This is a genomic window from Parvibaculum sp. MBR-TMA-1.3b-4.2, assembly GCF_053628815.1.
Window position 1 is genome coordinate 1,630,650 of the sequence record NZ_JBRJHC010000001.1, and the last position, 220,290, is coordinate 1,850,939.

At 64.2% G+C, this 220,290-nt stretch carries 220 protein-coding genes, 3 tRNA genes, 1 other RNA gene and 1 pseudogene (2 of these 225 running past the window's edge); 75 read left to right on the top strand and 150 right to left on the bottom strand.

The genetic code is table 11. The annotated features are described in order from the left end of the window. Together ACSSVQ_RS07815 and ACSSVQ_RS07820 are read left to right on the top strand one after the other, a co-directional pair. A protein-coding gene (locus tag ACSSVQ_RS07815; protein ID WP_293324870.1) for a ferritin-like domain-containing protein crosses the window boundary here: on the top strand, positions 1-793 show its 3' portion. The gene continues 314 nt to the left of window position 1, outside the view; 793 of the gene's 1,107 nt are visible here — the last part of the coding sequence; the start codon falls outside the window, past its left edge; it ends in the stop codon at positions 791-793. Between the two features lie 77 nt (positions 794-870). Then, on the top strand, positions 871-1,665 hold the full coding sequence (locus ACSSVQ_RS07820) for a PAS domain-containing protein (RefSeq protein WP_454182047.1): 795 nt from the start codon (positions 871-873) through the stop codon (positions 1,663-1,665). A 21-nt stretch (positions 1,666-1,686) separates the two neighbouring features. On the opposite strand, the gene ACSSVQ_RS07825 is transcribed toward ACSSVQ_RS07820, so the two are convergent. The 8 genes from ACSSVQ_RS07825 to ACSSVQ_RS07860 form a co-directional block, all read right to left on the bottom strand. Next, complete coding sequence (locus tag ACSSVQ_RS07825) at positions 1,687-2,706, bottom strand: NADP-dependent oxidoreductase (protein ID WP_454182049.1); 1,020 nt, start codon at positions 2,704-2,706, stop codon at positions 1,687-1,689. A gap of 109 nt (positions 2,707-2,815) precedes the next feature. Beyond that, on the bottom strand, positions 2,816-4,714 hold the full coding sequence (locus tag ACSSVQ_RS07830; protein WP_454182050.1) for an alkyl/aryl-sulfatase: 1,899 nt from the start codon (positions 4,712-4,714) through the stop codon (positions 2,816-2,818). A gap of 101 nt (positions 4,715-4,815) precedes the next feature. Continuing rightward, a complete protein-coding gene (locus tag ACSSVQ_RS07835) occupies positions 4,816-6,876 on the bottom strand; it encodes a PHA/PHB synthase family protein (protein ID WP_454182052.1) in 2,061 nt (686 codons plus the stop codon). A 229-nt stretch (positions 6,877-7,105) separates the two neighbouring features. Then, positions 7,106-8,083 carry an NAD(P)H-dependent flavin oxidoreductase gene (locus ACSSVQ_RS07840; RefSeq protein ID WP_454182054.1) on the bottom strand — a complete coding sequence of 326 codons (978 nt, stop codon included), beginning with the start codon at positions 8,081-8,083 and terminating at the stop codon, positions 7,106-7,108. Between the two features lie 149 nt (positions 8,084-8,232). Further along, positions 8,233-9,636, bottom strand: a complete 1,404-nt coding sequence (locus ACSSVQ_RS07845; RefSeq protein ID WP_454182055.1) for an aldehyde dehydrogenase family protein — start codon at positions 9,634-9,636, stop codon at positions 8,233-8,235. Positions 9,637-9,750: 114 nt separating this feature from the next. After that, a complete protein-coding gene (locus ACSSVQ_RS07850) occupies positions 9,751-10,176 on the bottom strand; it encodes a MerR family transcriptional regulator (protein WP_293324891.1) in 426 nt (141 codons plus the stop codon). Between the two features lie 84 nt (positions 10,177-10,260). Continuing rightward, entirely contained in the window at positions 10,261-11,502 is a 1,242-nt protein-coding gene (locus ACSSVQ_RS07855) for an acetyl-CoA C-acetyltransferase (protein WP_454182057.1), read from the bottom strand. A gap of 51 nt (positions 11,503-11,553) precedes the next feature. Further along, on the bottom strand, positions 11,554-12,660 hold the full coding sequence (locus tag ACSSVQ_RS07860) for an NAD(P)-dependent alcohol dehydrogenase (RefSeq protein WP_454182059.1): 1,107 nt from the start codon (positions 12,658-12,660) through the stop codon (positions 11,554-11,556). A gap of 110 nt (positions 12,661-12,770) precedes the next feature. Here ACSSVQ_RS07860 and ACSSVQ_RS07865 point away from each other — a divergent pair, with 110 nt between their 5' ends. Further along, positions 12,771-13,424 (top strand): TetR family transcriptional regulator, encoded by a 654-nt coding sequence (locus tag ACSSVQ_RS07865; RefSeq protein ID WP_454182061.1) that lies wholly within the window; start codon positions 12,771-12,773, stop codon positions 13,422-13,424. Positions 13,425-13,453: 29 nt separating this feature from the next. Here the strand turns inward: ACSSVQ_RS07865 and ACSSVQ_RS07870 are convergent, their stop codons facing one another. The 7 genes from ACSSVQ_RS07870 to ACSSVQ_RS07900 form a co-directional block, all read right to left on the bottom strand. After that, a complete protein-coding gene (locus ACSSVQ_RS07870; RefSeq protein ID WP_454182063.1) occupies positions 13,454-14,575 on the bottom strand; it encodes an acyl-CoA dehydrogenase family protein in 1,122 nt (373 codons plus the stop codon). 17 nt (positions 14,576-14,592) lie between these two features. Then, the gene (locus ACSSVQ_RS07875) at positions 14,593-15,801 is read right to left on the bottom strand and encodes an acyl-CoA dehydrogenase family protein (protein WP_454182065.1); all 1,209 of its coding nucleotides are present in this window, start codon (positions 15,799-15,801) and stop codon (positions 14,593-14,595) included. An 11-nt stretch (positions 15,802-15,812) separates the two neighbouring features. Then, on the bottom strand, positions 15,813-16,418 hold the full coding sequence (locus ACSSVQ_RS07880; protein WP_454182067.1) for a glutathione S-transferase family protein: 606 nt from the start codon (positions 16,416-16,418) through the stop codon (positions 15,813-15,815). A 143-nt stretch (positions 16,419-16,561) separates the two neighbouring features. Then, on the bottom strand, positions 16,562-17,365 hold the full coding sequence (locus ACSSVQ_RS07885; protein WP_454182069.1) for an energy transducer TonB: 804 nt from the start codon (positions 17,363-17,365) through the stop codon (positions 16,562-16,564). Positions 17,366-17,373: 8 nt separating this feature from the next. Next, complete coding sequence (locus ACSSVQ_RS07890; protein WP_454182071.1) at positions 17,374-17,760, bottom strand: ExbD/TolR family protein; 387 nt, start codon at positions 17,758-17,760, stop codon at positions 17,374-17,376. Continuing rightward, the gene (locus ACSSVQ_RS07895; RefSeq protein ID WP_454182073.1) at positions 17,757-18,173 is read right to left on the bottom strand and encodes an ExbD/TolR family protein; all 417 of its coding nucleotides are present in this window, start codon (positions 18,171-18,173) and stop codon (positions 17,757-17,759) included. The genes ACSSVQ_RS07890 and ACSSVQ_RS07895 overlap by 4 nt, the downstream gene beginning before the upstream one ends. After that, positions 18,133-18,903 (bottom strand): MotA/TolQ/ExbB proton channel family protein, encoded by a 771-nt coding sequence (locus tag ACSSVQ_RS07900; RefSeq protein ID WP_454182075.1) that lies wholly within the window; start codon positions 18,901-18,903, stop codon positions 18,133-18,135. Before ACSSVQ_RS07900 ends, ACSSVQ_RS07895 begins: the two co-directional genes overlap by 41 nt. 255 nt (positions 18,904-19,158) lie before the next feature. Here ACSSVQ_RS07900 and ACSSVQ_RS07905 point away from each other — a divergent pair, with 255 nt between their 5' ends. Next, entirely contained in the window at positions 19,159-19,752 is a 594-nt protein-coding gene (locus tag ACSSVQ_RS07905) for a TetR/AcrR family transcriptional regulator (protein ID WP_454182077.1), read from the top strand. A gap of 6 nt (positions 19,753-19,758) precedes the next feature. Here ACSSVQ_RS07905 and ACSSVQ_RS07910 read toward each other — a convergent pair whose 3' ends face one another. Beyond that, on the bottom strand, positions 19,759-20,838 hold the full coding sequence (locus tag ACSSVQ_RS07910; RefSeq protein WP_454182079.1) for a DUF2855 family protein: 1,080 nt from the start codon (positions 20,836-20,838) through the stop codon (positions 19,759-19,761). A gap of 233 nt (positions 20,839-21,071) precedes the next feature. On the opposite strand from ACSSVQ_RS07910, the gene ACSSVQ_RS07915 reads away from it, so the two are divergent. Both ACSSVQ_RS07915 and ACSSVQ_RS07920 read left to right on the top strand, forming a co-directional pair. Then, on the top strand, positions 21,072-22,100 hold the full coding sequence (locus tag ACSSVQ_RS07915; RefSeq protein ID WP_454182081.1) for a glutathione S-transferase N-terminal domain-containing protein: 1,029 nt from the start codon (positions 21,072-21,074) through the stop codon (positions 22,098-22,100). 228 nt (positions 22,101-22,328) lie between these two features. After that, positions 22,329-25,679, top strand: coding sequence for a glycosyltransferase (locus ACSSVQ_RS07920; RefSeq protein WP_454182083.1), 3,351 nt, complete (start codon positions 22,329-22,331; stop codon positions 25,677-25,679). 47 nt (positions 25,680-25,726) lie between these two features. Here ACSSVQ_RS07920 and ACSSVQ_RS07925 read toward each other — a convergent pair. After that, positions 25,727-25,803 (bottom strand) — tRNA-Arg (locus ACSSVQ_RS07925). Positions 25,804-25,932: 129 nt separating this feature from the next. Next, entirely contained in the window at positions 25,933-26,979 is a 1,047-nt protein-coding gene (locus ACSSVQ_RS07930) for a P1 family peptidase (protein ID WP_454182085.1), read from the bottom strand. A 97-nt stretch (positions 26,980-27,076) separates the two neighbouring features. Here ACSSVQ_RS07930 and ggt point away from each other — a divergent pair, with 97 nt between their 5' ends. Beyond that, entirely contained in the window at positions 27,077-28,828 is a 1,752-nt protein-coding gene (gene ggt, locus ACSSVQ_RS07935) for a gamma-glutamyltransferase (protein ID WP_454182087.1), read from the top strand. Here the strand turns inward: ggt and glk are convergent. The 7 genes from glk to ACSSVQ_RS07970 all read right to left on the bottom strand — a co-directional run bounded on the left by glk (position 28,825) and on the right by ACSSVQ_RS07970 (position 37,639). Continuing rightward, the gene (glk, locus tag ACSSVQ_RS07940) at positions 28,825-29,820 is read right to left on the bottom strand and encodes a glucokinase (protein ID WP_454182089.1); all 996 of its coding nucleotides are present in this window, start codon (positions 29,818-29,820) and stop codon (positions 28,825-28,827) included. The two genes, ggt and glk, sit on opposite strands and share 4 nt — an antisense overlap. Beyond that, a complete protein-coding gene (gene otsA / locus ACSSVQ_RS07945; protein ID WP_454182091.1) occupies positions 29,817-31,214 on the bottom strand; it encodes an alpha,alpha-trehalose-phosphate synthase (UDP-forming) in 1,398 nt (465 codons plus the stop codon). The genes glk and otsA overlap by 4 nt, the downstream gene beginning before the upstream one ends. Then, entirely contained in the window at positions 31,211-33,007 is a 1,797-nt protein-coding gene (locus ACSSVQ_RS07950; RefSeq protein WP_454182093.1) for a glycoside hydrolase family 15 protein, read from the bottom strand. The genes otsA and ACSSVQ_RS07950 overlap by 4 nt, the downstream gene beginning before the upstream one ends. A 36-nt stretch (positions 33,008-33,043) precedes the next feature. Then, the gene (otsB, locus tag ACSSVQ_RS07955; protein ID WP_454182095.1) at positions 33,044-33,784 is read right to left on the bottom strand and encodes a trehalose-phosphatase; all 741 of its coding nucleotides are present in this window, start codon (positions 33,782-33,784) and stop codon (positions 33,044-33,046) included. Then, positions 33,781-35,304: a sensor histidine kinase gene (locus ACSSVQ_RS07960; RefSeq protein ID WP_454182096.1), complete on the bottom strand. Its 1,524-nt coding sequence runs from the start codon at positions 35,302-35,304 to the stop codon at positions 33,781-33,783. Before ACSSVQ_RS07960 ends, otsB begins: the two co-directional genes overlap by 4 nt. A gap of 74 nt (positions 35,305-35,378) precedes the next feature. Further along, positions 35,379-36,812 carry a dihydrolipoyl dehydrogenase family protein gene (locus ACSSVQ_RS07965; protein ID WP_454182098.1) on the bottom strand — a complete coding sequence of 478 codons (1,434 nt, stop codon included), beginning with the start codon at positions 36,810-36,812 and terminating at the stop codon, positions 35,379-35,381. Positions 36,813-36,820: 8 nt separating this feature from the next. Then, positions 36,821-37,639: a TVP38/TMEM64 family protein gene (locus ACSSVQ_RS07970; RefSeq protein ID WP_454182100.1), complete on the bottom strand. Its 819-nt coding sequence runs from the start codon at positions 37,637-37,639 to the stop codon at positions 36,821-36,823. Between the two features lie 420 nt (positions 37,640-38,059). Between ACSSVQ_RS07970 and rpmH the strand changes: the two genes are divergently transcribed. The 6 genes from rpmH to ACSSVQ_RS08000 all read left to right on the top strand — a co-directional run bounded on the left by rpmH (position 38,060) and on the right by ACSSVQ_RS08000 (position 43,267). Beyond that, the gene (rpmH, locus tag ACSSVQ_RS07975) at positions 38,060-38,194 is read left to right on the top strand and encodes a 50S ribosomal protein L34 (RefSeq protein ID WP_454182101.1); all 135 of its coding nucleotides are present in this window, start codon (positions 38,060-38,062) and stop codon (positions 38,192-38,194) included. A gap of 61 nt (positions 38,195-38,255) precedes the next feature. Beyond that, entirely contained in the window at positions 38,256-38,660 is a 405-nt protein-coding gene (gene rnpA / locus ACSSVQ_RS07980) for a ribonuclease P protein component (RefSeq protein ID WP_293324961.1), read from the top strand. A 12-nt stretch (positions 38,661-38,672) separates the two neighbouring features. After that, on the top strand, positions 38,673-40,472 hold the full coding sequence (gene yidC, locus ACSSVQ_RS07985) for a membrane protein insertase YidC (RefSeq protein WP_454182104.1): 1,800 nt from the start codon (positions 38,673-38,675) through the stop codon (positions 40,470-40,472). 4 nt (positions 40,473-40,476) lie between these two features. Beyond that, positions 40,477-41,178: a ribosome biogenesis GTP-binding protein YihA/YsxC gene (gene yihA, locus ACSSVQ_RS07990; protein WP_454182106.1), complete on the top strand. Its 702-nt coding sequence runs from the start codon at positions 40,477-40,479 to the stop codon at positions 41,176-41,178. 27 nt (positions 41,179-41,205) lie between these two features. Next, on the top strand, positions 41,206-42,114 hold the full coding sequence (argB, locus tag ACSSVQ_RS07995; RefSeq protein ID WP_454182108.1) for an acetylglutamate kinase: 909 nt from the start codon (positions 41,206-41,208) through the stop codon (positions 42,112-42,114). Between the two features lie 157 nt (positions 42,115-42,271). After that, complete coding sequence (locus tag ACSSVQ_RS08000; protein WP_454182110.1) at positions 42,272-43,267, top strand: DUF1036 domain-containing protein; 996 nt, start codon at positions 42,272-42,274, stop codon at positions 43,265-43,267. A gap of 21 nt (positions 43,268-43,288) precedes the next feature. Here the strand turns inward: ACSSVQ_RS08000 and ACSSVQ_RS08005 are convergent, their stop codons facing one another. Beyond that, positions 43,289-44,545, bottom strand: coding sequence for a DUF2336 domain-containing protein (locus ACSSVQ_RS08005; protein WP_454182112.1), 1,257 nt, complete (start codon positions 44,543-44,545; stop codon positions 43,289-43,291). Positions 44,546-44,660: 115 nt separating this feature from the next. Here ACSSVQ_RS08005 and ACSSVQ_RS08010 point away from each other — a divergent pair, with 115 nt between their 5' ends. Beyond that, entirely contained in the window at positions 44,661-45,401 is a 741-nt protein-coding gene (locus ACSSVQ_RS08010; protein ID WP_454182114.1) for a pyrimidine 5'-nucleotidase, read from the top strand. Here ACSSVQ_RS08010 and mutL read toward each other — a convergent pair whose 3' ends face one another. From mutL to ACSSVQ_RS08060, 10 genes are all read right to left on the bottom strand, one after another. Next, the gene (mutL, locus tag ACSSVQ_RS08015) at positions 45,402-47,252 is read right to left on the bottom strand and encodes a DNA mismatch repair endonuclease MutL (protein WP_454182116.1); all 1,851 of its coding nucleotides are present in this window, start codon (positions 47,250-47,252) and stop codon (positions 45,402-45,404) included. A 7-nt stretch (positions 47,253-47,259) separates the two neighbouring features. Continuing rightward, positions 47,260-48,594 (bottom strand): glucose-6-phosphate isomerase, encoded by a 1,335-nt coding sequence (locus ACSSVQ_RS08020; protein WP_454182118.1) that lies wholly within the window; start codon positions 48,592-48,594, stop codon positions 47,260-47,262. A gap of 110 nt (positions 48,595-48,704) precedes the next feature. Continuing rightward, positions 48,705-50,090: a M16 family metallopeptidase gene (locus ACSSVQ_RS08025; protein WP_454182120.1), complete on the bottom strand. Its 1,386-nt coding sequence runs from the start codon at positions 50,088-50,090 to the stop codon at positions 48,705-48,707. Further along, the gene (locus ACSSVQ_RS08030) at positions 50,087-51,466 is read right to left on the bottom strand and encodes a M16 family metallopeptidase (protein ID WP_454182122.1); all 1,380 of its coding nucleotides are present in this window, start codon (positions 51,464-51,466) and stop codon (positions 50,087-50,089) included. The genes ACSSVQ_RS08025 and ACSSVQ_RS08030 overlap by 4 nt, the downstream gene beginning before the upstream one ends. A 155-nt stretch (positions 51,467-51,621) precedes the next feature. Further along, on the bottom strand, positions 51,622-52,221 hold the full coding sequence (locus ACSSVQ_RS08035) for a DUF3035 domain-containing protein (protein ID WP_454182124.1): 600 nt from the start codon (positions 52,219-52,221) through the stop codon (positions 51,622-51,624). 136 nt (positions 52,222-52,357) lie between these two features. Beyond that, positions 52,358-52,912 carry a signal peptidase II gene (gene lspA, locus ACSSVQ_RS08040; protein WP_454182126.1) on the bottom strand — a complete coding sequence of 185 codons (555 nt, stop codon included), beginning with the start codon at positions 52,910-52,912 and terminating at the stop codon, positions 52,358-52,360. Between the two features lie 22 nt (positions 52,913-52,934). Next, positions 52,935-55,844 (bottom strand): isoleucine--tRNA ligase, encoded by a 2,910-nt coding sequence (gene ileS, locus ACSSVQ_RS08045; RefSeq protein WP_454182128.1) that lies wholly within the window; start codon positions 55,842-55,844, stop codon positions 52,935-52,937. Positions 55,845-56,166: 322 nt separating this feature from the next. Continuing rightward, positions 56,167-56,595, bottom strand: a complete 429-nt coding sequence (locus tag ACSSVQ_RS08050) for a PaaI family thioesterase (RefSeq protein ID WP_454182130.1) — start codon at positions 56,593-56,595, stop codon at positions 56,167-56,169. Positions 56,596-56,609: 14 nt separating this feature from the next. Beyond that, entirely contained in the window at positions 56,610-57,482 is an 873-nt protein-coding gene (locus ACSSVQ_RS08055; protein ID WP_454182131.1) for an isocitrate lyase/PEP mutase family protein, read from the bottom strand. Continuing rightward, a complete protein-coding gene (locus ACSSVQ_RS08060; protein ID WP_454182133.1) occupies positions 57,479-57,949 on the bottom strand; it encodes a MarR family winged helix-turn-helix transcriptional regulator in 471 nt (156 codons plus the stop codon). The genes ACSSVQ_RS08055 and ACSSVQ_RS08060 overlap by 4 nt, the downstream gene beginning before the upstream one ends. Positions 57,950-58,023: 74 nt before the next feature. Here ACSSVQ_RS08060 and ACSSVQ_RS08065 point away from each other — a divergent pair, with 74 nt between their 5' ends. The 3 genes from ACSSVQ_RS08065 to ACSSVQ_RS08075 are packed head-to-tail and all read left to right on the top strand — an operon-like array spanning position 58,024 to position 59,790. Beyond that, complete coding sequence (locus tag ACSSVQ_RS08065) at positions 58,024-58,686, top strand: carboxymuconolactone decarboxylase family protein (protein ID WP_454182134.1); 663 nt, start codon at positions 58,024-58,026, stop codon at positions 58,684-58,686. A gap of 3 nt (positions 58,687-58,689) precedes the next feature. Next, complete coding sequence (locus ACSSVQ_RS08070) at positions 58,690-59,232, top strand: VOC family protein (RefSeq protein WP_454182136.1); 543 nt, start codon at positions 58,690-58,692, stop codon at positions 59,230-59,232. A 42-nt stretch (positions 59,233-59,274) separates the two neighbouring features. Beyond that, positions 59,275-59,790, top strand: a complete 516-nt coding sequence (locus tag ACSSVQ_RS08075; RefSeq protein WP_454182138.1) for a hypothetical protein — start codon at positions 59,275-59,277, stop codon at positions 59,788-59,790. A 3-nt stretch (positions 59,791-59,793) separates the two neighbouring features. Here the strand turns inward: ACSSVQ_RS08075 and ACSSVQ_RS08080 are convergent, their stop codons facing one another. Together ACSSVQ_RS08080 and ACSSVQ_RS08085 are read right to left on the bottom strand one after the other, a co-directional pair. Further along, on the bottom strand, positions 59,794-61,443 hold the full coding sequence (locus ACSSVQ_RS08080; RefSeq protein WP_454182140.1) for a hypothetical protein: 1,650 nt from the start codon (positions 61,441-61,443) through the stop codon (positions 59,794-59,796). A 212-nt stretch (positions 61,444-61,655) separates the two neighbouring features. Beyond that, positions 61,656-62,285, bottom strand: coding sequence for a cupin domain-containing protein (locus ACSSVQ_RS08085; RefSeq protein ID WP_454182141.1), 630 nt, complete (start codon positions 62,283-62,285; stop codon positions 61,656-61,658). A gap of 142 nt (positions 62,286-62,427) precedes the next feature. Between ACSSVQ_RS08085 and ACSSVQ_RS08090 the strand changes: the two genes are divergently transcribed. Then, entirely contained in the window at positions 62,428-63,756 is a 1,329-nt protein-coding gene (locus ACSSVQ_RS08090) for an aminotransferase class III-fold pyridoxal phosphate-dependent enzyme (protein ID WP_454182143.1), read from the top strand. Between the two features lie 218 nt (positions 63,757-63,974). On the opposite strand, the gene ACSSVQ_RS08095 is transcribed toward ACSSVQ_RS08090, so the two are convergent. From ACSSVQ_RS08095 to ACSSVQ_RS08110, 4 genes are all read right to left on the bottom strand, one after another. Further along, the gene (locus tag ACSSVQ_RS08095; protein ID WP_454182145.1) at positions 63,975-65,279 is read right to left on the bottom strand and encodes an alkyl sulfatase dimerization domain-containing protein; all 1,305 of its coding nucleotides are present in this window, start codon (positions 65,277-65,279) and stop codon (positions 63,975-63,977) included. Between the two features lie 118 nt (positions 65,280-65,397). Beyond that, positions 65,398-66,252 carry an SDR family oxidoreductase gene (locus tag ACSSVQ_RS08100; protein WP_454182146.1) on the bottom strand — a complete coding sequence of 285 codons (855 nt, stop codon included), beginning with the start codon at positions 66,250-66,252 and terminating at the stop codon, positions 65,398-65,400. Positions 66,253-66,330: 78 nt separating this feature from the next. Continuing rightward, a complete protein-coding gene (locus ACSSVQ_RS08105) occupies positions 66,331-66,786 on the bottom strand; it encodes an N-acetyltransferase family protein (protein WP_454182148.1) in 456 nt (151 codons plus the stop codon). A 9-nt stretch (positions 66,787-66,795) separates the two neighbouring features. Beyond that, a complete protein-coding gene (locus tag ACSSVQ_RS08110) occupies positions 66,796-67,560 on the bottom strand; it encodes an SDR family NAD(P)-dependent oxidoreductase (RefSeq protein WP_454182150.1) in 765 nt (254 codons plus the stop codon). A gap of 389 nt (positions 67,561-67,949) precedes the next feature. Between ACSSVQ_RS08110 and ACSSVQ_RS08115 the strand changes: the two genes are divergently transcribed. Continuing rightward, a complete protein-coding gene (locus ACSSVQ_RS08115) occupies positions 67,950-68,615 on the top strand; it encodes an OmpA family protein (protein WP_454184666.1) in 666 nt (221 codons plus the stop codon). 49 nt (positions 68,616-68,664) lie between these two features. Here ACSSVQ_RS08115 and ACSSVQ_RS08120 read toward each other — a convergent pair whose 3' ends face one another. Both ACSSVQ_RS08120 and ACSSVQ_RS08125 read right to left on the bottom strand, forming a co-directional pair. Then, on the bottom strand, positions 68,665-69,177 hold the full coding sequence (locus ACSSVQ_RS08120) for a DinB family protein (protein ID WP_454182152.1): 513 nt from the start codon (positions 69,175-69,177) through the stop codon (positions 68,665-68,667). Continuing rightward, positions 69,174-69,653, bottom strand: a complete 480-nt coding sequence (locus ACSSVQ_RS08125) for a glutathione peroxidase (RefSeq protein WP_454182154.1) — start codon at positions 69,651-69,653, stop codon at positions 69,174-69,176. Before ACSSVQ_RS08125 ends, ACSSVQ_RS08120 begins: the two co-directional genes overlap by 4 nt. A gap of 208 nt (positions 69,654-69,861) precedes the next feature. On the opposite strand from ACSSVQ_RS08125, the gene ACSSVQ_RS08130 reads away from it, so the two are divergent. The 4 genes from ACSSVQ_RS08130 (at position 69,862) to ACSSVQ_RS08145 (ending at position 73,929) form a co-directional block, all read left to right on the top strand. Beyond that, entirely contained in the window at positions 69,862-71,148 is a 1,287-nt protein-coding gene (locus ACSSVQ_RS08130; RefSeq protein ID WP_454182156.1) for an EAL domain-containing protein, read from the top strand. An 87-nt stretch (positions 71,149-71,235) separates the two neighbouring features. After that, on the top strand, positions 71,236-72,087 hold the full coding sequence (gene dapD / locus ACSSVQ_RS08135) for a 2,3,4,5-tetrahydropyridine-2,6-dicarboxylate N-succinyltransferase (RefSeq protein WP_454182158.1): 852 nt from the start codon (positions 71,236-71,238) through the stop codon (positions 72,085-72,087). Positions 72,088-72,133: 46 nt separating this feature from the next. Then, on the top strand, positions 72,134-73,309 hold the full coding sequence (gene dapE / locus ACSSVQ_RS08140) for a succinyl-diaminopimelate desuccinylase (RefSeq protein ID WP_454182160.1): 1,176 nt from the start codon (positions 72,134-72,136) through the stop codon (positions 73,307-73,309). A gap of 11 nt (positions 73,310-73,320) precedes the next feature. Continuing rightward, positions 73,321-73,929, top strand: coding sequence for a hypothetical protein (locus ACSSVQ_RS08145; RefSeq protein WP_454182162.1), 609 nt, complete (start codon positions 73,321-73,323; stop codon positions 73,927-73,929). Between the two features lie 42 nt (positions 73,930-73,971). On the opposite strand, the gene truA is transcribed toward ACSSVQ_RS08145, so the two are convergent. From truA to ACSSVQ_RS08165, 4 genes are all read right to left on the bottom strand, one after another. Then, positions 73,972-74,715 (bottom strand): tRNA pseudouridine(38-40) synthase TruA, encoded by a 744-nt coding sequence (gene truA, locus ACSSVQ_RS08150; RefSeq protein ID WP_454182164.1) that lies wholly within the window; start codon positions 74,713-74,715, stop codon positions 73,972-73,974. Beyond that, entirely contained in the window at positions 74,715-75,647 is a 933-nt protein-coding gene (fmt, locus tag ACSSVQ_RS08155) for a methionyl-tRNA formyltransferase (RefSeq protein ID WP_454184667.1), read from the bottom strand. The genes truA and fmt overlap by 1 nt, the downstream gene beginning before the upstream one ends. A 5-nt stretch (positions 75,648-75,652) precedes the next feature. Continuing rightward, on the bottom strand, positions 75,653-76,171 hold the full coding sequence (gene def, locus ACSSVQ_RS08160) for a peptide deformylase (protein ID WP_454182166.1): 519 nt from the start codon (positions 76,169-76,171) through the stop codon (positions 75,653-75,655). Between the two features lie 94 nt (positions 76,172-76,265). Beyond that, a complete protein-coding gene (locus ACSSVQ_RS08165) occupies positions 76,266-76,712 on the bottom strand; it encodes a hypothetical protein (RefSeq protein WP_454182168.1) in 447 nt (148 codons plus the stop codon). 146 nt (positions 76,713-76,858) lie between these two features. Between ACSSVQ_RS08165 and ACSSVQ_RS08170 the strand changes: the two genes are divergently transcribed. The 3 genes from ACSSVQ_RS08170 to ACSSVQ_RS08180 all read left to right on the top strand — a co-directional run bounded on the left by ACSSVQ_RS08170 (position 76,859) and on the right by ACSSVQ_RS08180 (position 80,231). Continuing rightward, positions 76,859-77,977: a DNA recombination protein RmuC gene (locus tag ACSSVQ_RS08170; RefSeq protein ID WP_454182170.1), complete on the top strand. Its 1,119-nt coding sequence runs from the start codon at positions 76,859-76,861 to the stop codon at positions 77,975-77,977. A gap of 135 nt (positions 77,978-78,112) precedes the next feature. Then, complete coding sequence (locus ACSSVQ_RS08175; protein ID WP_454182172.1) at positions 78,113-78,772, top strand: cytochrome b/b6 domain-containing protein; 660 nt, start codon at positions 78,113-78,115, stop codon at positions 78,770-78,772. Positions 78,773-78,884: 112 nt separating this feature from the next. Beyond that, entirely contained in the window at positions 78,885-80,231 is a 1,347-nt protein-coding gene (locus ACSSVQ_RS08180; protein ID WP_454182173.1) for an alanine/glycine:cation symporter family protein, read from the top strand. A gap of 2 nt (positions 80,232-80,233) precedes the next feature. Here ACSSVQ_RS08180 and recR read toward each other — a convergent pair whose 3' ends face one another. From recR to ffs, 4 genes are all read right to left on the bottom strand, one after another. Further along, positions 80,234-80,833, bottom strand: coding sequence for a recombination mediator RecR (recR, locus tag ACSSVQ_RS08185; protein WP_454182175.1), 600 nt, complete (start codon positions 80,831-80,833; stop codon positions 80,234-80,236). Between the two features lie 13 nt (positions 80,834-80,846). Continuing rightward, positions 80,847-81,146: a YbaB/EbfC family nucleoid-associated protein gene (locus tag ACSSVQ_RS08190; protein WP_454184668.1), complete on the bottom strand. Its 300-nt coding sequence runs from the start codon at positions 81,144-81,146 to the stop codon at positions 80,847-80,849. 21 nt (positions 81,147-81,167) lie between these two features. Next, on the bottom strand, positions 81,168-83,078 hold the full coding sequence (locus tag ACSSVQ_RS08195) for a DNA polymerase III subunit gamma/tau (RefSeq protein WP_454182177.1): 1,911 nt from the start codon (positions 83,076-83,078) through the stop codon (positions 81,168-81,170). A gap of 63 nt (positions 83,079-83,141) precedes the next feature. After that, positions 83,142-83,238, bottom strand: an RNA gene (ffs, locus tag ACSSVQ_RS08200) — signal recognition particle sRNA small type. A gap of 156 nt (positions 83,239-83,394) precedes the next feature. Here ffs and nudC point away from each other — a divergent pair. Continuing rightward, complete coding sequence (nudC, locus tag ACSSVQ_RS08205; protein WP_454182179.1) at positions 83,395-84,342, top strand: NAD(+) diphosphatase; 948 nt, start codon at positions 83,395-83,397, stop codon at positions 84,340-84,342. A 31-nt stretch (positions 84,343-84,373) separates the two neighbouring features. Here the strand turns inward: nudC and ACSSVQ_RS08210 are convergent, their stop codons facing one another. Both ACSSVQ_RS08210 and ACSSVQ_RS08215 read right to left on the bottom strand, forming a co-directional pair. After that, positions 84,374-85,249 (bottom strand): prephenate dehydratase, encoded by an 876-nt coding sequence (locus tag ACSSVQ_RS08210; protein WP_454182181.1) that lies wholly within the window; start codon positions 85,247-85,249, stop codon positions 84,374-84,376. Positions 85,250-85,290: 41 nt separating this feature from the next. Continuing rightward, entirely contained in the window at positions 85,291-86,088 is a 798-nt protein-coding gene (locus ACSSVQ_RS08215) for a 3-deoxy-manno-octulosonate cytidylyltransferase (RefSeq protein ID WP_454182183.1), read from the bottom strand. A 322-nt stretch (positions 86,089-86,410) separates the two neighbouring features. Here ACSSVQ_RS08215 and ACSSVQ_RS08220 point away from each other — a divergent pair, with 322 nt between their 5' ends. The 6 genes from ACSSVQ_RS08220 to ACSSVQ_RS08245 all read left to right on the top strand — a co-directional run bounded on the left by ACSSVQ_RS08220 (position 86,411) and on the right by ACSSVQ_RS08245 (position 94,805). Beyond that, the gene (locus ACSSVQ_RS08220; RefSeq protein ID WP_454182185.1) at positions 86,411-87,052 is read left to right on the top strand and encodes a c-type cytochrome; all 642 of its coding nucleotides are present in this window, start codon (positions 86,411-86,413) and stop codon (positions 87,050-87,052) included. Between the two features lie 150 nt (positions 87,053-87,202). Next, positions 87,203-89,083, top strand: a complete 1,881-nt coding sequence (locus tag ACSSVQ_RS08225; RefSeq protein WP_454184669.1) for an extracellular solute-binding protein — start codon at positions 87,203-87,205, stop codon at positions 89,081-89,083. After that, a complete protein-coding gene (locus ACSSVQ_RS08230; RefSeq protein WP_454182187.1) occupies positions 89,080-90,993 on the top strand; it encodes an extracellular solute-binding protein in 1,914 nt (637 codons plus the stop codon). Before ACSSVQ_RS08225 ends, ACSSVQ_RS08230 begins: the two co-directional genes overlap by 4 nt. Positions 90,994-91,002: 9 nt before the next feature. Continuing rightward, entirely contained in the window at positions 91,003-92,109 is a 1,107-nt protein-coding gene (locus ACSSVQ_RS08235) for a microcin C ABC transporter permease YejB (RefSeq protein WP_454182189.1), read from the top strand. Between the two features lie 3 nt (positions 92,110-92,112). Next, positions 92,113-93,180, top strand: a complete 1,068-nt coding sequence (locus ACSSVQ_RS08240) for an ABC transporter permease (protein WP_454182191.1) — start codon at positions 92,113-92,115, stop codon at positions 93,178-93,180. Then, complete coding sequence (locus tag ACSSVQ_RS08245; RefSeq protein ID WP_454182193.1) at positions 93,177-94,805, top strand: ABC transporter ATP-binding protein; 1,629 nt, start codon at positions 93,177-93,179, stop codon at positions 94,803-94,805. Before ACSSVQ_RS08240 ends, ACSSVQ_RS08245 begins: the two co-directional genes overlap by 4 nt. A 3-nt stretch (positions 94,806-94,808) precedes the next feature. Here the strand turns inward: ACSSVQ_RS08245 and ACSSVQ_RS08250 are convergent, their stop codons facing one another. From ACSSVQ_RS08250 to ACSSVQ_RS08260, 3 genes are all read right to left on the bottom strand, one after another. Continuing rightward, on the bottom strand, positions 94,809-95,684 hold the full coding sequence (locus ACSSVQ_RS08250) for a C40 family peptidase (protein WP_454182195.1): 876 nt from the start codon (positions 95,682-95,684) through the stop codon (positions 94,809-94,811). Then, positions 95,681-96,043, bottom strand: a complete 363-nt coding sequence (locus tag ACSSVQ_RS08255) for a MarR family transcriptional regulator (RefSeq protein ID WP_454182197.1) — start codon at positions 96,041-96,043, stop codon at positions 95,681-95,683. Before ACSSVQ_RS08255 ends, ACSSVQ_RS08250 begins: the two co-directional genes overlap by 4 nt. Before the next feature lie 82 nt (positions 96,044-96,125). Further along, a complete protein-coding gene (locus tag ACSSVQ_RS08260; protein WP_454182199.1) occupies positions 96,126-97,499 on the bottom strand; it encodes a leucyl aminopeptidase family protein in 1,374 nt (457 codons plus the stop codon). A 127-nt stretch (positions 97,500-97,626) separates the two neighbouring features. On the opposite strand from ACSSVQ_RS08260, the gene ACSSVQ_RS08265 reads away from it, so the two are divergent. Beyond that, positions 97,627-98,310: a glutathione S-transferase family protein gene (locus tag ACSSVQ_RS08265; RefSeq protein WP_454184670.1), complete on the top strand. Its 684-nt coding sequence runs from the start codon at positions 97,627-97,629 to the stop codon at positions 98,308-98,310. A gap of 22 nt (positions 98,311-98,332) precedes the next feature. Here ACSSVQ_RS08265 and ACSSVQ_RS08270 read toward each other — a convergent pair whose 3' ends face one another. Beyond that, on the bottom strand, positions 98,333-99,463 hold the full coding sequence (locus tag ACSSVQ_RS08270; protein ID WP_454182201.1) for a TAXI family TRAP transporter solute-binding subunit: 1,131 nt from the start codon (positions 99,461-99,463) through the stop codon (positions 98,333-98,335). A 186-nt stretch (positions 99,464-99,649) separates the two neighbouring features. Here ACSSVQ_RS08270 and ACSSVQ_RS08275 point away from each other — a divergent pair, with 186 nt between their 5' ends. Continuing rightward, positions 99,650-100,606, top strand: coding sequence for a tetratricopeptide repeat protein (locus ACSSVQ_RS08275; protein WP_454182203.1), 957 nt, complete (start codon positions 99,650-99,652; stop codon positions 100,604-100,606). 103 nt (positions 100,607-100,709) lie between these two features. Here ACSSVQ_RS08275 and ACSSVQ_RS08280 read toward each other — a convergent pair whose 3' ends face one another. The 10 genes from ACSSVQ_RS08280 to ACSSVQ_RS08325 form a co-directional block, all read right to left on the bottom strand. Next, a complete protein-coding gene (locus ACSSVQ_RS08280) occupies positions 100,710-101,681 on the bottom strand; it encodes a type II secretion system F family protein (RefSeq protein ID WP_454182205.1) in 972 nt (323 codons plus the stop codon). An 8-nt stretch (positions 101,682-101,689) separates the two neighbouring features. Continuing rightward, on the bottom strand, positions 101,690-102,676 hold the full coding sequence (locus ACSSVQ_RS08285) for a type II secretion system F family protein (protein ID WP_454182206.1): 987 nt from the start codon (positions 102,674-102,676) through the stop codon (positions 101,690-101,692). Positions 102,677-102,693: 17 nt separating this feature from the next. After that, a complete protein-coding gene (locus ACSSVQ_RS08290; protein ID WP_454182208.1) occupies positions 102,694-104,145 on the bottom strand; it encodes a CpaF family protein in 1,452 nt (483 codons plus the stop codon). 17 nt (positions 104,146-104,162) lie between these two features. Next, a complete protein-coding gene (locus ACSSVQ_RS08295; protein ID WP_454182210.1) occupies positions 104,163-105,521 on the bottom strand; it encodes an AAA family ATPase in 1,359 nt (452 codons plus the stop codon). Further along, positions 105,521-106,249 (bottom strand): CpaD family pilus assembly protein, encoded by a 729-nt coding sequence (locus ACSSVQ_RS08300; protein WP_454182212.1) that lies wholly within the window; start codon positions 106,247-106,249, stop codon positions 105,521-105,523. Before ACSSVQ_RS08300 ends, ACSSVQ_RS08295 begins: the two co-directional genes overlap by 1 nt. A gap of 19 nt (positions 106,250-106,268) precedes the next feature. Further along, on the bottom strand, positions 106,269-107,726 hold the full coding sequence (locus tag ACSSVQ_RS08305; protein WP_454182214.1) for a type II and III secretion system protein family protein: 1,458 nt from the start codon (positions 107,724-107,726) through the stop codon (positions 106,269-106,271). Between the two features lie 20 nt (positions 107,727-107,746). Further along, positions 107,747-108,532, bottom strand: coding sequence for a Flp pilus assembly protein CpaB (gene cpaB / locus ACSSVQ_RS08310; protein WP_454182216.1), 786 nt, complete (start codon positions 108,530-108,532; stop codon positions 107,747-107,749). Between the two features lie 37 nt (positions 108,533-108,569). Beyond that, a complete protein-coding gene (locus ACSSVQ_RS08315) occupies positions 108,570-109,091 on the bottom strand; it encodes an A24 family peptidase (RefSeq protein ID WP_454182219.1) in 522 nt (173 codons plus the stop codon). Positions 109,092-109,323: 232 nt separating this feature from the next. After that, complete coding sequence (locus tag ACSSVQ_RS08320; RefSeq protein WP_454182221.1) at positions 109,324-109,488, bottom strand: Flp family type IVb pilin; 165 nt, start codon at positions 109,486-109,488, stop codon at positions 109,324-109,326. A 285-nt stretch (positions 109,489-109,773) separates the two neighbouring features. Further along, a complete protein-coding gene (locus ACSSVQ_RS08325; RefSeq protein ID WP_454182223.1) occupies positions 109,774-110,529 on the bottom strand; it encodes a Crp/Fnr family transcriptional regulator in 756 nt (251 codons plus the stop codon). A 214-nt stretch (positions 110,530-110,743) separates the two neighbouring features. Here ACSSVQ_RS08325 and ACSSVQ_RS08330 point away from each other — a divergent pair, with 214 nt between their 5' ends. Further along, a complete protein-coding gene (locus ACSSVQ_RS08330) occupies positions 110,744-111,262 on the top strand; it encodes a pilus assembly protein N-terminal domain-containing protein (protein ID WP_454182225.1) in 519 nt (172 codons plus the stop codon). A 132-nt stretch (positions 111,263-111,394) separates the two neighbouring features. Here ACSSVQ_RS08330 and ACSSVQ_RS08335 read toward each other — a convergent pair whose 3' ends face one another. Then, a complete protein-coding gene (locus ACSSVQ_RS08335) occupies positions 111,395-112,702 on the bottom strand; it encodes a pilus assembly protein TadG-related protein (protein WP_454182227.1) in 1,308 nt (435 codons plus the stop codon). A gap of 305 nt (positions 112,703-113,007) precedes the next feature. Here ACSSVQ_RS08335 and ACSSVQ_RS08340 point away from each other — a divergent pair, with 305 nt between their 5' ends. After that, positions 113,008-113,574 (top strand): TadE/TadG family type IV pilus assembly protein, encoded by a 567-nt coding sequence (locus tag ACSSVQ_RS08340; protein WP_454182228.1) that lies wholly within the window; start codon positions 113,008-113,010, stop codon positions 113,572-113,574. Between the two features lie 3 nt (positions 113,575-113,577). Next, a complete protein-coding gene (locus ACSSVQ_RS08345; RefSeq protein WP_454182230.1) occupies positions 113,578-114,135 on the top strand; it encodes a TadE/TadG family type IV pilus assembly protein in 558 nt (185 codons plus the stop codon). A 419-nt stretch (positions 114,136-114,554) separates the two neighbouring features. On the opposite strand, the gene ACSSVQ_RS08350 is transcribed toward ACSSVQ_RS08345, so the two are convergent. The 8 genes from ACSSVQ_RS08350 to ACSSVQ_RS08385 all read right to left on the bottom strand — a co-directional run bounded on the left by ACSSVQ_RS08350 (position 114,555) and on the right by ACSSVQ_RS08385 (position 123,069). Further along, on the bottom strand, positions 114,555-115,256 hold the full coding sequence (locus tag ACSSVQ_RS08350; protein WP_454182232.1) for a VIT1/CCC1 transporter family protein: 702 nt from the start codon (positions 115,254-115,256) through the stop codon (positions 114,555-114,557). Continuing rightward, positions 115,253-117,160 (bottom strand): heavy metal translocating P-type ATPase, encoded by a 1,908-nt coding sequence (locus ACSSVQ_RS08355; RefSeq protein ID WP_454182234.1) that lies wholly within the window; start codon positions 117,158-117,160, stop codon positions 115,253-115,255. Before ACSSVQ_RS08355 ends, ACSSVQ_RS08350 begins: the two co-directional genes overlap by 4 nt. Positions 117,161-117,165: 5 nt before the next feature. Continuing rightward, positions 117,166-118,146: an FAD:protein FMN transferase gene (locus ACSSVQ_RS08360; protein WP_454182236.1), complete on the bottom strand. Its 981-nt coding sequence runs from the start codon at positions 118,144-118,146 to the stop codon at positions 117,166-117,168. Beyond that, positions 118,127-120,334 carry a PepSY domain-containing protein gene (locus ACSSVQ_RS08365; protein WP_454182238.1) on the bottom strand — a complete coding sequence of 736 codons (2,208 nt, stop codon included), beginning with the start codon at positions 120,332-120,334 and terminating at the stop codon, positions 118,127-118,129. The genes ACSSVQ_RS08360 and ACSSVQ_RS08365 overlap by 20 nt, the downstream gene beginning before the upstream one ends. An 11-nt stretch (positions 120,335-120,345) precedes the next feature. Next, the gene (locus tag ACSSVQ_RS08370) at positions 120,346-120,816 is read right to left on the bottom strand and encodes a DUF2271 domain-containing protein (protein WP_454182240.1); all 471 of its coding nucleotides are present in this window, start codon (positions 120,814-120,816) and stop codon (positions 120,346-120,348) included. A gap of 38 nt (positions 120,817-120,854) precedes the next feature. Then, the gene (locus ACSSVQ_RS08375; protein ID WP_454182242.1) at positions 120,855-121,229 is read right to left on the bottom strand and encodes a hypothetical protein; all 375 of its coding nucleotides are present in this window, start codon (positions 121,227-121,229) and stop codon (positions 120,855-120,857) included. Between the two features lie 180 nt (positions 121,230-121,409). Beyond that, complete coding sequence (locus ACSSVQ_RS08380; protein ID WP_454182244.1) at positions 121,410-122,759, bottom strand: ferredoxin reductase family protein; 1,350 nt, start codon at positions 122,757-122,759, stop codon at positions 121,410-121,412. Then, the gene (locus ACSSVQ_RS08385; protein ID WP_454182246.1) at positions 122,752-123,069 is read right to left on the bottom strand and encodes a PepSY domain-containing protein; all 318 of its coding nucleotides are present in this window, start codon (positions 123,067-123,069) and stop codon (positions 122,752-122,754) included. Before ACSSVQ_RS08385 ends, ACSSVQ_RS08380 begins: the two co-directional genes overlap by 8 nt. A gap of 145 nt (positions 123,070-123,214) precedes the next feature. Between ACSSVQ_RS08385 and ACSSVQ_RS08390 the strand changes: the two genes are divergently transcribed. Next, positions 123,215-123,874: a response regulator transcription factor gene (locus ACSSVQ_RS08390; protein WP_009503873.1), complete on the top strand. Its 660-nt coding sequence runs from the start codon at positions 123,215-123,217 to the stop codon at positions 123,872-123,874. Further along, a complete protein-coding gene (locus ACSSVQ_RS08395) occupies positions 123,871-125,211 on the top strand; it encodes an ATP-binding protein (protein ID WP_454182248.1) in 1,341 nt (446 codons plus the stop codon). The genes ACSSVQ_RS08390 and ACSSVQ_RS08395 overlap by 4 nt, the downstream gene beginning before the upstream one ends. A gap of 40 nt (positions 125,212-125,251) precedes the next feature. On the opposite strand, the gene ACSSVQ_RS08400 is transcribed toward ACSSVQ_RS08395, so the two are convergent. Then, the gene (locus ACSSVQ_RS08400) at positions 125,252-125,725 is read right to left on the bottom strand and encodes an Lrp/AsnC family transcriptional regulator (protein WP_454182250.1); all 474 of its coding nucleotides are present in this window, start codon (positions 125,723-125,725) and stop codon (positions 125,252-125,254) included. A 172-nt stretch (positions 125,726-125,897) separates the two neighbouring features. On the opposite strand from ACSSVQ_RS08400, the gene ACSSVQ_RS08405 reads away from it, so the two are divergent. The 6 genes and pseudogenes from ACSSVQ_RS08405 (at position 125,898) to ACSSVQ_RS08430 (ending at position 130,581) form a co-directional block, all read left to right on the top strand. Then, complete coding sequence (locus ACSSVQ_RS08405; RefSeq protein WP_454182252.1) at positions 125,898-126,365, top strand: RrF2 family transcriptional regulator; 468 nt, start codon at positions 125,898-125,900, stop codon at positions 126,363-126,365. 321 nt (positions 126,366-126,686) lie between these two features. Continuing rightward, positions 126,687-127,739, top strand: a complete 1,053-nt coding sequence (locus ACSSVQ_RS08410) for a sulfate ABC transporter substrate-binding protein (protein WP_454184671.1) — start codon at positions 126,687-126,689, stop codon at positions 127,737-127,739. Positions 127,740-127,742: 3 nt separating this feature from the next. Further along, positions 127,743-128,582: a sulfate ABC transporter permease subunit CysT gene (gene cysT, locus ACSSVQ_RS08415; RefSeq protein WP_454182254.1), complete on the top strand. Its 840-nt coding sequence runs from the start codon at positions 127,743-127,745 to the stop codon at positions 128,580-128,582. Positions 128,583-128,640: 58 nt separating this feature from the next. Next, positions 128,641-129,438, top strand: a complete 798-nt coding sequence (gene cysW / locus ACSSVQ_RS08420; protein ID WP_454184672.1) for a sulfate ABC transporter permease subunit CysW — start codon at positions 128,641-128,643, stop codon at positions 129,436-129,438. 16 nt (positions 129,439-129,454) lie between these two features. Beyond that, a pseudogene (locus ACSSVQ_RS08425) lies at positions 129,455-130,162 on the top strand (sulfate/molybdate ABC transporter ATP-binding protein); the annotation flags it as partial. Between the two features lie 263 nt (positions 130,163-130,425). Then, a complete protein-coding gene (locus ACSSVQ_RS08430; RefSeq protein ID WP_454182256.1) occupies positions 130,426-130,581 on the top strand; it encodes a hypothetical protein in 156 nt (51 codons plus the stop codon). 12 nt (positions 130,582-130,593) lie between these two features. On the opposite strand, the gene ACSSVQ_RS08435 is transcribed toward ACSSVQ_RS08430, so the two are convergent. Next, positions 130,594-132,369, bottom strand: a complete 1,776-nt coding sequence (locus ACSSVQ_RS08435) for an SLC13 family permease (RefSeq protein WP_454182258.1) — start codon at positions 132,367-132,369, stop codon at positions 130,594-130,596. A gap of 137 nt (positions 132,370-132,506) precedes the next feature. Between ACSSVQ_RS08435 and murJ the strand changes: the two genes are divergently transcribed. Beyond that, positions 132,507-134,018, top strand: a complete 1,512-nt coding sequence (gene murJ, locus ACSSVQ_RS08440; protein WP_454182260.1) for a murein biosynthesis integral membrane protein MurJ — start codon at positions 132,507-132,509, stop codon at positions 134,016-134,018. Positions 134,019-134,187: 169 nt separating this feature from the next. On the opposite strand, the gene ACSSVQ_RS08445 is transcribed toward murJ, so the two are convergent. From ACSSVQ_RS08445 to ACSSVQ_RS08515, 15 genes are all read right to left on the bottom strand, one after another. Continuing rightward, positions 134,188-134,445, bottom strand: coding sequence for a hypothetical protein (locus tag ACSSVQ_RS08445; protein WP_454182261.1), 258 nt, complete (start codon positions 134,443-134,445; stop codon positions 134,188-134,190). Next, positions 134,442-135,116, bottom strand: coding sequence for a YcbK family protein (locus ACSSVQ_RS08450; protein WP_454182263.1), 675 nt, complete (start codon positions 135,114-135,116; stop codon positions 134,442-134,444). Before ACSSVQ_RS08450 ends, ACSSVQ_RS08445 begins: the two co-directional genes overlap by 4 nt. Positions 135,117-135,277: 161 nt before the next feature. After that, the gene (locus ACSSVQ_RS08455) at positions 135,278-135,532 is read right to left on the bottom strand and encodes a DUF6127 family protein (protein ID WP_454182264.1); all 255 of its coding nucleotides are present in this window, start codon (positions 135,530-135,532) and stop codon (positions 135,278-135,280) included. Positions 135,533-135,584: 52 nt separating this feature from the next. After that, positions 135,585-136,661, bottom strand: a complete 1,077-nt coding sequence (locus ACSSVQ_RS08460; RefSeq protein ID WP_454182266.1) for a DUF2793 domain-containing protein — start codon at positions 136,659-136,661, stop codon at positions 135,585-135,587. A gap of 75 nt (positions 136,662-136,736) precedes the next feature. After that, positions 136,737-137,117, bottom strand: coding sequence for a hypothetical protein (locus ACSSVQ_RS08465; RefSeq protein WP_454182267.1), 381 nt, complete (start codon positions 137,115-137,117; stop codon positions 136,737-136,739). A 53-nt stretch (positions 137,118-137,170) separates the two neighbouring features. Beyond that, entirely contained in the window at positions 137,171-141,811 is a 4,641-nt protein-coding gene (locus ACSSVQ_RS08470) for a baseplate multidomain protein megatron (protein ID WP_454182268.1), read from the bottom strand. Positions 141,812-141,814: 3 nt separating this feature from the next. Then, complete coding sequence (locus ACSSVQ_RS08475; protein WP_454182270.1) at positions 141,815-142,252, bottom strand: NlpC/P60 family protein; 438 nt, start codon at positions 142,250-142,252, stop codon at positions 141,815-141,817. Next, complete coding sequence (locus tag ACSSVQ_RS08480) at positions 142,249-143,133, bottom strand: DUF2163 domain-containing protein (RefSeq protein ID WP_454182272.1); 885 nt, start codon at positions 143,131-143,133, stop codon at positions 142,249-142,251. The genes ACSSVQ_RS08475 and ACSSVQ_RS08480 overlap by 4 nt, the downstream gene beginning before the upstream one ends. Positions 143,134-143,259: 126 nt before the next feature. Continuing rightward, positions 143,260-143,490: a hypothetical protein gene (locus ACSSVQ_RS08485; RefSeq protein WP_454182274.1), complete on the bottom strand. Its 231-nt coding sequence runs from the start codon at positions 143,488-143,490 to the stop codon at positions 143,260-143,262. A gap of 86 nt (positions 143,491-143,576) precedes the next feature. After that, positions 143,577-143,807 carry a hypothetical protein gene (locus tag ACSSVQ_RS08490; RefSeq protein WP_454182275.1) on the bottom strand — a complete coding sequence of 77 codons (231 nt, stop codon included), beginning with the start codon at positions 143,805-143,807 and terminating at the stop codon, positions 143,577-143,579. Positions 143,808-143,811: 4 nt separating this feature from the next. Next, entirely contained in the window at positions 143,812-144,468 is a 657-nt protein-coding gene (locus ACSSVQ_RS08495) for a lysozyme (RefSeq protein WP_454182277.1), read from the bottom strand. Between the two features lie 4 nt (positions 144,469-144,472). Beyond that, on the bottom strand, positions 144,473-144,604 hold the full coding sequence (locus ACSSVQ_RS08500; RefSeq protein ID WP_454182279.1) for a hypothetical protein: 132 nt from the start codon (positions 144,602-144,604) through the stop codon (positions 144,473-144,475). Further along, positions 144,597-144,947 (bottom strand): hypothetical protein, encoded by a 351-nt coding sequence (locus ACSSVQ_RS08505; protein WP_028031152.1) that lies wholly within the window; start codon positions 144,945-144,947, stop codon positions 144,597-144,599. The genes ACSSVQ_RS08500 and ACSSVQ_RS08505 overlap by 8 nt, the downstream gene beginning before the upstream one ends. Continuing rightward, positions 144,944-145,570 carry a phage distal tail protein, Rcc01695 family gene (locus tag ACSSVQ_RS08510; protein WP_454182281.1) on the bottom strand — a complete coding sequence of 209 codons (627 nt, stop codon included), beginning with the start codon at positions 145,568-145,570 and terminating at the stop codon, positions 144,944-144,946. Before ACSSVQ_RS08510 ends, ACSSVQ_RS08505 begins: the two co-directional genes overlap by 4 nt. Positions 145,571-145,631: 61 nt before the next feature. After that, positions 145,632-148,046 carry a phage tail tape measure C-terminal domain-containing protein gene (locus ACSSVQ_RS08515; protein WP_454182283.1) on the bottom strand — a complete coding sequence of 805 codons (2,415 nt, stop codon included), beginning with the start codon at positions 148,044-148,046 and terminating at the stop codon, positions 145,632-145,634. Positions 148,047-148,110: 64 nt separating this feature from the next. Here ACSSVQ_RS08515 and ACSSVQ_RS08520 point away from each other — a divergent pair, with 64 nt between their 5' ends. Both ACSSVQ_RS08520 and ACSSVQ_RS08525 read left to right on the top strand, forming a co-directional pair. Beyond that, the gene (locus ACSSVQ_RS08520; protein ID WP_007427722.1) at positions 148,111-148,329 is read left to right on the top strand and encodes an AbrB/MazE/SpoVT family DNA-binding domain-containing protein; all 219 of its coding nucleotides are present in this window, start codon (positions 148,111-148,113) and stop codon (positions 148,327-148,329) included. Further along, positions 148,329-148,709: a PIN domain-containing protein gene (locus ACSSVQ_RS08525; protein ID WP_454182285.1), complete on the top strand. Its 381-nt coding sequence runs from the start codon at positions 148,329-148,331 to the stop codon at positions 148,707-148,709. Before ACSSVQ_RS08520 ends, ACSSVQ_RS08525 begins: the two co-directional genes overlap by 1 nt. Here ACSSVQ_RS08525 and ACSSVQ_RS08530 read toward each other — a convergent pair. From ACSSVQ_RS08530 to ACSSVQ_RS08545, 4 genes are read right to left on the bottom strand one after another with little or no spacing between them, the layout of a single operon-like run. After that, on the bottom strand, positions 148,699-148,932 hold the full coding sequence (locus tag ACSSVQ_RS08530) for a DUF7697 family protein (protein WP_454184673.1): 234 nt from the start codon (positions 148,930-148,932) through the stop codon (positions 148,699-148,701). The genes ACSSVQ_RS08525 and ACSSVQ_RS08530 overlap by 11 nt on opposite strands. Further along, the gene (locus ACSSVQ_RS08535; protein WP_454182287.1) at positions 148,929-149,384 is read right to left on the bottom strand and encodes a hypothetical protein; all 456 of its coding nucleotides are present in this window, start codon (positions 149,382-149,384) and stop codon (positions 148,929-148,931) included. Before ACSSVQ_RS08535 ends, ACSSVQ_RS08530 begins: the two co-directional genes overlap by 4 nt. Then, entirely contained in the window at positions 149,381-150,322 is a 942-nt protein-coding gene (locus ACSSVQ_RS08540) for a phage tail tube protein (RefSeq protein ID WP_454182289.1), read from the bottom strand. Before ACSSVQ_RS08540 ends, ACSSVQ_RS08535 begins: the two co-directional genes overlap by 4 nt. A 24-nt stretch (positions 150,323-150,346) precedes the next feature. After that, positions 150,347-150,766: a hypothetical protein gene (locus tag ACSSVQ_RS08545; RefSeq protein ID WP_454182291.1), complete on the bottom strand. Its 420-nt coding sequence runs from the start codon at positions 150,764-150,766 to the stop codon at positions 150,347-150,349. 87 nt (positions 150,767-150,853) lie between these two features. On the opposite strand from ACSSVQ_RS08545, the gene ACSSVQ_RS08550 reads away from it, so the two are divergent. Continuing rightward, complete coding sequence (locus ACSSVQ_RS08550; RefSeq protein ID WP_454182292.1) at positions 150,854-151,231, top strand: hypothetical protein; 378 nt, start codon at positions 150,854-150,856, stop codon at positions 151,229-151,231. Positions 151,232-151,679: 448 nt separating this feature from the next. On the opposite strand, the gene ACSSVQ_RS08555 is transcribed toward ACSSVQ_RS08550, so the two are convergent. The 10 genes from ACSSVQ_RS08555 to ACSSVQ_RS08600 form a co-directional block, all read right to left on the bottom strand. Continuing rightward, entirely contained in the window at positions 151,680-152,528 is an 849-nt protein-coding gene (locus ACSSVQ_RS08555; protein WP_454182293.1) for an alpha/beta hydrolase, read from the bottom strand. A 174-nt stretch (positions 152,529-152,702) separates the two neighbouring features. After that, positions 152,703-153,332 carry a DUF6441 family protein gene (locus ACSSVQ_RS08560; RefSeq protein WP_454182295.1) on the bottom strand — a complete coding sequence of 210 codons (630 nt, stop codon included), beginning with the start codon at positions 153,330-153,332 and terminating at the stop codon, positions 152,703-152,705. A 5-nt stretch (positions 153,333-153,337) separates the two neighbouring features. After that, on the bottom strand, positions 153,338-153,649 hold the full coding sequence (locus ACSSVQ_RS08565; protein ID WP_261521918.1) for a head-tail joining protein: 312 nt from the start codon (positions 153,647-153,649) through the stop codon (positions 153,338-153,340). After that, positions 153,649-154,662 carry a major capsid protein gene (locus ACSSVQ_RS08570; protein WP_418024696.1) on the bottom strand — a complete coding sequence of 338 codons (1,014 nt, stop codon included), beginning with the start codon at positions 154,660-154,662 and terminating at the stop codon, positions 153,649-153,651. The genes ACSSVQ_RS08565 and ACSSVQ_RS08570 overlap by 1 nt, the downstream gene beginning before the upstream one ends. A gap of 25 nt (positions 154,663-154,687) precedes the next feature. Beyond that, entirely contained in the window at positions 154,688-155,053 is a 366-nt protein-coding gene (locus ACSSVQ_RS08575) for a head decoration protein (RefSeq protein ID WP_454182297.1), read from the bottom strand. Between the two features lie 4 nt (positions 155,054-155,057). Next, entirely contained in the window at positions 155,058-156,083 is a 1,026-nt protein-coding gene (locus tag ACSSVQ_RS08580) for a head maturation protease, ClpP-related (RefSeq protein ID WP_454182299.1), read from the bottom strand. A 4-nt stretch (positions 156,084-156,087) separates the two neighbouring features. Then, a complete protein-coding gene (locus tag ACSSVQ_RS08585) occupies positions 156,088-157,608 on the bottom strand; it encodes a phage portal protein (protein ID WP_454182301.1) in 1,521 nt (506 codons plus the stop codon). Positions 157,609-157,611: 3 nt separating this feature from the next. Next, positions 157,612-157,827, bottom strand: a complete 216-nt coding sequence (locus tag ACSSVQ_RS08590; protein ID WP_093359498.1) for a phage head-tail joining protein — start codon at positions 157,825-157,827, stop codon at positions 157,612-157,614. Positions 157,828-157,830: 3 nt separating this feature from the next. After that, entirely contained in the window at positions 157,831-159,780 is a 1,950-nt protein-coding gene (locus ACSSVQ_RS08595) for a phage terminase large subunit family protein (protein ID WP_454182302.1), read from the bottom strand. Beyond that, complete coding sequence (locus ACSSVQ_RS08600) at positions 159,773-160,348, bottom strand: hypothetical protein (protein WP_454182304.1); 576 nt, start codon at positions 160,346-160,348, stop codon at positions 159,773-159,775. Before ACSSVQ_RS08600 ends, ACSSVQ_RS08595 begins: the two co-directional genes overlap by 8 nt. Positions 160,349-160,467: 119 nt before the next feature. Here ACSSVQ_RS08600 and ACSSVQ_RS08605 point away from each other — a divergent pair, with 119 nt between their 5' ends. The 3 genes from ACSSVQ_RS08605 to ACSSVQ_RS08615 all read left to right on the top strand — a co-directional run bounded on the left by ACSSVQ_RS08605 (position 160,468) and on the right by ACSSVQ_RS08615 (position 161,661). After that, positions 160,468-160,776, top strand: a complete 309-nt coding sequence (locus ACSSVQ_RS08605; RefSeq protein ID WP_454182306.1) for a hypothetical protein — start codon at positions 160,468-160,470, stop codon at positions 160,774-160,776. Positions 160,777-160,870: 94 nt separating this feature from the next. Next, the gene (locus ACSSVQ_RS08610; RefSeq protein WP_454182308.1) at positions 160,871-161,461 is read left to right on the top strand and encodes a DUF3489 domain-containing protein; all 591 of its coding nucleotides are present in this window, start codon (positions 160,871-160,873) and stop codon (positions 161,459-161,461) included. After that, entirely contained in the window at positions 161,461-161,661 is a 201-nt protein-coding gene (locus ACSSVQ_RS08615; RefSeq protein ID WP_111405741.1) for a hypothetical protein, read from the top strand. Before ACSSVQ_RS08610 ends, ACSSVQ_RS08615 begins: the two co-directional genes overlap by 1 nt. Positions 161,662-161,670: 9 nt before the next feature. On the opposite strand, the gene ACSSVQ_RS08620 is transcribed toward ACSSVQ_RS08615, so the two are convergent. The 19 genes from ACSSVQ_RS08620 to ACSSVQ_RS08710 form a co-directional block, all read right to left on the bottom strand. Then, positions 161,671-161,880, bottom strand: a complete 210-nt coding sequence (locus ACSSVQ_RS08620) for a DUF7220 family protein (RefSeq protein ID WP_446288293.1) — start codon at positions 161,878-161,880, stop codon at positions 161,671-161,673. Next, positions 161,877-162,866, bottom strand: a complete 990-nt coding sequence (locus ACSSVQ_RS08625) for a DNA cytosine methyltransferase (RefSeq protein ID WP_454182311.1) — start codon at positions 162,864-162,866, stop codon at positions 161,877-161,879. Before ACSSVQ_RS08625 ends, ACSSVQ_RS08620 begins: the two co-directional genes overlap by 4 nt. Then, positions 162,866-164,185: a site-specific DNA-methyltransferase gene (locus tag ACSSVQ_RS08630; protein ID WP_454182313.1), complete on the bottom strand. Its 1,320-nt coding sequence runs from the start codon at positions 164,183-164,185 to the stop codon at positions 162,866-162,868. Before ACSSVQ_RS08630 ends, ACSSVQ_RS08625 begins: the two co-directional genes overlap by 1 nt. 451 nt (positions 164,186-164,636) lie before the next feature. Further along, positions 164,637-165,062: a DUF6362 family protein gene (locus ACSSVQ_RS08635; RefSeq protein ID WP_454182315.1), complete on the bottom strand. Its 426-nt coding sequence runs from the start codon at positions 165,060-165,062 to the stop codon at positions 164,637-164,639. Further along, positions 165,055-165,249, bottom strand: a complete 195-nt coding sequence (locus ACSSVQ_RS08640; RefSeq protein ID WP_454182317.1) for a hypothetical protein — start codon at positions 165,247-165,249, stop codon at positions 165,055-165,057. The genes ACSSVQ_RS08635 and ACSSVQ_RS08640 overlap by 8 nt, the downstream gene beginning before the upstream one ends. Continuing rightward, complete coding sequence (locus tag ACSSVQ_RS08645; RefSeq protein WP_454182319.1) at positions 165,246-165,767, bottom strand: crossover junction endodeoxyribonuclease RuvC; 522 nt, start codon at positions 165,765-165,767, stop codon at positions 165,246-165,248. The genes ACSSVQ_RS08640 and ACSSVQ_RS08645 overlap by 4 nt, the downstream gene beginning before the upstream one ends. Before the next feature lie 418 nt (positions 165,768-166,185). Beyond that, positions 166,186-168,771 carry a VapE domain-containing protein gene (locus ACSSVQ_RS08650; RefSeq protein ID WP_454182321.1) on the bottom strand — a complete coding sequence of 862 codons (2,586 nt, stop codon included), beginning with the start codon at positions 168,769-168,771 and terminating at the stop codon, positions 166,186-166,188. An 8-nt stretch (positions 168,772-168,779) separates the two neighbouring features. Next, positions 168,780-170,099, bottom strand: coding sequence for an ATP-dependent DNA helicase (locus ACSSVQ_RS08655; protein ID WP_454182323.1), 1,320 nt, complete (start codon positions 170,097-170,099; stop codon positions 168,780-168,782). Then, positions 170,096-170,845 carry a hypothetical protein gene (locus tag ACSSVQ_RS08660; RefSeq protein ID WP_454182325.1) on the bottom strand — a complete coding sequence of 250 codons (750 nt, stop codon included), beginning with the start codon at positions 170,843-170,845 and terminating at the stop codon, positions 170,096-170,098. The genes ACSSVQ_RS08655 and ACSSVQ_RS08660 overlap by 4 nt, the downstream gene beginning before the upstream one ends. Further along, entirely contained in the window at positions 170,842-171,693 is an 852-nt protein-coding gene (locus ACSSVQ_RS08665; RefSeq protein ID WP_454182327.1) for a hypothetical protein, read from the bottom strand. The genes ACSSVQ_RS08660 and ACSSVQ_RS08665 overlap by 4 nt, the downstream gene beginning before the upstream one ends. Then, positions 171,690-171,905: a hypothetical protein gene (locus tag ACSSVQ_RS08670; RefSeq protein WP_454182329.1), complete on the bottom strand. Its 216-nt coding sequence runs from the start codon at positions 171,903-171,905 to the stop codon at positions 171,690-171,692. The genes ACSSVQ_RS08665 and ACSSVQ_RS08670 overlap by 4 nt, the downstream gene beginning before the upstream one ends. A gap of 10 nt (positions 171,906-171,915) precedes the next feature. After that, positions 171,916-172,143, bottom strand: a complete 228-nt coding sequence (locus ACSSVQ_RS08675; protein ID WP_454182331.1) for a DUF6511 domain-containing protein — start codon at positions 172,141-172,143, stop codon at positions 171,916-171,918. A 140-nt stretch (positions 172,144-172,283) separates the two neighbouring features. After that, complete coding sequence (locus ACSSVQ_RS08680) at positions 172,284-172,514, bottom strand: hypothetical protein (RefSeq protein WP_093359960.1); 231 nt, start codon at positions 172,512-172,514, stop codon at positions 172,284-172,286. Between the two features lie 79 nt (positions 172,515-172,593). Then, complete coding sequence (locus ACSSVQ_RS08685; RefSeq protein WP_454182333.1) at positions 172,594-173,349, bottom strand: hypothetical protein; 756 nt, start codon at positions 173,347-173,349, stop codon at positions 172,594-172,596. A 22-nt stretch (positions 173,350-173,371) separates the two neighbouring features. Beyond that, a complete protein-coding gene (locus ACSSVQ_RS08690) occupies positions 173,372-174,229 on the bottom strand; it encodes an ATP-binding protein (protein WP_454182335.1) in 858 nt (285 codons plus the stop codon). Between the two features lie 104 nt (positions 174,230-174,333). Beyond that, positions 174,334-174,816 (bottom strand): hypothetical protein, encoded by a 483-nt coding sequence (locus ACSSVQ_RS08695; RefSeq protein ID WP_454182337.1) that lies wholly within the window; start codon positions 174,814-174,816, stop codon positions 174,334-174,336. A 35-nt stretch (positions 174,817-174,851) separates the two neighbouring features. Continuing rightward, positions 174,852-175,199, bottom strand: a complete 348-nt coding sequence (locus ACSSVQ_RS08700) for a hypothetical protein (protein WP_314188883.1) — start codon at positions 175,197-175,199, stop codon at positions 174,852-174,854. Then, a complete protein-coding gene (locus tag ACSSVQ_RS08705) occupies positions 175,199-175,495 on the bottom strand; it encodes a helix-turn-helix transcriptional regulator (RefSeq protein ID WP_314188880.1) in 297 nt (98 codons plus the stop codon). Before ACSSVQ_RS08705 ends, ACSSVQ_RS08700 begins: the two co-directional genes overlap by 1 nt. Before the next feature lie 198 nt (positions 175,496-175,693). Then, positions 175,694-176,377: a hypothetical protein gene (locus ACSSVQ_RS08710; protein ID WP_454182340.1), complete on the bottom strand. Its 684-nt coding sequence runs from the start codon at positions 176,375-176,377 to the stop codon at positions 175,694-175,696. Between the two features lie 116 nt (positions 176,378-176,493). On the opposite strand from ACSSVQ_RS08710, the gene ACSSVQ_RS08715 reads away from it, so the two are divergent. From ACSSVQ_RS08715 to ACSSVQ_RS08760, 10 genes are all read left to right on the top strand, one after another. Beyond that, positions 176,494-177,171 (top strand): LexA family transcriptional regulator, encoded by a 678-nt coding sequence (locus ACSSVQ_RS08715; RefSeq protein WP_454182342.1) that lies wholly within the window; start codon positions 176,494-176,496, stop codon positions 177,169-177,171. A gap of 1 nt (position 177,172) precedes the next feature. Then, positions 177,173-177,904 carry a hypothetical protein gene (locus ACSSVQ_RS08720; RefSeq protein ID WP_454182344.1) on the top strand — a complete coding sequence of 244 codons (732 nt, stop codon included), beginning with the start codon at positions 177,173-177,175 and terminating at the stop codon, positions 177,902-177,904. A 322-nt stretch (positions 177,905-178,226) separates the two neighbouring features. Beyond that, complete coding sequence (locus ACSSVQ_RS08725) at positions 178,227-178,682, top strand: DUF2924 domain-containing protein (RefSeq protein WP_454182346.1); 456 nt, start codon at positions 178,227-178,229, stop codon at positions 178,680-178,682. Further along, positions 178,679-180,004 (top strand): recombinase family protein, encoded by a 1,326-nt coding sequence (locus tag ACSSVQ_RS08730; RefSeq protein WP_454182348.1) that lies wholly within the window; start codon positions 178,679-178,681, stop codon positions 180,002-180,004. The genes ACSSVQ_RS08725 and ACSSVQ_RS08730 overlap by 4 nt, the downstream gene beginning before the upstream one ends. After that, the gene (locus ACSSVQ_RS08735; RefSeq protein WP_454182350.1) at positions 180,001-180,441 is read left to right on the top strand and encodes a hypothetical protein; all 441 of its coding nucleotides are present in this window, start codon (positions 180,001-180,003) and stop codon (positions 180,439-180,441) included. The genes ACSSVQ_RS08730 and ACSSVQ_RS08735 overlap by 4 nt, the downstream gene beginning before the upstream one ends. Before the next feature lie 57 nt (positions 180,442-180,498). After that, positions 180,499-183,201 (top strand): N-6 DNA methylase, encoded by a 2,703-nt coding sequence (locus ACSSVQ_RS08740; protein ID WP_454182352.1) that lies wholly within the window; start codon positions 180,499-180,501, stop codon positions 183,199-183,201. Beyond that, positions 183,194-184,423, top strand: coding sequence for a hypothetical protein (locus ACSSVQ_RS08745; protein ID WP_454182354.1), 1,230 nt, complete (start codon positions 183,194-183,196; stop codon positions 184,421-184,423). The genes ACSSVQ_RS08740 and ACSSVQ_RS08745 overlap by 8 nt, the downstream gene beginning before the upstream one ends. After that, the gene (locus ACSSVQ_RS08750; protein WP_454182356.1) at positions 184,420-187,803 is read left to right on the top strand and encodes a type I restriction endonuclease subunit R; all 3,384 of its coding nucleotides are present in this window, start codon (positions 184,420-184,422) and stop codon (positions 187,801-187,803) included. Before ACSSVQ_RS08745 ends, ACSSVQ_RS08750 begins: the two co-directional genes overlap by 4 nt. Further along, positions 187,800-188,513 (top strand): M48 family metallopeptidase, encoded by a 714-nt coding sequence (locus tag ACSSVQ_RS08755; RefSeq protein WP_454182358.1) that lies wholly within the window; start codon positions 187,800-187,802, stop codon positions 188,511-188,513. The genes ACSSVQ_RS08750 and ACSSVQ_RS08755 overlap by 4 nt, the downstream gene beginning before the upstream one ends. A 77-nt stretch (positions 188,514-188,590) precedes the next feature. Next, entirely contained in the window at positions 188,591-189,529 is a 939-nt protein-coding gene (locus ACSSVQ_RS08760; protein ID WP_454182360.1) for a GIY-YIG nuclease family protein, read from the top strand. A gap of 282 nt (positions 189,530-189,811) precedes the next feature. Here the strand turns inward: ACSSVQ_RS08760 and ACSSVQ_RS08765 are convergent. Further along, a tRNA-Ser gene (locus ACSSVQ_RS08765) sits at positions 189,812-189,901 on the bottom strand. A 183-nt stretch (positions 189,902-190,084) separates the two neighbouring features. Here ACSSVQ_RS08765 and ACSSVQ_RS08770 point away from each other — a divergent pair. Further along, complete coding sequence (locus ACSSVQ_RS08770) at positions 190,085-190,381, top strand: hypothetical protein (protein ID WP_454182362.1); 297 nt, start codon at positions 190,085-190,087, stop codon at positions 190,379-190,381. A gap of 94 nt (positions 190,382-190,475) precedes the next feature. On the opposite strand, the gene lepA is transcribed toward ACSSVQ_RS08770, so the two are convergent. Further along, positions 190,476-192,278 (bottom strand): translation elongation factor 4, encoded by a 1,803-nt coding sequence (gene lepA / locus ACSSVQ_RS08775; protein WP_293326196.1) that lies wholly within the window; start codon positions 192,276-192,278, stop codon positions 190,476-190,478. Positions 192,279-192,440: 162 nt separating this feature from the next. Between lepA and ACSSVQ_RS08780 the strand changes: the two genes are divergently transcribed. Next, on the top strand, positions 192,441-193,220 hold the full coding sequence (locus tag ACSSVQ_RS08780) for a 5'-nucleotidase, lipoprotein e(P4) family (protein WP_454182364.1): 780 nt from the start codon (positions 192,441-192,443) through the stop codon (positions 193,218-193,220). A 1-nt stretch (position 193,221) separates the two neighbouring features. Here the strand turns inward: ACSSVQ_RS08780 and ACSSVQ_RS08785 are convergent, their stop codons facing one another. The 6 genes from ACSSVQ_RS08785 to rpmI all read right to left on the bottom strand — a co-directional run bounded on the left by ACSSVQ_RS08785 (position 193,222) and on the right by rpmI (position 199,446). Then, positions 193,222-194,046, bottom strand: coding sequence for an enoyl-CoA hydratase-related protein (locus tag ACSSVQ_RS08785; protein ID WP_454182366.1), 825 nt, complete (start codon positions 194,044-194,046; stop codon positions 193,222-193,224). 193 nt (positions 194,047-194,239) lie between these two features. Beyond that, on the bottom strand, positions 194,240-195,037 hold the full coding sequence (locus ACSSVQ_RS08790) for an alpha/beta fold hydrolase (RefSeq protein WP_454182368.1): 798 nt from the start codon (positions 195,035-195,037) through the stop codon (positions 194,240-194,242). 67 nt (positions 195,038-195,104) lie between these two features. Beyond that, positions 195,105-197,537: a phenylalanine--tRNA ligase subunit beta gene (gene pheT, locus ACSSVQ_RS08795; protein WP_454182370.1), complete on the bottom strand. Its 2,433-nt coding sequence runs from the start codon at positions 197,535-197,537 to the stop codon at positions 195,105-195,107. Continuing rightward, positions 197,534-198,625 (bottom strand): phenylalanine--tRNA ligase subunit alpha, encoded by a 1,092-nt coding sequence (gene pheS, locus ACSSVQ_RS08800; RefSeq protein ID WP_454182372.1) that lies wholly within the window; start codon positions 198,623-198,625, stop codon positions 197,534-197,536. Before pheS ends, pheT begins: the two co-directional genes overlap by 4 nt. Positions 198,626-198,821: 196 nt before the next feature. Next, a complete protein-coding gene (gene rplT, locus ACSSVQ_RS08805) occupies positions 198,822-199,178 on the bottom strand; it encodes a 50S ribosomal protein L20 (protein WP_293326215.1) in 357 nt (118 codons plus the stop codon). 61 nt (positions 199,179-199,239) lie between these two features. Next, positions 199,240-199,446 carry a 50S ribosomal protein L35 gene (rpmI, locus tag ACSSVQ_RS08810; protein WP_167091178.1) on the bottom strand — a complete coding sequence of 69 codons (207 nt, stop codon included), beginning with the start codon at positions 199,444-199,446 and terminating at the stop codon, positions 199,240-199,242. Positions 199,447-199,657: 211 nt separating this feature from the next. Between rpmI and ACSSVQ_RS08815 the strand changes: the two genes are divergently transcribed. Both ACSSVQ_RS08815 and ACSSVQ_RS08820 read left to right on the top strand, forming a co-directional pair. Continuing rightward, complete coding sequence (locus ACSSVQ_RS08815; RefSeq protein ID WP_454182374.1) at positions 199,658-200,185, top strand: VOC family protein; 528 nt, start codon at positions 199,658-199,660, stop codon at positions 200,183-200,185. Positions 200,186-200,275: 90 nt separating this feature from the next. After that, complete coding sequence (locus ACSSVQ_RS08820; RefSeq protein ID WP_454182377.1) at positions 200,276-201,247, top strand: magnesium transporter; 972 nt, start codon at positions 200,276-200,278, stop codon at positions 201,245-201,247. A gap of 9 nt (positions 201,248-201,256) precedes the next feature. Here ACSSVQ_RS08820 and ACSSVQ_RS08825 read toward each other — a convergent pair whose 3' ends face one another. From ACSSVQ_RS08825 to ACSSVQ_RS08850, 6 genes are all read right to left on the bottom strand, one after another. Then, positions 201,257-202,111, bottom strand: coding sequence for a phytanoyl-CoA dioxygenase family protein (locus tag ACSSVQ_RS08825; RefSeq protein WP_454182379.1), 855 nt, complete (start codon positions 202,109-202,111; stop codon positions 201,257-201,259). A 75-nt stretch (positions 202,112-202,186) separates the two neighbouring features. Further along, on the bottom strand, positions 202,187-203,323 hold the full coding sequence (locus ACSSVQ_RS08830) for an iron-containing alcohol dehydrogenase (RefSeq protein WP_454182381.1): 1,137 nt from the start codon (positions 203,321-203,323) through the stop codon (positions 202,187-202,189). A 103-nt stretch (positions 203,324-203,426) separates the two neighbouring features. Beyond that, complete coding sequence (locus ACSSVQ_RS08835; protein WP_454182383.1) at positions 203,427-204,773, bottom strand: sensor histidine kinase; 1,347 nt, start codon at positions 204,771-204,773, stop codon at positions 203,427-203,429. A 115-nt stretch (positions 204,774-204,888) separates the two neighbouring features. Next, positions 204,889-205,233 (bottom strand): I78 family peptidase inhibitor, encoded by a 345-nt coding sequence (locus tag ACSSVQ_RS08840; protein WP_454182385.1) that lies wholly within the window; start codon positions 205,231-205,233, stop codon positions 204,889-204,891. A 5-nt stretch (positions 205,234-205,238) separates the two neighbouring features. Beyond that, positions 205,239-206,486: an LLM class flavin-dependent oxidoreductase gene (locus ACSSVQ_RS08845; protein WP_454182387.1), complete on the bottom strand. Its 1,248-nt coding sequence runs from the start codon at positions 206,484-206,486 to the stop codon at positions 205,239-205,241. A 621-nt stretch (positions 206,487-207,107) separates the two neighbouring features. Continuing rightward, complete coding sequence (locus ACSSVQ_RS08850; protein WP_454182389.1) at positions 207,108-207,401, bottom strand: hypothetical protein; 294 nt, start codon at positions 207,399-207,401, stop codon at positions 207,108-207,110. A gap of 213 nt (positions 207,402-207,614) precedes the next feature. On the opposite strand from ACSSVQ_RS08850, the gene ACSSVQ_RS08855 reads away from it, so the two are divergent. Beyond that, a complete protein-coding gene (locus ACSSVQ_RS08855; RefSeq protein ID WP_454182391.1) occupies positions 207,615-208,571 on the top strand; it encodes a glycerophosphodiester phosphodiesterase family protein in 957 nt (318 codons plus the stop codon). Between the two features lie 57 nt (positions 208,572-208,628). On the opposite strand, the gene infC is transcribed toward ACSSVQ_RS08855, so the two are convergent. From infC to ACSSVQ_RS08870, 3 genes are all read right to left on the bottom strand, one after another. Next, positions 208,629-209,168, bottom strand: coding sequence for a translation initiation factor IF-3 (gene infC, locus ACSSVQ_RS08860; protein ID WP_339614018.1), 540 nt, complete (start codon positions 209,166-209,168; stop codon positions 208,629-208,631). A gap of 174 nt (positions 209,169-209,342) precedes the next feature. Next, positions 209,343-209,699, bottom strand: coding sequence for a hypothetical protein (locus tag ACSSVQ_RS08865; protein WP_454182393.1), 357 nt, complete (start codon positions 209,697-209,699; stop codon positions 209,343-209,345). Then, complete coding sequence (locus ACSSVQ_RS08870; protein ID WP_454182395.1) at positions 209,696-210,895, bottom strand: glycosyltransferase; 1,200 nt, start codon at positions 210,893-210,895, stop codon at positions 209,696-209,698. The genes ACSSVQ_RS08865 and ACSSVQ_RS08870 overlap by 4 nt, the downstream gene beginning before the upstream one ends. Positions 210,896-210,963: 68 nt before the next feature. Between ACSSVQ_RS08870 and ACSSVQ_RS08875 the strand changes: the two genes are divergently transcribed. Beyond that, the gene (locus ACSSVQ_RS08875; RefSeq protein ID WP_454182397.1) at positions 210,964-211,770 is read left to right on the top strand and encodes an alpha/beta hydrolase; all 807 of its coding nucleotides are present in this window, start codon (positions 210,964-210,966) and stop codon (positions 211,768-211,770) included. Between the two features lie 28 nt (positions 211,771-211,798). Beyond that, entirely contained in the window at positions 211,799-212,167 is a 369-nt protein-coding gene (locus tag ACSSVQ_RS08880; protein ID WP_454182399.1) for a hypothetical protein, read from the top strand. Positions 212,168-212,230: 63 nt separating this feature from the next. Here ACSSVQ_RS08880 and ACSSVQ_RS08885 read toward each other — a convergent pair whose 3' ends face one another. After that, the gene (locus ACSSVQ_RS08885; RefSeq protein WP_454182401.1) at positions 212,231-212,632 is read right to left on the bottom strand and encodes a translational machinery protein; all 402 of its coding nucleotides are present in this window, start codon (positions 212,630-212,632) and stop codon (positions 212,231-212,233) included. Between the two features lie 92 nt (positions 212,633-212,724). Continuing rightward, complete coding sequence (locus ACSSVQ_RS08890; protein ID WP_454182403.1) at positions 212,725-213,603, bottom strand: SDR family oxidoreductase; 879 nt, start codon at positions 213,601-213,603, stop codon at positions 212,725-212,727. A 54-nt stretch (positions 213,604-213,657) separates the two neighbouring features. On the opposite strand from ACSSVQ_RS08890, the gene ACSSVQ_RS08895 reads away from it, so the two are divergent. Beyond that, positions 213,658-214,434, top strand: coding sequence for a hypothetical protein (locus ACSSVQ_RS08895; protein ID WP_454182405.1), 777 nt, complete (start codon positions 213,658-213,660; stop codon positions 214,432-214,434). A gap of 2 nt (positions 214,435-214,436) precedes the next feature. Here the strand turns inward: ACSSVQ_RS08895 and queG are convergent, their stop codons facing one another. The 4 genes from queG to ACSSVQ_RS08915 all read right to left on the bottom strand — a co-directional run bounded on the left by queG (position 214,437) and on the right by ACSSVQ_RS08915 (position 217,816). Beyond that, positions 214,437-215,576, bottom strand: coding sequence for a tRNA epoxyqueuosine(34) reductase QueG (gene queG / locus ACSSVQ_RS08900; RefSeq protein WP_454182407.1), 1,140 nt, complete (start codon positions 215,574-215,576; stop codon positions 214,437-214,439). Further along, positions 215,557-216,237, bottom strand: coding sequence for a glutathione S-transferase family protein (locus ACSSVQ_RS08905; RefSeq protein WP_454182409.1), 681 nt, complete (start codon positions 216,235-216,237; stop codon positions 215,557-215,559). Before ACSSVQ_RS08905 ends, queG begins: the two co-directional genes overlap by 20 nt. Before the next feature lie 119 nt (positions 216,238-216,356). After that, on the bottom strand, positions 216,357-216,767 hold the full coding sequence (cueR, locus tag ACSSVQ_RS08910) for a Cu(I)-responsive transcriptional regulator (RefSeq protein ID WP_454182411.1): 411 nt from the start codon (positions 216,765-216,767) through the stop codon (positions 216,357-216,359). 50 nt (positions 216,768-216,817) lie between these two features. Next, positions 216,818-217,816: a complex I NDUFA9 subunit family protein gene (locus tag ACSSVQ_RS08915; RefSeq protein WP_454182413.1), complete on the bottom strand. Its 999-nt coding sequence runs from the start codon at positions 217,814-217,816 to the stop codon at positions 216,818-216,820. A 185-nt stretch (positions 217,817-218,001) separates the two neighbouring features. Here ACSSVQ_RS08915 and ACSSVQ_RS08920 point away from each other — a divergent pair. From ACSSVQ_RS08920 to lptA, 4 genes are all read left to right on the top strand, one after another. Continuing rightward, a tRNA-Leu gene (locus tag ACSSVQ_RS08920) sits at positions 218,002-218,088 on the top strand. Positions 218,089-218,137: 49 nt separating this feature from the next. After that, positions 218,138-218,755, top strand: coding sequence for a ribonuclease D (locus ACSSVQ_RS08925; protein ID WP_454182415.1), 618 nt, complete (start codon positions 218,138-218,140; stop codon positions 218,753-218,755). Positions 218,756-219,053: 298 nt separating this feature from the next. Next, positions 219,054-219,839 (top strand): LPS export ABC transporter periplasmic protein LptC, encoded by a 786-nt coding sequence (gene lptC, locus ACSSVQ_RS08930; RefSeq protein ID WP_454182417.1) that lies wholly within the window; start codon positions 219,054-219,056, stop codon positions 219,837-219,839. After that, positions 219,836-220,290, top strand: partial view of a lipopolysaccharide transport periplasmic protein LptA gene (lptA, locus tag ACSSVQ_RS08935; protein WP_454182419.1) — the 5' portion only. The gene runs 169 nt beyond the window's last position; only the first 455 of its 624 coding nucleotides appear in the window; its start codon is at positions 219,836-219,838; its stop codon lies off the right edge, out of view. Before lptC ends, lptA begins: the two co-directional genes overlap by 4 nt.

The following is a 220,290-nucleotide window of genomic DNA, read 5'->3' on the forward strand; positions in this document are numbered from 1 at the left end:
GCAGCTTCTCTCGCAGTTCCTGCATGGCGAGCAGGGCGCGCTGATGACGGCGGCCTGCGTGACGCATTCCGTGCCGGATGAAGGCGCGAAGCTCTATGCCGCGACGCAGACCATGGACGAGGCCCGCCATGTCGAGGTCTATTCGAAATATTGCGACAAGATCGCCATGGTCTATCCCATGTCGCCCTGGCTGAAGCAGCTCATCGACGCGACGCTTCAATCCGATCGCTACGAGAAGGTCATGATCGGCATGAACATGATCGTGGAAGGCCTCGCGCTTGGCGCCTTCAACAACATGTACCGGTCCACCACCTGCCCGCTGCTGAAGAAACTCACCTTCAATGTGATGCGCGACGAATCCCGTCACGTTTCCTTCGGGCATGTGTTCCTCGGCCCGGTCTTCAAGAACCTGCCGGAAGACGAGCTGGAGGATCTTGCCGAATTCGCCTTCGGCGCGGTCAACATTCTGGTGCAGGCGCAGACGGCGGGCACGATCGCCAACAAGGTCGATCCCGGCTTCATGGAAGTGCTGGAGAACAGCAATATCGACGCCGACGATTTCTTCAAGGGTCTGAAGGAAGCTCAGGAAGCCGGTATCACACAGGCGCTTCCGCCCGGACAGGTCCATGCGCTTGAAGACCTGATGATGCCTGCGCTGGCGCGCGTCGGCCTGCTGACGCCGACCATCCGCAAGAAATACGAGGAAGCGGGTATTCCCATCGCCGAGGATCAGCGCGTTCTTCAGGCGATGGAAGGTGGCCACCCGACGGGCGAGGTCGAGGCGGCCGAATAGGGGAGCCCGGCGGCGGGGCGCGCATCCACGCCCCGCCGCCGACGCTATTTGCCGGAAACGGTTTTCGGAGGAACGAAATGAACGGGCAATCTTCGCATCGCGATGCGCAAACGGAAGACTTCTTCCGCACCCTTGTCGAAAATGTGCCCGAAGCGATCATCGTTTCGACGCCCGAGGGCGAGATCACTTACGTCAATCCGGCGCTTGAAAAGCTGCTGCGCTATGACGCAAGCGAGGTCGTCGGCAAGAGCATCACCACCCTCGTGCCGCAGCAGGCCGGCCAGCGCGCGGAACCGATGAAATGGCTTATCCGCTGGGCCGGCGAAAGCGAACATGAGCAGTCACGCTTCCTGAACCTCACCGGACGGCGCAAGGACGGGCATGAAATGCCGGTGGATGTGCGCGTGGTGAAAGCGGGGATCGGCGGCGCGGAGCGCTTTTTCATTACCGTGCGCGACAACAGCGTGGCGCGCCAGGAGATGATCGACTTCAAGGAACAGCATCTTCTCTTTTCGCGCATCCTGCAGGTTGCCGAGGACGGCATCGTCATCATCGACGCCGATCGCAACATCACCTTCTTCAACCTCAAGGCGGAGAAAATGTTCGGCTATCGCGCCGACGAAGTGCTGGGCCAGCCGCTCGACATGCTGCTGCCCCAGCGGCTCCGTCCGGGTCATGCCGCAGACATCGCCGCCTTCGGACGCGGCAAGGTCGCCTCGCGCTGGATGAGCGAGCGCGGGCCGGTGACGGGCATGCGCAAGGATGGCGAGGAATTTCCGGTCGATGCGACCATTACCAAGGTGGAAGCGCATGGCCGCATGACCTATTGCGCCCATCTGCGCGCCAATACCGGCAAAACCCGGCGCCTTTGAGAAGACGCCGGGTCCCGTTTCCTACGCCTTGTCGGCGACTTTCACGACCAGCTTTCCGACATTCGTGCCGTCGAACAGCATGTTGACAGCGGTCGGCGCTTTTTCCAAACCGTCCACGATGGTTTCGCGGTGCTTGAGTTTGCCTTCCGCCACCCATTGCGCGAGCTGCATGGTGCCTTCGGCAAACTTATCCATGAAGTCGATGACGATGAAGCCGCGCACAGTGATGCGACGCATCAGGATGGGCGAATAATCCGCGCGCATGGCGGGATCGCCCGTGTTGTAGCCGGAGATCATTCCGCAAAGCGGCATGCGGCTGAAGAGGTTCATGCGGGTCATCACGGCTTCCATGATCTCGCCGCCGACATTCTCGAAATTCACGTCGACGCCATCGGGCGTCGCAGCGACGAGCTGGTCGCGCCAGTCGGCCGCCTTGTAGTCGACCGCCGCGTCGAAACCGAGTTCTTCGACGATGTGGGCGCATTTTTCCTTGCCGCCCGCGATACCGACTGCGCGGCAGCCCTTGATCTTCGCGATCTGTCCGACAACGGACCCGACCGCACCGGCGGCGGCGGACACGAGCACCGTGTTGCCGGGCTGCGGCTGCCCCAGTTCCAGCAGGCCGAAATAGGCGGTGAGACCGGTCATGCCGCAGGCACCCAGCATGACGGGCAGGTCCACCGGCAGGCCGTCGGGCAGCACGCTCATGGCGCGTTCGCCTTCATCGGCAACGCAATAGTCCTGCCAGCCGGTAATGCCGCTGACGATGGCGCCTTCCGGATAGCGTCCGGATTTCGACTTCACGACCTGACCGATGCCGCCGCCGCGCATGACCTCGCCAATGCCGACGGGCGGCATGTACTGGTCCATGTCGCTCATCCAGATGCGATTGGTGGGATCGAGGCTCAGATAGAGCGTGCGCACCAGCGCCTCGCCGTCGGAAATCTCCGGCAGGGCCTCCTCGACGAAATCGAAATGGCCGGTTTCGATGCGGCCCGTGGGGCGCGATTTCAGGCGAAACTGACGGTTCTTGTCGGACATGGTCTCCTCCCCTGCCTTGCGGCGCGGTCTGTCATTGGCAATTGGTTTCGTGCCGGAATTTATGACAGGTCCGCGCCGCCGGCAGAAGGGCAGAAATTTCACGTCTTCGTCAGGGCATCACGATCTCGAACCAGAAATCGAAGACGTCGAGTAGTTCCATCAACTCGATGAAGGCGGATTTGTCGCCTTCGACCGCGATATGTCCTTCCTCGATCTGCTGGCGCGCCGTCGCCTGACCGACCAGGACCTGCGCCAGAGCCGCCTGCGTCAGGGTGAGGCTCGCCGCCGCGCTTTCGCCCTTTCTGCCGGGCAGATGGTGCAGCACGGCATTTTCCAGCGACAACCGGAAGCGCTCATCCGTATCGGTGAAATGCAGGTTCAGAACGATTTCGCGCGTGCCGGCGCGCAAGCCGTTGAGCCTCACCGACATGGAATCGAGAAGCTGATCCGGCGGCAGGGCCAGAATGGTGCCCGCGCCGCCCGGGCGTGGCGCATCGGACGGTGCGCGTGGGTTACGCAATTCCTGCGCACCCGTCAGGTAGAAAGCGCGCCACGGTCCCGACTCCGCCTGATAGCCGAGCTGTTCCAGCGCATCGGCCTGCAGATGGCGGGCTTCCTCGTTGGCGGGGTCGGCGAAGACGAGATGGTTCACCAGTTCCGCCACCCAGCGATAGTCGCCTGCCTCATAGGCCTTGCGCCCGGCTGCGAGTACCGCGTCCGCGCCGCCCATCGCTTCGACATAGCGCTTGCCCGCTTCCACCGGCGGATGCTTGTGAAGGTTCGCCGGGTTGCCGTCGAACCAGCCGAGATAACGCTGATAGACGGCTTTCGCATTGTGGTTGAGCGTGCCGTAGTAACCGCGCGTGTACCACTCGGCGGCCAGCGTCGGCGGCAACTGGATTTCCTCGGCAATCTCGATAGGCGTCAGCCCGTGATTGGCAAGGCGCAGCGTCTGGTCATGCACATATTTGTACATGTCGCGCTGCTTCTTCAGGAAATCGACCGAGCGGTCCTTGCCCCAGCGCGGCCAGTGATGGGAGGCGAAGAGAACCTCCGCCTCGCCCGCGAAGAGGTCCATGGCTTCGTTGATGTAATAGCTCCACGCCTTGGCGTCGCGCACCTGAGCGCCGCGCGGCGTGTAGATGTTGTGCATGTGGCAGGAACAGTTCTCCGCCATGCAGAGCGCCTTGAACTGCGGGAAATAGAAATTCATCTCCGAAGGCGCTTCGGTATCGGGCGTCACCTGGAAGACGATTTCCACACCGTCGATGACGAGCTTCTCGCCCGTCTCGCAAATGCTTTTCGTCGGCGGCACGATGGAAACGGAGCCCATGGAAACGGTCTTGCCCAGACCGGAATCGACATGGCCCTTCGCATTGCGCGGCAGCATCGAGCCATACATGTAGGTCGCACGGCGGCCCATCGCATTGCCCGCCAGTACGTTCTCGCTTACCGCGGCTTCTAGGAAGCCTTCCGGCGCAACGATCATGAGGCCGTTCCTGATGTCCTCGTCCGAGATCACACCGCGCACGCCGCCATAATGGTCGACATGGCTATGCGTGTAGATGACGGCGGTAACGGGCTTGTCGCCGCGTTGCTCACGCATCAGTTTCAACGCAGCGGCGGCGGGTTCGGCCGAGATCAGCGGATCGATGACGATGTAGCCCGTATCGCCCTCGATGAAGGTGATGTTCGAGATGTCGAAATTGCGGACCTGATAAATGCCCGGCACGACTTCGAAGAGACCGTGAATGGAGTTGAGCTGCGCCTGACGCCAGAGGCTCGGGTTCACCGTGTCGGGGCAATCGCAACCTTCGGCCTCGAAAGCGAACTGGCCCATATCCCAGACGGGGTTCCCCGCCTCGTTCAGCACTTTCGCATCAGGGATCGTCGCGATGAAGCCGCGCTTTGCGTCCTCGAAATCCTGCTCGGAGGCGGGCGGCAGTCCCTCCTTCAGCTCTTCATGTGCATTGCAGGTAGCTTTCGTGGCGTCTTTGGACCCGGTCATGGAGCGGCCTCCCTTATTTGTGTTGCGGCAGAGTAGCCGCGACGGGAAGGCCGGGAAAGCGCGGGAACGTCCGATTCCGCTAGGAGAAACCGATCCGCCCCTCAGGACTGCAGGACATAGTGACCGGGCGCGGGCGTGATGGGCGCATAGTCGGTATCGGCAAGCCCCAGGGAGGGCGGCTCGGTCTGGCCGCTGGACAGGGCGTCGAGCCAGTCGACCCAGCTCGGCCACCATGAGCCTTCATTGACGGGGGTGCGCTCCAGCCAGCTTTCCGGCGAGACATAGCGCTGCGACGCTTCGCGCGTCGACATCCGGAAATGGCGATGCGGGTGGCCGGGTTCCGACACGATGCCCGCATTATGCCCGCCCGAGGTGAGGACGAAGGTGATCGGCACATCCGCGACGAGATTGATCTTGTAGACCGATTTCCACGGCGCGACATGATCCGTCTCCGTAGAGACGACGAAAAGCGGCGCCTGAATATCCGACAGCGACACGTGATGGCCGAAGGCTTCATAACGGCCTTCGAAGAGGTCGTTGTTCAGGAACATGTGGCGCAGATATTCGGAATGCATGTGATAGGGCATGCGCGTCGCATCGGCGTTCCATGCCATCAGCGCATTCATCGGCGCGCGCTCGCCCATCAGGTTTTCATGCACCAGCCGCGACCAGATGAGGTCCTGCGAGCGCAGCATGTGGAAAGCGCCGGCCATCTGCTTGGTGTCGAGATAGCCCTGATCCCACATCATGTCGTCGAGGAAGGTAAGCTGGCTTTCATCGATGAAAAGTTTGAGTTCGCCCGCTTCGCTGAAATCGGTCTGGGCGGCGAACAGCGTGACCGAATTGAGCGGGCCGTCGCCATTGCGGCCCATATAGGCAGCCGCGATGGAAAGCAGCGTTCCGCCCAGGCAATAGCCGACCGCGTCGATTTTCCTGTCCGGCATAATCGCCTCGACGGCCTTCACCGCCTTCATGATGCCGAAGTCGAGATAATCGTCCATGGAGAGATCGCGATCCTCGGCGGTCGGGTTCTTCCAGGAGATCATGAAGACGGTGTGTCCGCGATCGACCAGATATTTGACCAGCGAGTTCTGCGGTTCGAGATCGAGGATGTAATATTTCATGATCCAGGCCGGCACGATCAGCACCGGCTCCGCGCCGACTTTTTCCGTCGTCGGCTTGTACTGGATCAGTTCGATCAGCCGGTTGCGATAGACGACTTCGCCCTCGGTGACCGCGACCGTCTCGCCGGGGCGGTAGTTCTCCGCGCCCACCGGCGGATGGCCCGCGCTGGTGCGCTCCCAGTCCTCGACGGCGTTGAGGAAACCACGCGAAAGATTGTCGCCACCCTCTTCCAGCGTTTTTTTCAGCAATTCCGGATTGGTGAAGAGATTGTTGGAGGGCGAACACATGTCGAGTACCTGACGCGACATGAAGTTCATCATGTCGAGCGAATGCTTCGAGGCCCCGCGCACATCGGTGGTGGCGTTGTGCCACCATTGCTGCATGAGCAGGAAGCTCTGATAGAGGCTATCGAAAGGCGGCTCGTGCCAGGCGGGATCGTCGAAGCGATGGTCATGCGGCAGGGGCTGGATGCAGGGCGGCTGCGTCTCGCCCTTGCGCAGCGATTTCATCTGGCGCAGGGCAAGGCGGGCCAGTTTGCGCTGCGCCTTTTCCAACAGATGCGCCTGCTTGCCCGGCGACATGGCCAGATGCGCGCTCCAGTCCATCCAGGCAAGGCCGATGGAGGCGGGCGAGACGCCGCCCATGGCCTGACCCAGCATGACATGGATGAGCCGGTCGACGCTTGTCAGCTTGGCGGCGGGCTCCACATCGGTCGGCGGGCAGCCTTCTTCCGCCGGCTTCACCTGTTCGGGGTGCCGGTTGTTGAGGAAAGGGTTCAGCCCGCGCTGGTGCTCCAGCAGGCCGTTCATGCCGTCGGCCCAGGCGTCCTGCCATTTTCCGGCCAGGTCGAGAAAGGGATTGGCGTCCCTCCCCTGCCCGTTCTCCGGCTTTTCCGTGCTCTCCGACGGCGCTGCCTTGCGGGTGGCAGAAGCCTTGTTCGCCTCAAGTTGCGGCGATTTTCTGCCGGTTTTCGAGTGAGACTTGGACGAGCGGGGCTTGGACGTGCGGGACTTGGGCGCGCGGGTCTGGTCGGCCATGACGCAACTCCTTCGGGCATACCTTCATGCGGGCGCGGCGGACAGCATTGCCCGGCGCGGGGCAGAGCGCATTCTTGAATTATCAGCACTCTAGATGCGCATTGTCATCATCAGATGAAAGCCCTATTCACCCGCGCCGCGTGAAATCGCCGCATCCGTGCCGAATGAAAACGGCCCGGGCGGTAAACCGTCCGGGCCGTCATCTCGAAGATGTTACGGAAAGCCTCTATCAGGCGGCGGCGAACGCATCCAGGCGCTTGCGGATGATATCGTTCGCTTCGCTCATCATGCCCTCGATGAGGTCCTTGCAGGTCGGGATGTCGTGGATGAGGCCCGCGACCATGCCGCAGCTCCAGGCGCCCGCATCCATTTCGCCCTTCTGCATGACGCGCGGATAGACGCCGCCGACCAGATCCTTGATGTCGTCGATGGTGGTCGCCGCGCCCTTTTCGCGCTCGATCTCGACGATCTTTTCGACGGCTTCATTGGCGAGCACACGCTCGGTATTGCGAAGCGGGCGCATGATGAGGCGGGTGTCGAGTTCGCTTGCCGCGATGAGCGCCTGTTTCACATTCTCATGCACCGGCGCTTCCTTCGTCGCGATGAAGCGCGTGCCCATATTGATGCCGTCCGCGCCCAGCGCCAGCGCGGCGACGAGCTGCGAGGCCGTGCCCATGCCGCCGGAAGCGACGAAGGGGATCTTCAGTTCTTCCGCCGCGCGGGGCAGCAGGATCATGTTCGGGATGTCATCCTCGCCCGGATGGCCGCCGCATTCGAAGCCGTCCACGCTCACCGCGTCGCAGCCAATCTTTTCAGCCTTCAGCGAATGGCGCACGGAGGTGCATTTATGGATGACCTTGATGCCGCCTTCCTTCAGCGCCGGCATGTACTGCTCGGGGCTGCGGCCCGCCGTCTCAACGACCTTCACGCCTCCCTGAATGATGGCGTCGATATATTCCGGATAGGGCGGATTGGTGAAGCCCGGCAGGAAGGTGAGATTCACGCCGAAGGGCTTGTCGGTCATCTCGTTGCACTTGGCGATTTCCTTGGCGAGGTCTTCCGGCGTGGGCTGGGTGAGGCCCGTGATGATGCCGAGCCCGCCCGCATTCGAGACCGCCGCCGCCATTTCGGCGAGGCCGACGAAATGCATGCCGCCCTGGACGATCGGATGCTGGATACCGAAGAGTTCGGTGATACGGGTCTTCATGTTGTCTTCTCCCGGGTGTTATTTTTCGGAAATCATCTAATACGAAATGGCCGTGCGATGCGCGGCCGATACATGTTCAGACATGAAAGAGGCGGTCCCGGATATGAACCGGAACCGCCGTTTTCGTTTGCGTTGCCGAGGCGGTCCGCTCAGCGGGCCATGTTGATGACCTTGAGCTGGGTGAATTCCAGCAGGCCTTCCTCGCCAAGCTCGGTACCGAGGCCGGAGAAACGCGCGCCGCCAAAAGGAATATTCGGCGCGAGATCGGCATGCTTGTTGATCCAGACCGAGCCGCTCTCCATTTTCAGCGCGAGATCATAGGCATCGTCGTTGTTGGACGACCAGATCGAGCCGCCAAGCCCGTAGTCGGACGCATTGGCGCGGGACACCGCATCGTCCGCATCCGAGTAACGGATGACCGGCAGGACCGGGCCGAACTGCTCCTCGTCCACAAGGCGCGAGCCATCCTCGATGTCGCGAACGATGGTCGGGCGGATGAAGTAGCCCTTGCCTTCCACCTTCTCGCCACCGGCAATGATCTTGCCGCTTTTGCGGGCGTCCTCGATCAGGTCCCAGACCTTGTCGTACTGCATCTTGTTCTGGAGCGGCCCAAGCTGCGTGCCCTGCTTCAGGCCGTCGCCGACAATGGCATTGTCGGCCAGCGCGGCCAGCTCGTCGCACATCTCGTCATAGATGGACTCGTGCACATAGAGCCGCTTCATGGCGATGCAGACCTGGCCGGAGTTCTGGAACGCGCTCTGGAAGAGCTTCGGCGCGGCTTCCTTCGGGTCGACATTGCCGAGCACGATACCGGCGTCGTTGCCGCCGAGTTCCAGCGTGATGCGCTTCAGGAGGCCGGCGGCCCCTTCCATCACCTTCGAACCGGTCGCGGTGGAGCCGGTGAAGGAAATCTTGCGCACGTCGGGGTGGGCGGTGAGCGGCGCGCCGAGATCGTTCTCGTCGGCGATGACGTTCACCACGCCCGCGGGCACGATGTCCTTGATGAGTTCGCCGAGCTTCAGCGAGGTCAGCGGGGTCGTCGGCGCGGGCTTCAGCACCACCGTATTGCCCGAGATCAGGGCCGGCGGCAGTTTGAACGCCATCAGGATCATCGGGAAGTTCCACGGCACGATGGCGCCGATAACACCGAGCGGGCGGCGATGCGCCTCGACATATTTTCCTTCGCTGTCCTCGATCACCTTCACCGGCAGGTCGAGCGAGGTGAAGTAACGGAAGAAAGCGGCGGTGCCGTAAACTTCCATCGTCGCGTCGCCGAGGGGCTTGCCCTGTTCCTGCGTCAGGATACGGGCGAGATCGTCGGCATTGGCCTCGATCGCATCGGCGATGGCATTGACCACCTTCTTGCGTTCGTCGATCGGGGTCGCGGACCAGCCGGGGAACGCCGCCTTGGCGGCCGCCACGGCTTCGTTCAACTGTCCCTCGGAGCCGCGGGGGCAATCGGCAACGCTTTCCTCGGTCGCGGGATTAAGGACGGGCGAGGATTTCGCTCCATCGACCAGCTTGCCGCCGATCAGCAGCTTGAATTCGCTCATTTCAGTGTCTCCCATATGCCTTATGCGCTCCTCTGCCGGGAGCTGTTGTCTCGGAAAACAATACAGCCTTCCATGCGGCCCTGCGACAGGCGTTACTCCTGTCACAGGCGTTATCTACGACATGGCCGGGGCGTGGACTTCGTTGTTCGCCGCGCGGCGGGCGGGCGCTTCGTGGGTCGCTTCCAGCTTCTGCTCGAGATTGCTGCAGATGTCGTGCAGGCGCTCGATCTGCTGGTCCACCATCTCGCGCTGCTCCTGCACGACCTTCATGCGGCGGCGGAAGAGCGATATGGCAAGTTTGTACTGCTCCTCGCAATCGCCATCGGCCTGGTAGAGATCGAAGATATCGCCGATTTCGCGCAAGGTGAGGCCGACGCTCCGGCCGCTCAAAATAAGCTGCAGGCGGGCACGGTCCTTGTGGGAATAGATGCGCGTCTGACCGTCGCGGGCCGGGATCAGCAGGCCCTTTTCTTCATAAAAACGCAGGGCGCGGGGAGTGATTTCGAATTCGTTGGCGAGTTCCGTGATCGAGTAGGTCATATCGGGTCAAGCCTTTCGATTACTTATTCGAAGTTGGCACCGGACCGGCGGGCGGGCGAATTCCCGCCCGCCGGTTTCGGTGTGTTACACGCGTTCGATGATGATGGCCGGGGCCATGCCGCCAGCGGCACACATGGTCACCAGACCGCGCTTCAGGTCGCGGCGCTCAAGCTCGTCGAGCAGCGTGCCGATGAGGATGGAGCCGGTCGCACCGATCGGATGGCCGAGGGCGCAGGCGCCGCCATTCACATTCACCTTTTCGCGGTCGAGCTTCAGATCGCGGATGAACTTCTCGGCGACGACGGCAAAGGCCTCGTTGATCTCCCAGAGGTCGATATCGTCCGTGGTCAGACCGGCCTTCTGAAGCACCTTCTTCGCGGCAGGCACCGGGGCGTTCAGCATCAGCGTCGGGCAGTCGCCCATATTGGCGGTCGCGACGATGCGGGCGCGCGGCTTCAGGCCGTTCTTTTCCGCATAGTTCTTCGAGGCAACCAGGATCGCCGCCGCACCGTCCACGACACCCGACGAGTTGCCGGCGTGGTGGATGTGGTTGAATTCCTTGATCTGCGGATAGACCTGCTGGATCAGCGAGCCATAGGTCGTGCCCTGCTCGTCTACCGGAATGCCGGTCCAGGCCGCGAAAGAAGGCTTCAGGCCCGCGAGACCTTCCATGGTCGTCTGCGGACGCGGGAATTCCTCATGGTCGAGCGCGACCGAGCCGTCGTCGTTGTAGACGGTGACCAGCGACTTGTTGAAACGGCCTTCCTCGATGGCTTTGGCGGCACGCTGCTGCGAGGTCAGGGCAAGCTCGTCCACCGCCTGGCGGTCGATGCCTTCCATCGTCGCGATCGCGTCGGCGCAGACGCCCTGCTGGGACTGCGGATGAATCTTACGCAGGTGCAGGTTGCCGGCGTCCATCATGGGCGGGGTCTTGGGATCGGCGGTCGCGGCGGTATAGCTCATCATCTCGGTGCCGCCGGCAACGACGAGATCTTCCATGCCGGACATGACCTGCGCCGCAGCGAGGTTCACCGTGGTGATGCCCGAGCCACAGAAACGGTCGAGCGTGACGCCCGACGCCGTGATGTCGTAACCCGCATCGAGCGCGGCCATGCGGCCCATGTCGCCGCCCTGCGCGCCGCGCTGGGACGAGGTGCCCCAGATCACGTCTTCGACATCGGAGGTGTTGAGGTTGTTGCGCTCGGCAATGGCCGCCAGCACGGTGCGGGCCAGATGCTGCGGATGAAGGTGCGCAAGCGAACCCTTGCCCACTTTGCCGATGCCGCGCGGCGTGCGGCACGCATCGATGATATATGCGTCAGACATTCACGTTTCTCCCTGTTTCGGTTCTTTCGTTCCGTTTATCGGATTTCGGTTTCACGGCCGGTCCATGGTGAGCACGACTTTCACGCATTTGCCTGCGTGCTGGTCGGCCACGGCCCGGTTTATTTCTTCCAGCGGATAGGTCTTCACCAGGCGGTCCACCGGCAGTCGGCCCTGATTGTAGAGCGATATGAGCTCGGGAATGAAGTCGTCCGGATCGCTGTCGCCCTCAATGATGCCCTTCACCGTATGGCCGAAGGTCACGGCGCTCATCAGATCGCCGGGAAGCGGCGTGCCGGGCGGTGCGATGCCGACAATGCCGAAAGTACCCTTGGGCGCCAGCGCCATCATCGTCGCATTCAGAAGGTCGGGGATGCCGGTGGTGTCGAAAGCATAATCGACGCCCATCGGCGCAATCGCACGAACGGCTTCGGCAAGGTCGGTCGCCTCGGCCGGGTCGAGCGCATGGGTCGCGCCGAGGTCCAGTGCGAGATTGCGGCGCTCCTCATGCGGCTCCAGCACGATGATGGGATCGCAGCCCTGCACGGCGGCGCCCATGACAGCGGAAAGACCGACGGCACCGCCGCCAAGAATGAGAATGGAGGAGCCCTTTTCGCAGGCAAGCGAGCGCACGACGCCGCCGGCACCCGTCTGGACCCCGCAGCCCAGCGGCGCGGCGAGCTCGAAGGGCATGTCGTCGGTGAGCTTCACCAGATTGGTTTCATAGGCGAGGCAATGCGTGGCGAATGAGGACTGACCGAAGAAATTGCTGCCGATGTCCTCGTCGCCCTTGTGGAGCGCCTTGGTGCCGTCGGGCCGCATACCCGCATAATTGAGAAGCGGCATGGAGTGGCAATAGGCCGGATCGTGGCTGGCGCAACGCGGGCATTGTCCGCAGGAGCGGAAGGTGATCGCCACGCGGTCGCCCGGCTTCACCTTGGTCACCGCGTCGCCGACCTTTTCCACCACGCCCGCGCCCTCGTGACCCAGCACATGCGGATGGGGGATGGTGCCCGTCGCCTTGAAGACGAGATCGGTGTGGCAGAGGCCGACCGCCTCGACGCGGACCAGAACCTCGTCGGCCCTCGGTTCGTCGAGGATTATTTCCTCGATGGAGAAATCGTCTTCAGCCGAGCGTGCTACCGCGGCGGTAACCTTCATCCTCGTCCTCCCTGACACCCTCATCCGTCTTGCGCGGATGCTTTTAAAGGCGTATTTAATTTCTTAAATGCGTATTTAAATCCAAAAAAACGGAAACGCAAGGAGGGATCGTGGAGCCGCAGGCGAAAGCGAAAATCAAGGCGGCTCCGGCCCGGCCCGCGGCGCGCGACCAGCTTCTGGACGCGGCCAGCGCCCTGATGACCGAGCGCGAGACCATCGACGTCCCGCTCGCCGAAATCGCAGCGCGGGCGGAAGTGAATGTGGCGCTGGTGAGCTATTATTTCGGCGGCAAGGAAGGCCTGCTGCTGGCGCTTGCCAAGCGAAATGCAACCGGGGCGCTCGCGGAACTCGACAGGCTGATCGCCCTCGACATCGATCCGGTTGAGAAATTCCGGCGGCATCTTGCCGGCGTCATCTGGACCTTCTTCCGCTATCCCTATCTGAACCGGCTGCTGCATTCGCTGATGCGCGATGCCTCGACGGATGCGTCCAAGGAAATTGCGGAATTCTTCGCCGCACCGCTCGGACGCGCCGCAACCGGGCTCATCCGGGAGGCGCAGGCCGCCGGGCTGATGCGCGTGGAAGATCCGATGCTCTTCTATTTCGCGGCCCTTGGGGCCTGCGAGCAGATTTTCGTGAACCAGGCGAACCTGAAATATGTCTATGGCGTGGACGAGATCACCGATGATCTTCGCCGCCACTACACCAATGTCGTGCTGGACACGTTCATGAATGGCTGCCTGACGAAAAAAAACGACGCCTGAGACCTGCGTGGCCCAGAGCGCCGTTTTCCTCAGAACAGAAGGTCTGCGAGCTTCGCCCTTTGATAGGGCCCGTCGCCGTGCAGATATTCGCACCACATACCGCGGCGGCGATAAAGCTGCGCATCGCATTCATAGGTGAAGCCGAAACCGCCATGGAACTGAATGGCGCGGTCGGCGGCGAATGAAAGCGCGTCGGAGGATTCCGACTTCGCCATGCGCACCGCGATCTCGCCCTCGCCCTGCTGCCCGAAGGTGCAGGCCGCATTGTAGAGATGCGAACGCGCCGTCTCATAGGCAACCAGTGCATCGACGGTCGGATGCTTCAGCGACTGGTAGGAGCCGATCAGCTTGCCGAACTGCTTGCGGGTTTTCAGATACTCCACCGTGTAATCCACGCAGCTTGCTGCCGCGCCGCAGGCTTCCGCCGAGAGAAGCAGCGACGACGCGAGATCGATATGGGCGAGCGTTTCGCGCGTGCGTGACGTATCGAGAAGCGCATCGGCGGGAACCTCCACACCATCAAGCTCCAGACGGAAGGAGCGGCGCGTCTCATCCGCCACCACTTCGCGGCGCAGCGCGCCTTCCGGCAGCCCCGCCTTCTCGATAATGACGAGAGCGGGCTCACCGTCCTTCATCACCGAGGCGATAATCCATTCCGCACTGGCCGCATCGACCACGAAAATCTTCGTGCCGGAGAGCTTCAGCTTGCCGCCCTCTTCCGCCGCCTTTGCCTCGATATGGGTGAGGTCCCAGTCGGCATGGGGTTCGGTCAGTGCAAGGGTTGCGGCTTTGCCCGCGCAAATCTCCGGCAGGATCTTCGATTTCTGCGCCTCTGTGCCGCCCACCAGCAGCGCCTGCGCGGCAAGCGTCGTCGGCACGAAGGGACCGCCCATCAGACGGCGGCTCATCTGCTCCACCACCGGCACGACTTCGGCCATGGAGAGCCCGACGCCGCCGAACTCTTCGGGCACGGCAATGCCGAGCCAGCCCAGCGCAATCATTTCCTGCCAGACGGCGGGGTCGTAACCCAGCTCGTCCTCGATCAGCTTACGAACGGTCGAAACGGGCGACTTGTCGCGGCAGAAATTCTGCGCAACTTCCAGAAGTTCGGCCTGTTCTTCGCTAAAAGTGAGCGTGACGTTTCTTTCCATTGTCGTTTTCCCGCTCCTCAGCTCTTCGGCAGGCCGAGCACATGCTCGCCAATGATGTTGTGCTGGATCTGGCTGGTGCCGCCCCCGATGGTTCCGGAGAAGGCATTGAGATAAGAGCGCTGCCAGATCCCTTCGTCATAGGCTTCCGGCTCGCCGACATAATAGGCGCCGCGCGGGCCCTGCATGGCCATCGCAAGCTGGTTGATCTCGCGATAGAACTCCGTCGCGATCAGCTTGGACATCAGCGGCAGGGACATCGGCTTATCCTGCACCAGCGGCGCAATGCGCGACCGCTTACCGTTGAGCTGAAGCCCGCGATAGGTCGCCAGCAGCTTGACCAGCTTGTCGCGGATGATCGGGTCCTCACAGGCCGGGTGGCCATTGCGCAGGGCGCGCTTGGCCAGTTCCACCACTTCGCCGACATCCGGGTAGACGGTCACATAGCCGCCCGCCTGGCCGCCGCGTGCACCGCGCTCATATTCCAGCGTACGCATGGCAACCGCCCAGCCCTTGCCCTCGCCGCCAATGAGCGAGGTTGCCGGGATGCGGGCATCGGTGAAGAAGGTCTGGGTAAAGCCGTATTCGCCGGTGAGCTTCTTGATCGGCACGGTTTCGACGCCCGGCACCGTCATGGGGGCGAGGAAGAAGCTCAGACCGTCATATTTGCGCGGCGCATCTGGATCGGTGCGGGCGAGCAGGATCATGTATTTCGCGTAATTGCCCTGCGTCGTCCAGATCTTCGAGCCGTTGACGACATAATCGTCGCCATCGCGCACGGCGCGGGTCTGCGCATTGCCGAGGTCGGAGCCGTGGTCGGGTTCGGAAAAGCCCTGACACCAGATGTCTTCCGCGCTCAGGATGCCCTTGATATAGGCCTTGCGCTGTTCTTCGGACCCCATGTCGAGGATGAGGGGACCTGCCCAGTTGATGCCGATGGCATTGAGCATGATGGGGCCGCCCGCGCGATGCATTTCCTGCGTCGCGACATCCTGAAAGGCCTGCGCCAGTCCGCCGCCGCCATATTCCTTCGGCCAGGCTGCTCCGAGATAGCCCGCCTCGTAGCATTTACGCTGCCAGTCGCGCAGAAAGTCGAACTGTTCCTGCGTGCCCACTTCCATGAAGGTCAGCGGCAGCATGAAGTCCGGATCGGCGGGGACATTCTCGGCAAACCAGGCGCGCGCACCGGCGCGAAATTCGTCCAGTTCCTTCTGACTCACATCGGACATGTTCTCGTTCCCTACAAATCAATCGAACGCTGGAAAGCGGGCCGCGCGCAGAGACGCTCGTAATAGGCTGCCGTGTTGGGCTTGAAACCGCCCTTGAAGCCCAGCGTGTCGGCCAGATAGAGCGAAAAGCCGACGCATATATCCGCGACGGTAAAGCGATCCGCACACAAATAGTCGTGCCCGTCCAGCGCCGCTTCGACGGTGCGCAGGCGCGCAAAGAACCACTGCGTGTAGTCTTCCGCCGCCTGTTTCAGGCGCCGCTCTTCCGGCTCGAGCTGGGTGTAGCGAAGCACGATGGTCTGGGGGAAGGTCAGCGTGGCGTCACTGCGATGGATCCAGTTGAGCCAGGCGCCATATTCCTTGTCGCCCGGCTTCAGCGCCAGATCGGTCGGTCCGTAGACCTCCACCAGATACTGCGCGATGCCCGCCGATTCCGTCATCTCCGTCTCGCCATCCACGAAATAGGGCACGGTGCCGACGGGATTGATGCCGGTATAGCCTTCGCGCAGAAAGCGCGGCGGGAAGGGCATGGTCTCGAGTTCGTAGTCGAGTCCCATTTCCTCCAGCGTCCAGAGCGGGCGCAGCGAGCGCGCGCCCTTGCAATGATAGAGTTTCATTCCTCGCCTGCCTTTTTGGCCGGTTCATCCGGCTTTGTTGTAGGCGTTTTCCTAGCACCGCTGCCGGGGGATTTCACCGGCAAATTGAAACGGCGCCGTGTCAACGGCGATTGACGCAAGGGAAACAGGGCGCGACGTGCGCTCTAATGAAGCTCGAAATCAACCGGAATACGCAAGGTCAGTGGCTTGGACGCCATGTTTTCCGGAAAGGCCGGAAAGGGGGACGCACGCTCCACCATCCGATCGATCTCCTTGTCGAGCAGGCTGCTGCCGGTGGATTTTTCGAGCCGTGCCGAGAGCACAGCGCCTTCCGGCGAGACGACGAGGCGGAGCAGCCCCGACCCCTGGATACCGCGCATCCTTGCCCGCAACGGATAGCGCTTCTCCCGCGCCAGCCGCCCGATAATGAGCGCACGGTAATCGGCCCGCGCCCCGGGCGTTCCGCCGCCCGCGGTGGCGCCCGCCCCGGCCTTGCCCTGCGCCGCAAGACCCGGCTTTCCTCCGGCAGTGTCCTGGGATGTCTCCACCACTCCATCGGGGCGGCCCTGCGTGAGGGCCTTTTCCCGCGACGGCGCAGGCTTCGTTGCCATCCGCTTTTTCGGCGCGGGCCTTGTCTCCTGCCTGGACACGGGTTTCGGCGCAGGCTCGGGCTTCGGCACGGATTTGGCGACGGGCTTCGGCTTCGGTTTCGGCTCCGGTTTGGGTTTTGGCTCGGGTTCCGGCGGGGCTGTTTTTTCAACCGGCTCGGGGGTGGGTTCGGATGTGTTGCCTTTCGGCGCGCCGCCCGTGCCTACCTGCCCGGCCAGATCGATCATCAGACCGCCGCTGCCCGTCGCAATCGCACCCGTCGTTTGCGGCTGCCCGTAAAAAAACGAGTAGAAGGCCACCAGATGCAGCAGGATGGCGGCGGCGACAAAGGCCGCAATTTCGTTGCGCGTCAGCGTCATGCCCGGCCCTAATTCTTCACCGTCACGAGAAAGGCGCGCTTCACGCCCGCCTCCCTCAGCCCGGCAAGAAGACGTCCGACGAGACGCGCCTCCACCTTGCCATCGGCGGCAACACGCACTTCTGCAGGCGGCGTCGTGCCCAGCGCGTCGGCAAGCGTCGCCTCCGTCACATCCGCACCATTAAAAGAGAGCTTGCCATCCGCGCTCACGAAAAGCTCCGCCTCGCGCTTTTCCGAAGCAAGATCGCTGGAGGATTGCGGCGGCTCCAGCGGGAAGGGCGTGGGCGCGGCAAGTTCGCCCACCACCATGAAAAAGATGAGGAGCAGGAAGACGATATTGATGAGCGGTACGACGGATTCCGTCTCCGCCAGCCGTCTGCGGCGGGTGAGCTTCATCGCTTCCCCTCTTCCGCCACCAGCGAAGCGGCGATGCCTGCCCCGCTTGCCATGTCGAGTACGCGAACCGCGTTTTCAAGCGTCACACCCGCGGCCGGATCCACAACGAGACGCGCATCCTTTGGCAGCGCCTTCAGGCGGGCGACCAGCATATCGGCGCTCAGCGCATCCCCGTCCAGCAGCATGCCGCCATCGCCAAGCAGGCTCACGCGATGCAGGTCGCCCGTCATCTGCTGCGGGGTGCCGCTATCGCTTGCAATGGAAATGTCGATGTCCTGCCAGGCCGACAAGCGCGAGGCCAGCATGAAGAAGATCAGGAGAATGAAGATGACGTCGATCAGCGGCGTCAGGCTGATCCGCGCGTGGCTAACGTTATTCGGCCGCGCGAGGCGTCGCGAGGCTGCGAGACTCATGCTCGTCTCCTTCCAGCAGATGCATGGCGGACCCGTTGTCGAAGAGACGCGAGAGAACTGTTTCCATATGGAAGGTCATGCGCTCGATGCGGCGGTCGAACCAGTTGACGAAAGCGGTCGCCGGAATGGCGAGCGACAGGCCCGCCGCCGTGGTCAGCAGCGCTTCCCAGATGCCGTTCGAGAGGATGTGCGGGTCGGCGCGGCCTTGGGCGGCGCCCAGCGCCTGGAACGCACCGATCATGCCGAGCACCGTGCCGAGCAGACCGAGCAGCGGGGCCAGCGCCGCGATCACTTCCAGCAGGCGCATATGGGAACGGTAAGGCTCGATCGTCTCTTCCGCTTCGCGCCAGGCGCGTTCCTGCGGCACACCGGAAATGGCGAAAGCCGCCACGCGCGCCACCGGGTTTTTCATGCCGGAAAGGCGCTTGGCCGCGTCCTTGCGGTTGGCGGCGTCGCCGAGAATCTGTTTGGTCTTGCGGGCGCCGCCCTCGCTCACATGGCGGAACTGCCAGAGCTTGGCGAGGATGAAGGCTGTGGCGATGACCGACATGACGATGATGATCATCAACACCGGTCCGCCCGCACCGATCAAGGCGCTCATTTCGGCGCCCGGGCCGGTTGCCTGTTCGGTCGTGGCGGAAAGCGCCGCCGATGGCATGTCACCCGTGACGGCCGTCCCGGCCTGCGGCGCGGCGCTTCCCGTCGCCGTGGCATCGCTCTGGGGTTCCATCAAGCTTCCTTTCGCTCAACTCTGGCACAATATTGATTGCGGGCCGGCCTCGGACCGACCGGCACCGGCTCATGATGCCGCCACAATAGCCATTAATTCAAACAGGCCAATCCGCGCATGCAGGCGCACCCGGCTCCGCTCCTATACAGTTATTGATAGTCATTTGCAATATGGGGCCTCTGCATGCCTTGCCGCCCCATGTCACGCCGTCACCCAGTGGCTTTGCGCCGCGATAACGTTAGTCTGATATCCGATATGAGCAGCCAATCATCCGCCAAAGAAAACCCGGACGGTCGACGCCGCAGGGCCGACACCTCGCGCCAGCGCATCGTCGACGCGATGATGGAGCTGATGAAAGCCGGTGAAATCGCGCCCAGCGCGGAGACCATCGCGCTGAAGGCCGGCGTGGGGCGGCGCACGGTCTTCCGGCTCTTTTCCGACATGGAAACCGTTTATGCCGAAATCCAGCACGCGATGCTTGCGCGGGTTGAGCCGCTTTTCTGCGCACCGCTGGAGGGGCGGAGATGGCGCGACAGGCTGGATGCGCTGATCGAGCGACGCGCAACGGTGTTCGAGGAGATCCTTCCCTTCAAGACCGCCGCCGATGCACAACGCCACCGCTCACCCTTCCTGCAGAAGGACCATGCGCTGCTTGCCGCCATGACGCGGCAGACGCTCGCCGAGGTGTTGCCGAAGAAAATGGCGCCCGGCACCCGCGCTTTCGAAGCGCTGGATGCCGCGCTCAGCATGGAGATGTGGCAAAGGCTGCGTCACGACCAGGCGCTCGCCCCCAAGGCGGCGCTGGCTGTGATGAGGCATATGGCCGACGCAATCGCGCCGCGCCGTTAGCGACATTCAGCCGAAGGACAGCATGAGACCGCGGTCCGGCGCCGTCTCGCCGCGCACCATCGACAGATAGGCGGCCTTCACCGCTTCCGCGCCGGTGCCGTGCTCGATCTTCAGATGAGCTTCCATCTCCTTGGCCATGCGTGCGCACTCCTCCTGCGCACGGCGCATCGCCGCGCCCGGGCCCCATTCATTGTCGCGCTTCTGGATCTGGGCGGGGGCGAAGAAGAATTCGGGCTTCGCGCCGGGCAGGTCGCCGGTATCGCGCGGCGCCTCCCAATGGGTCGCGCCGACGCCGCAACTCGCCTTGATGTTGTCCCCGAAATGATGATGCAGCTCGGAGAGAACCTTTCCATCGCCCGACATGTCCACATAGATGCTCGGCACGGAGGCATCGAGCCCGGCGATGTCGCCGTAGGGGCAGACCTCGTCATAGGTGCCGAGGCTTTCCACGAAGTCCTTGTTGCGCGGCGAGGTGAGGCCGACCACGCGAATGCTGTCTTTCGCATGTGTCGCCAGCATGTTGGCGAGGCCGGCACCCGTCTTTGACGAGGCGGACCCGATGATGACCTGTTTCGCGCCGAACCAGTCATTGTCCATCAGATAATCGTAGATGAGATAGGAGGTGGTGAAGAGCGGGAAGAACACGCAGCGCGCATCCGCCAGCGCCTTCAGCGCCGCCGGATCGTCATTCGTGATGGTGTAGCGATTGTAGACAAGCGGCATGTCCTTGCGATGCGGCGCCTCGTCCGAGAAGCCCCCTCTGTCAACCGGCCCCGGGCGCATCACCACGCTTGAGGCCATGGGCAGGAAGCCCCAGATCTCGGTGCCTTCCGGCACGTCGTCGCAGCGCGAGGCCACAACCTCGCCGAAACCCCAGACGGGGACGATGCCCCACTCGCCCTCGGCGGGGAAAAACTTCCAGTAACCGATCATGTCGCCGGTGAGCGCATAGGTGATGTTGTTGGCCGTCAGCGCAAATTTGCGCACGGCCACTTCGATCTCGCCCTCTTCCAGCGCCCGCTCTTCGCGTGCGATCACGCGGCATTCGCCGATGGCGTCGCGCTTCACGTCCAGTTCCACGATCATGGTGTCCTCCCTCTCGCCCTGCTCAGCTAGGTAGAAAGCTGTGCCAGAGCGGCGAATAACGCAAGCCGTATCGACGTCCGGCTCAACGGCAAAAACCCGGACAATCTATTGGCACTTGCAATGCCTTTTTTCAAAGCCCTGCGTTCCAAATGCTTGACGCTCCGTTACCCATGGTGACACGCTTGGTGCCAGAAAAAGAACGAGAGCAAGACATAATGGGGATGGAGACAGAGATGACGGCAACACCCTTGCTGCTGAGCGGCGCGCCCGGCTCGCCCTATACGCGAAAGATGCTCGCGGTGCTGCGCTACCGGCTGATCCCCTACCGCTTCCTGATCGGCGAGACGCCCGCCGCGCTCGGCCTGCCGAAGCCGAAAGTTCAGTTGCTCCCGACCTTCTACCTGCCGAACGACAAGGGCGAGATGGAAGCGGTGGTCGATTCCACCCCGCTCATCCGCCGTTTCGAGGCGGCGTTTCCCGAGCGCAAGATCGTGCCGTCCGATCCGGTGATCGAGTTTCTCGACTATCTGCTGGAAGACTTCGCGGATGAATGGCTCACCAAGGCGATGTTCCATTACCGCTGGTATTACAAGCCGGATATCGACCGCGCAGCGGCGATCCTGCCGCGCTGGCGGAACGTGACGCAACCGGAAGAAGAAGCGCTGAAGATGGGCAAGGTTTTCGCCGACCGGCAGATCAAGCGGCTTTATGTCGTCGGCTCCAACGACGTGACCGCACCGGTGATCGAGGCCAGCTATCTGCGCCTTCTCGACGCGCTGAAGGCGCATCTCGAAACCGCGCCCTACATCATGGGCAAGCGGCCCGGCGCGTCCGATTTCGGATTCTACGGCCAGCTGACCCAGCTCACCCATTTCGACCCGACGCCGATGGAAGAAACGCTCCGCCGCGCGCCGCGCGTTTTCGCCTGGGTCGATATCGTGGAAGACTCATCCGGCGTCGAGCCTAAAGAGGAAGACTGGATCAGCCGCGACGCGATCCCCGAGACGCTCAAGGGCCTCCTCAATGAAGTCGGCCGCGTCTATGCCCCCGTTATGCTGGCCAACGCCAAGGCGCTGATGAATGGCGACGAGGAAGTCCGCGCCGAAGTCGACGGCCGCGCATGGGTCCAGCAGCCCTTCCCCTATCAGGGCAAATGCCTGGCGTGGCTGCGCGAGAAGCTCGCCGCGCTGAGCGACACCGACCGCAAGGCGGTGGATGCTATTCTGGCTGGGACGGGGTGCGAGGCGTTGTTTGCCGGGTGATATGGCGTCCGTGATCGCTTGGCGCGTTTCAGGTGCCCAAGGAACGCTGCCTTAGATATTGAACGCAGGACGATTGGTCCGCTCCGGACGGAGCAAAACATGTCGCGCGAGATGTGGACTGTGAAATTCGGTCAAAAACAATCGTTCTCTTGCTCTTAAAACAATCAAATCCCTATCCCTCCCCGGCTTGAATCCCTAGTTTTGTGCCTCTGAACAACGGGGCGGAAAATGAGTAAGACCTGTATTCTCGTCCTCGGTACGCCTCACTCGGGTACGAGTGTGTTTTCGCGTCTGCTGAATTTGTCGGGCGCCGCGGCCCCCCGAGGCTCTATCGCTGACAAAACAGACTGTGAACGAGGATTCCGGGACGCCGGGGCAATCGTCGAACTCAATGACATGCTCCTGGCGGCTTGCGACAGCAGCTGGGACGACTGGCGCCCGTTGGACGCGGAAAAAATCCTTGCCGACTATGGGTCCGACCTCGTGACTCTGATCGCGGCGACTATTCGCGCCGCGTATGACGACGCTGAGACAATCGTTCTCACGGACCCTCGAATTTCGCGTTTCGTCCCGCTTTATGTCCGGGCACTCAATCACCTGGGATACAGGATAGAGTTTCTCCATGCGCTGCGAGACCCGCGCGCAGTGGCAGCTTCGCTTGCCGCACGAAACGACATGTCCGCCAAGCAGGCCTGCCTGCTCTGGATGCGCCATCAGATGGATGCCGAGTCGGCAACCCGCTACCGCCACCGCTCATTCTACTCATATGACGATCTGATGCTTGACTGGCGACCTCTTGTCGCGCGGATGCGTCACGAGTTCACCCTGCCGCAAATCAATGAGACCGCCGCCGACCCTGAGGAAATCGAGAAGTTTCTGTCTCCGAACCTTCAGCATCATGCCGGGCACGCACCGCTTCAGGGGGTGGATGAGGAAACCGCTGTCCGGATTGACGAGATCTCCGTCCTGCTCACACGGCTTTGTTCCGACCCCGCCGACCAGGCAGCGATGCAAAGCCTGGACAGCGCGCGGTCTGCCTTTGAACGCTTGGCATGCGCGGAAAAAGAAGCGTTGCGCATTTCGCCGGCGGACGACAAGCGAGATGAGGGAACCCCGGATCATTCAACCAGGGCTCTCCACAGAGAGAAAACGCATCTTGAAGCTCAACTGAGACTTGGAAAGTGCCTGCAAACTTTCAGGGAGAGCGAAACCGCAGCCCTGAGAGAAGAAACTAGTCGTCTTAGGACCGAAAAAGCGCGCCTGCAATCCCAACTGAATTCCAGAGAGACACGCGAACACGCAGCGCTCGAAATCGCGAGAGAGCTTGAGCTCAATTTGTGCAAGGCCCGCAAGCGTCCCTCTTCGTCGTATCGCCAGCTGCTCAAGTTTCGCATCCTCCGGGCACTGTCGAAGGACGCCTTACCCCTTCCGAGCAGGATGAAGACCCGCTTTCGCAAATCCGCGGCCAAAGTCAATCCGAAACGCTCGCTCCTGGCTCAGCGCTTTCCGGAGCTCGCCGTACCGTCCGGACACGCTAGAGGCGTTGAAGACAAGACCATACTTGGCGTCACGATCTCACTGAAAGAGGAGGTCCGCGCCAGCGCCGACCAGGACCTCGAGGCATTTCTGGCCTCGGATGCACGTATCCGTTTTTCCAATGCCGATCATCCGCGTGTATCGGTCATTCTGGTTCTCTGGAATCAGGCCGGCCTTACACTGCGTTGCCTGCGCTCTCTCGAGGCGGAAACCGATTTTCCCGTCGAGGTAATTATCGTGGACAATTGTTCGACCGACCGCACCGCCGAGCTTCTTGAGCGGGTGGACAATGTGCGCTTGCTGTCCCAGGACGAAAATCTGGGTTTTCTCAAAGCGGTCAATCTTGGCCTCAAGGCCGTGCGGGGCGGCCATGTGCTTCTGCTCAACAATGACGCCATTGTCAGGCCCGGTTCGCTGGCCGCCGCGGTCAAGACTATCGAAGAAGATACGACTGCCGGCGCGGTTGGCGGCCCGATCGTGCTTCCCGACGGCACGCTGCAGGAGGCCGGCAGCATTATCTGGGCCGATGGCAGTTGCCTTGGATACGGTCGCGGGGACGATCCGGCGAAGGGCGCATACAACTTCCGCCGCGAAGTCGATTACTGCTCAGGTGCATTCCTTTTGGTCCGTGAGGGCGTGTTTCAGCAACTGGGCGGATTCGATCCGGATTTTGCCCCCGCCTATTATGAGGAATCGGACCTCTGCATGCGTATCCGCCGCGCCGGCATGAAGGTTATTTTCGAGCCTCGCGCGATCGTCGATCATTTCGAATTCGCGTCGTCCGAGTCTCTCGAACAAGCGATCGACATCCAGAAAATCAATCGGCAGAAGTTTCTGAATAAACATAAAGAACAACTGCGCGCCCATCACTCTTCCCTGAATGCCAACCCACTTCTGGCCAGAATGCGAGATGACCGCGAGCGGATCCTGTACATCGAAGACCGTATTCCGATTGTCTCGCTCGGTTCAGGCTTTCCCCGGTCCAACAGTATTCTGCGCCTTATGGTTGAAGCGGGATATTTCGTTACCTTCTTCCCCACCACAACTCTACGCGACGCCTGGGCAGAAGCCTGGTCAGTTGTGCCGGAAGGTGTCGAAGTCGCAATGGGCGCGGGCTTGCCGGGTCTCGAGCAATTCCTGGATGAACGAAAAGGTTACTATCAACAGATATTCATCAGCCGTCCTCATAACATGAAGGAATTGTCCAGCATCAAACGGCGGCGGCCCGATTTGTTTGAAGGTATAAAAATCACCTACGACGCCGAGGCCCTCTTCTCGTCGCGCAACGCCGTGAGGGCCGAGGTGCTGGGTGACAAAGCACTGGCTGCCGAGGCCATACGCGAAAGAACTCAGGAGCTGGCCCTCGTCGAAACGGTCGACCAGGTTATCGCTGTGACCGAAGCGGAAGCCGATGTCTTTCGGCGCGCCTCCGGCAAGCCGACCCATGTCCTGGGGTACGCTGTCGATTCCAACCCGACGCCCGCGGCGTTTTCCGCGCGCAAAGACATTCTCTTCGTCGGCCGGCTGGAAGAAGAAGGCGCACCCAATGTCGATAGTCTCGTATGGTACGTCGAAAAGGTTCTGCCGCTTCTGGACGCGAGACGGAAATGCCGTATCCCGCTCAAGGCGGCGGGCCTCAACGGCGCTCCAAGCATCCGCGCGCTTGACCCTCTCAAAGTGAAACTTCTGGGCGTTGTGGACGACCTCGACCCGCTATTCGATCGAGCCCGGGTTTTTATCGCTCCAACGCGATTCGCCGCCGGAATACCTCTCAAGGTCCAACAAGCGGCAGCGAGCGGCGTGCCCGTCGTTGCGACCTCCCTACTGGCATCGCAGCTCGGCTGGAGCAACGAACGCGAGCTTCTGGTGGCCGACACACCTGAAGCCTTTTCAGACGCCGTTTACCGGCTCTATACCGATCCAGCTCTTTGGACACAGATCAGAAACAATGCCCTGCAGCGCATTGTGAAGGAATGCTCGATCAAACGCTTTCAGATGGACCTGCTGGAAACGCTATCGTCATCCTCCCGCGCCCCGATGTGAGAGAAACACTGCCCATGAGGTTTTGTTCGCGAGGTGAAGGGGAAAGATGGCGCGCCGGGGAAGATTCGAACTCCCGACCCCCAGATTCGTAGTCTGGTGCTCTATCCAGCTGAGCTACCGGCGCAACCTGGCCTGACGGGCGAAAACGGCTGAAAAGCACGGGCACCGTCGGGCGAGGCGCGTACTCATAAAGCGTCATGCGCCCGAACGCAAGTGCCCATCGCCGGGTATGGCCGCGGGGCCCTCCTGCCGTTTACCCGGCCCCGTGGCGGTCGGCCCATGAAGGGATCGACCCCAGCGTTTCCGCCTCGAAAACCCCTCTGGCGATGGCGCGAGCCATGCAATCGGCCGCGATGGCGCCCAGCCGGGTGATGTCGAGCGTCCGGGCTTGCCGATCGAGCGGCTTCTTGCCCGTCGAGAGCGCGAAAACGGCATCGCCATCCACCGGCGCATGAACCGGGCGAAGCGCGCGGGCGAAGCCGTCATGCGCCATCACGGCGATGCGGTGCATGGCGGTCGCATCGAGTACCGCATCGGTCGCGACGATGCCGATGGTGGTGTTTTCGCGCGGGCCCGCCAGTTTGGTGCCCTCCAGCGGATCATATGAGGCCGGCGCGCCTTCCCCGTTCCAGCGCCTGCCGCCGAATTCTCCATTGAGCTCAAAGGGCGCCGCCCAGAAGCAGTCGGTACCGGGGATGACGGGCGAGCCTACCGCGTTCACAGCGACAAGCGCGCCGACGGTGATGCCGTCCGGCGTCACCGCGGAGGCCGAGCCGAGCCCGCCCTTGTAGTGCCCTGCCTGAGCGCCGAACCCCGCGCCCGCATTGCCCAGTGCGAAACCCTTGCCCGCGGCCTGGCAGGCGTCATATCCCAGCGCGCGGTAGGGCGGCTCTTCCGAACCGCCATTTGCCCAGTATTTCTCGCCGCCATTGGCAAGGTCGAAGAGGATCGCGCCGGGCACGATGGGCGCGGTGATGGAAAGCCCCGGAAAAGCAAAACCACGGCCCTGCCCGCCCAGCCAGTGCGTCACGCCGGAAGGCGCGTCGAGCCCGTAGACCGACCCGCCGGACAGCACCAGCGCATCGACACGGCCTTCCAGCAAGTGCCTCGGGTCCAGCGCATCGCTTTCACGCGTGCCGGGCCCGCCGCCGCGCACATCCATGGCGGCGGTGCCGGGTTCGTCCGGCAGCAGCACCGTGACGCCGGTGCGCGCGCGCTCATCTTGCGCATTGCCGATGGAGAGCCCAGCTACATCCGTAATCAGGTTGCGGGGGCCCGGCGTAATCCGCGCTTCGGCCATGTAAAACTCCTGTTGGCAGACGCCGCGAGCGTGAGCGGCTAAACTGGCGATAACATAGCAATAGACGACACATAGATTCAGGGGGAGGCGCGCGCCCATGCAAAACTCAAGAACGATCCCGGTGATTTTCGCCGCACTTCTCCTCATTATCGGCGGCACCTCCTGGTGGCTCGGCAGCCAGCGCCCCGAAATCGCCAGCGGCCCTTCCTCCGGCCCCTACATGATCGCCGCCGCGAACCCCGATGCGACGGCGGCGGCGCAGGAGATCATCAAAAAGGGCGGCAATGCCATCGACGCGGCCATCGCGGTTCAGGCCGTGCTGACGCTGGTGGAGCCGGAAAGCTCCGGCCTCGGCGGCGGCGCCTTCATGGTCTATTTCGACAAGGCGTCGGATGAAGTGCGGGCCTATGACGGACGGGAGACGGCGCCTGCCGGGGCGACCTCGAAGCTCTTCCTCGACGACGACGGACAGCCGCTCGGTTTTCGCGATGCCGTGGTGAGCGGACGGTCGGTCGGCGTGCCGGGCGTCGTCAAAATGCTGTGGCTTGCGCATCAACAGCACGGCGTCCTGCCCTGGAGCGATCTTTTCGAGCCCGCCATTCGCCTCGCCGAAAACGGTTTCAAGGTTCAGCCCAAACTTCAGGAATGGCTGGAATGGGATCCGGTGCTGCAGCATATGCCGGTGGCGGGCGACTATTTCTACAAGACCGGCCCGGACGGCGCGAAGCTGCCTTACAAGGCGGGCGAGATCATCAAGAACCCGGCTTACGCGCAGACGCTGCGCGAGATAGCGGAAAAGGGACCCGACGGCTTCTACGCAGGCGATGTGGCGCAGGCCATCGTCGATGCCGTGCATAACGCACCGGCGCGACCCGGCACGCTGTCGCTGGACGACCTTGCAAATTATGAAGCGAAGGAGCGCGACGCGCTTTGCCGCCCCTATCGCATCTATCGCATCTGCACCATGCCGCCGCCCACATCCGGCGGCCTTACGACGCTGCAGACGCTCGGCATTCTCGAGAATTTCGACCTGGAAGGCATGGGCGCGATGAGCGTCACGTCGATGCATTTCATCGCCGAGGCCGAAGCGCTCGCCTATGCCGACCGCGACCAGTATATCGGCGACCCGGATTTCGTGGATGTGCCGGTGGAGGCGATGCTCGATCCGAAATATCTCGCCGCGCGCGCGGCGCTTATCGATGCGAGCCTTTCCATGGGCAAAGTCGCGCCGGGCAATCCGGGCGAAGAGCACGCGGATAACCGGGGCGCCAATGCCGATATCTCCCAGCCTTCCACCAGCCATTTCAGCATTATCGACCCGGACGGCAACGTCGTGTCGATGACGACCTCGGTGGAAGGGCCGTTCGGCTCGCATCTGATGGCGGGCGGCATGATCCTCAACAATCAGCTGACGGATTTTTCCTTCCTGCCGGAACGCGACGGCAAGCCGGTGGCGAATGCGGTGGCGCCGGGCAAGCGGCCGCGTTCATCCATGGACCCGGTGATCGTCTTCAACAAGGACGGCACTTTCCATGCCGCCATCGGCTCGCCCGGCGGCTCCAAGATCATCAATTATGTGAACCAGTCGCTCATCGCCATGCTGGACTGGGACATGGATGTGCCGGCGGCTATCGGCCTGCCGCATTTCATGGACCGGAACGGACCGCTCGAAATCGAGAAGGACACGGCGCTCGAACAGAAGATTCCCGAATTCGAGCAGCTCGGCCATGAGGTGAAGGTCGAACGGATGATGAGCGGTCTTCACGGCATTCTTGTGCTGCCGGACGGCTCGCTCGATGGCGGGGCGGACCCGCGCCGCGACGGCAATGTGGTGAGCGGAACGCGTTAGCGGGACGCTTCGCGCGCGGCGGCGGCGAGGCCGAAAAAGGCAGGTTCCTCCGCCAGAATGACGTGAACCGGGAACCCTGCCAGATGCTCCGCGAAACGGCCCTTGGCCTCGAAGCGGCGGCGAAAATGCGCCTCGTCGAACAGCCCGCTGCCGGAACTCACCCAGCCGGGCACGATGCCGCCGCCGATATAGATGCCGCCGCTCGCCCAGAGCGTCAGCGCGAGATTGCCCGCCACCGAGCCGAGCCAACCGCAGAAGAAGGACACCGCCTCGACGGCGATCGGACATGAACCGTCGCCAGCATGCGCGGCCACCTCCTCCGGTGTCAGCCCGACTTCGACGGGGCGGCGGCGCAGTTCGCCCAACACCTCGTATAGGGAAACGAGCCCCGGACCCGACAGGACACGCTCGACGGAGACGCGGCCGAAGCGGGCCATGAAGCGGCGCAATATCTCGATCTCGAATTCATCCGTTACCGGAAGGTCGACATGACCGCCCTCCCCCGGCACGGGAATGTAGCGGGCGCCGTCATGCACCAGCGAGGCGACACCGAGGCCGGTGCCTGCGCCGAGCAGCGCAATCGGCCGCCCCGCCTCCGCGACACCATCGCCTACCGCATGCAGCGCATCGGCGGGCAATTCGGGAATAGCGAGCGCCAGGGCGGTGAAATCGTTCATCAGGCGCGGATGAGCGCAGCCGGTGACCTGTGCAATCGCGCCGCTCGAGATGTCCCAGGGACAATTCGTCATGCGGATGCGATCCGTTCCCCCTTCCGACAGAAGCGGCCCTGCCGCGCAAATGGCAGCGGCGTCCAGCGGTGGGCGTTGAATGTCGGACAGGAAACGCGACAAGGCGTCTTCCAGAGAGCGATAGTCGGCGGTGGCGAAATTCGCCTTGTGTCGGAAGACGAGCGGCTGACCGTCCGCGCCCTCCTCGGCCAGCGCGAAGCGGGCATTGGTGCCGCCTATATCCCCCAGGAGATAGCGCTTCATGCGGGCCGTTCCGCCTTGCGGTGCATCGGCGCCTCGTGCTCCAGCGTGGCGAGGAAGCTGTCGCGCCAATAGGCGACGTCGTCGCGCTTGAGACCGTCGAACAGGGCCTGGAACCTTTCCTGGCGTTCTTCGAGGCTCATATAGCGCGCATTCTGAATGGCGTCGGCCACTTCCTTGATGTCGTAGGGATTGACGGCAATCGCTTCCGGCATCTGATAGATAGCGCCAGCGAAACGCGACAGGATGAGAACGCCGGGGTCTTCCGGGTTCTGCGCGGCGATATATTCCTTGGCGACGAGATTCATGCCGTCGCGCAGCGGCGTGATCAGGCCGATCTTGCTGGCCCGGTACAGGCCCGCCAGCGAGCGGCGCGCAAAGGCACGATTGATGTAGCGCAGCGGCGTCCAGTCGAATTCGCCATACTGCCCGTTGATATGCCCGGAAAGCCCCTCCAGCTCCTGACGCATCTCGCGATAGGCCTGCACATCGCCGCGCGATGTAGGCGCGATCTGCAGATAGACAAGTTCGCCGCGGGCATCGGGATAGTCGTCCAGCAGCCGCTCGAAGGCTTGGAACCTCTCGGGCAGTCCTTTCGTGTAGTCGAGGCGGTCCACGCCGATCATCTGCGCACGGCCGCGCAGGCTCCGCACCGCTTTTTCATGCTGGCGGCGCGCATCCTCCGATTCAGCCGCCATCTTCGCAAACCCGTCCGTGTCGATGCCGATGGGAAAGGCGCGCGCAATGATGGTGCGGCCGAAACAGGTCACATGGTCACCCTCGACATGACCGCCCGCCTCGCGCACTACGAAGTCGCAGAAGCGTTCCAGGTCGCGCGAGGTCTGGAAGCCCAGCACGTCATAGGCGAAGAGACCGCGCACCAGCGCGTCATGGTTCGGCAGCGTGGCGAGCACTTCGGGCGAAGGGAACGGGATGTGCAGGAAGAAGCCGATGGCCTGTTCGGCGCCCATCTGACGCAGCTCGTTGCCGAAGGCAAGGAAGTGGTAGTCGTGCACCCAGATCGTGTCGTCCTTGCGCAGCAAGGGAAACAAGCCGCTGGCGAATTTCGCGTTCACCCGCCGATAGCCTTCATAGTAGCGGCGGTCGAAGGCGGTGAGGTCTATCCGGTAATGGAAGAGCGGCCAGAGACAGCGATTGGCGAACCCGTTGTAATAATCGTCATACTCATCTTCGGTGAGGTCGGCGGTGGCGAGCTGCAAGGCCCCGGCCTGCTCGACCTTGACGCCCGCGCTCTGATTGTTGGTGTCACCGCTCCATCCATACCAGAGGCCGCCGCGGGCACGCAGCGCATCCACCAGCGCGACGGCAAGACCGCCCGCCCGTGCCGCATCGCGCACCGGCCCGACGCGATTGGAGACGATGACAAGCCGGCTCATACCTCTTCCTCCCATTTCCGGCTCAGCCGCATCGCGGCATTGATGATGCCGACCAGCGAATAGGTCTGGGGATAGTTGCCCCAGAGTTCGCCGGTTGCCGGATCGGTATCTTCCGACAGCAGACCTAGCGAATTGCGGCAGGACAAAATGCTTTCGAAAATTTCGCGGGCCTCATCCGTCCGGCCCACACGGGCCAGCGCATCGATGTACCAGAAGGTGCAGATGTTGAAGGCGTTCTGCGGCATGCCGAAATCATCCGCGCTGGCATAGCGGAACATATGACTGCCACGCCGGAGCGACTTCTCGATGGCTTCCAGCGTACCGACAAAGCGTTTGTCGTCGGGGCTGATGAAGTTCACCTCGGCCATCAGCAGGAGACCGGCATCGAGCGCCTCGCCCTCGAAGCTTTCCACGAAGGCGCCTTTTTCCTCGCTCCAGGCGCGGGTGCAGATCGTCTGATGGATTTCATCGGCAAGACCGCGCCAATGGGTTTCCCGATCTTCGAGCCCCATATGCCCGGCGATCCGCGCGAGCCGGTCGCAGGCCGCCCAGCACATCAGGCTCGACGAGGTATGGGTGCGCGCCCGCGTGCGCAGCTCCCACATGCCCGCATCGGGCACATTGTGCATCGCATAGGCCCGCTCGCCGACTTTCTCATAGGCCTCGAACTCTTCGAGGTTGCCCGGTCGCAGCAGGCGGTCGTCGAAAAAGCTCTGCGCCGCGGCCAGCACGACATTGCCGTAAACGTCATGCTGGAGATGCTCATAGGCCTGGTTGCCACGGCGTACCGGCCCCATGCCGCGATAACCGGGCAGCGTATCCACGATATGTTCGGTCAGGTCGGTTTCGAGACCGATCCCGAAGACGGGCTGCAGGTGACCGTCCTGCGCGCCGCCGACCACATTGCCGAGATAACGGAGATAGTTTTCCATCGTCTCGACTTCGGCGAGAGAGTTCAGCGCGCGAATGACGAAGAAGGCGTCGCGCAGCCAGCAGAACCGGTAATCCCAGTTGCGCCCGCTTTCCGCAGCCTCGGGAATGCTCGTCGTCATGGCCGCGACGATGGCGCCGGTTTCTTCATAACAGCAAAGCTTCAGCGTGATCGCAGCCCGGATGACGGCCTGCTGCCATTCCAGCGGCAGGGCCAGGCGGCGCACCCATTGACGCCAGTAGAATTCCGTATCCTCTTCGAATTTTCGCGCGGTTTCCTCGATGCCGTCGGAAAGCGTCTCATCCGGTCCGAGAATGAAACTTACCGGCGTCTTGAGCTGGAAGGAGGTTTCGTCGAGCACATAGGTAATCGGCGCATTGGTGGTGAGACGCAGAACAAGACCGGAATGCATGAAACGCGCATGGTTGGAGCCCCGCGTCACCGTGGGCGCGACCTTGCCGTAGTTGAAGCCGGGACGCAGCCGCACCTTGACACGCGGCGTACCGCTGACGGGCCGCACGCGGCGGACCAGCGACATGGGCTGGAACATGCGCCCGCGCGTGGCAAAACGCGGTGCGAAATCGGTAATCTCGATCGCATTACCATGATCGTCGGAGATGGTGGTGACGAGGATCGCAGTGTTGGTGCGATATTCCCGGGTAACGTGTTTCTGGCCGACCAGAGAGATTTCCCAAAAGCCACGGTCCCGCTCGCCATCGCCCTCCCGCTTGCCGTTCAGGAGATCGTGAAAAACGGGATCGCCGTCGAAGCGGGGCAGACAGCACCAGACGATCCGGCCCTCCTCGTCGATCAATGCACCAAAGCTGCCATTTCCGATGACACCGAGATCGAGCGACGACAAGAGACCCTCCTGGAAACACAAATACAGAGTAACGCCCTAGGGCGACAATACCGATGCTACATGCTTCAACCAGTTAATGAAGCCCTGGACATCATCCATCCTGTAGCGGGCGAGCGTATCGCCATCGGCGATCTTGATCGATATACCGCCCAGCGCGTTGACGATACGGAATCCGTCCTCATCCGTCGTGTCGTCACCTGCGAAAACGGGTATGCGGCCGATAAAGGGAGGCTCCTTCATCATGGTTTCTATCGCATACCCCTTGTTCACACGCGCGGGCTTGGCCTCCAGCACCATTTTGCCCTTCAGCACATGGATACCATCGAGGTCGGCCGTCGCCTCCTCCATCAGGCGCGCGCATTCGGCCGCCTTGTCGGGCGCCTGGCGGAAATGCAGCGCCAGCGCGCCCGGCTTTTCCTCCAGCAGAAGACGGTTATCGGCGGCGACAAAACCGGTCAGGCGCGCCTTGAGCCGTGCAATGAGAAGCGCTTCGGCGGGCGGATGAATAGTGGCACCGGGCCGCTCGCGCAGTTCCAGCCCGTGGACCCCGGCGGCGGGCAAGCGGACCCGCAGATGACGGTCCAACTCTGCAAGCTTGCGACCGGAGACGACAGCGAGCGCCCCGTCCAGTTCGGAGAAGATCGTCTCAAGAAGCCCCGGCAGGGCGGGGTCGATGCGCACGGCATCGGGATGCGGCGCAAGTTCGGTCAGCGTCCCGTCGAAGTCGAGAAAGAGCGCCCAGTTGCGGCGCGGTTCGGGCAGGTCGATCTCGCTCACGTCCGCACCGCCCCACCGGCTTCAAGGCTGCATATGGCTTCCACCTCATCGCAGTCCACATCCGATCCACCACCATCGGGAATGCAAATGCGGAACACAGTGCCTGACGCATCCGACTTCACAAGATCGATATGCCCGCCATGTGCGCGAACCAGTTCGTCGGCAATGGCAAGACCAAGACCGCTGCCGCCCGCGCGCGCACTGCCCGAAAAGGGTTCGAAAAGATGCGCTTTTGCTTTTTCCGGCAGGCCGGGTCCGTTATCGGACAGATAGATGTGGACATGATCTTCGCAACGCTGGGCGGTGAGGCAGATTTCGCCGCCGGCGCGCCCGCGCTCGCCCAGCGCCTGCGTCGCATTGCGCACGAGGTTGAGCAGCACACGGAAAAGCTGATCGGGATCGGCGTCGACCTCCAGATCGTCGGGGACATGATCGATCCAGCCGATACCGAGTTTTTCGGGGATCGAAGCCTCGGCTATTTCATTTGCGAAAGAGGCGAGACGGAAACGCCGCCGCTGCGGCAGCTCCTCCTTGGCGCGGCCGAATTTGAGCGTATCGGTGCAGAGCTGGATCGCGCGGTCGATGGAAGAAAAAAGACGCGGTGCTAGTTTCTGCACCGTCGGATCGTCGACCGCGCCGAGACGGTCGGAGATGAGCTGAACGCTCGCCAGAATATTGCGCAAATCGTGATTGATCTTGCTCACCGCGCCGCCCAGCGCGGCCAGCCGCGCCTTCTGGTTGAGGGTTGCGCGAATCTCCGACTGCATGGCGGCGAGTTCGCGCTCGGCAACGCCGATTTCATCCAGACGGCCTGACGGCAGGATGACACGGCGTGCATCCTCCGGGTTTTGACGAAACGAAACCATATGATGGGTGATCCGGCGCATGGGGCGGACCATTAGAACATGCAGCGCAAGATAGACAAGCCCGGCGGTGATGACGGAAATCACGAGAGACAGCCAGAAGATGTTCGCGCCGTAGTGCAGCATGGCGCTGCGCAGCGGCGTCTCGTCCAGAACGATTTCTATCGACTCGCCGGCCGAATGGTTGGGCTTGCTCATCACGCGAATGGTGCGCCCGTCCTTCGCCAGCAGCGTTTCAAAGGCATCCACCACCAGCGAAAAGGGCGTCGCCTTTTGCAGATCGTAATAGGTATCGACCTTGGGGGGCATGCTCTCGCTCAGCAGCAGCTTGCGCGTATCCGTCCGGTGGAGCACCACAAGGTATATCTGGGCATTGCGCAGAAGTTCCTCGCGCAGTTCCGGCGACACCATGTTGTCGGGGGTCGCCTCCAGCGAAAGCGAGGCGATCTGCGCGGCGGCGGCGCGCTGGTCGAGCCATGTCTTACGAAAATTGGCGATGGACGGCACGAAGATCATCACTTCGGCCAGCATGACGAAAAGCACCGTCATCACCAGAAGCCGGAAGGACAGGCTGGTGGCAAAGGGCCGCAGCAGCGGCGCGGCACGCCGCAGGGCGCCGGGCTTGCCGCCTTCGTCCTTTTCAGCCCCCGCCTTCATGCCGTCCCCTCAATCGTGATCCGCGCCGTACCGCGCGCGCAGCCATCGTATACGCAAACGGCGCCCGGGAGGAATCAGCCGAACCAGGACAGGAAACGGACCAGCGCCTTCGTTCTGGGCCCGAACAAGGTGGAGGTGTAGTAGGAGCCGGCCACGCGCTTGGTGACTTCCGAATAGGTCGGATAGGGAACCACATAGCCCGCCATCGCAGAGAGCTTCAGCCCCTGCTGCATCGCCATCACCCATGGCAGGATGAGTTCTCCCGCATGCGGGCCCACAATGGTCGCCCCCAGGACGCGGGCATGGCCGTCGATGACGATCTTGATCGCCCCCTCGGTCTGCCGGTCGGCCTGGGCCCGATCGTTCTCCGCCATATGCCAGCGAAGCGCACTGATCTTCGAATGGCGCTCGCGCGCCTCCGCCTCGGTCTCGCCGACATGGGCGAGTTCGGGATCGGTATAGGTGACATGAGGGATCGCCGAATGATCGACACGGGCGGGCACCCGAAAGAGCGCGTTCCGGATGACGAGCCCGGCGTGATAGCCCGCCACATGGGTGAATTGCGGTCCGCCGGCCACGTCACCGATCGCAAAAATCTTCTTGTTGGTGGTTCTCAGCCTGTCGTCGACGGTGATGCCGCGCGGGGTGTAGTCCACACCCGCTTCCTCAAGGCCCATATTCTCCACATTCGGCGTGCGGCCGGTCGCAACCAATAGATGCGAGCCGGAGACGGAGGCCTCCTTGCCGTCGCAGGAATAGGTGACGTTGACCGCGCCCGCCTCGCCGGAGATGTGCGACACTCTGGCCTCTTCGACCAGCGTCACGCCCTCGCGGCGCAGATTGTCGGCGACGATCGCGGCAAGTTCCGGGTCTTCGCGGCCCAGCACGCGCGCGCCTTCGATCACCGTCACCTCGGCGCCCAGCCTGCGATGCGCCTGCGCCATCTCCATGCCGATGGGACCGCCGCCGATGACGATGAGATGCTTCGGGCATTCGGTCAGGTCGAAAATGGTTTCGTTGGTATAGGCGGGCGTGTCCGCCAGGCCCGGAATGGGCGGCACGGCGGCGCGCGAGCCCGTGGCGATCACGAAACGCCGGGCCTGTATTTCCTTATCCCCCGCCACGAGCAGCCGTTCGCCGGTGAAACGGGCATGGTCCTGAATGACGGTGACGCCCAGCCCCTCGAAACGCGCAACGGAATCCATCGGCGCGATGGAAGCGATCACACCATGCACATGATCGTGAACGCGGCCGAAGTCGATGTCGGGCTGCGTCGCGGCAACGCCGAACGCCGCGCCCGAGCGCATCGCCTGGGCGTGACCGGCGGCGGCCAGCAGCGCCTTGGACGGCACACAGCCTGTGTGAAGGCAATCGCCACCCATGGCGCCGTTCCTCACCGCCTTTTCCACCAGCACGGTGCGCGCGCCCATCTGGGCGGCACCGGCGGCAACGGAAAGCCCCGCGGAACCTGCACCAATGACGCAAATATCGGCTTTTATTCTTTCCATACCGGTTCCTACTCCGAGACGCCGCGGTTCCGCCAGCGGCGGAGAAGCGGCGGAATCAGTGCCACAACGCCCAGCGCGACGAAGGCGATGATGATTTCCCTGGTCAGCAAGGCCCCGGGATCGAGTTCGAAGCGGCATGCCGCCCCCGCCCCTTGCGTGGCGACGCATTGCCGATAGGCCTCCTGCTGGACCTCGATGATGGAATCGAGCCCCGCCCCCACCCAGGCAAAGGCGAAGGTGCCGGGGATTATGCCGAAAAACGTGGCGATCACGTAAGTGCGCAGCGGAACCCCTAGGACGGCGGGCACCAGATTGACCACGGCAAAGGGAAAGGCGGGCACCAGCCGCAGGAAGAGCAGATAGGACATGGCATCGTCCTGAAAGCCCTTTCGGAGCTTCGCAAGCCATGGTCCCGCCCGGGCCGCGAGCGGCTCGCCCAGAGAGCTTCTGGCGATCAGATAGATGATGGTGGCCCCGATCGTCGCCCCGACGACGGTGGCGGTTCCGCCCATGACGGGGCCGAACAGAAAGCCGCCCGTAATGGTGAGGAGCGCACCCGTGGGCAGCGACAGCGCCGTCACGACAATATAGATGGCGGTGTAGGCCATCACCGCCAGCAGGAAATTGTCGCGCACGAAGCCTGTCAGGGCGGCCCGGTTCTCCGCCACCCGCCGCAGCGAGAAATAATCGTCGAGGCCCGACCAGAAGGCGAGCGCAACTAGCACGGCCAGGATGGCCAGCGGCAGAAGCCGCCGCCAGAGCGCACGGGCCTTTGCAGGCTCTGGCGTTGCCGGCTCTGAGGGGACCGGATCGGCTGGAGATATCATGGACGTCTCGCTTCTGAAGGCCTCGGAACGGAATGTGAGGGCCGGGCGGCGCAAAGGAACATTTGAGGAACACGAAGGGCATGGGCCGGTCCTCGCGCTCCCGCAGCCTGAAGGTAACGGGAAATGGTCGGTTGCGAAGACCTCTTCACCCGAATGTGAGAGGAGTTCATAGTGCTTGAACGCGGGCGGCGGACTGCTCCGGCGTTGACTTCCGCCCCCTCTTTCGCTTATACACCGCGCCAACCAGCCGTTTGGCGGCAACGCCTGCGGCTCTTGTTGTTCATGGCCCATCTCAAGACCCGATGACGGCCCTACCGTCTGACGGGGACGACAGCGCCGGCCCCGGTTTCGGGACTGGCCGCGGCGGCCCCGGGGAGCCCCTTTTCGGGGGATTTCCATCAGATATGCCGGAGAAGAAACGTGAAACGCACTTATCAACCGAGCAAGCTCGTCCGCAAGCGCCGTCACGGTTTCCGTGCGCGCAAGGCCACGATCGGCGGCCGCAAGGTGCTGACCGCCCGTCGCGCAAAGGGACGCAAGCGGCTTTCCGCTTGAACCGACAGCGGTGACGAGCGTCGTTGCGCCATTTCAGGGGATTTCGTCTCCGAAGGCGCCTATGGACGCCAAGATGGACCGTCTCAGACGCCGCCGCGAGTTTCTGACTGCCGCGAGAGGCCGTAAATGGGCCGCGCCGGGCCTTGTCCTGCAGGCGCATAAGCGCGGCGATACCGACCCGCTTCGGGTCGGCTACACAGTGACCAAGAAGGTGGGCACAGCCGTGACGCGCAACCGGGCAAAGCGACGATTGCGCGCGGCAGCTGCCGAAATCCTTCCTTCCCTTGGAAAACCCGGTTACGACTACGTCCTGATCGGCCGGACGGGAACGCTGACGCGCGCCTGGCCCGACCTTCTGGAGGATTTGCGCGCGGCACTTGCCCGCGTCCATTCGGCGCGCCGCTCCGTATCGCCGCAAGGCGGCAAGGCGGACAAGCAGCGCCCAGCCAAAAACGTGGAAAAGTAGGAAGCCTGCCGTATGGGTGACAACCGCAATTTCATCATCGCGATCGCGCTTTCTGTGCTCGTTTTCGTCGGATGGCAGTACTTCTTCATCAATCCGAAGATGGAAGCCGAGAAGGCCCAGAAGGCCGCCCAGCAGGCTGCGCAGACCCAGCAGACCGATGGCGCCGCGCAGAGCGATGGACATGCCCGCCCGCCCGCGATCGACGGCGTCGCGCCGCGTACGCCTTCCACTTCCGCCCTCAGCGCGGAAGCGGTTGCCGCGCAGGGGCCGCGCATCAAGGTCAGCTCCGACAAGCTCGACGGCTCGATTTCGCTGAGCGGCGTGCGCTTCGACGATCTGAAACTGCGCAACTATCACACCGGCATCAAAGACGACACGCCCGAAGTCCGGCTGTTCTCGCCGGTGGGAACCCAGCATCCCTATTTCTCCGAATTCGGCTGGATCGCGCCGCCCAATTCCGGCATCGCCACACCCAATGCCAAAACGGTCTGGACCGTGGAAGGCAACAACACGCTGACGCCCACCACGCCGGTCGATCTCGTCTGGAACAATGGCAAGGGCCTCGTCTTCCATCGCAAGATTTCGCTCGACGACGAATATCTCTTCACGATCAAAGACACCGTGGAGAACAAGACCGGGTCGTCGGTCACGCTCTACCCCTACGGCCTTATCTCTCGCAACGGAGAGCCCGCCGGTCGCAAGATATACCTCCTTCATGAAGGCCTGATCGGCGCTCTCGACAGCGAGGGTCTTCTGGAAATCAGCTATGACGACGTGAAGGACGAACCGGCCCAGACCTACAAGGCGACTGACGGCTGGCTCGGCATCACCGACAAATACTGGGCCTCGGCGTTGATCCCCCAGAAAGACCGCAGCTTCGATGCGCGTTTCAGCGAAGCGCCGGGCAAGGCCAAGGAAATCTACCAGGCCGATTTCCGCTATGACGCCGTCACCGTCCCCGCCTCTGCCACGCAGACCATCACCAACCAGCTCTTTGCGGGCGCCAAGGTGGTGAATGTGGTCGACGGTTACCGCGACCAGGGCATTTACAAGTTCGACCTGATGATCGACTGGGGCTGGTTCTGGTTCCTGACCAAGCCGATGTTCCAGGCGCTGCACTTCTTTGCCAACATCGTGGGCAATTTCGGTATTGCGATCCTGATCGTGACCGTGCTCGTGAAACTCGCCTTCTTCCCGCTCGCCAACCGCTCCTATGTGGTGATGAGCAAGATGAAGATGCTGCAGCCCAAGATGAAGGAGCTGCAGGAGCGCTACGCCGACGACAAGATGAAGCAGCAGCAGGAGATCATGGAGCTCTACAAGAAGGAGCAGGTGAACCCGCTGGCCGGTTGTCTGCCCATTCTGATCCAGATCCCCGTCTTCTTCTCGCTCTACAAGGTGCTCTACGTCACCATCGAAATGCGGCATGCGCCGTTCTTCGGCTGGATTCACGACCTGTCGGCACCCGACCCGACGACAATCTTCAACCTGTTCGGCCTGATCCCCTGGACGCCGCCTTCCATGCTGATGATCGGCGCCTGGCCGCTGATCATGGGCGTGACCATGTTCATGCAGCAACGCATGAACCCGGCGCCCGCGGACCCGATCCAGCAGCAGATCTTCACCTGGATGCCCGTCATCTTCACCGTGATGCTCGCGGGCTTCCCGGCCGGTCTGGTCATCTACTGGGCATGGAACAACTCCCTGTCCGTGCTGCAGCAGGGCGTCATCATGAAGCGGCAGGGCGTGAAGATCGAAATCTTCAGCAATCTCGGCTTCGACCGCCTGTTCGGCGGCTCCAGCAAGAGCTGATCGCATGACAGCTGAAGGCGGCGAGACGGAGGACGGAACGGGCGCCGATGCGCTCGAGACCGGACGCTGGCTCTTTGCCCAGCCTTGCGAGTTCATGCTCGGCGTCACGACGCTGCGCGCCCTGCCCGACACCGGCCTGCCGGAAGTCGCCTTTGCCGGGCGTTCCAATGTCGGCAAGTCGAGCCTTGTCAACGCGCTGACCGGCCGCAAAACGCTGGCCCGTACGTCCAACACGCCCGGCCGCACGAAGGAACTGAACTTCTTCGCGCTCGGACCCGCCGCGGGCGCCGCCCTCATCCTGGTCGACCTGCCCGGCTACGGCTATGCGCGCGAGACCAAGGCGCGCGTCGCGCAATGGACCACCCTCATCATCGACTATCTGCGCGGCCGGCCCGAGCTTCGCCGCGTCTTCGTGCTGGTCGACAGCCGGCACGGGCTCAAGGACAGCGACCGCGACGTGATGAGCATGCTCGACGAGGTCGCGGTGTCCTATCAGATCGTGCTGACCAAGATCGACAAGCTGAAGAAGAACGAGCTTGAAGGCCGGATCGAAGAAATCAGAGCGGAACTCAAGAAACATCCGGCTTCGCACCCGGTCATTCACGCAACGTCGAGCGAAAAAGGAACCGGGATCGCCGAACTCAGGGCCGAACTGGCCTCGCTGGCAGATGAGGCCGTGCTGGGATATAAACCGCAATCCGGCTAAGCCAGACGCCTCAAGGGGAAGAGACGCATGACCGACAAGAAGCAGGATGGGGGATCGCCCGACCGCGCGCAGATCCTTTCCGAGGCCCTGCCCTTCATGCAGCGCTACGACAAGCGCACCGTGGTCGTGAAATATGGCGGCCACGCGATGGGCGACGAGAAACTTGGCGCCGAATTTGCGCGCGATATCGTGCTGCTGAAACAGGCGGGCGTGAACCCGATCGTCGTGCATGGCGGCGGCCCGCAAATCGGCCGCATGCTCGACCGTCTCAACATCAAGAGCGAGTTTTCCGGCGGCCTCAGGATCACCGACAAGGCGACGGTGGAAATCGTCGAAATGGTGCTGGCCGGCTCCATCAACAAGCAGATCGTCGCCCAGCTCAACCAGGCGGGCGGGCGCGCCGTCGGCTTGTGCGGCAAGGACGGCAACCTTATTCAGGCCCGGAAAGTGGAGCACAAGATCCACGACCCGGAATCGAATATCGAGAAAATTCTCGACCTCGGTTTCGTCGGCGAACCTGAATCCGTCAATCCGGAAATCCTCGACGTCATCCAGAAGTCCGACATCATTCCGGTGGTCGCTCCCATCGGCGTGTCGCGCGACGGCGAGACCTACAACATCAATGCGGACACCGCGGCGGGCGCCATCGCCGCGGCGATGAACGCAACGCGCCTCCTGCTGCTGACGGATGTACGCGGCGTGCTCGACAAGGAAGGCCGTCTCGTCGAGACGCTGACCGTCGACGAAGCCAAGGGCATGATGAAAGACGGGACGATTTCGGGCGGCATGATCCCCAAGGTCGAAACCTGCATCGAAAGCGTGGAAGGCGGCGTGGAAGCCGTCGTCATCCTGGACGGTCGCGTGCGCCATGCGGTGTTGCTCGAACTCCTGACCGAACATGGCGTCGGCACGCTGATCGAGGCCGCGAACCGCTAGCCGCCCTCGATCCCGTTAACCCAGATCGCAGCGGCGCCTTTTCGAGCGGAGCCGGGCGGTGATAAGGTCCGGGACCAAAAGGGGCGCGACCAGTCAAATGCCGGCATTTCTTCTTCCTTCCTTTCGCCTTGGAACTTCTTTCCGCTGGGCAGCCTTGGTGGGCGTGGCGACTTGTCTTTTCGTCCTTCTGCCGGGGACGGCGCGGGCCGATTACCGGCTCTGCAACCAGACGAGCTATGTGCTGAAGGCCGCGATCGGGTATGGCGAGGGCAACGAGATCGCCAGCCAGGGCTGGTTCAGGATTTGGCCCGGCAATTGCGCCGCCGCCATTCGGGGCGATATCGACCGCGACGTCTATTACGTCTATGCAAAATCGATCGCCGCGCATAAAGGTCCGGTGAAGTTTTTCAGCGGCAGTTCTCGCTTCTGCGTCACGGAAGGCGATTTCAGGATCGAGGGCAGAAGCGCCTGCGCCAGGCGCGGCTACGACTTCGCCGATTTCATTCGTATCAAGACGATCAAGGGCAAGGACTGGACGACCAGTTTCACCGAACCGGCGAACTACACCGTCCGCAAGGCGCGTGTCGCCGGTGCGCAACGCCTGCTCAGAGACAATGGCATCGCTCTATCGGGCATTGACGGCAATGAAGGCAACCGCACGACCAAGGCCGTCCGTACCTTCGAGAAGCAAGCCGGGCTTTCGGGCAGCGGCGCCATCACGGACAGCCTGCTGGACAAGCTCATTTCAAGCGCCGAGGCACGCCAGGCCAAGGCGGGGCTCGACCTGTGCAACGAGACGAAATATCTCGTCTGGTCGGCTGTCGCTTATGAAAGCACCGGCAAGAAGGAGAAGAGCGTTCCCATGTCGAGCGGATGGATCCGCATTGCGCCGAACGAATGCCGCAAGGCGATCAAGGGCCCGCTTGGCGACGGCCCCTATTATGTCTATGGCGAAGCGGTGGATGAACGCGGCGTCGCGGTGCGCAAGGATGGCGCCCGCGTGACATGGGCAGGCAAAAAGACGTTCTGCACCAAGCCGACGCGCTTCGACATCAAGGGACGTTCCGATTGCGCGGCGCGGGGCTTCGACAGCCGCGAATTCATCGAGCTCGATCCGGACGGCAAACCATTGCTGAAATTCGAGTTCGACTAGGAACGGCACCCTGTCGGGCGTTCACGCCTCGATATCGAAATAGTCGAGATGCCAGCGCATCTCTTCCTCGTCGAGCGGAAAGTCCGTGCCCGCGCGTGGCAGAAGGAGATGCGCCTTCTCCACCAGTGCGATGTGACGCTCCACCTCCAGCGCGGTGCGCATGGAGAGGCCAGCACGCCAGCATAGCGCCGTGACGGCCCGGCCGCTTTTCGATTTCAGCACCGCATCGACGCGCTCCAACGGTGCGCCCGAAAGACAGGACAGCGCCAACGCCACCCCGTCACGCTGCTGAAGCGTCGCCGCCTCCATCACCTCGTCATCGCCGAGTCGTCCCTCTTCATGCGCTCTCTTTATCGCGGCGAGCGGTCCGGCAGGCGCTTCTTCTTTCGCCGGGCCTTCCAGCCTGCCCTGCAAGCGGCTCTTCAACAGGTCGCGCGTCTCGTCATCGAGGCCATGGCGATTGGCCAGCGTTTCGAGAAGGGAGCGGGAGACGAAACTCGAAATGCGCTTCATCGCCCGAAGGGAAAGACCCGGGCGCATGGCAAGCGGCTTGTGCCAGCTCTGGATGTCGGCCGCCTGGGCAATGACCTGCTGCAATGTATCTTCCCGGATCTGCGCGTTGTCGTTCGCCAGCAACTGGCCGATGGCGGCAATGTCGAGCGTGGCGATAACGGCTTCCGAGACGGCGGGGCTTACGTGAGCCCGCTTCGCCATGGCTTCGATCGCGCCTTCGACGCGTGCGGTGGCGATGAGTTCGACAAGATCTTCATCCGACAGAAGCGGAGAATATTGGAGGATGGGGGCCGCCACCGCGATTTCCGTATCGCGGGCGAGCTGAAGCGCCAGGCGCTTGGGGATGAGAGGACAGGATTTGACCTCCTCGGCCAGCATGGCGCGCACGCGGGGCACTTCATCAGCGGCGAGCCTTTCGATCAAACGCAGCACGCGTTCACGCAGGTTCAGCCGTTCCGCATCGTCCATATCGGGCAGCAGGCGGCCGAATTTGCGCGCCAGCTCCACGCGCACATCGTCATCGGTATCGGTTTGCAGCAGCTCGTCGGCATGGATGGGGGTCGACGGATTGGCGGCCACGCATTGGCGTACTTCACTGTCATCGTCACAGGCGAGATAATAAAGCGTCTCGGGCGGCGCATCTTCGCGCGCGGCAAGTTCTCGCTTCACCTCTCGATTGCGGCTTTCGAGAGCCTCGCGCGCGTCCTGATAGCCCATCTTGCTCGGCAGGCGCCGCCGCCGAAAAAGGTTCGCTAAAAGACCCACCTCATTACTCCGATACTGCCAACCGGGACCTCACCCGGCAAGCTTGCGGCCCCCGGCTTAACGTCCGATTAATCCGGCGCTTGTCAGCGGCGCCGGAGCGGGCCACATATGGGGCATGGAAAACAGGACACCCGAAGAAGAAAGCGCAACGCCTCTCCCGCAAGGTTCGTTTAACCATGTGGAGCATTGGGTTTTCGATCTCGACAACACGCTTTATCCGCCCGCCTGCGACCTCTTCTCGCAAGTCGACCGGCGGATGTGCGACTTCATCATGAAGTATCTCAAGCTGGATGAGGAGGAGGCCCGTCGCGTACAGAAGCACTATTATGTCGAGCACGGGACGACGCTTTCAGGGCTAATGAGCGTCCACGGCATGAAACCGGGCGACTTTCTCGACTATGTGCATGACATCGACGTCTCCGGCGTACCGGCGAACCTGCTGCTTGGCGAGGCGATAGCGCGGCTGCCGGGCCGGAAGGTGATCTTCACCAATGGCTCGCTCGCCCATGCGGAGAATGTCGCGAAGCAACTCGGCATCGACCATCATTTCGATGCGATGTTCGATATCGCCACCACGCGCTACGAACCGAAGCCGCGCCGGGCCGCCTATGAGCGCTTCATCGAGGCAAGCAATGTGGAGCCCGCGCGCGCGGCCATGTTCGAGGACATTGCGCGCAATCTCGTCGTGCCGCATGAACTCGGCATGACCACGGTCTGGGTGAAGCCGCCGCATCCCGACGAAAATGCGCCCCGACACCAGAAGCTTTCCGCGGAAGGCGCCGGCGACGGCCATGTGCATCACGTGACCGAGGATCTGACCGCATTTCTGGAAGGGCTGCTGGCAGAAAAAGCCTGATCAGCGCCGTCCGAACAGCTTCTCGATATCGGCGAGCTTCAGCTCCACATAGGTGGGACGGCCGTGATTGCACTGGCCGGAATGGGGCGTCGCCTCCATCTCGCGCAGAAGCGCGTTCATTTCCTCCGCCGTCAGCCTGCGGCCTGCGCGCACCGAGCCGTGACAGGCAATGGTGCCGCACACGTCTTCGAGCTTTTCCTTCAGCGTCAGTGCCTCTTCCATCTCGGTGAGGTCATCGGCGAGATCGCGCACGAGCCCCGCCACATCTAGCTTGCCGAAAAGCGCAGGCACTTCGCGCACCACGACCGCGCCGCCGCCGAAACCTTCCAGCACGAAGCCGAGTTCAGCGAGTTCTTCGCCCCGCGCGGTCAGGCGTTCGGCCTCGGCCTCTTCCAGCTCCACCACTTCGGGAATGAGCAGCATCTGACGCGGAATACCTCGTTCGGCCATCGCCTTTTTCATGCGCTCATAGACGAGCCGCTCATGGGCGGCATGCTGGTCCACAATGACGATGCCGTCCGCCGTCTGTGCGATGACATAGGTTTCGTGCAGCTGCCCGCGCGCCACGCCCAGCGCATATTCCTGCGCCCCACCCTCAGGCAGGTTTTCATCCGGTCCTTGCAGCACAGGCCCTTCCGGCGTTTCGGAAATGCGCGCCGAGGGACCGGAAAGATTGGAAAAGCTTCCCTGCCAGTCGGATGCGGGAGAAGGTGCCGGTTCGGCAAAGCTTGAAGGACGCATCTGATCGGCGGCATGGGCATAAGCGGTATGAGCCGGCGCCGCGCCGGGGCGCAATGCGGAGAGCGCATCGCCGGCCACCGTCGTCGAGGCGCGATGCCCCGCCTCGTTCAGCGCATATTTGAGCGCGCCCACAATGAGCCCGCGCACGAGCCCCGCATCGCGAAAGCGCACTTCGGTTTTTGCCGGGTGTACATTCACATCGAGTTGCGAGGGATCGATGTCGACGAAGAGGGCGACGACAGGGTGCCGGTCGCGCGCCAGAAAGTCGGCATAGGCGCCGCGCACCGCGCCGACCACCAGCTTGTCGCGCACGGGGCGGCCATTGACGAAAAGATACTGGAGCTGCGCATTGCCGCGATTATAGGTCGGAAGCCCCGCAAAGCCCGTCAAGCGGACATCCTCGCGCGTTGCATCGATGGGCAGCGCGTTGGACGAGAAGTCGCGTCCCATGATGGCCGACAACCGTGAAAGCCGGCCGCCCTCACCCGGCAGTTCCGGCTCCACGCGCAGCATGTTGCGGCTTTCACTCGTCAGCGTGAAGCCGACTTCGGGATGCGCCATGGCAAGCCGCTTCACCGTATCGGAGACGGCCATGGTTTCGGCGCGCTCGCTCTTCATGAATTTCAGGCGGGCGGGCGTCGCGTAGAAAAGATCGCGTACTTCGATCCGTGTGCCGGGCGGTCCGGCGGCGGGCTCCACCGCCGATTTGCGCCCGCCTTCCACGGCAATGCGATGCGCATTTTCCGCGCCCTGCGCCCGGCTGACGATGGAAAGCCTTGCCACCGCCCCAATGGAGGGCAGCGCCTCGCCCCGGAAACCCAGCGTTGCGATACGCATCAGATCTTCGCGGCCCGCTTCATCGATGGCGAGCTTGGAGGTCGCATGGCGTTCGACGGCCAGTTCCAACTCCTGCGCATCCATGCCGCAGCCGTCATCGGTGATACGAATGAGGTCGCGCCCGCCGCCCTGGATGACGATATCCACATGGCGCGCGCCCGCGTCGATCGCATTCTCGACAAGCTCTTTCACGGCGCTTGCCGGGCGCTCGACCACTTCACCCGCGGCAATGCGGTTTATCGTTCCTTCGCTGAGACGGCGAATGCGCGTCATGCGCGGATTATCCCTTTCCGTCCGCCAGATAGTTCCGGGCGAGAATCTTGCCTTCTTCCACGGCGGGCTGATCGAAGGTGTCGATACCCATCATGTGTCCGGCGATCATGGTTTCCAGCATGAAGTGCATGAGAAGCGCGCCAAGCGCCCTTTCATCGAGCACGGGCACATGAAACCCGCGCACAGGCAGGCCGTTATTCACCAGCGTGTCGAAAGTTGCGCGCTGCTCGGCATCCACGAGGTCGCCGACCGTGTGACCGGACAATGCCTCAAAGGCCGTGCCCTTCGCAATCTCCGGCGCAATCGCAGGGCCCGCGCCCCTGGTATCCGTCGTGAAGACATTGAAAAGCTTGTCCTTCGGACCGCCCAGCCAAAGCTGCAACTGGCTGTGCTGGTCCACAGGCCCCAACGCGCGAATCGGCGTCGTTCCCTTGCCCTGCTTGCCGAGGCTCTCCGCCCAGAGCTGCACATGCCAGGCGAGAAAGCGTTCCATCCGGTCGGCATAGGCAAGGAAGACGCTCATATTGGCGCGTTTTTCTTCCGCGAAGGCGAGCGACAGGGCCGCACCCTGCGCAGGCGCAACGTCGCCGGCGGCTGCGCCGTCGAGGATCGGCTTCAGCACGGAGGAAGCCCCCTCGCGGATCGCTTCGACGTCGAGCCCGAAAAGATATGCAGGCGTGAGGCCGACATTGGTGAGGACCGCAAAGCGGCCGCCGACGCCGGGGTCGTGCTCCAGCGCCGGAAACCCGTTCGCCTCCGCCAGCGCCCTCAGCGCATTGGGCCTGCCATCCTTCGCGGGTTCGGTCAGCACCGCGAAGTGATGTTTCATATATTTGCCGCCACCTGCCTTTTCGATGGCGCTCATGGCCGCCAGCATCTGCATGGCAGGCTCGACCGTGCCGCCGGATTTGGAGACGACGAGGAAGCGTGTCGTCCGCAGATCGCAATTCGCGAGCAATGCGTCCATCGTGCCGGCATCCAGATTATCCACGAGATGGATGCGCGGGCTTCCCTCCGGAACCGTGTGGGCGGGCGTTCCCCAGCCGGTCAGCTGCGCCAGCGCCTGCGCACCAAGGGACGAGCCGCCAATGCCGAACAGGAAAAGGTCGCTCGTATCCTTCATCAGCCCGTCGGCCACGTCTTTCAGCGCGGGAATGTCGTCACGACGTTCCGGCACGCGCAGGAGCGGCAGGGAACCGGTATCATAGGCTTCGCGCAGCCAGACGAGCGCTTCCTCCGCCCCTGCGAGCCGGGCATCGAAGGCGGCTGCGGAAATGCCGCCGGCACCGATTTTCGCGTCGAAACAGGTATCGATGGATTGCTGATAATGCGGGCTGGTCATGCGCTGCTCACAACTGGCTGGACAGGTCCGGCGGGTGCCGACCTGCGAAGCCTAGCAAGAAGCCCGACGCGCAACCAGCCGCGACCTCTCCGCCACGGTGATGTGCCGGATCAGTTGAGACCGCCGATATCGCCGTGCCGGGGCGCTTCCCCTTCGGGCTTCATATCGCCCTCGGCAGGCACATCCTCGGAAAGATCGGGCTGGCCGACCACGGCGACAAGCCATTTGCCGGATCCGAGAATGCGTTTGGCCGCGCGTTGCACGTCGTCCCGCGTCACCGCCTCGACCATGCCATTGCGTTTATCGACATAATCGATCCCCAGTCCTTCAAGCTGTATGCCCAAAAGCTGGTCGGCGATCGAGCTGTTGGAATCGAATCGCAGCGGATAGGAGCCGGTGAGATAGGTTTTGGCGTCCTTGAGTTCGTCGGGCGTTACGCCGGATTTCGCCATGCGCTCCAATTGCTCGCGCACGATCTTCAGCGATACGCCGACCGTCTTGTTCTTGGTGCCGAGCTGCCCGAAGAAGAAGCCTGCGTGATCCAGCGGATAGAGCGTGGAATAGACGGAATAGACGAGGCCGCGCTTCACGCGCACCTCTTCCATCAGGCGAGAGGAAAAGCTGCCGCCGCCCAGAACGTAGTTCATCACATAGGCCGGGATAAAATCGGGGTCGTTACGCTTGATCCCCGGCATGCCGAACATCACCACCGATTGCGGGTAAGGTTTTTCGACGACGACAGGCTTCTTTTTCGTCGCAATCGTCACATCCGGCAATTGCGGCAGGTCAGCATGTTCCGGCAGGTTGCCGAACGCCTCGTCGAGCATCGGACCCAGCTCCTCCGGCGTGATCGGGCCGACCACGGCGATCTTCAGATTGTCGCGCGCAAGGACATGCTTCACGAAGCCTTTGAGATCGGCTTGCGTGATCGCCTTGACGGTCTCCGGCGTGCCGTCGGTCGGTCGGGCATAGGGGTGCTTGCCAAATGCCGTTTCGAACCAGGCGCGCCCGGCCAGCCAGTTCGGGTTTTCCTTCTTCTGCGACAGGTTCGTCAGAATCTGCGCCCGAATGCGTTCCACCGCCTGCTCGTCGAAGCGCGGTTTGCCGATAGCCAGGGCGAAAAGACGAAAGGCCTCGTCGCGCCGGCCGGCCAGCGTCTTGAGCGTGGCGGAGAAATGATCGCGTCCCGCATCGAAGCCGAGCTTCACGGCATTGTCGTCCAGCGCCTTCTGATAGGTCTGCGAGCCCATATCGCCCGCGCCCTCGTCCAGCAGGCCCGACACCATATTGGCAAGGCCCTGCTTGTCTTTCGGGTCGTAGGCTGCGCCGCCGCGCCAGGCTGCCTTCATGACGATCATCGGCACCTGATGCTCTTCGACCAGCCAGGCCTCGATACCGCCGGGGCTGACCACACGCTCGATGTCCAGCGCCTCGGCCGGAACGGCGACGATCAGGAAGAGGAAAGAGGCCGCGACAAAGGAAAGGATACGGTTCACGATTTTTCCTCCGGCAGCAATTCGCCCGTCACGTAGTGGGTTCCATCGAAGAGTTTGCGTGCCGCCGCCATCACATCGTTGGCCGTGACCTGTTTCACATAGGACGGCCAGTCATGGATGATGTCGGGCTTCACCCCGACCATAAGCGCACTGCCATAGGCATTGGCCATATGCATCTGGTCGTCGCGGGCATATACGGATTCAGCCTCAATGAGCGTTTTCGCCCTTTCGAGCTCTTCCGCGGTAACGCCGTCCTTCAGCAGACCGGCGATGACGGCATCGACGGATTTCTCGATTTCGGGAAACCCCGCCTTGCCGCGCGGGATGGCATAGAAGCCGAACTCGCCGCTATCGCGCCGTCCGCCGGAATACCAGCTCTGCGCGGAAGCGGCGATCCCCTGATCGACCACCAGCGTCTTGTAGAGGCGGCTCGTCGTGCCGGCGCCGAGGATTTGCCCCAGCACCTCGAAGGCCGCGCCCTCTTCGGGCGAAAGGGCGGCATATTGAGGGGCGAGATAGGTGCGCATCCAGACAGGCTCGCTGACGCGCTTGTCGCGGACGACTTCCCGCACCGATTTGGCGAGCGGCTTCACCGGCGGCGGCGTGCGTTCGATCCGGTCGGCACGATTTTTTATGACGCCGAAATATTTTTTCGCCAGCGGCTTCAGTTCATCGGCGTCGATGTCGCCTGCCACGACGAGGGTGGCGTTTGCCGGCGTGTAGTACCGGTCGTAGAAGGCCCTGGCATCGGCGCCGGTCAGCCCTTCGACATCCTGCTTCACACCGATCACCCGACGCGCGTAAGGATGGGTGCCGTAAAGCGCGTGGTCCATCTTCTTGCTGAGCTTCGACATCGGGTTGTTCTCGATGCGCATGCGGTACTCTTCCAGCACCACATTGAGTTCCGTTTTCGCAATCTTGTCGGTCAGCGAGAGATTGGCCATGCGGTCGGCCTCGAGCTTCAGCACGAGAGGCAGCCGGTCGCGGGCGATCACTTCGTAATAGGCGGTGTAGTCGTAGCTGGTGAAGGCGTTCTCGGTCCCGCCATTGCGGTCGATGACCTTGGAAAATTCGCCCGGCGCCAGATCCTTCGTGCCCTTGAACATCAGATGTTCGAGGAAATGGGCGAGCCCCGTCTTGCCCTTTGCTTCGTCGGCCGATCCGACATCGTACCAGACCATGCTGGTGACGACCGGCGCGCGGTGGTCGGGGATCACGAGGACGCGCATCCCGTTGGACAAGCCGAAGCTCTGCGGCGCGGTATCGGCGGGCTTTTCCGCCAGCGCGGGCGCGACTGCCAGCGAAACCGCCATGGCGCAACCGAGCGCCAGTCGGCGGAACAGAATTTTCGTCGGAGAGAAAATCGCAAACGTCAAAACAGTCTCCTCACGCAGCCCGCGGGGCCGCGAAGGGACCCATCGCGTCATGCTATCGACTGCCCCGGGCGATGCGCAGTTAAAACCCGTTCATCAAACGGTCGCCCCGCCCTGACGGCGAAGGTGGCGGGTGACATCAACTGTCGAGAGGGCAGTCAGAAAATATCTTCCAGAATGCCCTTTTCCTCGGGCTCCACAGTCGGCGTCTTGCCTTCCGTGACGGGCTTGCCTTCCGCCGTGTTCGCACGGATGCGCTTGGCCTCTTCAGGTGCGTTCACCATGGGCTCAGCGGGCGGCGTGCTGCCGTCTTTCCAGAAGAGAACATCGTCCACGAAGCTGTCATCGCGTTCCACGAGCGAGCGGCTTTCGGAATTCACGACCTGGCGGATACGGGGATCGGCCTTGTCGGCGCCCGCATTGGCCAGCAGCGCCTGTTCACCCGGCGACAGCGTTTCGGCGGCAGGGGCGCTTTGTCCATTGCCGCCGATCAGGGCTTCCTGCGCGGTGGCGGAGGGCGACAGGCTTGCCTCCTGCGGGCGCGGCGCACCCGGCTCGGGCGGGCGGAGCGAATAATCCGGCGGGATCACAAGCGGCGCCTTGGTGACGACGGCAAACTCGTCCGGCGCGTTCTTGCCCATACCCAGCGCGTCTGTAAGGCCACCCCCGCCACAGCCGGCCAGACCCAGCGAAAGCGCTCCGATGGCAATGATGGCCGCCGTGCGGCGAGCCGGTTTCCTGTTTGCGGACATGCTCATGAACCCGTTCAACTCCCTGTCCCCAAAGGCTTTTCAGCACTCGGGACGATCCGTTCCGCGGCACCCTGCCCGGTGACCGCGATATTTGAGGCGCATCCTAGCAGATCGTTCCGGTTAGGCCAGAGGCGAAGCCTTCTCAGCCTCGCTCACCGCCATCGCGATCCGTCGCCGCCTTCTCTCCCCGGCCTTCCAGCATGGAATCGAGGAAAATCAGGATCACGCCCAGCACGATCCAGATATCGGCGACATTGAAGATGTACCAGTAATAGCCCCAGGCGTGAAAACTGAAGAAGTCGGCGACCGCTCCATAGACGAATCGGTCATAGACATTGCCCAGCGCGCCGCCGATGACGAGGCCGATGGCAAGCGCCATGCGCCAATGCGTTACCCGGGCAAGCCAGAGGCTCAAGCCGCTGACGACCAGCAGCGCAAAGAGAATGAGCAGCACGACCCCGCCCGTTCCTTCCGCCTGAAAGAGGCCATAGCTCACGCCCTTGTTCCAGGCCATGACGAGGTCGAAAAACCCCGTGACCTGAACGCGGACCTTTTCGGGCATGTCGTACTGGAAAAGCATCCACCATTTGTGGAGGCGGTCTGTTGCGAAGGCGAGAATGGCGACGAGGATTCCGGCGAGCGAAAGCGGCCCCCACCAGGTCTCACGCTTGAAGAGATCGGAGGCCGTCCATTTCATCGCCGTTTCCTTCGCTTACCGCTTACGCCGCGGATTTCGCATCCCATTCCCGAACCGCCTCAGCGTCGCGGGGCGTCAGGTCAGGATAATCCGGATCGGAGCCGACCTCGGGGAGAATTTTCCAGGAGCGCGCACATTTGCGGCCCTCGGCCAGTTTCGGCACCACGGCAACGCCGGATACGTCTTCCAGGCGGAAGGCATCCGCCGGGCCCTCGCCCTCGACAAGGGAGGCCTGGCTGGTGATGGCAATTTCGGCAAGGTCGATCCCCTGCATCGCTTCGATGAGTTCAGGACGGGAGACATAAACCTCGGGCGCGGCTTCGAGGCTTGCCCCTATGCGCTTTTCGCGGCGCTCCACTTCCAGCGCACCGGTGACGACGCGGCGAAGCTCGCGCACCTTCTTCCACTTCTCCGACAGCATCTCGTTGCGCCAGTCCGCGGGCACGTCGGGGAAGGTGCGCAGATGCACCGAATTGTCCTCGCCCGGGAAGCGCGACAGCCACACTTCCTCGACCGTGAAGCAGAGTATCGGCGCAAGCCAGGCCGTCAGGCAGTTGAAGAGTTCGTCCAGCACTGTGCGGCAAGCACGACGGCGAAGGCTCGAAGGCGCATCGCAATAGAGCGTGTCCTTGCGGATGTCGAAATAGAAGGCGGAGAGGTCCACATTCATGAAGTTCGACAGCGTATGCGTCACGCGCTTGAAGTCGTAATCCATGTAAGCCTGACGCACGAGCCCGTCGAGTTCTGCGAGGCGATGCAGGATCGACCGCTCAAGTTCCGGCATGTCGGCGACGGCCACGCGTTCGCTCTCTTCGAAGCCTGCGAGATTGCCGAGCATGTAGCGGAAGGTGTTGCGCAGCTTGCGGTAGGCTTCGACATTCGACTTGATGATCGCGTCGCCGATATTGTGGTCGTCCCAATAATCCGTGCCCGCCACCCAGAGGCGCAGGATGTCGGCGCCGTTCTGCTTGATGACTTTCTCCGGCTCGATGGCATTGCCGAGCGACTTGGACATCTTGGTGCCCTTGTCGGTCAGCGTCATGCCATGGGTCAGCACCTGCTTGTAAGGCGCGCGGCCGCGCGTGGCGCAGCTTTCCAGAAGCGAGGACTGGAACCAGCCGCGATGCTGGTCGGAGCCTTCCAGATAAAGGTCGGCGGGCGTCGGCATGCCGCGTTCTTCCAGAACGAAGGCGTGGGTGGAGCCTGAATCGAACCAGACATCGAGAATGTCGGTTACCTTTTCCCAGTCGTCGGCATTGTAGTCATTGCCGAGGAAGTCGCCTGCCGGTTTCTCGAACCAGGCATCCGCGCCTTCCTTCGCCACGGCGTCCACGATGCGGGCATTCACCGCTTCGTCGCGCAGCAGCGAGCCATCGTTTTTGTTCACGAAAAGCGTCAGCGGCACGCCCCATGCACGCTGGCGGGACAACACCCAGTCGGGACGGCCCTCGACCATGGAATGGATACGGTTGCGCCCGCGCGCGGGCACCCAGCGCACCTTGTCGATTTCTTCCAGCGCCACATCGCGCAACTGCTTGCCGCCCGCAGGCTCGATCTTCGTGTCCATGGCGACGAACCATTGCGCCGTGTTGCGGAAGATGAGCGGCGCCTTGGAACGCCAGCTATGCGGATAGGAATGGGTGAGCTTGCCATGGGCGAGCAGCGCGCCCGCCTTTTCAAGCTCCGCCATCACGGTCTTGTTGGCATTGCCGTCCTTGCCCTGCCGGTTCAGCACGAAGCATCCGGCGAAGAGCGGCACGTCATCGTAATAGGTGCCTTCCTCATTCACCGTTTCCGGGATGCCCTTGTAGCCGAAATTCTGTACCCAGAGCATGTAGTCGTCCTGGCCATGCCCCGGCGCGGTGTGGACGAAGCCGGTACCGGCCTCTTCCGTCACATGGTCGCCCGCGAGAAGCGGCACGTCGAACTCATAGCCCTGCCCGCGGAAAGGATGCGCGCAGATCATGCCCTTCAGCATGGTCGCATCGACATGATGCACACGTTCCCACGACTCGACGCCCGCAGCCTTGAACACGTCCGGTGCCAGCGCATCGGCCAGCACGATCTTTTCGCCGGTTTTCGCCAGCGATCCCTCATTCACCGCGTCGATGCGGTAAAGGCCGTAGTCGATCTTGTCGGAATAGGCGATGGCGCGGTTACCGGGGATGGTCCAGGGCGTCGTCGTCCAGATGACGATCGCCGCGCCGTCCAGTTCGGCAGGTGGCGAAACGATGGGGAAGCGTACCCAGATCGTCGGCGAGACGTGATCGGCATATTCGACTTCGGCTTCGGCCAGCGCGGTCTTTTCGACGACCGACCACATGACGGGCTTGGAGCCGCGATAGAGCGAGCCATTCATCAGGAATTTCTGGAACTCGCGCACGATCACCGCTTCGGCGTCATAGGCCATGGTGAGGTAGGGATTATCCCAGTCGCCCTGCACGCCGAGGCGCTTGAACTCCTCGCGCTGCACATCCACCCATTTCTGGGCGAACTCGCGGCATTCGCGGCGGAATTCGAGCGGCGGCACCTCGTCCTTGTTCTTGCCCTTCTTGCGGTACTTCTCCTCGATTTTCCATTCGATGGGAAGGCCGTGGCAGTCCCAGCCGGGCACGTAGGCGGCGTCCTTGCCCATCATCTGCTGCGAGCGGACGACGATGTCCTTCAGCGTCTTGTTGAGGGCATGGCCGATATGGATGTTGCCATTGGCGTAGGGCGGGCCGTCGTGAAGGGTGAAGGTCTCGCGGCCCTTGGATTCTTCCCGCAGGCGCTTGTAGAGGTCCATCTTCTCCCAGCGGGCGAGCCATTCCGGCTCGCGCTTGGGCAGACCCGCCTTCATGGGGAAGTCGGTTTTGGGCAGGAAGAGCGTCTCGCGATAGTCGCGGCCGGCTTCTTCGGTGTTGGCGGAATCGGATTTCGTTTCAGATGACATGAGGGGTCTCGGAAAGTTCGGGGTTCGCGCGAATGCTCAGGATGGGTCCCGGTCCGTGCCCCGGCCCCTCGTCATAGGGGCGCTCAGCGGCACGCCGGGCGGCTAATTCGCGGCGCTATGCAGGGCTTGCACCCCTCATCCGCCCCTATGGAAACGAGCTTTGTCATGCGCCGGTTTCTAGCAGCCGAACCCCTAACAGTCCAGTAACGGGCGCAACACCCCACATTGTCATGCCCGGACTTAATCCGGGCATCCAGAGCGGCATACCGCATATCTATGCGCTGGATTGCCGGGTCGAGCCCGGCAATGACACAGGGGCGGGTCAGGCCGGAATGATCTTCTCCACCGCCCTCGCCTTCAGGCAGAGCTTGCCCTCGTCATTGGTGAAGACAGCCTCTACATAGGCCTGGTTCTTCGACTTGTTGACCACATGTCCCTCGCAATGGAGCGTACCGGCGGTCACGGGGCGGAAGAAATGCATCTGGAGGTCGGCGGTGGTGAAATTTTTGTCGTCCTCCAGCATGCTCATCAGGGCGAAGGAGCAGGTCTGGTCGGCAAGCGTCGCCAGATAGCCGCCGAAAACGGCCACCGGGTTCATGTAGTCCGGGTTTACCGGCCAGTCGAAGCGGATACGGCCCGGCTCCAGCACCGTCAGCTCGCCCGAATAGAGATTGAGGGCCGTCACATGGGGCGGAGCTTTTTCCGTTTCCCCCGCCGCGATCCGCTTCATGATATTGGCCCAGCTCGGCATACCGTCTCCTCGTCTTATTCTTCGGTGGCGAGTTTCGCCGCCTCGGCCAGCATTTCGGGCAGGCCGATCAGCTCGTTATAGCGCTGGAAGGTGACCCGCTCGGTCCCTTGCGGCAGCCCCTCCCCTTTGAGAAGCGTTGCATAGACCGATTGCAGCCTTGCCGTCACGGCCAGAAGCGCCGCCACGGGATAGATCGCCAGCTTGAAGCCCAGCGCCTCCAGCTCACGGGCGGGAAGATAGGGCGTCTTGCCGTCCTCCACCATGTTGGCGACCAGCGGCACCCCCTTGAAGGTCTCGCAAACCTTCGTCATTTCCGCTTCCGTCTGCGGGGCCTCGATGAAAAGAAGATCTGCGCCCGCTTCGAGGAAGGCCTCGCCGCGCCTCAAGGCCTCGTCGAGGTCATGCGTCGCGCGGGCATCGGTCCGCGCCATGACCTTGAAGGCCTTGCTCGACCGTGCGTCCACGCAGGCGCGGATCTTGGCGGCGGCATCCTCCCGCCCGATCACTTCCTTGCCTTCCATATGGCCGCAGCGCTTGGGGAAGGCCTGATCCTCGATCTGGATGCAGGCCGCGCCCGCCCGTTCGTAGGCGCGTGTGAGACGCGCCGCATTGAGCGGGCCGCCATGGCCGTTATCGCCATCGGCAAAGAGCGGCACGGGCGCGCTGGCCTCTGCCAGCGCGGCGACGCGGGCGACCATCTCGCTTGCGCTCATCAGACCGATATCGGGCAGGCCCAACGTCGAGCCCGCCACGCCGAAGCCCGTCATATAGACGGCATCCGCGCCCGCCTGCATGGCCAGCCTCGCCGACAGCGCATCATAGGCGCCGGGCGCCACGATCAGGCCGGGGGCCACCAGCAATTCGTCCAGCGTCTTCGTCTCGCTCATATCGCTTCTTTCTTTTTTCTCTCGCCGCTCGCGTCCAGCAGCGGCGCCTCTCCCCAATCGGCGTCGAGAATTTCGGCAAGCCTGTCCGCCGCCCCTTCGCCCAGCCTCCGGTCCAGCAGCGCTTCCAGTTCCTCTATCACGTGAAGCGCCTCCTGCCGCATGGCAGCACCCTCCGGGGCGAATTCCACGATCTTGCAGCGTTTGTCCTGCGGGTCGGGCAGCAGGCGGACCAGCTTCTTTTCTTCCAGCTCGCGCAGCGCCGTGTTCATGGATTGGCGCGTCACGCCGATCAGCCGCGCCAGTTCCGAGGGACGGCGGATGCCAGCCTGCACATACATCATGGTCATGGATTCAAGACGGCGCACACCGCCCCAGCCGCGCTTGTCCAGATTGCGCTGGAGTGCGCCATCGAACCACATGAAGCGGTTGAGGAGCTGGGCCATCAAGAGGCCGGTCTGGCGGGTCATCCCAAGATTTCTCCCTTGTGCGTATTGTCAGTTTATCTTACGTTTTTCCATCAACGCAATGGGAGGGGAGCCTGATGCCGCGTTTGAGAGAGGTCGGAAAGGCGGATGCCGATCCGTTCACCCAGCAACTTTACAAGATGCTTTTCGGCGACCGCGACCCGGTGAAGGAGCCGGGCACGGCAACAGGCACGCCCGGCAACTGGTGGACCGTCTTTGCGCTGGTGCCGGATGCCTTCAAGCACACGACAGAAGGCTTTCAGTTCTACCGGAGCCCGAACCGCAAGCTCGACCCGAAGCTGCGCGAGCTGGGGCAGATCCGGGCCGGTTTCGCCCGCGGCTCGCAATTCGTCTTCTCGCAGCACTGCAAGGCCTGCCGCGATGTGGGTTTCACCGAGGAGCAGATCGAGGCCATTCCGCACTGGCCCATCGCCAATTGCTGGGAGCCCGTCGAGCGCGCACTGCTGGCCTATACAGACTGCTTGGTGTTGCAGGGCGGGCGCGTACCCGAAGCGATCTTCGACGAGATGAAGAAATATCTCTCCCACGAAGAGATCCTCGAATTCACCTATGTGACCTGCACCTACGAAATGCATGCCACGATGAGCAAGGCGCTCCGGCTCGAATATGACGACGTCGATGAGAGAATCGTCGAGGTCGACGCGCCGGAGGGAAACTCGGCCGACGTGATGAGCATGGTCGACACGGACACAGCAGACACGCAAAAGGGAGGAGACTGAACGATGGGTTATCATCATCTGGCGCTTGCCGCGCGCGACATGAAAGCCATCCACGACTTCTATGAAGGCGTGATGGGATTCCAGCTCGTGAAGGTTGAAGTCGGCCCTTCGCCTCAGGGCGGCTGGGCCAAGCATTTCTTTTACCGCATGGAAGACGATTCCAAATTCATCGCCTTCTGGGAAATGCACGACATGCCGGGCACGGAGAATTTCGAGACCAATCTCTCCAAGGCCGCGGGCGTGCCCGACCATATCAACCACATCTCCTTCGATGTGAAGGACATGGACGAGTTGCAGGCGCGCAAGCAGCGCTGGCTCGATGCCGGTCATGACGTGCTGGAGATCGACCATAACTGGTGCTATTCGATCTACACCAAGGACCCGAACGACAATTTCGTCGAGTTCTGCCTGACGACGGGCAACTTCACCGATGAAGACCGGAAGAATGCGCTCGCCGCGCTGACGGCGGAGAAGCCGGAATTCTCCAAGCCCCCGACGAATATCCTGACGCACAGTGCGAGCGCCAAGGAACCGGCCAACGCCTGACCGCCGCTACCGGGACCCATTGCCGAGAGGAGAGAAAGCAGGATGAAAGACCTGCTTATGCCCTGGTATGGCGAAATCAAGTTCCTTCACCTGATCTTCGTCGCCATCTGGGCGTTTTCGACCGCCGTCGCCTATCAGAACTATGTGCTGCCAGCCTTCCGCAAGGCGTTCGACAATCCCGACGACGCAGACGCCATCGCACATCGCAACAAGATGATCGAGGCTTTCGACCAGGGCGTGATGCTGGAGCATGTAGCCTTTCCGATGGTGCTCCTGACCGGGCTCACGCTCCTCTGGATCGGCGACTGGTCGCCGGAAAGCTCGGGCTGGCTCGCGGCGAAACTCACCCTCGTCCTTCTCGTCTTCATTCCGATGGAGATCGTGGACTATCGCATCTCGCATTTTTCCCGGCCAAAGCGCGAGATGCGGCTCGCAGGCGATATGGACTCCTACGAGGCCGCCATCGCCTTTCACTGGCGCTTCCTGCGGGTCAGCACGGTTCTGGTGGTCACCACCATTCCGGCCGCGATCTTTCTGGCCGTGGTGAAACCGTTCTGATGCTTAGAGCGGCCAGTTGAAGCTCCAGCCGATCCGGACCTCTTCCGCCTCGTCATCGGTATCGGACAGGCGCGCGCGCAGGCTGGTGCTGAAAGGCAGGGCCCTCGCCTTCAGCCTTACCCCGGTCTCCACCGCATGGATGAAATGACGCGTGGCGGCAACCCCTCCCGCAGCGGCGCCATAGACGATCCGGTCCAGCCGCCATTGCGACGAGATCGAGGAATAGGGTTCGATGGCGGCGAAATATTCCGTCGGCGCCACTTTCACCGTCAGACGGCCCCTGCCGGTGGCCCGCTTGCGGATACGGGTTTCACTAACACCGTCCCGGGATGCGGCAACACCGATCCGCGACGCATCCAGACTGCCCGATGGGGTGAAGACGAAACGCCCCTCCTCATCCAGCTTCCACCGCGCCCGGACGCCCGCCCCGCTCAGCCAGCCTTCGCCCGCATAGCGTTCCGCACCCTCCGGGTTTTCCACCCGGTCTTCTCGCCAGCCATACCCGCCATATACCCGAATGCGCGTATGCCGTTCCGGCACCCATGCGAGGTAGGGCGTGACAAGCCATGCCCGTCCGTTCAGCGCGGCGTGCGAGGCGGTCGCCGTGCGATGGGTTTCTTCCCATGTCAGGATCGCGCCGGTTTCCCAGTCATCGGCGAGCGGATAGGCGACGCCGCCGCTCGTTGCAAGGCGTCGCGTCGCCTGCCCGACTTTCCAGCTGCCTGCGGTATGCGCCCAGAAGTTCACATCCTTGCCATTGCCCAGAGCGAGGCTGCGCGGCGCGAGGTGCCGCCAGGCAAGGCCGGAGACGAATTGCGCGACCGGCAGCAGATCGACCGGCGAGGGCGCCGCCGGCCTTTCCGGCCGCAGCAGGGGCATCGGCGACGAACTCGACGCGGCCCGTCGTGCTTCGCGGATCACCTTGCCGGTCGTATCCATTTCCGTCTGCCGGGCGTCGCGGCGCCAACGGTCGCGCATGGCAAGTTCCTCGCCCGACGCCCAGCCGAACCGCGCGCTGAGCGGGGCCTTGTCGCTCGCGGCGAGAGGCAGCATCGCCCCGCCGACCGCCTCGCGGTAGCGGACGGCGCGATCCTCCCCAAGCCGACCGTCGGCCTCGTATATGCCGATCACCGCCTGCTGCCAGCCGCGCACGATCCGGCGGATGAAGCCGAGATAGGCGCGCTCGCTGCCGAAATTCGCCGTCTGCGCGGCGGGCGGCTCGCGATCGGCAGCCGCCGCCATCGCCGCATATCCCGCCTGCCAGCCCTTCGTCGCCGCCTCGGCATAGGCGTCCTCGAAGACGGAGGCCGGACGGCCCGTCATGCGCGCGGCGGCTTGCGGGTCGCAGCCGGTGCACTGCGTCGTCTCGCGCAGCCTTGCCGCGCTCATGCCCGGCACTTCGTGAATATCGGGCAGCGCGGAGAGATCGAGTTGAGGCCCGCTTGCCGCCGCAAAGCTCAGCCCGGCGGAAGAGGCACCAGTCTTGTCTGCCACCGCACGTTCGAGCGCGTCGAGATGCAGGGAGATGAGATTGTTCTGGTCGGCAAAGATGTAGCTGTCGGGCGCGTTATCGGGCGCAGCGAGTGCGCCGCCCGCGCAAACGGACGCCAACAGACCCGATAATGCGAAGACCGAGACAGCTCTGCGCGTCATGAATCCCGTCAGCCCGGCAATGTGTCGTGATCGGGCCCTGCCCGTCATCGGGACGGGGGCACCTTCGCCATGAGAGCATCGGTGCCGTCTCCCTCAAAACCCTTTCGGGAGCGACAGGATAAAAACGGGGTGATTTTTGATCCCGGGCAAGCGAATCGGCCCGGCCTTACCATAAGCAGGGCGCAATGACGTCTATCCCGGTACGGATCGTCTTAAAAGCTCGGGGGCGTGCAGGCCGAGACGACGACGCAGTCGATAGTGCCCGGATTGCGGAAGCGATGCGGCAGACGACTGTCGAAATAGAAGGCATCGCCCGCCACCAGCTTGCGCACTTCGCCGCCGACGGTCAGTTCCATCACGCCGGAAATCACGATGCCGCATTCCTCACCCGCATGGGAGAGCATCTCCTCGCCCGTATCGGCGCCGGGTACATAGCGCTCATGCATCATCTGGATGGAGCGGCCCCGCGTGTCGCGGCCGACGAGGCGAAAGCTCACATCGCCTTTGGAGATTTCGCGCAGTTCCTTCGCCTCATAGAAGACCTTGCGGCGCGGTTTCAGGTCGAGGGTCAGGAAATCAGCGATCGAGATCGGAAAGCCGCCCAGCACCTTCTTCAGCGACCCGATGGAGGGGCTGATGCGGTTCTGCTCGATGAGCGAGATGGTGCCATTGGTGACGCCGGCGCGCTTGGCGAGTTCGCGCTGCGAGAGCCCGTGCATCTTGCGCAGCTCTTTCAGCCGCGAACCGATATCGGGCACGTCGTCGCCCGCCTCCGCGGTTTCCCCGCTTGAGGGCGCCGGTTTATCGCTTGCGCCATGGGCGCGTCTGAAATCACCTGCCATGCGTTTAAGATACTAGACGCGACGGGCAAGTCACGCATGAAAATACCGCTGAACCGCCTTGCTTTCGGGTGGCGGGAATATTTCAATCGGTTAGTTTCCCATGACAGATTTTGTACCGCGATTGCCTCAAGGAGACCGCATTATGAGCGCAGATGCCCCCGCGCCGAACGATCTTGAAAGCTTCTGGCTTCCCTTCACGCCCAACCGGCAGTTCAAGCGCGAGCCGCGCCTGATCTCCCGCGCGAAGGACATGCATTATTACAAGACCGACGGCGAGCAGGTGCTCGATGCGACGGCGGGGCTTTGGTGCTGTAATGCCGGCCATTGCCGCGAGCCCATCGTCTCCGCGATCCAGGCCCAGGCGGCGGAACTCGATTTCGCGCCGTCCTTCCAGTTCGGCCACCCGAAGGCTTTCGAGCTTGCCAGCCGCATCGCGCAGCTTGCGCCGAACGACCTAGATCATGTGTTCTTCGCCAATTCCGGTTCCGAGGCCGCCGACACGGCGCTCAAGATCGCCATCGCCTATCATCGGATGAACGGCGAGGGCAGCCGTACCCGCCTTATCGGCCGCGAGCGCGGCTATCACGGTGTCGGCTTCGGCGGCATTTCGGTCGGCGGCATGGTCGCCAACCGCAAATTCTACGGGCCGCTTCTGTCCGGTACCGATCACCTCCGCCACACCTATAACCGCGACGAGCAGGCCTTCACCATCGGCCAGCCGGAATGGGGTGCGCATCTGGCCGACGACCTCCAGCGCCTGGTGGAGCTGCATGACGCCTCCACCATCGCCGCGGTGATCGTGGAGCCGATGGCGGGTTCGACCGGCGTGCTGCCGCCGCCCAAGGGCTATCTGGAACGGGTGCGCGAGATCTGCGACCAGCACGGCATTCTGATGATTTTCGACGAGGTGATTACGGGCTTCGGACGCCTCGGCCACGCCACGGCGGCCGAACGCTTCGGCGTCACGCCGGACATCCTCACCTTTGCCAAGGGCGTCACCTCCGGCACCGTGCCGATGGGCGGCTGTATCGTGCGCAACCACATCTACGAAGCCTTCCAGACCGGCCCCGACCACGCCATCGACCTTTTCCACGGCTACACCTATTCGGGCCATCCCATGGCGTCGGCGGCGGGTCTTGCCACGCTCGACCTCTATCGGGACGAAGGCCTTTTCGAACGCGCCCGCGCGCTGGAGCCGAAATTCGCGGAAGCGGCCATGGCGCTGAAGGATCACCCGCTGGTGCTCGACATCCGCACCATCGGCCTTGCCGTCGGCTTCGACCTTGCGCCGGTGGACGGGCTACCGGGCAAGCGCGGCTTCGACGTCATGCGCGATGCGTTCCATAACGAAAACATCATGCTGCGCGTCTCGGGCGACACGCTGGCCATGTCGCCGCCGCTGATCGCGGAGGAATCCCATGTCGCGGAGATTTTCGAAAAGTTCCGGAACGTGCTCGACCGGGCGGGCTAAACCGACGGAAAAGGCCGGAAAACAGGGCCAAAAGGGGTGCGACACTTTGGCAGACCCTTTGCCTCTTCCGGCCCCTTGCGAGGGCGCGATGTGCAACCCACCTATGGATTGTTCCCTCTGATAGTAACGGGACCGGCCCTCCCCTCCCCCTCAGGCCGGTCCCGATATCAAACCCCTCGCAGCTCCCCCCTGCGAGGGGTTTTTATTTGGTCTGTCGGCTATTCGTTGATGCCGGCCTTCTGCTTCGACTGGCGCTCGGCGAAACCGAAAATGCCCTTGGACATGAGCGAGACCTCTTCCTTGCGGCGCTTGCCGTAAACCTCCGCACGGGCGGCATGGGCCTCCCGGTTGTCGGGGTCGGCCAGCGCGGCCATTTCCGCCAGATGGCAGGCAAGCCGCATCTCGCCCTTTTCGGCCAGCTCCCGGGCCCGCGCGATAAGCGCTGCATTGCCGCCGGCCAGCGCTGCAACTTCGGCAGCCACCGCCGCGTCCGGCGCGGGCTTCAGGCGCGAGGGATTGCCGTCATACCAGCCGCCGTAAAGCCGCCAGATATTGTGAATGATGAATTCCGGCTCGTCATAGACGGGCTTGAGGTAAGGCTTGTCGAAATAGCTGGCGGGCAGCTTCACCGAATGGATGATCTCGTCGAGCCGGGCACCCGCATTCATCATCTCCAGCGACTGCTTCACCAGCAGCTCCAGCGCACTCGCGATCGTGTCGAGCACACCGGCGATGCGCGCCTTGCCCGCAATGGGAAGGCCGTGGGCAGGCAGCAGCAATTCCGGCTCGTAAGCCATCATGGCGCGCAGCGCGTTGGCCCATTCCAGCGGATAGCGCTGCACCTTTTGCGGATTGCCCGCATTGGGAAAGACCCAGGTCACGAAGTCGCCGGTGCAGACCGCCTTGTGCTCGGGCACCCAGGCCCAGAGATGATCGTCCGTTTCGCCAATGGCGTGATGCAGCTCGAAACTCGTATCGCCTGCCTTGAACGACATGCGGTCGCGGAAGGTGAGGTCGGGGTTCACCCAAGGGTCGGGACCGAAGCGGTGATGCGACGGGCCGGTGCCCTGCCCCATGCGCAGCTCTTCGGCGGGGGCAAACTGGCGCGCATTGATCGTGAAATTGTAGTCGTTGGTCAGCTCGTAGCGGCGGAAGCGCGGGACCACATTTTCATGCCCGATCACCTGCGGCTTCTTCGCCCTGTTCTCCTGCGCTTCGCAGAGAAAGCAGCCCGTGCCACCCACATGGTCGGCATGGCCATGGGTGTAACAGATGTTGGAGACCGGTTCGTCGGTCCAGCGGCGCAGCGATTTCTTCACGCCATCGGCAAAGGCTTCGAGGCTCGTATCGAAAAGCACGAGGCCGTCGCCGGTGCGGAACGTCACCACATGGGAAAACGCCTCGATGAGTGCGATGCCGTCGCCGACCTCGGACAGCTCGGTGGTGGGACGGTTGATAAGCCCCGCGCCCTCATAGATATCGTTGTCGATAAAGCGCGCCGAAGTTTCCAGAAGGTCGGCCATCGGTCTCCATCCCTGCAATTGTGTGTCTGATGCGGGGGGAGGTTCCGTCAGGGCCGTTCAGATGTCACGCGCCGCCTTTTTGTATTTCGTCAGACGAAACGCACTCTGAAAAACCCTTTTATTTCATCTGCTTGAGGCCGAGCATTTTTGCAATCATCTTGTCCAGCATGCGTGGCGGCAGGTAGCGCGTCATCATTTGCTGGATGAAGGGGTCGGGCGAGACCTCATAGCGCGTCTTGGGACTTTGAGCCGACAGCGCGTTCAGGATCACCTCGCCCAGATATTCCGGTTTGAGGCCCTGCCGCCCCTGCGCCACGAAATTGGTCTGGAAGTTCTGGAGGATGTCGAGATAGGGGCTGTTCGAATAGGGCGTGACGTCGATCTCTTCCGCCTTGTCCCAGATATTGGTCCTGACCGCGCCCGGCGCGACGACGATGACATCGATGCCGAAAAGCATGAGTTCGCGCCGCAGCGCTTCCGACATGCCTTCCACCGCGAATTTCGAGGCCGAATAGGGACCGAGGAACGGAAAGGCCCGCCTGCCGCCCACCGAGCTGATATTGACGATGCGGCCCGGCTCGCCCTTGAGGTCCGGATCGGTGCCGAGCAGCGGCGCAAAGGCCTGCGTGGTCAGCAGCGGCCCCATCACATTCACTTCGAGCTGCGTGCGCACATCGTCGGGATTGATTTCCACAAGCGGGCCGGACACTGCGATGCCCGCATTGTTGACGAGGCCGAAAAGCTTTTCACCGCCGAGCTTCTCGCGCACTTCCGCGGCGGCCTGCCTCAGCGCCGCCTCGTCCGTCACATCGAGGATGAGCGGCGTGACCCGGTCGCCGAATTCCTTTTTCAGGGCGTCGGCATCTTCCTGTTTACGGACGGTGCCGAAAACATGGATGCCGTTTTCGGCGAGCACCCTGGTGGCGCCCCGGCCGATCCCGGTCGATACGCCCGTCACGACTACGCTTTTCATGTCCGTCCTCCTCCAATGCGATTTGAGAAGGAGAATGACCGAAAAACGCCGCCCGGTCACTAGCGGGCCGATCCGGACCTAGAGGTCCAGCTCGTAGCGCAGCCAGTCGGTGCGTTCGGCGAGCTTGTCGTAGAGCGCCTGGGCGCGGACGTTGTCTTGCGCGGTTTGCCAGTAAATGCGCAGCCAGCCTTCCCCGCGGCCGCGCTCGGCAAGCCACTCGATCAGCGCGCGTCCGACGCCATGTCCCCTGACATCGGGCTTCACGAAAAGATCTTCGAGATAGCAGACGGGCCTCGGGCTCCATGTGCCGGGATGGATGATGGCATGGGCAAAACCGACCGGGCCGATCTCCTCGTCCAGCGCCATCAGCCCCATATGACCCGGCGCGGGCTCGAGAAAGCGCTCCCATGTATCGTCGGAGACGGCGGGCTCCAGCGATGTTTCGTAGAAGGTCAGATAGCCCGCCCACATCTCGTCCCATGCCGCGCGGTCGCCTGCGGTGAAGGGGCGGATATAGAGCGGGCGACCTGTCATCTTTTTTCCTCAGGCGATAGTGGCGCCGCCATCCACGACGACCGACTGGCCCGTCATGAAGGCACCGGCGGGGCTTGCCAGGAAAACCGCCGCGCCGGCGATCTCGTCCGGCAGGCCGATCCGCTTCAGCGGCGCACCGGCCGTGGAGCGTTTCAGAATGTCCGGGTCTTCCCACAGCGCGCGGGCGAAATCGGTCTTGATGAGGCCCGGCGCGATGCAGTTGGCGCGGATATTGTGTTCGCCGAATTCCACCGCGAGATTGCGCGCAAGCTGGAAGTCCGCCGCCTTGGACAGGCAATAAGCGCCGAGAATGGGGGAGCCTTTCAGGCCGCCGATGGAGGAGACGATGATGACCGCCCCGTCCTTGCGCTCCACCATCTGGGGCAGGACCATGTGGCAGAGCCAGTGATTGCTGCGCACATTCACGTCCATGATCTTGTCGAAGGCTTCATCCGGAATGTCCTTCGACGGGCCAAAATAAGGATTCACCGCGGCGTTGCAGACCAGAATGTCGATTTTTCCGAAGGTCTCGTTCGCCGTGTCCACCAGACGCTGAAGGTCGGCTTTTTCGGAAATGTTGCAAGGCACGGCGATGGCCGCACCGTCATGCTTGGCGTTGATGTCAGCGGCGACCTTTTCGCAGGCATCCGCCTTTCGGCTCGACACCACCACCTTGGCGCCCTGCTCGGCCATGCGATGGACGATGGCCTCGCCGATACCCCGGGTCGAACCGGTGACGACGGCAACCTTGCCCGTCAGATCGAATAGAGACATGAATTCGCTCCCTCTTTAGCTGGCGGCCCTTGCATCCGGCCGCTCCTTGTCCGGGCATAAACGGCCCGGTGACCTACCCTGCCGGTGGCTACCCCGATTGTCGACATTCTGCCATGAGCAAACGTCAATATGGGTTGTCGCTTAAACCGACATGGTTTTGTACACTAGCGCCGGGCAATTCCACAGGGTCGCGATGGCGATGCGCAGGAATTGGCCGACGGACGGCGCCGCCGCTTACGGCTCGCCGGGGGACGCGAATGAACAGAGGTGCGTGACAAGGGATTCGGGGTTGCGCCTTTCGGGGTAGCCTGTTGTCACAGCACAGGAAATATTTCGGGAGCCGGACCATGCGAGCGTGTCCGGCCTCCCCAAACCGGAGCTTGATGATGATACTGAAGAAATTCGCAATCGTGATGGTGTGCTCGTCACTGGGGCTGGCGGCCTGCACCACGCAAGACCCCTATACCGGCGAACAGCAGACCAGCAGCGCCACGAAGGGCGCGCTTCTGGGCGGCCTCGCAGGCGCCATCGGCGGCGCGCTTATCGGCCGCGGCGGTGCCAACCGGAACGCCATCCTGCTGGGCGCAGGCGTCGGCGCGCTGGCGGGCGGCGCCATCGGCAACTACATGGACCGTCAGGAAGCCGAGCTCACGCGCAAGCTGCGCAATTCGGGCGTCAGCGTGACGCGCGTCGGCAACGACATCATCCTGAACATGCCGGGCAATGTGACCTTCGCCACCAATTCCTCCGATATCAGCTCCAACTTCTATGAAGTGCTGAACTCGGTCGCGATCGTGCTGAAGGAATACAACAAGACGCTGATCGACGTGGCGGGCTTCACCGACTCCACAGGCTCCGCCCAGTACAACCAGGCGCTTTCCGAGCGCCGCGCCAACAGCGTCGCGCAATATCTGGTCAGTCAGGGGCTCGACAGCCGCCGCTTCTATGTGACGGGCATGGGCGAATCCAATCCCATCGCCTCCAACGCCACGGCGGAAGGCCGCGCGCAGAACCGCCGCGTGGAAATCCGCCTCTCGCCGCTGACCAACAATTGATCGGCGCAACATGAAATGCGAAAGGCCCGGCAGCGATGCCGGGCCTTTTTCATGTCCGGGGAAACAGGCTATCGGGATTGAACGGAATATCCGTTATGCCGTAATCGACGCCCATATGCCGCAACTCGCTCGTCACCTGCGAGCGGTGGTGGGTCTGGTGATTGAAGAGCTGCGACCAGAAGACGGATCGGGGCTTGTTGAGGCTCACGCCGATACGCTTGACGGTAAAACCGACCATCTCGTCGAACCAGTCCTCTTCAGCCTTGTCGGCTATGTCGATGATCCGGTCATCTTCCTTCGTCCGCAAGTCGCGCCAGGTCACCAGATTTTTCGCGATGCGCTGTTTCGGATCGAAGACCGGCGTCTCTTCGTTGCGGATGATCGCCATCAGGCGGCGGTCGACCAAAAGGATGTGATCGAGCGTCGCCAGCATGCTGCCGAAGAACATGCCGCGGTCCCTCTGCAATTCCTTTTCCTCGATGCCGGACAAGGTGCCTGAAAGGCTTTCATTCTGCCATCTGTTGTAGCGCGCCAGCTCGCGCGCGACGGTGGCGTAGCTCATGCGCCGACGAGCTTTTCGATTTCATCCACGATCGCTGCGTCGAGCGGGCTCATCTTGCTGGGAAAGACATTCACGAGCTCGCCTTCCGGCCCGATCAGATATTTGTGGAAGTTCCATTTCGGCGCGGCGTCCTCGCCCGCGATCTCTATCACCCATTGGTAGAAGGGGTGCGCTTCGCCGCCGATCACCACCTGCTTTTCGGTCATCGGAAAGTCGACGGAATAGTTCACCTCGCAGAACTCCACGATCTCCGTTTCCGTGCCCGGCTCCTGCGCGCCGAAATCGTTGGAGGGGACGCCAAGCACCACAAGGCCCTTGCCCTTGTAGCGCTCCCACAAGCCCTGCAGCTCGCGATATTGCGGCGTGAGCCCGCACTGGCTTGCCGTGTTCACGACAAGAACGGGCTGCCCCTCGAAGCTCGAAAGCGGCAGGGCCTCGCCGCGAATGGTACGGAATTCGAACTGATATGCGGTCATGACGGCCTCCTTCGCGTTTGCTGGGAAAAGCCTAGCATGGGCCGGGTGCCGCCTCCTATGCCCGGCTAGATCCGCCGCTTTTGGTTAACGGATTGGCAAGTCCTCGCTCCTTAAGGTGAAGGGAGAGTGAATTCCTGCGGCCATTCGATTGGGCAATCGAGTTGGGAACCGGCCGCATTGGGCAACTGGGTTAAAGGGGTGGGCACTCATGCCGTCTATCAAGACCACCATCCTCAACGGTGTCGCCACCGGTCTTTATATCGTGCCGTCCATCGGGGTCGGCTACGGGCTGATGACCATTGGCGGGTTCGATCCGAAACTCGCGACGCTGGGCGGCATCATTGCCTGCCTTCTCGGCGCGGAAGCGCATAGCGCCATCGCGCGCGGTATCGAGCGCAAGAAAGTACGCAGGGAACTGGACGGGCTGTCCGAGCACGCCGCCCAGCTTGCGCAGGATCTCGACAGGGCCGGCGACCGCATCGTGGAGCTGGAAGAACGCTTCGAGCGCGAGACGCAGGAGCGGATGGAACGCATCTTCTCGGAAATCCGCGTCGTCGAATCCCTGGTGAAAAGGCTCGCCGAAACACGCGGTCTCGCCATGCCGGGCGACGCCGCCCTGCCCGCTGAAAATGAAGCGCCGCGCCAGGCCCCGGAAGGCGACATGCCGCCGCCGGTACCGGTCATGCCCGTCGAAGAAATGAGCGATACCGAACTTCTCGATACGATCCGGCATTCGCTGGAGACGAACCGCGTCGATCTCTATCTGCAACCCATTGTGACCTTGCCGCAGCGCAAGGCGGTGTTCTACGAGGCGCTGTCCCGCCTGCGCACCGATGAAGGCGCGCTCATCATGCCGCGCGATTACATGAGGGTGGCGGAGCCCGCCGGCATGATGCCGACGGTCGATAACATCCTGCTGTTCCGCTGCGTGCAGGTGGTCCGCAAGCTGATGCAGCGCAATTCGAAGGCCGGCATCTTCTGCAACATCTCCGCCTTCTCGCTGCTCGATTCCGATTTCTTCCCGCAGTTCATCGATTATATGCGGCACAACGGCGATCTGGCGCATCACATCATCTTCGAATTCAGCCAGAGCACGGTCAACGGGCTCGGGCCGCTGGAACAGGAAAGCCTCGACGCATTGGCCGAGCTCGGCTTCCGCTTCTCGATGGACCAGGTGACCAGCCTGAAATTCGATCCGGCCCAGCTCTACGACCGGAATTTCCGCTTCGTGAAGGTCTCCGGCCAGACGCTGCTCGACAATAATGCGAGCGGGGATATCCATGCCGGCGACCTGAAGGAGCTTTTGCAGCGCAACGGCATCCAGCTCATCGCCGACAAGATCGAGGCGGAGCGCGAAGTGGTGAATGTCCTCGACCTGAACGCCGAATACGGCCAGGGCTATCTCTTCGGCGAGCCGCGCCCCGTGCGGCATGACGATACGAGCCCCGTCGAGGCCGTTCCCACCATTTCGCTGGCGGATACCGTCGCGGCCTGACCGCACCTCTCTCCCTCGGTTGACAGGAAAGGGCCCGCCGCTATCTTGCGCCAGCCCTTTCCTTAAAGCCTTTTGGGAGCACGCCACATGAGCGCCAGCCTTGCCGATCTGAAGCCCGTCATCGAACGCGCCTTTGAAGAACGCGATCAGGTGAATTCGGCCACCAAAGGTGAAGTGCGCGAGGCGGTGGACGAAGCGCTTCGTGCGCTGGACAAGGGCGAGGCCCGTGTCGCGGAGAAGTTCCAGGGCGAATGGGTCGTCCATCAATGGCTGAAAATGGCGGTTCTGCTGTCTTTCCGCCTCAACGACATGTCCACCATTCCCGGCGGCCCCGGCAAGGACACCAATTGGTGGGACAAGGTTCCCTCCAAGTTCGACGGCTGGGGCGAGACCGAATTTCGCTCGGCTGGCTTTCGCGCCGTGCCGAACTGCGTGGTACGCCGCTCCGCCTATATCGCCCCCAATGTGGTGCTGATGCCCTCTTTCGTGAATCTCGGCGCCTATGTCGATGAAGGCACGATGGTCGACACCTGGGCGACCGTGGGGTCCTGCGCCCAGATCGGCAAGAATGTGCATCTGTCCGGCGGTGCGGGCATTGGCGGCGTGCTGGAGCCGCTGCAGGCCAATCCGGTCGTGATCGAGGATAATTGCTTCATCGGTGCCCGCTCCGAGGTCGCCGAGGGCGTGATCGTGGGCGAGGGCGCGGTCCTCTCCATGGGCGTCTATCTGGGCGCTTCGACCAAGATCATCGACCGCGCCACGGGCGAGGTTCATATCGGCAAGGTGCCGCCCTACGCGGTCGTCGTACCGGGATCGCTGCCGGGCAAACCGAACCCTGACGGTTCGCCGAGCCCGAGCCTCTATTGCGCCGTCATCGTGAAGACGGTGGATGCCCAGACCCGCTCCAAGACCTCCATCAACGAGCTCCTGCGTACCTGAGGGGCCCATTTGACCGGACCTCACGCAGCGGGTAGAGCATTTGGCTATGACAAAGCCAGCCGCCCCCTACGATCCGGTCGAAATCGCCGCCGAGCTGATCCGCTGTCCCAGCGTCACGCCTGAGGACAAGGGCGCGCTAGGCGTGCTGGAGCGCTATCTGGCGCCGCTCGGTTTTTCCTGCGAACGCATGCCGTTTTCCGAAACGGGCACGCCGGACGTGGACAACCTCTACGCAAGGCTGGGCTCGGACGGGCCCAATTTCTGCTTTGCCGGCCATACCGATGTCGTGCCGGTAGGCGAGGCGTCTGCCTGGTCGGTCGATCCCTTTGCAGCCGAAATCAAGGCCGGCCGTCTCTTCGGCCGGGGTACCGCCGATATGAAGGGCGCCATTGCCTGCTTCATCGCCGCCGTCTCGCGCCTGTCACCCGAAGACATCAAAGGCTCGGTGAGCCTGCTTATCACGGGCGACGAGGAAGGGCCGAGTGTCAACGGCACGGTGAAGATGCTGAAGGCGCTCGATGCGCGGGGCGAAACGCTTTCCCATTGCGTGGTCGGCGAGCCGACATGCGTGAAGGCGCTTGGCGACATGATCAAGATCGGCCGCCGCGGCAGCATCAATGGCTGGCTTACCGTACGCGGCGTACAGGGCCATGTCGCCTATCCGCATCTCGCCGACAATCCGGTGCCGCGCCTGCTGGAAATGCTGCGCCGCCTCGATGCGCGCGTTCTGGATGAGGGCAACGACCACTTCCAGCCGTCGAACCTTGAAATCACTTCGGTCGATGTCGGCAATCCGACCACGAATCTTATCCCCGGCAGCGCGCGGGCACAGATCAATATCCGCTTCAATGACGAGCATACCGGCGCCTCGCTCGATGAGTGGATGCGCGGCGTGTTTGACGCGGTGACGGCAGAAACGGGTGGAACCTACGAATTCGAGACGAAGATTTCCGGCGAGGCCTTCCTCACGGAGCCGGGGGATTTCTCTTCCCTCGTTGCAGACGCGGTGGCGAAGGCGACAGGCGAAACACCAGAGCTTTCAACGAGTGGCGGCACGTCGGATGCGCGTTTCATCCGCGCCTATGCGCCGGTCGTGGAGTTCGGCCTACCCAACGCGACCATGCACAAGGCGGACGAGAACGCACTGGTAGATGACATCTCCCGGCTCGCAGATGTCTATGAAGCCATTCTGCGCGGCTATTTTGCCGTCCAGCCGGACTGAGAGGTTTTCCGATGCCCGGCGCGGAAGAAATCAGGAATGCGTTGGTCGGCGCGTGGCGTCTCACGCTCCGCGAAGACAGCGCGAGGGATTGTTTCCGCATCGACGGCTATGGCGTGGTGAATTCCTTCTTCGCCATGCTTCTCGCCATTCCGGTCTATTTCCTTACCGCGACGGCATTGTGGCGCATGGCCGCGGAGTTCGGCGTCAAGACCAATGCGGAACTCACTACCTTTACCGGCGCCTATATCGTCGGGGCTCTGCTGCATTGGGCGCTCTATCTTTTCGCCATGATCCCGACCTCGCAGCGGCTTGGACTGGTCAACTCGTTCGGCGCTTATATCGTCACCTATAATTGGGGAACGCTCTTCACGGCGCTGGCGATGGCCATTCCCTTCGCCCTCTTTTCCCTCGGCGCGATTTCCGGGGCGGTGGCAACGATGCTGACGATGCCGGCATGGACGCTGCTCGGCTGGTATCGCTGGCAGATTGCGCGCACGGTTTTCGGTGCGGAGCCGCCGATCGCCCTTGCGCTCATCCTGTTCGATTTCGTATTGAACATCACCGTCAGCCAGGTGGTCGGCTGGCTCCTCATGCCCGGCGTGACGGCAAGCGCCGCATAGCGCAGCCTTCCCGGGGACCGAAGCCGGGGCCCGGCCTGGCGTTCAGTCCGGATAGTCCACGCGCACGAGATAAAGCCCGTCGGGCGGGGAGACCGGTCCGCAGGCGGCGCGGTCTTTCGCGCTCAACGCCTTTTCCACGTCGCGCCGCGCCCACTTTCCCTCACCGACCAGTTTCAATGTACCGACAATCGAGCGCACCTGATTGTGCAGGAAAGAACGCGCCTCGCAGGTGATCTCGATTTCCTCCGCGTAGCGCGACACGGTAATGCGGTCCATGGTCTTGACTGGCGATTTCGCCTGGCACTGCATGGAACGGAAGGTGGTGAAGTCGTGTTTGCCGATCAGCGCCTGCGCGGCGTCATGCATGGCTTCGGCATCGAGCGGGCGATGGACGAGCCAGGCCTGTTTCGCATCCAGCGTCAGCGGCGCGCGGCGATTGATGATGCGGTAGAGATAATGCCGCTTGATCGCGCCGAAGCGCGCCTCGAAACTGTCCGGCACCTGCTCGGCCTCGACGATGGCAACCGGATGGCCGCGCATATGCGCATTGACCGCATCGCGCAGCGTGTCGGGCCGGACCTCATCTTCGAGATCGATATGGGCAACCTGGCCCAGCGCATGAACGCCCGCATCGGTGCGCCCCGCGCCCGCCACGCGCACCTCCTGACCGCAGAACCCCTTGATGCCGTCTTCCAGCGTCTGCTGCACCGACATGCCGTTCGTCTGGGCCTGCCAGCCGACAAAGGGCGAGCCGTTATATTCGATGGTGAGCTTGTAGCGGGGCATCAGCCGAGCCTCTCGCCCTTTGCCAGCTTGAAACCGCGCAGGAAATCGTCCGCCTGCATGGCGCCCTTGCCGGCGCGCTGCAGCGTGTCGAGGCGCAGTGCGCTCTCGCCGCAGGCAATCGTAATGCCGCCCTCGAGAGACAGCACCTCGCCAGGGGCTCCCTTTCCGTCCACCGGCTGCGCTTTCAACACTTTCACGCGGACCTGTTTGCCGTCGCGTTCCATCTCGAAAAATGCGCCGGGAAAAGGCGTCAGGCCGCGGATATGACAATCGAGACCCTGCGCCGGACGCGACCAGTCGATCCTAGCTTCCGCCTTTTCGATCTTCTTCGCATAGGTGACGCCCTCTTCCGGCTGCGGCGTCGGGGTCAACTGGCCGAGGCTCAGGGCGGCCAATGCCCGCCCCATGAGCGAGGCACCGATTTGCGACAGACGGTCATGCAGCGTACCGGCATTGTCGTCCGGGCCGATGGCCACGCGCTCGGCGAGCAGGATGGGGCCGGTATCGAGCCCCTCTTCCATCTGCATCACCATGACGCCGGTTTCCGCATCGCCCGCCATGATCGCGCGCTGGATGGGCGCGGCGCCCCGCCAACGCGGCAACAGCGAGGCGTGAAGATTGAGACATCCGAGCTGCGGCGCATCGAGAACAGGCTTCGGCAACAGCATGCCATATGCCACCACCACCGCAAGATCGAGGTCGAGCGCGGCGAAGGCGGCCTGCTCCTCCTCCAATTTCAGCGAGGTGGGGGTGCGGACCGGGATGCCTGCATCCTCGGCAAATTTGTGAACGGGAGAAGGCGTCTCGGCCATGCCCCGCCCGGCCTTGCGGGGCGGCTGGCTGTAGACGGCCACCACCTCATGGCCCGCGGCCAGAAGTTCCGCCAGCACCGGCACCGCAAAATCGGGGGTGCCCATGAAGGCGATGCGCATGGGACTCACGCTGGTTCCTTGAGCTTTTTCTGCTTGGCGAGCTTTTTCAGCATCATCTCGCGCTTGGTGCGCGACAGATGGTCGATGAAGAGAATGCCTTCCAGATGGTCCATCTCGTGCTGAAGACAGGTGGCCAGCATCTCGTCGCAATCATGCTCGCGGATTTCGCCCTGGTAATCGAGATAACGAATACGGCATTTGGCCGGGCGTTCCACATCCTCGTAGAAATCCGGCACCGAGAGGCAGCCTTCTTCATAGACAGACATGTCTTCCGATGTGCTCAGGATTTCCGGGTTCACGAAATAGCGCGGCTCCGGCTCCTCACCGTCCTTGGCAAGATCCATCACGATGACGCGCTTCGGCACCCCGATCTGGATGGCGGCCAGGCCGATGCCGGGCGCGTCATACATGGTCTCCAGCATGTCATCCATCAGGGCGCGCAGCTCGTCATCGACCTTCTCCACAGGTTTGGAGACCTGCTTCAGGCGCGGATCGGGCGCGGTTATGATTTCTCGTATGGCCATGACGTTTAGGTAAGCCGCCCGGCGCGCGGGGTCAAGCCGGGCCTTTTCGCCCGGTTTTCCCCGAAAATCAGCCGTATATCGATAAATTGGCCAGTCACGGGTCGCAGTTGGACACGCAAACCTGACGGGACGTCACCTTTCCGCCACAGGCCGAGTAGCACTGATTGAAATTCGGCTGGCATTGCGAGGTATCGGCCCGGCACATGTAGTAATAAGGCTGCTTGCGCTTCGGCTCTTTCGGTTCTGCATATTTGGTGGGATCCGCCGCCCGCAGCTTCAGCGCCACGATGTAATCGTCCATCGCCTTTTTGTAGTCGCGATCGGCTTTCCTATCCTGCTCCCGGCGGCATTGCCGCTCCTCATCCCTGGCCACCCGCTCACAGAACTGCTTGCCCTGCTGGCATTGCTGGATGCACTGCATCCCCGCTGCGCTCGTCGGCGGCTGAAAATCGTAGTGCGTTTCGATGACAGGTCCGCAGGCCGCGAGAGCCAGAGCGGAAATAACAGCGCCCAGCGCGCCGAGAAGCCGAAGCTTGCCCATGGAAATGCCCCCCAAAGGCGTTGATATGGAAGAATGATAGGGAGCTGGCGAGAGTTTGGAACGATTTAATTTCGCTCGCGAGCACAGCTCCGGCGCGGGGCGCGACCGGGTGAATCGGATATAGTCCAACCGAAAGGAAGGACCTCATGACCGACTCGCTCCTCATTGCGCTTGTCATCGCCGCCGCCATTCTGGGCGCGGGCGTCCTCGTCATGCTCGCGCTGAAGCGGCGGCCGGACAGCAGCGAGGGGGAAGCGGAACGGCTGGTGCAACAGCTCATCCAGCAGCAATCCGAACTGGCGGGTCGCATCGCAACCATTTCGGAATCGCAGACCCAGACCCGGCAGGAAATTACCCAGACGCTGAACGAGCGGCTGGAGAACGTCTCCCAGCGCATGGGGCAGAGCTTGGAAGACAGTGCGAAGAAGACCGCGGAGACGCTCGGCAATCTCACCAACCGCCTGACCGTGATCGACGAGGCGCAGAAGAATATCACCGAGCTTTCCAGCCAGGTGGTGGGCTTGCAGGACATTCTCGCGAACCGGCAGGCGCGCGGCGCATTCGGCGAAGTGCAGCTCAACGATATCGTGGTGAATGCGTTGCCGCCCTCGGCCTATTCCTTCCAGACGACGCTCGGCAATGGCTCCCGGGTGGACTGCCTGATCAAGCTGCCCAACCCGCCCGGTTCCATCGGGATCGACGCCAAGTTCCCGCTCGACGCCTATCACGCGCTGCGGAACGCGCAGGACGAGGCCGGGAAAACGGCCGCGGCGCGGCAGTTCCGCTCCGACCTTCAAAAACACATCGCCGCGATTTCGGAAAAATACATCGTGCCCGGGGAGACGGCGGAATCGGCGCTAATGTTCCTGCCCTCCGAGGCCGTTTATGCGGAGCTTCACGCAAATTTCCCCGATGTGGTGCAGAAGAGCTATCAGGCCCGCGTCTGGATCGTCTCGCCCACCACGCTGATGGCGACGCTCAATACGGTGCGAGCCGTGCTGAAGGATGCGCGGATGCGCGAACAGGCAGGCGTCATCCAGAAATATGTCGGCTTGCTGCTTCAGGATGTGACGCTTCTGGAAAAGCGGGTGGACAAGCTCGGCAATCATTTCCGTCAGGCCGAAGGCGACATCAACGACATCAAGACGTCGACGGAGCGCATCGCCAAGCGGAGCGAGAGGATCCAGGAAGTCGAGATGAGCGAGGAAGATGAGGCCGCCATCGCACCGACCAAGCCGACGCCGGACCTGCTCGACAGCAAATAAGAATAATCCGCAATATCATCAGCATACGGGATATTCCGCCGCGCGACGGAATCGGAATTCTGCTGCGTTGAAGGTGTAGTTTGCATCTTCCACACGCCCGCCATCCGCTGTCGGGCGCATAGCAGGAGTCCCGTCATGCCAGAAACCTCCGCCCCGGCCACCGTCAAGGTCTGGGATCCCTTTATCCGCGTCTTCCACTGGGTTCTGGCGATCGGTTTCACGGTCGCCTATCTGACCGAGGGCGAACCGGAATGGCTTCACATCACGGCAGGCTTCACGGTCGCCGGTCTCGTGGCGGCGCGTATCGTCTGGGGGTTCGTCGGTCCGCAACATGCGCGTTTTTCCGACTTCACCTATTCGCCCGCAAAAGTCTTCGGCTATCTGCGCGACCTCGTGACCTTCCGCGCCAAGCGCTATATCGGCCACAGCCCGGCGGGCGGCGCCATGGTGATCGCGCTGCTCATCTCGCTTGCGGGCACGACCGGCACCGGCGCGTATATGTATTTCTTCGGCGAAGGGGAAGGCGCCTCGCGGCAGGAAAGTTTCACCCCCGAAAAAGCGATACTCGCCGCCGAGGGACTGATCGTCACGCCGGCCTATGCCGATGAGGACGAGTATGGCGAAGAACACGAAGGCGGCGAACATGAGGAGGATTCGCTGGAGGAAATTCACGAGTTCTTCGCAAACCTCACCCTGTTCCTGGTGATCCTGCATCTGGGCGGCGTGGCGCTGGCAAGTTTCGCGCATAAGGAAAACCTGCCCCGCGCCATGGTGACCGGCGAAAAACGGAGCTGATCCTCCGCTCCCCCGTCAAAAAAGAGGGCGGCAAAACCGCCCTCTTTTGCTACCGTTTCCTCAAGGCAGCGTATCGGGCACGCTGCCAAACGGCTTTTGAGGGGAACGGGGCATGGACTTCATCACCGACATCATCGCGCCAATCGACAGTTTTCTGTGGGGACCGCCCATGCTGGTGGCGCTGTCCCTGACAGGCCTCTTCCTGATGGTCGGTCTGCGCTTCATGCCGTTGCGCAAGATCCCCACAGCCTTCGGCATGCTCGCCAAACGGTCGGAAGGCGAAGGCGACATCTCTCCCTTCCAGGCATTGATGACGGCGCTCGCCGCCACCGTGGGCACAGGCAATATCGCAGGCGTCGCCACCGCCATCTTCATCGGCGGGCCGGGCGCCCTCTTTTACATGTGGCTGATCGCGCTTGTGGGCATGGCCACCAAATATTCCGAGGCGGTCTGCGCCATCGCCTATCGCGAAGTCGATGAAAACGGCGATCATGTCGGCGGCCCGATGTACTACATCAAGAATGGTGTCGGCGCGCGCTTCCCGGCACTCGCCGCCTTCCTTGCGCCGGCCTTTGCGGTTTTCACCGCGCTGGCAGGCTTCGGCATCGGCAATACGGTGCAGGCGAACTCCGTCGCCGACGCGCTCGGCGCCAGCTTCGACATTCCGACCTGGATTACGGGGCTCGTCATCGCGGTTGCGGTGGGGCTTGTCCTGATCGGCGGTATTCGTCGCATCGCAGATGTAGCAGGCGCCCTGGTACCTACCATGATCGTTGCCTATCTCGGCACCGGGCTCGCCATTCTGGTCATGAACGCGGCCGAAATTCCCGGTGCGCTTTCACTTGTCTTCCATCACGCCTTCACGCCCGCGGCCGCGGGCGGCGGGTTTGCCGGCGCGACCGTGATGATGGCCATCCGCTATGGCGTGGCGCGCGGCGTGTTTTCCAACGAGGCCGGCCTTGGTAGCGCCCCCATCGCCCATGCGGCGGCAAGGACGAACGATCCTGTACGACAGGGCCTCATCGCGATGCTGGGTACCTTCATCGACACGATCATCGTCTGCACCATGACGGGGCTTGTCATCATTACATCGGGTGCATGGCAGAGCGGCGAGAACGGCGCGGCGCTGACCAGCCTCGCTTTCGCGCACAGCTTCTCTTTCGGCAATGAGATCGTGGCCGTCGCCCTCTCCGTCTTCGCTTTCACGACGCTTCTGGGCTGGAGCTATTACGGCGAGAAGGCAGTGGAATTCCTGTTCGGCGTGAAGGCGATCATGCCCTATCGCATTCTCTGGGTGATCGCGATCCCGATTGGCGCAACGACCAGTCTCAGTTTCGTCTGGTTGCTGGCCGATACGCTGAATGCGATGATGGCGATTCCGAACCTGATCGGGCTGCTCATTCTCGCGCCGGGCATCTTTGCCATGACAAAGGCCTATTTCGCGGCGGAGAAAGCCTGAAATCAGAAGGGGCGTCTCGACTTCATGGCGGCGGCCAGCGTGCCGTCGTCAAGATAGTCGAGTTCGCCGCCCACGGGGACACCGTGGGCAAGACGGGAAATCGAGATGCCAGTCCCGTCCAGCCGATCCATGATGTAATGCGCCGTAGCCTGACCATCGACGGTCGCATTCATGGCGAGGATGATTTCCTTCACTTCGCCATTGCGGGCGCGCTCGACGAGCTTGCCGATATTGAGGTCATCCGGCCCTACGCCATCCAGCGCGGACAGCACGCCGCCCAGCACATGGTAGCCGCCCTGATGTGCGCCCGCGCGCTCCAGGGCCCAAAGATCGCCGACTTCTTCCACCACACAGATCGAGGCCGCATCGCGCCTCGGATCCGCGCATATGGTGCAGGGGTCACACGTATCGACATTACCGCAGGTGGAACAGATGCATGCCTTTTCCGCTGCGTCCGCCATGGCGGCGGCAAGCGGTATGAGCAGCGCATCCTTTTTCTTGATGAGGTGCAGCACGGCGCGGCGCGCGGAACGGGGGCCAAGCCCCGGCAGTTTCGCCAGAAGCTGGATCAGTCTTTCGATTTCCGGTCCGGCAACGCTCATGCGCGGTCAGCCGTCAAAGGCCAAGGCCGGGCGGCAGTTGAAGGCCGCCGGTCAGCTCCTTCATCTTCTCCTGCGCGGCGCGTTCGGCCTTGCCCTTCGCATCGGCGGATGCGGCCACGATGAGGTCTTCGAGAATTTCGCGCTCGTCTTCCTTCATCAGGCTCGGGTCGATCGCGACTTTCGTCATCTCGCCCTTGCCCGTCATGGTGACATTCACCATGCCGCCGCCGGCGCTTCCCTGCACTTCCAGCGTTTCAAGCTCGGTCTGAAGCTGTTCCATCTTGCCCTGCAGCTCGCGGGCCTGCTTCATCATGTCGCCAAGGTTTTTCACGCGTCACTCCATTTCATCGTCGCCAATGGGCAGACCGTCGAAATCTTCGAGGGCCTCGTCCGGATCGGCGGGCATGATCTCTTCGCCTTGCGGCAATTCCATGTCGGGCATGCGGACACTTACGATCTCCGCACCCGGAAAGGTGTTGAGAGCCGCCTGAACCAGCGGGTCCTTGCGGGCCTCGTCTTTCAACATCTCTTCGCGCGTCTGCGCCTGCTCGCGCAGCGTCGGCGCATTGGTCGCGCCCGCGCGCGCCAGCGAGACGACCCAACGCTGGCCGGTAAAGCTTTTCAGCTTGGTCGCAACTTCATTGGCGATGCTGCCGGGCGTTTCGTCCAGCAGGCTGATTTCGATATGGCCGGGTTCGAAGCTGACCAGCCGCACACCGGATTCCAGAAAGGTCTTGAGGCGGATATCGCGCTGCTTGCCGAAATAGGCAACTACCGCTTCGAAACTGTCGAGCGTGACGGCGGGCGCGGCTTCCACATATTCCACCTGCGGCTGTGCGACCGCCTGACCGCCGCCCTGCACCGAGCGCAATTGGGCGCGGGCACCGCCGCCGCCGTTTCCGCCCCCATTTCCGCCACTGGCAGGCGCGCCGCGCGACACGGACACCGCGCCGCCGCTCTTCAATTGTTCGAGGAGGTCTTCCGGCCCCGGACCGTCCGAGACATAGGCAATGCGGACGAGGACCATTTCGGCCGCAGCGATGGGACGCGCGGCGTTCTGCACCTCGGTGATGCCCTTCAAAAGCATCTGCCAGACGCGGGAAAGAACCCGGATCGGAAGTTTCTGCGCCATGGCGCGGCCGCGTTCGCGTTCGGTTTCCGACATCGCAAGATCGTCGCCCGCGCCGTCGACGAGCTTGAGCCGCGTCAGCCAATGGGTCAGATCGGCGAGGTCGGACAGCACGACCACAGGGTCGGCGCCGACATCGTATTGCGCGCGCAGCTCGCCCAGCGCACCGGCGATATCGCCCTGCATGAGAAGGTCGAAGAGATCGAAGATGCGCGCCCGGTCGGCAAGGCCCAGCATGTCGCGCACATCCGCCTCGACGATGCGGCCTTCCGCATGCGAGATGGCGCGGTCGAGCAGGGAGAGCGAATCGCGCGCCGACCCGTCTGCGGCGCGGGCGATCATCTTCACCGCCGCGTCTTCCAGTTCGACATGCTCCTTTTGCGCGACGCCGGTGAGCAGCCCCGTCAGTTCGTCCGCCGACAGGCGGCGCAGGTCGAAACGCTGGCAGCGCGACAGCACGGTCACGGGCACCTTGCGGATTTCGGTGGTGGCGAAGATGAACTTCACATGGGCGGGCGGTTCCTCAAGCGTCTTCAGAAGGCCGTTGAAAGCGGCCTTCGAGAGCATATGAACCTCGTCGATGATGTAGACCTTGTAGCGCGCGGAAACCGGCAGGTAGCGCACGCTGTCGATGATCTCGCGGATGTCGTCGATGCCGGTGCGCGAGGCCGCGTCCATCTCCAGCACATCCTGATGGCGGGATTCCATAATGGCTTCGCAATGAACGCCGAAACCATCCATATGGATGGTGGGGCCGCCGGTATTGCGCCCTTCGCCCGGCTTTTCGTAATTGAGCGCCCGGGCAAGGATGCGCGCCGTCGTCGTCTTACCCACGCCGCGCACGCCGGTCAGCATGAAGGCATGCGCGATACGCCCCTGCTCGAAGGCATTGCGGAGCGTGCGGACCATGGCCTCCTGGCCGATCAGATCCTCGAAAACGGTGGGGCGGTATTTGCGCGCCAGCACCTGATAGCCGCTGCCGGTCCCGGGCACGTCGCTCACAGGCTGGAGCGCATCGGGCGCCGGTTCGTCGCCCAGATTGAAGCCCGGCTCGGTGGCAGGGTCCGGCTTGTGCGGCTCTTCCTCGGGGACGAGATCATCCACGTTGTCATCCATGGAACGTCCGTGTCCCTCCGGAGCCTGCGCGGAGCCAAGCTGTCGCGCAGAAGATTGAATGAGGTGGGAGGCTGGACAGACGACCCGAGCCAATCTCGTTACGGCTGCTTCCTTCCGGACCTGACCGGGTTGGCGAGGGACCCGTCCGCCGCCAACCTCCCGGGCCCAATATCGTTGGAATGACCCCATGATGCAAGGGCAGCCATGCACCTGTGGCAAAGGCCCGGAATTCCGCCTTTTGTTGAGACTCAGGCGGGGCTGTGCCACCCTGCGGCACCTTCGAATTCGCCCTCAAAACCAGAAGAGATCAACGCGCATGGGCCTGCCTGAAAACCCCAATATTTTCGCCAATAATCCGCTCGACCGCGCAAGCTACCGCCGTACCGATCCGGAATGGATCGCCCAGCAGCTCGCCGAGCCGACAAGTCTTTTCGTTCCCATGTGGAAGCTGCAGCCGTTCATCCTGCCGGAAGAGCAGGAAGGCTCGGGCAAGGATGTGGGCTGGCTCAGAACCGCCGTCATCGAGGAATTTGGCGGCGAAGCAGCCACGACGGTTTTTCTCGGCATCAACAAGCGCGGCAAATCGCTTTTCGCGGTGGATATCAGCCATGTGAAGGATCCGGAAAACAGCGGCCCGCTTAAAGGGCTTGGTGCTTTCGAGGAGTTGCGCGGCCTTGCCATGGCGGGCGAGCTGCCGCCGACCGAACTCGCGATTCTCGCCCAAGCGAAAAGCATGATCGACTGGCATGCGCGGCACGGCTTCTGCTCGGTCTGCGGCTCGGAAAGCGCCATTTCCGAGGCGGGCTACAAGCGCGTCTGCCCGACCTGCCAGGCGGAGCATTTCCCGCGCACCGACCCGGTCGTCATCATGCTGCCGGTCTTCGGCGACAAATGCTTCGTGGGGCGCCAAAAAATCTGGCCCAAGGGCATGCATTCCGCGCTGGCGGGCTTTGTCGAGCCCGGCGAATCGATCGAGGAAGCGGTCGCGCGCGAGCTCGATGAGGAAGCAGGCATCAAGGTCGACACGGTTCACTACCATTCGACCCAGCCCTGGCCTTTCCCCTCTTCCCTGATGATCGGCTGCATCACCCATGCCTCATCGGAAGAGTATGAAGTGGACGGCATCGAGCTTGAATCGGGGCGATGGTTCACGCGGACGGAAGTGCAGGCCATCCTCGCCGGCAAGGGAGACGGGACCGCGTGGTTCCCCCCGCCCTATGCTATTGCGGGGCAGCTCCTCAGAACCTTTGCGAATGAAGGTTAGGGCCTGACGCGCAGCGCGGCGTTTGGCGGGGTTAGTTCCCCGCCAGCCGCTCCGCCACACCGGCGCGATAGGCATGAGCCTTGTAGACGCCGAGAATCGTCAGCTCCGAGGTGAAGAATTCGAGTTCCTCAAGCGCCAGGCGCACATGGCGCGAGGCGGGGTGGCCTTCGATGTCGGCATAGAACTGGCTGGCATTGAAGGTGCCCTCGAGTTGATAGCTCTCCAGTTTCGTCATGTTGACGCCATTGGTGGCGAAGCCGCCCAGCGCCTTGTAGAGCGCGGCGGGCACGTTGCGCACGCGGAAGATGAAGCTGGTGATTACCGGTTCGTCCTCCGGCTCGGCGTCATTGGGCTCCTTCGCCATGACGAGGAAACGGGTCGTGTTGTGCTCCGCATCCTCGATATCGGCTTTCAGGATTTCCAGACCGTAGATATCGGCGGCCAGCGAGGTTGCGATGGCGGCATGCGCCGGGTCGCCCTTTTCAGCCACTTCGCGCGCGGAGCCTGCCGTGTCCGCGCCGACAACCATGCGCAACCCGTGCTCGCGGATCACCTTGCGGCACTGGCCGAGCGCGGGCGCCTGGCTCTGCACCGTCTTCAGCCCCTCGATCTTCGAGCCCTTTACCGCCATCAGATGAAAGCGGATGCGCAGGAAGTGCTCGCCGACAATATAGAGACCGGATTCGGGCAGCAGATGGTGGATGTCGCCGATGCGGCCCGCCAGCGAGTTCTCAATGGGCAGCATGGCAAGACGCGCCCTGCCCTCCTGCACGGCGGCAATCGCCTCCTCGAAGGTGGCGCAGGGCATTTCCGTCATGTCAGGAAAGGCTTCCCGGCAGGCAATATGGGAGTTGGCTCCCGGCTCGCCCTGAAAGGCAATGGTGTTCGCCGCGAGGGTTTCGCTCATCTTTTCGCTTTCCGGAACATGATGGCCGCGTTTGGCTTCTGCTAGCTCGAGCCGAGCGCAATGCGGGCCTTTTCGAGGTCGGCGGGAGTATCGACACCGAGCGGAACGGTGTCAACGAGCGCCACTTCGATGGACATCCCCGCCTCAAGTGCCCGAAGCTGTTCAAGTTTTTCGCGCTGCTCGAGCTGCGAGGGCGGCATCCCCACGAAACGCGACAGCGCCTCGCGGCGATACCCGTAAAGACCGATGTGATGGTAAAGCGGCCCCTCGCCCCAGGGCGCGGTGGCGCGGGTGAAATAAAGAGCACGTGCGAAAGGGGTCTCCCCCTTCGCTGCGTCGGGGAAGGCGGCGACGGCCTTCACTACATTGGGGTTTTCGCGCTCATGCGGGTCGGTGATGACGGCGGCCAGCGTCGAAATATCCGCCCCGGGGCGGATCAACGCTTCATATGCGACGCGGATCAGCGCCGGGTCGAGCGTCGGCAGGTCGCCCTGCACATTGATGATGATGCTGTGGCGGCCTTGCGGGTCGAGTTCGTTGACCGCCTGCCAGATGCGGTCGGAGCCCGAGGGGAGGTCGGGGTCGGTGAGCACCGCCTCGCCGCCCGCGGCCGTCACGGCATCGGCAATTTCCTTTTCCGCCGCCGCGACAACCACCCGGCCCAGATCAGCCTCTTCAGCCCGGCGCATTACCTGGACGATCATGGGCGCCCCGGCGATATCCGCCAGCGGCTTTCCCGGCAGGCGGCTGGAGGCCATGCGGGCCGGAATCACGATCAGCGGATTTCCCGCATGTGCTCCTGCGGTCGATTTTCCGGCGGCGGATTGCGCTCCCGTCATGCTGTCTTTCTCCCAAACGGGCGGCATTTCAGACGGTGCGGCGGATCGCCGCAACCCTAAAGTCCAGCTGGACGCTGCGGTATTTGCGCAGAAGCGGCTGGCTTGAGCCCGTTTTGCTGGCTCGCCGGGCGCTGCATCGGCGATCCGGCGGCATTTGGCGGTTTCCGCCCTATATACGGCTTGCGACCGACGGGCGGAAGCGGCTAATCTCCGCGCCAATTCCGCGGGGGGCCTCGCCTGGGCGGAAGCGCGGCCAGCCCGCGATTCAGCCAAGCCTAATCAACCCGCTTCCCGCAACACGACCCTGGCGGAGCAGGAGCCGATGGACTCATTCGAATTCAACAAGTTTGCAGGTGCCGTACTTTTCTCGGTGCTTCTCATCCTCGCAGTCGGAACGCTGAGCGAAACGCTGTTCTCTACAGAACCGGCCAACCCGAAGTCCTACGCGGTCGCCGTACCCGAGGAAGGCGGAGCCGCTGCGCCCAAGAAGGAAGAGAAGGCAACGCCTCTTCCGGTGCTGTTGGCCAATGCCGACCCGAAAAAGGGCGAGAAAGCCGCCAAGGTCTGCGCCGCCTGCCACAACTTCCAGGAAGGCGCCGGCGCCAAGATCGGCCCGGACCTCTATCACGTGGTCGGCCGCAAGGTCGCATCCTTCCCGGGGTTCGGCTACTCGGATGCGCTGAAGAAACTCGGCGGCGATTGGACCTTCGAGGATCTGAATCACTTCCTGAAAAGCCCGAAGGACTACGCGCCGGGCACGGCGATGGGCTTTGCCGGCATCAAGAAGGACGAGAAGCGCGCCGACGTGATCGCCTATCTGAACACGCTGGGCTCCAACCTGCCGCTTCCGGAAGTGAAGCAGGAAGCCCCGGCCAAAGAGGGTGGCGATGCTGCCGCCCCGGCTGAAGAAGGCGGCGACGCCGCTGCCCCGGCGGATGCCGGTGGAGAGACGAAGGCGGAGTAACCGCCCTCTCTTACGAAAGCTTAATGCGGAGCGCGCCCGGAAATTTCCGGGCGCGTTTTGTTTTGGCGTTCATATGGCTAAAAATGGTCTTATTCCCAATACGGAATGGAAATGACCGGTACGGTATCGGGATGCCGCGCCGACCATGACATGACCGCAAGAAGGAGGAGGACCCAAGTGCGATATGCGACCGCCATGCTGGCCGCGCTGACGATCGGCGCCTTTCTGACCGCGCCGCTTCACCAGGCTCAGGCAGACGACACGCCCCGCCATGGATCCTCGCTTTTCGGCGAGCTGAAATACGGCCCCGACTTCACCCATTTCGACTATGTGAACCCCGACGCCCCGGCGGGCGGCGAGGTCGCCATGGGGACGACAGGCGGCTTCGACAGCCTCAACACCTTCATCGTCAAAGGCAATCCGGCCGCCGGCCTGTCGCTCATCTACGACACGCTGATGGCGCCCAGCTATGACGAGCCGAGCGCCGAATACGGGCTTGTCGCCAAAACGGTGTCGCATCCGGACGATTTTTCGTCGGTCACCTATACGCTGCGCAAGGAAGCCCGCTTCCATGACGGCACGCCCATCACCCCGGAAGACGTGATCTGGAGCTTCAACGAGCTGAAGAAGATCAATCCTTTCTACAATGCCTATTACCGCAATGTGGAGAAGGCGGAGAAGCTGCCGGGCGACAAGGTGAAATTCAGTTTCTCCGAAAAAGGCAATCGCGAGTTGCCGCAGATCGTCGGCCAGTTGCCGGTGCTGCCGCGGCACTACTGGACGGGCAAGAGCGCGGACGGCAAGGCGCGCGACATCACCAAGACGACACTGGAGCCGCCGCTGGGAAGCGGGCCCTACAGGGTCGCCAAGGTGGAGACGCCCCGGCGCATCACCTATGAGCGCGTGAAAAATTATTGGGCGAAAGACCTGCCGGTGAATGTGGGGCAGAACAATTTCGACCGCGTACGCTTCGAGTATTTCAAGGATCCCACCGTCGCGCTGGAAGCCTTCAAGACGGGCCGTGTGGATTTCCGTATCGAAACGAGCGCGAAGAACTGGGCGACCGCCTACGACTTCCCAGCCGTGAAGGACGGGCGCGTCAAACTCGAAAAGATCAACACGGACAACAATCAGGGCATGCAGGGGTTCGCTTTCAACCTGCGCCGCGACAAGTTCAGCGATCCGCGTGTGCGCGAGGCCTTCGACTATGCGTTCGATTTCGAATGGGCCAACAAGGCGCTCTTCTATGGCCAGTACACGCGCACGAACAGCTATTTCGCCAATTCGGAACTCGCCTCTTCGGGCATCCCGAAGGGTGAGGAACTGGCACTTCTCGAACCCTTCAGGGACAAACTGCCCAAAGCTCTTTTTACCGAACCCTACAAGACGCCGGAAACCGACGGCAGCGGGAACAACCGCACCAACCTTCGCAAGGCCAACGACCTGCTGAACGCGGCGGGCTGGATCATCAAGGACGGCAAGCGTGTCAACAAGGAGACCGGCGAACAGCTGAGCGTCGAATTTTTGCTCGCATCGCCCATGTTCGAGCGCATCGTCCTGCCCTACCGGCAATCGCTGGAAAGGCTCGGTATCGACGCGACCATTCGTACCGTCGATACCTCGCAATATGAAAACCGCGTGGACAATTTCGATTTCGACATCATCGTCCAGACTTTTCCACAATCCATGTCGCCGGGGAATGAGCAGCGCGATTTCTGGAGCTGCCAGGCGGCCAAGACGCCGGGCAGCCGCAATGTGATCGGCATCTGCGATCCCGTGGTCGACGCGCTGATCGACAAGATCATCTATGCGGAGAGCCGGGCGGATCTCATTGCGGCCACCCATGCGCTCGATCGCGTGTTGCTGTGGCGGCATTATGTCGTGCCGCAGTGGTATGCGGGCTATTTCCGTGTCGCCTATTGGTCGCGCATCGCCCATCCCGGAACCATGCCCGGCTATGCGATCGGCTTTCCAAACATCTGGTGGCACACCGGAGATGGAGACGGGAAAGCCGGGGACGCCGCCCAATGAACGGCAAGCTCTCGCTGGCGCGCCGCGATTTCCTGGTCCTTGCGGGCGCAGCCACGACCGCGGGTCTTGGAGGACTTGCCTTCCCCTCCTTGCCGGCCATGGCCGCGGGCAGCAGGCCGGTCAAGGTGGCGGGTGCGGGACCGCGGCACGGCATGTCGTTTTTCGGCGGGCTCAATTATGCGCCCGGTTTTGCTCATTTCGATTATGTGAACCCGGATGCGCCGAAGGGCGGCACGCTTTCTCAGGTCGGTCCCACGGCGGCCTATAATGCGGCTTTCACGACATTCGATACGCTCAATGGCTATATCCTCAAAGGCAATGCGGCCCAAAGGCTCGATCTCGTCTTCGACACGCTGATGGTGCGCGCCTATGACGAGCCAAGCGCCGTCTACGGGCTCGTCGCGGAAAGCGCGGAGCTTTCTCCCGACGGCAATGTGCTGACATTCCGCCTGCGGAAAGAAGCGCATTTCCACGACGGCACGCCGCTGACCGCAGAGGACGCCGCCTTCTCGCTCATGCTGCTCAAGCAGCAGGGGCATCCGCTCATTTCGCAGAACCTGCGCGAGATGAAAGACGCGGCAGCGGACGGGCCGCATGTGCTGAGGGTTCGCTTCACCGGCAAACAGACGCGCGACCTGCCGCTTTTCATCGCGGGCGAGTTGCCGATCTTCTCGAAGGCCTATTACACCGCCAACACATTCGACGAGACCACGCTCGAGCCGCCACTGGGCAGCGGCCCCTATCGCATCGGCGATTTCAAGCCCGGTCGGTTCCTTACCTATGAGCGGGTGGCCGACTATTGGGCCCGCGACCTCAATGTGAATGTCGGACAATGGAATTTCGACAGGCTGCGTTTCGAGTATTTCCGGGACAGGACGGCGGAGTTCGAGGCGTTCAAGACCGGCGCCTATACGCTGCGCGAGGAATTTACCTCCCGCGTCTGGGCGACGGAGTATAATTTCCCCGCCGTGCAGGACGGCCGCGTCAAACGGCTCGACCTGCCGGACGGTACACCGTCGGGCGCGCAAGGCTGGTTCATCAATACACGGCGGCCGAAGTTTGCCGATCCGCGCGTGCGGCAGGCACTCGGGCTCGCCTTCGATTTCAAATGGGCCAACAAGAACCTCTTCTACGGCCTCTACCGACGCACGGAGAGCTATTTCGAAAACTCGCCCATGAAGGCACAAGGATTGCCTTCCGATGCCGAGCGCGCGCTGCTGACGCCATGGAGAGACAAGCTGCCACCGACCGTGTTCGGCGAGCCGGTCTCACCGCCCTCCTCCGACGGATCCGGTCAGGACCGCGCGATGCTACGCAAGGCCGCACAGCTTTTCGTCGAGGCGGGATGGACCATCGAGAACGGCAAGCGCGTCAATGCCGATGGCGAGGCGCTGACGGTCGAATTCCTGCAGGACGACCCGATGTGGGAACGTATCTGCGCGGGCGTCATCAAGAATTTGCGCATTCTGGGCGTCGATGCGCGTTTCCGGCTGGTCGATTCCGCGCAATATCAGGACCGCATGAAGAATTACGATTTCGACCTCATCGTGCAGCGCTACTCGATGAGCCTGACGCCGGGCATCGAAATCAGAAGCTATTGGTCCTCCGCCTTCGCCGACATTCCTGGCGGACGCAACCTGCCGGGGATCGCCGATCCGGCGATCGATGCGCTGATCGAGAAGATCATCGCCGCGGCCACGCCGGAAGAACAGGTGAGCGCGGCACGCGCCCTCGACCGCGTGCTCCGGGCCGGGCATTATTGGATTCCGCAATGGTACAAGGCATCCCACAACCTCGCCTTCTGGGATTTGTATGATCGCCCCGCGAAGAAGCCGGCTTATAAACGGGGCGTGCTGCACAGCTGGTGGACAGACCGGAACAAGGCCGACGCTCCCGGCACGAACGAGTAGAGAGACCGCATGGCCGCTTATATTCTCCGCCGGTTGCTGCTGATGATCCCGACCATTCTCGGGATCATGTTCATCAGTTTCGTCGTCGTTCAGTTCGCACCGGGCGGGCCGATCGAACGCATCATCGCGGAAATTCAGGGCACGGCAGTATCTGCCACGGCGCGCATCGGTGGCGGTGGCGGCGATTTCGCACAGTCGGCCAATCTGTCGGGCGGCGATGCCTCGATGGGCGGCAAATATCGCGGCGCGCAGGGGCTCGATCCGGAATTCATCAAACAGCTTGAAAAGCAGTTCGGCTTCGACAAGCCCTGGTATGAACGCTTCGGCAAGATGATCTGGGACTATTCGCGCTTTCAGTTCGGCACGAGCTATTTCCGCGATGTCAGCGTGCTGGAACTCGTCAAGGAGAAGCTGCCGGTTTCGATTTCGCTTGGGCTCTGGACGACGCTCATCACCTATCTCGTCTCCATTCCGCTGGGTATCCGCAAGGCGGTACAGGACGGCAGCCGTTTCGATGTATGGACCAGCGCCGTCATCATCATCGGCTATGCGATCCCCGGCTTTCTCTTCGCCGTGTTCCTGATCGTGCTGTTCGCAGGAGGGAGTTTCTTCAATATCTTCCCCTTACGCGGTCTCGTGTCCGACAATTGGAGCGATCTCGGCCTCTTCGCGAAAATCTTCGATTATCTCTGGCACATCATCCTGCCGGTGACCGCACTCACCATCGGGGCCTTCGCGACGACGACGCTTCTCACCAAGAATTCCTTCCTGGACGAGATCAAGAAGCAATATGTCATGACGGCGCGCGCCAAGGGCCTCTCCGAGCGGCAGGTGATCTACGGCCACGTCTTCCGCAATGCCATGCTGATCGTGATCGCGGGATTTCCGGGCGCGTTCATCGGCGCCTTCTTCACCGGCTCGCTTCTTATCGAGACGATCTTCTCGCTGGACGGGCTGGGGCTTCTTTCCTTTGAGTCCATCGTCAATCGCGACTACCCGGTGGTGTTTGCGACGGTCTACATATTCGGACTTATCAGCCTCGTCATCACGCTGATTTCGGACCTCACCTATACATGGGTCGATCCGCGTATCGACTTCGAAACGAGGGAGGTCTGATCCATGGCTCTCTCGCTCCCCGGCGTCACCCTGCCTGAAATCCGGATAAGCCCCGTCAACAAGCGGCGCTGGCGCAACTTCAAGGCGAACAAGCGCGGCTATTGGAGCTTGTGGATATTCCTCATCCTCTTCGTCGTGACGCTGTTCGCCGAATTCATCGCCAACGACAAGCCGCTCTTCGTGCTCTATCAGGGCGAGCCTTATTTCCCTGTCTTCGTTTCCTATCCTGAAACCGATTTCGGCGGTTTCTTCCAGACAGAGGCGGATTATCGCGACCCCGTGGTAAAGGACCTCATCGAGAAGGAGGGACACGGGCTCATTATCTGGCCGCTTATCGAATATGACTATCGCACGATCAACCTCAACCTGCCCGTGCCCGCACCCGCGCCCCCCTCGGGAGAGAACTGGCTTGGTACGGACGATCAGGGGCGCGACGTGCTGGCGCGGCTCATTTACGGCTTCCGCATTTCCGTGCTGTTCGGGCTGACGCTTACCATCCTGTCGTCGATCATTGGCGTGGCGGCAGGCGCCGTGCAGGGCTATTTCGGCGGCTGGACGGATCTGCTGTTCCAGCGCTTCATCGAAATCTGGACCAGTGTGCCGCAGCTCTATCTGCTCATCATCATCGCAGCGATCATCGAGCCGAATTTCTGGATCCTGCTCGGCATATTGCTGCTCTTTTCATGGGTGGCGCTTGTCGGGGTGGTACGAGCGGAATTCCTGCGCGGGCGGAATTTCGAATATGTGAATGCGGCGCGGGCGCTGGGGCTCACCAATGCGAAAATCATGTTCAAGCATTTGCTGCCCAATGCGATGGTGGCGACGCTGACCTTCATGCCCTTCATTCTGAATTCGTCCATCACCACACTCACCTCTCTGGACTTTCTCGGCTTCGGCCTGCCGCCGGGCTCGCCATCGCTGGGCGAGTTGCTGGCGCAGGGCAAGGCGAATATCCAGGCGCCCTGGCTGGGTCTGACCGGCTTCTTCTCCATCGCCGTCATGCTGAGCCTTCTGATCTTTATCGGCGAGGCGGTGCGCGATGCCTTCGACCCGCGCAAGGTGATGCAATGAGCGCCCCGCTTGTCGATGTAAAAGACCTCTCCGTCGCCTTCCGCTCCGAAGGCGAAGAGATACTGGCCGTGGACCGCATCTCCTTCGATGTCCGGTCCGGCGAAACGGTGGCGCTGGTGGGCGAATCCGGTTCGGGCAAATCCGTGTCTGCGCTTTCCATCCTGCAATTGCTGCCCTATCCGCAGGCAAGCCATCCCAGCGGCGAGATCATGTTCGAAGGACGCAATCTCGTCGGCGCCAGCGAAAAGACGATGCGCGAGATACGCGGCAACAAGATCGGCGTCGTCTTTCAGGAACCCATGACATCGCTCAACCCGCTGCATACGATCGAGCGGCAAGTGGGCGAAGTGCTGCAACTCCACAAGGGCCTGCGCGGCGAAAAGCTGCGCGCCCGCGTACTGGAATTGCTCGACAAGGTCGGCATTCCCGATGCAACGGAACGCCTTGGCGCCTATCCGCATCAGCTTTCAGGCGGGCAGCGCCAGCGCGTGATGATCGCCATGGCGCTTGCCAATGAGCCCGATCTGCTCATCGCCGACGAGCCGACCACCGCGCTCGACGTGACGGTGCAGGCGCAAATCCTCGCCCTTTTGAAGAAGCTCAAGGACGAGATGGGCATGGCGCTCTTGCTCATCACGCATGATCTCGGCGTGGTGCGGAAAATGTCGGACCGCGTCTTCGTCATGACCAAGGGCGAGATCGTGGAGCGCGGCGACACCGAAACCGTTTTCGACAATCCGCAGCATGCCTACACGAAACGCCTGCTCGCCTCCGAACCGAAAGGCCGCGCACTTGGAGGCGCCGAGGATGCGCCGGTCATCATGGAGACCGACGACCTCAAGGTCTGGTTCCCGATCAAGCGCGGCTTCCTGCGCAAGACGGTCGGCCATGTGAAGGCGGTGGACGGTATATCGCTGACGGTCAGGCGGGGCCGCACGCTGGGGGTGGTGGGCGAATCCGGCTCCGGCAAGACCACACTCGGCCTCGCGCTGTTACGGCTCCTGTCGAGCGAAGGTCCCGTGCGTTTCGAAGGGCGCGATATTCATGGCCTCAAGCAGAACGAGCTGCGCCCTCTGCGCCGCCGAATGCAGATCGTTTTTCAGGATCCCTATGGCTCCCTGTCGCCGCGCATGTCGATCAGTCAGATCGTGGAGGAAGGCCTCATCGTGCAGGGGCTGGGCCTCACGCCGGACGAACGCCGCGAACGGGTAAGCAGTGCACTGCGGGAAGTCGGCATCGACCCGGCGGTGCAGGACCGCTACCCGCATGAGTTTTCCGGCGGGCAGCGCCAGCGCATCGCGATCGCGCGCGCCATGGCGCTGGAACCGCATTTCGTGATGCTGGACGAACCGACCTCCGCGCTCGACATGTCGGTGCAGGCGCAGATCGTCGACCTGTTGCGCGACCTGCAGAAGCGGATGAATCTCGGCTATCTCTTCATCAGCCACGACCTGAAGGTGGTCCGTGCGCTTTCCGACGACATCATCGTCATGCGCAACGGCAAGGTAGTGGAAGCGGGAACGGCGGACGAGATATTCGACCACCCGAAAACGGATTACACAAAGGCGCTGATGGCGGCGGCTTTCGACCTTGTCGCCACGCCGGAAGGGGACGCGGAGGGCTGACCGTCAGCTCCGCAAGGACGTCAGCCTCTTGATGCTGGTAACATGGCCATGCTCGCCGCGCGCGATGCGCGACATGGCGATGTCGAGACGCTCTTCAGCTACGCGCATGTGATGGGCATTGGCGTGGATCAACCATTGGTCGTCGCGCATGATGCCGACATGACCCTTCCAGAAAACGAGATCGCCCCGTTTCAGCGTGGTGAAGTCGATGGGCGCGGGCAGCGCTTCGCCCAGCGTCGCCTCCTGCATGTCGGTATCGCGCAAGGATGAGATGCCCGCGCGTTCCAGCGACATCTGCACCAGCCCCGAACAATCCAGCCCCAAGCTGTCGCGGCCGCCCCAAAGATAGGGAACGCCCAGAAATTCCTGCGCGACGGAAACGAAGTCGCGCGCATGTGCACCGACAGGCGAAAGATGCTGGGTGAAGATCCAACCGCCTCGGTCGATCCGGCTGTAGTCGCCCTTCGCCGCGATCACGGTCACAAGCCCGTTCATGGAAACGGGCGTTGCAGGCCGCGTCTTCAGATCCGGCTCGGGATAGATGAAGGTGCGAAGCGCGGCCACGCTATGCGTAGGCTTTGACGGTTTGGGGGCGAGCCCCTCGCGCGCGACATAGCCGACATAATCGTCCTGCGCCGACTGGCCCCAGGCCCAGCCCGACTTGTCTTCATAGACACGGAAGACTTCGCCGAAGAGAAGTTGCGTATCCATGGGCGCGTCCGGCCGGGGCTCGCGCAGCAAGGAAAGCTGCCCGGCCACGACCTGCATGTCCCGGCCTTCCTCGAAGCGATCCGCATTCACTTCGCCGCGAAGATGGGCCGCAGCCAGATCCTCCCGGTATGGATTGAGCCGCCGGTCCAGCGCACGCGACCGGCTCATTCTTCCGTTTGACCCTTCGCATTCATCGCCGCCGCGATGATGGCCTCGCCGAACTCATCCATGAAAACAGACCCCTTCGCCGTACGCTGTACAAAGACATTCCGCCGGTCCGCCTCATCACGTACGCGCTTGAGCATTCCTTCGCTCCCCAGCGTGTCTAGGGCGCGCGTGATGGCGGGCTTGGACACGCCCAGCGCCACGGCAAGACCCCGTACCGTATGCGGCGGCGGATCGAGATAGACGATGAGCATGGTGGCAAGCTGACGCGATGTGAGATCCGGTCTTTCGCTCCGGATACCATCCACCAATACACGCCGCCACAGTCCCAGCGCCTCCGGCGCCTCCATCCTGCCCAACATCGTCTTCCCCCCATCCGGGCTTTAGGGCCCGGCATCGGGGATAGTCTATCGGCGCGTCACGCTGCCGCAAGGCAAACATGGCTCAGCCATATTGCCGTCGGATGAGCTGAAAGAGTGCCCGGATGGCCTGCGCTTCACCGCCCACGGGCCTGCCAGGCTTGGGTTTCGGTATCCAGCCATAGATGTCGAAATGCGCGTGGACCCGGGCTTTTTCGACGAAACGCGCCAGGAACAGGGCCGCCGTCACCGAGCCTGCGAAAGGCCCGTCGGAGATGTGACTGACATCGGCGATCTTGCTGTCGAGCCAATTGTCGTAAGGCTTCCAGAGCGGCATCCGCCAGATCGGATCGGCAACCGCCTGTGCGACAGCAGCCAGATCGCGGGCAAAATCATCATCATGCGTGTAGAAGGGCGGCAGCTCCGGCCCCAGCGCCACGCGGGCCGCGCCGGTGAGCGTCGCCATGTCGATCAGCAGGTCGGGGCTTTCGCTGTCGGCCTCTGTCAGCGCATCGGCGAGAATGAGCCGGCCTTCCGCATCCGTATTGCCGATCTCGACCGTCAGCCCCTTGCGGCTTTGCAGCACGTCACCGGGCCGGAAGGCGTTACCGGAAACGCTGTTCTCCACCGCCGGGATCAGGAGACGCAGGCGGATATCGATCTTGGCTTCCATGAGGAGCTGAGCCAGCGCGAGCGTCGCCGCCGCACCGCCCATATCCTTCTTCATCAGGCCCATGGCGGAGGAAGGCTTGAGATCGAGCCCGCCGGTATCGAAGCACACGCCCTTGCCGACCAGCGTCACGCGGGGTGCGTCTTCTCTCCCCCAGCGCATGTCGATCAGGCGCGGCGCCACGGCGGCGGCTCGGCCGACCGCATGGATCATCGGATAGTTCTGCGCGAGCAGCTCGTCGCCGACGATGGTACTTATCGCCGCCCCATGCGTATCCGCCACGCTTTGCGCGGCGTCGGCAAGATCGGCAGGGCTCATATCGCTGGCTGGCGTATTGATGAGATCGCGCGCCAGGAACATGGCGCGGGCGAACCTCCCCACTTCCTCGCCGTCCACGCCCTGAGGCAGCACGAGGCGCGGCCAGTCGCGCGGCTTCCCGCTATAGCGGGTGAAACGATAGGTCCCGAGCGCATACCCCAATGCGGCAAGTATCGGATCGCCGTCGAAACCGCCCGCAAGCCTGTACTCGCCCGGCGGAAGGGCAGATGCCAAGGCGCCGGTGATCAAGGGGTCCGATCCGTCGCCCGTGCCCAGCAACACACCCGACACGGCGCCGGAGGCATCGGGCAGGAGAAGCACCTTGCCCGCCTCGCCCTTGAAGCCGCTCGTCTCCACCCATGCAGCGCCTGCTCCCGCATGGGTGCTGCGCCAGCCTTCCAGATCCTCCGCGCGCACAAGCCATATCGGTGTCGCCGCCTTGTCTTTGTCAGCCAAAAAGAAATCGAGCACGAGGGGCCTCTTGGATAGGAGGAGAAACGGAGCAAGACAGACCACAGCTATTGCATGCGTTTTGCCGTCCAAAAGACTATATAGGCCCTTTCCCGCCCGCAAACAGGACCATAGACCGGTGAAAGAGATGACGGCCTTCGATTTCGAACTGGTGATCGGCGACAAGAACTGGTCGAGCTGGAGCCTGCGCCCCTGGCTTGCCATGCGGCAGGCGGGCCTGCCCTTTTACGAGCGCTCCATCCGGCTCCGTCAGCCCGATACCAAGGCACAAATTCTGCCCCATTCCCCTGCGGGAACGGTACCCGCGCTGAAATGGAACGGGCTCGTCATTCCGGAATCTCTCGCCATTCTCGAAACCATTGCTGACCTTTTCCCGATGAAGAAGCTGTGGCCGGAGGATGCGGGAGCCCGGGCCATGGCGCGCGCGGCAGCGGCGGAGATGCATGCCGGCTTCACCGGGCTCCGCCGCGAGATGCCGATGGATATTCTCAACCGCTATCCGGGCCGGGGCCATACGGAAGACGCGCTCGGCGATGCTCGCCGCATCGTCGCGATCTGGCGCGAGGCGCGCCTGCGGTTCGGCCAGCTCTCCGACGGCGACGAGGGTTTTCTGTTCGGCCGCTTCGGGGTGGCCGATGCCATGTATGCACCCGTGGTGACTCGCTTCGTTACCTATGGCGTCGACCCGGCCGATCTTGGCGACGAAGACGGTGCGGCGCGCGCTTACATGGATGCCGTGTTGCGCCTGCCCGCCATGCAGGAATGGACGGCCGAAGCGCAAGACGAGATGAAAGAGCGCGGCCTCCTCTGAGGCGGGCATTATCCGAGGCTTGTCACGGGCGTTCGAGCGGCACCTGCGTCGAGGGCGGTTCCGATATGATGCCCTTCTTGTAGAAGAAGGCCGCCGCACCGCGATGCAGCGGTATAGGCAATCCCTCCACCGCCATCTTCATTTCCTCCTCCCCTTCGCCGGGCAGCAGGCCGTCCAGTCCAGGCGGCGAGAGCAGCATGTGATTGCCCGGATAAAAGAGAGCGCTTGTGACCTCTTCCACAAGGGCGGGAGAAGTATCGACGTCGCAGATGAAAACCAGCGGTGTGGACAGCGTCTCGATGGCCGGGGTCAGACGGAAGGTTCCCGCCGGCAATGTCACCGGCACGAGGAAGGGAGCCGTCTTGCGCAGCACCTCCAGTTGAGGTCCATCGATCGGTACGATGTCCACGGCGCCGCGGTCTGTCAGGCTGCGCAGAAGCGGCGCGCGGGGTTCGCCGATCATGAAAAAGGCGTCGAGCTGGCCGAACAAGGCGAGGTCGGCGGCGCGCTCGGGCAACTCGTCGCTCAGGACCGCATTGCCCGGCCCGATGCCGAATGCCGCCAACACCCGCAATGCCGTCTCCCGCAAGGGAGAGCCTTTGGGCCCGACGGCTATGCGCATTTTCCGCAGATCTTCAAAGCGAGAAATATGGGCGCCCCGGCTTGCCACGACAAAGACGTTCTCCCGATAGACGGAAGCGACGGCGCGCAGGCCGGTATAGGGGTTTTCGCCCTTGAAAGGCTGTTTCCCGCGATAGGCGAGGTCGAGCATGATGGCGGGGACAAGCGCGGATTCGAACTGACCCGCTTCGACCGCGCGGATATTGGCGGCGGCGCCGGCTGAGGATTTCACCACCGCGACCAGCCCCTTCACACCGCAAGGGCCGGTGCTATCGCAAGGCGGCGTGCCCGGCGGACGGCTGATCGCCCCGGCGAGCCGCTCGCCCACGGCAAAATAGGGGCTGTCCACGCTGCCTGTGCCGATCTGGAAGAAGGTGACGATACCCGGCCCATCCTCGAAGCTGTCGGGCGCGCGCCACCAAGAGGCCACACCGAGCACGACGAGCGCCAGCAGGCCGATTACGGCCAACACCGGACCGACCAGGCGGCGTTCGCTCAAGCCGCGCCAGATTTCCTCCAATACGTCCCGCATTCCCTATGCCTCTTTCGGCCGCGCAGCCCTCATTCTAGTCGGCGGCCTCCTCCCCAAATGAGGCGTTCGCCTCAATTCTTATAATTAATCCTTTCTTGACGGGTGTAGCCGACTATCAGGGTTGCAGAGCCGGGCGGGCGCTGCCGCGCCTTTTGGCTTGCCACCATCATTGCGGGATATGAAGCGATGACCAAGCCGCTTATCCAAGATTTCCATAGTATTCCGGCAGGCCGGAAACACTACCGTTCGGCGCGCCGGCCGGGACGCCGTGTGCCTTATCTGGCGATGGCGACCGTCTGCTCGGTCCTCGCCCTTGGCGGCTGCGCCTCGACGGGAAGCGGCACCGCCACGCCGAATGCGACGACGACCAAAGCAGGCGCCGAGAGCCAAGCCCCGGCCCAAACCAGACAAAGCGACGGCGAGCTGCGCGAAGCCGCGCTCAAGGCGCTGAAAACCAATGATTACGTGACGGCGGCAACCTGCTGGAGTTTCCTGCATGACCGCCATAAGGACAATGCGGAGATCGCCGTCCAGTATTCGAGCGCGCTGCGCCATATCGGATCCTACGATCAGGCCGCGACGGTGATGCAGCGCATCCAGCTCCTCCACAAGAACAATCCGGCCGTGCTCGGCGAATATGGCAAGGTGCTGGTCGCCAGCGGCCGCGTCGATCAGGGCGTCTCCATGCTGAAGGCGGCATTCGGACAATCTCCCAAGGACTGGAGGCTGCCCTCCGCCATCGGCGTCGCCTACGATCAGATGGGCCGCTATGGCGAAGCGCGCGGCGAATATGAAAAGGCCCTGGCGTTGGCGCCGGGCGAACCGTCCGTGCTCACCAATATGGGACTTTCCTACGCGCTGGAAGGCGATCTGGACAAGGCGGAGGACGTCCTGCGCAAGGCAGTGGCCAATCCCAATGCGGGTGCTTCCGCCCGGCAGAACCTTGCCGTGGTTCTGGGGCTCCAGGGCCATTTCGAGGAAGCGCGCCGCCTCGCCCGCGCAGACCTGCCGCCCAATATTGCGGAGAACAACATCTCCTATCTGAAATCCATGCTGAGCCAGCCGGCCCTCTGGGAAAAGATGAAGACGCTGGATGGCAATGGCGGTGCCCCTCAAGCCAGCGCCGGTTCTCCCTCTTCCTGAGGAAGCCGTCCTTCGGGACCAACAAATATGGGCGCTTCGGTCAATCCGAAGCGCCCTTTTTCGTTTGCCGCTTTTATCCCTCCCCTCATGAGAGGAGGCAGGCCTATTTGATATCCATGACCTGAATGATGGCCGGGCCCAGAATGACAACGAAGAGCACCGGAAGAAAGAACAGGATCATCGGCACGGTCAGCTTGGGCGGCAGGCCGGCGGCCTTCTTTTCGGCTTCGGACATACGCATGTCGCGATTTTCCTGCGCCATCACGCGAAGCGCCGTCCCCAGCGGCGTGCCATAGCGTTCAGCCTGCACCAGGCTCGTCACCACAGCCTTCACGCCCGGCAACCCGGTACGCAATGCCAAGTTCTCATAGGCCTGACGGCGATCCTGCAGATAGGAAAGCTCGGCCGTCGTCAGTGTCAGTTCCTCGGCGAGTTCCACCGATTGCAAGCCGATTTCGCTCGCGACCTTCTGGAAGGCCGCTTCGATCGACATGCCGGATTCCACGCAGATCAGCAAAAGGTCGAGCGCATCGGGAAAGGCCTTGCGGATCGAGTCCTGCCGACGCGCAATGACGTTTTCCACGAAAAGGTTGGGCAGGTAGAAGCCGATAAAGGCCGCCGCAGCGGCAGCCGCCAGACGTGACACCGGGTTCAGGCCGAAATTATCGACAACGCCCAGATAGAAGAGCGTGACGAGAAAAAGGATGAGCGGCATCACAAAACGGAAGAAAGCAAAGGTATAGAGCGGTGCCGTTCCGCGAAAGCCAGCGCGCCGCAACTTGTCCTTGAGGGCCTGATTTTCCAGCAGGTTGCCGCTTTGGCCGAACTGGTCGACGACCTGCTTGATCAGCCCCTTTGGGGTGCTGCGCAGCCTGGTTCGTTCATTGGCGAGCTGTTCGCGTGCACGCGCGCGCATTGCTTCTCGTTCACTTGCCACCGCCTTCATGCGCGTACCGAGCTTGTCCTGATCGAGAAGAGGCGAGGCCAGCGTCACGATGGTCGCAAAGGCGGCCATCGCGGTCAGTAGCATGACCACGTTCTCGACGGTTAACAGGGCTTCGAAGGTCTGCAGCATGATGCGTCCTAGAACTTGAAGTCGATCATCTTCCGCATCACCAGCACGCCGCACAGCATCCAGCAGGCGCCGCCTATAATGAGGATATTACCCAGCGTGGTGGAGAAGAGGAGATCCATGTATCCCGGCGAGGTCAGGGTGATAAGCCCCATGACCCCGGGCGGCAGCGAACCGATGATGGCGGCAGAAGCTTTCGCCTCCTGCGACATCGCCTTGATCTTGCCGCGCATCTTTTTGCGATCGCGCAGAACACGGGAAAGATTTCCCAGCGCCTCGGACAGGTTACCGCCGGTCTTCTGCTGGATGTTCAGAACGATCATGAAGAAGTTCACTTCGGCCAGCGGCATGCGCTCGTACATGCGCATGAGGCCCTGTTCCATGGAAACACCGACGCGCTGCCCCTCTACGAGATCGCGAAATTCCTGTCCCACGGGATCGGGCGCTTCGTTGGCGATGATCTTCAGACAGTCATTGATCGGCAGACCCGCCTTCACACCGCGCACGATGACATCGATGGAGTTGGCAAACTCCTCGGCAAATGCCTTCTGACGCCGGTTGATAAGAAATTTCAGAATCCAGCGCGGCACGCCAAATGCGACCGCAAATCCGCCCAACAGGCCGACAAGGCTCGAAAAGCCCGTCAGAAGCAGAAGACCCGCCATTATCAGGCCGACAATGGCGCTCAACATATGGAACGAGCGCGTATCGATCTTGAGGCCGGCCCGTTCCAACCGCATCGCAAGAGAAAGCTTCTTTTTGTGCTCTTTCTGCTGCTCTTCCAGTCCTTTCAGCGTCTCCTGCATCTGCTTGCGACGCTTTTCGCTGCTATCGGCCTCGCTTTCAACCCGTGCATTCTTTGCACGGCCGGGCCCCGCCACACGCGCAACCCGTTTTTGCGCGGAGTTCTGTCCGCCGACGAAAACGAAACCGACACCTCCGATGCCCACAGCAACGAGGAACGAGATCGCAATGATGATGAACGTGGCCTGATCCATCCGGCTGCCGTTTCCGTTCAGTCCTGTGCGCGGTCGAGGGCCGCGGCAAGATTCTGGTGCTGATTGTAGTAACGCGCCCTGTCCCAGAATGCGGGGCGGGCGATACCCGTCGATTTGTGCTTGCCGAGGATGCGGCCGTGCTCGTCTTCACCGTCCATGTCGTAGACGAAAAGATCCTGGGTGATCACCACATCGCCTTCTGTGCCGAGCACCTCGGTGATATGCGTGATACGGCGCGAACCGTCTCGCAGACGCGCGGCCTGGATGATCACATCGATCGATCCCACGATCATTTCGCGAATGGTTTTGGAAGGCAGGTTGTAGCCGCCCATGGTGATCATACTTTCCAGACGAGACAGGGCCTCTCGCGGACTGTTCGCATGGAGCGTCCCCATGGAACCGTCATGACCGGTGTTCATGGCCTGCAAAAGGTCGAAGGCTTCCGGTCCACGCACCTCACCCACGATGATGCGTTCGGGGCGCATACGCAGGCAGTTACGGACAAGCTCGGTCATCGTCACCTGCCCCTGCCCTTCCAGATTGGGCGGGCGGGTTTCGAGACGCACCACATGCGGCTGCTGAAGCTGAAGTTCGGCGGCGTCTTCGCAGGTAATCACGCGCTCGTCATGCTCGATGAAGGCCGTGAGACAGTTCAGAAGCGTCGTCTTACCCGAACCCGTACCGCCAGAAATCAGGACGTTACAGCGAACCTTGCCGATAATACCGAGAACTTCCGCGCCTTCAGGGGAGATGGAAGCGTACTCCACCAGGTCCTGCATCTTGAGCTTGTCGCGGCGGAACTTACGAATGGTAAGCGCGGGGCCGTCGATGGCCAGCGGCGGAACGATCACGTTGACGCGAGAGCCGTCCGGCAGGCGCGCGTCGCATATCGGGCTTGATTCATCGACGCGACGGCCGACCTGGCTCACGATACGCTGACAGATGTTCATGAGCTGGCTGTTGTCGCGGAAGCGAACACCTGTCACTTCGGTCTTGCCGTTCACTTCGATGAAAGTGCGTTCGCAGCCATTCACCATGATGTCGGCAATATCATCGCGGGCCAGCAGCGGTTCGAGCGGACCATACCCGAGCACGTCGTTGCAAATATCCTGGAGCAGCGCTTCCTGCTCGGAAATCGACATCACGACATTCTTGATCGAAAGAATCTCGTTCACGATGTCGCGGATTTCCTCGCGTGCGCTTTCCGTATCGAGCTGGGCGAGCTGCGTCAGGTCGATCGTATCGATCAACGCGTTAAAGATCGTGGTCTTGATCTGGTAGTAGTTCTCGGAACGATCATCCACGGTCGCGCTCGGCCGCGCAGCCGGCGTGGACTGGGCGGGCGCGGGTTTGGGAGGCGGCGCCTTTGGCGCGGCGGCCTTCTGCCCGCCGGACTGCGTCTCGGGGCGGGCCGGCGCCGCAGGTTTGCGGGGCGCAACAGCTTGTCCTTCGTTCCGGCGTCCAAACACTTTCCACTACCTCCGGTTCAGGCTTTTCGGCTGAACAGTTTCTTGAGCGAGAACGATTTTCGCGCCTTGCCGACGTTCGCTTCGCGCCCGCAAAGCATCTGCGCAAGATCACGCAAATTGTCCGAGGTCTTGCCCTTCGGTTCGAGCTCTTCGAGCATCTGGCCGTTATTGGCGGCCGCGCCGAAAAGACCGGGATTGAACGGGATCACCAACGCAGGATCCATTCCGATCGCCTCGGCGAAATCCTTTGCCGGAATCTCGGGCCGCTTGGGAACGCCAACCTGGTTCAGGACGATGCGCGGCGGCGTGTCATTGGGACGGGCCTGACGGATCAGGTCGACCAGGTTCTTGGTATTCCGCAGGCTGGCAAGGTCCGGCATGGCGGTAATGACCACCTCGTCGGCAGCCAGAAGCGCCTTCTTCGTCCAGGGCGACCAGATATGCGGAAGATCGACAATCACGCACGGCACGCCCGCGCGAACGATTTCGATTACGCTTTCGCAGGATTCCGTATCGACCTCATATTCGCGGTCGAGAACGGCGGGTGCCGCGAAGAGGCTCAGCCTGTCTGTACATTTGACGAGCAGCCGGTCGAGCAGCACGTCGTCGAGACGTTCCGGCGCGGTCAGTGCGTCGGCAATGCCCTGAGCCGGATCCTGATTGAAATCGAGGCCCGCCGTCCCGAAGGGAAGATCCAGGTCGGCGATCACGACATCTTCGTTGAAGCTCGTGGAGATCGACCAGCCGATATTATGCGCAAGCGTGCTCGAGCCCACACCGCCCTTGGCGCCCATGAAAGCGATAGTCCGCCCGATCGGCGGCGCGTCGGGATCGATATAGAGGCGCGAGACGGCCTCGATCACGGCGAGCGGCTTCAGCGGCGCCACGAGATACTCGTTCACCCCTTGCCGGATCATCTCGCGATAGAGCGAGACGTCGTTCAGGTGACCGACGACGATCACTTTCGTTCCCGCGTCGCAAACTTCTGCAAGGGCGCCAAGCTGGCTGAAAAGTTCGTTCCCCGACGCGGAGGTCTCGACAATGATCAGATTGGGTGTGGATGCGGTCTGATACTGCTCGACCGCGGCGGCCACACCGCCCATATGAACGGTCAGATGCGCCTTGGCCAGGCGGCGGTCTTCGCCTGCGCGCTGGATGGTGCTGCCGCTCTCGGGAAATTCGCAGAACGCGTGAATGGTGATACGCGGCACCGGCTTCATGACGGGGGCAAGGCCGCCCTCGCTCGCATTCTGATCGTTTGCCGGCTGAGCACCACGCGTCTCGTCCGCGCCCGCGCGCGGCGGGGGCGCGGGATCTTCGGTCGCGACCGGCGGGGCCTCGGCATCCATTTCGTCTTTATACGCTGCGTCGCTCATCACTTCACCTCGCTGACCGCGGCCGAGTCGCTATCGGAGCGCTGCGTCGCAGTCGATTCGCCCTTGCGGTACTTCTCGAGCACCGTGCTGCGGCGATCCGCATCTGCCGGATCCATGGTGCGCGGATGCACGAGATCGGCCGGATCGGCAACCATCGCCGCAAGATTGTTCTGTGTCGCACAGCCGAAATTCGGCGGATTGAGATTCTTGGGGTTGTAGGCATAATTCGTCGACCAGTCGCCACAGGGGCTCGCCTGCGCCACATACCGATTGAACGTCATGACGACGGGCGCGGAGTTCTTGTCGCCGGCGACCTGGTAGGGCTTGTAGACCACCCGATCGTCCGTCACGCCTTCTTCCGCCAGTGCACGGCTGACATCGTTGAGGAAGTCGGACGCCGCGCCCTTGTTCAGGCTGCGGTCGGGGACCGATACCACCATCGGGCCATGGCCACGTTCGGTATAGGCGCGGGCGAAGGACGCGATCTGCGCCTTCTGACGGTCGTTCAGATATCCGAGATCCATCGCCGCATCGAGCTTCAGCGTTGCCGTATCTTGCGACACGGTAATGGGGTGCGCGTTCTCAGGCGTGTAGAGAGCTTCCTCACGGCCATTGAACCCGCCGCAGCCGGCCAGCGCCAGCATGGCGACAGCGGCAGCCAGCGGACGCCATCCGAACTGCGTTGCGTTCTTCGCCGTCGTTTTCGGCATGTTCCGGTCCATAGTCATATCCGATGCCTTTCCCTGATCATTCCACGACGAAGCCGACGGGACCCTTGAGCGTCTTGCCCGCGGGCTGGCTGTCTTTCAGTCCATAGGTCGCGTTCAGCTTGCCCATCAGGATGGTGTCCATGTCGCTCGGCGGCGAATAGCCGTCGGTCGGGAGGGCGATGTTCTTGCGCGCGGTCGGGTTCACGAGATACGGCGTAACCACGACCACGAGTTCGGTTTCGTTTTTCTGATAGTCGCGGCTGCGAAACAGGGCGCCCAGCACGGGGAGATCTTTCGCCCCCGGAACGCCATCGATATTTTGACGGGTCTGCTCGGACAGGAGGCCGGCCATGACCAGAGAACCGCCGCTCGGCAGCTCGAGCGTGGTTTCCGCACGACGAACCTTGAGCGAGGGCACGGTCACACCGCCCGACGTCGATCCCTGCAATACAAAGGCGTTTTCCGAGGTCAGCTCGGATACTTCCGTCGAAATCTTGAGGCTGATGCGACCATCGCTCAGCACCACGGGCGTGAAGTTGAGCCCGACACCGAACGGCTTGTACTGCAGCTGGATGTTGCCGTTGTTATCGCGCGATACCGGCACGGGGAATTCGCCGCCCGCCAGGAAGCTTGCCGCTTCGCCGGAAATGGCCGTCAGGTTCGGTTCGGCCAGCGTGTGCAGCAGGCCGGTTCGCTCCAGGGCCTGCAACGTACCACCAAGCTGGAATTTTTCATTGTAGTTGGCAGCGCCTGTCAGGCCGCCGAGGGACTGCCCCTGCAAGCTCAAAGCGTTTTGGGTCGCCACACCGAACGCGACATTTCCGAGGCTGCCCAGATTGGCCAGGTTGATCCCGAGCTGCTTGATCGCGGTCCGCTGCATTTCAGCGACCGTGACCTTCAGCATCACCTGCTCCTTGCCCGAAATCGACAGCATGTTGACGATACGGTTGTCTTCGGGTTTCGCGCCGATGAAACGCGCCGCGAAGGTGCGGGCCTTGTCGGCTGCAGAAGCGCTTGGCACCGTGCCGGACAGAACGATGTTGTCGTTCATGGCCTGCACATCGATCTTCGTCCCAGGGAAGTAGTGGCTCAATGCATCCCGCAGGCTTGCCAGGTCGCGTTCGACGCGGATTTCGAGATTGAGGATCTGGCGACCGTCCTTATCGAAGAAAAAGGCGTTGGTCTGCCCGACCTTGAGGCCGATCAGATAGGTGCGCTTGTTCGTACGTACCACCGCATCGACGATTTCCGGGTTGGACACGAGCACGTCACGGGCCGCGACGGGCAACTCCACGATAGCCGCCTTGTCGAGGCCCAGCACGATGGCGCGCGAGTCCTGACCGGTCCCGCCCTGGTCGATCTTCACCAGCCGGGCATCGGCCGCGTACAGCGGTGTGGCCGGTTCCCAGCCAAGCGCCACGGCGCAAAGCACAAGAAGGCCCATACGCAGCCAACGCCGGGTTCGCGCTTTTGAAGAATGTGCTTTTGCCGTCATGGTCTCGTTCCTCATGGCAGTCACTTCACGCGAACGGGTTGGGTATGACCGAAGCGGACAACACGGACAACGGAGCCTTCGGCTTCGTCGCGCGTGTCGCCGCCTGCGATTTCCTTGTCGCCGATGCCACGAAGCGAGAGCATCAGCTTTCCCTCTTCCTGGGCCATGGCGATCAATTCCGCCTGTGCCGGCGTCAGTTCGAGCGTCGCCGTCTTGCCGATAGCGACCTGCCCGCCTTCCTTTTCGTTGAAGCGCTGGTCGATCGCGAGAATGCGTACATTGCGCATGATTGTTTCAGCCGTGACGGCATTGCGGCTGCCGCCGGAAGACCGGCCCGTGAGAACGACATCGACGCGGTCATTGGGGAGGATGAATCCGCCAGCGCTGGTTTCCGGCGAAATACGGATTGCCACGGCGCGCATACCGGGCTCCAGCAGAGCGGACATCAAACCCTTGCCTTCCGTCCAGACCAATCGGTCGGGAACAATCGGCTCACCCTTGACGATCGGCAGTCGCGCGATAGCACCGTCCAGAGACTGAAGCGCCTGCGAGCGTTTTTCCTTGGTGATAAAAACCGGGTTCATCGCGCTGTCAGGCCATTTCTGCCACTGCATGTTCGAGGCCGTCAGGCGACCGCCTGTTTCGATATTGTCGGATGCGACAAGAATCTCCGAGGTCGGCGCCTCGACGACTTTGGGCGCGGCCTGCTTGCTGTCGTCCGACGAGACAAGACCGCGCGCCAGGAAGGCGGCAGCGCCCGCTGCGACCAATGCCAGAACCAGAACTCCAATACGTGCGGCGTTCATATGTTCACTTCCTTTCCACGCGGATCATTCGCCACACTCATGAGGTGGCGGCCGCGAAGGCGACCCAGTGTGAGTCCCTGAAAATCACGAGACCCGCCAATGCGAGTGCGACGCCGTAAGGCACGCCTTCGCGATGATCGTGCAGCCGCGCCACCCAAGCCTGACGAACAAGCACCTGCGGCAGCGGCAGACGACGAAATCCGAGAATGGCGAGCGTCAGCACGCCGCCGAAAATGGATGCGACAATGAGATAACCAAGCAGGTCGGACCATCCGATCCAGAGCGCGGCGGCGGCCACGAATTTCGCGTCCCCCCCGCCGATGAAGCCGAAGCCGAATAGCGCCATGCCTGCAACGAGCGCGACACCGCCGGCGGCGAGATGCCAACCGATCTGCTCCACTCCCAACCCCGCAAAGGGCGCGACCACCACGAAAGCGGCAGCCAACGAAACCGTCAGCCAATTGGGGATCGTCATGGTCGTCAGATCCCAGAGCGCGCCGAAAATCATGGCGAGCGGAAAGACGATAATGGCCACGAGATTGATCACCTGATTGCCCATCCTCAACTGATCTTCTGCCCCCCGGGGATCGGACGGCCTTGACCAGACTTTCAAGGAAATACTGGGCGCGTGACCGTAAATTTGACGTAAACAAGCGGCCTTAATGTTTCATCACTGAACATTTTCAAGGTTTACTCACATACGCCGGTCTTAAACGACAAAGGCCGCCGAAACCGTATCGGTTTCGGCGGCCTGAGTTGCGCCCTCCCTGGGGAGGACCGATTTACGGCGATTAGCCGATCTTGTCGTTTACGTCTTCGAACACGCCGTTCAGCGTCGAACCAAGCGTGTTAACGGCCACGATGATCGCAACCGCGATGCCGGCGGCGATGAGACCATATTCGATCGCGGTCGCACCGGACTCGTTCTTTGCAAAAGACTTCAGAAACTGGCTCATAACAAGCCTCCTTGAACTTAAGTGACTATCGACAGCACCAAGCCTGCGCTTCTACCGCGAAGGCCGCCCTTTCGGACTGGAGGGAATACTAGACGAGACACGTTACCCAAAAACTAACCTCGCCCTTTCAATTCGGTTCTAATGAATGAACACTTAGGGCCGACCTAATATGTAATAGAATAATCGTATGTATTTACTTCATACACATTGAGGCGAGATCCTTCCGACACGGAAAAATGTAAAGCGCCCACAAAAGAGTATGGTTACTTCCGGGTTAATGAAAAATCAGCGGTGTGATTTATTTTCATAGAGATGACGCAGTATCTGCTCGTCCCGTATGAAAAGGCCCGGATATTCGCGTACCGCCACACCGTCCCGGACGAGGCCGGCAATCGCGCGGGCCACGACTTCTTCCGTGGTGGACAAACGGCTGGCCAACTCGCGATGGCGGGGGAGCCGGGCGACGAAAAGACCGCCCGGCTTGTCCTCGTCACCGGCCCTTGGTTCTGCGAGCGAAATCAACTCACCATAAACGCGCTGCTCGCCGGAAAGGTCGCCGTCGGAAGACGGCCCGCCGTTCGGCTCCGCGTCACGCCCGCTTCTCAGCCGATGCGCGTATTGAAAGAGAAGCGCGCGCGAGACGCTCTCCTCCCGGGTGAGCAACTCCTCGAAACGCGTCTGGGGCAAAATTGCGAGAAGACCATCTTGTCTGGCGACCACCGTCAGGTCCGGATCGGGAATACCGAAAACCGCCATCTCGCCGAACTGCCCGCCGGCGGCAACGTCCAGATAGTCGACCTGGCCGGTCAAGCCGTTGGGCCGGGCCAGCCTGACCGTGCCGGCCACAACGAAAACGACCCCTTCGAGCACGTCGCCCGCAGAGGATGCGAGAACGATTTCTTCCCGCGTCATTTCGCGCCACTCACACTCGGTGGAAAGCAACGCCAATTCCTTGCGCGGCAGATCGGAAAGAATGGCAATCCGGGCGAGAGAGCGGCCGCTGCCTTGTGCCTGTTCTCCCTGGGAGATTCCGCCAAACATGCACCGCACCTCAACATTCCCGAATATCGACAGAATGCCAATCTAGGCCGCCGTCTTTAAACAGGTGTTAATCCGGCTGGCTCAAGCTCTGAATTGGTCAACAGATCGTTCATTCATTGTCGCTATCGTGCACACAGGAATGGCACCGAGTAGAGACCGGTGCGGATTTCAACGAGTTGGCAATACGGGACATTCAGTGTCAGGACGGGCAGACATGAACCGACAAACAATTAAAGGCGAACGGCGCGCAACAAATTTTCGCGCCTGTCTGGTCGCCGCCGTGGCGGGTGCAGGGCTTGCCGCCATCGTCGCAACCGCCGCTCAGGCGGATGATTTGAGCGTGCCGGTGAACAGCTCTCGCCCGCTTACCCTTGCGTCGCCCGCAGCGACGGTGTTTCTTTCCAATCCGCGGGTTGCCGATGTGAATGTCCAAAGCTCGACGCTCGTCTATATCCTGGGCAAGAACCACGGGCAGACGGACCTCATCGCGCTCGACAAGGACGGCAAACAGATCCTCGATATGGCGATCAACGTGACCGCGCCGGAGAACGATATCGTGACGCTTACGCGCGGCACCGGCCAGTACACCTATAATTGCGCGCCGCGCTGCGAGGCCGTGGCCGCGCAAGGCGACAATGTGGACCGCTTCGACGCCTTGATGAAACAGGCGGGTGCGCTGACGGGTGCTGCGAATGCCATGGCGCAACAGACTTCACCGGGAAACGCAGAGTAACCTCTCCGCCCCCCGACAAACGAAACGTCGGCACGCAAAAGCCCGGAAGCATCGCTTCCGGGCTTTGTCATATTCAGCTTTTATCGATTACGTTTTCGCAGTGCTCACACCCGGGTATCTCCGGCGGCGTTTTCACTTCGCAATACGCAGATTGGAGAGCTGCAGGGCGATGGACGCGAACACGCTCTTCAATTCGTCCACTTCGTCCACGTCATAATACATGTCGGACTCCGTCGCGCAGTTACGCAGCAGGTTCGCGTTCCCATCAATCACGCGGATGGTATAGAGCTTGACCTTGTCGTCGCGTATCGCATCGCAGATCAGTTCCGTGCGATCATCGATCTGATTTTGCGAGCTTGTGAACCGGTTTTGCGTGTTCTCGCCATCTGTGAGGAACACGATTGCCTTTTCAAGATCGTCCGCCTTCGCCGCAGCCGTTGATTCCGGCCCGCCGAATGTCACCATGTTCCAGCCCCAGGCCAGACCGATCGTCGTGTTGGTGTTGCCGCTTGCCTGCATCGCATTGATCTTTGCCTCGATCACGTCCCAATTGTCCGTAAGCGGCAGGATGGGGGCCGACGGACAATAGGAATTGTTGGATTCGGCAGGATATTTCGTCGTGTCGTCAGCCGGATCCGCAGTGGTATTGCTGACATCGTAATCCTGGTCGCGGTCCTGTACACAGCCCTTCCAACTGTTCTTGTTGACCGTGGTCGTGACATCTTTCCATTCGCATGTCTGCCACCACCAATAGCCGGTGCACACATATTCCTGCGTCGTGGTCGACCACCTGATCCACTTCTCGTTCTTCATGTCTTTGCCGACATTAACGTCGACGGTGAAGGGCACAACGCTGATCTTGACGTCGCCGGAGCTTGTCGCCGCGCTGGAGTTCTTGAGCGTAGTCAGCAAGAGCTTGGCAGCATCCTTCATCGCCGGCAGCTTGCCGCGCTGGCCCATGGAGCCGGTATTGTCGAGCACCAGCGCCACTTCGAGCTTCTTGCCCTGACGCTTGATTTGCGACGTTGCCGAGACGTTCATCTCATTGATGCCAACGATGTTCATGATTGTGGTGGGCAATTTCGCCTTCACGCTCAGATCGACGGTGTCGCCATTGTCGGTCACGCTGATCGTGCCCGGCACACCGAGTTTCTGGGCAGGGTAGTTCGCGTCGAAATAGGCTTGAGCGATACTTTGCACCTCCGTGGAGTTCTTGCCGGTGGCCGTCCCGACGGCGAGACCGGCCGCGTCGAGCGCGGAACGCAAGCGCGACTGCACCACATAGGCGCGCGAGATATCCACCGCCGCGCCCATGGCCACAAGAATAGGGATGAGTGCAAGAGCGAAAATCGTCGCGAAGTTGCCTCGCTTGTCCTTTTTGAAGACAACAAGGTAACGCGCCGCGTGAGTGAACGAAAAACGCTTTCCCATGCCTGACATGCCGAAGAACTCCAATCCGAGGACGCGCGCAAACGCGCCAGTCTCCAGATTTCATTTTTAGGTTCCGCGTCCTAATTTTTGGTGAAGCTCTACGGCACAGCTTTAGCCAATTTTAAGCATAACCCCGAGGATGCGGTCGTTCCTGCCCCCTGCGCCGGCTACCGGTGCAGGGCTCTCGATCCCGAGGAGGCCCGCACTTCGCCTCAAATGCGGCGGGCCGCACTTACGATTTGGTAAGAGCGGGTCCGCTATGGATGGGAGCAAGGAGCGGATTGTCCGCCGACAGAAAGCGTTTGGACCGGTTCATGGACAGGCATGGCGACAATAAAAGAGGGTTCTTCGCCAGATTGCGCCGGTTCCGTCGGGAGGAAAAAGGCGTAACCGCTGTCGAGTTCGCGCTGCTGGCTGCGCCCTTCTTCCTGCTGCTCTTCGCGATTATCGAGACCTGTCTCACCTTTTTCGCCAATGCGAATATGGATAGCGTGGTCGCCCAGGCGGGCCGCATGGTCCGTACCGGTCAGGCCCAGATGCAGGGTTGGGGCGAGGCCGACTTCGTGACCTATATCTGCGACCGCATGACGCTGATCAGCGACTGCGAAAGCAACCTCAATGTGGATGTGCAGACTTTTCCCAGCTTCACGTCGGTTGTGTTCGCCCCGCTGGTAGATGCGGACGGCAATGTCATCGAACATCATCGTTTCGAGCCGGGCACGGCGGGCGACATCGTTCTCGTGCGCGCCTATTACGTCTGGGATGTGATGAGCCCAACCGCGATCGGCCTGTCGAATGTGTCTGGAAACGGCCGTTTGCTGGTTTCCAGCGTCGCTTTTCGTAATGAGCCGTTCGGCGCCGCGCTGCCGCCAGGGAACTAAACCATGAAGGACCGTCGGAGCTGTTCGCATATTCCCGGTATCTATCGGCGCTTTGCCGGCGACCGGCGCGGTGTCGCCGCGGTAGAGTTCGCGCTCCTCTTGCCGCTGATGATCATCATGTATTTCGGCGCGCTGGAGATCACCGATGCGCTGACGGCCAATCGCCGGGTGACGCTCGCCACCCAGACCGTGGGCGATCTGGTCGCGCAGTCCGCCGTCATCACCGATCACGACATGACCGACATCTTTGCCGCCACCGCGGCCGTGATGGCGCCCTTCGATGCTTCCAAGCTCAAGATGCGCGTCACCAGCGTTGTGGCCGACAGCAACAACAACACCAAGGTGGCGTGGAGCGACGGCTACAACATGGCCGCGCGCAGCAAGAACTCAACCGTCGGGCTTCCCGCCGGGCTGACCACGGGCGGCGACAGCGTGATCTATGCGGAGGTGAAGTTCACCTATACCTCGCTGCTGGGGGAATATTTCACGAGCCCCTTCGTCTTCACGGACGAAGCCTATCTGCGGCCGCGGCGCTCGCTTCAGGTTGCCCGCACCAACTGACCCGGCAAGCGTTAACCATAATTTGCACCTGCCTGTAGTAATTCTGCCGCAGCGGTGGATTCGTTGTTTCAGCGATCAGGCGTTTTGCAGCGCAGCGCGCATGCGAACCAGGCGCTCAAGAGCATGAGCGCCTTATCCGGCAATCGATCCGGCCGGCGCTCAACATCTTGATTTCAAGCGGAAAAACCTATGGCGGAGGGGATGGGACCGGAATCCAACGTTCTCTGGCCGCTAAGTCACTGTTATCATTCATGCAAGAAATGGTTCGAACCGTCATCCGCTTGCAATCGCGACTGGCAGCCAAACGGATTGACCGCGGCCAGAGCCACGTTTCCGCAACTGCACCGCCACGTCCGCCGCGTCGCTACGAACACTGAGATTGTCCCGGACGAAGTCGCCCCCAGAGCGGGAACCCAAGGCTACCCGACCGTGACCCCGAACAACGCCCCCACCGCCGCGGTCGCTCCCATGGCGAGCGCGCCCCAGAACGTCACTCTTGCGGCCCCACGCGCGACGCCTGCTCCGCCGGCTGACGCGCCCATTCCACCGAGCACCGCCAGCCCGATTAGTGTCGATGCCGCCACCAGAACCCCGATCCGCATTTCCGGCACCAGCAGCGTGACGATCAACGGAAGCACCGCGCCCACGGCAAAGGTCAGGGCCGAGACCAGCGCCGCCTGGATCGGGCGGGCCGTCACGGTCTCGGAGATGCCGAGTTCGTCGCGGGCATGCGATCCGAGCGCGTCGCGTTCGGTCAGCTGGTGGGCCACCTTCTCCGCCAGGTCGCGATCGAGCCCCCGGTCTACGTAGATCCGGGTGAGCTCCTCGAGTTCCGCCTCAGGCGTTTCCGCCAGCTCGCGGGTCTCGCGGGCAAGATCGGCTTGTTCCGCATCAGTCTGGGAACTGACCGAGACGTATTCGCCCGCCGCCATGGACATCGCGCCAGCCACAAGCCCGGCCAGCCCCGCGATCAGGACCTCCGGCTTTCCGGACCCGGCTGCGGCGACGCCGACGACGAGGCTCGCGGTCGAAACAAGACCGTCGTTGGCCCCGAGCACGGCGGCCCGCAACCAGCCGATGCGATGCACCATGTGGATTTCGGAATGCGAGAGGCGGCTCATGGCGTGGCTCCTTGCGCGAGGTCGGCCTGCCCGGAGGAGACAGCCTTTGGTTTCGGAATGGTGGGTTCATGGGGCGCGATGCGCAGCGCGCGCAGGGCGTTTAGGATAACGGCGACGTCGATCACTTCCTGCAGGAGCGCCCCCTGCACCGGGGTGAGATAACCGAAGGCGGCGGCTATCATGCCCAGGACCGACAGACCGATCCCGGCGACGACGCTTTCGACCGCGATCCGTCGCGAGGCCCGCGCGATCTCGATGCCGGGCCCCAGCCGGTCGAGTCGGTCGACGAGCAGCACCACGTCGGCGGCCTCGGCGGAGGCCGCGGCGCCCCGTGCCCCCATCGCCACGCCCACGTCGGCCGCCGCCAGCGCGGGCGCGTCGTTGACGCCGTCGCCCACCATCATGACGGGACCGTGCTTTCGCTCGGTCAGCACCAGCAGAACCTTCTGGTCCGGCGACAGTCCAGCGCGCAGACCGTCGAGACCAAGTCCCTCGGTCACGCGCTCGGCCACGTCCGCGCGGTCGCCGGTGGCGAGCAGAATGCGCGAGATGCCTTCGCGGCGGAGACCTTCCAGCATGGCGCCCGCGCCTTCGCGCAGAGGATCTGACATCACCAGATGCCCGGCCATTCGGCCATCGACCGCAACTGCGACCAAGACCGATCCGGCGCCCTTGGCGGGGTGATCACCCCCCGGTCGCCCGACCCGGGAAGCCACGAAACCGTCGCCCCCGACGATGACGCTGCGGCCCTCGACATCGCCCACGACCCCTTCGCCGGGAAACTCGGCGACCTCGGCCGGCACGGGCAGCGTAAAGCCGCGCGCCTTGGCGGCGGCGACGATGGCCTGCGCGACAGGGTGCTTGGAGGCCTGATCGAGCGCTGCGGCAAGGCGCAGGATGTCGTCCTCGCCCATGCCGTCGTGACTGTCGATCGAGACGATCTGCGGGCGGCCGTCGGTCAGCGTGCCGGTCTTGTCGAGGATCAGGGTGCGGATGCGCGCCATCGTCTCGAGCGGCCCCGCGCCCTTGATTAGCACCCCGAAATGCGCCGCGCGCGAAAGACCCGCGACCAGTGCGACCGGCACGGCAAGGATCAGCGGACAGGGCGTGGCCACGACCAGCACGGCCACCGCCCGGATCGGATCGCCGGTGAACCACCAGGCCGCAAAGGCGATGCTGACGGTGACGGCCAGAAAGCCCAGCGACCAGCGGTCCGCCAGCCGGGACATCGGCGCTTTGGACGCCTGCGCTTCCTCGACCAGACGGACGATCCCGGCATAGGTGCTGTCCTTGGCTTCGCGCGTCGCCGTCAGGTCGAAGGCCTCGCCCGCATTGGTCGAGCCGCTCATGGCGTCGGCCCCGCGCGCCAGCCGGACTGGCAGGGACTCGCCGGTCAGCGCCGAGGTGTCGAGGAAGGCCGTGTCGGAGGCCACCGTGCCGTCTACCGGCACCACGTCGCCCTGCCGGATCAGCAGGCGATCACCGGGGGCGAGTTCGTCGAGCGGCACCTCCTCCAGCGCACCGTTGCGGTGCCGGGTCGCGGTCCGGGGCACGCGGGACAGGAGGTCCTGCATTGAGCGACGGGCGCGGCCCTCTGCGAAAGCTTCGAGGAAGGTGCCGCCTGAATACATCACCGCGACGACCGCCGCTGCGAGCGTCTCGCCGAAGACGAGCGCCGCCGACATGGAGAGCGCGGCGACGATATCGAGGCCCACTTCGCCGCGCCCGATGCTCCGGACGATCTCGACCAAGAGGCCTGCGAGCGCCGGAACGACCCCGGCGATCCAGACGAGGTTCGCGAAATCGGGTTGGCCCGCGAAGTAGAACGCAAGTCCGCCAGTCAAGCCGGCCGCGGCCAGCAGCAGGAGTGCGGTCTTGAAGCGATCGGTACGGGTCTGTTCCATGCGGCTCAAATTCCCCCGGCTGGGGCGATTGCCGCTGGTTCTTCGGAAAAAAGTCGCCCGACTCCCACGCCCCTTGCGTTCCCTTCATCATCGCGCAGGAGAAACAGGGCGTCGAGCCCGCGTTTTCCTGCAAGTGCCGCGCCTCTCTCGGGCCCGAGCACCATAAGGGCCGTCGCCCAGGCATCGGCCTCGGCACAGGTGCGGGCCACGACCGTGACGGAGGCAGGCGACGCGATCAGCGGCGCGCCGCGTCTCGGATCCATGGTGTGCGAGAGGCGTCGTCCTTGCACCTCGACCCAGTGGCGGTAGTCGCCCGAGGTCGCCACGGCGGCATCCTGCAGCGCGAGGATTGCATGCGGCGTCCGGCGCCCCGGGTCAGGCGCTTCCACCGCGATCGTCCACGCTTCGCCATCCGGCCTGAGACCGATTGCACGCATCTCGCCGTCGATCCCGACAAGGGCGGCTACAATCCCCTGGTCGCGCAGCGTCTCGGCCAGCCGGTCCACGCCATAGCCCTTGGCGATGCCGTTCAGATCCAGCGCGATGGGCGCTGTCTTGCGAAGGTGGTCGCCGTCGAACTCCAGAACCTCATGTGCAGGGCGACGCTGGACGGCCATCGCCGTGCGAATACCCTCGGGTGCCGCGTCGCTCGGACCGAAGCCCCAGGCGGTCACCGCATCACCCATGCCGATGTCGAAGGCCCCGTCCGATGCGCGGCCGATCTCGAGGCCGAGGCGCAGCACCTCGAGCAATCGCGCGGGCACCGGCACCCTTTGGCCCACCGGGGCTGCGTTGAGCCGCATCAGGTCGCTGTCGGGCTTCCAGGTCGACATCTGCGCGTCCACGTCTTCCACGGCCGCCTGCAGCGCGCCCCGGACTGCCTCCTTGTCGACGTCGGGACCAGCGAAGAACAGCGCCGACCATCGCGTGCCCATCGTGGGGCCGTTCAGGGCGACCCTAACCAGCTCAGTAGACATCTTCGACATACCGCCCCTCCGCCTTCAGGACTGCCGGCGTCAGCCCGGCCGGCGCGAGTATCTCGGCCAGCGCATCGGCCGCGCCCGCGGCCATGTCCCGTCCGCCGCAGACCATCACGCGCGCCCCTTTGAGGATGAGCTCTGCGACCTCGGCGGCCTCGCCGCGCAGCGCGTCCTGCACGTAGTGAGGACGCGCCCCACGCGAGACGGCTGTGACCAGGCGGCTCAGTCGCCCTTCGTCCTGCCAGGTCGCCAGCTCCTCGCCGTAGAAGAAGTCGCTGTCGGGATGGCGCATGCCGAAGAACAGGTGAATCGGCCTGCGGCTCCCGTTGCCGCGCACGAAGCCCGCGAGCGGCCCGATACCAGTCCCCGCGCCGATCAGGATCAGCGGCGCCCGGCTCCGGCCCGGACGGAAACCGGGGTTGGGGCGCAGGAAAGCGCTCACCGTGTCGCCAGGCTCCAGCGCCGTGAGCTGACCCGAGCAGAGGCCGCCGGGGTGCTTCTTGACCACGATCTCGATGAAGCCGTCGCGGCGCCCAGAGGCGAGCGAGTAGAGCCGCGGGACGGCGCCTCCTTCGGGCAGAATGCCGATCAGGTCGCCCGCCTGGAACCGGGCGAACCCGCCCCCGAGCAGCCGTTGCCAGAGCGAGACGCGCGGAAGCGCGAAGCGGAGGATGGCGGTCGGTGCCTGCACCTCGGCGCCGTAGTCGCGCCGCGAGACAAGGGTCAGCGTGGTCGTTTGCGGCTGGACCAACTGATGCGACAGCTCGAGTCCAATGCCGAGCACGTCTCCAAGCGCACGACCCCAGCGGGCGAAATCCTGCGGCGACTGCCGGTCGATGGTGCCCATCGGCAGAAGCTCGGGCCAGCCTTTCGCCTGCGCCGCTGCCGTGACATCCCTGGCGAAGGCGCACCAGGCCGGAAAGCTGCGGTCACCGAAGCCGAGCACCGCCAGAGGAATGCCAGGCGCGCGCTCGAGGGCACTCAGCCGGTCGAGAAAGCCCTTCGCCGAGGCGGGCGCCGCCCCGTCGCCATAGGTCGCGGCGAGCAGGATGATCCGCTCCGCCCGCGCATAGCGCTCCGGCGCGAAGCCCGACATCGGGCCGACATGGACGCTCTGCCCGGCTTGCGTCAGCGCGGCATGAAGGGTCGCGGCGAAGCCCCAGGTGCTGCCGCCCTCGCTGCCGACGAGCAGGATCGTCTCCGCCCGCATGGCGGGCTGGTTGCCCCGGATGCGCGGCCGCCCGCGCCGCCCGGCCAGCCAGACCAGTACACCGGTCGCGCCCATCGCGGGCACGCCGAGCGCCATGAATCCGAGCACGAGGCCGAGCGTCGCCACACCCTGTCCGGTGTGCAGCATGTAGATGGTCTCCGAGACGCGCTCCCATCCCGTCAGGTCAGCCCAAGCCAGAAGCGCGCCGGTACCCTGGTCGAGATAGCCGGTGCCCCGGTCGGTCTTGACCGTGAACACGTCCGTCGCGTCGCCCGGATAGGGAAAGCTCAGCTCGCGCAACTCGGCGACGGGCGTCTGCAGGAGCGTGGCCATCTGATCGAGCGCGAACCCCGTCTCTTCGCTCACCTCGGTCGGCGTGGCCGGGATGGCGCCGCCGTCCGGCAGGAGATCGAACGTGGACGCCGTCATCCAGAGGGCGGTCGTGGAAGACAGAATGAGGCCGACGACGGCGATCCGGGCGATCTCGACGTGCAACCGGCCCGCGAGCGGTCCGCGCAGCGGCGCGAACCAGTGCCGCCAACCGCCCGCCCGCCGCGCGACCAGCACCGCGCCGGATAGCGACAGGACCAGCATCGCGGCAGCCCCCAGGGCCATGGCGATGCGCCCGCCATCGCCGAGAAACAGCGACCGGTGCATGTTGGTCAGCCAGCGCTGCGTCTGGTTGGGGTCGGCCGAGGCGACGCCTGCGCCCGTTGCCGGGTCGATCACGGCGGCCCCCGGTGTGCCCTGATCGAACCAGTAGGCGGTGATCCGGCCCGAGGGCGAGCGGCGGATCTGCTCCACGCCCGGATAGACGGTCTGGATGCGGTCCGCGAGGGTGGCGACGGTCAGGCCGGCCTGCGGCTTCGGCGCGGCGATGCGCTCGGCCGCGGGGAAGACCGAGAGCGCCGCACCGCTCAGGCTCAGGATGGTGAGGAGCGCGAGGGCCAGAAGACCCGGCCAGCGATGGAGTACACGGATCATGGCCCAGCCCCTCACATGTCGTAGGCGAAGCTGGCGATGTAGCGGCGGCCGGCCACCGGCGTGCCCGCGCCATCGGTCGTGAGCGGCACGGCCACCTCGTTCGGGCTGTCGCGCATGTCCTCGACGGCCGCGTCGATGTGGAGCGTGTAGCCCGCGTCGAAGAGCGCGTCGGCCAGGTCGAGCGTGATCTCGAGCGTGCGGCCCGCGCCGACGCTGGCGCCGGTGATGCCGTTGATCTGCGCAGTGTCGCCGCCCGTGGCGCGGTACCAGTCGCTCAGATGCTCGTAGTACTTGGACTTGCCGCCGGCCATCCAGAGACTGCCGACATAGGCGCCCGAGGCGTCGGTTACGTAGAGCGCGACGTAGGCCCCGTCGCCTCCATAGTTGTTGAGGGTCGTGGTGAGCGTCACCGGCCGCGCCATGGCGAGACCGGGAAGCGTCAGCGCCGTGGTCAGCGCAAGCGTTGCGAGAAGCGATTTCATCGGATGGATCCTTGTTCGGAGAGGGGCTGCGGAGCGGTTCAGTTCACCTGAACCTGCGGAGGTGCGCCGTTCCCGAAGAGGCCGTTCTGCGGAGGGGCGACCGTGCCCGCGGGCGCGGGATTGCGAGCGCCACCGCGGCATTCGTCGTCGTCATCATCGTCGTCGCAGTCTTCGTCATCGTCGTCATCTTCGTCATCGTCGTGGCCGCGACGCGAGCCGTCCCGCCAGCGATTGTCGTCGTCATCATCGTCGCTTGCGAGAACGAGCGGCATGGCTTGCGCCGCGTCATCGAAGAGCGCGGCGACCGGCCGAAGGACGCCGTCGGACGGGGCCTGCATCGCGCTCCAGGCGGGGACGCCGATCGCGACGGTCAGAGCCGTGGACGCGGCGAGAAATGTCAGGGTCTTCTTCATGGCAGGGTCTCCTTTGGTCTGCTGAAGACAATCTGGAGAACCGACCTGAGGGCTTGCTGACGGCGCAGCGATTTCCGCTTCAGCTTGCCGTCAGGAAGAAAAGGCCCCGCCGGTGAGAGCGGGGCCAAAAGGCGCAGGCGAGAGCCACACGGCTGGCGTGGCGATGTGACAGGCCCTTTCTCAGGCGAATTCGAACTGCTCGAAGCGGACCCGCCGCGGCATCTGGTCCTGTGCCTTCAGGCCCTTGAGGATCCCGTCCTTCAGGCCGGTCGGGCCGCAGAACCACAGATCTGCATCCTTGACCGCGAACGGCGCCGCGCTGATCAGGCGCTCGGCCGTGAGTCGGCCATCGCGCGTCGTGACGACTACCTCGAAACTGAACCTCGGGTTGCGGGCGGCCGCAGCGCGCAGCGTCTCTACCGCGATCGCTTCCTCCTGTGTCCGGACGCAATGGACGAGGTGAATGTCGCGCCTCTCCGCCTCGGTCAGGCTTTCCGCCCAGGCGAGGAAGGGCGTGATGCCGATGCCGCCGGCGAGCCAGATCTGGCGCGCACCGCCCTTGCGGAAGTCGAACCGCCCATATGGGCCCTCGACCTGGACGCGCGTCCCGGTCCGCAAGGTCGCGGGAAGACTCCGCGTCCAGCCACCCAAGCCCCGGATGGAGAACGTCAGGGTGCCGTCAGGGCGCGGGGCGCTGGCAATCGTGAAAGGGTGCGGCTCGGACAGTCCTGCCTCTGGCGCGCGGAAGAAGGCGAATTGCCCCGGCCGCCACCGCATGGCCCGCCCCTCGGGGCGGAGGGTTAGCGTGGTGGTGTCCTTGGTCTGGCTGATCTCTGTGACGGTGAATTCTCTACGCCGCAGGTACGGGGCGACCAGCTCGGTGAATATCCACGCAGCCACTCCGGCAATGCCAAATGTGTTCAGAAGCACCGAGAGCGATGGATCTACCTCTGTCGGCAGGTCGACGAAGAACTGGTGAAAGACCACGATTGCAAAAAGGGCCCCCATGAAACGATGGCTGAACCGCCAGATTTGATAGGGGATTTCCAGTGGGGTGAAGGGCAATCTCCGGAACCAGCTGACAGCAACCAGGGCAAGAAGCGCGTTGAAGGCAAGTTCGCCCGCCTCTTCACCAAGTTCACCAAGGGAGGTTTCACGCACCAAACGCTCGAAATCCGGCTCGATCTGCTGGTGCAGGATCATCAGGACCATTGCGGAAATACCAAGCCACTTGTGGACCCGGTACATGCGATCGAGACCGCCGAACAACGGCTCCACCAGCGGCGGCCGTGCGGCGAGGATCAGGGTCTGTGCCATCGCGACAACTGCCGCGGCCCCGACGGCGATGCCGAGCGCGGCATCCGCACCATAAGTCGCATAGGTGTTGAAACCGAGCAAAGCCGCCAGCAGGCATGGCAACGCAACCAGCACCGGGCCCATCATGGGCAGGGGCGATATGACGGGAAGCCGGGGCAGTGTCGGAAAGCCGGGCGCCTGGACATCACCGGCGCGATGCACTGCATCAGTCATCGTCGCCTCCCTCTCGGTCCCGGTCGCGCCGATCGCCTTCGTCGTCCTCGTATTCGATCTCGATCACCTCCAGCGTAGCCGGGTGGACCGTCACCTCGATTCGGCGCCCCTCGGCGTCCCGACCGTCGATCTCGTAGCAGCCGTCGTCGATCTTGATGCGGCGCACTGTCCAGCCGTTCTCCCCGGCAAGCCGGGCGACGGCATCGCGCGGCTGCCAGTCGGCCATCGGCACGAAGCAATCGTCGTCAGCCAGCGCCGCGCCGGCCGTAAAGACCGCGAGAAAGCCGATAATTGTCAATGTCTTCTTCATGGGGCACACTCCTAGTGGCTCGCCTCTTGATGCCATTCATGCGCCGCGAAGCTGACGGCAGCCTGAAGGGGCTCGACCCACAAGCTTCAGCTTCGTGTCAGCCAGACGGATCATGGAGGGACATCAGGAAAGGACGGGTACGACCATGCGCATATTGCTGATCGAGGACGACACGACTCTTGGCGCTGCCGTGCGCGACCAGATCGCAGCTGATGGCCAATCGGTCGACTGGGTCACGCGGCTTGACGCGGCGGCAGACGCGATGAGCGCAACCTCTTACGACCTGCTCCTGCTCGACCTCATGCTGCCAGACGGACGTGGTATCGGGTTCCTCAAGGGCCTCAGGACGCGTGGAGACGTGACGCCGGTCATCATCCTGACGGCGCTCGACCAGGTGTCCGATAGGATCGAAGGCCTCAATGCGGGCGCTGACGACTATCTTGTGAAGCCCTTCGACCTGTCGGAACTGTCGGCACGGATCGGATCGGTCGCGCGGCGCTACAGCGGCAACCCCAACCCGATCCTGACCCACGGACCGCTCGACATCGACCTTGCCGCGCGCAGCGTCCATCGGGATGGCAGACATGTGCCGCTGACGGCGCGGGAATGGGCGCTCTTCGAGGCCTTCCTGGCGCGTCCCGGGCAGCTCCTGTCCAAGGCGCAGTTGGAGGAGAAGCTCTACGCTTTCGACGCCGAAGTCGAGAGCAACACCATCGAGGTGCACGTGAGCCGCCTGCGCAAGAAACTGGGGAGCGCCATCATCGAGACCGAGCGCGGCATGGGTTACCGGCTGGGCAAGCCATGATGTGGCCATCCAGCCTTCAGGTACGGCTCGGCTTGTCACTCGGCCTTGTGCTGACGATCCTCTGGCTCGCCGCCGCCACGGTTACCGCGGTGATCGTTCGGGGCGAGATGGACGAGGTCTTCGACAGCGCCCTGCGCGAAACCGCCGAGCGCATCCTTCCGCTGGCCGTGACCGACATCGTCGGCCGAGAAGATCAGGGTGTGACGCAGCGCCTTGCCCCGATCCGGGAGCATGACGAGTTCTTCACCTACATCGTACGCGATGCCGAGGGACGCATTTTGCTGCAATCCCATGCGGCGGACCCTGCCGTGTTCCCTCCATACGACGGGCCGGGATTTGGGCAGAACGCCACACATCGCCTCTACAGCGACGCGGCGCTCCAGGGGACGATCAGCATCACCGTGGCCGAACCGTTGGCGCATCGCGCATCGGTCGCGCAAGAAATCCAGATGGGCCTCGGCCTGCCACTGCTGGTCGTGCTGCCGTTGGCACTTGCGGCGATCATTCTCTCTGTCCGCTTCAGCCTCGGCCCACTCCGCCGGTTCCGTACGCGTCTCGAGGCGCGCGGCGCGCGTGATCTGTCGGAGGTGCCCGCCGACAACCTGCCGACGGAAATCGGCCCGCTGGCTGCAACGTTGAACAGCCTTCTGGCAAGGCTGCGCGATGCGTTCGAGGCTGAGCGCAGCTTCGCGGCGAACGCGGCCCATGAGCTGCGGACGCCTCTGGCAGGCGCCATCGCACAGGCGCAACGGCTGCGGTCGGAAACCGAAGACCGGGCGGCCGCACAGCGTGCGACCGACATCGAGGAGACGCTGAAACGGCTGACGCGCCGGACAGAACGCTTGATGCAACTGGCGCGCGCCGAAGGCGGACGCCTCCTGTCCGACACGGCACACGATGCTCGGGCCGGCTTGCGTATCGTCGTCGAAGATATGATGCGCAATCTTCAGTCGCATGACTTGGCGCTCGACCTTCCCGAGACCCCGGTGCTCTCGACCATCGACCCCGACGCGCTGGGAATCGTCTGTCGGAACCTGGTGGAGAACGCGCTCAGGCATGGAGCAGCACATGGTGAGGTCAAGGTTCTGCTGACCCCAGACGGCGACCTGATCGTCTCGAACGCGGGACCCGCGGTCGAACGCGAGCGCCTCGCTCGGCTCACGGAGCGTTTCCAGCAGGACGTGCAGAAACCCGGCGGCAGCGGGCTCGGTCTCACCATTGTTGCCGCGATCGCCGACCGGACGGGAAGCCGGCTGACATTGGCGTCGCCGAGGCCCGGAGCGGCAGACGGATTTCAAGCACGGTTTCAACTGCCCTCAATGGCGGGCGAGGCCTGACCGCCCTCGAAGCGGCGCGTTCGTCGTCTTGGGGCAGGTATCATCCTGCCATCGACACGCCCAAGGGAAGGGATGTGGTGGTCCGTACAGCTTCGAGAGCAAAAACGGAATTCACGCTCCGAAGCCTGACCGCGGCGGTCAACTCCTCATAGAACCTGTCGAACGCGGCCATGTCCGCCACGACGACCCGCAGCAGGAAATCGTGGTTGCCGGCGAGCCGGTAGACGTCGCGGACCGCCTCCAGGCTCTCGACGGCGGCGAGGAAGCTCGCACGCCATTCCGCCGTGTGCTCCACGGCTTCCACCATGACGAAGACGGTCAGGGAGAGCCCGAGGGCGTCGGGGTCCAGCAGCGCCACGCGTGCGCGGATAACGCCGGCTTCCTCGTGTTTCTGGATGCGCTTCCAGCAGGGGGTCTGCGAGAGCCCGACCTGGTCGGCGATGCGGGCGACCGGGACGGTCGCATCGCGCTGCAGGATGTCGAGGATCTTGAGATCGATCCGGTCGAACGTCATCGCGCCTCCTCCCGGCCTGGCATGGCCGTATCTGGCGAGTCGGTGCGATCATGCCACATTTCTGCTTAATGTCGACCATGATTATCGTGATTACAGGTTTGGGCTCGCTTTCGGCCCCGATCCTGATAATGTCGACCTTGTTAGTCGCACTTTCCGGGGCCAGCTTGGGCGGATGATCACCCACAAGACAAAGTACGCGCTCAAGGCGCTCGTGGTGCTCGCTGACGAAAAGGCAGGAGAGGCCACGGCCTTGCGCATCGAAGAGATCGCGGATCGGTCGGGTGCGCCCAAGCGGTTCCTGGAGCACATCCTCCTCGACCTGAAGCGCGCCGGACTGATCGGCAGCCGCCGTGGGCGCAGGGGCGGCTACGAGCTGATCAAGGAGCCGAAGCGGGTGTCGCTCGCGGAGGTCCTGCGGCTTATCGACGGCCCGCTTGCGCCGCTCACCTGCCTGTCCCGCCGGGCTTACCAGCGCTGCGAGGACTGCAAGGACGAGCAGACTTGCCGCGTGCGCGCCGTCTTCGGGGGCTTCTACGCCACTTACATCCTGATGATCGAATCGCTGACGCTGGCCGATCTGCAGGAGGATGCTCGTTCGATCGAGCGCGTCGCTCTCCCGGAGCCTGCCACGGGAGAATGATCTTCCAAAATCACGATCAAAAAGAGCGTGATTCTTCCTTTGCTAATCACGAGTAAGTCTGTCGTTATTTAGGTGTCAGGCGGCGCTGGCAGTGCGACCGAGCGGGGGAATCCCCGTCAACGGCGCGCCGCCCCGCCGACCTGGCACCAGAGTTCGACAGGGATCAGCAGAGGACCGGCAATGTATCAGACCATCCAGATCGGGGCGCATACGCTCGCCCAAGGCACTTTCATCCGAAGTTTCGGCGACGGCCGGATCGAGATCGACGCAGGCCATGAGCGCCTGTCCGGCCGTCCGGTCACGGCCGGTGAAGCGCCAGCCATGCAGGTCACGACCTTCCGGGGCGCGATCAGCAAGGCATTGGCAGGCGGGTATCTTCGGGGTGGCCTCCTTGCGACGGTGGCCGCCATTGGTCTTGCTTTAGGGGGCCCGGCGCCCGCGGCAGCGCAGGAGAGCGTCGAGATCCTCAACGTGTCCTACGACCCGACCCGCGAGTTCTATCGGGAGTACAACGAGCTCTTCAACGCGTGGTGGACCGCGCAAGGGAACGCACCGGTCACCGTCCAGCAATCCCACGGGGGCGCCGGCGCGCAGGCGCGGGCGGTGATCGACGGGCTCGAAGCGACGGTGGTGACGCTGGCGCTCTCGGCCGACATCGACCAGATTGCCGAACGGACCGGCAAGATTCCCGCCGACTGGCAGTCGCGGCTGGAGCACAACTCCGCGCCCTATACCTCGACCATCGTGTTCCTCGTCCGCGACGGCAATCCGAAGGGCATCGAGGACTGGGATGACCTGGTGACCGGAGACGTGCAGGTCGTCACCCCCAATCCCAAGACATCCGGTGGCGCGCGTTGGAACTTCCTCGCCGCATGGGGCTACGCTGAACAGAACGGGCTCGACCCGGCCGAGTTCGTCGGCGAAATGTATCGCAACGTGCCGGTGCTTGACACCGGGGCACGCGGATCGACCACGACCTTCACCCAGCGCGGCGTCGGCGACGTGCTGCTCGCCTGGGAGAACGAGGCGTTCCTTGCGCTCGCGAGCATGGGCGAGGATGCCTTCGACATCGTGGTGCCCTCGGTCTCGATCTTGGCCGAACCGCCGGTGACCCTGGTCGACGGCAATATCACTTCGGACGCGCAGCGTGAGGCGGCCGAGGCTTATCTCGAGCACCTCTACAGCCCCAAGGCGCAGGCACTGGCGCTGAAACACTTCTACCGCGCATGGGACACCTCCGCCGCGGCCCCCGAGGATGTGGAGCGCTTTCCGGACGTGAATTTCGTCACGGTCGAGGATTTCGGAGGCTGGCCCAAGGTGCAGCCGGAATATTTCGGCGAAGGCGGCGTCTTCGATCAGATCTACGAGGAGTAAGACATGAGGGCGGGCATTCTCCGCTCGCCCTCACCCCTTCCGGGGTTTGGGCTGAGCTTCGGGATCATGATGACAGTTCTGTCCATCGTGGTCCTTCTTCCAATCGGCGCGCTTCTGGGCCGCGGTCTGATGATAGGCCCGGCCGATCTGTGGGAGATGCTGAATTCGCGCCGGATCTGGTCGGCGCTGACGCTGTCCTTCCGTGCGGCGCTGATCGCATCGCTCTTCAATCTCTTCTTCGGGTTGATGCTGGCATGGGTGCTGGTGCGCTACCGCTTCTGGGGCAGACGCTTCATCGACGCGGCCGTCGATCTGCCCTTCGCGCTGCCGACCGCAGTCGCGGGTATTGCGCTGACCGCGCTCTACGCCCCGAACGGGATCTTCGGGCAGGCGCTGGCGCCGCTCGGTCTGCAGGTCGCCTATACCGAAGTGGGGATCTGGGTCGCGCTCGTCTTCATCGGGCTGCCCTTCGTGGTGCGCACCGTCCAGCCGGTCATCGAGGAGCTGGAGCCGGACCTCGAGGAGGTCAGCGCTACGCTCGGCGCTCGCCGCGCCTATACCCTGCGCCGGGTAATCCTGCCCACGCTGACGCCCGCACTGCTCACAGGCTTCGCGCTCGCGCTGGCACGGTCTGTCGGCGAATACGGCTCGGTCATCTTCATCGCGGGCAACATCCCGAACATGACCGAGATCGCGCCGCTGCTGATCGTGATCCGGCTGGAAGAATACAACTACGACGCCGCCGCCGCGATCGGGATCGCCATGCTGGTCATCTCCTTCGCCATGCTGCTCGCCATCAACGCAATCCAGATCTGGAGCAGACGGAGGATCGGCCTTGTCTGACATTGCTTTCTCACGCCCTGTACCCGTCACCACGGAACCGCCGCTCGCGCGGTCCCTCATGATCGGCCTCGCAGTCGTCTTCGTGGCGCTCTTTCTGTTCGCGCCCCTCGTGATGGTCTTCGTCGAGGCGCTGGACGAGGGCTGGCGCGGGGTGATGGCCGCGCTCTCGCTTCCCGATGCGCAGGCTGCGATCCGCATGACGTTGACCATCGCGGCCATCGCCGTGCCCCTGAACGCGGTCTTCGGCATCGCGGCCGCCTGGGCCATCGCGAAGTTCGACTTCCGGGGCAAGGCGTTCCTGATCACCTTGATCGACCTGCCGTTCTCGGTCTCTCCGGTCGTCGCCGGGCTGATGCTGGTGCTCCTGTTCGGAGCGAACTCATCGCTCGGCGCATGGCTCATGGCGAACGATATCCGCATCGTCTTCGCCTTCCCTGGCATCCTGCTCGCCACGCTCTTCGTGACCTTCCCCTTCGTCGCGCGCGAGCTGATCCCGGTGATGATTGAGCAGGGCCGCGCCGAGGAAGAGGCGGCGCTGACGCTCGGGGCCTCGGGATGGCGCACCTTCTTGACGGTGACGCTGCCCAACATCCGCTGGGCGCTGCTCTATGGCGTGCTCCTGTGCAATGCGCGCGCCATGGGCGAGTTCGGCGCGGTGGCCGTCGTCTCGGGCAAGATCCGAGGCGAGACGGCGACCATGCCCACGATGGTGGAGATGTTCTACAACGAATACCTCTCGGTCGCGGCCTTCTCGCTCGCCGCCGTGCTGGCGATGCTCGCGCTCCTGACTCTTCTCCTGAAATCCCTGCTCGAATGGCGCCATGCGGACCTGCTGGCAGCCACGCGGCGTCATTGAAAAAAGGACCAAACTCATGAACATCGAGATCGAGGAACTGGCCAAGGAATTCGGCACCGAGCGGGCGCTGCATCCGGTGTCGCTTTCCATTCCCTCGGGCGCGCTGATCGCGCTCCTCGGGCCCTCCGGGTCGGGCAAGACCACGCTCCTGCGCATCCTCGCGGGGCTGGAATTTCCCACTTCTGGACGGGTGCTTTTCGGCGGAGCGGACGCGACGGGCCTCTCCGTGCAGGAACGCCGGGCGGGCTTCGTCTTCCAGTCCTACGCGCTTTTCCGGCACATGACGGTGTTCGAGAACATCGCCTACGGTCTGCGCGCGCGGCCGAGCAAGGAGCGCCCGACAGAGGCCGAGATGGGTCGCCGCGTGAACCGGCTCCTGGACCTGATCCAGCTGCCCGACATCGGCAACCGCTACCCCAATCAGCTCTCGGGCGGGCAGCGGCAGCGCGTGGCGCTGGCGCGCGCGCTCGCCATCGAGCCGCGGATGTTGCTGCTCGACGAGCCCTTCGGCGCGCTTGACGCCAAGGTCCGCAAGGAACTGCGCCAGGGCCTGCGAGAAATCCACGACCGCACCGGCCTGACCACGGTTTTCGTGACCCACGACCAGGAGGAGGCGATGGAACTGGCCGATCTCGTCGTCGTCATGTCGATGGGGCGTATCGAACAGGTGGGCAAGCCCGCCGAGATCCGCGCGAAGCCCGCCACCGACTTCGTGCGGGCGTTCACCGCAGCGTAAATCTTGGCATGGCCTGCGGTGGATGGGAGTGCCGATGGACGATCCGGGTTCTTGTCCGGATCACCACATCGGCGCCAACCCGGCTGGCACAGCCCCTTCTCCCAACGTGGTGGGTAGAGGAAGCAGAGGCTCTGGGTTGGCATGTCCGGCTCGCCGGGCCACGCAACTTCATTCTTTGGCGAAACCATCTCTCACCGGACATGGTGCACCGGGTCATCGTATTGCCGCATAGCGATTGCAGCCTGTTGCCGATGGAGTTCACGGCTGTCGCCGCAGAGCTTGCGCGCCGTGCCGACCTGCCGGACGTCCCCAATGGGATCGATGGCGACGCGCGACGCTACTGGCTCGACCGAGCCGAGCGCCGTCTCGTCGAGAAGATCGCGCCGTCGGCGGTCCGCTGCGGCTGACAGGATCCGACGTCAGAACGGGAAGAATAACGGGATGACGATGACCGCGACGACGGCGAACAGGATGTTGAGTGGCAGACCCACCTTGATGAAATCAACGAACTTGTAGCCGCCGGCGCTGTAGACAAACGTGTTGGTCTGGTAGCCGATGGGCGTGGCGAAGCTCGCCGAGGCCGCGAACATCACCGCCATGATGAAGGGGCGCGGGTCGAAGCCGAGCTCGATGGCCAGGGCGATGACGATCGGACCGATGAGCACGGCCACCGCGTTGTTCGAGACCATCTCGGTCAGCGCGCTGGTCAGGACATAGACCGCCGCCAGGATCGCGAGCGGACCGATTCCGCCGACGGCCCCCACCACCGCCTCGACGATCACACGCGCGGTGCCGGTTTCCTCCATGCCCATGGACAGGCCGAGCATGCCGAAGATGAGGAACAGGATGCGCCAGTCGATGGCCTCGAAGGCCTCCTCGGGATCCACGCAGCGAGTCATCATCACCACGACCGCCCCGATCACCGCGAGCCCGGCTATCGGCATGACGTTCAGCGCGGCCAGTCCCATCACCCCAAATATGGTGGCGATGGCGATGGGCGCCTTCGCGCGCCGCTGCGGGCGCTCGGACGGCGTCGAGAGGTTGACAATGCCGCCGTCCTCCATCAGCCGCTGGATTCCTTCGGGCGGTCCCTCGAGCAGCAGCGTGTCGGCGAACTGCAGGCGGAGGTCCTGCAGGTCCTCGCTGATGTTCTGCTCCTGCCGATGCACGGCCATGAGGTAGACGCCGTATTTCCGGCGCAGTTTCAGGTCCCGGATCGGCCGACCGCGCAGGTGCGATTTCGGGCCGACGCTCGCCTCCATCGTGATGGTCTGGTCGGCGGTCACAGGCTCGACGTCATGACCGTCCCGCTCCCGAAACGCGATCTGCCCGTCTTCCTTCAATCCAAGGATTTCGCCCGTGCCGGTCTTCAGAACCAACCGGTCTCCAGCCTCCAGCACGAGCTCGTTCATTCTGGGCCGCATGGAGACCTCGCCGCGGACGACGTCGAGGATGCGCGTCTCGGCCGTGTTGAAGGGCAAGTCCTTGAGCCGCTTGCCCACATAGGTCGACCCGTTCGGGATCAGCAGTCGCGCAAGAAACCTGCGCTTGCTCTCCTGCCCGAGAAGGCTCGACAACGAGGCGCGGTCCGGCAGCAGGAACCGGCCCGCGAAGACCATGTAGATCATGCCCACGGTCGCGAAGATCAGCCCCGGCAGCGTCATCTCGAACATTGTGATCGGTGGCTGGCCGGTGTCCTGCGCGACGCCGCTCATCAGGATGTTGGTGGAGGTGCCGACGAGCGTCAGCGTGCCGCCGAAGATCGCCGAGAAGGACAACGGGATGAGTAGCCGCGACGGCGCCACGCCCACCGACGCCGCGACCGAGATCATGATCGGTGTCAGCAGGATCACGACGGGCGTGTTGTTCATGAAGGCCGAAGCCCCCATCGTGCCGACCATCATCAACAGCATCGCCCGCAGGAACGACCCCCGCGCCTGCCGCTTCAGGACGTCGCCGATGATGGCGAGCACGCCGGTACGCTCCAGCGCCGCCGAGATGATGAACATCATCGCGATGGTGATTGGCGCAGACGAACTGAACACCGTCAGGAAGTCCCGCGTCTCGATGATTCCCGTCGCCAGAAGAGCCGCAGAGGCCGCCAGCGCCGTGACCTCGGGCGGATAGAACTCCCGAAAGAAGCTCAGGAAGACCACGCCGACAAGCGCGAGAACAAAGATCTGGTCGAGACTCATGCGCGGCGCACCCCAAGGCGATGGTATTTTCCCACAATAAACGATAAATGAACTCGTGTATTCAATCGGGAATCGCCCGGGACGCGCATTCGGGACGCGCCCTTCGGGTCGCTCCGCCTCAGGGATGTGCGCGACCCATGCTGCGCAAGCTCGGCACCGTCTCAGGTCTCACGCTGGCAAGCAGGATCTTCGGATTCCTGCGCGACGTCGTGCTGGCCGCGACCCTTGGCGCCGGGCCGGTGGCGGACGCCTTCATGCTGGCCTTCCGCCTGCCGAACCATTTCCGGGCGATCCTGGCCGAGGGCGCCTTCAACGCCGCTTTCCTGCCGACATGGGCTGCGGCCGACGCAGGCGGGCGCGACAGCACGCGCCTCGGCGCGGAGACTCTCGGCTGGCTAACGCTCGCCAACCTTGTGCTTCTGGCGCTGGCGCTGGGGGCGACCGGCTGGATGCTGGCCGTGCTTGCGCCGGGCCTGTCGCCCGCCGACGAGACCTGGCCGCTCGTCGTCACGCTCACGCGGATCACGTTTCCCTACCTGCTCTGCATGTCGCTGGTGGCCTTCCTCGCGGCCCTGCTGAACGGGCGCGACCGCTTCGCCGCACCGGCCGCTGCCCCGATCTTGCTGAACCTCTTCATGATCGGCGCGCTGCTGATGGCCGCATCCTTCCCCAGTGCCGCCCATGCCGCAGCCTGGGGTGTCATGGCGTCGGGCGTGGCGCAGGTCGCGCTGCTGGTCGGGGCCGCGTGGCGCGCCGGCCTGCCCCTGCCGCGTCCTCGGCTGGGCCTGTCGCCCGATACCCGGCTGGTGTTCCGGCGACTCGGCCCCGCGATCCTGACCTCCGGCGCGCTGCAGGTGGCGATTTTCGCTGACACGATCATCGCCACCTTCCTGCCCGCCGGATCGCTCTCGCATCTCTACTACGCCGACCGGCTCTACCAGCTGCCCATCGGCCTGATCGGCGTCGCACTCGGCACCGTCATCCTGCCCGACATCGGGCGCCGCGCGGGCCTCGGTGACGAGGACGGCATGCGCCGCGTGCTCGACCGGGCGCTCCTGATCTGTCTCGTCGTGGGCGTGCCGGTCGCGGTGATGATGGCGACGCTCGGCGACTGGGCCATCCGCATTCTCTTCGTCCGGGGCGCCTTCGATCTTGCGGCGGCCGAAGCATCTGCGGCCATCCTCGCGGCCTACGCCCTCGGTCTGGCCCCGGCACTTGCGCTTCGTTCGCTCGTCGCCGGGTTCCACGGTCGTGGGGATACACGCACACCGCTTCGGCTGCTCGTCACGGCGAGCCTCGTCAACATCGCGCTCAAGATCGCCCTCGCGCCATGGCTCGGGGCCGCCGGTCTCGCACTGGCGACGTCGGTCGGGCTTACGCTCTACGCGGCGCTGCTGTTTCGGACGGGCCGTCTGCGCGGCTTCCTGCGCGGACCCTCGGTGGGGTCGAGCACGGTCCTGGTCGCATCGGGGGTCGTGTCCGCACTGGCGATCTGGTGGTCGAGACACCTCATCCTCGACCTGGTGGCCACCTTCGCGCCTTCGGGAGCCTTGCTCGCGGCATTCCTGGTCGTGGTGCTGACGGCGACAGTCTTTCACGCCGTCGCGACGATCCTCGCGCTGCGGGTCGGCGGCCGTTCAGGGTCATGAGGCTGGGTGCGGCGCACAACTGCGCGCCTGCGCCCGCATCACGGCATAATCGGCCATCATATCCGCTACCGCCGAGTTCTCCGGCAGGAGAGCCAGTTCATCGGCCGCCCGCGCCTGAAACTCCCGGCTGTACTCGACGACCGGCGGACAGGCACCGAGCCTGCTCCCATCAGAAGCGCCCGTCGCGCAGCCGCTCAGCCAGATCATCGCGAGACCGAGGGCGACGCGCCGCCGCATCGAGCATCCGTCGTTGCGCGTCATGGCTTCTCTCCGTGGTCTCGAGTTGCTCGGCCAGCCGGCCGGCCCGCTCCCCGGAGCGGCGCAGTGCCAGCAGGAACAGAAGGATCGCCAGGGCGATGACGCCGTAGCGGAGCGCCGCGCGCGCCCACGCAGATCCGGCGAGCGTGGCCAAGAGTCCAGCAATCATCGCCGCCCCCGGCGCCAGTCGTCGAGGCGGGCGTAGATCGTGACCGCGATGCCGCCGAGCGCCACAAGGATGAACACCCATCGCAGGGTGTCGAGATACGGCACAAGCGGCAGGATGGCAGATTGGGTCTCTGCCAGGACGCTCTGCGCGACCTCGACCCCAGCTGCGCCCAGCGTTGCCACGCCAGCCGTGCCACCGCCCTTCATGGTGCGGCTGTCGGCCAGCACCTCGCGCGCGGGCGGCGTCTCCGCTGCAAATGCCGTCGCCCGCACCGGGAACCGCTCGCCCCACTGGCGCACGGGGCCGAGGTCGACGTGCATGAAGCCCGAGCGCGGATAGAAACCGAAGCCGAGGAACCCAACCTCGCGGGCTGCCGCCTCGAAGGCCACCGGGTCGTGGTTCGCCATGGCGATGTCGAAGGCGGCGCCGTCCAGATGCTTCGACCGGGTGGCGCCGCCGACGGCGCGGTTGTGCTCGGGGCTTCGATAGGCGGACCGGACGATCAGCGGCTTGCCGAGCCGGTCGCGCAGCGCCTGCAGCTTGTCGAGCGCGGGTTCGTTGACCAGCAGCTTGTCGGTGCCCCGGCACGCGATCTCGGCGGGTGAGAAGTTCGGCCAGCGCCAGCCGCTCTCGGGTACGTCGCGCCAATGGTCGTAGAAGCTCGTGGTCATGTGGGTCCTCCAAAACGAGTTTCCGGCCCCTCGCAGGGCTCGGCGCGTTCGCCGCTCGGGAAGGTCCACTGGACCTTCCCGTCTGCCTGTCAGGCAGACCACGGCTCACCCCGCCTCGAGAGCGGGTCATTGCGGGCTGATGAATGGGGAATGGTGAGCGGCTACGGGCCGCTGCCGAAGATCTTCAGCTTGATGGCGATGCCCGCGAGCAGCGCCAGCATGACGCCGGTCGTGATCATGCGGACGGCCGTCTGCGTCGCGGTGCGCCGCACGAGCCGGATGCAGTCGACGAGCGAGCGCAGATCGCGGATGTCGAGCGCGGCCTCTTCGCCGTCGAGGCCGACATCGGCGAGCGCGCGCTTCGCGCCTTCCTCGGCCGCGCGGGTCAGGATCGCCTCGAACTCGGCGTCGGGCATGCGGACGTAGCCCTCGGATCGGGGTGGTGTCATCGGAGCCTCCTCCCGCCGCTCAGCCGATCTTGCAGCCCCAGAAGGACGTGTGGTCGGCCGCGAAGTAGCCGTCCGCAACACGGAAGTACCCCTGCAACTCGACGGTATCGCCTGCGGTTACGGGCACCATGGTCTGCAGCCAGATCGCGGTGGCGAGCGAGACGTGGGTGGCGGAGATTTCGCCGAGGGAGCCGCGGATTTCGGTGGTGCCGTTCAGGACCAGCCGCCCGCGCATGCGGGCCGTGGCGCTGGCATTGATCTTGTAGAGCAGCGTCGCGCCGAAGAGGTAGGTGCCGTCGACGGGCGCGACGAAATGGTTGTTCGCGGCGTCGAAGGCGCCTTGGTCGTTGTAGTCGGTGTTGTTGAGGCCGATCTTCGTCCAGGTCCCGACGCCCACGTAGTTGTCGTAGTTGGTGTACGCCTTGAACCGGGGAAGCCGGGGCTGGTCGACGATGCCGTTGGCGTTGTCGACGCTGAGCCCGTCAAAGAAGGTGCTGCCGTCGGCCGAGACCGCGAGGCGGAACCTGTCCGAGCCGAACAGCCCGACCAGCGCCTTGGTCACGAAGCCGGTCTGCAGGGTCAGACCGAGATCGTCGTCCGCGGCCTCCTTGTTCATCGTGTAGAAGAGATCGCCGGAGCCGCCCTCGGCCAAGGTCCTGGCGGTCCAGAGCGCGGCGTTCAGCTTGGCCGAGAACGGGTTCGACGCATCGGCTGTGGTGCCGAGGCCCAGCAGAGTGAGGTTCTGCAGCGCCGCCGGTGTGGTCACGATCCAGCCCGCGCCATCGTAGACCAGCAGCAGGCTCTCGTCCTCGACCCAAGCCCGCCAGCCGGTCCGGGGCGGCAGGCGCAGCCAGGCGCCGTCCGTCCAGAGCGCGACGTTCAGGTCCCAGCCCGCCCAGTCGCCAGTCGCGCCCGAGGCGACGATGTAGCGGTCGCCGTCGGTGGGGCTCGCTGGGGGTGCTGCCAGATCTCGGTCGAGCACCGAGAGCTGGACGAGCCCGTCGAGGATCCGCAGCGCCTCGTTGTGGGTGACGTGCTTCTGGGCCTGCGCCGCCAGGATATAGGGCAGCAGGAGATGGGTCGTGGCGTCGGACATGGGCGGTCTCCAGAACGAAAAAAGCCGCCTGCATGGCAGGCGACGGATTAAGGCGCGGCGAAGAGAGGTGGCGGGCTACTCGCGCTCGGGCGTCTCCGCCGGAATGGCCGACAGAACCGGGTCGGGCTTCGGCGCGTCCCACTTCGCGGTCATCGCGGCCCAGCGATCGATCTCGGCCCGGAAAGCCGGATCGTCGATCCGCAGATGGAAGGTGTAGAGCCGATCCACGATCTCGCGCATCAACGCGCGCATCTCGTCGTCATCGATCCGCGAGACCTCGGACCAAGGTATGCGTCGGCCCGCGGCGTCCTCCACGATGACGTCGCTGCCATCACCCGTGTGCGAAACGGGCGTGAGGCCGGCATGCAGGGTCTCGAGCTGCGTGTTTCGCACGCAGGCAACGGCCATCACTCTGGCAAGCTTGGCGGCAATCCGGTCTTCGTCCTCGGGGCGCATGTCCCGAGCTTACGCCGCAGAGCGCGCGGCCGGCCAGAACTCATTGCGCGGCCTCAGAAGCTCAGCGTGACGGTTTTCGGCGCGCCCCGCCCCACGAGGGCGGAGAGCTGGAAGATGCGGACGTCGAGCGTGTCGCCAGGGGCGAGCGGCCCGCCCCAGTCGGCGGTCTGCTGGGCAGCGGTGTAGACCACGCTGGTGGTGGCGGTGGACAGCACCCGCTTCACGGTCGCGCCGTCGAGGATCTCGACCTCGTAGGCTTCGAGCTCCTCTCCGAGCGGTACCTCGAGCCCGCCCCAGTTGTCGGCCGCGAGCGCACGGGACCGGCGCGTCCAGCGGATGGTCAGATCACCTGGCGTGCGCGGCTTGCGCCATGGCTGCTGGACATGGGCGACCGAGCACGGCCGCAGCCCCACGCCCTGAGGCGTGAAGGATTGCGCGACATAGGTCTCGTCGCTGACCGAACGGCTGGCCGGGCCGATGCGCCAGTTCCACGGGATCCCAAGGTCGGCCTCGGCGATCGGCAGCGTTGCGAGGCTGTCGTCGAGCACCACCACCCGCGCGCCAGCGGGCGTCGGATTGCCCATGGCTCCCTCGGTGCCGCGCTGGCCGCGCAGGAGACGTGTCAGCCGATACCTGCCGGGCGCCAGAAGCTCCGCCGCGCCCGCCTGGACGATCTCCCAGACGCCGGGCGCACTCTCGATGGCGAGCGCATTGGCGCCGCCGAACAGCGTCAGGTCGGTGACGCTTTCCAGCGTGCCGGTGAGCAGATCGACCACCAGCGCATTGCCGAGATCGAAGCGCGAGGTGGGGCCAGCATAGAAGTCCGAGACCAGCATGCCGATCCGGGCGCGGCTGCCGAACGAGGTCAGCAGATCGAAGCCGTCGGTCGAGGGGCTGCGGAACACCGCCATCTCGCCGGGCCAGGGAACCGCGTGAGCGGCGACCAGCGGCCGATGCGCGGGCTGGTCCTCGGTCAGCTGCGGCAGGTCCATCAGCACCGCGTCCGGCGCGCCGAACACCACGGCCCGAGCCAGCGATGCCGCGCGTGGATCGCTGGGCGGCAGGTCGTAACTCGCCCGATCCTGGCGGACGGCTTCGACGCCGCGCGCCTCGGCATCGGCGATGGAGACGAGCCGCAGATCGACCAACCGCCCGTCATGGGCGAGCCGGATCGCATCGGCCGGATCGAGCGCGAGGCGCGAGGGCGGAAGACGGAACGCCGCCGTCTCGCGCCCCACCCAGGCCTCCATCAGCGCGCGGCGGCAGCGCCGCTCGGCCTCCTCCGGGGGCACCGCCATCGGGAAGCTCTCGGAAGCAATCCGGGTCGTGTCCACGGTGATGCGCCGCGCCTCGACGAGGGCCGCGTCGTAATCCTCGTCCGCGCGGGCAACCCGCCATTTCAGGGCCTGCGGCAGCTCGGTCTCCTGCGCGCGGGTCAGCTCGAGGATGTCGCCCTCGCGGGCGGCCACCAGATCGTCAGGTGAGAGGGTGGCGACGGAGGCCCGGCCGCGCATGACAAAGCGGATCACGCCTTCCGTCTCGACCGCATCGAAGCCGAAGTGGCGCGACAGCGTCGTGATCGAGGCGCGCGGGCTTTCCAGCGCGGTGATGGCGTAGCCCTCCACCGCGCCCCAGAGACCGGTGACGTCGATGCGGTCCTCGGGGAGCCCCGCGCGCAGGCAGAGGTGCCGCACGAGCGCCGCCAGCGACACCGCCCCGAGGCGGCCCGTCAGCCAGTGGCCGAGCCGCCAGTTCCCGCCGTCGGTCCAGACGTCGGTCAGCGCCGGAAAGAACGGATAGGGCCGCGCGTCCCAGGTCCAGGCGGCACATTCGGGGACATGCACCATGCGACCGCCATAGACCGACGACACCGGGTTGTTCGCCGTCTCGCCCCACCAGAGATATGTCGCCTCGAGATAGGCCCGCTGGATGGCATCGTCGCGCCAGCCGCGGGAGAAGTACGGCGTGAAGCTCTCCGACGATTTCGGGTCGAAGAAGACGTTCGGCTGGTTCGTGCCCCGGTCGATGGCGGGACAGCCGAGCTCGGTGAACCAGATCGGCTTCGACTGCGGCGTCCACGCCGTCGGCGTCGCGCTCTCGATCCCGCCCGGGCGGTTATAGTGCGGGTTCGACCACCAGGCGCGCAGATCCTTGCTGCGGAAGACCCATGGCTTGGGCGGGGCCATCTTCTGGCGCAACCATTCCACCAGCCCGTCGAAATCGGCAAAGGAGGGGCGCTCCACCTCGATATGGCCATACATGCGGTAGTGGCCGGGTGTGACCGTGCCGTATTTCCCGAAGGTGGCCCGGGGGACGTTGAGGCGCCAAAGCACGGTGTTGCCTTCAGATGCGATGACACTGTGGCGCTGAAAGATGGCGGCATGCAGGGCGTTGCGCTCGTTCGCGACGGGCGCGCCGTCCACGGTGATGTCGCCACCCATATCGCTGGTAATTCCTGCATTCGCGGGACTGGACAGGCCGGTATAAAAGCCCAGCACACCTTCGTGGGAGCGAAGTGCGGCCCATGTCGCATGATCCTTGAACTGGCCACCAGCGAGAGAGACCGTCGAGGAATAGACGCCGGTCATGTCGAAATGCACGAACGCGCCCCCCGTGAAGTCGAGGAAGGCGGCGGCGTTCTCCCGCATGAGCACCGGCCTGAGCGCCAGGTCGGGCTGAATTGCGTGGTGACCATTGCCGCTCTTGTCGTCGATGCGCGCAACCTTCTGCCCCGGGCCGGTGACCGGAACCGTGCCGTCGACATCCTGCCAGAGTGTCCCCATGTCCGAAGGATCGAACCAGACGCCCTGAGATGCGCCAGCAAACTCGGTCGCCGGGTCGAAGGCGGATGGTGCCGCCCCATCCGTGATGGGGGTCCGCACCTGCGCGGATCGGTCGGCATCGGACGCGTAGAACCACTCAAACCCCTCGCCCCCGGCGATGTTGGATTGCAAATAAGCGTGGTCGTAGATCGCGGGGCTGCCGTCCAGCGCATCGAGATGCTCAAACCCGTCCCGCCAGTCCGACAGCGGCATGTAGTTGTCGATGCCGATAAAATCGATCTCCGGATCGGCCCAGAGCGGGTCGAGATGGAAGAAAACGTCGCCGCTGCCATCGCCGGGCTGGTGCCCGAAATATTCCGACCAGTCGGCCGCATAGCTGATCTTCGTCCCGGCCCCGAGGATCGAGCGCACATCCGCGAGCAGATCCCGATAGGCCTGCACCGCCGGATAGGTGCTGGCATCCGACCGGATGGTCGTCAGCTCGCGCATCTCGGAGCCGATCAGGAAGGCATCGACTCCACCCGCCACCGCGCAGAGATGGGCGTAGTGCAGCACCATACGCCGCAGGCCCCAGTCGCCGGCGGCGCCGGTCCAGCTGACGCTCTCGCCCGAGACGGTGAAATCAGCCGGGCTGGCGGCGCCGAAGAAGGCAGCAACCTGGCTTGCCGCGGCGGCGGTCTTGTCGACGCTGCCGGCGAATCCTGCCGCAGGCGAACAGGTGATCCGCCCCCGCCACGGGAAGACCGGCTGGCCTGTCTCGGCGGCGTTGTCGCTGTAGGGGTTGGGCAGCGCGTTGCCGGGCGGCACATCCATCAGGATGAAGGGTGAGAGGGTGACGCGCAGCCCGCGCGCCTTCATCTCCTGGATCGCCTGCACGACCGCGAAGTCTGCTGGCGTGCCGCCGAAACTGGGCCGGCCTTCGTCATCCGTGCTCACGAGATGCGCCGCGGCGCGGGTGACGCCGTTCACGATCCATGTCTGCGGACTCGTGACCTTGGAGGCCAGCTCGACACCGGGCGCGATCTGACAATTCCCCGCGCGCAGATCATTGCCAAACCACGCCACCACCAGGCTGACGCTCTCGACATGTGGCGCGCTGGCCTGCAACCGGTCGAGCGCCACCACCATGTCGGCAGTGTCCGAGAGCGCGATGAGGTTCTCCGCGCCCTGATTGCCCGCCCGTCCCTTGCGGATGCCGTCCGTCGCATAGACGAACTCGCCCGAGGCCGGGATCATGGTGACGGCGCGCGTCAGCCCCTCGGCGGTGTCGGGATCGGCGACGGGTGCGAACACCTCGAAGGAGAGCTGCGGGATGCGGTTGCCGAAATCGGCCAGCGGCAGTTCCTCGAACACGACATAGGCGGTGCCGCGATACGCGGGTGTGCTCAAAGCCCCCGTCTTCGCGGCAATGAACGGATCGGGGCTCTGCGCCTCGTCACCCGGATACCAGCGCCAGGTGACGCCGGTCGTGTCGAGCAGTTTGCCATCCGCCCAGATGCGCCCGATCCCGGTGATCGGGCCTTCGCAGAGCGCGACCGCGAAGCTGGCATAGTAGAGATACTCGGTGGTCTTGACCTTGCCGCCCCCGCCGCCCTTGCCGCCGCCTTGCGTGGTGGTCTTGCTCTCCTCGCGGAAATCCGTCGCCCAGATGATATTGCCGCCGATGCGCATGCGCCCAAAGAGCCGCGGGATCACCGCGCTCTCGGTCGAGGACGTGATCCGCAGACTGTCGAGCCGCGGCCCCTCGATCCGCTGCGCTGGCGCGAGCGAAGAAACAATCCAGCTGTCAACGGCGGAGCCGACGGCCGATCCGACAAAGCCGCCGATCGTCGCGGCGCTGACGCCGAGGATGCTGCCGCCGATGCTGCCGCCAATGGCAGTGCCGGCCGCGCCGAGGACAAGCGTTGCCACAGATCAGACCTCGTCGGGAAACAGGAAGGCGAAAGCGATGCGCCGCCGCCAGGGTTGGGTGAGCGGCTGCTCGATGACGCCGAGGCGCTCATAGGCGTGGAGGAATCTGCCGGGGCCGGTCAGGATCCCGACATGCTTGGCGATGGCCCGCGGCATCATGCGGAACAGGACCAGCGCGCCGGGGCCGGCCTCTGCGGGCGGCACCTCGATCATCATGGCGCGCGCGCCCTCGGCCAGTACTTCACGATGGCCCATCTCGCCCCAATCCCTGCTGTAGGGTGGGATCGGGAACGGCTCGGGGCCCACCACCTCGCGCCAGACCCCGCGCGCGAGGCCGAGGCAGTCGCAGCCCGTCCCGCGCAGGCTGGCCTGGTCGTGATAGGGCGTGCCGAGCCATAGGCGGGCCGCGGCGATGACGTGGTCGGGATCGGCGGGGATCACAGCACACCCCCGTCGTGGCCACCGTCGCGCGAGGCGTAGCGGAGCACGGTGTCCTGGCCCGGGATATGCGGGAAGCCGCGGAAATGGACGGTATTGGCGAACTTGCCTCCGCAGGTCTCGATGCGCTTGTCGCAGCCCGCGCGGATAGTGAAGCCGTCCCCCTCGGCGATCCCGCGCACCGGTGGCTCGAGCAGGGTCAGGATCGCGACGCCACCGGTAACATCATGGCCCAGCACCTCGGTGCGCCGCCCCGCATTCGCGCCGCTGGTCCACTCAATCGTGCCGAAGGTGAACCAGCCTGCGGCAAACCCGCCGAGCCCCGAGGCGGTGAATGCCCGGTCGCGCAGCATGTCGATCACCGCGCCGGTGCCCTTGTAGGCCGGGTCCTCCAGATCGACGCCGCAGCGCGCATCGCCGAGCGCGGCATCGCAGCTCGCCTGGAACGTCCGCCCAACCGTCTGGCCGAGCACATGGGCGAGCGAGCGGACCTCTGCGACGAAGGCCAAGCGCCCGCGCCGGATCTGGCCGATGGCACCCCGGCGCATCAGCAGGCGCTGGCTCGTGTCCGCCCAGTTCACCCGCCAGACCTCGACCTCCGCGTTGTCCCAGCGGCCGTCGAGAATGTCGGTCTCGGTGATCCGGTCCGAGGTCAGCACACCCTCGGCATCCTGCGCATCGACCGACAGGTCGGAGCCCGAGCGCACCTCGGAGGCCGTCAGCCCGCTCTCGGGCTCGAAGTCCGTGCCATCGAAGCGCAGCGTCCGGTCGTGGTCGGTGAAGCCGAAACTCGCACCATCGGCGCGGGCGATCCGCCAGCACCAGGCGAGCGTCGTTGTGCCGTCGTCGAGATGGACCTGCAGGGCGGGAGCGAGGGTCTTCATCGGCAGGTTCCCGTCATGCGATCGTCGAGATCTGCGATCCAGTCGGCCCACGCCTGTGGCACCGTCCCGACAGTCTGGGCAGGAGGCCGGACGAGTCGCGCCTCGGCGTAGGAGGCGCAGCCGGCATCACCAGCGCCCATCGTTGCGGCGCAGCCGGTCAGCAGGATCGCCAGCGCCGCGGCCGTCACGAACCGCATCCCGCCCGCGCTCGATACGCTTGTTCTTGTCTTCCATCGCATCGCGTTCCGCCTCCCGTTTGCCCGCGCGTTCCCCTTCCACGCGGCCCCAGACCCGGCCGAGCACGACGCCCCCGACCGCGCCCAGAGCCGCCACCAGCCAGATCAGGAGATCAGACATCGTCCCGCTCCCAGTGCGCGGCGGCGACGCAGAGGGCGACGACGAAGACCCCGAGGAAGCCGCCCACGACCAGACCTGCGAGGAACTCAAGCATCGCCGCGGAACCCGCGCTCGATCCGGTCGCGCAGGCCGATCAGGCCCAGACCGAGGAACATGAGCCCTGCGGGCGAGGCATCGCCTGAGCCAGCGAGCAGAGCGATGAATCGGGACAGCTCGTCGAGCGGCCCGGTCGCTGGGAGCGCGAGAGCGGCGATGCCGGTGAGCATTGCGAGAAGTCCCGCCCACCAGGTGAGCGAGTTGGGGCGAACGTAGCGCATAGGATCAAGCCCTCCGGAGCAGGGTGGAGAAGAGGGCGGCCAGCCGGGCGAGCCAGCCGGTCGGAGCGTTGGGTGCAGGGTTGAGGAACGGCGGCGTCGGCGACGGCCCGCGAGCCAAGCCCATAGCCTCATCCTCGGTCAGGCGACGGATCGGCCGCGAGAAGTCCGTCCGGCCCGTGCGATCCACGGACCAGACCGGGATCGTGCCGCCGGGATAGCGGCCATGGCGGAACAGGTCGCGCTCGGCCTCCCGGCGGGGGATGATGGAGGCCGGTCGCCGCCAGTTCAGAAACGCGTCGGCGGCTGCAACGCGATTGCCGGCATTGAGGTGGCGGGTCAGCGCAGCCTTGGCGATGCCGCCGGTGTTGTAGTGGAAGCTGACCAGCGCATCGAATTCATGCGGCGCCAGCGGCACCTTCACGGCGCCCAGGACGGCGGCCTCATAGCGCGCTAGGTCGGCCCGGAAGACCCGGAACGCCTCGCGGATCCCGGCATCGAGATCGCCGGGCATGCCGCGGGCCATGGTCGCAGGATCGGGCGGCCCGGCCGCGGCCGTGTGGCCGATGCCAAAGGTCCAGACCTGTTTCACATCGAGATAGGGTCCGGGCACGAGTCCTTCGTGCCGGACGAGGGCCAGCAGGCCCCGGTCGGTCATGTGCATGGGATTACCGGAGAAGCGAGAGGATCAGGATCAGTGCCGCGACGGCGAGGCCTACCGCCAAGCGGTGGCGGAAGGCCTGCCGAGGGTCGGCGGGGTCGCAGCGGAGGGAGCGCGCGAGGCGGAGAAGTTCATTCATCGCCGCCGCCTTCGTTGGCGCGGCGCAGGCGGGCGAGCAGCATCTCGATGAAGGCGGGACCGAAGACGCCGACGAGATAGGCGGCCGAGCCCGCAGCCCCGCCCGCGGGGATCGCCTCGGGCGGAAGGCTGAGCCAGGCGGTGATCACGGCCATGGAGAGGCTGCCCATCCCGGCCGCGATCAGCCCACCGAGCAGGATGTGCCGGAGCGCATCGCGCAGCCGCATCTTCGTGGTCAGCGCGTTAGTGGCGCCGCCGAGCGCGCCCCAGGCTGCGAGGATCACGGCGGTCGAGGCCGCGAGTTCGCGCAGAACGGCCGCGACGAAGCTGCCAGTGTCGTTCATCGCCGTATCTCCAGAAGCGGAATGGAGGTGATCGAGCCGAGCCGCTCGAGGTCGAGCGTCACGTCGAGCGCGTCGGTATCGAAGCGGACGGGCACGTCGAACTCGAAGCCCGCGGTGATGCCGACGCCCGCGCCCGGCGCGGCGCCGAAGGTGACCACGCCGGTGGCGGTGTCGACCGACCAGCTGGACAGCTGCTCCACCCCACCGAGCGCGATGCGCACGGTTCCCGCCACCGGCTTGGAAATGGCGCGCGTCCATGATTGCGCGCCCGAGGTGTAGTGCTTCACCAGCTGGAAGGCGGTCTTCGCGCCGTCGCCGGTGCCGAGCGACTGGTCTGTCGGTCCCGTTGTCTCAGACGGCAGGCAGGACTTGTGGTCGCCCCAGTCCTTGAAGCGGAAGCCATGGAGCCGCCCGTTCCGCGCCTCGAAAAAGGCGACCACCGCCGCAAGATCGTCGGCGCGGCGGATGCCGTAGGCGACATCGTACCGGCGGCGCGAGTTGGCCCAGCTGGCGTTCCTCTCCTCGTCGCCCGAGGCGAGCTCGACGATCTGCGTGCGACGCTCCGGCCCGCCGCGTGCGCCGCGGCTGATGTTGGCGGGGAACCGGACCTCGTGAAACGCCATCGAGTCTCTCCTTGGTTCGTGCTCTGGCCCCCGCAACCGGTTCCCACTTGCGGGGTCGCACTCACATGCCCCTCCGCCCGAGTGACACGGCGCGGGCAATGTCGGCCGCGACCTGCGTGCGCGACTGGCGGAAGCTCTCGGCGTCGCGGGCCATGATGGTGACGTTGACCCCGCCCGCGCCGTAGGCCTGCGCCTCGCGCTGCGACAGCACCCGCTCGCCGCGCTGCAGGATCGCGGGGACCTCGTCGTTGCGAAGCCCGGCCATGCCGCCGCCATGCATCCGGGGCGCTGCGGCGAAGGCCATGGCCGGGACCATCCGCGAGGGCCCGGCCGATCCGACCATCCCACCCGCATGCAGGACGTTGGCGAAGATGCCGCCCGCCCCGGAGAACACGCCGGAGAGCGCATTGGCGATCGGCCCGAGGATGAACCGCCGCGCCGCGAGCTGGGCGAGATCGGCGAGCAGCGAGGTGACGAGGTCGCGGAAGTTCAGCTTGCCGGTCTTCACGAACTGGCCCACCGCGTTCTCGGCGGACTGGAAGGCGCCGACGAGGCTCTGGCCGATGTCGCCGCCGATCTCGCGCGCCTTGGTGGCGTAGTCGGAGAGCGCGGCGGTGACCGCCCGCCAGCCGGTGACGGCCGCGTCGGTCGCGGGCTCCGCTACCGCAGCAGCAGCTCCAGCCGCCGCGCCGGCATCTGTCGCAGCGCGCCCGGCATCGCCGAGCGCCGTCTCCAGCCGCTCGGCCGCGCCGGTGGCCTCGGTCAGCGCATCCGCGCTGGCCTCGTCGGTGCCGCGGACCGCATCCCGCAGCGCCTGCCAGCTTTCGAGCGGCGCGCGGGCGCCTTCCGCCAAATCGCGGGCCGCGCCGCGATAGAGGTTCGCGGACTCGAGCGCCCGATTTGCCGCCTCGGTCAGACCGAGATCGGGCGCGGTCAGCGGGTTGTCCTCGAAGGCCCGGTCGAACGCCGCCTGTGCCGCCGTGGTCGCGGCGGTCGCCGCGCCCTCGAAGCGGTTCTGGATCTCGCCGAGGTCGAGGTCCGGCACCAGCGAGATGCGCCGCTCCGACCCTAGCGCTTCGAGCCCCTGGTTGATGCCGCCGATGAAGCCGTTGATGCGCGAGACCACGCCGTTCAGCATCGCCTCGACGCCATCGACCAGGCTGTTGGCCGCCTGGAACGCCAGGTCGCCGATGGCGGCGGGCAGCAGACCCCAGATCGCCTTGATCGCCTCGTAGGCGCCTTCGAAGGTGTTCGCGGCGGTGTTGCCAAAAGCCACGACGCTCTCGATGGCGCTCTGCATGCCCGAGGCTGCGTCCGCCTTCAGGTCGAAGAACATCGCCGTGGCGGCCGCGCCCGCCGCAGCGGCGCCCATCCTGATCCGTTCCCAGACCTCGACCGCCAGGTCCTTGAGGAGCGACATCGCTTCGCCAAACCCACCCGCACCGGACACGAGGCGGGTGAACTGGTAGACGAGCTCGCCCGCGCCGACGATGAGCGCCCCGATGCCGGTGCGGATCAGCGCCCCTCGCAGGACGACCAGCGCCGTGGCGAGGCCCCGGACCGAGAGCGCCGCGGCGGCCATGCCCGCGACCCAGCGACCGGCGAGGAACGCTGCGAAGGTCGCGGCATAGGTGGTCAGGCGGCCGATGTTGTCGAAGAGGCCGCGGATCGCGATGCCGAGCGGGCCGGTGCGGCTGGCGACCGCCGCCATGGCGTTGGCGACGGCCTGCAGCGCGGGCGCCGCGGCGACGGCCAGCTGGTTCGACAGCCCGCGCCAGATCAGCCCGAGCCGGGAGATCGCGTCGTTCGTGCGCTCGATCTGGTCAGCGTCCTGCTCCGAGACCACGACCCCGAAAGCGAGGACATCCTCGGTCGCCTGGCGCAGCGTCGCGGTGTCGATCCGCGACATCGCGATGGAGCCTTCCTCGCCGAAGAGCTGGCCCGCAACAGCCGCGCGCTCGGCGGCGGGCACGAAGCTCTCGATGGCGGCGTTGATCGCGCCGACCCGCTGGTCCAGCGGCAGGGCGATCAGGTCGGTGGCGGAAAGGCCCAGCCGGTCCAGCGCATCAGCGGCGGGGCCGGTCCCGGCGGCCGCCTGGCTGAGACGGCGCGTCAGATCCTTGGTGGCCTGCTCGATGCCGGACATCGAGACGCCCGCCAGCTCGCCCGCGCGCTCCAGCGTCTGGATCGAGGCGACGGTGGTGCCGAGCGACTGCGCGAGCTTGGCCTGCGCATCGACGGTCTGCAGGCCGGAGCGGATCATCGCCACGCCAGCAGCCGCAGCGGCGGCGACGGCGGCTGCGGCCGCGACCCGGACCCGCCGCGAGAAGGCCGCGAGCCGGGCGTTCGCCACCTCGATCTCCCGGCTGAGCCGCCCGAACCCGCGCGCCCCGGCCTCGCCGACACCTTCCAGCTCGGCGCGCACCTGCCGTCCGCCCACGGCCGCGAGGCGGACGCTGACGCGTTTCTCGGCCATCGGTCAGACTCCTTGCTTTCGCCGCATGGGCGTCTTACGTTTATGCCATCGATCAAGTGAAGGTATGACCATGGCCGAGACCGCGACCCTGTCCTCGAAATTCCAGATCTCGATTCCCAAGGCGATCCGGGCCGCCCAGCACTGGGAGGCCGGGCTGACCTTTGCCTTCATCCCGAAAGGCACGGGCGTCCTGCTTGTGCCGGTGCCCAAGCGGGAGGCGCTGAAGGGGCTCGCGCGCGGCGCGTCCGCCACCGATTATCGCGACCGGACGGATCGGTTCTGATGATCCTCGTCGACACGTCGGCGTGGATCGAGTGGCTCATCGGCTCGCCGACCGGCGAGAAGCTGTCTGAACATCTGCCCGAACAGGCCGAGTGGCTCGTACCGACCATGGTCCAGCTCGAGCTGGCGAAATGGCTGACGCGCGAGGTCGGCGAGGACAAGGCGGATCAGGTAATCGCCTTCACGCAGGTCTGCCATGTGGTGCCGCTCGACACCGAGATCGCGCTGGCGGCGGCGGAGTCGTGCCGCGAGCACAAGCTTGCGACCGCCGACGCGATCATCTTCGCAACTGCCCGCGCACAGGGCGCGATGCTCCTGACCTGCGACGCACATTTCGAGGGACTGCCCGGCGTCACGCTGATCGAGAAGATCAAGGCCTGACCCCCGGGCCACCATTCGCGCTCAGCTCCTCGTTCAGCTTCCGGACCATCACCGCTTCGATGACCGGCAGCAGTTCGGCCATGGCCAGCCGCGGCACGCCGAGCGCGTCACCGAGTGCGAGCGCCGCCGACATGTCCCAGCCGATCACAGCGCCGGGCAGGACACGCAGCTGTCCGCCGAGACGGCCGACCAGGTCCCAGAGCTGCCAGCCCTCTTGCGTCAGCGGCCTGTTGGTGCGGCCCGGGCAGTCCGGGCAGGTTTGCGCGCAGGCTTCGCAGTAGCGCTCGCCCCCGCCGAAGGACCATTCGGCGAGAGCGCGGAGGCGTTTTTTTCCTGTTCCAGAAGCAGGCCTTTGGAGACGTAGGTCAGCTGGAAGGCCTCGAAGATCGGCCAGACATCGAGCAGCGCGTCGATGGCCTCGGGGCTCGGGTCGATGGGCTTGCCGTCCGCATCGCCGATGCCGTCCCAGGCGAGCACGGCCCGCCGCGCCAGCGCCTTGGCGAAGGCGACCGCGCGATCTTCGTCGGACGCCTTCTCCGGCAACGCCTCGACGGCCGGATCGCTGCGCGTCGCCACCATCAGCGCGGTCGTCAGCGGTCGCAGCTGCACCCGGACGCCGGGCGCGAGGTCATGCCAGCGCGGCGCGTTGGTCAGGTCGAGCGTCAGCATCCTCAATACACCTCTATGTCGTTGATCAGGGTTGCGGTGCACATCCGGCCGACCACGCTGTCGCGGGCGGCCTGCCAGTCGAAGGTGACTTGCACCCCCTGCGGTCCGGAAATCTCGATGCGCGGGCGCGGCAGGTAGACGGCGTGCACCGTGAAGGTGAAGCTCTCGCCCGAGGGCAGGACGTAGGCGAACTCGAGCTCGCAGGCCTCGCCGTTGATGGCCTGCGTCACCAGCGTCTGGTCGGCGAAGCGCACCTCGATCCGGCCGGTCAGCGCGGCGATGGAGGGGTCCGCGCCGTCGATGCGGCCGTCCGAGCGGATCGTCTCGATGCGGTCGAGGTTGTTGGCGTAGGTGATCTCGGCCGAGACCACGTTGCCGAGCGCGGTCCCGTTCCGCGTAATCGCGCCGTTGAAATGGCCGAAGCGCTTCAGCTCCAGCGCGGCAGGCGTCCCGGCGCCGGTTGTCGTGCCCACCGTCTCGCCCTGAGCGACCAGCCGCGCCGTTGCCGTCAACAGCCCCGAGCGCTGCATCTGCCAGGTGATCTGGTCGAGCACGCAGCCGGAATACATCGCGTAGCGCGGCACCTCCGGCATGCCGGTCTCGATCGACATCGAGGGAAGCATCCAGGACCCGGACTGGAACTCGTGGCTGTACGGCGCCTCCGCGCCCGTGGTCGTCGGCGTGCCGAAGGCCGCCTTCAGCCAGAAGCCGAAAGCCTCTGCGTCGAGCGGCACCACGACATCGCCGTCGGCCGTCACCGCATCCTTGATCGGCGCCAGCGGATCGCGGCCGTAGCCGAGCAGCTCCGAGTTCAGCAGCAGCTGCTCCGCGCCGAGCGAGGTGCTGGCGAAGGGCATGCGGGTGAAGCCGCTTGCGGGCGGCGTTCCATAAGTCGTCTCGAACGCAAGCGCCATCAGCGCCCGCGCCCCCTGGGCTCGTGCCATGGTGTTCTCCTCGGGTTGTCGGGGTCAGCCGAGCGGATCGGCCGTGGAATAATGCAGGACCACCGGGATCACGGCGGCCTTCAGGCTAGCCGCGCCCTCGACCGGCAGATCGACCGGCCGTGGCGCTTCCGCCTCGACCCAGTCGCAGAGCCCGCCCAGCGTGCGGTCGGCGGCGAGCGCCGTGCCGATCCTGGCGGTCAGCGTGTCGAAGGCGGCGTCACGGTCGGCGCCCTGCACGACCGCCTCGATCTCGGCCCGGTGCTGGTAATGGTAGCGCAGGGGCGACAGCGTCACCTCCGGCTCCCCCGGCTCGCCGTCGCGCAGGATCAGGAGGCCCTCCGCCGGCACGCGCTCGGGCAGAACCTCGCCGCGGAGCGCGGTCGCGGGCAGCACCGAGAGCCGCGCGTGCAGCGCGGCGAGGATGGTTTCGCGAGGGCTGGGCATAGTCTGTCGCTCGACTCGTGCTTGACGCTTGCTTCGACGGTGTTTGGATTGCCAAACGCCGCGAGGCACAAGGCGGCGCGAGGAAAAATGCTGCTTGATCCGCAACGCCTTGAAGGACAGCTCCGAGATGCGACAGCCGTAGACGCAGCCATCCGCGACGCCTACTTGATCTGCGCCCATGCTCAATTCCCTGACGGAACCACGGTGCGCCCTGCCGGACATGGCTACATCGAACGCGAGCTCCGTTTCAAAGCTAAAGGCGACTGGTTTCGTTCAGCGGTCCTCAATCAGAAGTGGGCCCTGTGGTACTTTCGGAAGCCGGCCCTGAATGCTGGGCTTATTGATCCGGGTAAGACCAAAGAGCGATTTCCCGCTTCGGAAGAAACGTCACGCGGGGAAATCAAGCTTCGCGTTCGTAGTTCGCCAGAGGCGCATGCTGGATTGAAATGGGTCGGCGCTGAATAATAAGCTCCGTCGAGCGGGCGGCGATTTCTTGAAGTGGTTACGCACTCACCGAAGCCGCACCTCTACCCAGTTCGCCACAATCATCCCTGGCATGCTGTCGAGCGCACGCTCGACGTCTCAGTCGAAGTCTAACCGTTTCAGCAACTGGTCCGGCGGCACCGGGAGGAAAACCGGCACTGGAGCGCATTGCAGCAAACTGCCAAGGAAGAAGGTAAACGAACATGATCGTTGGATAGGAATGACTTCGCGCGGCGTCCTCGACAGGCAGATCTACGCCCGCGGCGCTTACGCTTCGCACGCTCGCAAAGACCGCCCAGATTATGGTGGGATGGCGTCGCCGAAATGATGCTGGCAGCCAGCGTGTCGAAGGCGGCGTCACGGTCGGAACCTTGCACAACAGCCTCGATCTCGGCCGGATGCTGGTAATGGCAGCGCAGCGGTGAAAGCGTCACCTCAATCTCGCGCGGCTCGGAGAAGCCTCTAGAAATTGAACGATGCCGCCAAGCAATCCTGCATGCAGCGGCAAACTGGGGTCTCGGTAGTCGGCGAGCGGGTCTCTTTCCGAAAGAGCCTTTAGCATATGCGTGCCACCAGCAAGGTGAAGACGCCGCGCTTGCGGCATTGCTCGAACGAGCAAATCAGCGTCTTTAAGACGGACCTGTCGATCCGCGTCGCCTTGAACGATCAGCGCAGGCCCGCGCCATGTCGCAGCGACGTCGGAAGGATCATAGGAAAATAGGTCAATCAGGTATCCCTGCACGCTATCCACAAAAAGCGGCTGCAGGATCGGGGGTATGGACCCGGCTTCCCGGCGACGTCCGCCTTCAAGGTCGGTCACGATCGAGCGGATATCCTCCACTAACGGGGCATTGTGCGGATTGCCTTCCAATTGCTCGATCAGGAGCTCGCCGGCCGGGCGCCCGGGTGTCGCAAGGAGAATTAGGCCGCAAAGATTGGCAGGCGCATTTTGCGCGGCGACAAGGGCCACCAGCCCCCCTTCGGAATGTCCTGCAATCCAGACACATGGAGCAAGGTCCGACACAAACCCAACCCAATTACGGACATCTTCGGCATAGGCCGAGAGGGTAACGTTGTTTGGATTGGCAATCGCCATAGAGCTGCCGTAAAGCCCTCGCTTGTCGATCCGCACGGAAGAAATGCCTGCTTCGGCCAACCCTTCAGCGAGCAGCCGGTAGGTATTCGTCGCAAGGCCCTGGCTTGAATTCCCGTCCCTGTCCGTCGGACCCGAACCGGGAACGATGACGACAGCATGCAGGGCGCCATCGACGACGATCATCTCCCCTTCCAGTGGCCCTTCCGGCCCCGGAATATGGACCGGCTTACCGACGGCAAGTGCAGGAAACAACATAAAGATCAGGAAAACCGTTCGAAGGACGCAGGCCATTTGCACTTGTAGATGCTTGGTCACAAGAGATTGGCCACGACGGCCTTCGCGAAAGCATATCAGATGTCACAGCCGCCTTTCCACCCAGTTCGACACCATCTGCCCCGGTAAGCTGTCGAGCGCCCGGTCTGCATCCCGCCCGAGATCCAGCCGCTTCGGCAACTTGACCTGCGGGACCAGCAGGAAGATCGGCACCGTTGTGCGTCCGCGGCCGGTCTTCGACCGCGACGCGACACCGAGCCCACGACTGTTCAGCCGCCCTTCCGCCACCAGAAGGCTCGGTCCGCGGCGGCGGTAGATGAAGCGGAGACGCAGACCCCGCCGGCGTTCCCACTCGCCGGGGGTGATCTTCGCGCCGCGCAGACCACGCCCGGCGGCTTCGGTCGGGATCGCGAGCCAGAACCCGTCTCTGGAGCGGATCAGCGGGCCGGTGTCGTGGGCGCCGACAATGACCGGGGCCTTGGACCAGACGAGCGCCGCGGCGTTCAGGCTTTCGCCGGCCTTCGGGTAGGTCTGGCTCCGGATCGAGTTCGCGAGCCGTCGCCCGAGCCCGGCGCCTGTGATCTGGCCGCGCCAGGCGGTCTTCAGCCCGGTGCCGGCCTCGCGCATGGCGGCGGTGACCGCCTTCTCGCCGGCCTTCACCTCTGCCGCCATGGCGGCGACGAGATCGGGCGCGATGTCGAGCTTCAGCTTCATCGCGATCAAGCCGGGCGCAGATCGACGGTCCAGACCAGCCGCTCGCGGTCGCGGACGGGCTCGCCCTGGATAAGGAAAGCCTCGCCGTCGATCTCGATCCGGTCGCCGGGACGCGGGTTCGCCACCTCCGCGAGGCGCAGATCCAGCCGAGTGGTTTCCGACCAGATGCGCGCGTCGCCGAAGCCGGTGACGTCGTCGGGTCGGCGCAGGATCGCGCGGACCAGCACCGGCGCGCCGCCCTCGGCGGTGTAGACCACGTCGCGTGCCAGGTGAGCGTCGGCGAAGAGCGCGTCGAGGGCGGCGTCGAAGACGGTCATCAGGTTCGCCGTGCCGAGCGCAGCACCTGCGGCCGGGTGCAAATCGGCAGCGGGTTGCTCTCGATCTCCAGCCGCACCCATTCGTCGCGGTCCCGGTCGGGGATCGTCCGGGCATAGAGCGGCTGGCCGAGCGTGTTGACCGTCTCGAAGGTGTCGGCGGGGGCGTAGTAGATCTCGAAGAGCCCCTCGATGCCCTCGGGATAGAAGAACGCCTTGTCGGTCGGGACCGTGAACCCGACGCCGCCCCGGTAGCGGCGGAAGGTGATGCCGCCGAAGCTGACCTCGTCGGCGACGCGGCCCCGCAGATCGGCCGCCGCGGCGGTGTTGAGATAGGTCTCCCGCACCTCCTTGTGGGCAACGAGATCGGCGAAGAAGGCCGAGCCGCATTCGGCACGGATCTGCACGGCCCCGGCCGAAAGCCCGCCCATCGAGTCCTCGACGCTCTCGATCAGCGCCTGGCAGCGCTTCCGCAGCGCTCCCGAGGCGGGGCTTGCGTTGTCGAGATCGAAGTCGATCTCGGCCGCGGGCGTGATGCCGAACTCGGTGAAATAGTTCACGACGGTGGCGTGGTCCTTCGGGTCCTTCACCAGCCCCTGGATGCCATTCAGGAGGTGGTATTCGAAGGTGGTCTCGGCATCCTGGCGGAGTTTCCTGAGCCGATAAGCCACCTCGGTCTGCACCTGCTGGGTGGCGCTTTCGGAGCCGAAGTCGCGGACGGACTGGATCTCGGAGGCCCAGAGCACGTCCTGCTTCTTGAACTGGCGGCAGACGAAGGCGCGCATCTCGCGCCGGTCGGGCACCTGCTGCTCGTAGGCCGAGCCGCGCTCGGAGAACGGGATCAGCGAGAGTGTGCCATCGCGGCTCTCGATCACCACGGTGCGCGAGCGCACGCCGCGCGGGCTGAAGAGGGCCGAGCCCGAGAGCAGCGCGGGCTTGTAGGGGATGTTCTCGAGCGCACGGGTGAGCTCGACGATGGTGAAGGCATCGCCTTCGAAGATGTCCATGGTGGCCATTTGGATGCCTCCTGTCGGGATTGGGTCAGCGGACGAGGATGCCCGCGGCGAGGAGCGCCGCGTGTGCGGCCGCGATCTCCCCCTCGCTGGGCGTGCCCGCGAAGACGAGGTCGTGGCGGTTGACGATGGCGGGACCGCGGACGACGGCGACGGCCAGCGCATCGCCACCGGACGCATCCGCATTGCCCCAGAGCACCGCGACGGCTGTCTCGGTGCCGTCGACGGCGGCGGGATCGTGCGCGGCGTACTTTCCGGACGCGGTTATCTTGCCGAGCACGGTGCCGGGCTCGAGCGTGCTCGCGGCGACGGTGATCGTCTCGCGGGTGTAGTCGCGGAAGGCTTCCCAGACGAGGAAACCGCCGGGGTGCGTGCCTTCGACGAGCGTGGTCATGGTGTCATCCTTTCAGCTTGAAGGTGCGGGCGACGATCTCGCCCCAGGGGCGCGCGGCCGAGGACCGGCCGGGCTGCGGGTGATGGGGTGCGATCTCGGGCTCGGCCTCGGCCCTGGCGGCGAGGAGCACGGTGCGCACCTCATCGAGGCTCGCGTCCTCTTCGAGGAAACGGCCGGCCATCTGCGCCTGGCCGGCAAGGCGGCAGAGATCGATGACGTCCCGGGCGTGCCCAATGGCCTCGGCCCGGATCACGGCAGGATCCGGCGGCGCGCCGCTGGGCGGTGGCGTCTCGGCCGGCGGCTGAGGGGCGTCGGGGGCGGAAGCCTCATCGCCTTCGGCGTCCACGGCCTGCCCGTCTTCGGCAGCTTCGTCCGTCGCCTCGGAAACTTCGGGGGCGGCGGCGTCGGTCTGCTCGCCAGTGTCCGCTTCAGCTTCGACAGCCTCGACCAGCACCGGCGGCGCATTGCGGAAGCGCCCAATGTCGAAGTTCGCGGCGATGCGGACGGGCTCGATCAGCCGGTCGGCGAAGCCCTGCGCCACGGCGTCGCCAGCGTCGAACCAGGTCTCGGCCGCCATGAGCGCCGAGACTTCCTCCGCTGTCCGACCGGATTTCGCGGCATAGCCCGCGACGAGGCTGCCCTTCACCTTGTCGAGCGCCTCGGCCATGGCGCGCATGTCCTCGGCCGTGCCCATCACGAGACCGGCGGGGTCGTGGATCATCAGGAAGGCGTTCTCGGGCATGACGATCTCGTCGCCCGCCATGGCAATGTAGGAGGCAGCCGAGGCGGCGATGCCGTCGATCCAGACCGTGACCGGGCCCTCGTGGCGCTTCAGCGCGTTGTGGATCGCCACCGCATCGAAGACCGATCCGCCGGGGCTGTTCAGCCGCAGATCGACCGGCGTGCCCTCGGGCAGTGCGCCCAGTTCGGCCAGAAAACCCCTCGCCGAGACCCCGTAGGCGCCGATCTCGTCATAGATCGCCACTTCCGCGCCGGTCCCCCGGGCGCGGATCGCATACCAGCTTGCCATGTCGTCACTCCTGTTCGGTGGCCGGATCGGTCGCCGCCGCGCCGTCGTCCGTGTCGTTGCCGCGACCGTGGCCGGGCTCGGCCCGGGTCGCCGGTGTCGCGCGGACGCCCTGCGTCTCGCCGGGGCTCGTGCGGTAGCGGAGACCGAGCCCCGTCGCGCGCGCAGCGTCGGCGGCGTTCTCGCGGTCCACTTCCTCGATGTCGTAACCGGTGGCCTCGACCACCTTGCGCCGCGAGGTGATGCCCGCCTCCATCGCCAGCACCTGCGCCTGGATGTCCTTCAGCGGATCGACCCAGTCCCAGCGCGGCGGGATCCATTGCACCGGTCGCACCGTCGCGGGATCGGCATCGAGCGCGCCAACGAGCACCGCCGTCTCCAGCCAGCGCCGCCACACCGCGCGGCAGAGCTGGTGCACGATCACGCCGTGCTGCAGCTGGCCGATGCGGCGGCGGAACTCGACGAGTTCGGCGCGCAGGGACGAGTAATTCGCCTGCCGGACATCGCCGGTGACGAGATGATAGGGCAGCCCAAGCGAGGCCGAGACCGCCAGCAGCGTGCGGTACTGGAACGCCTCGTAGCCGCCGCCGACATCCGCGGGCGACGAGAATTTCACGTCCTCGCCCGGCAGCAGCACCTGCATCGTGCCGGGCTCGAGGCTCGCAATGGCGGCCCCGTCGAGATCCGCTTGCGTTTCGCCCATCATGGGCTCTTCCGGCGCGGTCTTGGTGATGAAGCCCGCGAACATCGCCGCGGTCTTCTTCCGGTCGAGCTCGGCGTCGTCGTACTGGTCGAGCAGAAACAGCCGCACCATGGCCGGCGCGATATGCGGCAGTCCGCGGATCTGGCCCGCGTCGATGGGCCGGTAGATGTGCAGCACATCCGCCGCCGGCACGCGCACCGTCTCCGGGATCACCGCGCCCTGATCGGTGCTGTCGCCCGGATGGTGCCGGCGGAAGTGATAGGCCACGCGCCGGCCGATCGCATCGAACTCGATCCCGCAACGGATGCGGTTGCCAGAGGCCAGCACCTCGGTCTTCTCGAAGGGCAGCATGTCGGACTGGAGAAGCTGCAGCTGCAGCGGGACCAGTAGCCCGTCTTCGACCCGACGCGGGCGCATCCGGACGAAGCACTCGCCGGCCACGAACATCTCCCGCGCGACCATGGCCTGCAGGCCGTAGAAGTCCGTCAGCCCGTCCGCATCGGCCTCGTCAGTCCAGGCGAGCCAGAGCTGCTGCACCCGGTCGCGCAGATCGGCGTCCCCGATCAGCGACGAGGGCTTGATGCCATCGCCGACAAGGTTGGCCGCGAAGGCTTCGCAGGCGTTGGCGGCATAGCCGTTCGTCACCACCAGCTCTCGGGACCGCGCCAGCAGACGCGGGCCGCCCGAGGCGACCAGCGCGTTGATGTTCTCGAGCGGCGGGTTCCAGCCGCGCAGCCGGCGTTTCGCCATGGCGCCTTCGAGACGGGCGCGCACGGCAGCGGGGCCGCCGGTCGAGCGGCGGCGGAAACGGTCGAAGAGGCGCATGCTTCAGAGCCCCTTCGCTGTCGTCACGCGCACATGTCGGACGATCCGACGCCCCTCGGCCGCGGCGATCTCGCGGTCCAGCGCTTCGATGGCCCGGTCGATCTCGGCGACGCTGCGATAGTCCACGGTCTTGCCGTCGTAGCTGACCCGCGCCACGCCGGAGGACCGCTGCGCGGTCAGGGCGTCCCGGCGGGCGCGGAGCTCTGCGGCCGTGGCCATGGATCACCTCATGTAGCTCGAGCGCACCGTGCGCCGGCGTGGCATTGATCGTGTCGGGCCGGACGGCGCCTTTGTCGGACTGGCCTCGGGCCCGTCCTGCTTCGCCATACCGAGTTGTGCTTCCAGATCGGCCCACCGCGCCTCAGACCAGCGATCCGCGCCCGCGATCCACGCCGCCGCACGGGCATAGACCCGTGTGTCCAGCGCCTCGTTGCGCTCGCGCAGCTTCTGCCATTCGAGCCGCGTGAAGCCGCGTTTCGTCCGCACGGTCACCAGCTGCTCGGCGGTCAGCTGTTTCAGCCATTCGCCGTCCGCCCAGTCCGGCAGATGGATCGTTCCGGGCGGGCAAAGCGCGCCCTCCGCCTGTTCTTCCCTCGTCGGCCGGTCCTGCCGCAGGAAGCGATAGGTCTCGGCCTTGAAGGTCGATGTGGCCACGGTCCAGAGCCGGGCGCCGCGCCGGAGCCGTTTGCCGGCGACGGTCGCATCGACATAGGTCGGCCCGGTCACCGGGCTCGTCCGGGTGAACCCCTCGACGCCCTTCACCGGCGCCACCTGCGCAAAGCCCACCTGGCGCGACCAGGCATAGACCGCGCTGGTCTCATACCCCGTGTCGATGGCGAGCCGGGCAAGCGTCATCCGCTGGCCAGACCCATGCGCCCATGTTCGCCCGAGCAGGTCGGTCAGCTGCTGCCAGCAGGCCGGATCGCCGGGCCCGCCTTCGAGCACGAGATGATCGACGAGCCAGCTTTCCAGGCCTCGGCCCCAGGCCCATACATCGACCTCGATCCGGTCCTTCTGAACGTCGGCGCCCGCGGTCAGGAACAGCCCCCGCTCCGGGACCGTGCCCGGGGACCACGCTTCACGCCGGTCCGCCAGCCGCTGCCAGTCGGGCGCCTCGCCGGTTTCCATCCAGGTCTCGCCGAGGATGGTGTTCCGGAACGCCCGCATCGCCTCGTCGCTGCCCCGTGCCGCCTCATGCGCCCGCGCGATCCGCTGCCAGCTGAGCCAGCCCACCGGCGAGTAGAGCGCCGACAAGTGGTAGCCGACCGTCGTGGGATCGGTAGCCGTTGCCGTCGCGCGCCACTCGCCGTGCTCGAGCATCCTCGTCTTGTGGTGCTCCGCGATGGGCCGCTCGCAGCCCTCGCAGAGATACTCGGCCGTCTCCGGGCGCCCCTTTTCCCAGCGCAGGCGCTCGAACTTCAGCCACTGCATCGCGTCGCAATGCGGGCACGGCACGAAGTAGCGCCGCTGATCGGACGCCTCGAACTCCCGCTCGATCCGGGAGAGCCCGCGGATCGTCGGGGTCGACACCAGGAACACCTTCCGCCGATGGGCGAAGGTCAGCGAGCGTGCCTCGGCCAGCGTGACCGGATCGCCTTCTTCGTCGGCCGAGGCCGGATAGGCGTCGACCTCGTCGAGGAAGATGTACCGCGCCGGGGTGGACCGCAGCCCGACCGCCGAGTTGGCGCCGGTCATGATCAGGATGCCGCCCGCGAACTCCTTGGACAGCATCGTGTTGCCCGCGTCGCGGGATCGCGCGGGCTTCACCCGATCCCGCAGGTCCGGGCTCTCGTCGATCAGCGGGTCGATCCGCTGCCGCGAGTTTCGCTTGGCCAGTTCCACCGTCGGCTGGACCGCGAGCATCGGGCCCGGCGCCTGGTGGATGACGAAGCCGATCCAGTTGTTGCCGGCCTCGGTCGCGCCGACCTGCGCCGCCTTCATGAACACGATCCGCTGGGTCGGATCGCCGGGCGAGAGCCGGTCCATGATCTCGCGCATGTAGGGCGTGCGCGCGGTCCGGTACTGCCCGGGCTCAGCCGACGCGCGCGAGGCGAGTTTCCGGTGGCGGTCGGCCCAACTCGAGACGGTCAGGTCCGGGTCGGGGCGCAGGCCCCGCGACCAGGCGCGGAGCAACGCGGCGGCGCCGTCGAACCCGACAAGATCGTCATCCAAGCCCGGGTCGGATCTCCGCGAGGCTGTCGAGCTGGGCGCGAACATGGGCCTCCAGAACCTTCTGCATCAGCGCCGCCTCCACCTCGCATGCGTCTCCCAATGCCTCGGTGAGTTCCGAGGCCATCAGCGCGGCCACCCGCGCCGGCCACGTCACCCAAGCGTCGCGCTCGTCGCGCGCGAGCCGGAACATCAGCGTCTCCGCCCGGGCGCGGTCGACCAGTTCCCCCTTCAGCTTCTGGAGTCGGATGCGCCGCTCCTGCGCCTTCAGCACCTCGTTCGCGGTTTTGGCCTGCAGGAAGGTCGTACCGCCGCCGACGGCAGGCGCGGACAGCCCCTGTTCACGGAGCGTGTCGCCGACGGCGGCGACGGCGGCCTCGGGCACGGGTTTCAGCTTCGGCGCCGGCGCTTCCCTGGTCTTCGATGGGTCCGTCGTCTCGGCCCGCCGCTTGTCGGATGCGACAGCGTCGATGCTGCCATCCTCGTGCAGGACGAGCCGCCGCGCCGTCTTCGCCTTCTGGATCGCGCCGCGCGACAGCCCGACATGGGCGGCGTACTGGCGCTCGCTCATGCCCTGCATCGCCACCCTCGATTATCATTCAAAGTCAGGTGCTTATCGAGTTGATAAGCCGCGCCACCGGAGCGAACGTCCGATCACAAGGACGATGCAACTCACCCGGAGCCACCACGATGACAACCCGCCTGAACCCGATCACAACCCAGCGCTTTGAGGCCCGCGCCGAGAAGGCGCGCCGGAACAAGGGTGAGCCCGGTTCCGCCACCGGTTCGAGGAACCGGGCGAACGCGCTCGCGGCCTTCATCGGCAAGAAAGCCGAGATCGACGCGATGCTCGCGCGCCTGCAGGCGCTCAGCGACGACCATTTCAACTGCCACCCCGACGAGGTGGGCTGGGCGATGGTCGGCACCCTCGAACACTACGCCAGCCTGCTGAAGCGCATCACCGACAGCGCCTTCGGCGAGGGCGAACACGCCGAGTGATCTCCGGCCGAGCCGGAACTCCCGCCGCGCGCCCCGCGCGGCTCGGGGTCGTAGAAGGCGCCGCATGACGCGGGCCCGAATCCGGAGACCCCCGATGACCAAGCTTTCCGACACCCAGCTCGTGATCCTCAGCGCCGCCGCGCAGCGCGAGGGCCGCAACGTCCTGCCGCTTCCCGGCTCGCTCCGCGGCGGCGCCGCCACCAAGGTGGTCGGCGCGCTCCTCTCCCGCGGGCTGATCGCCGAAACCACGACCGACAGCCAGACCAAGGCCGACGCCGCCCTCAACCGGATCTGGCGCAATGACGAGGACGGCCGCGCCATCCTCCTGCACATCACGGACGCGGGCCTCGTCGCCATCGGCGTCGAGCCGGAGAGCGGCGACAGCGCGCCCGCGAGCGCCGACGAGGCGCCGAGTGAAGAGGCCTCGCAGGACGCTCCCGCCGAGGCTGGTCCCGCGCCCAAGGCGCGCACACCGCGCACGGGCACGAAGCAGGCGAAGCTGATCGAGATGCTCCGCACCGAGGGCGGCGCGACCATCGACGAGATGGTCGCGGCCTTGGACTGGAGACCGCACACGGTGAGGGGTGCGCTTGCCGGCGCGCTTAAGAAAAAGCTCGGTCTGACCGTCACCTCGGAGAAAGTCGAAGGAAGAGGGCGCTGCTACCGCATCGAGGACGCCGTCTGATGCCGCGGTACAGGGTCAAGATCACCCGTGCCGTCACCGAAAGCACCTGCGTGACCGTCGAGGCACTGTCCCCGGAGGCGGCGCAAGCCGTCGCCTTCGTGGCGCTGGCCGACATGGAGGACGCCTTCTGGACCCTTGATGAGGGTTCGTGGAATGCAGGCCCCGCCTACATCACGGCAGTCGAGCCCGCCGATGTGTGATGTCCGGCGCTATCGCCAACGCTCGAACAGTCGTCGCAGCAGGTAACCCCGCGCCAGCGAGACGCCGACGAAGGCCAAGCCGATGGTCAGATGCTCCGCGAGACCAGTCTCGATCCCGAACCACGGGAACACGACGATCTGCGTGGCGATGGCCAAAACGTAGCCGACGACAACGTTTGCCGCGGCCTCGACCATCGACATGATCCGGCTCTGCTTCATCGCAGGCTCTCCAGAAACGCCGTCACGAACTCCGCCGCGAGCGACGGAACGATCGCATTGCCGTAGCCCCGCAGCAGCCCCATGCGACCGGGTAGCCCATCAGCCAGCGGGAATGTTCCGGGCTCAACGGGCCGCCAGCGGTCATCGCGGCAGAGGAGCCAGTCCGGATCTCGCCAGACGCCGTCCGTCGCATTGGCCCCGCCAGGGTCGGCGCCATCGACCAGTCCACCAGCTTCACCGTCCTGCGGCTCGCATCGGTGTTGCCGGCCGCGTTGTATCGCTTCGTGGCGGGCGAGCCCGCCATCGCCGTCGGCCAACCCGCCAGCCAGACCTGTCGGCCGAGCAGCGCATTGATCGGCACCGACCGGCATTCCGATCCGTCCTTGTGATCCCTCGCCGAGGCCGTCGCCCAACCCGCGAGTGACTGCTTCCAAGGCGACGGCGCCGAAGAACAGGCGCTGGCGGATGTGCGGCGCGCCGATGCCCGCAGCCGGCAGATCGGCCGCCGCGACGGCGTAAGATGCCGCTTCCAGGTCAGCCGCCAGAGCGTCGAACCACGCCCAGCCAGCCGGGCCCTCAACTGCCGCGCGAGACTTTCTGCCAACCGGTCCGAGCACCGCCGCGCTCGCGACCTGCTCGCCGAAGACGAGCTCCGGGCGGCAGGCGGCGACGAGCCGCAGGAAGGCCGGGGCGAGGTGGCGGTCATCGTCCTGTCCCTTGCGCTGCCCGGCCTGGCTGAAGGGTTGGCAAGGCGGCGAACCGGTCCAGGCGGACAGCTCCTCCGCTACGCCCGCGAGTCGCAGCGCATAGGGCCAGCCGCCGATGCCGGCGAAGAAATGACATTGCGCGAAGCCGCGCAGGTCGGCGGGCTCCACGTCCAGGATGGACCGCCCATCGACCTCGCCATCCGGCAGCAGCTTGGCCGCGATCAGCTCCCGCAGCCATGCGCAGGCCGCAGGATCGGCATCGTTGTAGTAGACGGCCATCAGGCAGCGGCATCGGCCTTGTCGCCCAGCCGCTCCGTCTTCACCGCGGCGAAGGTCCGGCCATCGCCGTCGAGGGTCGCGTCCTTGCCGGTTTCGGCTTGCCAGCGCTCGACGGCGACATCGACGTAAGCCGGGCTGATCTCCATCGCGAAGACGCGGCGGCCGTTGGCCTCGCCCGCCATGATTTGCGAGCCGGAGCCCGAGAAGGGTTCATAGCAAAGCCCGCCCCGCGCAACATGCTGGCGCATCGGGATGCCGAAGGCGTCGAGCGGTTTCGGCGTCGGGTGATCGGGGCGTTCATCCTTGGCGAAGGACGGCATCTCCCAGGTCGAAGGCAGCGTCTGCTCGGCAACCTTCGGCGGGCGGTTCGGGCGGCGCCAGCCCATGAAGCAGGGCTCGTGCTTCCAGAGGTAGTGGGAGCGGGTCAGGACGCCGCGGTCCTTCACCCAGATGATCTGCTGGTGGACGAAGGCGCCCGCCTTCTCCCAGCAGGCCTCGAGCATTGCCTGGCGGCGGGAGGCATGCCAGCAGTACCAGGCGGCGTCCTCGGTGATCGCCTCGGCCACGGCCGCCGCGATGAAGCCGTCATAGAGCTCGGCGCCCTGCGAGCTGTCGTCCCAGGTCGTGCCGTAGGACGCGGACCAGTCCTTGTTGCGGGTCGGATGGTTGGACCCGTCGTAATCGACGAGGTACGGCGGGTCGGTCGCGAACAGGATCGCCCGCTCGCCGTTCATCAGGCGGCGGACGTCCGTCTCGCTGGTGCTGTCTCCACACAGCAGCCGATGATCCCCGAGAATCCACAGATCGCCCGTGCGCGAGGCCGGGTTGCGCGGCGGCTCGGGGATGGTCACCGTAGGCAAGGAGCCACCGGCGCCACCCTCTTCTTCACTGCCGCCGTCCGGATCGAAGGCCAGCAGCTTGTCGAGCTCGCCGTCCGAGAACCCGACCAGCGACAGGTCGTAGTCATCAGCCAGCAGGTCGTTCAGTTCGGCCGAGAGCAGCGCCTCGTCCCACGGGCTTTCAGCCAGCCGGTTGTCGGCGATGCGGTAGGCCCGCCGCTGCGCCTCGGTCAGGTGCCCGAGCACGATCACCGGCGCTTCGGTCAGCCCCAGCTGCGTCGCGGCCAGCACCCGTCCGTGGCCCGCAATCAACTCGCCATCTTCGCCGACGAGGCAGGGCACGGTCCAGCCGAACTCGGCCATGCTGGCGGCGATCTTCGCGACCTGGTCGGGCCCGTGCACCTTCGCGTTCTTCGCGTAGGGCTGGAGCATGGCCAGCGGCCACATCTCGATCCGCTCGGGGGCGAAGGCGAGGGTCATGCAGATTCCTGTCGATGATCGATCGGCATTGGCCGGATGGACTCCGGTGTGGCGGGGTCCACCGGCTTCCGGTTGGACTCCGGCATCCGCGGGGTATCCACCCCAGGCGGCCGATCAGGTGTTTGAATTCAGGAGGGTTTCGTGGCGTCGCGGCTGGACGCTGGACCCCGGTGGCTTCCCAAAAATCCGGCCCTGTCGCTGGCGAAATGCCGAGCCAAGCCCGCCAGCATACGTTTTGGCCCAGAAAGGAACCGGAAAACAATGGTTTGGCGGCCTGGACCCTGGCTGGACCCCGGAAGCCAGCCCCGGTGTCCACCTCGGGATCAGCGTCGGTTCGCCTGAGCGCACGACCCCGAGTATATCGCCATGGATAGCGTCAGCGGGGCGATCCGTCTCGCCGTCCGGTGTCTCGCAGGAAATTGTCTCACGCGACTGTCGAGCCTTGACACACTCAATGCGCCGCCTGCGCCACCACGAACTCCATCGACCGCTTCTTCGGCACCTGCCTCCCATTCAGCCGCCAGACGATCACGGCGATCCCGTATTGCCAGCGCCGGTTCGCGGTGGCACGGCTGATGCCGAGTTCCCAGCAGATCGGTTTCCACGGCTTGCGGCTCGCCCGGAGCCAGAGCAGGCGCGCATCGGCGGGGTCGAGCCACCGCAGCCAGAGCAGTGCATCCTCGGCCTGCGTGATGTCGCGCGGTCCGGGCTTCGGCCGGCGGGTTCGGGGCTCCTGGCCGACCTGATCGGCGAAGCTGTGGAAATACTCAGGCCACGCGTTGAAGTAGCCCTGCGGCTTCACCGCGGGCAGCTGCGCGAAGACGTCGGCGGCCAGTTCGAGGCGGTCCTGAACGCGGGCAGTTGTCCATTCACGCACGAGACCCGTCCTCCTGCCGCTTTCCGTAGAGCTTCTCACCGAGTTGACGGACCAGCTCGCGCTCCGGCCAGGTTAGCCGGTCGTCTTCGACGGAGACGGCGAGCACACCCTCGTCATGCCAGCCATCGCGCTTCACCTGATCCGGATCCCGGCGCGAGCCGCCGTAGCCTTTCGGGTACCACCTCATCCCAGGCCCCCGTTCGTCTCGAGCGCCCAATGGAGGATCGCGATGGCGTCGGCCTCGTTGTCGTCGGCGGGCGAAAACCCTCGTGCTCGCGCCGCGGCGATCATCGCCTCCTTGGGCGCGTTGCCCTTGCCGGTGGCGTGGCGTTTGATCGATCCAACGGCGACGCCCTCGTATGGCACGCCGCGAAGCTCGGCCCAAGTCGTCAGCGTCGCCAGGAGACCTCCAAACACGTGCGAGGCGTCCACGCCCCTGTGGGCTCTCACCTCCTCGAACCAGATCGCGGCGATGGGCCCGGCCAGTCGGTCGAGTTCGGTCAGCCAATTGGTGAAACGCAGGTAGCGCATGCCGCCGCCGTCGAAGCGTCCGGGTCGGAAGCTGACCGTGCCGCTGGTGATCAGTCCGTCATGGCTGCGGAGCGCCCATCCGGTCGCGGTGCCAAGGTCGAGCGCGAGGATGCAGGACCGGTTGATCGCGCCCGGCTCGGGGCGGATGTCCTGTGCGGGGATCTGTGTGTTCATCGTGAAGGCTCACATGGCTCGTGGGCCTTCGGCTTCGGTCATGGGCAGGGAATCATGTTGCGAGCGGCTGATCAAGAAAATTGCGCCGGACCGCGTAGGTGTCCCACCTTGCGTCGGCCTGTCCCACTTCACGAACCAAGTGGGACAAAAAATTTCCCTTTGAAAACAATGCATGTCCCACCTGTCCCACTTGTCCCACCTTTTTTCCTTACGTCGTATGAGAAGGTACGAAGTCAGCCGGGACACATGCATTCCATATGGAAAGGAAAGAAGTTGGCGATCCAAGTGGGACAAGTGGGACAAGATTGATTTTGAACGACTTTTTCTGTCCCACTTCAGGGCCGAAGTGGGACAGGGCAAAACGGAAAAGGGCACCCGATCGGATGCCCCTTCGATGCCGGAGATGCTCATCGTGACTTCAGCCGCCGCCCTGTGGCCTGCGGTAGCGCCATTCGCGGGTCGCGCCCGTGCCGCTGCGGTATCGCTCCCAATCTCGGGACTTCAGCCAGGCCCCCACGCGCATCTGATCGCCCTTCGTCCATTTCGCGGGTTCGATGCCGAGCGCGCCCTCAAGGATTTCGCCAACCGATACATCCCGGATCGGGTCGGCGCGCTCGAACTCTTCGTCCTGCCAGTCCTCATAGCCTGCGTGGCCGCGATTGACGCTGTGGGTGTCGTGGGTCAGCCAGCGGTCGATACGGGCGTCCCAGGCATCCGCTTGATAGCGCGCCTCCTGCGCGGCGGCAGCATCGGCGAGGATCGCCGGGTCGTCGATCCACCAGATCGCGCCGGCGCGGAAGCGGTGGAGCGCCTCGGCCCAGAGCTGGTCCCGGTCGCGGGCGAGCGCCGCGATGTCGATGGTCCCGCAGCGGAGCGGCCAGAACCGGCGGTTGCCGGTCTCGTCGCGCAGATAGGTGTCGGGGTTCACCGTGCCTGCGAACACGCACTGGCGCGGCACCTCGACGGTGTAGCGCGCGTAGGGCGGGCGGAAGCGGTCGGTGGTGCGGGTCAGGAACGCCTTGATGCGCGAGACCTCGGCGCGACCAATGGCGTCCAGTTCGGCGATTTCCACGATCCAGACGCCCTGCATGTGCAGGGCCGCGTCCTTCGACCCGAGCTCGGGCAGCTCGTCGGTGAACCATTCCTCGCCGGCCAGCACCTTGATCGCGGTGGATTTGCGCGCGCCCTGCGGCCCCTCGAGGATCAGCATGTGGTCGGCTTTCACGCCGGGGCGGTAGATGCGGGCGACGGCCGAGATCAGCCAGAGCGCGCCGATGGTGTGATGGAACGCGGTGGGTTCCGCGCCGAGATAGGCGCTGGTCCAGGTCTCGATCCTGGGCGTGCCATCCCATTTCAGGATGTCGAGCCAGTCGCGGACGGGATGGATGCGCAGCTCGCGGGCGACGGCGCCGACGGCGCGGCTCACAACCACCGGCGCCACGTTGATGCCGCGCAGCTGCAGCCACTCGGCGGTGCGAATGTCGTCGGCGTCCTCCCACGGGCGCGGGAGGGACACGGCGGCGCCATCCCACGGCAGCGGCTGGCGCACCACGATCTCCTGCCCGAACTCGTCGAAGGCGAGAACGCCGGCGAAGGCCGGATCGGAGGTCAACGCGACGATGACGTTGGCCTCGTTGCGCTCGGGCGCCCCCGCGAGATCGAGCCGAAGGCGCCTGAACCACGTAGGCTTCGGGATCGGCGCGTGCGGGTCGCCGGTGGCGTTCACGCGGCGGCGGAGCTCGGCCAGCTGCTGGGTCAGGACCGACATGCCGATGCCGGTCGCGGACTTGATCCGCGCGATGACCTGCCGTTCGGGCAGAGGATCGAGCTTCGCCAGTGCGATTCGCCCGAGCAGCGTGGACAGCGCTTCGAACTCGGGCGGATTGGTCAGCGTCTCGGCCGCGGCGATGAGCGTCTGGGGGTCGTCAGAGGTTGCGACGATGGGCGTGGCCGTCTCGACTTCTACCGGATCCCCATCCTGCGGCTCCGCTGTAGCGTCAGCTGGTCGCACATAGTCCTCGGCGCGAGCGCCGCGCTGGAGATCGTCGTTGAAGTCGTCGCCATGGAGCGGCGCGACGATCTCGTTCGGGATGTCGGCGTGGTTCAGGCGGTCCGAAAGCGTCGCGGCCGCCTGGCGGCCGGCGTCTCCGGCATCGGCATAGATGGTGATGCGCCGGGTGTCCTCGGGCCACTGGAACCGCGCCAGACCGTCGGCCGACAGCGCTGCCCAGACCGGTGTGCCGAAGAGCGCGTGGGCGGCGAGCGCCGTCTCGATCCCCTCGGCGATGCCGATGTGCCCGTCCTTGGGCATCGGGAACAGGCGCACCACGGCATCCTTCACGCTGCCGAGCATCTTCTTGCCCGGAGGCGCCTTGGCGCTGCCGTCGTCGAGCAGGAAGGTGCGGTGGATGCCCGGCGCGCGCTCCCCGCCCGGCAGCCGCAGGATCGCGATCAGGCCGGGCCAGCCGCGGCAGCTGTCGAAGTCCGGAAGGTCGGCGTGGAACAGTAGGTCGGGCGAGCCGGGATCCGATAGCCCGCGAGCGCGCAGGTAGGTCTCGCCCAACGTGCCGGCGAGCCGCACAGCCCCGCCGACGAGGCGCGCAATCTCGGCCGAGTGGTCGGGACGTGCGCGCATGGGCGACTTCGGCGCGGGTTGCGGCGCAGGGAGATCCATCCCCGCCAGCCGCGCCGCCTCGTCGAAGAGCGCGCCGTCGCAGAGACCGGTCGCCTGCGCGATCAGGTCGATCGGACCGGCCCGCTCGCCGGTGGCGTAGTCGAAGCCCCAGCCGGCATAGGGCCCGTCGAGATGGATGGTGCACGAGCCCTCCTTGCGCGGCGGGCGCCCGGAAAGGTCTGCGCAGCGCAAGGATCGACGGTCCCGGGCAAGCCGGGCCTCGGGGAAGAGCCCCGGCAGCCAGTCGGCGGCCGTGCAGGCGAGCCGCTCCTTCACCGCCGCCAGATCGTGCCGGGTCTTCGGGACCGCGATGTCGTTGAGGTCGATCATCGCGCCCCTCAGGCCAGAAGGACGAGACCGCGCTCGGCCCGGGTGATCGCGGTGTAGAGCCAGCGGCGGCGGTCGATCTCGCTGCGGCCCAGCCCGTCGTCCCAGACAATGACGTTCTCCCACTGCGAGCCCTGCGCCTTGTGGGCGGTGATCGCCCAGCCGAAGGTCGCCTCGGTCAGCAGGCGCTTCTCCCTGTAGTCGCGGTCGTGGCGCTTGTCGTCGTAGGCGACATGATCCTCGAAATGCCCCTTGTAGATGCGCAGCCGGCCTCGGCGCCCGTCCTCATAGGGCTCGCCGATGTGACGCCCGTCCTCGTCATGGACGACAGCGGAGAAGTAGAGGCTGCCCTCGTCGACGATGTCCTCGAGCGTCACGAACATCCCGTTGATCAGCCCCAGATCGTTCTGGTTCTTCAGGCAGATGATCTTCTCGGCCGGCCCCGTGGGCAGCCAGCTCCCGCCGAGCCCCGCGGCAGCGCGCATGGCGTTGTTGATCTGCAGCCGCGTGGCGTTCAGCCCGCAGATCAGCTGGCCGCCGCGCAGCGCCTGTTCCGGCGTAATGTCGCCCTTGCGGAGCTTGGCGACATGATCGTCGTAGACGCCGAAGCCGATCGGCCGGCCCTCGCGCGCCATGGTGGCGAGGCGGATGATCGCGCTCTCGGCCGCCTGGCGGTGGATCTCGGTCAGCATCACGTCCGGCTCGTCTCGGGTGAAGGCGCCTTCGCCCCGGATCGGCGGCAGCTGGCCCGGATCGCCGAGGACGAGGATCGGTTTGCCGAAGCTCATCAGGTCGCGCGCCATCTCCTCGCCGACCATCGACACCTCGTCGAGCACGATCAGCCGGGCGTCGGCCGCGTCGCTCTGCGGGTTCAGGGCGAAGCGGGGATGCTTCATGGCCGAGAGCCCCTGGCGCATTGCCTCGATTGCCGCATCGGCCGTGGTGCGCGCGAACCCGGTGAGACGACGCGCGTCGCGCTCTGCCGCCGCTATCTTCCGGGCGGCGTCCTCGATCTCCTCCTCGGTCGACTCGATCACCGAGTAGATCAGGCTGTGGATGGTGCGCGCCGGCGTGCCCTTGCGGGTCAGCACCAGCGCGGCCTTGCCGGTGAAGGTGGCGGTGACGACGCCGGGCACGCAGCGGCCGTCCTTCGCGCTGCGGTGGGGCGAGAGGCCGAGTTCCTCGAGCGCGAACTTCAGCACGGTGGTCTTGCCGGACCCGGCATAGCCGAACAGGCGGAACACCTGCTGCTGCTCCGTGCGGGTCTCGAACCATTCCCTGATCTCGCGGATCGCGGCGACCTGCGTGGCGGATGGGGTGATCTCGGTCATGAATGGGGCATCTCCACTGCGTAATCCTTCACGATCCCGCCGCGGGTCGGATCGCCCACCTCGCACTGGCGGACGAAGACACGGCGACCGTCGGCGAGCTGCCGCCAGTGACCACGGCGGATGTGCCAGCGCGGGCTGGCGTGACTGCCGCCCTGCGGCGGCGTCGCTGCCTGCAGGCGCGCCGGATCGATGGCGACCTGGCGCCAGACCCATCCGCGTACGCCCTCGCGAGACAGGCGGGACCGTTTCGCGGGGGACACCTTGCGGTCGCGGATGTCCGGGGACGCGCCGAGGATGGTCAGCGCGCGCCAGACGATGCCGGCGGCGACTTCACCGTGACCGCGGACCGTCTCGTCGCTCCGCTCGGCGGGGTTGCCCTCGATCTCCGCCTTTCCGTCCGGATGCATCCAGACCCGCACCAGGCAATCCGTCCAGCCGCGCGGCGCCCGCTTGCGCATGAGGAACGTGGCCTCGACGATGTCGCCGTCGGCGCGGGCGCAGACGATCAGGCCAGAGGGAGACGCGCGCTGCTCGCGCACCTCGAAGATCACGGACGGATGCGGCAGCCGGAGCGGACCGGTAAAGACCCGGGTCATCGCGCGGTCGACGAAATCGCCATCGAAGGCTGCCTGATCGTCGAAGAAATAGATCGGCGCGAACTCCGCCGCTGCGAGCAGGTCGGAGCACCAGAACCGCTCGCGATGCGCGCGCACGATCCGCTTGAGCTCATAGGCGTCGGGGATCATGGCCTGGGCTCCGCCCGTTCGCGGCTGAAACGCTCCACCGGAGCGTTTCCGGGACGCCGCTCACCCCAGCACCGACCCGCCCAGGCACAGGGCGCATGCCACTTGCCGGCCGCCATGCCGCCCCGGCAGAGGACCACCGTGGGCTCGGCCCCCGCGCGCGGCAGCCATTCCCCGGCCTCGGAGGCCCGCACCACGGCGACGGCGCGGTCCGACATTTCCTGCGCGAGATGCGCGTCGAAGGGCACGAGCTCCGCGTGCAATTCCATCGTGTCGCGATTGAGCGCGGTGAAGAGCGCTGGCTGCGGCAGGTCCATGTAGGCCTGATAAAGGGCGATCTGGGCGGCGTAGACCGGCCGCGCGAGGCTGACGCCGCGCTTGACCACGTCCTTCCAGCTGGCCGCGCCGAGCGCCTTGTTCTCCCAGAGTGCGGGATAGTCCATCGCGACGGGGCCCGAGACGATGCAGCCGTCGATATGGCCCTTGAAGCGCCCGCCGAGGGCCTCGAAGCCGAACTGGCGGCCATCGGGGCGCTCGGTGCGCAGGTTGAACCCGGCGATCCGGAACCAGCCCGCGACGATGTCCTCGGCCCGGTGGCCCGCCTCGAAGATGCGCAGCGTGCGCGGCGCGAACTCCTGGCCCTCGTCCTTTGGGACCGCGAGGAAGTCGTACTGGATCTGGCGCAGGCAGTCGCGGCCGAGACCCGAAGAGCTGACATAGGTGCGTGGACGCTCGGCCCTGTGGCGCGCGGACAGCGCCGTGTCGATGGCGGCGGACACCGCTTCCGCGATGGGCGGGCGCGGAGCGTCGGCGCCGTAGAGGAAGCCCGAGCCATGGTTCAGGTCGATCATCGCTCGCGCTCCCATAAGCCGCCGGCCTGCGCGATGCAGGTCAGCTTGTGGAACTGCGCGTCCGTCAGCCGGGCACTGTCGCCGAACCGCGCGAGCTTCTCGCGGATGCTGTCGCAGAATTCGATCTCGAAATCGGTGACGGCGTTCTCGGAGGCCGCCTCGAGCAGGTGCTTCCAGCTGCAGGACGCGGTGTCGTCGTTCAGGTCGATCATCACCGCGCTCCTAAAACGGGATCGGGTCGTCGAGGGCCGTGCCTGTGCGCTCCTTGCGCGCGGCCTGCTCCTGCATGCTGTCGATGTAGCCGGTGACCGCCGCCTCGATGAGGCGGTCGATGTCCTCGGCGCTGCGGTGGAAGAAGGGCTCCATGAGCCCGAGGTCGGTGAGCGCTTCGGCGAAGAGCGTCCGCGCATCGCGGATCGCCTGCGCCTCGCGCGCGGTCTTGTCGATCATGCCGTTGTTCCTTTGGGCGATGGCGCTGCCCACGTCCTGGCAGCGGCGCGAGCAGAAGCGGTGGTAGGGGTGGCGATCCCAGCGGAGGCCTTGGCAGTAGCCGAAGCCGCGCGCCTCGCGGGCGCAGACGGCGCAGAGCGCTACCCGAGCAAGAAGGTCGCGATCGGGTCCTCGGGCGGCCAACCCGCCCTCTGGAGCTTTTCGGACTGGAGCACGATCCAGCGCGAGATCGCGTTGCTGGCCATGGCTTCGAGGTCGCCGAGGCTGAGGCTTGCGATGGGTGCGTGCAGTCTTCCTCGGGCCTCGAGCCATCGTCCGATCTCCAGCGCCGCCTCGCGCGTCACGTGCGCCTGCCATTCATCCGGGGTCATCGGCCCGGCAGGATCGCGCCGGGCCTCGGGCCGCGGCGAAGGCCGGTTTGTCCTCCGCCGCGACGCTGCCGACCGCGCCTCAGCCATTGAGCCAGGCGGGCATGCCGGTCGCCGGCGCTCCGCCCGGCGCGGCCGGCGGGGACGCCGGTGGCTGCTGGGCGGGCGGCTGCTGGGCCGGGGCCTGCGCGCGCCAGGCCGGGGCCGGGGCTTGCGGCTGCGCCCCCCATGCCGGCGTGGGCGCCTGCCAAACCGGCGCCGGCGCGCTCGCGGCCTTGCGCGGCGGGGCGTTGACGGGCTCCAAGGGCACGGTTTCGCCGCGCATGATCGGGCCGTGCTGCGGCTCGTCGGGCAGAACCACGTTCGCGATCCGGTTCTGGTCGCGGTACTGGGGGTTCGAGGCGGGTTCCACCATGATCCGCGCGGCGAAGACGATGCCGTCGAGATGCTTGAGACCAGGCAGCACCCGCTTGGCCTTGGCGTCGGGGCTTTCGTCCCTGGGATCGAGCCCGAGAGCGCTGTCGACCATCGCCCGAAAGGTGGACTTCGAGATCTTCCAGCCGATCGACTGGCCCTTCTCGTCGACCTTGCCGCCCGCCACGGTGAAGCTCTGCCAGAACTTCCGCCGGGCATGCGGGCCCTCGAGGATGGTGAACTCGCAGTCCAGCATCTTCGCGTCGCTCGATTGCGAGGCCTTCAGAAGCTTCGCGTCCATCGGCGTGGCGCCGTCGACGCCGCCGGGGCGCACGGTCAGGCGGACCTTGGCGAAGGTGCCGTCGGGGATCAGCTCGCCGATGGGGGCCATCTGCGGCTGGGCGTCGTTGAGATCGTAGCTCATGGATCTGTCCTTTGCGTATGGATCAGGAAGGGGTGGCGGTGTGGGCGGGGGCGCGGCCGTCGATCTTGGCGATCAGCGCGCCGAGATCGGGCGGCTCGGTCACATCAAGGCGGCCTGAGCGGTCCTTGGCGGGAAGGCCCCAGGGGTTGCCGGAGCGGCAGACGAGGCGGCGCTCGGCGGAGGTCTCGTCGAGGGTCCAGTCGCCCTTGGCGTCGCGACCGAAGAGCTGCATGGAGACCACCTGGTCGACGATGCCCGGCAGCTCGCGCCCGGCTTTCGTGCCCTCCATCTGCGGCTGCCAGGTCGTCGCGCCGAACTCGTCGGTCACCTTCTCGAGCACGCCGACGAAGATCACTGTCTTGCCGCGGGCGTGCTGGAGGTGCTTCAGCGCCTGGATCACCTCGCGACCCAGGAGCCCGTAGGCGCCACGGACATCCGGTTTGCCGGTCCGCTCGGAGAAGGCCTCGGGTTGCTGGCGGGCATAGGCCATGGCCTGCCGCGTCAGGTCGGTGATCGAGTCGACGAAGACGATCCGCTTCCGGGCGAGGAAGTCCTCGATGCCGGTGCCGAGATACTGCTGCTGCAGCCAGGCGTGATACTCGGCGCCGTACCAGGACTTCGGATGCTGGGCCGGATCGTGCCCGCCGATCAGTACGGCGAGGTCGCGGAAATCGGTGAAGCTGCGCACCGGGATCGAGTCCCCGCGCCAGTCCTGCACCGACTTCATGCCGGCCTCGAGATCGAGGCAGACGGTCTCCTCGTCGGGCAGCGTCTTCAGGAGGGTGGTCTTGCCGACGCCGGGCGGGCCGAAGATGGCGAGCGAGGTCTTGTTCTCGGCGGCCGAGAGCCGTTCGTCGGCGGTGATGATGCGGAAGGCCATGGGGTTCTCCGGGAGTTGCGTTCAGGGTGCGCGGCGGCGGGGATGACCGGGTGCCGAAGGGGAACCTGCCCGGCGTTGCCGCGCGGGCGTCCCGCCGCCGCGCGTCACCGGTCTCGAGCCTCGAGCCGGAAGACGGGTTTGCCGGTGGTCTCGCTGCGCGCGTCCGCGAAGCCCTCGCGCATCGCCGCGGGCCAGGCGCCGTAGCGCCGCTCGGACACGCGGTAGGCGATCTCGAGATACTCGGTCGGGTCGTCGCCGGCGGCGCGGATGCGCTCGGCCATCGCGGCGAGGCGGTCCTGATCCCAGGAGACCTTCTTGGGCAGGTCGGCGACGATCACGACGCCCTCGTCCTCGACACGAACGGTGCCGCTGGTCTTGCCCTGAGCGGCCCGTTCCGCCGCAGCGGCGGCCTCGTAGCGTTGCGCGATGCCGGCCTCGAGCCGGTCCCGCAGCCGCTTCACGCGGGCGGTCTCGGCGAGCGCCGTGGTCTGCAAATCCAGCAGCATCTCGGGCGGCAGCGCCGCGATGTCGCCGAGGGCGAGACGTTCGAGATCGTTGAAATGCGGGGTGTTGTCGGGATGCGGCATGGCGGGGTCTCCGTTGGAAGGGAATGGCAGGGCCATCACGCGGCGCGCTCTTCGAGGAGCAGCGCCGAGAGCGAGGGAGCGGCGGCCTTCGGTCTGGGCCGGGCGACGGCGATGTAGGCGAAGCGGTCGGGGCCCACGCGCTCCTGCACGAGGTGGACGAGGCCCTTCTCGAAGGCGCTCAACGCGGCCTGACCGAGATCGGCAAGCTGACGGCGCTCGGGCTCGGGTAAGGTCGAAATCACCGGCGTGACATCGATCCCGAGAAAGCCGCAGTGGTACTCGAGCCGCGCGCCAGCCTCGGCCTGTGCGATCCAGGCGAAGAGCTCGACGTCAGTGAGCCGCGGCCTCGCCACGCGGGCGCCAAATGGGGTTGCGGCTACCATCAGCACAGCCGCGCAGTCCGCGGTTGCGTCGCACCATGACCGGTGGCCCGCGCCGGGTCCGCGGTCAGACGGCGGGGCGTGTGACCGACGCGCGCGACGGCCTCGCTGATCTTCAGCGCAAGCTGAAGCTGGCTCTGCTCGAAGGCCTCGATGTCGGCGAGCCGGTAGAGCACGCGCCCGCCGAGCTTGAGGAAGGCCGGTCCCTGGCCTCCGTAGCGCCAACGCTCGAGCGTCCGGTGGGAGATTCCCCAGCGCCGGGCCAGCTCCTTCTGGTTCAGGCAATGCCTCTGCAGCATCGGTGTCTCCTCTCGTTGTCGAGGAGACCATGCGAAATTCCGCTGTGGGATGTCGTCAGGATCGGCGGGGGATGCGGAGGGGGATCAGTCGGCCCTTGCAGGACTGACGTTTGGCGGCCGGCGGGGCGCCGTCATCCCCCACCATCCCTCACTCGTCCCCCTCCCGATCCCACAGGGGACCGGGCGGAGGGGGATCCGTCAGTCGAGATTCAGACGGTAACCGCCGCGCCGGTCTGAGCGGATCAGATGCCGCCAGTCCTTCTGCGACTTGAAGACGTCGGCCATGCGCAGGCTCTTCGAGCCGGCGTGAGACAGGATCGCCTTGCCGTTCTGCCAGGGCTCTCCAGCCTGCGCTGCCTCGTGCAGCGCGCGCACGACCTCCGCCTGGATCGGGCCCAGCTTGAACCGGCAGCCGTTGCAGCGAACCTCGAGATAGTCGGCCGAGTGGATGAAGGTCGCCTCCTCCATCGGCTGCCCACCAGGCGAGAACCCGGTCTCGATTTCGAAACGGTCGCGTTCATCACGCCTTAGCAGCAAGTCGCCGATCATGACGAGGACGGGCTGCGCATCGCCCCATGTCTCCGCGTAGTCGGCCCTCGGCGTCCGAAAGCTGTCGAGATGGACCTCGCCGCACCGGAAGAGCTGGAAGACATCGCGGGCATGGAGATCGAGCAGACCGCTGTAATGGCTCTGTTCCCGCGGCACTCGGTAGGGTTCGCCGTCGGCGCCTTCCTCGTAGTCGCCGAACTCGATCGGCACGCCGAACACGCGCACCGACAATCGGAGCTTGTCGTTCTCAGCAAGGTAGATCAGGTCGGCTTCCGTGATCTGCCACCGGTCGAGGATCTCGGGGAGCGTGAAGTACGATTTGTCGATGTGCATTCACTGCCCTCCGCGCCGATTCCGGTTTAGGATGTTTACCTTCTGTTCCTATTCGCTTGACGGGCCCCAATCAATCCGATTTTATCCCATTTTATCCACAGTTGGGTGGGGATGACATGACCGAGCACCACACGCTTTCCGACCGCCTCAGAGCCCGGGCCAATCAGCTCGGCCTGACGCCTGCCCATGTCGCCGAGATGGCCGGCGTGAACCGCTCATTCGTCTACGACATCCTGCGCGGCCGCTCCGCCCGCCCCGGTATCGACCGGCTGGCTGAGGTCGCCCGCGTGCTGAAGGTGGATCGCGATTGGCTGATCCATGGCATCGGCGAGGTGGAGGGGAAGCCCCCCTTCGTGGACAATCCCGACGACGCCTTCGTGGCCATCGCGCACGCCACCCCACGCCCCGCGATGGGCGGCGGCGCGGTCGTGACCGAAGACGGCGACACGCCCGGGCGCGTCTATCACTTCCGCCGCTCCTGGATCCGCAACAGCCTGAAGGCCACCCCGTCGCAGCTGCGCATCATGCATGTGGAGGGCGACAGCATGGCGCCGACGCTGCTGAGCGGCGACGCGGTCCTGGTCGACATGACCCGCCGCGCGCCGAACCCGCCCGGCATCTTCGTACTGGACGACGGGATGGGTCTGGTGGCCAAGCGACTCGAGCACATCCCCAACAGCGACCCGCCCGCGGTGCGCGTCATCTCCGACAACAAGCACTACCCCGAATACGAAAGAACGGCCGACGAGATCCACATCGTCGGCCGCATCCGCTGGTTCGCGCGGGAGATCTGAGGTGATCGCTTTCCGGGAGATCAATGATACCGAGCCAGCGCTGGCGCATTCACCGCTGGTGCGCGGGGTCGAGAAGACGTTTGCCTGGATCGGTGAGCATGGCGGCATCCCCCTGACGCCGTCCAAGGCGTTCAAGCGGGTCTTCGTGCACTGGGCCGCGGCAGAGTTCGACTGGCCCGGCCACACCGAGGCGGACCTCTTCGCCGTCAACAAGGTGCTGAACGAGCCTGACTTCGCCCCGCTTATGGTGCTGCACGACCTGATGATCGCGATGAAGCTCGGGCGGCACTACAAGGGTGAGTTCCGCCTGACCAAGACCGGCCAGGCGCTGACGGGCCATCCCGGCCGGATTTTCGGCACGGTCGTCCCGTTCTTCTTGTTCCGGATCAAACACGCCAGCATGGCGCGGTTCGACGATGCGCCGATCCTGGGCAACTGGGACGTGTTCCTGAACGTGCTCAACGTCGAGACCGAGGACGGCGCCACCGGCGCGCACCTCCGCCGCGTGTTCTTCGGCGAGCCCGAGACGGGACCTCTCCCACGGTACGACGAGGTGATGGGCCAGCTCTACATCCAGGTGTTGCGTCCGCTCTGCTGGGCAGGGCTCCTGCAGCAGGAGCGAGGAAACCCCAGCTATCGCTTCGAGGAGGCGGTGTTCATGAAGACGCCGCTCTGGAGATCGGCGCTGGTTCTCGACACCGATGCCCAGGTCGCGCCGGCGACACGTCACTGAGGCTCCACCGGTTCCCATCCTCTGCGCAGGTTTACGCGGGACTCCCATAAGTCTTTGAATCCGATTGTTTTCGCAGGGTGCGCGGATAGCGTTTCTCCATGCGAAACGTGCCGACAAATCCACAGCGGGGTTCAAACCCGCTGCCGCCCGACCAGATGACGCCCCCCGAGCGTCGCACCGAACTCTGCCGCCTGCTGGCGATTGGGCTGGTTCGGTTGCGGATGCGAGAGCGAGGCGAACACCCTGACGATACTGGAGAAATTAGCCTACACTCTCCGGCCGACGAATGCCGTCATGCAACTCCAACTCACCGGAGAACCGCATGACGACCCACGATCCCATCCCCGCGCGCCTGGCCGCGCTGAAGACCGCCACGACGCCGCAATTGAAGGCGCAGTGGCGCGACCTGTTCGACAGCGAACCACCGCCGTTCAACCGCCGCTACCTCGAGTCCCGCTTGGCGTACCGCATCCAGGAACTGGCCTATGGCGGGCTGAAGCCCGAGACAATCCGGCGGCTGGAACGGCTTGGCGAGGAACTGGACGGCGGGGACAAGAGGAAGCGCGGCATCCGCGCCGATCGCGACCGCCCCATCACCGGCACACGGCTGCTGCGAGAATGGCAGGGCGTCGAACAGATCGTCACCGTCACCGCCGATGGCTTCGAATGGCAGGGGCGGCCATACAAGTCGCTGTCCGCCATCGCCCGCGCCATCACCGGCACGCGCTGGAACGGCTGGGTATTCTTCGGGCTGAAGAACCGGAGGGCGCGGACATGACGAAGCCCCCGGCGAAATCAGGAATGGTCCGGAAACTACGCTGCGCGATCTACACCCGGAAATCCTCCGAAGAAGGGCTGGAGCAGGAGTTCAACAGCCTCCACGCCCAGCGCGAAGCCTGCGAGGCGTATATCGCCAGCCAGCGGTCGGAAGGCTGGGTGCTGGTCCGCGATCTATATGACGACGGCGGCATCTCCGGCGGCACGCTGGAGCGCCCGGGCCTCAAGCGCCTGGTGGCCGACATCGAGGACGGACTGGTCGACGTGGTGGTGGTCTACAAGATCGACCGCCTGTCGCGCTCGCTCGCCGACTTCGCCAAGCTGGTCGAGGTGTTCGACCGCAACGGCGTGACCTTCGTTTCGGTCACGCAGTCGTTCAACACCACCACTTCCATGGGGCGGCTGACGCTGAACATCCTTCTGTCCTTCGCCCAGTTCGAACGCGAGGTGACCGCCGAGCGCATCCGGGACAAGGTCGCAGCCTCTCGGCGCAAGGGCATGTGGATGGGCGGGGTGCCGCCCTACGGCTATCGCGTCGAGAACCGGAAGCTACTGGTCGACGAAGACAGCGCCACGCATGTGCGCTGGATCTTCGCGCGCTTCCTCGAGATCGGCTCCTGCACGGTGCTGACCAGCGAGGTGGCGGGGCGCGGCCTGCGCACGCCGCGCGGCAACAGGATCGACAAGAAGTACATCTACCGGATACTGAGCAACCGCGCCTACCTCGGCGAGGCGGTCCACAAGGGCGACAGCTATCCCGGCGAGCACGACGCCATCATCGACCGCGAGACATGGGACCGCGTCCACGCCATCCTGCAGGAGAGCCCCCGCAAGCGCGCCGCCCGCACCCGCGCCGACACGCCCGCACTGTTGAAGGGGTTGCTGTTCGGGCCGGACGGCGCGGCCTTCTCGCCGACCCATACTCGCAAGGGCGACAGGCTCTACCGCTACTACGTCAGCCAGACAGTGCTGAAGCACGGTGTCGGGTCATGCCCCGTGGGCCGCGTGCCAGCAGGGGAGATCGAGGCCGCGGTCATCGACCAACTCCGTGCCGTATTCCGCCAGCCGGAGATCGTGGCGGGGACGTGGAAAGCTGCACGCGTCCACGCCGACGGCATCACCGAATCCGACGCCCGCGCGGCCTTGCAGCAGCTTGACCCGCTGTGGGACGAACTGTTCCCCGCCGAGCAGGCGCGCATCGTGGCGCTGCTGGTCGAGCGCGTCTACATCGGAACGGATGGGCTCAACGTGCGCCTGCGCGTCGACGGGCTCAGCGGTCTGGCCCGCGAGATGCTGGCCGGCGACATCGGAGAAGCTGCATGACTTGCGGGGCTCCGATCCCGGAGACGGTCACGCTCCACGTGCCGTTCCGCATCGTGAAGCGCGGCGGGCGGAAGGAGATGCAATTGCCGGACAGCGCCGCGCAACCGCGGCGGACTGACAACACACTCGTCAAGGCACTGGCGCGCGCGTTCCGCTGGAAGCGCATGCTGGAGTCGAGCGAGTACGCAACGGTCGCCGAATTGGCCGAGCGCGAGGGCATCGCATCCTCCTACATGACCCGTGTCCTAAGCCTAACCCTGCTCGCGCCCGACATTGTTGAGGCTATCCTGGACGGCAAGCAGGGGCCGAACGTGACGCTAGGGAGCGTTCTTCGGCCGTTCCCGCTTGAGTGGAGCGGTCAGCATGACGCGGTGGGAGCGGCCTCATCGAACGAGGACGAAAAGCCTGTCCTTTCCTCGCGCTGTTCAATCGGCTAGTAAAATCGGAGGTTTGGGGCAACCAGCAACGCGTGCGATGCCCCGAACATTCATTCCATGACCGGGGCGACATTGGCAAAACTAACTCTCGAAAAACTTGAACGCCACCTGTTCGCGGCCGCCGACATCCTTCGCGGCAAGATGGATGCGTCGGAGTTCAAGGAGTACATTTTCGGAATACTGTTCCTGAAGCGATGCTCCGACGTATTCGAGCAGCAGCGCGAGAAGATTCTGAAGGAACAGCGCGCGCTTGGACGGTCCGAACAGGAAGCCCTGCAGCGCGCAGATCATCCGTCGTCCTACACCAAGACCTTCTTCGTTCCTCCGGTCGCCCGTTGGGATCGGCTCTTGAATGACGTCCACGCCAACGTCGCCAACGAGTTGAATAAGGCCCTCGAGGGGCTCGAGAACGAGAACCACAACGCCTTGAGGGGTGTGCTGGGGCACATCAATTTCGCCCGGAAGGTTGGAGAGTCGGAGATCCCCGACGAACGGCTTCGCCGTCTCATCAGCCACTTCAACAAGTATCGCCTGCTCGACGAGGATTTCGAGTTTCCGGACCTGCTCGGCGCTGCGTACGAGTATCTGATCAGCGAATTTGCTGACTCTGCAGGCAAGAAGGCCGGCGAGTTCTATACGCCGCGGGGCGTGGTGCAGCTGATGGTCCGCATCCTCGATCCGCAGGGCGGCACATCGCTCTACGATCCCACCTGTGGCAGCGGCGGCATGCTGAACCAGGGTAACGAATACGCCCTGCAGCATGACGGCCGGCGGCTGAGTCTCTATGGCCAGGAGGACAACGGTGCGGTCTGGGCCATCTGCCGGATGAACCTGCTGCTCCACGGCATACCCGACGCCGACATCCGGAACGGCGACACGCTTGTCGATCCGAAGCATATCGAGGACGGGCGCCTGATGCGGTTCGACCGGGTGATCGCCAATCCGCCCTTCAGTCAGAACTACAGCAAGCGCGGGATCCAGTTCGGCGACCGCTTCCGCTTCGGCTGGTGCCCAACGACGGGCAAGAAGGCCGACCTGATGTTCGCCCAGCACATGCTGGCCAGCCTCAAGCAGACCGGGAAGATGGCCGTGGTGATGCCGCATGGCGTGCTGTTCCGCGGCGGCGAAGAGAAGAAGATCCGGATCGCGCTGCTCAAGGAGGACTGCATTGAGGCAGTGATCGGCCTGCCGCAGAACCTCTTCTATGGAACGGGGATTCCGGCCTGCATTCTCGTGATGCGCCACCCGGGCGGGAAGCCCGACGCGCGCAAGGGCAAGGTGCTCTTCATCAACGCGGACCGCGAGTATCGCGAGGGGCGCGCGCAGAACTTCATCGACCCGGAACACATCGAGAAGATCGTCAGCGCCTTTGATGCTTTCGTGGACGTGCCCGGTTTCGCGGCAGTCGTCGACAACACGACGATCATCAAGGACGAAGCCGGTAACCTGAACATCCGGCGCTATGCCGACAGCAGCCCGCCGCCCGAGCCCCACGATGTGCGCGCCCATCTCCATGGCGGCGTGCCGAAGCGGGAGATCGAGAGCATCCGCCCGCATGCGCAGGCACAGGGCTTCGACGTCGATACGCCGTTCTTCGAGCGCGATGCGGACTACGCCGAGTTTGCGGATACCGTCGAGAAGCGCGCCGATATCAGGGCACTCGTCGAGTCGGATCCCGGCGTTGCGGCTCGGCAGGGTGAGATGGTCGCGGCCTTCGATGCCTGGTGGTCGTCAGCGCGGTCCGGGTTGGCGGAGCTTCCCGAAAGCAAGCGCCTGATGCCGCTGCGCCGCGAGATGCTCGACAGCTTCGAGCCCGCCATGCTGCCGGTCGGCTGCCTCGACCGCTATGCGCTGATGGGCTCCATCGCGGGCTGGTGGGACGAAATCCGCTACGAGCTGCGCGTCATCGTCGAGAACGGGTTCGCCGAACTGATCGACGGCTGGGTCGAGACTCTGCGCTCGGCGCTTGAGGATGAAGACGCGGACGACGACGAGGACAGCGACGCCAAGAAGACCGTGAAGGTCACGCTGGAGGAGCTGCTCGCCCATCCCTTCGTGCGCCATCGCATGGCGGACTACGTCACCGAATTGTCCGCTGCGCAGGCCGAGGTGGAGCGGATCAAGGCCGAGAAGGAAGCTTGGGAGACCGGCGACGGGGTCGAGGGCGCCGAGGATTGGCTGGACGGGGCCGAGGAAGGCAGCAACCTCGCCAAGGAGCTGGAAAAGCGGCGCAAGGAACTGCGCGCCGAAATGAAGGACGACGACAAGCGCCGGAAGGAGCTGGTGAAGAGCACCGGAACCGGCAAGCCCTCCAAGGGCTCCATCGACTGGATGCGCGCGCAGGGCATGGATGTGCAGGAGTTCGAGGCCGAATTGGCAGCCATCGAGCGCCGCCTCGCCCCGCTGGTCGAGGAGGCCGAGACCATCGACGCCATGCTCGCCCCCTATGAGGCGATCAAGGATGAGCTGAAGGACGCGCGAGCCACGCTGCGGCGGCTCAAGGCGGCGTTCGTCGAGCGGCTGACGGCCGCACGAGCCGTACTGGACGACGACGATTGCCGCGAACTGGTGCTCGACATCGACCGCGAGCGGCTGCTCGACCGGCTCGAGCGCGCCCGCGTCCGCCGTGTCGGTGCTCTGGTGGCCGACTTGGAGCGGCTCTGGGACAAGTATCGGGTCAGCCTCAAAGGGATCGAGAGCCGGAGGTCGGACGCGACGACGAGGCTCGACGGCTACCTGCTGGAGCTTGGGTATGCCTGACACAGCCAAGCTCTCCGATTTCGCATTCATCAATCCGGCTACTGACACCAACGGAACGGCCGCCGAGGCTCCGGTTGCCTTCATCCCCATGGCCGCCGTTGCAGAAGGCGGAGGATGGCGCTCGACCGAGAACCGCCCGCTTTCTGATGGTCGCAGGGGATACACGTTGTTTCAGCGCGGCGACGTGATCGTCGCCAAAATTACACCCTGCTTCGAGAACGGGAAGGTCGCGCTGCTCTCCGACCTCGAAACCGATTTTGGTCTCGGAAGCACCGAATTTCATGTGCTGCGGGCCAAGCCGGGGCATGATCCGCGGTTCATCTATCACTGGACGCGGCATCCAGCGTTCCTGCGTGCGGGCGAAGCGTCAATGACAGGGTCGGCTGGACAGCGGCGCGTGCCCGCCGGCTTCTTCGAGCGGTTCGAGATCGCGGAGATTGAAGGTCCGCCTCAGCGGCTGATTGCGGACATCCTCGACGCCATCGACGACGCTGTTCAAGAAACCGACGCAGCAATTGAGAAACACCAAGCGATACGGCTCGGTCTTCTCGATGACTTGATTACGGTGCCGGCGCAGATTGGACAGACGGATGCTCCTGCCACCCTTGCTGACGTTGTTGGATCGATCTCGTCTGGTTGCAGCGTAAATGCAGACGACCGGCCACCCGCTGCGGGAGAATTCGGAGTTCTGAAGACCAGCGCCGTCGGCGGTGGTCGCTTTAGGCCACTTGAGTCGAAGGCGGTATGGCCGCGCGAGGAAAGCCGTCTCAAATGTCCTGTCGAAGCAGGCCTGATCCTGTTCAGCCGGATGAACACGCCTCAACTGGTCGGCGAAAACGCTTTCGTAGATCAGGATCATCCAGGCCTGTTCCTGCCAGATCGCCTCTGGGCGATCCGGGTTAAGGACTCCGAGGGCATACTGCCGGAATGGGTAGCCACCATCCTGCAGACCCGCCAGGCTCGCGCGTTCATCACAGGTGAAGCGACCGGGACGAGTGGGAGCATGAAGAACATCGCCCGCACGTCGCTTCTTCGGCTTCCTATAAGGAAGCTGCCCCATGCCGATCAGGTCGACGCGATGAAGGCGGTTCATGCGCTGCAGGCCGAGATAGATGCACTTATGTCGGAGCGCGAAAAGCTGGCGGCCCTCCGGCTTGGTCTGCGCGACGATCTCCTCACCGGCCGCAAGCCTGTGGTGGCCATTCGTGAGGCTGCCGAATGAGCCAGCAGGACCGTCTTGACGAACTGAACGTCGTCGAACGCCCTCTGCTGCGCCAGCTGGGCGTCATGGGTTGGTCCCATGTCGAGGGCGCGGACGAGGACCCGAGCACCGGCCGCAAGGACTATCACCTGCTCGGCCGCGACACCTTTCAGCAGGCGCTGCTGCGCGATCGGCTCGAGGCCGCGCTGCGCCGCCTGAACCGCAACGGCGACGGATCCGAATGGCTGGATGAGCGCCGCATCAATCAGGCGATCTCGCAGCTCGAGCGGCCGACCTCGCGGGACTTCATCGCGATCAATGAGGAGCTGCACGACAAGATCGTGCGCGGCGTGAACGTCTCGGGCCCCGATGGAGAGCACGAACGCCGAGTGCGCTTCATCGGTTTCGAGCCGGACGACCAGAACGAGTTTGTCGCGGTAAACCAGTTCCGCGTGGACCCGCCCGGGGCCATAGGCGACCGCGGGTTCATCGTGCCGGACGTCGTGTTGTTCGTGAACGGCTTGCCGCTGGTGGTGATCGAGGCCAAGAGCCCCGCTGTCACCGACCCCATCGCGACTGCCATCGACCAGATGCGCCGCTACGCCAACCGCCGCGTGCCCGAAAAGAACGAGGGCGCGGAGCGGCTGTTCTGGACAAACCACCTGCTCGTCGCCACCGACTACTACGACGCGCGTGTCGGCTCGGTCACCGCCCGGCCGGACGACTTCCTCCCCTGGCGCTCGGTCAAGCCGGTCGGCATCGAGCAGACCCGCGCCGCCATGGACGAAGTGTGCGGCGAGCTTGGCAAGGCGCCGGGCACGGAACTGGTGCAGCAGGAGGTTATGGCGGCGGGACTGCTGCGGCCGCAGTACCTGCTCGACGCGCTGCGCTCCTTCACTGTCTACATGACCACGGACGACGGCGTGCGCATCAAGGTGGTGCCACGCTACCAGCAGTTCCGTTCCGTCCACATCGCGCTGCAGCGCCTACAGAAGGGCAAGACCCGCCGCCAGGATGGCATGAGCGACCGCCGGGGCGGCATCATCTGGCACACACAAGGCTCGGGAAAGAGCCTGACGATGGTGTTCCTGGTCAGGAAGCTTCGTACGATTGCGGCGCTCCGCCGGTTCAAGGTGGTCGTGGTCACCGACCGGACCGACCTGGAGGATCAGCTGTCCAAGACGGCAAAACTGGCCGGCCAGGTCATGCGGGTCGCGCGGAACGCCGATGGCGCGAAGACGCATCTGAGCCGGCAGGAACCGGACCTTGTGTTCGTGATGATTCAGAAGCTGCAGGAGCGGAACGGCGAAGGAGACGAGCAGGAGATCGTGTTCGCGGCCGAGAACGACGAGCAGCTCGACGCCAAGGGCGAGAACCTTCTGCCAGCCAAGACCGACGAGCTGCGTTCCGGCAAGCTGGTCGCGAAGATCGGCGAGCGAAAGGCATTCCCCGTCCTGAACGAGAGCGAGGACGTCCTCGTCCTCATCGACGAGGCGCACCGCTCGCACACCAGCGGGCTCCACCAGAACCTGCTCGACGCGCTGCCCAACGCTGCGCGCATCGGGTTCACCGGGACGCCGATCGAAGAGAAGAACAAGAAGAAGACGCGGGAGATTTTCGGCACCTACATCGACCGCTATCTCCTTCGGGACGCAGAGGCCGACGGCGCCATCGTGAAAATCCTCTACGAGGGGCGGGAGCTGAAGGCCGACGTCACGGACAAGGGCACGCTGGACGGCTTGTTCGACGCCACCTTTGCCGGACAGTCGGCCGACGAGCGCGAGGCCATCAAGGACCGCTATGCAACGCGCGCGCGAGTTCTCAACGCGGCTGACCCGCTGAAGGCCAAAGCGATCGATGTGCTCCGGCACTACATCGTCAACATTATCCCCAACGACCTGAAAGCGCAGCTCGTCGCAGCGAGCAGGGAGTTGGCGGTCCAGTACGTCGACGCCTTGAATGACGCCCGCGACGAGATCGTTGCCGCCATCGAGGGCGCTGCGGACATCCTGAAGAATATCGCTCCGGAAGATGCGCAGGAGGCTGGCGGCGACGTGGCGTTCCTCTCCACAGCGTTACCCTATCTGGACACGATCAAGGCGCTCGAGTTCGCGGCGGTCATATCCGTGGACCACAACGACCTGCCACATCTGAAGGCCTGGGGCGGTGTTTCTGAGACGAAGCACCGCATCGAACGCTTCAAGAAGCCGCTGTCCCAGGACGCGCTCGCGATCCTGGTGGTGAAGAGCAAGCTGCTCACCGGCTTTGACGCCAAGGTCGAACAGGCGATGTATCTCGACCGGGCCATATCGGGCGCCGAGCTGCTGCAGGCCATCGCTCGCACCAACCGTACGGCGGGGGAAGCCAAGCGCTTCGGTATCGTCGTGGACTACTACGGTGTCGGGAAGAACCTTGCGGACGCTTTGGCGATCTACGACGCGGAAGACCAAAGCGATCTGACCGGCGGCATCGGAAAGCCTGAAGACCTCTTGCCGGAGCTGCGGCAAGCGCGTGACGCAGTGGTCAAGCACTTCACCGATGTCGGGATAACCCTTGGGTCCGACCTGCAAGCCTATGTCGACGCATGCGTGGCCAAGCTGAAGGACCAGAAGTTCCGGGCTCAGTTCCTCGTTCTCGTCAAGAAACTCGTTGGCTTGTTCGATGCACTCATGCCGCGCCCCGAGGCACGACCATTCACGCGTGACGTGAAGATTTTTGCGTTCATCGCCAAGGCTGCGGCGAACCTTTACCGAGATCGTTCGCTCGACGTGCGGGGGGTCGCCCACAAGGTTCAAGCCATGCTCGATGCCTTCATCGAGGCGCACGGCATCGATCCGAAAGTACCTCCAATCGAGATCCTGGACCCGAACTTTGCCGCCGAGGTGGCGCGGAAACCGAGCGGTCGGGCGAAGGCGGCGGAAATGGAAAACGCCCTTCGCCACCACATTTCGATCTCCTTCGAGAAGGATCCTGCGAAGTACAAAACGCTCAGCGATCGCCTCGAGGGCATCCTCACGAGCCACCACGAGGACTGGGATGAGATCGCCCGGCAACTTCAGGCGCTGATCGATGAAGCTACCGCTCGCTCCGGTGGCGGCTTCACGGTCCATGGTCTGGAACCTCACACGGAAGCTCCGATCTTCGGAATCCTCCGCCTCCGCTATGGCAATGATGATCGAGATGCGGACTTGGCAGAGCTTTCCGCCAAGATCGTCCAGCACTTGCGAGAGGAAAGCGCTGTCTCAGGGTTCTGGGATAATCCGGTAAGCCAAGAGGAGGCCAGGCGCTGGATTTTCCAGCATCTCGACAATAGCAGCATCTTCGATTTCGGTGACTTAGACGCGATTTCGTCCGACTGCATGGGGGTAGCGAGGGCAAACCGAGCGGCATTCACGTCATGAGCGAAACGATCGAGATCGACGAGCTCGTCTTCTCAGTGAAGCGAAGCACCAGGCGGAGAACGGTCGGCGTTACTGTCGAACGAGACAAATCACTCGTTGCTCATCTCCCGAAGGAAATAGCGATAGATGAGGCGACAAAGCTTATAGCCTCAAAGCTAATATGGATTCACCAAAAGCTCGCTGAGCAGGGGGAAAGTCCGCGCGAGGACGTTTTTCGGGTCGCAGAGTTTGTTGATGGCGAAGGCTTCCATCTGCTTGGGAAGCACTATCGCCTCAAACTGGTCGATGTTCCCAAGAATTTGACCGGTGTGCCGAGCGTCAGGTTCGAGGGCGATCGGCTTCTGTTGCGGCGAGAGCAAGCTGCCTCGGGGGGCAAGAGGATTGAGGAATACTATACTCGGGCGGCACATCCCTACCTGAATGAAACTGTTCAGAGGTGGAAGAGAATCGTTGGTGTGGAGCCCAGGCGCTTCGTCCAGGTAATGGATCTTGGATACAGGTGGGGCTCATGCAGCGCGGATGGTACACTGAACTTCCACTGGCGGACAATGCAGCTACCACCCAGAATCATCGAATATGTTGTCGTGCACGAGCTGGTGCACATCAAGGTTCCAAACCATTCAGAAAAATTCTGGAAAATGCTCGGTTCGGTCATGCCAGACTACGAAGGTCGTAAGGCTTGGTTGAAGCAAAAAGGTGGTGAGCTTTGAGCGGATTGGGAATAGATCATGTGTTCTTGGACGCCACTTATCGATTTACTGCATGAGCCAATCGTCTGGTCACCTTCATGAAGCCCCGTTCGATCAACATTTTCCTTCTCGACGGCGATCCGAACGGCATTCGCGTGGCACAGATCTCGATGTCAACGATCCAAGCCATTGCCTTTCGACGCAATCAGCTACGTCGGGTTCGGGAAGCTTTCCCTGAGATCGAACGGCCAGGCGTCTACATCCTCATCGGTGCCGATGAAGACGCGCAGGACAGGCAGCTTGCGTATATCGGCGAGTCCGAAGGCGTCGGCGCACGACTATCGTATCACAACTCGAATGAGGCCGGTCGCGATGCCAAAGGATTCTGGACCGACACGGTCGTGCTAATCAGCAAGGACGAGAACCTGACCAAGAGCCACGCACGTTATGTCGAAGCCTGCCTGATCCGGGGCGTCGTTAGCAATCCCCGCTGGACCCTGCCCAACACGCGCACGCCGTCCGACGACGCGGGCAAGCTACCGCTCCCCGACCGCGCAGCCATGGACGAGTTCGTGGATCAGACGAAAACGCTGGTTGGAGCCCTCGGCTGGGATCTCTTCCGAGAAGTCCGCGGTCGTGCGCCGGAGCAGATCGCAGGGCGAGAACTGCCAGAGGCTGAAATCCATGAAAGCCCCCGGTTCTTCTTCCGAGGCGAGGGCTTCGCAGCAGAGATGGAAATTGGGCCCTCCGGGGATTTCGTCGTCACAGCAGGCTCGAAGGCAAGGATCCGGACGACGCGGACGATACCGAGAGGGACGGTCACGCTCCGGAACACCCTTGTCGAGAAGGGCGTCCTCCGCGAGGAAGGCGATTTTCTTGTCTTCACAAGCGCCTACAGTTTCACGTCCGCCTCTGCCGCCGCTGCGGCCGTCATTGGTGCGAGCGCAAATGGCCGGATCCTCTGGAAGCTCCCAGATGGACGCAATTACGCCGACTGGGAAGCCTCTCAAGGCATGTCAGACTGCGCCTCCGAGTGAGGCCGCCAAGGCGGTAGCAAGTTGGATTTCTGTTCCATCTCGCTAAAGCCGCCCACGTCGAACCGCTTAGCGGACGCTCTCAAAAAATTCTAGACTTTCAGTTACTTGAAAGAATTTCACCAAATCCGCGCAGTCATGAGGTCCGGAGAATATCGGCCCTGAGAGACCGCTTCAAAGCCTCTTGGCTCCGGGACAGGTGCTCAGCCTGACCCGCAAACCCCTTTGAAAACACAAGAAATTCTGGTCGCCACAAGATCGAGAGAACGCTTTCGCGAGGGCAAGTGGCGGAGGGAGAGGGATTCGAACCCTCGATACGGTTGCCCGTATACACGCGTTCCAGGCGTGCGCCTTCAGCCACTCGGCCACCCCTCCGCATTTTGCGGCGTATTGACCGCAGAGGGCGGCACTATACGCATCGTTGAGGCTGAATCAACTGCCATCCCCTTGATTTGGCGCACAATCTTCACGCGAGTGTGCTTGTTTGGGACAGTTTCAGGCGCTACCGTTCCCAACGCTTGTTTTTGTCACGGTGCTGGAGCTGGGGGGCTCATATCCATGATTGTTGTACGGGTCATCGGACTTGTTCTCATTATCGTCGCGCTGATGGCGCTTGGCTCCGATGCTTTGCGCTCGCTCGAGGCTGGCGAGGTGGTGATCCGCTCCACCAGCGAACTCTGGACGCTACTCAACCCGGGATCCCATGACGCGTTCATGGGCTGGGTGCAGGACGGCGCGCCGGAAGGCGCCGTCAGCCCGATTGCGACCGTGATGTCCTATCCCGCCTGGGCGGTGGTCGGCGTGCTCGGCGTCGTGGTGGCGGCGATCGCGGCGCTGTTCGACCGCAAGGACTGACATTTAGCGGGGGCCCGAAAGGGCCAAGAGGGGAAATGAACCGCCCGGCCGATGGCCGGGCGGTTTTTCATGCTCGCAGACGGACAAGAGCCGGCTAGTTGTCGTCCATCTTCAGGGCGGCAATGAAGGCTTCCTGCGGGATTTCAACCCGGCCGAACTGCCTCATCTTCTTCTTGCCCTCTTTCTGCTTCTCCAGCAGCTTGCGCTTACGCGTGATGTCACCGCCATAGCATTTCGCGGTCACATCCTTGCGCATGGCAGAGATCGTCTCGCGCGCGATCACACGCCCGCCAATCGCCGCCTGGATCGGGATCTTGAACATCTGGCGGGGAATAAGCTCCTTGAGCTTCTCGCACATGCCCCGGCCGCGCTGCTCGGCGCGGTCCCGGTGCACGATGGTCGCCAGCGCATCCACCGGCTCGTCATTCACCAGGATCGACATGCGCACCAGATTGTCGGGCTCATAAGCCTCAATGGTGTAGTCGAAGCTCGCATAGCCGCGCGACACCGATTTCAGCCGGTCGTAAAAGTCGAACACGACCTCGTTCAGAGGCAGGCGGTAGACCAGCATGGCGCGCGAACCGGCATAGGTCAGGTCGATCTGCGTGCCGCGCCTGTCTTCGCACAGCTTCAGCACGGCGCCGAGAAACTCGTCGGGCACGAGGATCGTCGCCTTGATCCATGGCTCTTCCAGATGGTCGATGCGCGCCGGATCGGGCATATCCGCCGGGTTGTGCATCTCCACCATGGAGCCGTCCGTCATGTAGACGTGATAGATGACCGAGGGCGCGGTGGTGATGAGGTCGATATTGAATTCCCGCTCCAGCCGCTCGCGCACGATCTCCAGATGCAGGAGGCCCAGAAAGCCGCAGCGGAAGCCAAAGCCCAGCGCGGCGCTCGTCTCCATCTCATATTCGAAGCTCGCATCGTTGAGACGCAAACGCCCCATCGCCTCGCGCAGATCCTCGAAATCGTTCGCATCCACCGGGAAGAGACCGCAAAACACGACCGGCTGCTGCGGCTGGAAGCCCGGCAGCGCCTTTTCGCAGGGACGCTTTTCCTCTGTCACCGTGTCGCCGACACGGGCATGCGCCACTTCCTTGATCGAGGCCGTGAAATAACCGATCTCGCCCGTATCCAACGAGGCGACCGTTTGCTTCTTGGGCTTGAAGATACCCACCTGATCGATGGTGTAGCTGCCACCCGTCTTCATCAGACGGATGCGCTGGCCCTTCTTCATCTGACCGTCGACGACACGCACCAGCACGACGACGCCGAGATAGGGGTCGTACCAGCTATCGACCAGCATCGCTTTCAGCGGCGCCTCGGTGTCGCCCTTGGGCGGCGGCAGGCGATGCACGACCGCCTCCAGCACATCCTCGATACCAAGACCGCTTTTCGCCGAAATCTCGAGGGCTTCGGAGGCGTCGAGGCCGATCACTTCCTCGATCTGCTCGCGCGTGCGCTCCGGCTCGGCGGCGGGCAGGTCGATCTTGTTCAGCACGGGCACGATCTCGTGGTTCACCTCGATCGCCTGATAGACATTGGCGAGCGTCTGGGCTTCCACGCCCTGGCTGGCATCGACCACGAGGAGCGAGCCCTCGCAGGCCGCCAGCGACCGGTTCACCTCATAGGCGAAGTCCACATGGCCGGGCGTGTCGATGAGGTTCAGCTCATAGGTCTCGCCATTCTTGGCCGTGTAATCGAGGCGGACCGTCTGGGCCTTGATGGTGATGCCGCGCTCGCGCTCGATATCCATGTTATCGAGCACCTGCTCCTTCATCTCGCGCATGGTCAGGCCGCCGCATAGCTGGATGAGGCGGTCGGCCAGCGTCGACTTGCCGTGGTCGATATGGGCCACGATGGAGAAGTTGCGAATGTGCGAAAGGTCTGTCATTTGGCTTTCTATGCTAAGACGCGCCCATATAGCATTGGGCGGGTTTGAAGCCAATCAGGGCTTTAGCGGGGGTTCTTGATGACCGGATATCTGAAACAGGCTTTTTTGGCAGCGGCACTGCTTTTTGCGCAGGGAACCCTGCCTGTCCGAGCCGCCGACCCCATGCCCACGGCCCAGAATGACGGCTTCGGCGCCACGCTGTGGATGCAAACATCGGTCGAATACAAAGCCGCCACGCTCGGCGCCTATGCACTGGCCCGGCTACGGCTCGATGAAGCCCTGGAGGCCCCCGACTGGACCGCTGCGACAGAGCAGACAGGCGACTTCACGGGCCTGCCTCCGGCCGTGGTGCTGGATGTCGATGAAACCGTCCTCGACAACTCCGCCTATATGGCTCATCTGGTCACGACCGGCCATCATTTCGCGCTCAAAAGCTGGGACGCTTTTGTGAAGGACGAGGTCTCCACCCCCATCCCCGGCGCGCTGGCTTTCACACGATATGCCGCTTCGAAGGGCGTCACCGTCTTCTATGTCACCAATCGCCCGGTCGGCGAGAAGGAAGCCACGCGCGGGAACCTTGAAAAATTCGGCTTTCCGATGAAGGACGGGACAGACACGGTGCTGACTCAGGACCCGTCCAAAGGCTGGGATTCCTTTAAGAGCAAGCGGCGGGCGGCCATCGCGAAGGACTACCGGATCGTCCTGCTCATCGGCGACAATTTCGGCGACTTCACCGACAGATTCAAAGGCACACCCGCCGACCGTCTCAAGGTCTTCAAGGCAGACAAAGACCATTGGGGGCATGACTGGATCCTGATCCCGAACCCAAGCTATGGCTCGTGGGAGCAGGCGCCTTTTGAGGGGAACTACAAAATCCCAGCCGCCGAGCGCCGCAAACTGCAGGCGGAAGCGCTCAAGCCCTGGGAACCGAAGGGAAAATAGCCTAGCCCTTCCATTCCGCCTTGCGTTTCTGCATGAAGGCTTTGACGCCTTCCTTGTAGTCGGGTTCCTTGATCATCTCATTCAGGAGCCGTTCGGCGTCTTCCACGGCGCTGGCCGCGTCGCGGTGGAGGTCGCGGTAGATCTGGTGCTTCGTCACGCGCAGCGAGCCGGGGGAGCATGTTTCAGCCATGGTGCGGGCATGGTTGAGGGCATGGTTCAATAGTTGCTCCGGCGGCAGCAGCTTGTTGAGGAACCCCATCTCCATCGCTTCGTCGGAGGTGAAGACGCGGCTCGTCATGAGCACGTCGTTCGCGTGGGTCAATCCCATGATGCGCGGCAGGATCCATGAGAGGCCGAACTCGGCGGGGAAATTATAGCGGCCATGAGCGGCGGTGAATTTTATCCCCGGTACCGCAAAGCGCATATCCGCATAGGCGGCGAGCACGAGGCCGACGCCCGCCGCCGCACCGTTGATGGCGGCGATGACGGGCTTCGACAGGCCGAAATGATAGGCGAAGGTCGCGTCGAATTCCGGCGCGACGCCATAGCCGGGCATGGAGATGGTGTCGTCCGTGCCGGGATCGTATTTGCCCTTTTCCGAATGGCCTTCGAGCGCCGCCATGTCGGCGCCCGCGCAAAAGGCTTTCCCCTCCGGATCGCCCGTCACGACGATGACGCGCACCGCCTTGTCAGCTTCAGCGCGCTCCAGCGCATGGCGGTATTCCATATGCATTCGGCCCGTCCATGCATTGCGGCGGTGAGGCCGCGAGAGCGTCACCACCGCGACGCCGTCCATCACCTCATAGCGGATCGTCTTGAGTTCCATGGCGGTTCGTCCTCCCTTTTCCTTTTGGCCAGCATAACATGCCGGGCGTGGCCGACCGCGCGGGCGGTTGCTAGGCTTGCGCCAACAAAAGACGCTTCATGCGGGCCATCCACGTCTTGGCGACACAAAACGAAAGACGTGGATGACCCGGACAAGCCGGGTCATGACGGTGCAGGAGGGAGTCCCGGCAACATCACGTCGCCAGATAGTGTTCCACGATACGGGCGATTTCCGCCGGCTGTTCCGGCAGCATGGCGTGGCCCGCATTGGCCAGCTCCGCCAGGGTCGCAAGCTCGCCGAAGCGCTTTTTCAGATCATGCGCATTGGCGGGCAGTGCGATCACATCATCCATCGCCTGCACGACCAGCATGGGCTGGCCGCCCGCTTCCCACCAGTCTTCCACATCCGTCTTGCGCACGGCGGAGGACTGCATCCGCATCACCTGCGGATACCAGCCATCGCGCCAGACTTCCGGATCGTTGCCGTCCGCGAAAAAGCCCTTTCGCACGCATTCGATATGCGCCTCGGGCGAGAGGCTTTCGTCGAAGCAGCCGATGAGTGCCTCGCGGCTTTCCTCCGGCATTTCGATGAGGCCGCCACAGGCAAGCAGGATGACGCGGGAAACGAGGGCGGGATAATCCGCCGCCGTGGTGCGGGCAAGGCGGTTGCCGAAGGCATGACCCAGCATGGTGACGGGCGCCGCCGTCTGCGTTTCGACGACATAGGCGACGTCGGCGGCAAGGTCGTGCAGCGTCAGCCCTTTCATCGGGCCGGTGCTGCCGCCAATGCCGCGCGGTTCCGGCAGGATGACGCGATAGCCTTTCAACGCCAGCCGTTCGGCAAGATCGTCGAAGTCGCTTCCCGGGCGGCCCAGCGAGGCAAGCATCACAATCGGCTTGCCGTCCGCCATACCAACGGCACGGCCCGTCAGGTGAATTTCCTGGCCGTCCTTGTCCTTGCGGATCGTTTCGTAAGGCTCAAAGCTCGCCATCCCCGCCTCCCCTCGTTTCTTGTTCACTCAATAGTGCGGCGGGAAGGGCCGGACGGCAAATGCGGGTTTACCCCCGGAGCGTGCCGCCCGTCGCCTTTTCAACCGCGGCCACGATCTTCTTCGAGACCTCTTCCAGCTCCTCGTCGGTCAGCGTCTTTTCCACCGGCTGCAAGGTCACCTCGATGGCGAGCGACTTCTGGTCGTCCCCCAGCGAACCGCCCTCGAAGAGATCGAAAAGCGAGACATTGACGATGAGCTTCTTGTCGGCGCCCCTGGCGGCGCGGATGAGCTTGTCCGCGGGCACGTCCGACGCCACCACGAAAGCAAAATCGCGGCGGACCGGCTGAAGGTCGGCCAAGTCGAGCGGCGGCCTGGCGCGCGTCGCTTTCCTTTTCGGCGCGGGGATCGCTTCGGGGAAGATTTCGAATGCGACGAGCGGTCCGGCCACATCCATCCCTTCCAGCACGCGGGGATGGATTTCGCCGAAATAGCCGAGGACATTTTTCGGACCCAGACGGAAAACGCCGGAGCGGCCCGGGTGATACCAGCCGGGCGCGTCCGCTGAAATCTGGAGATTGTCCACCGGCGCGCCGAGGCTTGCCAGCAGTGCCGACGCATCGGCCTTGGCATCGAAAACCTCGACCGAACCGGCCTTGCCCTGCCAGTGACGGCCGCGGGCATCGGGCCGCGCCGTGGCGCGGCGGATACCGCTTGCCGCCAGAACCTGGCCTTCAGGGGTTTCGTTCTCGAACTGCTGGCCGACCTCGAAGAGCGCGAGGTCGCCATAGCCGCGATCCGTGTTACGGCCCGCAACCGCGATGAGGCCCGGCAGCAGGCTCGGGCGCATGTCGCTCATGTCGCTCGAAATCGGATTGGCGAGCTTCAGGCCCGGCGTCGCCGCCCCGCCGCCGAAAAGATCGGCATGGGGACCGGAAATGAAGGACCAGTTGACCGTTTCCACGAGACCGCGCGCGGCCAGCACGCGGCGCGCAAGGCGCTCGCGCTTTTGCACCGTGGTGAGGACGGGCTGCGAAACCTCGTGACGACGCGGCAAGGCGACCGACTTCACCTCGTTGAGACCATGCACGCGCACGACCTCTTCCACGAGATCGGCTTCGCCTTCCACATCGGGACGCCAGCTCGGCACCGCGACCGTCAGGCGGTCGCCATCGGTCACGTCGAAACCCAGCGCCGTCAGGATACGGATGGATTCCTCACGCGGCAGGTCGAGGCCGGTAAGGCGCTTCACGCGGGCCGGGTCGAAGGAGATGGTCTTGCTCACATCCGGCTCGGCACCTGCGATCACTTCCGCACTGGGCTCACCGCCGCAAAGCTGCATGACCATCTGGGTTGCGAGCGTCAGCCCGTCGCGCACGAAGGCGGGATCGACGCCGCGCTCGAAGCGGTAGCGCGCATCCGACACGATGCCCGTATCGCGGCCCGTGCGGGCGGTACGGATGGGATCGAAATACGCGCTCTCGATGAACACATCGGTCGTTTCTTCCGTCGAGCCCGATTCCTCGCCGCCCATGACGCCGGCAAGGCCCAGCACGCGGGCGCTATCGGCAATGACGCACATTTCAGGCGTCAGCTCATATTCCTTCTCGTCCAGCGCGAGGAGCTTTTCGCCCTGCTTCGCCAGACGCGCGCCGATGTCGCCGCTCAGTTTCGAGGCGTCATAGACATGGAGCGGGCGGCCGCGGTCATAGGAGATGTAGTTGGTGATATCGACCAGCGCATTGATGGGGCGCAGGCCGATGGCTTTCAGGCGCTTTTGCAGCCATTCCGGCGAGGGGCCGTTTGTCACGCCCTTCACCATGCGGCCCGCGAAAACCGGGCAGGCGTCTTCCGCGCCCGCCGGGAAGTCGAGCCAGATCTTCGTCTCGCTCTCGAACTTGCCGTCGATTTCCGGAATATCGTCGATGATGAGCTGGCCGAGACCGGCGGCCGCGAGGTCGCGCGCGACGCCGCGCACGCCGAGGCAGTCCGGCCGGTTGGGCGTGATGGCGATCTCGATCACGGGATCGTTCGCGCCCAGCACTTCCGAAGCGGGCATACCGACGGCCCAGTCGCCTTCGAGGTCGACAATGCCTTCATGCTCGTCGGAAAGTTCCAGCTCGCGCTCGGAACACATCATGCCGTTCGACTCGACGCCGCGAATCTTGGTCGGCTTCAGCACCATGCCGTTCACCGGGATGGTGGCGCCGGGGGGCGCGAAAATGCCGCTCATGCCCGCGCGCGCATTGGGCGCGCCGCAGACGACCTGCAAATCCTTTTCCTCGCCCTCGATGAGCGCGCGGACCTTCAACACCTGGAGCTTGTCGGCGTCCGGGTGCGGGCCCGCTTCCAGAACCTTCGCCACCGCAAAGGGCGCGAGGCGCTGCGCGGGGTCTTCCACGCCCTCGACCTCGAGGCCGAGCATGGTGAGCTTCTCGACGATCTCGTCGAGCGTGGCGTCGGTTTCCAGATGGTCCTTCAGCCAGGAGAGAGTGAACTTCACGACGAGAGCCCTCCGGCAAGTGTCGGCACATCGAGCGCGGCGAAGCCGTAATGCCTCAGCCAGCGCAGATCGGATTCGAAGAAGGCCCGCAGATCCGGGATGCCGTATTTCAGCATGGCGATCCGGTCGATCCCCATGCCGAAGGCGAAGCCCTGATATTTCTCGGGATCGACGCCGCAGTTCTTCAGCACATTGGGATGGACCATGCCGCAGCCGAGAATTTCCAGCCAGTCATCGCCCTCGCCGATGCGGATCTCGTTGCCGAGACGCGCGCAGCGCACATCGACTTCCATCGAGGGTTCCGTGAAGGGAAAGAAGGAGGGGCGGAAGCGCAGTTCCACGCCTTCCACCTCGAAAAAGGCGCGGAGGAATTCCTCCAGCGTCCACTTCAGATGGCCGAGATGGGTTTCCTCGTCGATGACGAGACCCTCGATCTGATGGAACTGGGGGGTGTGAGTCTGGTCGCTGTCGCAGCGATAGGTACGGCCCGGCGCGACGAAGCGGAAAGGCGGCTTGCCCGCTTCCATGGTGCGCGCCTGAACGGGGCTCGTATGGGTGCGCAGCAGCAGGCGCGAGCCGTCTTCGCGCGGCTCGAAATAGAAGGTGTCGTGCATCTCCCGCGCAGGATGGCCTTCGGGGAAGTTGAGCGCGGTGAAGTTGTAATTGTCGGTCTCGATATCCGGGCCCTGCTCCACGGCAAAGCCCATATCGGCGAAGATCGAGATGACCTCGTCATAGACCTGGGAGAGCGGGTGGATGCGGCCCTGTTCCAGCGCGCTGTCGCGCACGGGCAGCGTCACATCGACTTTCTCGGTGGCAAGCCGGGCTTCCAGCACCGCTTCTTTCAAAGCGGATTTGCGGGCGGCGAGCGCCTCGTTCAGCCGGTCCTTGAGGCCATTGAGCTTCGGCCCCATTTCCTTGCGCTCTTCGGGAGTCATCTTGCCGAGCCCTTTCATGAGCTCGGAGACGCGGCCCTTCTTGCCCAGCGCCGCGATGCGGACGTCTTCCAGCGTCGCTTCGTCCAGCGCATCCTCGATGGCGGTGGTGAATTCCGCCTCGAGGCGGTCGAGTTCGCTTTGATCGGTCATCTTTCGCGCCTGTCGCTTTCCGTCTTCGCTCATCCATCGCACTGCTCATGCCGAATGACATGTGGCAGCACCTGCCGCGCCGGGTCCGGCGAGGGGCATCGGAGGGAAAACGGAAGGCGAGCAATCCGGCGATCCGCCTCTCCCCCGAGCTTGTCGTCCGGGGGGCGGTCCGGCGCCCGTCAGAGACGGTCCGCGATCAGTTCAGCGCGGACTTGGCCTGCTCGACAAGCGCCTTGAAGGCCTCGGGTTCACGGATGGCGAGATCGGAGAGAACCTTGCGGTCCACCTCGATGCCAGCCTTGCCGAGACCGTCGATAAATCGCGAATAGGTCAGGCCGTGCTCGCGGACACCGGCGTTGATGCGCTGGATCCAGAGGGCGCGGAAATTGCGCTTCCTGGTGCGGCGGTCGCGATAGGCGTACTGGCCGGCCTTTTCCACGGCCTGATTGGCAACGCGGAACGTATTCTTGCGGCGGCCGTAATAGCCTTTCGCCTTGGAAATAACCTTGCGGTGACGAGCATGGGCGGTAACGCCACGTTTCACGCGGGACATGATAGCTCTCCTCTAAGAGAAAATTTGGACCGGAACCCTGTCAGCCTTTTTCAGGCTGGCCTTATTTCAGGCCGTAGGGCGCAAATACCTTCTTGATGCGCTCGGCATCGGCCTCATGGACGATGGTCGTGCCGCGCAAATTGCGGATCTGCTTGTTGGTCCGTTTGATCATGCCGTGACGCTTGCCGGTCTGGCCGCGCTTCACTTTGCCGGTGGCGGTGAAGGAAAAACGCTTCTTCACACCACTCTTGGTCTTCAGCTTGGGCATTTCGCTCTCCGTTCTTCTGAGGAACCCGCAAGTGAAGACCTTGATTTCATTGAAGAAATCGAAGAGGACGCGGGTTCGGGTCATGGCTTTCGGACAGGCAAGGCATGCCCTACAGGCCGGCCCGTCCCGAAGCCGCGGATTTATAAGGGAAAAAGGGCTGAGGTCAAGGGGCCGGATCGGCTAGTTTGACGCATCTTCAGAGGAGTAACTCATGAGTCGGTTTTTCGGGAAAGTCTGCCAGAACGGCTATGTCGTGCGCGATATCGAGGCGGCGCTCACGCACTGGACGGAGGTGCTGGGGGTCGGGCCGTTCTATTATATCGAGCGGGTGGAGTGTGACTGGTTCACCTATAAGGGCGAGCCCTCGCCGGTGGAGATGAGCATTGCGCTTGCCAATACGGGCGATCTGCAGATCGAACTCATCCAGCAGCGCAACGACGCGCCCTCCATGTATATGGATTTCCTGAATGCGGGCCGCGAAGGGCTGCAGCATATGTCCTACTGGACGACCGAGTTTCAGGCCGATTACGACCGCGCCGTCGCGGCAGGCTACAAGGTGGGCCATGAAGGCCAGATCGGCGGGCCTCAGGGGCGGTTCGTCTATTTCGACACCGAAACCCATCCGGGCACGGTGATCGAGATGTCGGATATCAGCGGCGCGAAGGGCAAGTTCTTCGAGCATATCCGCAATGCCGCAGCCAACTGGGACGGCAGCAACCCGATCCGCCCGGTGCGGTGAGGCGGACGAGCTGCGTAGTTTCACCGGCTTGGCGGAAGCTCCGGCGGCAGGCACTCTCATCCCATCGCCTCACCGCGCCGGAGATCATCCATGTTCCAGCCCGAAACCGCCGGCCATCTGATGAGCCGCCGTGTCGCCACGCTGCCCGCCAACGGCATGGCGGGCGACTGGCGCCACCGGCTTCATGAAAACGAGTGGGAAGTGGTCGACCCTGTCTTCGTCACGGATGAAGGCGGCCGCTTTCTCGGCGCGATGCATCTCGTCGCGCTGTACGACGCCCCCGAGGACAGCACGATCGCCTCGCTCATGCGGATAGACTGGCCTCGCGTCACGCCCGAGACCGATCAGGAAGCCATCGCGACGATTGCCCGGGAGCACGACGTTTCCGATGTGCCGGTGGTCGACGAGGCGGGAAAGCTTCTCGGCTGCGTCACCGCGCTCCGCCTGCTCGACGTCATCTGGCGCGAGCATGTGGAAGATATGCAGCGCTTCACCGGTACGATGAAGGCGACCAGCACCGCGCGGCACGCGCTGGAGGATTCGCCGCTCAGCCGGTTCGCGCGGCGGCTGCCCTGGCTGCTTGTCGGGCTTGGCGGCAGCGTGGCGGCGACCTCCATCATGGCGGGTTTCGAGACCGAGCTCTCGGCCAATGTCGAGATCGCCTTCTTCATTCCGGCGCTCGTCTATCTGGCGGATGCCATCGGCACGCAGACCGAGGCGGTCGCCGTGCGCGGACTGTCGCTCAGCCATAAGCCGCTCTGGGCAATCTTCGGCGGCGAGCTGGCGACGGGGTTGCTACTCGGCCTTGCGCTCGGGGCGCTTTCCTTCCTGCTGATATGGGCAGGGTTCGGGGATGCGTGGCTGGGGTTCGGCGTGGCGCTGTCGCTGGTCGCGGCAGGCGGCGCGGCGAGCAGTGTCGGCCTCGTCTTCCCGTGGGTGCTGAGCCGAATGGGCGTGGACCCGGCTTTCGGCTCGGGGCCCGTCGCCACCATCGTTCAGGACATGCTGAGCCTGATCGTCTATTTCGCGGTGATGACTTCCTTCGTGATGGAGGCGACGTGAGGGAACTGCCTAGTCGGCAGCCCCCTTCAAGTCGTTGAGCACTTCTTCGCGCGTCCTCTCCCAAGTCAGCTTGTTGCCGTCTTCACGACCCAGCATGGTGATGGGGTCGGCATTGTCCACATGACCGTAAAGCCCGCGATAGACGGAATAGCCGCACAGCTCCTGCAAGCGGCGCGGAAACTTCTTCGCCTCTTCAAGCGAAACGCCGAGGTACTGGTTTTCCTGCTGGCGCATAAAGCCCGCGCAGTAGTAATTGGCCACGCAGAAACGGCGTTCATCGGTGCGGTTGGTGCCGCCCGCATGCCAGAGGCTGCCATGCCAGAAAAGCACGGAGCCCGCGGGCATTTCGCCCGCCACCGTATCGCGCTCGATATCGTAGCCGGGGTTGTAGCCCGACGCCTTGTGGCTGCCGGGCACGAGGCGCGTCGCGCCGTTTTCTTCCGTGAAGTCTGAAATCGCCCAAATGCAGTTCAGCGTGAAGGGCTGATGCGGCTTCGGCACCGGGATCAACTGGTCGTCGGCATGCAGAGGCTGCGCCCCCTGCCCCGGGCACAGCGTGATCGAACTCAGGGAAGAAAGCTGAAGTTCCCTGTCCAGCACACGCTCGGCAAAGGGGAGCGCTGCCGGATGGACAGGGACTTTCCAGAAAGTGGGGCCGTGCGCGAGCAGATTGTAGATGCGGACCGTGTTCTTGCCTTCGAAGCTGGTCTCACGAAAGCCGATTTCATGCTCGCGCTCGACGCGCAGCAATTCCTCGCGGATTTCCTCCACCAGATCCTTTTCGATCACATTCTCGAAAACGACGAAGCCGTCCCGTTCGAAGGCTTCCATCTTGGCGTCGAGATCGATGCCGGATGCAGGCATGTCTCCTCCCCGTCTTCTGTATCGGAATAAAACGGGGGCGGACGGCATGACACCATCCGCCCCCGCGAAGCAGCTTTAAGCCATCGCGTCGCGGAACATGCCTGCATATTCCTCAGCGCTCGCGGGCTTGGGATTGGTGAAGGTGCAGACGTCGCGCGCGGCGTGGGCCGAGAGATAGTCGATCCGGTCTTCGGTGACGCCCATTTCCTTCAGGTTCTTCGGCAGGCCCAGACGCTGGTTCAGCGCCTCGATCTCTTCGGCCACATCCGCCGTCTGCTTCAGGCCCATCGCCTCGCGGATGCGGGGCAGCGCCTCGCCGATGCGGTCGTGGTTGTAGCGCAGCACGGTCGGCATCACGACGGCGTTGAGCGTGCCGTGATGGAGGCCGAGCTCCTTCACCGAACCGCAGGCATGGCTCATGGAATGGACCGCGCCGAGACCCTTGGTGAAGGCCATGGCGCCTTCGGTGGAGGCCAGCATCATGTTCCAGCGCGCTTCCTCGTTCTTGCCGTCGGCGACGGCGGCTTCGAGAAAGCCCTGGCCGAGACCGCGGCGGATACCATCGAGCCCCACGGCTTCAGCGGGCGGGTTCACCTGCGGCGAGCACACGGCCTCGATGCAATGCGCCATGGCGTCCATGCCGGTGGCGGCGGTGAGCATGGGCGGCAGGCCGATGGTGAGCTGCGGATCGCAGATCGCCATGCGGGGAATGAGGTTCTTCGACGCCAGAATGAGCTTCTCGCCATTGTTCATGATGACGACGGAACCGGAGGACACCTCGCTGCCCGTGCCGGAGGTGGTGGGCACGGCGATCAGCGGCGCCACCGCGCCGATTTTCGCCACACCGCCCATGCCGGCGGTGTAGCCGAGAAGATCGCCTTCATGCGTGACGTTGAGCGCGACCGCCTTGCCGAGATCGATGGAGGAGCCACCACCGACTGAGACGATGCCGTCGCAGCCTTCGGCCTTGTAGATTTCGGCGGCTTCCAGCACCGCGTTCTCGGTGGGGTTGGCCGGTGTGCCGTCATAAATGGTCGGCTGGATGTCGTTCGGGATGGCGCCGCGCACCTTGTCCAGAATGCCGGCAGCGACAATACCCTTGTCGGTGCAGATGAGCGGACGCTTGATGCCGTTCGCCTGAAGCGCGGCGGCGAGCTGGCTGATGGCGCCGTGATCGAGAACGGTGGTCGTGCAGAATGTCAGATTGGCCATGGCGGGCCTCCTCCCTGATGCTGTTCTTGTCGCCCTTTCATCGAAGGGCTTTCAGGAAGCCTAGCACAAGTTTCCGGTACGGAAGGGAGGATCGTTCGAGGGATCAGGCGGAAAGGGACTGACGGGCTTCGAGCGCGGGAAGGAAAATCGCAAAGGAAGACCCGCGACGAGGCTCGGATTCCACATGGATGCTCCCGCCCTGCATCTCGGTGAGCGTCTTCACCAGATAGAGGCCGAGACCGGTGCCCTGACGGGACGGGTCGTAGGAATTATCCACCTGCTCGAAAGGATCGAAAATCGACTTCAGTTTCGTCGCCTCGATCCCCCGTCCATTGTCTGTCACGGAGATGACGAAGCCCCGGCCCTCGCGCTCCAGCGCAACCTCGATCGTGCCGTCGCGCTGAGTGTATTTGACGGCGTTGCCGATCAGGTTCAGCAGAATCTGCTTCATGGCGCGGATATCCACCATCGCATGGCTGTCGCCGCATTCGATCCGGGCTGCCAGGTGCTGACGCCGCTCCGCGGCAAGCGGCTTCATGGTGGCGACAGCGGAATGGACAATATCTTCCAGATCCTCTTCTTCGATATTCAACACCATACGGCCGGAATCGGCTTTGGCGACGTCGAGGAGGTCGTTGATCATACCGAGCAGCATCTGCCCGTTTTCATTGATCTGTCCGATGTATTCCCTTTCGGGGTCTTCCGTATCGGGATGATTTTTCTTCAGGAGCTCGGAGAAACCGATCAGCGCGGTGAGGGGCGTCCTCAGCTCATGGCTCATACTGGCCAGAAAGCTCGATTTGGAGACCGCGCCTTCCTGCGCTTTCTCCGCCAGTTCATCTGCGCGCCGGAGCGCCGATGCCAGTTCGGCCTCCCGAGCCGACATTCTGCGCATCGCTTCGCGCTGCCATGCGTCCCGGCGGGCCTGCGCTTTGCTCTGGCGCAAACGCATGGCATAGACCGCTCCGCTCAAGATCGCGGCGATCAGCATACCGAAGAGGAAATGCGACCAGTGTTCGTCATCCGCATTCATGCGCCAGGTGACCAGGACACTGCCGATCAGAACACCGGAGAAGGCGAAATATATTTCGTGCCGGTGAGACATCAGCCCGAGTCCCACAACGGCGAAAGCCGCATTGGTGGTCAGTTTGGGCTCGCCGAGCAATAGCTGATGAAGACCGGTGTTCCACACCACCAGCCCAAGAAGTACCGCTTCAACGATAAATGGGTGATGAAACAAGCGCGGGTCGCGCGTGAACCCGACAGCGATCACACATGCGGCAAGACCGCTCGCGCCGGCCGAGGCGACCAGCGTGTCGCGCCAGGGTCCTTCGACGAGAAAATAATGCGCCGGCGTGAGCAAGGCATAGAGCACCGCCACCGCCGCGGCCAGGACCGGCACGGAGGCGCGCGCGTTGCGTAAGTTCAGACGTGGAAGACTTTCCTGCATCGGGCTTTCTCGAAGGCGGGCTGCCGCACCGAGAAGCATGCAGAATGCGACTTAAAAAAGGATTATTTCATCCAAGCCCCGGACGGCCGGAAATCTGTGCCGGAACGCCACAATCTCAGCCGCAAAATATCCGGGTGATTTTCCCGTCCCTGTCATATTCGACATTCAGCCGGGTCGGGACGTGATCCATTGTGAGCATGGATCCTTTCTCGAAGAAGCGGGTCCGCGTGACATGCACCGCACGGGCAGTTTCAAGCATATGCCGCAGGTCCTCATATGGCTTGCCCACCCATTGCCCGGCAAAGCCGGCGGCCACCTCATTGCAGTCTTTCGGCATTTCGGACCTTTGCTCGGGTGGTTTGTGCGCCGGCGTGGCCGCCTTCTCCCGGTCGCAGGCGGCCAGAAGGCTCGCACCGGTCATTGCCATAATGAGTGCAAACGCTTCCGGCCGCATGTTCATCTCCTTCAATCGGCTGCGGTGTTCTCGTTCACCTGCGCCTTTTTCACCGATGCCTTGACGACCGGAATATCTTCATCGGCCAGCTCCGGCATGCGGTTCTTGCGGTTCAGCGCGGCCTCGATATAGGGCGCCAGCTCTTCCGCCTTCTTCCTTTCGCGTTCCACACGGCGGGCGGCGAAGTCCGGCATCACCTCGGCGGCGAAGAGTTCCAGCGATTCGCAGATCTGGTCGTGCTTGTTGCGGCCAGCCTGCTGCATGAAGATCACCTGATCGACACCTGCCTCCTCGAAGGCGGCGAGATGCTTGCGCATATCGTCCGGCGTGCCGATGCCGGTCGCAATCGCGTCGGCGCGTTTGGAGGCCTCGACGATCTCCTCGGTGCGATTGCCCCGCGCCTCGATATAGCTCCCCCACAGGTTCGAGCGGCCCGGCACGGTATCATGCGCGACGAGCGCGTTGAGCGCATAGCCGAAGAACTCGAACCCTTCGTGGCCGCGGCGGATCGCCTCCGCCCGGTCGTGATGCAGCGAGAAGTTCGAGACCATGGCGATATTCGCATTCACCGAATGACCTATGGGTTTGCACTCGTCGGATTTGATGATGCCGTAATAGATGTCGGCCCAGTTCTTCGCTTCTTCCGGATCGACGAAGGAGAAGGCGAGTGCGCCGACGCCAAGCGAGGCCGCCACGCGGATCGTGTCGCGATTTGTGCATGCCATCCACATGGGCGGATGCGGATTCTGCATCGGCTTCGGGATTACATTGCGGCAGGGCATGGAGAAATATTGCCCTTCGAACCCCGGATAGGGCGTCATGGTCATCATGTTGGCGATCTGCTCGGCCGCTTCGATGGCGATGGCGCGCTTTTCCTTGGCGGGAATGTTGAAGCCCCCAAGCTCCAATCGCGTCGCCCCCTCGCCGAAACCGAACTCGACGCGCCCGTTCGACATGATGTCGAGGGTCGCCAGCGCTTCCGCCGTGCGGGCGGGGTGATTGTAATTGGGGATCACCTGCCGGATGCCGTGACCGATCCGAATGTTTTTCGTCCGCGCGGCGGCGGCGGCAAGAAATACTTCGGGTGCGGAGGAATGAGAATATTCCTCAAGGAAGTGATGCTCCACCTCCCAAGCATGATCGTAGCCCAGCTTGTCGGCCAGCACGACCTGCTCCAGCGCCTCATGAAAGAGGCGATGTTCGTCGCCCTCTTCCCAGGGTCGCGGAAGCTGCAATTCATAAAAGACACCGAAACGCATGTGATCCTCCCAAATCTTTTTTTGTCGTTGGGAGGATTATAGGCATCCCGACCCCGCCTTATGCAAAGGCAGTGTTGGCCATGATTTTTATGCGCTGCAGCATATGCCTAGCCAGCAGCGCCGCCCCGGTCGGGCTTTTTATGGCGCCTCTCCAACTCGGTCCGCGCCTTTTCCCCTCCGGGATCGCCGCTTTCCGCATCGGCGAGCTTTTGCAGCGCTTCATCGGAAAGATGGTGCAAAGAGCCTGACGCATCTTCCCGGGCGGCTTCACGCATCAGATGCTGAGAGTCGTAGAAAGAGGACTTGTGCCGTCTGCGGCGTCCGGAAAACCGGCGCCATAAAGAAGAAAATGTGAGCATGTCGCTCCCGATCCGTCGGGAAGAAGGGGCCTTCTTCCGGAAACAAAAATCCGAGCGCTTTCCTCATGCGACACGTTGGTCGCTTTTGCAGCAGCGGGGCTTGGCGGCATAGCAATCGGGCCGCGCTGTGCTCCCTTGCGAAACCATACATCTGCCAAGGGATATAAAGCCAGCGCATGTGAATGTGCCCACACTGATTTCCAACCCTTTCATGACGCATGGAGATCGGCGTGAAACAGGGGCCCCCGGGGGTTACTTGGGGCTACTCGACGGCGAGGCCGTCCCGCCCGGATAGATCCGTCCGCTCGGCCTCACGAATTCCAAGCTTTTGCCGGATCTCCCGCCTGGTTTTCATTTCGCGGCGGGCGGCATCCACCCAGCTGGCGTTCTTGTTGGCCACGATAACCTGCGCCAGTTCCTCGTCGGAAAAGCGTATCAGGTCGATGAAGCCGGTGTTTTCCAGCGCCCGTCGCATGAAAGTCTGTGAATCGTAATAGGAAACGCGGCGCCGGTGCGGGATCGCCTTCACGAGCATACGCTTTAGAATTGAAACCATTCCATTCACTCCGCCTTTCTCAGGAGGCAGACCCTTTAGGCTGGCCGCGCTCCATTTCAGTACATCCTTAGTTTTACTCCTTTCCGTTGATCATTGGTGAAGCACACGGTCCGAATATCGAGAGTTCCCTCCAATTCGGAGCAATGGACGGCGGGCCGCATCGCCGCTAGCCTTCGCCGCCATGGGTGGCGCGAAAAATGGCGGAGAACAGGGTTGGAACGAGTTTTGAAGATCGCTCATCGGGGCGGGGCCGGCCTCTGGCCGGAAAACACGATGGAAGCCTTCGAGCGGGCGATCGCGGCGGGCGCGGACGGCATCGAACTCGACGTGCATCTGTCGGCGGATGGCGTGCTGGCGGTTCATCACGACGAGAGCCTGAAGCCCGCCATTGCGCGGGGGCCGGGCGGGGAATGGCTCACACGGCCGACACCGCTGCTGAAAGAACTCACCTTCGAAGAGATGCAGCGCTACGACATCGGGCGGCTGCGGCCGGGCGCGGGCTATTCGTCGCGCTATCCGGAGCAGACGCCCTTCGACGGCGCCCGCATCCCCGCGCTTCGCGATGTCTATGAGCTGGTGAAGACGAAAGCAGGCAGTGATTTCCGGCTCTATGTGGAACTCAAGACGGCGCTGCTCGACCTCAGCCAGTCAGCCGACCCCGCCTCTTTGGCGGAGGCCGCCGTGGCGCTGACGCGCGAGCATGGGCTGTCGGAGCAGGTGACCTTCGTCTCCTTCGACTGGCGGGCTCTGGCGCGGGCCAAGGAGATCGCGCCGGAGATCGAAAACGCCTTCACCACGCTCCCTTTCTTCCAGATCGACCCGGAAGACCCCTCCGCCGCGCGGGACGAGCCCGGCTCCACGGATGAGAAACTGCGCGCCGCCTCCGCCTCTGGCGCGCCCTGGGCGAACGGCTATGACTGGCGGGCGCAGGAAGCCAAGGATTTCACAACGCGCATGCTCAAGGCCATCGCCGCCGGGCCCGCCGACGGGTGGTTCGCCTGGCATGGCGATGTGACGGAGGCGAGCGTCGCGGTCTGCCGTGCGGCGGGGCTTTCCGTTTCCTGCTGGACGGTGGACGATGAGACGGAGATGCGCCGCCTCATCGCGCTTGGCGTCGATGCGATTCTGACCGACCGGCCGGATCGCCTGTCGAAGGCGCTGGCGGCCTGAAAGCAAAAAGCCCGGCGGAAACCGCCGGGCTCTTTTCGTCTTCGTCCAATGCCGGCTTCAGCGCGGCGCCAGCACCATGACCATCTGGCGGCCTTCGAGACGGGGATAGGATTCGACCTTGGCGATCTCGTCCACCTCTCCCTTCACCTTGTTCAGAAGCTGCATGCCGAGCTCCTGATGCGCCATCTCACGGCCACGGAAGCGGAGCGTCACCTTGACCTTGTCCCCTTCCTCGAAGAAGCGAAGCATGCTGCGCATCTTCACTTCGTAGTCATGCGTGTCGATGTTGGGGCGCATCTTGATTTCCTTGACCTCGACGGTCTTCTGCTTCTTGCGCGCCTCATTGGCCTTCTTCTGGGCCTGGTATTTGAACTTGCCGTAATCGAGCAGCTTGCATACGGGAGGCTTCGCATTGGGCGAGACCTCGACCAGATCCAGGCCGGATTCGTCGGCCATCTGCATGGCATCCTCGATCGCCACCTCGCCGCGCTTTTCGCCTTCGGCGTCAATCAGCAGCACGGTGCGTTCGGTGATCATGTCGTTGACGCGCGGGCCGTCTTTTGACGGTGCGGGCGCCTGGTGCGGTCTGCGAGCTATGAACTGGTCTCCTTCGAGCTGGGCGATCGGCCTGTTTGTCTGACTCAGACCTTCATGACAGCCGGAGACGAGGCATCGCCTTTTCTCCTTCGTGGCATGACGGAGCTTCTCTGGAAGCCCCGATCGCGGGGTTTACGCTGCAATCCTATAGATTTGTGATGTCGTGGCTGCAAGTCAAGAAACAGGTGGACGGTCCTTTTCCGCGTCATACCAGGGGATAGAAGGCCTCACCGACCAGCGCAGGAGGCGGCTTCGCACCGTCGGCGCAAGGTCGTAGCCGCATGCCGCGCCCGCCCAGGACAAACGCCTTGAAAGCGTCAGAAACCGCAAGGGACCGCGCATATTGCCGTCCCGCCAATGCGCGGCAAGGGGGATATCCGCCGGGGTTTCGGCGCCTTCATGGGTCAGAAGCAGCAGGGCCGCGCCGCCATGGGCCGCCGATATCCGCCGGAGCGCCGGCCCCGGCGTTTTTCCCCGCTCCCGAAGCATCATCACCACGACCGGGCGGGCCGGGAGGTCCTTTTCAGTCATTTCGCGGCCAGCAGGCGCGCATAGATTTCGAGCGTGGAGCGGCACATTGCGCCGACCGAATAATGCGCCACGGCGTTCATCCGGCCGTTCCGGCCCATCGCGTGACGGTCGGCTTCGCTCATGTCGATGATTTTCCGCATCGCGGCGGCGAGCGCTTTGGCATCGCCGGCGGGCACACGCAGGCCCGTCGCCCGTTCAAGCCCGCCCTCCTCCGAGGGGTCGCGCACCGTTTCGCGCTGGCCGCCCGCGTCGGAAACGATGACGGGCCGCGCCATGGCCTGCGCCTCTACCGCCGTGCGGCCGAAGGGCTCCGGTTCGATGGAAGGGGAGACAACCGCGTCGGCCAGCGCGTAGGCCGCCGGCATGTCGTCGCAATTGCCGCAGATGCGGACATGCGGCCCCAACCGGGCGTCGGCGATCTGGTGTTCCAGTTCGGCCTTGTAGCTCTCGCGGGCCTGATGGTCGCCGACGATGCAGAGCGAAAAAGCGGTGACGCCTTCATCGAAGAGGATCTTTGCCGCTTCGATGGAGAGGAACTGGCCCTTCCAGCGCGTCAGCCGCGCGGGATGAATGAAGACGGGACCCAGCTCATAGGGTTTCCACGCCGCGCGCAGCGCATCCATGCGCCGGGGCTCGACCTTGTCCGCATCCAGCGCCGTAACATCGACGCCGCGCGGCACGGTGAAGACACGCGCCTCATCCGGCCCGTGAATGCGCCGGATACGGTCTGCCGTGTAATGGCTGTTGGCGATGACCGCATCGCCCTTCGCCATGACGGAATTGTAGAAGACCTTGAGGGTGGGCTTTTCATGCACGCGCGAATGATAGGTCGTGACGAAAGGCCGACCCGAGCGCCGCGCGGCGGCCAGCGCGCTCCAGGCAGGCGCCCGGCTTCGCGCGTGAACGAGGCTGACGCCTTCCCGCTCAATGAGCCGCGTCAGGCGTTCCACATTGAGCGCCATCACCACCGGGTTCTTGGAATGGACCGCAAGCTCGATATGCTCGCCGCCCGCCGCTTCGAGTTCGGGCACCATGCGCCCGCCCCGGCTCGCGACTAGCGCCCGGCCGCCCGCCGCGACGACCGCGCGGGCGACATCCACCGTGGTGCGCTCCGCCCCGCCCGTTTCCAGCGCCGGGATCACCTGCAGGATCGTCGGACGGCCGAGATCGGCAAACGGGTTGCGGTCGGGATTCATGTCGGTCCTTGCGGTTCGGCGCGCAAAGCCACAGGTTAGGCGCGTCCTTAAGGGAAGAGCGTTCGAGGATGTCCAAGATGACCGAGACGACCGAAACGGGCAAGTTCGCCCGCCCCCCGATCACGCCCGGCGCGGAGGCCGAGACCATCGCCTATGCGCGCGAGGTGCCGACGGCGCCCGCCGGCCCGACCGGCCTCACCTGGCTCGGCGGTTTCAAATCCGACATGACGGGCACCAAGGCGACGGCGCTGGCCGACTGGGCGAAAGCGGCCCGGCGTCCGTTTCTGCGTTTCGACTATTTCGGCCATGGCGCGTCGTCAGGGCGCTTCACCGACGGCACGATCGGCCGCTGGCGCGACGACGCGCTCGCCATGATCGACGAGAAGACGGCGGGACCGCAGATCCTGATCGGCTCCAGCATGGGCGGCTGGGTGGCGCTGCTGGCCGCGCTTGCCCGCCCTGAACGCGTGCGCGGGCTGGTGCTCATCGCGCCCGCGCCGGATTTCACGCAGGCGCTGATGTGGGAAGGCTTTTCCGACGAGGTGAAAGCGACGCTGAAACGCGATGGCATCTATCGCCAGCCGTCGGAGTATGACGACGAGCCCTATGAGATTTCGATGAAACTCATCGAGGAAGGTCGCGATCATCTGCTGCTCGGCAAACCGATTCCGCTCACCTGCCCGGTGCGCATCCTTCAGGGCATGAAGGATGAGGACGTGCCGTGGCAACATGCGATGAAGCTTGTCGAGATGCTGGCAAGCGAGGATGTGACGATCAATCTGTCCAAGCGCGGCGACCACCGTCTCTCCACGCCCGCCGACATCGCGCGGCTGACATCAGAGATCGAGGCCCTGATCGCGGAATCGGAGCGATAGGACGCGAGGAGCCCAAGGGACGGCGCGGATGAATCCATATGCAATCTATGTTTGTCTGCTCATTCTCAGAATAGTGGTGATCGACCTGTCTTTTGTCGCTATCTGCAGCATCGTCTCGGCGGTTAAATACGCCGAAGAATGCCTACCTACACCCTGTCCACCCGCTACCGAGTGGCTAGGAATGACCGTGGTTGTGATTTGGCTCATACTACCAGCCGTGACTGCCGCTTCCGCCTTGCTGATACTTTTTAGAGATTTTGTGAGCCCCAGCGGCGCAAGACTGAACTGGCTTCACTTCGCAAAAGCCGTGCGCGCCCTGCCATGGGGCCAGCTCCGCCGGCCAATAACGCTGTGGAAAATGCTGGAGCAATCACGTAACAAAAACGTGCGGGCCTAAGCCGTTGGGCTTGCCCAGTCTGCGTACTATCAGTTCCTGTGATAGAGGGCCGCCAGGCCGCTTCTATTCGGCGATCTGCGGGAGCATGCGGTCGGCCTTCATGAAATAGGCCTTCGCATAATCCACCAGTTCGCCATTGGTGGGGTGGTCGACCGTTTCGATGCCGACGACCTTCTCCGCCGTCTGCGGATGTTTCGCCTGCAGATATTTGTAGAGTTCGAATTTCGCATTGGCGGGACCGACCAGCAGCGCTTCGCCGATATCGGCGAGCTTCGTTGCCACCTCGTCGAAATAGTCCTTGTCTTCCGGCGCGCGCCAGCTCGACAGCGTGCCCGCCTTCACATGCAGATGTTTCACCGGATGGCGCGGACGCACCGTTTCGCTCTGCGTGTCGTCGGGATTGAAATCGAGGATGCGGGCCTCGTGATGGTCAATCCAGACAATGGCGTGGAAATGGTGCGACATGAGGCTTCTTCTCCGTAAGCGCGAAACGATGCATCTCCATCGCTACCAAGCCCGCATGACAGCGGCAATAAGGGGTTATACGGGCCTGCCCCTCAAAACCGGCCGCCGTCCAGCAGAGCCTTCAGGCCTTCGCGATAGGTCGGGAAGGCAAGGTCCACCCCAAGCTCCTCCCTGATGCGCCGGTTGGAGACGCGCTTGGAATCCGAATAGAAGCTCGCCGCCATGGGCGAGAGCTCGACTTCCTCGAAGGGAATTTCGGGCGGCGGCGTCATGCCGAGAAGCTCCGCCGCATAGGCGACGACATCCTGCGGCGGGGCGGGCTCGTCGTCGCAAACATTATAGGCCGTGCCCGGATCCGGCTTTGCGATGGAGGCTTCGAGGATCGCGGCGATATCGTCCACATGGATGCGCGAAAAGACCTGACCGGGCTTCACGATGCGCTTTGCCTTGCCCTCCTTCAGACTACGAAGCTGGTTGCGGCCCGGCCCGTAAATGCCCGCCAGACGAAAGATGTGGAGCGGGGCGCCCAGCGCGCGCCAGTCTTCTTCGGCGCGGAGGCGACGCCTGCCGCGTTCCGTGTCCGGCGTCAGAGCGCTTTCTTCATCCACCCATTCGCCCTGCCGGTCGCCATAGACGCCGGTGGTGGAGAGATAACCGACCCATTCAAGCTGCGGCGCGAGGCGGCTGAGGATATCGGCATGAGCGGCGAGGACAGGATCGCCCTCTTCGCCCGGCGGGGTGGAAATCAGGAGATGAGTGGTGTCTGCGAGCGCCCTTTCAGGGTCTGCGATCCCCTTGCCGTCCGCGAACAGCCAGGGCTCGACATCCTCCGCCTTCATGCGCATCGCCTTCGCTTCGCCGCGGGTGGTACCCGCGACGGCAAAGCCCTTCGGCGCGAGGCGGCGCGCCAGCGCTTCGGCGCTGAAGCCGAAGCCGAAACAGAACAAACGCTTGCTCACCCGATCGCTCATAAATGCCGCCGTTTTAACTTGTTTTTCGATCCCCGCTCCCCGACCCTACCGGCCATGAAACGGAACCTGTCATGCCTTGTCGGCCTTCTGGCCCTGCTCGCCCCTCTCACCTATGCGTCGCAAGCGAGCGCCGCAAGCCAGAAGGTAGAGGACTATCAGTCCTGCCTCGACCTCGTTCAGAAAAATCCAACGGAGGCCGCGAAGCAGGCGGCGGCCTGGCGCAAGGCGGCCAAGACGGACGGGGCGCTCGTCGCCGCGACGCATTGCGAGGGACTGGCCCTGAGCGCGCAGGGCAAACACGAGAAAGCGGCCTTCCTATTCTTCGATCTCGCAGAAGCGATGACGGGTGCGCCGGACGCCGAGCGCGCCAAGGTCTATGCGCAGGCGGGCGATGCCTGGGGCCTTGCCGGGGATCACAAGCAGGCGCGCCGGGCCTTCGGCTATGCCATCGCGCGCGAACCGGACGAGGCGGAATATTACATCGGCCGCGCCAGGCAGGACGCGCTGGCGAGCGACTGGAAAGCCGTGCGCTCCGACGCCAGCGAGGCGCTGGCGCGCGAGCCCTTCACCATCGATGCGCTGGTGTTGCGCTCCATCGCCAATCGCAAGCTCGGCTATCCCCGCGCCTCCGAAGTCGACATCAACCGCGCGGCGGAGACGGCGCGCCATCGTCTCGACGTGCTGCTGGAGCGCGGGCGCGTGCGGGCCGATCTCGGACAGGTCGCCGCGGCGCGCGTGGACTGGGAGGACGTGGTGCGCTACGCCAAAGCGACAGGCCGCGCGGACGCGCCGGAAGCGCAGGAAGCCCGCAAACTGCTCGACACCGAATAGGATCAGCCCGAGAGCGACCGCCATTCGGCGCGCACATCCTCATCTTCCTCTGACGGCAGATGTTCTTCCGCCAGCGCCGTCATCTCTTCTGCGGTGAGCAATTCGCCCAGCGCCCAAACGGCCATGGCCCGCACCAGCGGCGAGGCATCGGACAACAGGCGCCTTGCATGGATCGCCAGTGCCGGATCGCCCGCATTACCGACGGCGATCAGCACGTTGCGGATGAAGCGGTCGCGGCCGATCCGCTTGACCGGCGAGCCGGAAAAGCGGGCGCGAAAGGCCGCATCGTCCAGCGTGACGAGATCGGCAAGAAGCGGCGACACCAGATCCTCGCGCGGATGAAACGCCGTCTCGCGCGCTTGCCTCGCAAACTTGTTCCAGGGACAGACGGCCAGACAATCGTCGCAGCCATAGATGCGATTGCCCATCGGGCGGCGGAACGCGCGCGGGATATGCCCCTTATGCTCGATGGTGAGATAGGAGATGCAGCGCGTCGCATCGAGTTCATAGGCTTGCGGGAAGGCATTTGTCGGGCAGACATCCTGACAGGCCCGGCATGACCCGCAGCGGTCCTCATGCGGCGTATCGGGCTCCAGCGCCTGCGTGGTGAATATGGCGCCGAGAAAAAACCATGAGCCAAGCTCGCTCGAAACGAGATTGGTGTGTTTGCCCTGCCAGCCAAGCCCGGCGGCCTCGGCGAAGGGCTTTTCCATCACCGGCGCGGTGTCGACGAAAACCTTCACCTCCACGGACGCCTCTTCCGCCAGCCAGCGCGCAACCCGCTTGAGCCGTTTCTTGACGAGGTCGTGATAGTCGCGGTTCTGCGCATAGACGGAGAAGACGGCCCGGTCGCGCTCTTCCAGGCGGGGCAGCGGGTTTTCCGCCGGACCGTAGTTCATGGCGAGCATGATGACGGATTTCGCTTCCGGCCAGAGCGTCAGCGGGTCGGAACGGCGCGCGGCGGTTTCTTCCATCCAGCCCATATCGCCCTGACGGCGAAGCTCCAGCCAGCGCGAAAGCCTCGCCGGCAGGTCGGGCCGCGCATCGGCGCGCGTAAAGCCGACCGCATCGAAGCCTGCCTCGCGCGCTTTCGCGGCGATGCGCGTCTTCAGATCCGCGCTTTCAGAAGTCGAGATTGGCATAGAATTTCGGGGGCGGCATGCCGGGCACGTGGTCGGCCAGGACGCCACGGAAGGACGGCCGCGATTTCAGCTTCACATACCATTCCTTGGCCGCCGGATACTGGTTCCAGGGCACGTCGCCGACATAGTCGAGACAGGAAAGATGCGCGCTCGCGGTGAGGTCGGCAAGGGTGAGTTCCTCGCCTGCCAGCCAGTTCCGCTCTTCCATCAGATAGCTGATGTAGTCGAGGTGGTAGCGCAGATTGTGGAGCGCGGCGCGGACCACGGCCATTTCCGGCCCGCCGCCGCCCTGGCTTGCATGCAGGTAGCGCTTGGTCACCTTTTCAAAGAGCAGGCCTTCGCTGACTTCGGCGGCGAATTTCCGGTCGAACCAGTCCACGATGCGGCGCGCTTCAGCGCGCGCCTTGGCGTCCCCCGGCAAAAGCGGGGCGTCGGTATAGGTCTCTTCCAGATATTCGGCAATCGCCATGACACCGGCAAGCGGCTCGCCATCCTCCTCCAGCAGCACGGGGACTTCGCCCGCCGGGTTGAGGGCGAGGAACTCAAGACGCCGCTCCCAGTCCTTCTCCTCGACCAGCTCGAAGGCAATGTCCTTTTCCGCCATCAGAAGGCGCAAGGTCCGGCAGGCCGGAGAAATAGGCATGTGAAAGAGGGTGCGCATATCGGCAATCTGGCGGTAGGGGAAAGGCCGCACGGCTAGGATGCGACAGGTGAATCACAGCGCTTCATTACTATCGCGCAAACACCGCCGCCGTTAAGCGAAATCGCCCATATGCCGTTTCAGCCCGCATTCCCGCCGGAGATGTCGGCGGAAAGCTCGTCGAGAATCGGGCAGTCGGGCCGTTCGTCGCCATGGCATTTGCGGGCGAGCCTGTCGAGCGTCGCCCGCATGGACCGAAGTTCGCCGATCTTACGATCTATCTCCGAAATATGGTCCTGGGCGATCTGCTTGACGTCGGCGCTGTTGCGGTCGCGGTCATTGTAGAGCGCCAGCAAGTCGCGGCATTGCGCTACGGTGAAGCCGAGCCCGCGCGCATGGGCGATGAAACGCAGCATATGGACATCGTCCTGCGAATAATCGCGATAGCCGTTCGCCCCGCGCCGCGGCGCGTCGATCAGCGAGATATCCTCGTAGTAACGGATCGTCTTGGCGGGCACGCCCGATCTTGTCGCTGCTTCGCCGATATTCATCCCGGCTCCTTCGCGATAGGCGGCATTCGCCCGATCAATCCCTCCGGCGCTCAGCTCGTCTTGTATTGGGCGTACTGGCCCTGACGGTTGAAGCGGAAGAGATAGGTTTCGAGAATCGCTTCCGCCATGACCGGCTTGATGCCCAGGCCTTCCAGCGTGCGGCCTTCATTCGCCGCTTCCTCGCTCACCACATTGTCGTGACGCAGAAGGCGGACCTGATCGACGGTGAGCGGCGCACCGGGCAAAAGCTGGGCGAACCAGCCGATGAAGCTCGCCAGCGGGAAGGGCAGCGGCAGCAGGATGCGCTTGCGGCCGATTTCGCGCAGCGTCAGTTCCATCAGCTCCTTGAAGCTGCGCACCTCCGGGCCGCCCAGCTCATAGGTCTTGCCTGCCGTATCCGGGCGCTCCAGAACACGGACCACGGCTTCGGCCACATCCTTCACATAAACCGGCTGGAACTTCGTCTTGCCGCCGCCGATAAGCGGCAGGGCGGGCGAGACAAGCGACATCGCGGCGAAGCGGTTGAAAAAGCCGTCCTGCGGACCGAAGACGATGGAAGGACGCAGGATGACCGCCTCGGGCAGCGTCTTGCGCAGGGCGTCTTCGGCCTCCGCCTTGCTGCGGGCATAATCGGACGCGCTCTCGGGATCGGCGCCCAGCGCGGACATCTGCACGAATACGGAAATGCCCGCCGCCTTCGCTTCGCGCGCCACGCGGGCCGCGCCCTCGGCCTGGACGGCCTGGAAGGTCTGCTTGCCGCCTTCCGCGAGAATGCCGACCAGATTGATCACCGCGTCGGCGCCGCGAATGGCCGCCCTCACGGATGCGTCGTCGCGCACATTGGCCTGAAAGGGCTCGACCTGACCGACAGCACCCATCGGCCTGAGAAACATTGCCTCATTGGGCCGGCGCACCGCCGCGCGGATACGGTAGCCGCGCGCGGCCAGATTCTGGACGATGTGACGGCCGAGAAAGCCGGATGCGCCGAAAATGGCGATGGTCGCGCCGGGTTTGAGCCGTTTGGTCCGGGTTTCGGTGGAATTCGACATGCCTGCCTCGAGTGAACGCGGTGGTAAGCCCTGCAGCCAGAACTTCCCCCCTAGATAGCCCAATGGTGCCTTGCAGCAAAGTCCCCCGAATGCCTGTGCGGACCGCAGAACTTCAAAAAGGCCGGAATGAGCCTTTCATCCGATTGACAAACCCCGCCTGCCTCTTTAAGTCAACGCCTCCAAGTGCCCAGGTGGCGGAATTGGTAGACGCACCAGCTTCAGGTGCTGGCGCCTGCAAGGGCGTGGAAGTTCGAGTCTTCTCCTGGGCACCATTCTCTTTCTTCGGCGGCGCAGCCGCGCCGCCCGCCGAGCGGAGTTCCGATGTCGGATGCGATCACGCTTCACAAGGGCGATCTTCCCGACGGACTGACCTTCGGCGACAGCGTGGCCGTCGACACCGAGACGATGGGCCTGAACCCGCACCGCGATCAGCTCTGCGTGGTTCAGCTTTCGGCGGGCGACGGCACCGCCCATCTCGTCCAGCTCGACCGCTCGACCTATAACGCCCCCAATCTGCGGGCGCTGATGGCCGACCAGAACGTGCTGAAGATCTTTCATTTCGCGCGTTTCGACGTCGCCATGATGCAGCGCTATCTGGGCGTGGTCACGACGCCGGTCTATTGCACGAAGATCGCCTCCAAGCTGGTCCGCACCTATACCGACCGGCATGGCCTCAAGGATCTTTCCAGAGAACTGCTGGGCGTCGACATGTCCAAGCAGCAGCAAAGCTCGGACTGGGGCGCCGACGAGCTCAGCGATGCGCAGAAGGCCTATGCGGCCTCCGACGTGCTGCACCTGCATGCGCTGAAGGACACGCTGGACGGCATGCTGATGCGCGAAGGCCGGATGGAACTTGCCAAGGCCTGCTTCGCCTTCCTGCCGGTGCGCGCCTCGCTCGATCTGTCGGGCTGGGCGGATGAGGATATCTTCGCGCATTGAGGGGGACGGGCGGCAAGGCCGCGCGCGTCGACGTCATTGGCCGTACCGGCCGCTCTCCCGCCGCCATCTCCTTGAAAAGGCGCGATTTTCGCCGGTATCGCGCGGCTTTGCCCATTTGACGCCCGGAAAGGCTTGCGCGCATACTTGAAAAAGCGCGGCCAATGGCCGGCTCTGCCGGCAAAGGCTGTCCCATGCGGCCCCTCCTGCAGCGAATGGCTTCGGGACGAGCGTGAAACCGCCCGAATCGGCCAGACGAAACGCAAGAAGAACAACCGTGCCGCAAGTGGAGCAAGACCAGATGGACGAACCGGCAGGACGGCAGGCGCGCGGCAGCGGTCGCGCCGCCCCTTCTCACGCCTCGGTTGGCGCCTCCGCCGGACGCGCCTCTGTCGGACACGGCATGCCGGCGGGCGGCGACGGCCCCGCCCGGTCGAGCTACAGCCGCTTCGTCAGCTTCATGAAATTTCTGCTGCCGGTCGCCGCCGTGGTGCTTTTCATCTCGCTTTTCGTCTATTCGGGATTTTTCGACCGCGACGACAAGCTCGACATCACCTTCCGCGACATCGCCACCCAGAATGACGATCTGCGCATGGTGAGCCCGCGCGTGAGCGGCCTCAACAAGGAAGGCCGCCCCTATGAGCTGAACGCGGATACCGCAACGCAGGACGCCGCACAGCCCAATCTCGTGCGGCTGGAAAATATCGACGCGGATCTGAAGACGGATGAAGCGAATGGCTGGCTGACGCTGAATGCCGCCAGGGGCCTTCTCGACACCGACCGCCAGACGCTTAAGCTCGACGACAAGGTCGATCTCTTCACCACGCAAGGGTATGAATTCCACGCCAAGAAGGCGGATGTGAATTTCGACAAGGGAACGGTCGAGAGCGACGACGAAGTCTGGGGCCAGGGACCGATGGGCACGCTGCGCGCCGACGGCATGTCCGCCGACAATGCGTCGGAGACCATCAATTTCAGCGGCCGCGTGAAGGCGACAATCTACCCGGGCGGCGATGCCGGATCCGAAAAAGGCCAGGACGAGACGCAAACCGGTACGCCGGACGATCAGAACGAGGGGGCACAATGAAGCGATTGAAGACCGTGCGGGCATGGCGCCTTGCGGGTATCGAGGCGATGCGGCGCAGCCGGCGCCATGCATGGCGCCACGCCCTTCTGGGCAGCCTGCTCCTCCCGATATGCCTCGGCGCCGCCGCCACGGCGCATGCGCAGAGCATGTCGGGCTTTGCCAACAAGCCGGACGCCCCCATCGAGATCGAATCCGACCGGCTGGAAGTAGCCGACAAAAAGGGCACCGCCACTTTCGTGGGCAATGTGGTCGTGGTGCAGGGCGATGTGCGCATGAAGGCGGACAAGCTGACCGTCTACTACGCCAGCAAGCAGGGCAGCGGCGGCAACCGGATCGAGAAGATCAAGGCCACCGGCAGCGTGCATGTGAGCGCGCCGAACGAGCAATCGGCGAGCGGCAACTGGGCGGAATATCAGGTCGCGACGCGGCGCATCAATATGGGCGACAGCGT

What these genes read in the sequence shown, in the direction of transcription:
- ACSSVQ_RS08295 (WP_454182210.1), bottom strand. Translation starts at nt 105,521, where the DNA reads ATGAGCGACGCAGCGTATAAAGACGAAATGGATGCCGAGGCCCCGCCG.
- ACSSVQ_RS08450 (WP_454182263.1), bottom strand. Translation starts at nt 135,116, where the DNA reads ATGACCACGAGCTTCTACGACCATTGGCGCGACGTACCCGAGAGCGGC.
- ACSSVQ_RS08395 (WP_454182248.1), top strand. Translation starts at nt 123,871, where the DNA reads ATGATGTGGCCATCCAGCCTTCAGGTACGGCTCGGCTTGTCACTCGGC.
- ACSSVQ_RS08585 (WP_454182301.1), bottom strand. Translation starts at nt 157,608, where the DNA reads ATGCGCCTCTTCGACCGTTTCCGCCGCCGCTCGACCGGCGGCCCCGCT.
- ACSSVQ_RS08845 (WP_454182387.1), bottom strand. Translation starts at nt 206,486, where the DNA reads ATGCGTTTCGGTGTCTTTTATGAATTGCAGCTTCCGCGACCCTGGGAA.
- ACSSVQ_RS08725 (WP_454182346.1), top strand. Translation starts at nt 178,227, where the DNA reads ATGACGACCCACGATCCCATCCCCGCGCGCCTGGCCGCGCTGAAGACC.
- ACSSVQ_RS07835 (WP_454182052.1), bottom strand. Translation starts at nt 6,876, where the DNA reads ATGGCCGACCAGACCCGCGCGCCCAAGTCCCGCACGTCCAAGCCCCGC.
- ACSSVQ_RS08035 (WP_454182124.1), bottom strand. Translation starts at nt 52,221, where the DNA reads ATGAGCATGTCCGCAAACAGGAAACCGGCTCGCCGCACGGCGGCCATC.
- ACSSVQ_RS08050 (WP_454182130.1), bottom strand. Translation starts at nt 56,595, where the DNA reads ATGCCGAGCTGGGCCAATATCATGAAGCGGATCGCGGCGGGGGAAACG.
- ACSSVQ_RS08555 (WP_454182293.1), bottom strand. Translation starts at nt 152,528, where the DNA reads ATGATCGTCGTCGATGGCGCCCTGCATGCTGTCGTCATCGTTCCCGGT.
- ACSSVQ_RS08490 (WP_454182275.1), bottom strand. Translation starts at nt 143,807, where the DNA reads ATGCGCTACGTTCGCCCCAACTCGCTCACCTGGTGGGCGGGACTTCTC.
- ACSSVQ_RS08280 (WP_454182205.1), bottom strand. Translation starts at nt 101,681, where the DNA reads ATGCTGCAGACCTTCGAAGCCCTGTTAACCGTCGAGAACGTGGTCATG.
- ACSSVQ_RS07910 (WP_454182079.1), bottom strand. Translation starts at nt 20,838, where the DNA reads ATGATCGTGGAACTGGACGTGAAGCGCGACGCCATCGGCGAATGCCGC.
- ACSSVQ_RS07830 (WP_454182050.1), bottom strand. Translation starts at nt 4,714, where the DNA reads ATGACCGGGTCCAAAGACGCCACGAAAGCTACCTGCAATGCACATGAA.
- ACSSVQ_RS08350 (WP_454182232.1), bottom strand. Translation starts at nt 115,256, where the DNA reads ATGAGCCGCCTCTCGCATTCCGAAATCCACATGGTGCATCGCATCGGC.
- ACSSVQ_RS08665 (WP_454182327.1), bottom strand. Translation starts at nt 171,693, where the DNA reads ATGATCGACCTGAACCATGGCTCGGGCTTCCTCTACGGCGCCGACGCT.
- ACSSVQ_RS08575 (WP_454182297.1), bottom strand. Translation starts at nt 155,053, where the DNA reads ATGACCACGCTCGTCGAAGGCACGCACCCCGGCGGTTTCCTCGTCTGG.
- ACSSVQ_RS08455 (WP_454182264.1), bottom strand. Translation starts at nt 135,532, where the DNA reads ATGCCCGACGCCGAGTTCGAGGCGATCCTGACCCGCGCGGCCGAGGAA.
- ACSSVQ_RS08620 (WP_446288293.1), bottom strand. Translation starts at nt 161,880, where the DNA reads ATGAAGCAGAGCCGGATCATGTCGATGGTCGAGGCCGCGGCAAACGTT.
- ileS (WP_454182128.1), bottom strand. Translation starts at nt 55,844, where the DNA reads ATGTCATCTGAAACGAAATCCGATTCCGCCAACACCGAAGAAGCCGGC.
- ACSSVQ_RS07845 (WP_454182055.1), bottom strand. Translation starts at nt 9,636, where the DNA reads ATGAGCGAATTCAAGCTGCTGATCGGCGGCAAGCTGGTCGATGGAGCG.
- ACSSVQ_RS08195 (WP_454182177.1), bottom strand. Translation starts at nt 83,078, where the DNA reads ATGGATGACAACGTGGATGATCTCGTCCCCGAGGAAGAGCCGCACAAG.
- ACSSVQ_RS08880 (WP_454182399.1), top strand. Translation starts at nt 211,799, where the DNA reads ATGAATCCATATGCAATCTATGTTTGTCTGCTCATTCTCAGAATAGTG.
- ACSSVQ_RS08275 (WP_454182203.1), top strand. Translation starts at nt 99,650, where the DNA reads ATGACCAAGCCGCTTATCCAAGATTTCCATAGTATTCCGGCAGGCCGG.
- ACSSVQ_RS08170 (WP_454182170.1), top strand. Translation starts at nt 76,859, where the DNA reads ATGACCGACTCGCTCCTCATTGCGCTTGTCATCGCCGCCGCCATTCTG.
- ACSSVQ_RS08300 (WP_454182212.1), bottom strand. Translation starts at nt 106,249, where the DNA reads ATGACTATGGACCGGAACATGCCGAAAACGACGGCGAAGAACGCAACG.
- ACSSVQ_RS08405 (WP_454182252.1), top strand. Translation starts at nt 125,898, where the DNA reads ATGATCACCCACAAGACAAAGTACGCGCTCAAGGCGCTCGTGGTGCTC.
- ACSSVQ_RS08820 (WP_454182377.1), top strand. Translation starts at nt 200,276, where the DNA reads ATGTTCCAGCCCGAAACCGCCGGCCATCTGATGAGCCGCCGTGTCGCC.
- ACSSVQ_RS08600 (WP_454182304.1), bottom strand. Translation starts at nt 160,348, where the DNA reads ATGAGCGAGCGCCAGTACGCCGCCCATGTCGGGCTGTCGCGCGGCGCG.
- ACSSVQ_RS08120 (WP_454182152.1), bottom strand. Translation starts at nt 69,177, where the DNA reads ATGAGCTACGCCACCGTCGCGCGCGAGCTGGCGCGCTACAACAGATGG.
- ACSSVQ_RS08180 (WP_454182173.1), top strand. Translation starts at nt 78,885, where the DNA reads ATGGACTTCATCACCGACATCATCGCGCCAATCGACAGTTTTCTGTGG.
- ACSSVQ_RS08610 (WP_454182308.1), top strand. Translation starts at nt 160,871, where the DNA reads ATGACCAAGCTTTCCGACACCCAGCTCGTGATCCTCAGCGCCGCCGCG.
- lptC (WP_454182417.1), top strand. Translation starts at nt 219,054, where the DNA reads ATGGACGAACCGGCAGGACGGCAGGCGCGCGGCAGCGGTCGCGCCGCC.
- ACSSVQ_RS08875 (WP_454182397.1), top strand. Translation starts at nt 210,964, where the DNA reads ATGTCCAAGATGACCGAGACGACCGAAACGGGCAAGTTCGCCCGCCCC.
- ACSSVQ_RS08550 (WP_454182292.1), top strand. Translation starts at nt 150,854, where the DNA reads ATGCTGCTTGATCCGCAACGCCTTGAAGGACAGCTCCGAGATGCGACA.
- ACSSVQ_RS08010 (WP_454182114.1), top strand. Translation starts at nt 44,661, where the DNA reads ATGGAAAACAGGACACCCGAAGAAGAAAGCGCAACGCCTCTCCCGCAA.
- ACSSVQ_RS08245 (WP_454182193.1), top strand. Translation starts at nt 93,177, where the DNA reads ATGAGCGCCCCGCTTGTCGATGTAAAAGACCTCTCCGTCGCCTTCCGC.
- ACSSVQ_RS08510 (WP_454182281.1), bottom strand. Translation starts at nt 145,570, where the DNA reads ATGGCGTTTCACGAGGTCCGGTTCCCCGCCAACATCAGCCGCGGCGCA.
- dapE (WP_454182160.1), top strand. Translation starts at nt 72,134, where the DNA reads ATGACAAAGCCAGCCGCCCCCTACGATCCGGTCGAAATCGCCGCCGAG.
- ACSSVQ_RS08925 (WP_454182415.1), top strand. Translation starts at nt 218,138, where the DNA reads ATGTCGGATGCGATCACGCTTCACAAGGGCGATCTTCCCGACGGACTG.
- ACSSVQ_RS08625 (WP_454182311.1), bottom strand. Translation starts at nt 162,866, where the DNA reads ATGGCCGTCTACTACAACGATGCCGATCCTGCGGCCTGCGCATGGCTG.
- ACSSVQ_RS08675 (WP_454182331.1), bottom strand. Translation starts at nt 172,143, where the DNA reads ATGATCGACAAGACCGCGCGCGAGGCGCAGGCGATCCGCGATGCGCGG.
- ACSSVQ_RS07875 (WP_454182065.1), bottom strand. Translation starts at nt 15,801, where the DNA reads ATGTCCGATGTGAGTCAGAAGGAACTGGACGAATTTCGCGCCGGTGCG.
- ACSSVQ_RS08110 (WP_454182150.1), bottom strand. Translation starts at nt 67,560, where the DNA reads ATGTCTCTATTCGATCTGACGGGCAAGGTTGCCGTCGTCACCGGTTCG.
- glk (WP_454182089.1), bottom strand. Translation starts at nt 29,820, where the DNA reads ATGAAGCGCTATCTCCTGGGGGATATAGGCGGCACCAATGCCCGCTTC.
- ACSSVQ_RS07930 (WP_454182085.1), bottom strand. Translation starts at nt 26,979, where the DNA reads ATGGCCGAAGCGCGGATTACGCCGGGCCCCCGCAACCTGATTACGGAT.
- ACSSVQ_RS08360 (WP_454182236.1), bottom strand. Translation starts at nt 118,146, where the DNA reads ATGTCGAAGATGTCTACTGAGCTGGTTAGGGTCGCCCTGAACGGCCCC.
- ACSSVQ_RS08345 (WP_454182230.1), top strand. Translation starts at nt 113,578, where the DNA reads ATGAAGGACCGTCGGAGCTGTTCGCATATTCCCGGTATCTATCGGCGC.
- ACSSVQ_RS08325 (WP_454182223.1), bottom strand. Translation starts at nt 110,529, where the DNA reads ATGTTTGGCGGAATCTCCCAGGGAGAACAGGCACAAGGCAGCGGCCGC.
- ACSSVQ_RS08780 (WP_454182364.1), top strand. Translation starts at nt 192,441, where the DNA reads ATGCCCACGGCCCAGAATGACGGCTTCGGCGCCACGCTGTGGATGCAA.
- cysT (WP_454182254.1), top strand. Translation starts at nt 127,743, where the DNA reads ATGAGGGCGGGCATTCTCCGCTCGCCCTCACCCCTTCCGGGGTTTGGG.
- ACSSVQ_RS08750 (WP_454182356.1), top strand. Translation starts at nt 184,420, where the DNA reads ATGAGCCAGCAGGACCGTCTTGACGAACTGAACGTCGTCGAACGCCCT.
- ACSSVQ_RS07905 (WP_454182077.1), top strand. Translation starts at nt 19,159, where the DNA reads ATGAGCAGCCAATCATCCGCCAAAGAAAACCCGGACGGTCGACGCCGC.
- ACSSVQ_RS08785 (WP_454182366.1), bottom strand. Translation starts at nt 194,046, where the DNA reads ATGGAACTCAAGACGATCCGCTATGAGGTGATGGACGGCGTCGCGGTG.
- ACSSVQ_RS08505 (WP_028031152.1), bottom strand. Translation starts at nt 144,947, where the DNA reads ATGAACGACACTGGCAGCTTCGTCGCGGCCGTTCTGCGCGAACTCGCG.
- ACSSVQ_RS08100 (WP_454182146.1), bottom strand. Translation starts at nt 66,252, where the DNA reads ATGAAAAGCGTAGTCGTGACGGGCGTATCGACCGGGATCGGCCGGGGC.
- ACSSVQ_RS08465 (WP_454182267.1), bottom strand. Translation starts at nt 137,117, where the DNA reads ATGCGCCCCGAGGACGAAGACCGGATTGCCGCCAAGCTTGCCAGAGTG.
- ACSSVQ_RS07885 (WP_454182069.1), bottom strand. Translation starts at nt 17,365, where the DNA reads ATGACGCTGACGCGCAACGAAATTGCGGCCTTTGTCGCCGCCGCCATC.
- ACSSVQ_RS08355 (WP_454182234.1), bottom strand. Translation starts at nt 117,160, where the DNA reads ATGGAACAGACCCGTACCGATCGCTTCAAGACCGCACTCCTGCTGCTG.
- ACSSVQ_RS08445 (WP_454182261.1), bottom strand. Translation starts at nt 134,445, where the DNA reads ATGATTGCTGGACTCTTGGCCACGCTCGCCGGATCTGCGTGGGCGCGC.
- ACSSVQ_RS08385 (WP_454182246.1), bottom strand. Translation starts at nt 123,069, where the DNA reads ATGAAGAAGACATTGACAATTATCGGCTTTCTCGCGGTCTTTACGGCC.
- ACSSVQ_RS08215 (WP_454182183.1), bottom strand. Translation starts at nt 86,088, where the DNA reads ATGACGGGAGCGCAATCCGCCGCCGGAAAATCGACCGCAGGAGCACAT.
- ACSSVQ_RS08760 (WP_454182360.1), top strand. Translation starts at nt 188,591, where the DNA reads ATGAAGCCCCGTTCGATCAACATTTTCCTTCTCGACGGCGATCCGAAC.
- ACSSVQ_RS08370 (WP_454182240.1), bottom strand. Translation starts at nt 120,816, where the DNA reads ATGAAATCGCTTCTCGCAACGCTTGCGCTGACCACGGCGCTGACGCTT.
- ACSSVQ_RS08735 (WP_454182350.1), top strand. Translation starts at nt 180,001, where the DNA reads ATGACTTGCGGGGCTCCGATCCCGGAGACGGTCACGCTCCACGTGCCG.
- mutL (WP_454182116.1), bottom strand. Translation starts at nt 47,252, where the DNA reads ATGACGCGCATTCGCCGTCTCAGCGAAGGAACGATAAACCGCATTGCC.
- ACSSVQ_RS07870 (WP_454182063.1), bottom strand. Translation starts at nt 14,575, where the DNA reads ATGGAAAGAAACGTCACGCTCACTTTTAGCGAAGAACAGGCCGAACTT.
- ACSSVQ_RS08090 (WP_454182143.1), top strand. Translation starts at nt 62,428, where the DNA reads ATGAGCGCAGATGCCCCCGCGCCGAACGATCTTGAAAGCTTCTGGCTT.
- ACSSVQ_RS07900 (WP_454182075.1), bottom strand. Translation starts at nt 18,903, where the DNA reads ATGGAACCCCAGAGCGATGCCACGGCGACGGGAAGCGCCGCGCCGCAG.
- ACSSVQ_RS08085 (WP_454182141.1), bottom strand. Translation starts at nt 62,285, where the DNA reads ATGGCAGGTGATTTCAGACGCGCCCATGGCGCAAGCGATAAACCGGCG.
- ACSSVQ_RS07880 (WP_454182067.1), bottom strand. Translation starts at nt 16,418, where the DNA reads ATGAAACTCTATCATTGCAAGGGCGCGCGCTCGCTGCGCCCGCTCTGG.
- ACSSVQ_RS08895 (WP_454182405.1), top strand. Translation starts at nt 213,658, where the DNA reads ATGAAACGGAACCTGTCATGCCTTGTCGGCCTTCTGGCCCTGCTCGCC.
- ACSSVQ_RS08740 (WP_454182352.1), top strand. Translation starts at nt 180,499, where the DNA reads ATGACCGGGGCGACATTGGCAAAACTAACTCTCGAAAAACTTGAACGC.
- ACSSVQ_RS08690 (WP_454182335.1), bottom strand. Translation starts at nt 174,229, where the DNA reads ATGGCCTTCCGCATCATCACCGCCGACGAACGGCTCTCGGCCGCCGAG.
- ACSSVQ_RS08830 (WP_454182381.1), bottom strand. Translation starts at nt 203,323, where the DNA reads ATGGCCAATCTGACATTCTGCACGACCACCGTTCTCGATCACGGCGCC.
- fmt (WP_454184667.1), bottom strand. Translation starts at nt 75,647, where the DNA reads ATGCGCATCGCCTTCATGGGCACCCCCGATTTTGCGGTGCCGGTGCTG.
- recR (WP_454182175.1), bottom strand. Translation starts at nt 80,833, where the DNA reads ATGAGCGTTGCCGGACCGGAAATCGAAAGACTGATCCAGCTTCTGGCG.
- ACSSVQ_RS08755 (WP_454182358.1), top strand. Translation starts at nt 187,800, where the DNA reads ATGAGCGAAACGATCGAGATCGACGAGCTCGTCTTCTCAGTGAAGCGA.
- ACSSVQ_RS08125 (WP_454182154.1), bottom strand. Translation starts at nt 69,653, where the DNA reads ATGACCGCATATCAGTTCGAATTCCGTACCATTCGCGGCGAGGCCCTG.
- cpaB (WP_454182216.1), bottom strand. Translation starts at nt 108,532, where the DNA reads ATGAACGCCGCACGTATTGGAGTTCTGGTTCTGGCATTGGTCGCAGCG.
- ACSSVQ_RS07970 (WP_454182100.1), bottom strand. Translation starts at nt 37,639, where the DNA reads ATGATATCTCCAGCCGATCCGGTCCCCTCAGAGCCGGCAACGCCAGAG.
- ACSSVQ_RS08680 (WP_093359960.1), bottom strand. Translation starts at nt 172,514, where the DNA reads ATGACCCCGGATGAATGGCAGGCGCACGTGACGCGCGAGGCGGCGCTG.
- ACSSVQ_RS08330 (WP_454182225.1), top strand. Translation starts at nt 110,744, where the DNA reads ATGAACCGACAAACAATTAAAGGCGAACGGCGCGCAACAAATTTTCGC.
- def (WP_454182166.1), bottom strand. Translation starts at nt 76,171, where the DNA reads ATGGCCATACGAGAAATCATAACCGCGCCCGATCCGCGCCTGAAGCAG.
- ACSSVQ_RS08285 (WP_454182206.1), bottom strand. Translation starts at nt 102,676, where the DNA reads ATGGATCAGGCCACGTTCATCATCATTGCGATCTCGTTCCTCGTTGCT.
- ACSSVQ_RS08545 (WP_454182291.1), bottom strand. Translation starts at nt 150,766, where the DNA reads ATGCCCAGCCCTCGCGAAACCATCCTCGCCGCGCTGCACGCGCGGCTC.
- cysW (WP_454184672.1), top strand. Translation starts at nt 128,641, where the DNA reads ATGATCGGCCTCGCAGTCGTCTTCGTGGCGCTCTTTCTGTTCGCGCCC.
- ACSSVQ_RS08375 (WP_454182242.1), bottom strand. Translation starts at nt 121,229, where the DNA reads ATGAAGAAGACCCTGACATTTCTCGCCGCGTCCACGGCTCTGACCGTC.
- rplT (WP_293326215.1), bottom strand. Translation starts at nt 199,178, where the DNA reads ATGTCCCGCGTGAAACGTGGCGTTACCGCCCATGCTCGTCACCGCAAG.
- ACSSVQ_RS08570 (WP_418024696.1), bottom strand. Translation starts at nt 154,662, where the DNA reads ATGGCCACCATGGACATCTTCGAAGGCGATGCCTTCACCATCGTCGAG.
- ACSSVQ_RS08630 (WP_454182313.1), bottom strand. Translation starts at nt 164,185, where the DNA reads ATGACCCTCGCCTTCGCCCCCGAGCGGATCGAGATGTGGCCGCTGGCC.
- rnpA (WP_293324961.1), top strand. Translation starts at nt 38,256, where the DNA reads ATGGACGCCAAGATGGACCGTCTCAGACGCCGCCGCGAGTTTCTGACT.
- ACSSVQ_RS08700 (WP_314188883.1), bottom strand. Translation starts at nt 175,199, where the DNA reads ATGGTAGCCGCAACCCCATTTGGCGCCCGCGTGGCGAGGCCGCGGCTC.
- ACSSVQ_RS08770 (WP_454182362.1), top strand. Translation starts at nt 190,085, where the DNA reads ATGATTGTTGTACGGGTCATCGGACTTGTTCTCATTATCGTCGCGCTG.
- ACSSVQ_RS08670 (WP_454182329.1), bottom strand. Translation starts at nt 171,905, where the DNA reads ATGATCGACCTGAACGACGACACCGCGTCCTGCAGCTGGAAGCACCTG.
- cueR (WP_454182411.1), bottom strand. Translation starts at nt 216,767, where the DNA reads ATGAATATCGGCGAAGCAGCGACAAGATCGGGCGTGCCCGCCAAGACG.
- ACSSVQ_RS08495 (WP_454182277.1), bottom strand. Translation starts at nt 144,468, where the DNA reads ATGCACATGACCGACCGGGGCCTGCTGGCCCTCGTCCGGCACGAAGGA.
- ACSSVQ_RS08520 (WP_007427722.1), top strand. Translation starts at nt 148,111, where the DNA reads ATGACCATGGCCGAGACCGCGACCCTGTCCTCGAAATTCCAGATCTCG.
- ACSSVQ_RS08815 (WP_454182374.1), top strand. Translation starts at nt 199,658, where the DNA reads ATGAGTCGGTTTTTCGGGAAAGTCTGCCAGAACGGCTATGTCGTGCGC.
- ACSSVQ_RS08645 (WP_454182319.1), bottom strand. Translation starts at nt 165,767, where the DNA reads ATGAACACACAGATCCCCGCACAGGACATCCGCCCCGAGCCGGGCGCG.
- ACSSVQ_RS08650 (WP_454182321.1), bottom strand. Translation starts at nt 168,771, where the DNA reads ATGATCGACCTCAACGACATCGCGGTCCCGAAGACCCGGCACGATCTG.
- ACSSVQ_RS08560 (WP_454182295.1), bottom strand. Translation starts at nt 153,332, where the DNA reads ATGAAGCTGAAGCTCGACATCGCGCCCGATCTCGTCGCCGCCATGGCG.
- yidC (WP_454182104.1), top strand. Translation starts at nt 38,673, where the DNA reads ATGGGTGACAACCGCAATTTCATCATCGCGATCGCGCTTTCTGTGCTC.
- ACSSVQ_RS07860 (WP_454182059.1), bottom strand. Translation starts at nt 12,660, where the DNA reads ATGAAGGTTACCGCCGCGGTAGCACGCTCGGCTGAAGACGATTTCTCC.
- ACSSVQ_RS08915 (WP_454182413.1), bottom strand. Translation starts at nt 217,816, where the DNA reads ATGTCGAATTCCACCGAAACCCGGACCAAACGGCTCAAACCCGGCGCG.
- ACSSVQ_RS08430 (WP_454182256.1), top strand. Translation starts at nt 130,426, where the DNA reads ATGGAGTTCACGGCTGTCGCCGCAGAGCTTGCGCGCCGTGCCGACCTG.
- ACSSVQ_RS08695 (WP_454182337.1), bottom strand. Translation starts at nt 174,816, where the DNA reads ATGCCGCATCCCGACAACACCCCGCATTTCAACGATCTCGAACGTCTC.
- ACSSVQ_RS08790 (WP_454182368.1), bottom strand. Translation starts at nt 195,037, where the DNA reads ATGGCGAGCTTTGAGCCTTACGAAACGATCCGCAAGGACAAGGACGGC.
- ACSSVQ_RS07820 (WP_454182047.1), top strand. Translation starts at nt 871, where the DNA reads ATGAACGGGCAATCTTCGCATCGCGATGCGCAAACGGAAGACTTCTTC.
- ACSSVQ_RS08365 (WP_454182238.1), bottom strand. Translation starts at nt 120,334, where the DNA reads ATGATCCGTGTACTCCATCGCTGGCCGGGTCTTCTGGCCCTCGCGCTC.
- ACSSVQ_RS07890 (WP_454182071.1), bottom strand. Translation starts at nt 17,760, where the DNA reads ATGAAGCTCACCCGCCGCAGACGGCTGGCGGAGACGGAATCCGTCGTA.
- ACSSVQ_RS08835 (WP_454182383.1), bottom strand. Translation starts at nt 204,773, where the DNA reads ATGCAGGAAAGTCTTCCACGTCTGAACTTACGCAACGCGCGCGCCTCC.
- ACSSVQ_RS08070 (WP_454182136.1), top strand. Translation starts at nt 58,690, where the DNA reads ATGGGTTATCATCATCTGGCGCTTGCCGCGCGCGACATGAAAGCCATC.
- ACSSVQ_RS08640 (WP_454182317.1), bottom strand. Translation starts at nt 165,249, where the DNA reads ATGAGGTGGTACCCGAAAGGCTACGGCGGCTCGCGCCGGGATCCGGAT.
- ACSSVQ_RS08480 (WP_454182272.1), bottom strand. Translation starts at nt 143,133, where the DNA reads ATGAAGACCCTCGCTCCCGCCCTGCAGGTCCATCTCGACGACGGCACA.
- ACSSVQ_RS08710 (WP_454182340.1), bottom strand. Translation starts at nt 176,377, where the DNA reads ATGCACATCGACAAATCGTACTTCACGCTCCCCGAGATCCTCGACCGG.
- ACSSVQ_RS08075 (WP_454182138.1), top strand. Translation starts at nt 59,275, where the DNA reads ATGAAAGACCTGCTTATGCCCTGGTATGGCGAAATCAAGTTCCTTCAC.
- ACSSVQ_RS08655 (WP_454182323.1), bottom strand. Translation starts at nt 170,099, where the DNA reads ATGACCGAGATCACCCCATCCGCCACGCAGGTCGCCGCGATCCGCGAG.
- ACSSVQ_RS08840 (WP_454182385.1), bottom strand. Translation starts at nt 205,233, where the DNA reads ATGAACATGCGGCCGGAAGCGTTTGCACTCATTATGGCAATGACCGGT.
- ACSSVQ_RS08400 (WP_454182250.1), bottom strand. Translation starts at nt 125,725, where the DNA reads ATGACGTTCGACCGGATCGATCTCAAGATCCTCGACATCCTGCAGCGC.
- ACSSVQ_RS08870 (WP_454182395.1), bottom strand. Translation starts at nt 210,895, where the DNA reads ATGAATCCCGACCGCAACCCGTTTGCCGATCTCGGCCGTCCGACGATC.
- truA (WP_454182164.1), bottom strand. Translation starts at nt 74,715, where the DNA reads ATGCCCCGCTACAAGCTCACCATCGAATATAACGGCTCGCCCTTTGTC.
- ACSSVQ_RS08210 (WP_454182181.1), bottom strand. Translation starts at nt 85,249, where the DNA reads ATGAGCGAAACCCTCGCGGCGAACACCATTGCCTTTCAGGGCGAGCCG.
- ACSSVQ_RS08105 (WP_454182148.1), bottom strand. Translation starts at nt 66,786, where the DNA reads ATGACAGGTCGCCCGCTCTATATCCGCCCCTTCACCGCAGGCGACCGC.
- ACSSVQ_RS08240 (WP_454182191.1), top strand. Translation starts at nt 92,113, where the DNA reads ATGGCTCTCTCGCTCCCCGGCGTCACCCTGCCTGAAATCCGGATAAGC.
- ACSSVQ_RS08055 (WP_454182131.1), bottom strand. Translation starts at nt 57,482, where the DNA reads ATGAGCGAGACGAAGACGCTGGACGAATTGCTGGTGGCCCCCGGCCTG.
- yihA (WP_454182106.1), top strand. Translation starts at nt 40,477, where the DNA reads ATGACAGCTGAAGGCGGCGAGACGGAGGACGGAACGGGCGCCGATGCG.
- ACSSVQ_RS08485 (WP_454182274.1), bottom strand. Translation starts at nt 143,490, where the DNA reads ATGTCTGATCTCCTGATCTGGCTGGTGGCGGCTCTGGGCGCGGTCGGG.
- ACSSVQ_RS08525 (WP_454182285.1), top strand. Translation starts at nt 148,329, where the DNA reads ATGATCCTCGTCGACACGTCGGCGTGGATCGAGTGGCTCATCGGCTCG.
- ACSSVQ_RS08235 (WP_454182189.1), top strand. Translation starts at nt 91,003, where the DNA reads ATGGCCGCTTATATTCTCCGCCGGTTGCTGCTGATGATCCCGACCATT.
- ACSSVQ_RS08080 (WP_454182140.1), bottom strand. Translation starts at nt 61,443, where the DNA reads ATGACGCGCAGAGCTGTCTCGGTCTTCGCATTATCGGGTCTGTTGGCG.
- pheS (WP_454182372.1), bottom strand. Translation starts at nt 198,625, where the DNA reads ATGACCGATCAAAGCGAACTCGACCGCCTCGAGGCGGAATTCACCACC.
- ACSSVQ_RS08270 (WP_454182201.1), bottom strand. Translation starts at nt 99,463, where the DNA reads ATGCGGGACGTATTGGAGGAAATCTGGCGCGGCTTGAGCGAACGCCGC.
- ACSSVQ_RS08500 (WP_454182279.1), bottom strand. Translation starts at nt 144,604, where the DNA reads ATGAATGAACTTCTCCGCCTCGCGCGCTCCCTCCGCTGCGACCCCGCC.
- ACSSVQ_RS08730 (WP_454182348.1), top strand. Translation starts at nt 178,679, where the DNA reads ATGACGAAGCCCCCGGCGAAATCAGGAATGGTCCGGAAACTACGCTGC.
- ACSSVQ_RS08220 (WP_454182185.1), top strand. Translation starts at nt 86,411, where the DNA reads ATGGACTCATTCGAATTCAACAAGTTTGCAGGTGCCGTACTTTTCTCG.
- queG (WP_454182407.1), bottom strand. Translation starts at nt 215,576, where the DNA reads ATGCCAATCTCGACTTCTGAAAGCGCGGATCTGAAGACGCGCATCGCC.
- murJ (WP_454182260.1), top strand. Translation starts at nt 132,507, where the DNA reads ATGCTGCGCAAGCTCGGCACCGTCTCAGGTCTCACGCTGGCAAGCAGG.
- ACSSVQ_RS08580 (WP_454182299.1), bottom strand. Translation starts at nt 156,083, where the DNA reads ATGGCAAGCTGGTATGCGATCCGCGCCCGGGGGACCGGCGCGGAAGTG.
- ACSSVQ_RS08095 (WP_454182145.1), bottom strand. Translation starts at nt 65,279, where the DNA reads ATGGCCGACCTTCTGGAAACTTCGGCGCGCTTTATCGACAACGATATC.
- ACSSVQ_RS08745 (WP_454182354.1), top strand. Translation starts at nt 183,194, where the DNA reads ATGCCTGACACAGCCAAGCTCTCCGATTTCGCATTCATCAATCCGGCT.
- ACSSVQ_RS08390 (WP_009503873.1), top strand. Translation starts at nt 123,215, where the DNA reads ATGCGCATATTGCTGATCGAGGACGACACGACTCTTGGCGCTGCCGTG.
- ACSSVQ_RS08435 (WP_454182258.1), bottom strand. Translation starts at nt 132,369, where the DNA reads ATGAGTCTCGACCAGATCTTTGTTCTCGCGCTTGTCGGCGTGGTCTTC.
- ACSSVQ_RS08890 (WP_454182403.1), bottom strand. Translation starts at nt 213,603, where the DNA reads ATGAGCGATCGGGTGAGCAAGCGTTTGTTCTGTTTCGGCTTCGGCTTC.
- rpmI (WP_167091178.1), bottom strand. Translation starts at nt 199,446, where the DNA reads ATGCCCAAGCTGAAGACCAAGAGTGGTGTGAAGAAGCGTTTTTCCTTC.
- ACSSVQ_RS08320 (WP_454182221.1), bottom strand. Translation starts at nt 109,488, where the DNA reads ATGAGCCAGTTTCTGAAGTCTTTTGCAAAGAACGAGTCCGGTGCGACC.
- ACSSVQ_RS08410 (WP_454184671.1), top strand. Translation starts at nt 126,687, where the DNA reads ATGCAGGTCACGACCTTCCGGGGCGCGATCAGCAAGGCATTGGCAGGC.
- ACSSVQ_RS08615 (WP_111405741.1), top strand. Translation starts at nt 161,461, where the DNA reads ATGCCGCGGTACAGGGTCAAGATCACCCGTGCCGTCACCGAAAGCACC.
- ACSSVQ_RS08380 (WP_454182244.1), bottom strand. Translation starts at nt 122,759, where the DNA reads ATGACTGATGCAGTGCATCGCGCCGGTGATGTCCAGGCGCCCGGCTTT.
- ACSSVQ_RS08315 (WP_454182219.1), bottom strand. Translation starts at nt 109,091, where the DNA reads ATGGGCAATCAGGTGATCAATCTCGTGGCCATTATCGTCTTTCCGCTC.
- ACSSVQ_RS08175 (WP_454182172.1), top strand. Translation starts at nt 78,113, where the DNA reads ATGCCAGAAACCTCCGCCCCGGCCACCGTCAAGGTCTGGGATCCCTTT.
- lepA (WP_293326196.1), bottom strand. Translation starts at nt 192,278, where the DNA reads ATGACAGACCTTTCGCACATTCGCAACTTCTCCATCGTGGCCCATATC.
- ACSSVQ_RS08225 (WP_454184669.1), top strand. Translation starts at nt 87,203, where the DNA reads ATGACCGCAAGAAGGAGGAGGACCCAAGTGCGATATGCGACCGCCATG.
- ACSSVQ_RS08250 (WP_454182195.1), bottom strand. Translation starts at nt 95,684, where the DNA reads ATGAGCCGGTCGCGTGCGCTGGACCGGCGGCTCAATCCATACCGGGAG.
- ACSSVQ_RS07920 (WP_454182083.1), top strand. Translation starts at nt 22,329, where the DNA reads ATGAGTAAGACCTGTATTCTCGTCCTCGGTACGCCTCACTCGGGTACG.
- ACSSVQ_RS08540 (WP_454182289.1), bottom strand. Translation starts at nt 150,322, where the DNA reads ATGGCACGAGCCCAGGGGGCGCGGGCGCTGATGGCGCTTGCGTTCGAG.
- ACSSVQ_RS08230 (WP_454182187.1), top strand. Translation starts at nt 89,080, where the DNA reads ATGAACGGCAAGCTCTCGCTGGCGCGCCGCGATTTCCTGGTCCTTGCG.
- ACSSVQ_RS08060 (WP_454182133.1), bottom strand. Translation starts at nt 57,949, where the DNA reads ATGACCCGCCAGACCGGCCTCTTGATGGCCCAGCTCCTCAACCGCTTC.
- ACSSVQ_RS08130 (WP_454182156.1), top strand. Translation starts at nt 69,862, where the DNA reads ATGCCGTCTATCAAGACCACCATCCTCAACGGTGTCGCCACCGGTCTT.
- ACSSVQ_RS08265 (WP_454184670.1), top strand. Translation starts at nt 97,627, where the DNA reads ATGACGGCCTTCGATTTCGAACTGGTGATCGGCGACAAGAACTGGTCG.
- ACSSVQ_RS08305 (WP_454182214.1), bottom strand. Translation starts at nt 107,726, where the DNA reads ATGACGGCAAAAGCACATTCTTCAAAAGCGCGAACCCGGCGTTGGCTG.
- ACSSVQ_RS08165 (WP_454182168.1), bottom strand. Translation starts at nt 76,712, where the DNA reads ATGGGCAAGCTTCGGCTTCTCGGCGCGCTGGGCGCTGTTATTTCCGCT.
- ACSSVQ_RS08565 (WP_261521918.1), bottom strand. Translation starts at nt 153,649, where the DNA reads ATGACCGTCTTCGACGCCGCCCTCGACGCGCTCTTCGCCGACGCTCAC.
- ACSSVQ_RS08190 (WP_454184668.1), bottom strand. Translation starts at nt 81,146, where the DNA reads ATGATGAAGCAGGCCCGCGAGCTGCAGGGCAAGATGGAACAGCTTCAG.
- ACSSVQ_RS08515 (WP_454182283.1), bottom strand. Translation starts at nt 148,046, where the DNA reads ATGGCCGAGAAACGCGTCAGCGTCCGCCTCGCGGCCGTGGGCGGACGG.
- ACSSVQ_RS08825 (WP_454182379.1), bottom strand. Translation starts at nt 202,111, where the DNA reads ATGCCTGCATCCGGCATCGATCTCGACGCCAAGATGGAAGCCTTCGAA.
- ACSSVQ_RS08145 (WP_454182162.1), top strand. Translation starts at nt 73,321, where the DNA reads ATGCCCGGCGCGGAAGAAATCAGGAATGCGTTGGTCGGCGCGTGGCGT.
- ACSSVQ_RS08660 (WP_454182325.1), bottom strand. Translation starts at nt 170,845, where the DNA reads ATGATCCCCGACGCCTATGAGCTCAAGCGGATCGTGCGCGCGCATCGC.
- ACSSVQ_RS07855 (WP_454182057.1), bottom strand. Translation starts at nt 11,502, where the DNA reads ATGTCTGACGCATATATCATCGATGCGTGCCGCACGCCGCGCGGCATC.
- ACSSVQ_RS08590 (WP_093359498.1), bottom strand. Translation starts at nt 157,827, where the DNA reads ATGGCCACGGCCGCAGAGCTCCGCGCCCGCCGGGACGCCCTGACCGCG.
- ACSSVQ_RS08885 (WP_454182401.1), bottom strand. Translation starts at nt 212,632, where the DNA reads ATGTCGCACCATTTCCACGCCATTGTCTGGATTGACCATCACGAGGCC.
- ACSSVQ_RS07840 (WP_454182054.1), bottom strand. Translation starts at nt 8,083, where the DNA reads ATGAAGACCCGTATCACCGAACTCTTCGGTATCCAGCATCCGATCGTC.
- ACSSVQ_RS08460 (WP_454182266.1), bottom strand. Translation starts at nt 136,661, where the DNA reads ATGTCCGACGCCACGACCCATCTCCTGCTGCCCTATATCCTGGCGGCG.
- ACSSVQ_RS08255 (WP_454182197.1), bottom strand. Translation starts at nt 96,043, where the DNA reads ATGTTGGGCAGGATGGAGGCGCCGGAGGCGCTGGGACTGTGGCGGCGT.
- dapD (WP_454182158.1), top strand. Translation starts at nt 71,236, where the DNA reads ATGAGCGCCAGCCTTGCCGATCTGAAGCCCGTCATCGAACGCGCCTTT.
- ACSSVQ_RS07915 (WP_454182081.1), top strand. Translation starts at nt 21,072, where the DNA reads ATGACGGCAACACCCTTGCTGCTGAGCGGCGCGCCCGGCTCGCCCTAT.
- ACSSVQ_RS07965 (WP_454182098.1), bottom strand. Translation starts at nt 36,812, where the DNA reads ATGGAAAGAATAAAAGCCGATATTTGCGTCATTGGTGCAGGTTCCGCG.
- ACSSVQ_RS08605 (WP_454182306.1), top strand. Translation starts at nt 160,468, where the DNA reads ATGACAACCCGCCTGAACCCGATCACAACCCAGCGCTTTGAGGCCCGC.
- ACSSVQ_RS08905 (WP_454182409.1), bottom strand. Translation starts at nt 216,237, where the DNA reads ATGCGCACCCTCTTTCACATGCCTATTTCTCCGGCCTGCCGGACCTTG.
- ACSSVQ_RS08065 (WP_454182134.1), top strand. Translation starts at nt 58,024, where the DNA reads ATGCCGCGTTTGAGAGAGGTCGGAAAGGCGGATGCCGATCCGTTCACC.
- ACSSVQ_RS07960 (WP_454182096.1), bottom strand. Translation starts at nt 35,304, where the DNA reads ATGAAGGCGGGGGCTGAAAAGGACGAAGGCGGCAAGCCCGGCGCCCTG.
- ACSSVQ_RS08020 (WP_454182118.1), bottom strand. Translation starts at nt 48,594, where the DNA reads ATGACCAGCCCGCATTATCAGCAATCCATCGATACCTGTTTCGACGCG.
- ACSSVQ_RS08685 (WP_454182333.1), bottom strand. Translation starts at nt 173,349, where the DNA reads ATGAGCTACGATCTCAACGACGCCCAGCCGCAGATGGCCCCCATCGGC.
- ACSSVQ_RS08865 (WP_454182393.1), bottom strand. Translation starts at nt 209,699, where the DNA reads ATGACTGAAAAGGACCTCCCGGCCCGCCCGGTCGTGGTGATGATGCTT.
- lspA (WP_454182126.1), bottom strand. Translation starts at nt 52,912, where the DNA reads ATGAAATGGACGGCCTCCGATCTCTTCAAGCGTGAGACCTGGTGGGGG.
- ACSSVQ_RS08340 (WP_454182228.1), top strand. Translation starts at nt 113,008, where the DNA reads ATGGACAGGCATGGCGACAATAAAAGAGGGTTCTTCGCCAGATTGCGC.
- ACSSVQ_RS07895 (WP_454182073.1), bottom strand. Translation starts at nt 18,173, where the DNA reads ATGAGTCTCGCAGCCTCGCGACGCCTCGCGCGGCCGAATAACGTTAGC.
- argB (WP_454182108.1), top strand. Translation starts at nt 41,206, where the DNA reads ATGACCGACAAGAAGCAGGATGGGGGATCGCCCGACCGCGCGCAGATC.
- ACSSVQ_RS08335 (WP_454182227.1), bottom strand. Translation starts at nt 112,702, where the DNA reads ATGTCAGGCATGGGAAAGCGTTTTTCGTTCACTCACGCGGCGCGTTAC.
- otsA (WP_454182091.1), bottom strand. Translation starts at nt 31,214, where the DNA reads ATGAGCCGGCTTGTCATCGTCTCCAATCGCGTCGGGCCGGTGCGCGAT.
- ggt (WP_454182087.1), top strand. Translation starts at nt 27,077, where the DNA reads ATGCAAAACTCAAGAACGATCCCGGTGATTTTCGCCGCACTTCTCCTC.
- ACSSVQ_RS08715 (WP_454182342.1), top strand. Translation starts at nt 176,494, where the DNA reads ATGACCGAGCACCACACGCTTTCCGACCGCCTCAGAGCCCGGGCCAAT.
- ACSSVQ_RS08705 (WP_314188880.1), bottom strand. Translation starts at nt 175,495, where the DNA reads ATGCTGCAGAGGCATTGCCTGAACCAGAAGGAGCTGGCCCGGCGCTGG.
- ACSSVQ_RS08850 (WP_454182389.1), bottom strand. Translation starts at nt 207,401, where the DNA reads ATGGTTTCAATTCTAAAGCGTATGCTCGTGAAGGCGATCCCGCACCGG.
- ACSSVQ_RS07825 (WP_454182049.1), bottom strand. Translation starts at nt 2,706, where the DNA reads ATGTCCGACAAGAACCGTCAGTTTCGCCTGAAATCGCGCCCCACGGGC.
- ACSSVQ_RS07850 (WP_293324891.1), bottom strand. Translation starts at nt 10,176, where the DNA reads ATGACCTACTCGATCACGGAACTCGCCAACGAATTCGAAATCACTCCC.
- nudC (WP_454182179.1), top strand. Translation starts at nt 83,395, where the DNA reads ATGGGCCTGCCTGAAAACCCCAATATTTTCGCCAATAATCCGCTCGAC.